General features: G+C 51.9%; 209 protein-coding genes and 2 pseudogenes (2 of these 211 only partly in view). 98 read left to right on the top strand and 113 right to left on the bottom strand.

Annotated elements, in window-relative coordinates:
* From GL2_RS07385 to GL2_RS07365, 5 genes are all read right to left on the bottom strand, one after another.
* A protein-coding gene (locus tag GL2_RS07385) for a gamma-butyrobetaine hydroxylase-like domain-containing protein (protein WP_143730049.1) crosses the window boundary here: on the bottom strand, positions 1 to 88 show its start. It extends 287 nt beyond the left edge of the window; 88 of the gene's 375 nt are visible here — the first part of the coding sequence; it begins with the start codon at positions 86 to 88; the stop codon falls past the left edge of the window.
* Positions 89 to 1,405: an ATP-dependent protease ATPase subunit HslU gene (hslU, locus tag GL2_RS07380; protein ID WP_143730048.1), complete on the bottom strand. Its 1,317-nt coding sequence runs from the start codon at positions 1,403 to 1,405 to the stop codon at positions 89 to 91.
* Between the two features lie 77 nt (positions 1,406 to 1,482).
* On the bottom strand, positions 1,483 to 2,022 hold the full coding sequence (gene hslV, locus GL2_RS07375) for an ATP-dependent protease subunit HslV (RefSeq protein ID WP_143730047.1): 540 nt from the start codon (positions 2,020 to 2,022) through the stop codon (positions 1,483 to 1,485).
* A 414-nt stretch (positions 2,023 to 2,436) separates the two neighbouring features.
* Positions 2,437 to 3,000 carry an SPOR domain-containing protein gene (locus tag GL2_RS07370; protein WP_143730046.1) on the bottom strand — a complete coding sequence of 188 codons (564 nt, stop codon included), beginning with the start codon at positions 2,998 to 3,000 and terminating at the stop codon, positions 2,437 to 2,439.
* Between the two features lie 82 nt (positions 3,001 to 3,082).
* A complete protein-coding gene (locus GL2_RS07365) occupies positions 3,083 to 5,296 on the bottom strand; it encodes a primosomal protein N' (protein ID WP_143730045.1) in 2,214 nt (737 codons plus the stop codon).
* Between the two features lie 285 nt (positions 5,297 to 5,581).
* Here GL2_RS07365 and rpmE point away from each other — a divergent pair, with 285 nt between their 5' ends.
* The 10 genes from rpmE to rsd all read left to right on the top strand — a co-directional run bounded on the left by rpmE (position 5,582) and on the right by rsd (position 12,498).
* Positions 5,582 to 5,794, top strand: coding sequence for a 50S ribosomal protein L31 (gene rpmE / locus GL2_RS07360; protein ID WP_143730044.1), 213 nt, complete (start codon positions 5,582 to 5,584; stop codon positions 5,792 to 5,794).
* 354 nt (positions 5,795 to 6,148) lie between these two features.
* The gene (locus GL2_RS07355; RefSeq protein ID WP_143730043.1) at positions 6,149 to 7,402 is read left to right on the top strand and encodes a malic enzyme-like NAD(P)-binding protein; all 1,254 of its coding nucleotides are present in this window, start codon (positions 6,149 to 6,151) and stop codon (positions 7,400 to 7,402) included.
* Between the two features lie 122 nt (positions 7,403 to 7,524).
* Positions 7,525 to 7,956 carry a hypothetical protein gene (locus GL2_RS07350; protein ID WP_143730042.1) on the top strand — a complete coding sequence of 144 codons (432 nt, stop codon included), beginning with the start codon at positions 7,525 to 7,527 and terminating at the stop codon, positions 7,954 to 7,956.
* Positions 7,957 to 8,037: 81 nt separating this feature from the next.
* Positions 8,038 to 9,621, top strand: a complete 1,584-nt coding sequence (gene gshA, locus GL2_RS07345; RefSeq protein WP_143732823.1) for a glutamate--cysteine ligase — start codon at positions 8,038 to 8,040, stop codon at positions 9,619 to 9,621.
* 49 nt (positions 9,622 to 9,670) lie between these two features.
* Positions 9,671 to 10,273 (top strand): ACP phosphodiesterase, encoded by a 603-nt coding sequence (locus tag GL2_RS07340; RefSeq protein ID WP_143730041.1) that lies wholly within the window; start codon positions 9,671 to 9,673, stop codon positions 10,271 to 10,273.
* Positions 10,270 to 10,761, top strand: coding sequence for a disulfide bond formation protein B (locus GL2_RS07335; protein WP_143730040.1), 492 nt, complete (start codon positions 10,270 to 10,272; stop codon positions 10,759 to 10,761). The genes GL2_RS07340 and GL2_RS07335 overlap by 4 nt, the downstream gene beginning before the upstream one ends.
* A 6-nt stretch (positions 10,762 to 10,767) precedes the next feature.
* On the top strand, positions 10,768 to 11,184 hold the full coding sequence (locus GL2_RS07330) for a CidA/LrgA family protein (RefSeq protein ID WP_197736532.1): 417 nt from the start codon (positions 10,768 to 10,770) through the stop codon (positions 11,182 to 11,184).
* The gene (locus tag GL2_RS07325) at positions 11,177 to 11,722 is read left to right on the top strand and encodes an LrgB family protein (protein WP_143730039.1); all 546 of its coding nucleotides are present in this window, start codon (positions 11,177 to 11,179) and stop codon (positions 11,720 to 11,722) included. Before GL2_RS07330 ends, GL2_RS07325 begins: the two co-directional genes overlap by 8 nt.
* Before the next feature lie 23 nt (positions 11,723 to 11,745).
* Positions 11,746 to 11,862, top strand: coding sequence for an LrgB family protein (locus GL2_RS22320; protein WP_172621084.1), 117 nt, complete (start codon positions 11,746 to 11,748; stop codon positions 11,860 to 11,862).
* 168 nt (positions 11,863 to 12,030) lie between these two features.
* Positions 12,031 to 12,498, top strand: coding sequence for a sigma D regulator (gene rsd / locus GL2_RS07315; protein ID WP_143730038.1), 468 nt, complete (start codon positions 12,031 to 12,033; stop codon positions 12,496 to 12,498).
* A 173-nt stretch (positions 12,499 to 12,671) separates the two neighbouring features.
* Here rsd and GL2_RS07310 read toward each other — a convergent pair whose 3' ends face one another.
* Complete coding sequence (locus GL2_RS07310; protein ID WP_143730037.1) at positions 12,672 to 13,457, bottom strand: FKBP-type peptidyl-prolyl cis-trans isomerase; 786 nt, start codon at positions 13,455 to 13,457, stop codon at positions 12,672 to 12,674.
* A gap of 455 nt (positions 13,458 to 13,912) precedes the next feature.
* Here GL2_RS07310 and GL2_RS07305 point away from each other — a divergent pair, with 455 nt between their 5' ends.
* A complete protein-coding gene (locus GL2_RS07305) occupies positions 13,913 to 14,824 on the top strand; it encodes a histidine kinase (RefSeq protein ID WP_143730036.1) in 912 nt (303 codons plus the stop codon).
* Between the two features lie 182 nt (positions 14,825 to 15,006).
* On the opposite strand, the gene GL2_RS07300 is transcribed toward GL2_RS07305, so the two are convergent.
* Positions 15,007 to 15,507 (bottom strand): TIGR02444 family protein, encoded by a 501-nt coding sequence (locus GL2_RS07300; RefSeq protein ID WP_143730035.1) that lies wholly within the window; start codon positions 15,505 to 15,507, stop codon positions 15,007 to 15,009.
* Positions 15,508 to 15,615: 108 nt separating this feature from the next.
* On the opposite strand from GL2_RS07300, the gene GL2_RS07295 reads away from it, so the two are divergent.
* Entirely contained in the window at positions 15,616 to 17,532 is a 1,917-nt protein-coding gene (locus GL2_RS07295; protein ID WP_143730034.1) for an ATP-binding cassette domain-containing protein, read from the top strand.
* Positions 17,533 to 17,685: 153 nt separating this feature from the next.
* On the opposite strand, the gene GL2_RS07290 is transcribed toward GL2_RS07295, so the two are convergent.
* The 7 genes and pseudogenes from GL2_RS07290 to ftsY form a co-directional block, all read right to left on the bottom strand.
* Complete coding sequence (locus tag GL2_RS07290) at positions 17,686 to 18,564, bottom strand: outer membrane beta-barrel protein (protein WP_143730033.1); 879 nt, start codon at positions 18,562 to 18,564, stop codon at positions 17,686 to 17,688.
* Between the two features lie 528 nt (positions 18,565 to 19,092).
* On the bottom strand, positions 19,093 to 19,884 hold the full coding sequence (gene trmB, locus GL2_RS07285) for a tRNA (guanosine(46)-N7)-methyltransferase TrmB (protein ID WP_143730032.1): 792 nt from the start codon (positions 19,882 to 19,884) through the stop codon (positions 19,093 to 19,095).
* Between the two features lie 88 nt (positions 19,885 to 19,972).
* Positions 19,973 to 20,350 (bottom strand): DUF423 domain-containing protein, encoded by a 378-nt coding sequence (locus GL2_RS07280; RefSeq protein ID WP_143730031.1) that lies wholly within the window; start codon positions 20,348 to 20,350, stop codon positions 19,973 to 19,975.
* A gap of 111 nt (positions 20,351 to 20,461) precedes the next feature.
* Positions 20,462 to 21,316 (bottom strand): RNA polymerase sigma factor RpoH, encoded by an 855-nt coding sequence (gene rpoH / locus GL2_RS07275; RefSeq protein WP_143730030.1) that lies wholly within the window; start codon positions 21,314 to 21,316, stop codon positions 20,462 to 20,464.
* Positions 21,317 to 21,538: 222 nt separating this feature from the next.
* Positions 21,539 to 22,555: a permease-like cell division protein FtsX gene (gene ftsX / locus GL2_RS07270; RefSeq protein ID WP_143730029.1), complete on the bottom strand. Its 1,017-nt coding sequence runs from the start codon at positions 22,553 to 22,555 to the stop codon at positions 21,539 to 21,541.
* Complete coding sequence (gene ftsE, locus GL2_RS07265; RefSeq protein WP_143730028.1) at positions 22,536 to 23,222, bottom strand: cell division ATP-binding protein FtsE; 687 nt, start codon at positions 23,220 to 23,222, stop codon at positions 22,536 to 22,538. The genes ftsX and ftsE overlap by 20 nt, the downstream gene beginning before the upstream one ends.
* Positions 23,223 to 23,256: 34 nt before the next feature.
* Positions 23,257 to 24,263, bottom strand: a pseudogene (gene ftsY, locus GL2_RS07260) (signal recognition particle-docking protein FtsY).
* A gap of 463 nt (positions 24,264 to 24,726) precedes the next feature.
* On the opposite strand from ftsY, the gene rsmD reads away from it, so the two are divergent.
* The 3 genes from rsmD to ggt all read left to right on the top strand — a co-directional run bounded on the left by rsmD (position 24,727) and on the right by ggt (position 27,683).
* Positions 24,727 to 25,338: a 16S rRNA (guanine(966)-N(2))-methyltransferase RsmD gene (gene rsmD / locus GL2_RS07255; protein WP_143730027.1), complete on the top strand. Its 612-nt coding sequence runs from the start codon at positions 24,727 to 24,729 to the stop codon at positions 25,336 to 25,338.
* Positions 25,339 to 25,425: 87 nt separating this feature from the next.
* Entirely contained in the window at positions 25,426 to 25,902 is a 477-nt protein-coding gene (gene coaD, locus GL2_RS07250; protein ID WP_143730026.1) for a pantetheine-phosphate adenylyltransferase, read from the top strand.
* 62 nt (positions 25,903 to 25,964) lie between these two features.
* Positions 25,965 to 27,683 carry a gamma-glutamyltransferase gene (gene ggt, locus GL2_RS07245; protein ID WP_143730025.1) on the top strand — a complete coding sequence of 573 codons (1,719 nt, stop codon included), beginning with the start codon at positions 25,965 to 25,967 and terminating at the stop codon, positions 27,681 to 27,683.
* Between the two features lie 36 nt (positions 27,684 to 27,719).
* On the opposite strand, the gene GL2_RS07240 is transcribed toward ggt, so the two are convergent.
* From GL2_RS07240 to radC, 7 genes are all read right to left on the bottom strand, one after another.
* Entirely contained in the window at positions 27,720 to 29,336 is a 1,617-nt protein-coding gene (locus GL2_RS07240) for an amidohydrolase (protein ID WP_143730024.1), read from the bottom strand.
* 391 nt (positions 29,337 to 29,727) lie between these two features.
* On the bottom strand, positions 29,728 to 30,087 hold the full coding sequence (locus GL2_RS07235; RefSeq protein ID WP_143730023.1) for a disulfide bond formation protein B: 360 nt from the start codon (positions 30,085 to 30,087) through the stop codon (positions 29,728 to 29,730).
* A 25-nt stretch (positions 30,088 to 30,112) separates the two neighbouring features.
* Positions 30,113 to 30,238: a DUF5993 family protein gene (locus GL2_RS21870; RefSeq protein ID WP_232053831.1), complete on the bottom strand. Its 126-nt coding sequence runs from the start codon at positions 30,236 to 30,238 to the stop codon at positions 30,113 to 30,115.
* Positions 30,239 to 30,342: 104 nt separating this feature from the next.
* Positions 30,343 to 31,158, bottom strand: a complete 816-nt coding sequence (mutM, locus tag GL2_RS07230) for a bifunctional DNA-formamidopyrimidine glycosylase/DNA-(apurinic or apyrimidinic site) lyase (protein WP_143730022.1) — start codon at positions 31,156 to 31,158, stop codon at positions 30,343 to 30,345.
* Between the two features lie 93 nt (positions 31,159 to 31,251).
* Positions 31,252 to 31,407, bottom strand: a complete 156-nt coding sequence (gene rpmG, locus GL2_RS07225; RefSeq protein ID WP_020413983.1) for a 50S ribosomal protein L33 — start codon at positions 31,405 to 31,407, stop codon at positions 31,252 to 31,254.
* A gap of 36 nt (positions 31,408 to 31,443) precedes the next feature.
* Positions 31,444 to 31,680 (bottom strand): 50S ribosomal protein L28, encoded by a 237-nt coding sequence (rpmB, locus tag GL2_RS07220; protein WP_143730021.1) that lies wholly within the window; start codon positions 31,678 to 31,680, stop codon positions 31,444 to 31,446.
* Between the two features lie 215 nt (positions 31,681 to 31,895).
* Positions 31,896 to 32,570 carry a DNA repair protein RadC gene (radC, locus tag GL2_RS07215; protein ID WP_143730020.1) on the bottom strand — a complete coding sequence of 225 codons (675 nt, stop codon included), beginning with the start codon at positions 32,568 to 32,570 and terminating at the stop codon, positions 31,896 to 31,898.
* 152 nt (positions 32,571 to 32,722) lie between these two features.
* Here radC and coaBC point away from each other — a divergent pair, with 152 nt between their 5' ends.
* The 4 genes from coaBC (at position 32,723) to slmA (ending at position 38,142) form a co-directional block, all read left to right on the top strand.
* Entirely contained in the window at positions 32,723 to 33,931 is a 1,209-nt protein-coding gene (gene coaBC / locus GL2_RS07210) for a bifunctional phosphopantothenoylcysteine decarboxylase/phosphopantothenate--cysteine ligase CoaBC (RefSeq protein ID WP_143730019.1), read from the top strand.
* A 22-nt stretch (positions 33,932 to 33,953) separates the two neighbouring features.
* Positions 33,954 to 36,335 carry a phosphomannomutase/phosphoglucomutase gene (locus GL2_RS21865; protein WP_143730018.1) on the top strand — a complete coding sequence of 794 codons (2,382 nt, stop codon included), beginning with the start codon at positions 33,954 to 33,956 and terminating at the stop codon, positions 36,333 to 36,335.
* 168 nt (positions 36,336 to 36,503) lie between these two features.
* On the top strand, positions 36,504 to 37,409 hold the full coding sequence (gene argB, locus GL2_RS07200; RefSeq protein ID WP_143730017.1) for an acetylglutamate kinase: 906 nt from the start codon (positions 36,504 to 36,506) through the stop codon (positions 37,407 to 37,409).
* Between the two features lie 124 nt (positions 37,410 to 37,533).
* Complete coding sequence (slmA, locus tag GL2_RS07195; RefSeq protein ID WP_020413977.1) at positions 37,534 to 38,142, top strand: nucleoid occlusion factor SlmA; 609 nt, start codon at positions 37,534 to 37,536, stop codon at positions 38,140 to 38,142.
* Between the two features lie 100 nt (positions 38,143 to 38,242).
* Here the strand turns inward: slmA and GL2_RS07190 are convergent, their stop codons facing one another.
* Both GL2_RS07190 and pyrE read right to left on the bottom strand, forming a co-directional pair.
* Entirely contained in the window at positions 38,243 to 38,839 is a 597-nt protein-coding gene (locus GL2_RS07190; protein ID WP_143730016.1) for a hypothetical protein, read from the bottom strand.
* 47 nt (positions 38,840 to 38,886) lie between these two features.
* Positions 38,887 to 39,540: an orotate phosphoribosyltransferase gene (gene pyrE, locus GL2_RS07185; protein WP_143730015.1), complete on the bottom strand. Its 654-nt coding sequence runs from the start codon at positions 39,538 to 39,540 to the stop codon at positions 38,887 to 38,889.
* A 114-nt stretch (positions 39,541 to 39,654) separates the two neighbouring features.
* Between pyrE and GL2_RS07180 the strand changes: the two genes are divergently transcribed.
* Positions 39,655 to 40,422, top strand: a complete 768-nt coding sequence (locus GL2_RS07180) for an exodeoxyribonuclease III (RefSeq protein ID WP_143730014.1) — start codon at positions 39,655 to 39,657, stop codon at positions 40,420 to 40,422.
* Between the two features lie 42 nt (positions 40,423 to 40,464).
* On the opposite strand, the gene rph is transcribed toward GL2_RS07180, so the two are convergent.
* A complete protein-coding gene (gene rph, locus GL2_RS07175) occupies positions 40,465 to 41,184 on the bottom strand; it encodes a ribonuclease PH (protein WP_143730013.1) in 720 nt (239 codons plus the stop codon).
* Positions 41,185 to 41,294: 110 nt separating this feature from the next.
* On the opposite strand from rph, the gene GL2_RS07170 reads away from it, so the two are divergent.
* The 3 genes from GL2_RS07170 to GL2_RS07160 all read left to right on the top strand — a co-directional run bounded on the left by GL2_RS07170 (position 41,295) and on the right by GL2_RS07160 (position 45,295).
* The gene (locus GL2_RS07170) at positions 41,295 to 42,182 is read left to right on the top strand and encodes a YicC/YloC family endoribonuclease (protein ID WP_172621083.1); all 888 of its coding nucleotides are present in this window, start codon (positions 41,295 to 41,297) and stop codon (positions 42,180 to 42,182) included.
* Positions 42,183 to 42,291: 109 nt separating this feature from the next.
* Entirely contained in the window at positions 42,292 to 42,846 is a 555-nt protein-coding gene (locus GL2_RS07165) for a rhomboid family intramembrane serine protease (RefSeq protein ID WP_143730012.1), read from the top strand.
* A 724-nt stretch (positions 42,847 to 43,570) separates the two neighbouring features.
* Positions 43,571 to 45,295: a S8 family peptidase gene (locus GL2_RS07160; protein ID WP_143730011.1), complete on the top strand. Its 1,725-nt coding sequence runs from the start codon at positions 43,571 to 43,573 to the stop codon at positions 45,293 to 45,295.
* Between the two features lie 83 nt (positions 45,296 to 45,378).
* Here GL2_RS07160 and GL2_RS07155 read toward each other — a convergent pair whose 3' ends face one another.
* Positions 45,379 to 45,921 carry a carboxymuconolactone decarboxylase family protein gene (locus GL2_RS07155; protein ID WP_143730010.1) on the bottom strand — a complete coding sequence of 181 codons (543 nt, stop codon included), beginning with the start codon at positions 45,919 to 45,921 and terminating at the stop codon, positions 45,379 to 45,381.
* 158 nt (positions 45,922 to 46,079) lie between these two features.
* On the opposite strand from GL2_RS07155, the gene GL2_RS07150 reads away from it, so the two are divergent.
* The 6 genes from GL2_RS07150 (at position 46,080) to GL2_RS07125 (ending at position 51,979) form a co-directional block, all read left to right on the top strand.
* Positions 46,080 to 46,676, top strand: coding sequence for a TetR/AcrR family transcriptional regulator (locus GL2_RS07150; RefSeq protein ID WP_143730009.1), 597 nt, complete (start codon positions 46,080 to 46,082; stop codon positions 46,674 to 46,676).
* A gap of 92 nt (positions 46,677 to 46,768) precedes the next feature.
* Positions 46,769 to 48,064, top strand: coding sequence for a sterol desaturase family protein (locus GL2_RS07145; RefSeq protein WP_232053785.1), 1,296 nt, complete (start codon positions 46,769 to 46,771; stop codon positions 48,062 to 48,064).
* Between the two features lie 235 nt (positions 48,065 to 48,299).
* On the top strand, positions 48,300 to 48,920 hold the full coding sequence (gene gmk, locus GL2_RS07140; RefSeq protein ID WP_143730008.1) for a guanylate kinase: 621 nt from the start codon (positions 48,300 to 48,302) through the stop codon (positions 48,918 to 48,920).
* A gap of 100 nt (positions 48,921 to 49,020) precedes the next feature.
* A complete protein-coding gene (gene rpoZ / locus GL2_RS07135; RefSeq protein WP_143730007.1) occupies positions 49,021 to 49,284 on the top strand; it encodes a DNA-directed RNA polymerase subunit omega in 264 nt (87 codons plus the stop codon).
* 54 nt (positions 49,285 to 49,338) lie between these two features.
* Positions 49,339 to 51,456 (top strand): bifunctional GTP diphosphokinase/guanosine-3',5'-bis pyrophosphate 3'-pyrophosphohydrolase, encoded by a 2,118-nt coding sequence (spoT, locus tag GL2_RS07130; protein ID WP_143730006.1) that lies wholly within the window; start codon positions 49,339 to 49,341, stop codon positions 51,454 to 51,456.
* 139 nt (positions 51,457 to 51,595) lie between these two features.
* On the top strand, positions 51,596 to 51,979 hold the full coding sequence (locus GL2_RS07125; protein WP_143730005.1) for a Rid family detoxifying hydrolase: 384 nt from the start codon (positions 51,596 to 51,598) through the stop codon (positions 51,977 to 51,979).
* Positions 51,980 to 52,036: 57 nt separating this feature from the next.
* On the opposite strand, the gene GL2_RS07120 is transcribed toward GL2_RS07125, so the two are convergent.
* Positions 52,037 to 52,921 carry an NAD-dependent epimerase/dehydratase family protein gene (locus GL2_RS07120; protein ID WP_143730004.1) on the bottom strand — a complete coding sequence of 295 codons (885 nt, stop codon included), beginning with the start codon at positions 52,919 to 52,921 and terminating at the stop codon, positions 52,037 to 52,039.
* A gap of 234 nt (positions 52,922 to 53,155) precedes the next feature.
* Positions 53,156 to 53,416, bottom strand: a complete 261-nt coding sequence (locus GL2_RS07115; protein ID WP_020413961.1) for a GlsB/YeaQ/YmgE family stress response membrane protein — start codon at positions 53,414 to 53,416, stop codon at positions 53,156 to 53,158.
* A gap of 190 nt (positions 53,417 to 53,606) precedes the next feature.
* Here GL2_RS07115 and GL2_RS07110 point away from each other — a divergent pair, with 190 nt between their 5' ends.
* Positions 53,607 to 54,530, top strand: coding sequence for a hydrogen peroxide-inducible genes activator (locus GL2_RS07110; protein ID WP_143730003.1), 924 nt, complete (start codon positions 53,607 to 53,609; stop codon positions 54,528 to 54,530).
* On the top strand, positions 54,509 to 56,611 hold the full coding sequence (gene recG / locus GL2_RS07105) for an ATP-dependent DNA helicase RecG (protein WP_143730002.1): 2,103 nt from the start codon (positions 54,509 to 54,511) through the stop codon (positions 56,609 to 56,611). The genes GL2_RS07110 and recG overlap by 22 nt, the downstream gene beginning before the upstream one ends.
* An 11-nt stretch (positions 56,612 to 56,622) precedes the next feature.
* Here the strand turns inward: recG and GL2_RS07100 are convergent, their stop codons facing one another.
* A complete protein-coding gene (locus GL2_RS07100; RefSeq protein WP_143730001.1) occupies positions 56,623 to 57,942 on the bottom strand; it encodes a dicarboxylate/amino acid:cation symporter in 1,320 nt (439 codons plus the stop codon).
* 156 nt (positions 57,943 to 58,098) lie between these two features.
* Between GL2_RS07100 and GL2_RS07095 the strand changes: the two genes are divergently transcribed.
* From GL2_RS07095 to phoR, 4 genes are all read left to right on the top strand, one after another.
* Positions 58,099 to 58,683: a chorismate lyase gene (locus GL2_RS07095; protein ID WP_232053784.1), complete on the top strand. Its 585-nt coding sequence runs from the start codon at positions 58,099 to 58,101 to the stop codon at positions 58,681 to 58,683.
* Positions 58,684 to 58,740: 57 nt separating this feature from the next.
* Positions 58,741 to 59,583, top strand: a complete 843-nt coding sequence (gene ubiA, locus GL2_RS07090) for a 4-hydroxybenzoate octaprenyltransferase (RefSeq protein WP_143732817.1) — start codon at positions 58,741 to 58,743, stop codon at positions 59,581 to 59,583.
* A gap of 109 nt (positions 59,584 to 59,692) precedes the next feature.
* Positions 59,693 to 60,397: a phosphate regulon transcriptional regulator PhoB gene (gene phoB / locus GL2_RS07085; RefSeq protein ID WP_143730000.1), complete on the top strand. Its 705-nt coding sequence runs from the start codon at positions 59,693 to 59,695 to the stop codon at positions 60,395 to 60,397.
* A gap of 136 nt (positions 60,398 to 60,533) precedes the next feature.
* Positions 60,534 to 61,859, top strand: a complete 1,326-nt coding sequence (phoR, locus tag GL2_RS07080) for a phosphate regulon sensor histidine kinase PhoR (RefSeq protein WP_143729999.1) — start codon at positions 60,534 to 60,536, stop codon at positions 61,857 to 61,859.
* 35 nt (positions 61,860 to 61,894) lie between these two features.
* Here phoR and GL2_RS07075 read toward each other — a convergent pair whose 3' ends face one another.
* The 4 genes from GL2_RS07075 to GL2_RS07060 form a co-directional block, all read right to left on the bottom strand.
* Complete coding sequence (locus tag GL2_RS07075; RefSeq protein ID WP_143729998.1) at positions 61,895 to 62,254, bottom strand: hypothetical protein; 360 nt, start codon at positions 62,252 to 62,254, stop codon at positions 61,895 to 61,897.
* 12 nt (positions 62,255 to 62,266) lie between these two features.
* Positions 62,267 to 62,875: a DUF938 domain-containing protein gene (locus GL2_RS07070; RefSeq protein WP_143729997.1), complete on the bottom strand. Its 609-nt coding sequence runs from the start codon at positions 62,873 to 62,875 to the stop codon at positions 62,267 to 62,269.
* On the bottom strand, positions 62,872 to 63,648 hold the full coding sequence (yaaA, locus tag GL2_RS07065) for a peroxide stress protein YaaA (RefSeq protein ID WP_143729996.1): 777 nt from the start codon (positions 63,646 to 63,648) through the stop codon (positions 62,872 to 62,874). Before yaaA ends, GL2_RS07070 begins: the two co-directional genes overlap by 4 nt.
* Positions 63,649 to 63,801: 153 nt before the next feature.
* Positions 63,802 to 64,281 carry a DUF4265 domain-containing protein gene (locus tag GL2_RS07060; RefSeq protein ID WP_143729995.1) on the bottom strand — a complete coding sequence of 160 codons (480 nt, stop codon included), beginning with the start codon at positions 64,279 to 64,281 and terminating at the stop codon, positions 63,802 to 63,804.
* A 70-nt stretch (positions 64,282 to 64,351) separates the two neighbouring features.
* Here GL2_RS07060 and GL2_RS07055 point away from each other — a divergent pair, with 70 nt between their 5' ends.
* Positions 64,352 to 65,635, top strand: a complete 1,284-nt coding sequence (locus GL2_RS07055) for a M48 family metalloprotease (RefSeq protein ID WP_143729994.1) — start codon at positions 64,352 to 64,354, stop codon at positions 65,633 to 65,635.
* 61 nt (positions 65,636 to 65,696) lie between these two features.
* Here the strand turns inward: GL2_RS07055 and GL2_RS07050 are convergent, their stop codons facing one another.
* The 7 genes from GL2_RS07050 to GL2_RS07020 form a co-directional block, all read right to left on the bottom strand.
* A complete protein-coding gene (locus GL2_RS07050) occupies positions 65,697 to 66,545 on the bottom strand; it encodes a putative porin (protein WP_143729993.1) in 849 nt (282 codons plus the stop codon).
* Between the two features lie 292 nt (positions 66,546 to 66,837).
* Positions 66,838 to 67,152 (bottom strand): antibiotic biosynthesis monooxygenase, encoded by a 315-nt coding sequence (locus GL2_RS07045; RefSeq protein ID WP_143729992.1) that lies wholly within the window; start codon positions 67,150 to 67,152, stop codon positions 66,838 to 66,840.
* 82 nt (positions 67,153 to 67,234) lie between these two features.
* Positions 67,235 to 67,936: a phosphate signaling complex protein PhoU gene (gene phoU, locus GL2_RS07040; RefSeq protein ID WP_143729991.1), complete on the bottom strand. Its 702-nt coding sequence runs from the start codon at positions 67,934 to 67,936 to the stop codon at positions 67,235 to 67,237.
* A 25-nt stretch (positions 67,937 to 67,961) separates the two neighbouring features.
* Complete coding sequence (gene pstB, locus GL2_RS07035) at positions 67,962 to 68,840, bottom strand: phosphate ABC transporter ATP-binding protein PstB (protein ID WP_143729990.1); 879 nt, start codon at positions 68,838 to 68,840, stop codon at positions 67,962 to 67,964.
* Positions 68,841 to 68,873: 33 nt separating this feature from the next.
* On the bottom strand, positions 68,874 to 70,160 hold the full coding sequence (pstA, locus tag GL2_RS07030) for a phosphate ABC transporter permease PstA (RefSeq protein ID WP_143729989.1): 1,287 nt from the start codon (positions 70,158 to 70,160) through the stop codon (positions 68,874 to 68,876).
* Entirely contained in the window at positions 70,153 to 71,532 is a 1,380-nt protein-coding gene (pstC, locus tag GL2_RS07025; RefSeq protein ID WP_143729988.1) for a phosphate ABC transporter permease subunit PstC, read from the bottom strand. Before pstC ends, pstA begins: the two co-directional genes overlap by 8 nt.
* Positions 71,533 to 71,671: 139 nt before the next feature.
* Positions 71,672 to 72,724, bottom strand: coding sequence for a PstS family phosphate ABC transporter substrate-binding protein (locus tag GL2_RS07020; protein WP_143729987.1), 1,053 nt, complete (start codon positions 72,722 to 72,724; stop codon positions 71,672 to 71,674).
* Positions 72,725 to 72,907: 183 nt separating this feature from the next.
* On the opposite strand from GL2_RS07020, the gene GL2_RS07015 reads away from it, so the two are divergent.
* The 5 genes from GL2_RS07015 to GL2_RS06995 all read left to right on the top strand — a co-directional run bounded on the left by GL2_RS07015 (position 72,908) and on the right by GL2_RS06995 (position 80,260).
* Positions 72,908 to 73,480 carry a TRAP transporter small permease subunit gene (locus GL2_RS07015; protein ID WP_143729986.1) on the top strand — a complete coding sequence of 191 codons (573 nt, stop codon included), beginning with the start codon at positions 72,908 to 72,910 and terminating at the stop codon, positions 73,478 to 73,480.
* On the top strand, positions 73,477 to 74,841 hold the full coding sequence (locus GL2_RS07010; RefSeq protein ID WP_143729985.1) for a TRAP transporter large permease subunit: 1,365 nt from the start codon (positions 73,477 to 73,479) through the stop codon (positions 74,839 to 74,841). Before GL2_RS07015 ends, GL2_RS07010 begins: the two co-directional genes overlap by 4 nt.
* Positions 74,842 to 75,195: 354 nt before the next feature.
* Positions 75,196 to 76,089: an ABC transporter ATP-binding protein gene (locus tag GL2_RS07005; RefSeq protein WP_143729984.1), complete on the top strand. Its 894-nt coding sequence runs from the start codon at positions 75,196 to 75,198 to the stop codon at positions 76,087 to 76,089.
* Positions 76,090 to 76,108: 19 nt separating this feature from the next.
* Entirely contained in the window at positions 76,109 to 79,690 is a 3,582-nt protein-coding gene (locus GL2_RS07000) for an ABC transporter permease subunit (protein ID WP_172621082.1), read from the top strand.
* Between the two features lie 171 nt (positions 79,691 to 79,861).
* Positions 79,862 to 80,260 (top strand): acyl-CoA thioesterase, encoded by a 399-nt coding sequence (locus GL2_RS06995; protein ID WP_143729982.1) that lies wholly within the window; start codon positions 79,862 to 79,864, stop codon positions 80,258 to 80,260.
* Positions 80,261 to 80,392: 132 nt separating this feature from the next.
* On the opposite strand, the gene GL2_RS06990 is transcribed toward GL2_RS06995, so the two are convergent.
* The 4 genes from GL2_RS06990 to uvrD all read right to left on the bottom strand — a co-directional run bounded on the left by GL2_RS06990 (position 80,393) and on the right by uvrD (position 85,715).
* On the bottom strand, positions 80,393 to 81,307 hold the full coding sequence (locus GL2_RS06990) for a hypothetical protein (RefSeq protein WP_143729981.1): 915 nt from the start codon (positions 81,305 to 81,307) through the stop codon (positions 80,393 to 80,395).
* Between the two features lie 51 nt (positions 81,308 to 81,358).
* Positions 81,359 to 82,126, bottom strand: coding sequence for a hypothetical protein (locus GL2_RS06985; protein ID WP_143729980.1), 768 nt, complete (start codon positions 82,124 to 82,126; stop codon positions 81,359 to 81,361).
* A gap of 107 nt (positions 82,127 to 82,233) precedes the next feature.
* Positions 82,234 to 83,373, bottom strand: a complete 1,140-nt coding sequence (locus GL2_RS06980; protein ID WP_143729979.1) for a TRAP transporter substrate-binding protein — start codon at positions 83,371 to 83,373, stop codon at positions 82,234 to 82,236.
* Between the two features lie 137 nt (positions 83,374 to 83,510).
* Complete coding sequence (gene uvrD / locus GL2_RS06975) at positions 83,511 to 85,715, bottom strand: DNA helicase II (protein WP_143729978.1); 2,205 nt, start codon at positions 85,713 to 85,715, stop codon at positions 83,511 to 83,513.
* A 187-nt stretch (positions 85,716 to 85,902) separates the two neighbouring features.
* Here uvrD and hexR point away from each other — a divergent pair, with 187 nt between their 5' ends.
* Both hexR and GL2_RS06965 read left to right on the top strand, forming a co-directional pair.
* Positions 85,903 to 86,709: a transcriptional regulator HexR gene (hexR, locus tag GL2_RS06970; protein ID WP_305073129.1), complete on the top strand. Its 807-nt coding sequence runs from the start codon at positions 85,903 to 85,905 to the stop codon at positions 86,707 to 86,709.
* 141 nt (positions 86,710 to 86,850) lie between these two features.
* Positions 86,851 to 88,110 carry a multidrug effflux MFS transporter gene (locus GL2_RS06965; protein WP_143729976.1) on the top strand — a complete coding sequence of 420 codons (1,260 nt, stop codon included), beginning with the start codon at positions 86,851 to 86,853 and terminating at the stop codon, positions 88,108 to 88,110.
* A 22-nt stretch (positions 88,111 to 88,132) separates the two neighbouring features.
* Here the strand turns inward: GL2_RS06965 and GL2_RS06960 are convergent, their stop codons facing one another.
* From GL2_RS06960 to GL2_RS06950, 4 genes are read right to left on the bottom strand one after another with little or no spacing between them, the layout of a single operon-like run.
* Positions 88,133 to 88,522, bottom strand: coding sequence for a glutathione binding-like protein (locus GL2_RS06960; RefSeq protein ID WP_232053783.1), 390 nt, complete (start codon positions 88,520 to 88,522; stop codon positions 88,133 to 88,135).
* A gap of 17 nt (positions 88,523 to 88,539) precedes the next feature.
* Positions 88,540 to 88,728 carry a hypothetical protein gene (locus tag GL2_RS21860; protein WP_232053782.1) on the bottom strand — a complete coding sequence of 63 codons (189 nt, stop codon included), beginning with the start codon at positions 88,726 to 88,728 and terminating at the stop codon, positions 88,540 to 88,542.
* Between the two features lie 52 nt (positions 88,729 to 88,780).
* Positions 88,781 to 89,761 (bottom strand): glutathione S-transferase family protein, encoded by a 981-nt coding sequence (locus GL2_RS06955; RefSeq protein ID WP_143732816.1) that lies wholly within the window; start codon positions 89,759 to 89,761, stop codon positions 88,781 to 88,783.
* Between the two features lie 50 nt (positions 89,762 to 89,811).
* A complete protein-coding gene (locus tag GL2_RS06950; protein WP_143729975.1) occupies positions 89,812 to 90,210 on the bottom strand; it encodes a DoxX family protein in 399 nt (132 codons plus the stop codon).
* A 464-nt stretch (positions 90,211 to 90,674) separates the two neighbouring features.
* Between GL2_RS06950 and GL2_RS06945 the strand changes: the two genes are divergently transcribed.
* Together GL2_RS06945 and GL2_RS06940 are read left to right on the top strand one after the other, a co-directional pair.
* Positions 90,675 to 91,982, top strand: a complete 1,308-nt coding sequence (locus GL2_RS06945) for a sodium:proton antiporter (RefSeq protein WP_143729974.1) — start codon at positions 90,675 to 90,677, stop codon at positions 91,980 to 91,982.
* A gap of 52 nt (positions 91,983 to 92,034) precedes the next feature.
* Positions 92,035 to 93,852, top strand: coding sequence for a monovalent cation:proton antiporter-2 (CPA2) family protein (locus tag GL2_RS06940; RefSeq protein ID WP_232053781.1), 1,818 nt, complete (start codon positions 92,035 to 92,037; stop codon positions 93,850 to 93,852).
* A gap of 22 nt (positions 93,853 to 93,874) precedes the next feature.
* On the opposite strand, the gene GL2_RS06935 is transcribed toward GL2_RS06940, so the two are convergent.
* The 10 genes from GL2_RS06935 to glmU form a co-directional block, all read right to left on the bottom strand.
* Positions 93,875 to 95,494 carry a Na+/H+ antiporter gene (locus GL2_RS06935; RefSeq protein WP_143729972.1) on the bottom strand — a complete coding sequence of 540 codons (1,620 nt, stop codon included), beginning with the start codon at positions 95,492 to 95,494 and terminating at the stop codon, positions 93,875 to 93,877.
* A 113-nt stretch (positions 95,495 to 95,607) separates the two neighbouring features.
* Entirely contained in the window at positions 95,608 to 96,423 is an 816-nt protein-coding gene (locus tag GL2_RS06930; RefSeq protein ID WP_143729971.1) for a class II aldolase/adducin family protein, read from the bottom strand.
* A gap of 287 nt (positions 96,424 to 96,710) precedes the next feature.
* On the bottom strand, positions 96,711 to 97,727 hold the full coding sequence (locus GL2_RS06925; RefSeq protein ID WP_143732815.1) for a zinc-binding alcohol dehydrogenase family protein: 1,017 nt from the start codon (positions 97,725 to 97,727) through the stop codon (positions 96,711 to 96,713).
* A gap of 199 nt (positions 97,728 to 97,926) precedes the next feature.
* On the bottom strand, positions 97,927 to 98,772 hold the full coding sequence (locus GL2_RS06920) for an alpha/beta fold hydrolase (protein WP_143729970.1): 846 nt from the start codon (positions 98,770 to 98,772) through the stop codon (positions 97,927 to 97,929).
* Between the two features lie 24 nt (positions 98,773 to 98,796).
* Positions 98,797 to 100,626: a glutamine--fructose-6-phosphate transaminase (isomerizing) gene (gene glmS / locus GL2_RS06915; RefSeq protein WP_143729969.1), complete on the bottom strand. Its 1,830-nt coding sequence runs from the start codon at positions 100,624 to 100,626 to the stop codon at positions 98,797 to 98,799.
* A 53-nt stretch (positions 100,627 to 100,679) separates the two neighbouring features.
* Entirely contained in the window at positions 100,680 to 101,450 is a 771-nt protein-coding gene (locus tag GL2_RS06910; RefSeq protein WP_143729968.1) for a DeoR/GlpR family DNA-binding transcription regulator, read from the bottom strand.
* Positions 101,451 to 101,581: 131 nt separating this feature from the next.
* A complete protein-coding gene (locus GL2_RS06905; RefSeq protein WP_143729967.1) occupies positions 101,582 to 102,826 on the bottom strand; it encodes a dihydrolipoamide acetyltransferase family protein in 1,245 nt (414 codons plus the stop codon).
* A complete protein-coding gene (locus tag GL2_RS06900) occupies positions 102,823 to 103,818 on the bottom strand; it encodes an alpha-ketoacid dehydrogenase subunit beta (RefSeq protein WP_143729966.1) in 996 nt (331 codons plus the stop codon). Before GL2_RS06900 ends, GL2_RS06905 begins: the two co-directional genes overlap by 4 nt.
* Positions 103,818 to 104,909 carry a pyruvate dehydrogenase (acetyl-transferring) E1 component subunit alpha gene (pdhA, locus tag GL2_RS06895; protein ID WP_172621081.1) on the bottom strand — a complete coding sequence of 364 codons (1,092 nt, stop codon included), beginning with the start codon at positions 104,907 to 104,909 and terminating at the stop codon, positions 103,818 to 103,820. The genes GL2_RS06900 and pdhA overlap by 1 nt, the downstream gene beginning before the upstream one ends.
* A gap of 121 nt (positions 104,910 to 105,030) precedes the next feature.
* Entirely contained in the window at positions 105,031 to 106,392 is a 1,362-nt protein-coding gene (gene glmU / locus GL2_RS06890; protein ID WP_143729965.1) for a bifunctional UDP-N-acetylglucosamine diphosphorylase/glucosamine-1-phosphate N-acetyltransferase GlmU, read from the bottom strand.
* A gap of 215 nt (positions 106,393 to 106,607) precedes the next feature.
* Between glmU and GL2_RS06885 the strand changes: the two genes are divergently transcribed.
* On the top strand, positions 106,608 to 109,940 hold the full coding sequence (locus tag GL2_RS06885; RefSeq protein ID WP_143729964.1) for an amidohydrolase family protein: 3,333 nt from the start codon (positions 106,608 to 106,610) through the stop codon (positions 109,938 to 109,940).
* A 16-nt stretch (positions 109,941 to 109,956) separates the two neighbouring features.
* Here GL2_RS06885 and GL2_RS06880 read toward each other — a convergent pair whose 3' ends face one another.
* The 7 genes from GL2_RS06880 to GL2_RS06855 all read right to left on the bottom strand — a co-directional run bounded on the left by GL2_RS06880 (position 109,957) and on the right by GL2_RS06855 (position 118,982).
* The gene (locus GL2_RS06880) at positions 109,957 to 110,169 is read right to left on the bottom strand and encodes a hypothetical protein (RefSeq protein WP_143729963.1); all 213 of its coding nucleotides are present in this window, start codon (positions 110,167 to 110,169) and stop codon (positions 109,957 to 109,959) included.
* A 77-nt stretch (positions 110,170 to 110,246) separates the two neighbouring features.
* Positions 110,247 to 111,485: a glycosyltransferase family 2 protein gene (locus GL2_RS06875; RefSeq protein WP_232053780.1), complete on the bottom strand. Its 1,239-nt coding sequence runs from the start codon at positions 111,483 to 111,485 to the stop codon at positions 110,247 to 110,249.
* The gene (locus tag GL2_RS06870; protein WP_143729962.1) at positions 111,482 to 113,602 is read right to left on the bottom strand and encodes a glycosyltransferase; all 2,121 of its coding nucleotides are present in this window, start codon (positions 113,600 to 113,602) and stop codon (positions 111,482 to 111,484) included. Before GL2_RS06870 ends, GL2_RS06875 begins: the two co-directional genes overlap by 4 nt.
* Positions 113,603 to 113,615: 13 nt before the next feature.
* Positions 113,616 to 116,765 carry a glycosyltransferase family 4 protein gene (locus GL2_RS06865; RefSeq protein ID WP_143729961.1) on the bottom strand — a complete coding sequence of 1,050 codons (3,150 nt, stop codon included), beginning with the start codon at positions 116,763 to 116,765 and terminating at the stop codon, positions 113,616 to 113,618.
* Complete coding sequence (locus GL2_RS06860) at positions 116,755 to 117,534, bottom strand: NAD-dependent epimerase/dehydratase family protein (RefSeq protein ID WP_255505850.1); 780 nt, start codon at positions 117,532 to 117,534, stop codon at positions 116,755 to 116,757. The genes GL2_RS06865 and GL2_RS06860 overlap by 11 nt, the downstream gene beginning before the upstream one ends.
* A gap of 26 nt (positions 117,535 to 117,560) precedes the next feature.
* On the bottom strand, positions 117,561 to 117,731 hold the full coding sequence (locus GL2_RS22315; protein ID WP_197736531.1) for an NAD-dependent epimerase/dehydratase family protein: 171 nt from the start codon (positions 117,729 to 117,731) through the stop codon (positions 117,561 to 117,563).
* Between the two features lie 21 nt (positions 117,732 to 117,752).
* The gene (locus tag GL2_RS06855) at positions 117,753 to 118,982 is read right to left on the bottom strand and encodes an NAD-dependent epimerase/dehydratase family protein (protein WP_143729960.1); all 1,230 of its coding nucleotides are present in this window, start codon (positions 118,980 to 118,982) and stop codon (positions 117,753 to 117,755) included.
* A 415-nt stretch (positions 118,983 to 119,397) separates the two neighbouring features.
* On the opposite strand from GL2_RS06855, the gene GL2_RS06850 reads away from it, so the two are divergent.
* Both GL2_RS06850 and GL2_RS06845 read left to right on the top strand, forming a co-directional pair.
* Positions 119,398 to 120,471 carry a methyltransferase domain-containing protein gene (locus GL2_RS06850; RefSeq protein WP_197736530.1) on the top strand — a complete coding sequence of 358 codons (1,074 nt, stop codon included), beginning with the start codon at positions 119,398 to 119,400 and terminating at the stop codon, positions 120,469 to 120,471.
* Between the two features lie 299 nt (positions 120,472 to 120,770).
* Positions 120,771 to 121,766 carry a hypothetical protein gene (locus GL2_RS06845; RefSeq protein ID WP_143729959.1) on the top strand — a complete coding sequence of 332 codons (996 nt, stop codon included), beginning with the start codon at positions 120,771 to 120,773 and terminating at the stop codon, positions 121,764 to 121,766.
* Positions 121,767 to 122,004: 238 nt separating this feature from the next.
* Here the strand turns inward: GL2_RS06845 and GL2_RS06840 are convergent, their stop codons facing one another.
* From GL2_RS06840 to mnmG, 15 genes are all read right to left on the bottom strand, one after another.
* Positions 122,005 to 122,538, bottom strand: a complete 534-nt coding sequence (locus GL2_RS06840) for a glutathione S-transferase family protein (protein WP_232053779.1) — start codon at positions 122,536 to 122,538, stop codon at positions 122,005 to 122,007.
* Positions 122,539 to 122,681: 143 nt separating this feature from the next.
* Positions 122,682 to 123,116: a VOC family protein gene (locus GL2_RS06835; protein WP_143729958.1), complete on the bottom strand. Its 435-nt coding sequence runs from the start codon at positions 123,114 to 123,116 to the stop codon at positions 122,682 to 122,684.
* Positions 123,117 to 124,571: 1,455 nt separating this feature from the next.
* Positions 124,572 to 124,991, bottom strand: coding sequence for a F0F1 ATP synthase subunit epsilon (locus GL2_RS06825; protein WP_143729957.1), 420 nt, complete (start codon positions 124,989 to 124,991; stop codon positions 124,572 to 124,574).
* Positions 124,992 to 125,009: 18 nt separating this feature from the next.
* On the bottom strand, positions 125,010 to 126,413 hold the full coding sequence (gene atpD / locus GL2_RS06820; RefSeq protein WP_143729956.1) for a F0F1 ATP synthase subunit beta: 1,404 nt from the start codon (positions 126,411 to 126,413) through the stop codon (positions 125,010 to 125,012).
* Positions 126,414 to 126,472: 59 nt separating this feature from the next.
* Positions 126,473 to 127,333 carry a F0F1 ATP synthase subunit gamma gene (gene atpG, locus GL2_RS06815; RefSeq protein ID WP_143729955.1) on the bottom strand — a complete coding sequence of 287 codons (861 nt, stop codon included), beginning with the start codon at positions 127,331 to 127,333 and terminating at the stop codon, positions 126,473 to 126,475.
* A gap of 77 nt (positions 127,334 to 127,410) precedes the next feature.
* Entirely contained in the window at positions 127,411 to 128,955 is a 1,545-nt protein-coding gene (gene atpA, locus GL2_RS06810) for a F0F1 ATP synthase subunit alpha (protein ID WP_143729954.1), read from the bottom strand.
* A 49-nt stretch (positions 128,956 to 129,004) separates the two neighbouring features.
* The gene (locus tag GL2_RS06805; protein ID WP_143729953.1) at positions 129,005 to 129,541 is read right to left on the bottom strand and encodes a F0F1 ATP synthase subunit delta; all 537 of its coding nucleotides are present in this window, start codon (positions 129,539 to 129,541) and stop codon (positions 129,005 to 129,007) included.
* Between the two features lie 12 nt (positions 129,542 to 129,553).
* Positions 129,554 to 130,024 carry a F0F1 ATP synthase subunit B gene (locus GL2_RS06800; RefSeq protein ID WP_143729952.1) on the bottom strand — a complete coding sequence of 157 codons (471 nt, stop codon included), beginning with the start codon at positions 130,022 to 130,024 and terminating at the stop codon, positions 129,554 to 129,556.
* A 52-nt stretch (positions 130,025 to 130,076) separates the two neighbouring features.
* Positions 130,077 to 130,322: a F0F1 ATP synthase subunit C gene (atpE, locus tag GL2_RS06795; protein WP_020413895.1), complete on the bottom strand. Its 246-nt coding sequence runs from the start codon at positions 130,320 to 130,322 to the stop codon at positions 130,077 to 130,079.
* Between the two features lie 56 nt (positions 130,323 to 130,378).
* Positions 130,379 to 131,305 carry a F0F1 ATP synthase subunit A gene (gene atpB / locus GL2_RS06790; protein WP_143729951.1) on the bottom strand — a complete coding sequence of 309 codons (927 nt, stop codon included), beginning with the start codon at positions 131,303 to 131,305 and terminating at the stop codon, positions 130,379 to 130,381.
* Between the two features lie 45 nt (positions 131,306 to 131,350).
* On the bottom strand, positions 131,351 to 131,713 hold the full coding sequence (locus GL2_RS06785; RefSeq protein ID WP_143729950.1) for an ATP synthase subunit I: 363 nt from the start codon (positions 131,711 to 131,713) through the stop codon (positions 131,351 to 131,353).
* A gap of 202 nt (positions 131,714 to 131,915) precedes the next feature.
* Positions 131,916 to 132,815: a ParB/RepB/Spo0J family partition protein gene (locus GL2_RS06780; protein WP_143729949.1), complete on the bottom strand. Its 900-nt coding sequence runs from the start codon at positions 132,813 to 132,815 to the stop codon at positions 131,916 to 131,918.
* 12 nt (positions 132,816 to 132,827) lie between these two features.
* Positions 132,828 to 133,637 (bottom strand): ParA family protein, encoded by an 810-nt coding sequence (locus tag GL2_RS06775; protein ID WP_143729948.1) that lies wholly within the window; start codon positions 133,635 to 133,637, stop codon positions 132,828 to 132,830.
* A gap of 121 nt (positions 133,638 to 133,758) precedes the next feature.
* A complete protein-coding gene (gene rsmG / locus GL2_RS06770) occupies positions 133,759 to 134,388 on the bottom strand; it encodes a 16S rRNA (guanine(527)-N(7))-methyltransferase RsmG (RefSeq protein WP_143729947.1) in 630 nt (209 codons plus the stop codon).
* A gap of 88 nt (positions 134,389 to 134,476) precedes the next feature.
* Positions 134,477 to 136,366 (bottom strand): tRNA uridine-5-carboxymethylaminomethyl(34) synthesis enzyme MnmG, encoded by a 1,890-nt coding sequence (gene mnmG / locus GL2_RS06765; RefSeq protein WP_143729946.1) that lies wholly within the window; start codon positions 136,364 to 136,366, stop codon positions 134,477 to 134,479.
* Positions 136,367 to 136,997: 631 nt separating this feature from the next.
* Between mnmG and GL2_RS06760 the strand changes: the two genes are divergently transcribed.
* Positions 136,998 to 137,246, top strand: a complete 249-nt coding sequence (locus GL2_RS06760) for a hypothetical protein (protein WP_143729945.1) — start codon at positions 136,998 to 137,000, stop codon at positions 137,244 to 137,246.
* 7 nt (positions 137,247 to 137,253) lie between these two features.
* On the opposite strand, the gene mnmE is transcribed toward GL2_RS06760, so the two are convergent.
* From mnmE to rpmH, 5 genes are all read right to left on the bottom strand, one after another.
* The gene (gene mnmE, locus GL2_RS06755) at positions 137,254 to 138,630 is read right to left on the bottom strand and encodes a tRNA uridine-5-carboxymethylaminomethyl(34) synthesis GTPase MnmE (RefSeq protein ID WP_143729944.1); all 1,377 of its coding nucleotides are present in this window, start codon (positions 138,628 to 138,630) and stop codon (positions 137,254 to 137,256) included.
* Between the two features lie 74 nt (positions 138,631 to 138,704).
* Entirely contained in the window at positions 138,705 to 140,375 is a 1,671-nt protein-coding gene (gene yidC / locus GL2_RS06750; protein WP_197736529.1) for a membrane protein insertase YidC, read from the bottom strand.
* Positions 140,376 to 140,383: 8 nt separating this feature from the next.
* Complete coding sequence (yidD, locus tag GL2_RS06745) at positions 140,384 to 140,617, bottom strand: membrane protein insertion efficiency factor YidD (protein WP_143729942.1); 234 nt, start codon at positions 140,615 to 140,617, stop codon at positions 140,384 to 140,386.
* Positions 140,614 to 141,000 (bottom strand): ribonuclease P protein component, encoded by a 387-nt coding sequence (gene rnpA, locus GL2_RS06740; RefSeq protein ID WP_143729941.1) that lies wholly within the window; start codon positions 140,998 to 141,000, stop codon positions 140,614 to 140,616. The genes yidD and rnpA overlap by 4 nt, the downstream gene beginning before the upstream one ends.
* A 32-nt stretch (positions 141,001 to 141,032) precedes the next feature.
* Positions 141,033 to 141,167 (bottom strand): 50S ribosomal protein L34, encoded by a 135-nt coding sequence (gene rpmH, locus GL2_RS06735; RefSeq protein ID WP_020413885.1) that lies wholly within the window; start codon positions 141,165 to 141,167, stop codon positions 141,033 to 141,035.
* Positions 141,168 to 141,676: 509 nt separating this feature from the next.
* Here rpmH and dnaA point away from each other — a divergent pair.
* From dnaA to GL2_RS06710, 5 genes are all read left to right on the top strand, one after another.
* Entirely contained in the window at positions 141,677 to 143,377 is a 1,701-nt protein-coding gene (gene dnaA, locus GL2_RS06730) for a chromosomal replication initiator protein DnaA (RefSeq protein WP_143729940.1), read from the top strand.
* 32 nt (positions 143,378 to 143,409) lie between these two features.
* A complete protein-coding gene (gene dnaN / locus GL2_RS06725) occupies positions 143,410 to 144,516 on the top strand; it encodes a DNA polymerase III subunit beta (RefSeq protein ID WP_143729939.1) in 1,107 nt (368 codons plus the stop codon).
* A 120-nt stretch (positions 144,517 to 144,636) separates the two neighbouring features.
* The gene (recF, locus tag GL2_RS06720; RefSeq protein ID WP_143729938.1) at positions 144,637 to 145,743 is read left to right on the top strand and encodes a DNA replication/repair protein RecF; all 1,107 of its coding nucleotides are present in this window, start codon (positions 144,637 to 144,639) and stop codon (positions 145,741 to 145,743) included.
* An 18-nt stretch (positions 145,744 to 145,761) separates the two neighbouring features.
* Positions 145,762 to 148,182 (top strand): DNA topoisomerase (ATP-hydrolyzing) subunit B, encoded by a 2,421-nt coding sequence (gyrB, locus tag GL2_RS06715; RefSeq protein WP_143729937.1) that lies wholly within the window; start codon positions 145,762 to 145,764, stop codon positions 148,180 to 148,182.
* Between the two features lie 431 nt (positions 148,183 to 148,613).
* Positions 148,614 to 150,290, top strand: coding sequence for a hypothetical protein (locus GL2_RS06710; protein WP_143729936.1), 1,677 nt, complete (start codon positions 148,614 to 148,616; stop codon positions 150,288 to 150,290).
* A gap of 94 nt (positions 150,291 to 150,384) precedes the next feature.
* Here GL2_RS06710 and GL2_RS06705 read toward each other — a convergent pair whose 3' ends face one another.
* Both GL2_RS06705 and GL2_RS06700 read right to left on the bottom strand, forming a co-directional pair.
* On the bottom strand, positions 150,385 to 151,065 hold the full coding sequence (locus GL2_RS06705) for a phosphoadenosine phosphosulfate reductase family protein (protein WP_143729935.1): 681 nt from the start codon (positions 151,063 to 151,065) through the stop codon (positions 150,385 to 150,387).
* A gap of 138 nt (positions 151,066 to 151,203) precedes the next feature.
* Entirely contained in the window at positions 151,204 to 151,647 is a 444-nt protein-coding gene (locus GL2_RS06700; RefSeq protein WP_143729934.1) for a hypothetical protein, read from the bottom strand.
* Positions 151,648 to 151,868: 221 nt separating this feature from the next.
* Here GL2_RS06700 and GL2_RS06695 point away from each other — a divergent pair, with 221 nt between their 5' ends.
* Positions 151,869 to 154,040 (top strand): TonB-dependent receptor domain-containing protein, encoded by a 2,172-nt coding sequence (locus GL2_RS06695; protein WP_143729933.1) that lies wholly within the window; start codon positions 151,869 to 151,871, stop codon positions 154,038 to 154,040.
* A 73-nt stretch (positions 154,041 to 154,113) separates the two neighbouring features.
* On the opposite strand, the gene GL2_RS06690 is transcribed toward GL2_RS06695, so the two are convergent.
* Complete coding sequence (locus tag GL2_RS06690; RefSeq protein ID WP_143729932.1) at positions 154,114 to 155,301, bottom strand: class I SAM-dependent rRNA methyltransferase; 1,188 nt, start codon at positions 155,299 to 155,301, stop codon at positions 154,114 to 154,116.
* Positions 155,302 to 155,508: 207 nt separating this feature from the next.
* On the opposite strand from GL2_RS06690, the gene GL2_RS21435 reads away from it, so the two are divergent.
* From GL2_RS21435 to GL2_RS06680, 3 genes are all read left to right on the top strand, one after another.
* Positions 155,509 to 155,679 carry a hypothetical protein gene (locus tag GL2_RS21435; protein WP_172621080.1) on the top strand — a complete coding sequence of 57 codons (171 nt, stop codon included), beginning with the start codon at positions 155,509 to 155,511 and terminating at the stop codon, positions 155,677 to 155,679.
* Entirely contained in the window at positions 155,676 to 156,662 is a 987-nt protein-coding gene (locus tag GL2_RS06685; RefSeq protein ID WP_143729931.1) for a GlxA family transcriptional regulator, read from the top strand. The genes GL2_RS21435 and GL2_RS06685 overlap by 4 nt, the downstream gene beginning before the upstream one ends.
* A gap of 519 nt (positions 156,663 to 157,181) precedes the next feature.
* The gene (locus GL2_RS06680; RefSeq protein WP_143729930.1) at positions 157,182 to 158,456 is read left to right on the top strand and encodes a serine hydrolase; all 1,275 of its coding nucleotides are present in this window, start codon (positions 157,182 to 157,184) and stop codon (positions 158,454 to 158,456) included.
* 81 nt (positions 158,457 to 158,537) lie between these two features.
* On the opposite strand, the gene GL2_RS06675 is transcribed toward GL2_RS06680, so the two are convergent.
* The 6 genes from GL2_RS06675 to glyQ form a co-directional block, all read right to left on the bottom strand.
* Positions 158,538 to 161,519, bottom strand: coding sequence for a S8 family serine peptidase (locus GL2_RS06675; protein ID WP_143729929.1), 2,982 nt, complete (start codon positions 161,517 to 161,519; stop codon positions 158,538 to 158,540).
* A gap of 321 nt (positions 161,520 to 161,840) precedes the next feature.
* Complete coding sequence (locus tag GL2_RS06670) at positions 161,841 to 162,068, bottom strand: hypothetical protein (protein ID WP_143729928.1); 228 nt, start codon at positions 162,066 to 162,068, stop codon at positions 161,841 to 161,843.
* A 35-nt stretch (positions 162,069 to 162,103) separates the two neighbouring features.
* Positions 162,104 to 165,085 (bottom strand): S8 family serine peptidase, encoded by a 2,982-nt coding sequence (locus GL2_RS22205; protein WP_305072786.1) that lies wholly within the window; start codon positions 165,083 to 165,085, stop codon positions 162,104 to 162,106.
* Between the two features lie 899 nt (positions 165,086 to 165,984).
* Complete coding sequence (gene gmhB, locus GL2_RS06660; RefSeq protein ID WP_143729927.1) at positions 165,985 to 166,533, bottom strand: D-glycero-beta-D-manno-heptose 1,7-bisphosphate 7-phosphatase; 549 nt, start codon at positions 166,531 to 166,533, stop codon at positions 165,985 to 165,987.
* A gap of 55 nt (positions 166,534 to 166,588) precedes the next feature.
* Entirely contained in the window at positions 166,589 to 168,670 is a 2,082-nt protein-coding gene (glyS, locus tag GL2_RS06655; RefSeq protein WP_143729926.1) for a glycine--tRNA ligase subunit beta, read from the bottom strand.
* The gene (glyQ, locus tag GL2_RS06650; protein WP_143729925.1) at positions 168,670 to 169,626 is read right to left on the bottom strand and encodes a glycine--tRNA ligase subunit alpha; all 957 of its coding nucleotides are present in this window, start codon (positions 169,624 to 169,626) and stop codon (positions 168,670 to 168,672) included. The genes glyS and glyQ overlap by 1 nt, the downstream gene beginning before the upstream one ends.
* Positions 169,627 to 169,785: 159 nt before the next feature.
* Here glyQ and GL2_RS06645 point away from each other — a divergent pair, with 159 nt between their 5' ends.
* Positions 169,786 to 170,673 (top strand): lysophospholipid acyltransferase family protein, encoded by an 888-nt coding sequence (locus GL2_RS06645; protein ID WP_143729924.1) that lies wholly within the window; start codon positions 169,786 to 169,788, stop codon positions 170,671 to 170,673.
* 44 nt (positions 170,674 to 170,717) lie between these two features.
* On the opposite strand, the gene GL2_RS06640 is transcribed toward GL2_RS06645, so the two are convergent.
* The 9 genes and pseudogenes from GL2_RS06640 to def all read right to left on the bottom strand — a co-directional run bounded on the left by GL2_RS06640 (position 170,718) and on the right by def (position 180,792).
* The gene (locus GL2_RS06640) at positions 170,718 to 171,905 is read right to left on the bottom strand and encodes an FtsX-like permease family protein (RefSeq protein WP_143729923.1); all 1,188 of its coding nucleotides are present in this window, start codon (positions 171,903 to 171,905) and stop codon (positions 170,718 to 170,720) included.
* A gap of 75 nt (positions 171,906 to 171,980) precedes the next feature.
* Positions 171,981 to 173,141, bottom strand: coding sequence for an ABC transporter permease (locus tag GL2_RS06635; protein ID WP_143729922.1), 1,161 nt, complete (start codon positions 173,139 to 173,141; stop codon positions 171,981 to 171,983).
* On the bottom strand, positions 173,138 to 173,833 hold the full coding sequence (locus tag GL2_RS06630; protein WP_143729921.1) for an ABC transporter ATP-binding protein: 696 nt from the start codon (positions 173,831 to 173,833) through the stop codon (positions 173,138 to 173,140). The genes GL2_RS06635 and GL2_RS06630 overlap by 4 nt, the downstream gene beginning before the upstream one ends.
* 50 nt (positions 173,834 to 173,883) lie before the next feature.
* Complete coding sequence (locus GL2_RS06625; RefSeq protein ID WP_143729920.1) at positions 173,884 to 174,912, bottom strand: efflux RND transporter periplasmic adaptor subunit; 1,029 nt, start codon at positions 174,910 to 174,912, stop codon at positions 173,884 to 173,886.
* 97 nt (positions 174,913 to 175,009) lie between these two features.
* The gene (locus tag GL2_RS06620; protein WP_143729919.1) at positions 175,010 to 176,461 is read right to left on the bottom strand and encodes a TrkH family potassium uptake protein; all 1,452 of its coding nucleotides are present in this window, start codon (positions 176,459 to 176,461) and stop codon (positions 175,010 to 175,012) included.
* Positions 176,462 to 176,545: 84 nt separating this feature from the next.
* A pseudogene (gene trkA / locus GL2_RS06615) lies at positions 176,546 to 177,930 on the bottom strand (Trk system potassium transporter TrkA).
* 30 nt (positions 177,931 to 177,960) lie between these two features.
* On the bottom strand, positions 177,961 to 179,268 hold the full coding sequence (rsmB, locus tag GL2_RS06610; protein ID WP_143729918.1) for a 16S rRNA (cytosine(967)-C(5))-methyltransferase RsmB: 1,308 nt from the start codon (positions 179,266 to 179,268) through the stop codon (positions 177,961 to 177,963).
* Entirely contained in the window at positions 179,265 to 180,224 is a 960-nt protein-coding gene (gene fmt, locus GL2_RS06605; protein WP_143729917.1) for a methionyl-tRNA formyltransferase, read from the bottom strand. The genes rsmB and fmt overlap by 4 nt, the downstream gene beginning before the upstream one ends.
* Positions 180,225 to 180,285: 61 nt before the next feature.
* The gene (gene def, locus GL2_RS06600) at positions 180,286 to 180,792 is read right to left on the bottom strand and encodes a peptide deformylase (RefSeq protein WP_143729916.1); all 507 of its coding nucleotides are present in this window, start codon (positions 180,790 to 180,792) and stop codon (positions 180,286 to 180,288) included.
* 182 nt (positions 180,793 to 180,974) lie between these two features.
* Between def and GL2_RS06595 the strand changes: the two genes are divergently transcribed.
* The 9 genes from GL2_RS06595 (at position 180,975) to GL2_RS06555 (ending at position 188,686) form a co-directional block, all read left to right on the top strand.
* Positions 180,975 to 182,045 (top strand): LysM peptidoglycan-binding domain-containing protein, encoded by a 1,071-nt coding sequence (locus GL2_RS06595; protein WP_143729915.1) that lies wholly within the window; start codon positions 180,975 to 180,977, stop codon positions 182,043 to 182,045.
* Positions 182,046 to 182,132: 87 nt separating this feature from the next.
* Complete coding sequence (gene dprA, locus GL2_RS06590) at positions 182,133 to 183,275, top strand: DNA-processing protein DprA (protein ID WP_143729914.1); 1,143 nt, start codon at positions 182,133 to 182,135, stop codon at positions 183,273 to 183,275.
* A 269-nt stretch (positions 183,276 to 183,544) separates the two neighbouring features.
* Entirely contained in the window at positions 183,545 to 184,765 is a 1,221-nt protein-coding gene (locus tag GL2_RS06585) for a transglutaminase domain-containing protein (RefSeq protein ID WP_172621079.1), read from the top strand.
* Positions 184,766 to 184,936: 171 nt separating this feature from the next.
* A complete protein-coding gene (purE, locus tag GL2_RS06580; RefSeq protein WP_143729912.1) occupies positions 184,937 to 185,449 on the top strand; it encodes a 5-(carboxyamino)imidazole ribonucleotide mutase in 513 nt (170 codons plus the stop codon).
* A 12-nt stretch (positions 185,450 to 185,461) separates the two neighbouring features.
* Positions 185,462 to 186,028, top strand: coding sequence for an L-threonylcarbamoyladenylate synthase (locus tag GL2_RS06575; RefSeq protein WP_143729911.1), 567 nt, complete (start codon positions 185,462 to 185,464; stop codon positions 186,026 to 186,028).
* A gap of 29 nt (positions 186,029 to 186,057) precedes the next feature.
* Positions 186,058 to 186,963 carry an oxygen-dependent coproporphyrinogen oxidase gene (gene hemF, locus GL2_RS06570; RefSeq protein WP_143729910.1) on the top strand — a complete coding sequence of 302 codons (906 nt, stop codon included), beginning with the start codon at positions 186,058 to 186,060 and terminating at the stop codon, positions 186,961 to 186,963.
* A 31-nt stretch (positions 186,964 to 186,994) separates the two neighbouring features.
* A complete protein-coding gene (locus tag GL2_RS06565) occupies positions 186,995 to 187,450 on the top strand; it encodes a hypothetical protein (RefSeq protein ID WP_143729909.1) in 456 nt (151 codons plus the stop codon).
* Positions 187,443 to 188,273 (top strand): shikimate dehydrogenase, encoded by an 831-nt coding sequence (aroE, locus tag GL2_RS06560; protein ID WP_143729908.1) that lies wholly within the window; start codon positions 187,443 to 187,445, stop codon positions 188,271 to 188,273. Before GL2_RS06565 ends, aroE begins: the two co-directional genes overlap by 8 nt.
* Positions 188,274 to 188,284: 11 nt before the next feature.
* Positions 188,285 to 188,686 (top strand): hypothetical protein, encoded by a 402-nt coding sequence (locus GL2_RS06555; RefSeq protein WP_143729907.1) that lies wholly within the window; start codon positions 188,285 to 188,287, stop codon positions 188,684 to 188,686.
* 36 nt (positions 188,687 to 188,722) lie between these two features.
* Here the strand turns inward: GL2_RS06555 and GL2_RS06550 are convergent, their stop codons facing one another.
* The 3 genes from GL2_RS06550 to GL2_RS06540 form a co-directional block, all read right to left on the bottom strand.
* A complete protein-coding gene (locus GL2_RS06550; RefSeq protein ID WP_143729906.1) occupies positions 188,723 to 189,241 on the bottom strand; it encodes a hypothetical protein in 519 nt (172 codons plus the stop codon).
* 87 nt (positions 189,242 to 189,328) lie between these two features.
* On the bottom strand, positions 189,329 to 190,243 hold the full coding sequence (locus tag GL2_RS06545; protein ID WP_172621078.1) for a LysR family transcriptional regulator: 915 nt from the start codon (positions 190,241 to 190,243) through the stop codon (positions 189,329 to 189,331).
* A 24-nt stretch (positions 190,244 to 190,267) separates the two neighbouring features.
* Complete coding sequence (locus GL2_RS06540; protein ID WP_143729904.1) at positions 190,268 to 190,822, bottom strand: gamma carbonic anhydrase family protein; 555 nt, start codon at positions 190,820 to 190,822, stop codon at positions 190,268 to 190,270.
* Positions 190,823 to 190,887: 65 nt separating this feature from the next.
* Here GL2_RS06540 and GL2_RS06535 point away from each other — a divergent pair, with 65 nt between their 5' ends.
* Genes GL2_RS06535 through GL2_RS06525 form a run of 3 tightly spaced genes read left to right on the top strand, consistent with a single transcriptional unit; the run spans position 190,888 to position 194,079 of the window.
* Positions 190,888 to 192,936 (top strand): M3 family metallopeptidase, encoded by a 2,049-nt coding sequence (locus GL2_RS06535; RefSeq protein ID WP_143729903.1) that lies wholly within the window; start codon positions 190,888 to 190,890, stop codon positions 192,934 to 192,936.
* Positions 192,937 to 192,973: 37 nt separating this feature from the next.
* A complete protein-coding gene (locus GL2_RS06530) occupies positions 192,974 to 193,252 on the top strand; it encodes a YheV family putative zinc ribbon protein (RefSeq protein ID WP_172621077.1) in 279 nt (92 codons plus the stop codon).
* Positions 193,249 to 194,079 carry a hypothetical protein gene (locus GL2_RS06525; RefSeq protein WP_143729902.1) on the top strand — a complete coding sequence of 277 codons (831 nt, stop codon included), beginning with the start codon at positions 193,249 to 193,251 and terminating at the stop codon, positions 194,077 to 194,079. Before GL2_RS06530 ends, GL2_RS06525 begins: the two co-directional genes overlap by 4 nt.
* A gap of 164 nt (positions 194,080 to 194,243) precedes the next feature.
* Here GL2_RS06525 and GL2_RS06520 read toward each other — a convergent pair whose 3' ends face one another.
* Positions 194,244 to 195,617: an MATE family efflux transporter gene (locus GL2_RS06520; protein ID WP_232053778.1), complete on the bottom strand. Its 1,374-nt coding sequence runs from the start codon at positions 195,615 to 195,617 to the stop codon at positions 194,244 to 194,246.
* 871 nt (positions 195,618 to 196,488) lie between these two features.
* On the opposite strand from GL2_RS06520, the gene coxB reads away from it, so the two are divergent.
* From coxB to GL2_RS06500, 4 genes are read left to right on the top strand one after another with little or no spacing between them, the layout of a single operon-like run.
* Complete coding sequence (gene coxB, locus GL2_RS06515; protein WP_143729901.1) at positions 196,489 to 197,634, top strand: cytochrome c oxidase subunit II; 1,146 nt, start codon at positions 196,489 to 196,491, stop codon at positions 197,632 to 197,634.
* A 20-nt stretch (positions 197,635 to 197,654) separates the two neighbouring features.
* Positions 197,655 to 199,205, top strand: coding sequence for a cytochrome c oxidase subunit I (ctaD, locus tag GL2_RS06510; RefSeq protein ID WP_143729900.1), 1,551 nt, complete (start codon positions 197,655 to 197,657; stop codon positions 199,203 to 199,205).
* Between the two features lie 14 nt (positions 199,206 to 199,219).
* Entirely contained in the window at positions 199,220 to 199,792 is a 573-nt protein-coding gene (locus GL2_RS06505; RefSeq protein ID WP_143729899.1) for a cytochrome c oxidase assembly protein, read from the top strand.
* Between the two features lie 4 nt (positions 199,793 to 199,796).
* Positions 199,797 to 200,687, top strand: a complete 891-nt coding sequence (locus tag GL2_RS06500; protein WP_143729898.1) for a cytochrome c oxidase subunit 3 — start codon at positions 199,797 to 199,799, stop codon at positions 200,685 to 200,687.
* A 53-nt stretch (positions 200,688 to 200,740) separates the two neighbouring features.
* Here the strand turns inward: GL2_RS06500 and GL2_RS06495 are convergent, their stop codons facing one another.
* On the bottom strand, positions 200,741 to 200,965 hold the full coding sequence (locus tag GL2_RS06495) for a DUF2909 domain-containing protein (protein ID WP_143729897.1): 225 nt from the start codon (positions 200,963 to 200,965) through the stop codon (positions 200,741 to 200,743).
* Positions 200,966 to 200,997: 32 nt separating this feature from the next.
* On the opposite strand from GL2_RS06495, the gene GL2_RS06490 reads away from it, so the two are divergent.
* From GL2_RS06490 to GL2_RS06455, 8 genes are all read left to right on the top strand, one after another.
* Positions 200,998 to 201,744 (top strand): SURF1 family protein, encoded by a 747-nt coding sequence (locus tag GL2_RS06490; RefSeq protein WP_143729896.1) that lies wholly within the window; start codon positions 200,998 to 201,000, stop codon positions 201,742 to 201,744.
* Between the two features lie 12 nt (positions 201,745 to 201,756).
* Positions 201,757 to 202,398, top strand: a complete 642-nt coding sequence (locus GL2_RS06485; protein WP_143729895.1) for a hypothetical protein — start codon at positions 201,757 to 201,759, stop codon at positions 202,396 to 202,398.
* Complete coding sequence (locus GL2_RS06480; RefSeq protein ID WP_143729894.1) at positions 202,388 to 203,497, top strand: heme A synthase; 1,110 nt, start codon at positions 202,388 to 202,390, stop codon at positions 203,495 to 203,497. Before GL2_RS06485 ends, GL2_RS06480 begins: the two co-directional genes overlap by 11 nt.
* 45 nt (positions 203,498 to 203,542) lie before the next feature.
* Positions 203,543 to 204,436, top strand: a complete 894-nt coding sequence (gene cyoE, locus GL2_RS06475) for a heme o synthase (protein ID WP_143729893.1) — start codon at positions 203,543 to 203,545, stop codon at positions 204,434 to 204,436.
* Positions 204,437 to 204,440: 4 nt separating this feature from the next.
* Positions 204,441 to 205,127: an SCO family protein gene (locus tag GL2_RS06470; RefSeq protein ID WP_143729892.1), complete on the top strand. Its 687-nt coding sequence runs from the start codon at positions 204,441 to 204,443 to the stop codon at positions 205,125 to 205,127.
* Positions 205,128 to 205,195: 68 nt separating this feature from the next.
* On the top strand, positions 205,196 to 205,975 hold the full coding sequence (locus GL2_RS06465) for a CPBP family intramembrane glutamic endopeptidase (protein WP_143729891.1): 780 nt from the start codon (positions 205,196 to 205,198) through the stop codon (positions 205,973 to 205,975).
* 93 nt (positions 205,976 to 206,068) lie between these two features.
* Complete coding sequence (locus tag GL2_RS06460; RefSeq protein ID WP_143729890.1) at positions 206,069 to 207,265, top strand: dipeptidase; 1,197 nt, start codon at positions 206,069 to 206,071, stop codon at positions 207,263 to 207,265.
* A gap of 82 nt (positions 207,266 to 207,347) precedes the next feature.
* Positions 207,348 to 207,575: a hypothetical protein gene (locus GL2_RS06455; protein WP_143729889.1), complete on the top strand. Its 228-nt coding sequence runs from the start codon at positions 207,348 to 207,350 to the stop codon at positions 207,573 to 207,575.
* A gap of 443 nt (positions 207,576 to 208,018) precedes the next feature.
* Here GL2_RS06455 and GL2_RS06445 read toward each other — a convergent pair whose 3' ends face one another.
* The 3 genes from GL2_RS06445 to znuC form a co-directional block, all read right to left on the bottom strand.
* Positions 208,019 to 210,634 (bottom strand): TonB-dependent receptor, encoded by a 2,616-nt coding sequence (locus GL2_RS06445; protein WP_143729887.1) that lies wholly within the window; start codon positions 210,632 to 210,634, stop codon positions 208,019 to 208,021.
* A gap of 224 nt (positions 210,635 to 210,858) precedes the next feature.
* A complete protein-coding gene (locus GL2_RS06440; RefSeq protein WP_143729886.1) occupies positions 210,859 to 211,668 on the bottom strand; it encodes an iron chelate uptake ABC transporter family permease subunit in 810 nt (269 codons plus the stop codon).
* On the bottom strand, positions 211,669 to 212,466 hold the full coding sequence (gene znuC, locus GL2_RS06435) for a zinc ABC transporter ATP-binding protein ZnuC (protein ID WP_172621239.1): 798 nt from the start codon (positions 212,464 to 212,466) through the stop codon (positions 211,669 to 211,671).
* Positions 212,467 to 212,609: 143 nt separating this feature from the next.
* Between znuC and GL2_RS06430 the strand changes: the two genes are divergently transcribed.
* Positions 212,610 to 213,509, top strand: a complete 900-nt coding sequence (locus GL2_RS06430) for a metal ABC transporter solute-binding protein, Zn/Mn family (RefSeq protein WP_232053777.1) — start codon at positions 212,610 to 212,612, stop codon at positions 213,507 to 213,509.
* A gap of 89 nt (positions 213,510 to 213,598) precedes the next feature.
* Here GL2_RS06430 and GL2_RS06425 read toward each other — a convergent pair whose 3' ends face one another.
* Positions 213,599 to 213,895, bottom strand: coding sequence for a hypothetical protein (locus GL2_RS06425; RefSeq protein ID WP_143729884.1), 297 nt, complete (start codon positions 213,893 to 213,895; stop codon positions 213,599 to 213,601).
* A gap of 348 nt (positions 213,896 to 214,243) precedes the next feature.
* Here GL2_RS06425 and polA point away from each other — a divergent pair, with 348 nt between their 5' ends.
* From polA to GL2_RS06405, 4 genes are all read left to right on the top strand, one after another.
* On the top strand, positions 214,244 to 216,982 hold the full coding sequence (polA, locus tag GL2_RS06420) for a DNA polymerase I (protein WP_143729883.1): 2,739 nt from the start codon (positions 214,244 to 214,246) through the stop codon (positions 216,980 to 216,982).
* 497 nt (positions 216,983 to 217,479) lie between these two features.
* Positions 217,480 to 218,124: a dienelactone hydrolase family protein gene (locus GL2_RS06415; protein WP_143729882.1), complete on the top strand. Its 645-nt coding sequence runs from the start codon at positions 217,480 to 217,482 to the stop codon at positions 218,122 to 218,124.
* Positions 218,121 to 219,089, top strand: a complete 969-nt coding sequence (locus tag GL2_RS06410) for a ribose-phosphate pyrophosphokinase (protein WP_143729881.1) — start codon at positions 218,121 to 218,123, stop codon at positions 219,087 to 219,089. The genes GL2_RS06415 and GL2_RS06410 overlap by 4 nt, the downstream gene beginning before the upstream one ends.
* A 619-nt stretch (positions 219,090 to 219,708) precedes the next feature.
* Positions 219,709 to 220,167 carry a hypothetical protein gene (locus GL2_RS06405; protein WP_143729880.1) on the top strand — a complete coding sequence of 153 codons (459 nt, stop codon included), beginning with the start codon at positions 219,709 to 219,711 and terminating at the stop codon, positions 220,165 to 220,167.
* Positions 220,168 to 220,525: 358 nt separating this feature from the next.
* Here GL2_RS06405 and yihA read toward each other — a convergent pair whose 3' ends face one another.
* On the bottom strand, positions 220,526 to 221,185 hold the full coding sequence (yihA, locus tag GL2_RS06400; RefSeq protein ID WP_143729879.1) for a ribosome biogenesis GTP-binding protein YihA/YsxC: 660 nt from the start codon (positions 221,183 to 221,185) through the stop codon (positions 220,526 to 220,528).
* 124 nt (positions 221,186 to 221,309) lie between these two features.
* Here yihA and GL2_RS06395 point away from each other — a divergent pair, with 124 nt between their 5' ends.
* From GL2_RS06395 to GL2_RS06355, 9 genes are all read left to right on the top strand, one after another.
* The gene (locus GL2_RS06395; RefSeq protein ID WP_143729878.1) at positions 221,310 to 221,969 is read left to right on the top strand and encodes a cytochrome c; all 660 of its coding nucleotides are present in this window, start codon (positions 221,310 to 221,312) and stop codon (positions 221,967 to 221,969) included.
* A gap of 230 nt (positions 221,970 to 222,199) precedes the next feature.
* A complete protein-coding gene (locus GL2_RS06390; protein ID WP_143729877.1) occupies positions 222,200 to 222,886 on the top strand; it encodes a thiol:disulfide interchange protein DsbA/DsbL in 687 nt (228 codons plus the stop codon).
* Positions 222,887 to 223,016: 130 nt separating this feature from the next.
* A complete protein-coding gene (locus GL2_RS06385; RefSeq protein ID WP_143729876.1) occupies positions 223,017 to 224,216 on the top strand; it encodes a hypothetical protein in 1,200 nt (399 codons plus the stop codon).
* Between the two features lie 46 nt (positions 224,217 to 224,262).
* A complete protein-coding gene (locus GL2_RS06380; protein ID WP_143729875.1) occupies positions 224,263 to 224,727 on the top strand; it encodes an ecotin family protein in 465 nt (154 codons plus the stop codon).
* A 267-nt stretch (positions 224,728 to 224,994) separates the two neighbouring features.
* Positions 224,995 to 225,480, top strand: coding sequence for a hypothetical protein (locus GL2_RS06375; protein ID WP_143729874.1), 486 nt, complete (start codon positions 224,995 to 224,997; stop codon positions 225,478 to 225,480).
* Between the two features lie 86 nt (positions 225,481 to 225,566).
* A complete protein-coding gene (locus tag GL2_RS06370; protein WP_143729873.1) occupies positions 225,567 to 226,277 on the top strand; it encodes a hypothetical protein in 711 nt (236 codons plus the stop codon).
* Positions 226,278 to 226,428: 151 nt separating this feature from the next.
* On the top strand, positions 226,429 to 226,839 hold the full coding sequence (locus GL2_RS06365) for an ACT domain-containing protein (RefSeq protein WP_143729872.1): 411 nt from the start codon (positions 226,429 to 226,431) through the stop codon (positions 226,837 to 226,839).
* 10 nt (positions 226,840 to 226,849) lie between these two features.
* Positions 226,850 to 227,593 carry a hypothetical protein gene (locus GL2_RS06360; RefSeq protein ID WP_143729871.1) on the top strand — a complete coding sequence of 248 codons (744 nt, stop codon included), beginning with the start codon at positions 226,850 to 226,852 and terminating at the stop codon, positions 227,591 to 227,593.
* Between the two features lie 153 nt (positions 227,594 to 227,746).
* On the top strand, positions 227,747 to 229,369 hold the full coding sequence (locus GL2_RS06355) for a M28 family metallopeptidase (RefSeq protein WP_143729870.1): 1,623 nt from the start codon (positions 227,747 to 227,749) through the stop codon (positions 229,367 to 229,369).
* A gap of 55 nt (positions 229,370 to 229,424) precedes the next feature.
* Here the strand turns inward: GL2_RS06355 and GL2_RS06350 are convergent, their stop codons facing one another.
* Positions 229,425 to 230,030 carry a 4'-phosphopantetheinyl transferase superfamily protein gene (locus GL2_RS06350; protein ID WP_172621076.1) on the bottom strand — a complete coding sequence of 202 codons (606 nt, stop codon included), beginning with the start codon at positions 230,028 to 230,030 and terminating at the stop codon, positions 229,425 to 229,427.
* A gap of 655 nt (positions 230,031 to 230,685) precedes the next feature.
* On the opposite strand from GL2_RS06350, the gene GL2_RS06345 reads away from it, so the two are divergent.
* On the top strand, position 230,686 holds a 1-nt sliver of the coding sequence (locus GL2_RS06345) for a beta-ketoacyl synthase chain length factor (RefSeq protein ID WP_143729868.1). It continues 740 nt past the right edge of the window; just 1 of its 741 coding nucleotides falls inside the window; only part of the start codon is in view: it crosses the right edge, with 1 base visible at position 230,686; the stop codon falls past the right edge of the window.

Genomic DNA, 230,686 nt, shown 5'->3' with positions numbered 1-230,686 from the left:
ACTCTGCCGGCAGGGTAAATTCGCCATCGGCAAATACCAACTGCAGGTTTTTCTCTGCGCGATTTAATCGGATTTTTTGCGGTTTCATTTACAGGATAAAACGCGACAGGTCCTCGTTTTGGCTGAGCTCACCCAGGTGACTATCCACATAAGCGGCATCCACGTTCAGGGTTTTATCACCATCGCCAGCATCGAAAGAGATTTCCTCCAGCAGACGCTCAAGCACGGTGTGCAGACGGCGCGCGCCAATATTCTCGGTACGCTCATTCACCTCATAAGCTACTTCTGCAATGCGACGAATACCCTCATCAGTAAACTTCAGGTCCAGACCTTCTGTAGCGAGTAGAGCTTTCTGCTGCTCGGTCAGAGAGGCTGAGGGTTCAGTGAGGATACGTTCAAAGTCCGCTGAAGTCAGCGAGCTCAATTCCACCCGGATCGGCAGGCGCCCCTGCAGCTCGGGGATCAGATCCGAGGGCTTGGACAGGTGGAAGGCACCAGAGGCAATAAACAGGATGTGGTCGGTCTTCATCATGCCGTACTTGGTATTGACTGTGCTGCCTTCAATCAGCGGCAGCAGGTCACGCTGAACGCCTTCGCGGGACACATCAGCACCACCGCTTTCCTGACGCTTGGCCACCTTATCGATTTCATCGATAAAGACGATACCATTCTGTTCTGCGGCGCGAATTGCACGGGTTTTTATATCCTCATCATTAACCAGCTTGGCAGCCTCTTCGTCGGTGAGCTGCTTCATCGCCTGCTTAACCGGCAATTTACGCTTGCGCGTCTTGCCCTGGGACATATTTGAGAACATGCCCTGCAGTTGGTTAGTCATTTCTTCCATGCCCGGAGGTGCCATAATTTCCACACCCACGGGCGCTGCAGCCATATCCAACTCTACTTCCTTATCGTCGAGCTCTCCCTCGCGCAGCTTCTTGCGAAATAGCTGGCGAGTACTGGAGTCTTTGTCATTCGGCTCGGTGGAGCGCGCTGGTGGCAGCAGCGCATCGAGGATGCGCTCTTCGGCGGCATCCATGGCGCGTTGTTGAACGCCAGACATCGCCTGCTCGCGCTCCTGCTTCACCGCCATCTCAACGAGATCGCGTACGATAGATTCCACATCGCGGCCAACATAGCCAACTTCGGTGAACTTGGTCGCTTCCACCTTGATAAATGGCGCATTAGCCAGCTTCGCTAGCCGGCGCGCAATTTCAGTTTTACCTACGCCGGTAGGGCCGATCATCAGGATGTTTTTCGGGGTGATCTCAGCACGCAAATCCTCGCTCACCTGCATGCGGCGCCAGCGGTTGCGCAGCGCAATAGCCACGGCACGTTTTGCGTCCTGCTGGCCGACAATATGGCGGTCGAGTTCGTGGACGATTTCTCTGGGGGTCATCTGGGACATATCAATTCCTGCAAAACTGTCGGCGGACTATTAAAGTGGTCCAGCCAGCCACTGGCGCCTGGAGAGGCGCTTGGGATTTAATAATTTAATTCTTCGATGGTGTGGTTCTGGTTGGTATAAACACAGATATCACCGGCAATTTTCAGGCCCTGCTCAACAATCGCGCGGGCATCCATATCGGTATTGTCAATTAGTGCCCGCGCTGCAGACTGGGCGAAAGGCCCACCTGAGCCAATGGCAATCAGGTCATCTTCCGGTTGAATAACATCGCCATTACCGGTCACGATCAGGCTGGCGCTCTCATCGGCCACTGCCAGCAAGGCTTCGAGGCGTCGCAGGGCGCGGTCGGTGCGCCAGTCTTTGGCCAGCTCCACCGCAGCACGGGTCAACTGACCGCCATGGGCTTCCAGCTTGGCTTCAAAGCGTTCAAACAGAGTGAAGGCATCGGCGGTGCCGCCGGCAAAACCGGCAATCACTTTGTCCTTGTACAGGCGGCGCACCTTGCGTGCATTGCCTTTCATTATGGTGTTACCCATGGACACCTGGCCGTCGCCGCCAATCACAACTTTACCGTTGCGGCGACAGGATAAAATAGTGGTTCCGCGATACTGTTCCAATGGAGACCTCTCGGATTACGCGTGTGCTTCAGCGCGAAAGGTGGTGAGCAATCGCGCCGGGAATTTCATTCAGGTTAGATAAGTGAGGACGATGCACGCCGATTTCAATAAGAGGAGGGGCAATTGCTATGTTCAGAACTCCCTACTCACCAAGGATTTTCCTTTAATGATCCTGACAACACTCGACTTCAGCCCACTGTTAGCCACTTTTTATCCCGCCTAATGCCAGCGCTGATTTCCGTCGCAAGTACTGTGTCTTATATGGGAGTCACGAGTGAATCCTGAGTCGAATCAGCCTGGCCACTTAAATAGCTTATTGCTCTGGGGTTAGCACCACCAGGCAGGGTGGTTATCAAAAGATCGGAGGCTCTACCTTTTAGTCAACTGCACCGGTTGGGATGCCCAACCTTTGCTTCAGTTGGCAGGGCGTTTCAGCACCAATGGCATCAACCGGTGCTCAGCCAGTACCTGGCGCGCCTTGGCCATACGCGAGCGGGTGTCGAATGGACCCACTAATACCCGATGCCAGGTGCCGCGGCTGTCGCTGGCGGACTCCACTTTGACATCCAGATTGGCCAGGGTGAGCCGCACTCGCAAGCGCTCGGCCTCAGTGGAATCACGGAAAGAAGCTGCCTGCAGGATATAAACCTGTTGCGGAGGCTTACTGACAGTCCCCTGAGCTGTGCCGGAGCCCTGCTGGCGCTGCGCCGGCCTAGCCACCTTGGGTGGCGGTACAGAAACCTCGTTTTCCTTCAACATGGTGTAGAAATCAAAGCGCGGCTGGTTAAGCTCCTCTGCAGCCGGCTTTGACGCCGGCGATTTACCGTTGCTGCCGGCACTCTTACCTTCTCCGGTAATTCCGTATTGAAGGAGCAGGAAAACCGCGAAACCGCCGAAAATATTGCCCAGGAAAAACCAGCCCCAGGCGGGCTTGCCCGCGGAACTTTTACTGCGGCGATTGGTTTTGCGACGGCTCATTTAGGATTTCTTCCCTGGGTGGTCTGTTCAGCGTGCGAATTGTACCGCCAATTGCACCGAAGGCATTGCACTCTGACAAAAATTACGACAATTCCTGGGCATCCATGTCCACCGCCCAACGCAGGCGGCGATTTTTATTACCTTCCGCCCAGGCACACACGCGCGCCAAAAGAGGCTGCAACTGCGCCCGGTTTTGTGCGGTTACCTGTATATAAAAACGGAAGCGCCCCGACTTGCGCTCCAGCAGTGCCGGCACCGGGCCCAGATACTGTAACTGGGGTGAGGGTGGTACCAGGGACTGCATAAACATTCGCGCATTTTGCAGGAATTCCTCCGCCCAGCCGGGCTCTTCGCACTCCGCTCTTACCAGGGCCATAGCGTGAATTGGTGGAAGCTGCGCCACCGCGCGATCGCGCAGCAATTGGCGTGCGAAGGTGCCGTAACCCTTTTCCAGCAACATCTGTAACAACGGGTGCTCAGGAAAGCGGCTCTGCACCAACACCCGTCCGCTCAGGCTGCCCCGCCCGGCACGTCCGGCCACCTGCTCCAAGAGCTGTCCGGTACGCTCAGGGGCGCGAAAATCTGCACTAAACAGCCCACCATCGGCATCCTGAATGGCGACCAGTGTTACCCGTGGCAAATGATGCCCCTTTGCCAGCATCTGAGTCCCCAGTAACAGGCAAGGCTCTCCATCACGCGCCGGAGCCAACAGTTTATCCAGAGCCTGCTTACTGGCAGTAGTATCCCGGTCGACGCGGATTACCGGGTAGTCAGCAAAGCGCCGCGTCAACAACTCCTCACTGCGCTCAGTCCCTCCTCCCAGAGCAGAAATCGAGCGGCTATGACACTGTGGGCAAGTGTCCACCAGCGGGCGGCGATAATCGCAGTGATGGCAGCGCAACTGGCGCTGGCGCCGATGCATAGTGAGTTTGCTGGAGCAATGTGGGCAATCGGCCAGCCAACCGCAGTCGTCACAGGTAAGAGCTGGAGCGAAACCGCGCCGGTTAATAAATACCAGAACCTGCTCGCCGCGTGCCAGGGTATCGCCGATATGACGTAAGACCTGGGGGGAAAACCCCTCCTCCAGTGGCTCGCGCAGCGTGGGAACCACATGAATCTGTGGCGGGCGCGCATCACCTGCTCGCTCGCGCATACGCAAATGTTGGTAGCGGCCGCTGAGGGCATTGTGCAGGGTTTCCAGGGAAGGGGTGGCAGAACCAAGCAGTACCGGCACATCGGTATTGCGTGCCAACACTACCGCCAAGTCGCGGGCTGAATAGCGCACGCCATCCTGCTGCTTAAAAGAAGCATCATGCTCCTCATCCACTATTACTATGCCGAGTCTTGGCAGTGGCGTCATGATCACCGAGCGGGTGCCAATCACAATATCTGCCTGTCCGGCTACCGCAGCCAGCCAGGACTGGGCGCGCTCCCCCTCAGCCAGGCCTGAATGCAGGGCGGCAATACTGTGCCCGGGAAAACGCGCGGCAATACGCCGCAGTGTCTGTGGTGTGAGGCCTATTTCCGGTACCAACAACAGTGCCTGGCGCCCCTCAGCCAATACACCTTCCATCAGGCGCAGGTATACCTCGGTCTTGCCACTGCCAGTGGTTCCTTCAAGCAGGGTGGCTGAGAAGCAGCCACAATCCACAGAGTTCAGCACCTGCTGTTGCTCGCTGTTCAATTGCGGCGCTGGCACTGATTCTGCTGTCGGTAACTGTGGCGGCACTGTAGGTCCAGTCTCCCATTCCACCAAGCCACGCTCCTGCAGAGCACGCACTACCGCCGCAGTGTGTCCCTGGGCCTTCAGATAGGTATGGCTCTGTTTACCGCCCGACATTAGTTGCTGTAACAGAGCCTGCTGCTTGGGGGCTCGCGCCAGTGCAGATTCCGGTAGCCCCTTACCCTCGGTGGTGAGCTGTAACCACTGTTCGGCCCAGTGATCCGCTGACTTGCCCTTGCGCAAGGCAGCGGGCAGGGCGGCGGCATAGACTTCACCGATTGGCGCCTGGTAGTAGTCTGCGATCCAGTTAAGGAGCTTGCGGCTGTCCCCGTGAAAAAGAACTGTATTATCGACCAATTCCAGTGCAGGTTTTAGCTGCGCCAGCGGCGACTCCTGCACAATATCCACCAGTACCGCTACCAGTTTGCGTCCGGCAAAAGGCACCCACAGGCGCTGGCCTGGCTTTAGTTCCCTGGAGTCCAGCCCCTCAGGGGGCAGATAGTCGAACAGGCGCCGCAAAGGTACGGGTACCGCCAAGCGTAAAATGACATTTTGTTGGACCGCCTGTTGCACCTCGCCCCCGAAAACCTCAATTAAAGGCACTAGTGTACTGGCTGGTACGGCTAGGTACAGAGCGTAATAGGTGGTCAGCAAAATTAGCTAACAGGGAGGGAACCATATGTACCTGACCAACAGAAGAACTGCCGCAGCAGGGATCGGCATTTGGGCTTGAACCCCGGCGCTAATCTGATAGTATGCGCCGACTTTTTAATCAGCCTGGAACCAGTCCGGTTCCTGCTCCAACGACGATACCGTGCCCGGCAGCAGATCGAGTGGCGGTTTCGAAATGAGGCAATCATGAAAGCAGATATCCATCCGAACTACACTGAAATCTCTGCCACTTGCTCCTGTGGCAACGTAGTCAAGACCCGCTCTACCCTGGGTAAAGACCTGCAGATCGACGTATGCTCCCAGTGCCACCCTTTCTACACTGGCAAGCAAAAACAAGCTACCACCGGTGGACGTGTGGATCGCTTCAAGAAGCGTTTCGGCAGCCGCATCGGCAAGTAATCCGAATATTGAGATACTTCGGTATCTCGGAGGAGGGCGCACGGGAATTCCCCTGGCGCCCTTTTTTATGCTCCGAAATCCCCCACCTGCACTCTTGAGTAACCCACCGGCAAAATCGATTTGAATTACTTAATCTTATTGATTTTGACGATAAACCTATCCTTCAAAACCGCGATTTAACAACTGATCATCCTGAAATTGGCCAATTGCTAAGGGCAAAATAGTAAGAAGTATCTGCTCCCCCCCTCCTTTGAGCTTGTAGCTGCAAGCGCCCCTCGGTTATTCTCTGGCCCCCGCAGTAACCGGGATAACACCGCGGTGTTGCCCCCCAGTTTTCGAGAGAACAGCCCCCAAATGACGGATTCATTACGCCAGGCAGCGCTCGATTACCACGCGCTCCCCAGTCCCGGCAAACTTTCAGTTGAGCTGACCACCGCCGCCGAAACCCAGGAGGACCTGTCCCTGGCCTACAGTCCGGGGGTGGCCGAACCGGTGCGAGAGATCGCCAGAGACCCAGAGGCTGCCTACCGCTATACCGGCAAGGGCAACCTGGTGGCGGTGATATCCAATGGCAGTGCCATCCTCGGCCTCGGCAATTTAGGGCCGCTGGCCTCCAAACCGGTAATGGAGGGCAAGTCGCTACTATTCAAACGCTTCGCTGATATCAATTCGGTGGATATCGAGGTGGACGTCAACAGCCCGGAGCTGTTTATCCAAACCGTTTCCGCCATTGCCAACACTTTCGGCGGCATCAATCTTGAGGATATCAAGGCGCCGGAGTGCTTCCATATTGAAGAAGCGCTAGTCGAGCGTTGCCCGGTTCCCGTTTTCCACGACGACCAGCACGGCACCGCTATTGTGACCGTCGCCGGAATGCTCAACGCATTGGAGATCCAGGGCAAAAAAATCAGTGAAGTACACATGGTTTGCCTGGGCGCCGGTGCCGCCGCCACCGCCTGCTGCAAACTGTTGCTGGCTGCAGGCGCGCGCAAGGAGCAGATCACAATGCTCGATAGCCGAGGGGTAATTCATTCGGGCCGCACCGATATCAATGCCTACAAGGGCGAGTGGGCGCGGGATACGGATATGCGCACTCTGGATGACGCGATCAGCGGCGCCGATGTTTTTCTCGGCGTATCCGGCCCGGACCTGCTCTCCGCCGAGCAACTGCAGCGCATGGCACCCAAACCGGTAATCTTTGCCTGCTCCAATCCGAATCCGGAGATTAAACCGGAGTTGGCCCACAGTGTACGCGACGACCTGATTATGGCTACGGGGCGCTCTGACTATCCGAATCAGGTCAATAACGTGCTGTGCTTCCCCTTTATCTTCCGCGGCGCCCTGGACGTGCGCGCGGCACGGATAAATGAAGAGATGAAACTGGCAGCGATAGAAGCTATCCGAAAAATCGCTCACCTGCCGGTACCCGATTCGGTGCGCGAGGGTTACGGCGGTGTGGAACTGAGCTTTGGCTCCAGTTATATCCTGCCCAAGCCCACAGACCCGCGCCTACTGCCGGAAGTGGCTGCCGCTGTAGCCCGCGCAGCCGTGGACAGTGGTTGCGCACGCCTCCCCTACCCGGAGCACTACCCACTGGAATCTGTGTAACAATTCCCACCTCAACCCACGGGAGCGGGCGTTTGCCGCGTTCGCTCTCACGGACTCCTTGAGCCGCGCAGCACCCGTCGCTAAACTGCCTTTCTGTCACAGCATCAAAGTTGCCCAACACAATGAGTCACGTCTACGTGCTGACCAACCAGCACCAGCAGTTCCTGAGCAAAAGCGGCGAATGGCTGGAAGGTCGCGAGCCGAACAAACTGTTTCGCAGTGAACATAAAGATGTCGCCATTAACCAGATGTTCGAGGCCAATACGCGTGACGTCAGCCTGCGCATTGAATTGCTGCAGTGCGAGTTGAATAACAAGGGCCAGCCCCTTGTGCCAGAAGAGTCCCTAGCCGAAAATTCCACTCTGCAGGGTGACCCGGAAATTGAACCGGCCGCCCCCGAGGAAATGCCCGCACAGGAACCCCCTGAACTGGAGCCCCAGGTAGAACCGGAAGTGCCCGCGGAGCCGGCGCCTGAGGTCGCACCTGATCAAGCCCCAGCAGAAACGCCCGCTCAACCCGGCGAAAATAAATCGGAATCTGAGTCCGCCGCCTGAGTGGCGACTCTTTCAGAACCGGCACCAGTCGCCCAATCCAGCGACGAAAAAGAAAGTTCCGGTAGTACCAAGGAGATTCGAGTGCCTATTCCCCACCTGGCCGCCCTGTCTCAGGCCAAACCTGTGCAATTACTCAAGGGCATACGCCGCGGACTCGAAAAAGAGAGCCTGCGGGTCGCCAGTGATGGCACCCTGGCGCAGACCCCCCATGCACAGGCATTGGGCTCTGCGCTCACCCACGAGAGTATCACCACTGATTTTTCCGAGGCGCTGCTGGAATTTATCACGCCTCCGGTAGCCACCCCGGAAGAAGCGCTGCGGATACTCGACCGCATCCATCGCTATACCTACAGCCAGATCGGTGACGAACGCCTGTGGGTCAACAGCATGCCCTGTGTGATCGGCACCGATAGCGATATTCCGGTAGCGCGCTATGGCGCTTCCCATAGCGGCGCCATGAAGACTATTTACCGCCTTGGTCTCGGACTGCGCTACGGCCGAGCCATGCAGACTATCGCCGGTATCCATTACAACTTTTCCCTGCCCGATGAATTCTGGCAGTGGCTGCACGAATTCGAGGGCAGCAGTGAGTCTCTGAGCGAATTCAAAACCCGTCGCTACTTCGATCTAATCCGCAATTTCCGCCGCAATTACTGGCTATTGATCTATCTGTTTGGCGCGGCACCGGCGGTGTGTTCTTCCTTTGTGGATGGACGCGAGCACAAGTTGCAGCCATTTAATGGCGACGACCACACCCTGCATGTCCCTCACGCCACCTCATTACGAATGGGCGACCTGGGTTATAACAGCGATGTGCAGCAATCCCTTATCGTCTGTTATAACAACCTGCGCAGCTATCTCTCTACTTTGTGTTCAGCCATCAGCCGTCCCTACGGCCCCTACCAGGAGCTGGGAGTGAAAGATGGCAAATCTGAATACCAGCAGCTCTCCACTGGCATACTACAGATTGAAAACGAGTTCTATTCGCCCATTCGACCCAAGAATCCGGCTGAACGCGGCGAGACAGCCCTGGCTGCACTGGATAATCGCGGGGTCGAGTATGTCGAGGTTCGCTGCCTCGATCTGAATCCGTTTATGCCCCTAGGCATTGACGCACAGCAAATGCGCTTCCTCGACAGCTTTCTGCTGCACTGTTTGCTTACCGACAGTCCCAAAACTAATGATGTCGACTATCGCGCAACCCAGGAAAACCAGCAGCGCATAGTCTATCGCGGCCACGAGCCAGGCCTGCTGCTGCGCTCTGGTGAAAGCGAACGCAAACTTGAGGACTGGGCTTCCCAGCTGTTGGAAGAAATGGATTCTGTGGCCGAACTGCTCGACAGGGCCTGGGGCGGCGATCAGTACCGAGGCGCCGTCGGTGTCCAGCGTGCAAAAGTGAAGGGGGAAATTCCCACTCCGGCACAACAGATATTGTCCGAAATGGAGGCGCACCAACTGAGTTTTTACCAGTGGGCCATGGAGAAGGCCGAACAGCACCGACACTATTTCCTCGAGCGCCCTCTGGACAGTGACTCAGTACGGGACTTTTCCCGCCAGGCAGAGGAGTCGCTGCTCAAGCAAAAGCAGGTGGAAGCGGAGGATAAGGGCTCTTTTGAAGAGTTCCTCAGTCACTATTACGCACAATATATTTGTTGTCAGGACTAGTCGGCCACCGGTGCCGGGCCGGATGTGCGGGCGCAAACGGATCTAGGGCATGAACTATCTCGCACACCTGCTGCTGTCCGGTCCTGAGGCACGATGGCGTCTAGGCGGACTACTGGGTGATTTTGTCAAAGGGCCATTGAGTGGCGAGCGGCCCGCCGCCATTGAGGCCGGCATCCGGCTGCATCGGCGGATCGATGCAACCACAGATAGCCACACAGCATACCGCGATGCATTGACGCAACTGGACCCCAAATGGCGCCGCTACGCCGGAATCGCCCTGGATATCTGGTTCGATCACCTGTTGGCACAGAACTGGCAACGGTGGCATCCACTGGGGCTGGAAGAATTCTGTACCGAATGCTGGAGAGACTTTCGCAGCGACAGCCGGTATATTCCGCCGCATGCGAAGGCATTTATAGCACGAGCAGAGGAGTTTAAACTGCTACAGAGCTACCGCGAAGAGCAGGTGATTGGCCTTACCCTGGAGCGAGTCGGACTGCGCCTGCGCCGCCCGGTGGCCCTGCAGGAGATACTGCCCGAACTGAGCGCCGGGCGGGAAAAGCTGGAACACAATTTCAATAAACTAATGACCGACTTGAATCTCGAAGCCACCCGGTTTCGGTTGCACTATTCAGGATCCGACAAATCATGACCTTACCTAATCCACGCATCACTTTTCTGCTGGTTTTCCTAATCGTTGCCTTCCTGCTTGGCGCTGCGTTCTATCTGGAATACGTACGCGGCCTGGAGCCCTGCAAGCTGTGTATTACCCAGCGGGTGATGCTGCTCGGTGTGGGGGTGGTCTCGCTGATCGCCTTCCTGCACAACCCCGCCACTATCGGCAGGCGCGTTTATGGCTTGCTGGTATCCATCTGCGCTCTGGGTGGGCTCTACTTTGCCGGCCGCCAGCTATGGCTACAGAGCCTGCCCGAAGACCAGGTGCCTGCCTGCGGCCCCAGCGTAAGCTATATGTTGGAAGTCTTCCCTATGGCCGATGTACTCAAGGCATTGCTTAGCGGCGACGGCAACTGCGCAGAAGTACAGTGGACCATGATGGGCCTGAGTATCCCCGGCTGGTCCGCGCTCGGCTTCGCCGCCCTGATCCTGTTTGGTGGCTGGCAGGCATTCCGCAAAGCGTGATAAAAGGTGGCGGCTCCACTGAGCCGCACTCTCACCAAAATGACCCCACCCACTCTGCGCAATATATTCCACTGGCTGATCGGCGCCGCCATTCTGTTTGGCTGTGATCGCCTGGGCAACCTCGCCAGCACAGCGCTCGAACTACCTGTACCCGGCGCGGTGGTGGGTATGCTATTGCTGCTATTTGGCCTGGTGATCTACGGTGGCGTACCCCGCGGCCTGGCCCAAGTCAGCTCCCAGCTTCTCTTCCTGTTACCCCTGTTATTCCTGCCCGCAGCAGTAGGGGTTTTCTTTCTGCGCGACCTGACCCTGTCAGAGTGGCTAGCTCTCATTGCCGCGATTGTGATTGGTACCTTGGTCAGCCTCGCTCTATCCGCTCTGCTTCTACACAGGCTGTTAGATAAGGGGCACAGAGATGATTGAATGGCTGCACAGCCCACAGTTCACCTTGCCGCTGAGCCTGATCGCTTTTTGGGCTGGTGTTCGCCTATACCGGTACAGTGGCACGGTATTACTGCACCCTATAGTGACTGCCAGCCTGATCGTAACGGCACTGCTCTACACACTGGATATTTCCTACAGTGACTACCAGCGCTCCAGTGCGCTGCTCTATGCACTACTCGGACCCGCAGTAGTGGCCCTAGCGGTGCCGCTGAAAAAGAACTTGGCAGTGATCCGCCGAGCCGGCTGGCCATTGTTAGTAACAATCGCAGTCGGTGCTGTTCTGGCTCCGGTTGTAGCTATTCTGATCGCTCTGTTATTTGGCGCGGGAGAATCCGTAGTACTCGCCCTCAGCAGTAAATCCATCACCACTCCAATCGCTCTTACGCTCGCCGAAAAAGTTGGCGCTGCACTGAGTCTCACTGCAGGCATAGTGGTATTTACCGGGGTGGTTGGCGCCCTGGCCGGACCGCCGCTACTGCGCCTTCTTGGTATTCGCGATGAGCGTATTCTCGGGTAGTACTCGGTATCAACGCCCACGCCGTGGGCACCGCCCGCGCGCTGGAAATCAGCACCCTGTGCGGTGCCTGTGCCGCCCTCGCGATGGGGCTCTGTGGCGCGTTGACCGCTCTCATCCTGCCGCTGGCCATTGGCAGCTGAACCACGCACAATTTCCACCATCAAAATCACAGGTTTGTCACAGTATTCTGGCGTACTTTGCACCCTCTTCCTTGCCGCCGGCGGGGGAATCTCCTATCTTCCATAAGGCCTTCGACACCAGCAATAACGCTGGCCTCTGCGGCAACAGTAAAAAAGGACATTTTCGGGATGTTGGAAAATTGCAAAACGGCGCGGGAGCGCTGGGGTGGTGTCAGCGAAATAATCGACCGCTGGCTACAGTCACGCCAAAACCTGTTAGTAAGCTTCTACCACCTTTCTGAAAAAAAAGAATTCAGTGAGGATGACCCTGAATCTGAAGACCGGGTACGCAAGTTATGTCAGCTTTTAGTGGATTATGTCTCGGCTGGCCACTTTGAAGTCTACGAACAATTGATGCGTGAAGGTCAAGCATTCGATGACAAATCAGGCCTAAAGAAAGCTTGCGAACTCTACAAAGATATCGATACGACTACTGATATCGCGGTCGACTTCAATGATAAATACCTGGAGACTGACGACCTCACCAGCCTGATCCCGGACCTATCCGAGCTCGGGGAAGCCCTGGAAACTCGTTTCAGCTCCGAAGACCAGATGATAGCCCTGTTACATACCGCACATAAAAACCAGATTGTCTGAGGCGAAAACACCTGGTCAGTTTGACCGTCACTGACTAACCATCGTGAAGGCAATGCTATCTGCAACTTTTTGCTGGTTATTCAAAAACGGTTTATTAATTTTTAAATCATCCTGTCAAAATAAAAAAGGACGCCGAAAGAGCGTCCTTTTTCAGTAAAGTCCCAAAAGTCAGATTATTCAGACTTGGGTTCTTCTTTCTTTTCTTCGTCTTTCTTTTCTTCTTCGCCGCCAACATTGGCTTTGTGCAGTTCCACTTCAAAAATCAGGGTCGCATTTGGGCCAATCTTACCGCCGGCACCGCCAGGACCATAGGCCAGCTCTGAAGGGATATACAGTTCCCACTTGGAGCCTTCCTTCATCAACTGCAGAGCTTCAGTCCAACCCTTGATTACACCGTTAACCGGAAACTGTACCGGCTCACCACGAGCGTAGGAGCTATCAAACTCCTCGCCATTAATCAGGGTACCCTTGTAGTCGACTTCAACGGTGCTGCTGGCAGAGGGCTTATTACCGGAACCTTCGGTAATTACCTTGTACTGAAGGCCGGAATCAGTGGTGATTACACCTTCCTTTTTCGCATTCTCTTCCAGGAATGCCTTACCCTCAGTCAGGTTTTTATCCGCTGACTCTTTAAATTCCTGCTCTTGCTTGGCCAGCATCTCCTGCTGCTTATTCTGCATTTGCTCCTGGAAGGCGGCAATGGTCTGCTGCTTATCTTCATCGGACAGGCGAGAATCGCGGTCGCTGGCAACATCATTTAGCGCCATCAATACCACTTTTGGATCCAGCTTCACATCCTGAGCCTGAAGACGCTTGGCCATATCTTCGGCAATGATGTAACTGACCTTCTTCTCCTGAGTATCCAGGGTAACTTCTTTTTCCTGCTTGGATCCCTGTTCGTTACAGCCGGTCAGCACCAGGCCTAGGGCAATTGCTGCAGCCAAAGGGTATTTATTCATGGGTGTTGTCTCTTTGTCCGTATTGCGTTTATGGATTCGCGCTTGACCTTGGTCCAACGCCGTCAGCGGCTTCTCAGGCAATGCTGTCGCGGCCCTAAGCCGTCAGGCGCACGCTATCCGCCAGTGCGCTCAAGTCTAACCCAAGGCGACAGCCAGTGCATACCGGTGACTTCCACACTGTGCTGGACACCACATTCCCGATGCCAGTTCCGAAATCCACCATAAAAAAACGCAAGCCGCGCTTTTTTCACCGCACACGGCATACATTTTTTTTACAAACAGCGCTATTATCGACCAGTCACCGGTTATTGTTCCGGACTGTTTGAGGTGCTTTTCAGTTTTGGGGCAATATACAGTGCGCGCGTCTCTTCTTTAGCGGTATCGATCGTATTTAAGGCAAGGCTAGTGCACCACCCGGAAGTGCCAATCGATAATAAACGTCAGGACATTTACTCATGGCTGCCAAACGAAAAGCTGTCAATCCGGTCGCAGAATTGGAAGCGCAAATTTCCAAGCTCACCGTAAAACTGGATAAAGCCCGCAATAAAAAAGTCACCGATGCCGGCAAGGCGGTATTAAAAGCTGGAAAAGCTCTGACTTCGGCAAAGGAAAAACTGGCCAAGGCCAAAACCAAACTGAGCGATACCCGCGCCGCGGCTAAAACCACTAAGACCGCCGCTGCACGGAAACGGGTTGATACCGCTAAGGCTAACGTGGAAAAACTCAATGACGCATTCCAGTTGGCCAAGGGAGCGGTAGCCGAAGCCAAGGATATACAGGCCCTGGCCAAAGCCGAACTCAAAGCGGCGGAAACAGTGCACAAAATTGCAGCCAAAACGGAGAGGGAATTCACCAAGAAGCAGCCAAAGGTTAAAAAGGTCCCAGCAGTTAAAAAAGCTGTGGCAACAAAAAAAGCCACCACAAAGACTGCTGCCAAGGCCATAAAAACAACTGGTACAAAGGCAACTAAAAAACCTGTAGCCAAAAAAGCTGCTGAAAAGAAACTTGCAGCCAAGAAGAGCAGCGCACGCAAGAGCCCGGCAAAAACCGCAAGTACAACCACAAAGAAAACTACAGCCAAGCCCGCTACAGCCAAAAAAGTGGCAAAGCCCGCCAGCAAAAAAACGGCTAAGACCAAGCCCGTATCACCGGCAAAAGCTCCAGTAGCGGCCAAGGCGAAAAATGAAAAGCCCAAACAGGCAACAAGTCGAGAGCCTGTGGCGGTGAAAAAAGCCCCGGAAGAAGTGAAAACCTTTGCGCCAGCCAAGGAACAAAATCCAGCCGAGCCTACACCACCAGCATCGACTATTACACCAACCACACCTGCCAACAGCCTGTTTTCCTCGGAAAACCCCGGCAGCGAGTAAAACTAAGTCATTGGCTTCCACTTGCAGCGCCCAGCCTGCCAATTTCTCTATTGGCGGCAGGGCGTGGCCCTTCAAAACGGTACCGCTCCGCAGAATTTAAGCAAAAGATTTTTTCCGCAATCAAACTTCCACACTTTTACCGTAATAAAACTTTGCATAAGCTCGGAAGCTGGGCAATCCGCTTAAATCGAATTCAGGTTTTTTGACTGTGTCATAAAGCTCTCAATGAGATCTGACCAGTGGGCCTGCTCTTTTTGTAACAAGCCATACTGCTGCCCGGCCAGCTCCAGTGCAGGGCGATCCCCCGGCCATTCCTCACTGCAGATTTTCCACAGTGCTGCCAGCTGTAACTGTTCGAGGTTAAGCTCGTAGCGCTTGCATAAATCATAAATCCGCTGTGTACGCGGGCGAAAGCGCCCGAGCAGACGTCGAAGGTGGCGCACACTACTAATCATGCGCCTCCTCGGCGCCAACCCGCGATCTGCAACCCGCCAGCTCTCTTCGCTCAACTGCCGCCCACAGGCGGTAGAGTAGCTCGCCCATAACAACAGACACACATCCGCACCTTTTCTGTCCTGACAGTCGAGCAGGAATGCCTCAACCTCCCCATGACGGTAGAAGTCCAGGCTGAACTGCCACAGAGGGTTTTCCTGTGGAGAAGATGGAGGTGAACTATTTGTCACGTTAGAATCCCGACCTTTTGTGGATCGGCGCTTTATACGGGCGGCGATTGGGCTCGAATACGTCGAATAGCCTAGCATCCATCGACCTGTTCATATGAGGTTTTTCCAGTGATCAATTTGCAAGGTGTCTCTCTGCACCGGGGTGAGCGCGACCTGTTGGACAGCGCGGATTGCCGCATTTTCCCCGGCCATAAAGTAGGGATTATCGGCGCGAATGGCTGTGGCAAGTCAACTCTGTTCAAACTTTTGCTCGGCCAGCTGGAGAGCGATGCCGGACATGTCGACCTGCCAAGTACCTGGCGTATTGCTCACATGGCCCAGGAAGTTGAGGCCAGCGAACAGTCCGCCCTCGACTATGTACTCGATGGCGATCAGGAGCTGCGCCAACTGCAGGAACAGCTGGCTCTGGCGGAGAGCAGTGGTGTGGCCGATGGCCACAAGCTGGGGGAACTACACGAGCGTATGGCCAGTATCGATGGCTACAGCGGGCCAGCCCGCGCAGCACAGCTGCTCGATGGGCTCGGCTTTTCCCACGCAGACCAACAGCGACCTGTACGCAGCTTCTCCGGGGGCTGGCGCATTCGCCTAAGTCTTGGCCGGGCACTGATGTGTCCGGCTGACCTGATGCTGCTGGATGAGCCCACCAACCACCTGGACCTAGATGCAACCCTGTGGCTGGAGCAGTGGTTACAGCGCTTTCCCGGTACTCTGCTGATTATTTCCCACGACCGCGATTTTCTCGATGCGGTCGTCGATGGCATTGTCAGTTTTGAGCAGCATAAACTGGTGCTCTATAACGGTAATTACAGTGCCTTTGAGCGCACGCGCGCCGAGCGCCTGGCACAGCAACAAATCCAGTTCGAAAAGCAGCAGGTCGAACGCGCGCACATGGAAGACTTTGTGCGGCGCTTCCGCGCCAAAGCGAGCAAGGCCAAACAGGCACAGAGTCGCATTAAGGCACTCGATCGCATGGCCCAGATTGCCCCAGCCCACGTGGACTCCCCCTTTCATTTCACCTTGCCATCCGCAGAGAAGACCTCCAACCCGCTAATCGATCTGCGCGAAGCGGATATCGGCTATGCCGACAAGGTAGTGGTGAGCAAAGTACAATTGGGGATCCAACCCGGTCGCCGCATTGGCCTGCTCGGCCCCAACGGCGCAGGTAAATCTTCACTGATCAAAACCCTCGCCGGGGATCTGCTGCCACTGAGTGGCGAGCGCCAATGTGGGGAACACCTGGCAATCGGCTACTTTGCCCAGCACCAGCTGGAAGCCCTCGACGGAGCAGCCTCGCCACTACTACACATTCAACGCTTAAGCCCCGATGCCAGTGAACAATCACTGCGGGACTTCCTCGGCGGTTATGGCTTTGTCGGGGATCGGGTATTTGAAACCGTCGCTGGCTTTTCCGGCGGTGAGAAGGCGCGCCTGGCATTGGCTATCCTGGCTTGGCAGAAACCAAACCTGTTACTACTCGACGAACCCACCAACCACCTGGATCTGGAGATGCGCCATGCTTTGACTATGGCACTGGCAGAATTTCCCGGTGCGATGGTTTTGGTTTCACACGATCGCCACCTGCTCGCCAACACCACCGATGAATTTATTCTGGTTGCCAATGGCCGTGCCGAGCCCTATGGCGGAGACCTTGACGACTACAAACAGTGGCTGTTGGGTTTTAACCGGGAGAAACGACGCGAAGAGAAGGCCACGGAAAGTTGTGAAAGTCCTGCCAAGCCCACTGAAGACAAGAAAACACAACGGCGCGCTGCTGCGGCATTACGCGAACAATTAAAACCACTCACCAACAAACTGAAAGCTATTGAGCGGCAGATATCCACAGCAGAGAAAAAGCTGAATCAGACCCAGGAAAAGCTTGCTGATGAAAACCTGTATAGCGGCAGTCAACAGGAGGAAATCTCCCGTCTCAATAAAGTGCAGGTAGAGCAGCGCGAGATTCTTGATACCCTGGAAATGGAGTGGCTCGAAATTTCTGAACAAGTGGAAGAGTTGCGTGGAGAGTAATACCTCTACTCACCGATTCTTACAGCCTTGGAGGGGCGCTTTGCCCTGATACTGTACCTGAAACTGCCATCATAAAGTTACATCACAGGCATCCCTTTTCTGGGTGGCACCAGCGGATGGCGGTTTTCCTAAGAAAGTGGAAGCCGCCAATTTCTAGCTGCGGATACAACCATATTCATCCACCGCAATACCAATTGGTGTATTCGGACACTGGTCTATATAGGTCGGTACGCCATCGAAGTCTGAATCGATTGGGCAGCCATCGGGCCCCACATCTACACCAACCGGTGTCTGTGGGCATTGGTCTGTCGCATCAATCACACTGTCGGCATCCTCGTCATACCAAAAATCCGGATACTCAAGCCACTGATAGCCTACCGCGACACTGGCAAATCCATCCAGGCCACCCTCTTCCACCCCTTGAAAGAGACGTATATCAGCCCGTGCCTGCCAACGAGGACCCAGGCTGTATTTCACTCCAATACCCAGATTGACCATAGTCTGGCTATCATGCCAATTACAGACGTACTTTGGGTAGAGGTGCGTATAGGGATCTTTTCGTTTGTAATCACAGTCATAACGATACTTGCCGTCTTTATCCCTGTAATGTTTTTTTGGTGCATCATCGTAGTTAATACGAATTTCGCCAATCCCGAAAGCTACGTAGGGTTGCCAGCAAAAGTCGCCGCAGAACTGGCCACCAAATTGATAAAGCAGGTCCAAATGGTAATTGTATACTTCAACCTTTTCAGGAATTTCATCTACATTCACGACAAAGTAATCAACCACTCCCTCCATGGCCCAGTAGTTGGTCATATTGAACCCCAGGCCACCACCGCCACCAGTGGTGTCCCGCAGTTTTAATCCATGAAAGGGTGTCCCATTTAGTCGGTCACTGTTAAACCAATGTTTACCGCCATTGGTATAGAGATTCAGTGTGCCAACAAAATCAGCAGAGGCCCCTGAACTTATAAAAAGAAGAAAAAATAAAACGCCATACAAAGTTGAAAGAAGCGAGAGACGCTTTCTCATTAGAGACACCGAAATTCCTTTTCGAACTAACCCCCCAAGGCTTTTATTCGAATGGGCACTTAGTAACAAAATCGAATTTATTGGTATATTTTTTAAGTACTCTTAATACGAATTCGTATTTAATGCCTCGCCCAGTATTAGCATCATAGACTGGAAATAGAAAAAGATAGCGATAAAGACAGGAGAGATAACCGATGCCGACGATAAGGCAACTACAGGACTTTTTTATGAACTCGACAATGCCACCCCAGCCCTGTATTGGCATTCACGGCCATTAACAAACAGTACCTTCGGCGGTTCTGCATGCAATATTTTGCCGGTACACAAAACAGTATTGTGCTTGCAAACTGGATAAGTTACTGCAGGGTTGCTCTACAGAATCTCTGATGTCAGGGAGATAGAGAAGGTTGGAAACTGCCAAAAAAGAATTGGCAGGTGATTTTGTAGAGACGGCAATATTTCAAAGCTGATCACTGGCGACGCTGGTAATATCACCAGTGATCATACTCTTGCTCTAAATACTAGAGGCTATTCACCATCGGCATCATGAGCGGAACCGACCTCACTCTCTGTGCTAGCCACTCCCTGAACGGGTATTTCACCGGGTAAACGCCGATATACCAAATCCCAAACACCGTGGCCCAGGCGTTGGCCGCGGCGTTCGAATTTGGTTTCCGGGCGCCACTCGGGTCGCTCAACATAGTCATTGTTGGCGGATGTATTTTCTAACAGCTGCTCCGCCTGCAGCACTTCCAGCATATGCTCGGCATAGTTCTGCCAGTCTGTCGCCATATGCATTAGTCCGGCGGTTCTTAATTTGGCGCAAATCAGACGCACAAAATCCTGCTGAACAATGCGACGCTTGTGATGCTTTTTCTTGTGCCAAGGGTCGGGAAAATATAATTGGAACCTATCCACTATACCCTCACCGATGCAATCGTTGAGAACGTCTACAGCGTCAGCCATATAAACACGTAGGTTTTCCACCCCAGCTTTACCGGCACTGTTAATTAACCTGCCGACACCGGGAGGGTGTACCTCGATACCAATAAAATTCTTGTCGGGCTCCGCCTGTGCCATCGCGAGCAGGGAGTCTCCCATACCAAAACCGATTTCCAGAACCAGCGGGGCCTCACGCCCGAAAACTTCACTCGGATTGATAGGACCATCAAACAGGGACAAGCCAAACTGCCCCCAGTAGGTATCAAAAGCGCGGCGTTGCCCTTCCGTCATTCGCCCTGCGCGGATCACATAACTACGGATGGACTTTTTCTTGTACTCGGTGCGGTAGGGGAACTCTTCCGCGGATTCGTCTTGCATTCTTCGCGACCTCTTATGCGAAACGGTTTTCTCTTATTCGGGAATTGGGATATACCGGGCGCTGACTCAAAAATGAATCCGGTCTCCACTATTTGGAGGAATTTGCAGCGGCAATTAACAGTACAATCCAACCAGCAATCATCAGGGTCCCACCAATCGGTGTGACAGGTCCCAGCCACCGCGGCCCTCCAAGGGCGAGGGCGTAGAGGCTGCCGGAAAAAAATACTACGCCAAATACAAAGAAGGCTCCGCTCAGGGTGAGTGACAAACGCACACCCCAGTTCTGGATCAACAGAGCCACACCAAGCAACGCAAGGGCATGGAACATCTGGTACTGCACTCCAGTCTTATAGGCCTCCAATAGATTCTCTGTCACCTTATCGCGCAGGCCGTGGGCGCCAAAGGCACCTAAGGCAACACCGCTGGCGCCGAACAGTGCGGCGAGCATCAGGTAAAGTTTTGCCATTATTTATCCCTCAACAGTTGCCATCCTGAGTAGATACAGGAAATCGATAAATACAGAAATAAAAAAACCGCGCTACTGCGCGGTTTTCTACCGAATGACAAAGATGCCGGTTCAGGCCTCCATGGCCGCACGCACTTTCTTCATAGCGTTCTTTTCCAGCTGGCGGATGCGCTCAGCGGAAACACCATACTTGTCTGCCAATTCGTGCAAGGTGGACTTATCTTCAGTCAGCCAGCGCGCCTGGATAATATCGCGGCTGCGCTCATCCAGCTGCTCCATGGCGCTGGCGAGACTGCTGAGATTGGTCTCCTGCCAATTATCACGCTCCAGCTGGGCAGCAGGGTCGAAACTGCGGTCTTCCAGATAGTGTGCAGGGGCCTGCCAAGCAGTATCGTCATCGTCATCCGCGCCGGCATCAAATGCGGCATCGTGAGCTGCGAGACGACCCTCCATTTCTTGGACCTGGGTAACATCCACATTTAAATCTTTTGCCACAGCCTTGGCTTCATCATTGCTGAGCCAGGCCAGCTTCTTCTTTTGTCCACGCAGGTTAAAGAAGAGCTTGCGCTGCGCCTTGGTGGTGGCGATCTTCACAATACGCCAATTGCGCAGGATAAATTCGTGGATCTCGGCTTTGATCCAGTGAACCGCAAATGAAACCAGACGCACACCCTTTTCAGGGTTAAAGCGCTTGACGGCTTTCATCAGGCCAACATTACCTTCCTGAACCAGATCGGCCTGGTTGAGGCCGTAACCAGAATAGGATTTGGCAATGTGTACCACAAAGCGCAGGTGAGACATCACCAGTTGCCGTGCCGCATTGATATCTTCGCGGTAGTAGAGGTCTTCTGCCAGGCGCTTTTCCTCCTCAGCAGTCAGCACATCAAAGCCGCTGACCGTCTGGATATAAGCTCCCAGGTTGGCGCCCGGAGACAGCGTATGCACTGGCTGTAGGCTGGTTCCCATTCAGGTCTCTCCTCTCATTATTAGTCGGCCGGTCCTACCGGCCGCTGTCGTCAGATACTGTTTCCGGCGACAAGCTGGACTCAGTGTAGCACTTGCACCGGCGGATAAGAAAGTCCGCCGCCACATGCCGTATTCCATTGTATTGCGATCGATTAGAGGGCCTACATGCCCTCGGGTTCCCGGTAGGGCAGCGGCTTTACGCTTCTTGATACGAGCGCATGGTTATGTCGGTTCTATAGCTCGAATATGCCGAGTTGTCGCCAACCAGGCACCCAATAATCCAAGCAGAGCAGCGCCAGCACTCAAGCCGACAAAGTAACTGAAACCCGGCCCCTTCAGGATATAGTTGCTGCCATAACTGGAAGAGAGGCCTGCAATAGGCCCCGACAACAACAAGACACCGCCAAGCAGCAGTAGCCAGGCCAGCAATCCACCAAAAAAGCCATAACAAAGCCCACTGTAGAGGAAAGGCCTGCGCACAAAGGCATTGGTGCCCCCCACCAGCTTCACCACCAGTATCTCCTCGCGGCGACTCTCGATATGCAGGCGAATGGTGTTGACCACAACCAGGACCACCCCCAGCGCCAACAGGAGTGCCAGTCCGGCAGAGAGCCGCTGCCCCAGCTCTGTGAGCTGAGTGAGGCGCTGCACCCAGGCCAGATCAAGCACCACGGAATCGGTCAGGGCCTGCTGTCGCAAGTTCTCCACCAGGGCCTGCAATTTATCGCTGTTATACGCATCTCTCGGCCGCAGCAACAGCACAGCCGGCAAAGGGTTGGCATCCAGCCCCGCCAGCACATCACCAAGCCCGGATGCCTGCTCAAACTCGGCCAGAGCTTCCTCCGGGGAGATGTAGGTCACTTCGGCAATCGCCGGATCGCTGCGCAGTTTTGCAGCGAAGGATTCAACCGCTGCATCCCGCGCACTTTTATGCAGGAAGACCGAGACCTGTGGCTGCCCATCCCAGCCAGCCACCGCGCGCTGGAAGTTCGCAAGCCCCAACTGCAGCGCAGCAGGCAGGGCCAGGGCAATAGCAATCACCAGTGCAGTCATGGCACTGGCCATGGGTGCGGCAAAAAAGCGGCGTATAGATTCCAACGCCACCTGGCGGTGATGGCCTAGCCAGCTGTGCCACAGATCGCTAAAACCGGTGCGGGCCACCACGGCTCCAGTGTTGCGCACGCGCTTGTCGGCGCCGGGGTTAGCCTGCCGCTGTGCTTTAGACTGGGTTTGCTTCACGGCTCGGGACTCCATCGTAAATCAACTGGCCGGCTTGCAAGGTCAACACCCGCCGGCGCATGCGCGCGATCAATTCCAAATCATGACTCGCCACCAGTACAGTAACGCCCACCGCATTAAAGTCCGCAAACAGCTGCATAATTTCCTGGGAGAGCTGTGGGTCCAGGTTACCGGTTGGCTCATCCGCCACCAGGATTGTTGGTTTATTCACTACTGCACGAGCTATGCCCACCCGCTGTTGCTCTCCACCAGACAACATAATGGGGTTCTGATTCTCCTTGTGCAGCAGGCCGACCTTGTCCAACGCCGCGCGCACCCTGCGCCCCAGCTCACGCTGGTTGCAGCCAGCCACAGACAGGGGCAGGGCGATGTTATCGAAGACACTGCGATCAAATAGCAGTTGGTGGTTCTGGAACACGATGCCCAGGTTACGGCGGTAATATGGGATCTGGCCATTGCGCAGGCGATTGAGGTTCTGCCCGGCCACCAGAATGGTGCCCTTGGTGGGGCGCTCGATGGCTGTAAGCAATCTCAATAAGGTGCTCTTGCCCGCACCGGAGTGACCGGTAAGGAACACCATATCGCCGCGGGGAATCTCCAGGCTGACACGTACCAGGGCATCTTGCCCCGATGCGTAGCGCTTATTCACATTGTCAAAGGTGATCACGGTTTTTAATTCTTGTTATTCCCTATGCCAGCAATCAAGCGATATCGCGGCCAAACAGCGCAGAGACGAATTCTTGCGCGCGGAAAGGTTGCAGGTCCTCCGCCTGCTCGCCCACACCGATAAAGCGCACCGGGATGCCGAATCGACGCGCCAGAGCGAAGATCACCCCCCTTTGGCCGTGCCATCAAGCTTGGTGAGTACCAAGCCAGTAACCCCGGCTGCCTCTCGGAACTGGGAAGCCTGGTTGATAGCATTCTGGCCGGTACCTGCATCCAGCACCAGCAGCACTTCGTGGGGAGCGCTGGGGTCCAGCTTGCCCATTACCCGGCGTACCTTGGTCAACTCATCCATCAAGTTGGATTTGGTGTGTAGACGCCCCGCAGTATCCGCAATTACCACGTCTATGCCACGGGCCTGAGCCGACTGCACTGCGTCAAAAATCACTGAAGCACTGTCCGCACCGGTATGCTGGGCCACCACAGGCACATCGTGGCGCTGCCCCCAAACCTGCAGCTGTTCTACCGCAGCGGCGCGGAAAGTATCACCGGCGGCGAGCATGACCGATTTACCCTCCCCGAGAAAGCGATGCGCCAATTTGCCGATTGTGGTGGTCTTGCCAACGCCGTTGACGCCCACCACCAGGATTACGTAAGGCTTCTTGCCGGTATCGATTGCCAGCGGTGCATCGACACTCACAAGCAGTTCCGCCAGTTCCTGTTGCAGGGCCTTGTACAAAGCATCGCCATCGGCAAGTTCGCGACGGGAAACACGCTCGGTAAGGCGCTCAACAATCTCGCTAGTGGCCTCAACGCCCACATCCGCCATCAGCAATTGGGTCTCCAGCTCCTCAAGCAGATCCTCATCGATTTCCTTGGCGCCGAGAAAAAGGTTGCCCATCCCCTCGACGAACTGGTTGCTGGTGCGGCTCAGGCCTCGGCGGATGCGCGCAAAGAAGCCCTCTTTCTTTTTCCCAGCGGGCTTATCCTGCTCCTGGGCAGGCTTCGCCACCGGTTCGGGTACCCGTTCTGCAGGCTCGGCCACCGGTGCCTTTGCTGTGAAAGCTGGCAGTAACCCAGACTCTGCCTCAACTATTTTCTCTGTCGTTTCTACCGATTTTTGCCCCGCAGGTGAAAGCTCCGGAGCCTCAGCAAAGTCCTCGTGCTCGGCAGCGGAAGTTTTTTTCTCGGGTGCGGGAGGCTTTTGCTCTGGTACCGGGACTCCAACATCTGGAGTCGGGGGCTCCCGATCGAGAGCTGTGGATACCTGGCTATCTGCCGTGGCCTCTTTGTCGGTTGGGGGCTGGTTGTGGGTTGGGAGCCCCTGCTCAACTGAAGGCTCCTCAGACGAAGCGGCAACTTCCGCGTGCTCCCCTTGGGGCTCGCTTTGTTCAGGCTTGCGTTTTTTCTTTTTACGCAGGAAATCAAAGATCATTCGTGTATCCGGGTGTACCGCTTGCAGAAAGACGCTAATCTTAGCATCGCTAAGCCCCCAGTAGAGAGTTACCTTGGCCAGAAGTTCATCGCGCAAGCCCACCCCGCAATCCCTTTCCCAGCTTCGTATCATTGGAGGGCAATGGCGTGGCCGGAAATTGCAATTCGCACCGGTGGAGGGACTCAGGCCCACCGGCGACCGCCTGCGTGAAACCCTGTTCAACTGGCTGCAGTTCAGACTGCCCGGTGCCTGCTGCCTGGATCTATTCGCGGGCTCTGGCGCCTTGGGCCTCGAGGCCCTTTCCCGTGGTGCCTCTTCAGTGGATTTTGTCGAGTTGAATCCGCATGCCGCGCATACTCTCAAGGAACAGCTGCGATTGCTGGAAGCACAGGGGGCCCAGGTGCATAGCTGCAGGGCTGCGGATTTCCTGGCAAGCAATAACAATCAATACGACATTATCTTTGTCGACCCCCCCTTTGCCGAGGATCTGTGGCAGGAAAGCCTCAGCGCCCTTGAGGGCCATCTCTCTGAGGAGACACTGATCTATATCGAGACACCTCGCGACACAGTCCTGTCGTCGCTATCCAACTGGCAGCTGGTCAAAGAAAAGCGCGCGGGCCAGGTCTGTATGCGCTTATATCAGTGCACACTGCAAAGCCCAGCGGAGAACTTTGAGGTCGAGTAAATCTCCTGATTGCATTCGGTTTTGAGCCTTAGCCGTAAATTGTTTACCATTCGCATCCCTTTCGGTCCGCATTAAAAGCCTTGGCGTATGAAAAAAGTCGTCTACCCTGGAACCTTCGATCCAATCACCAACGGCCATCTGGACTTGGTGGAGCGGGCCTGTCGCCTGTTTGACCATGTCATCGTCGCGGTGGCCGCCAGCAGCCGTAAAAACCCGCTATTCACCCTGGATGAACGAGTGGAACTGTCCCAGCAGGTACTCGGTCACCTCCCCAATGTGGAAGTGATCGGATTCGATATCCTGCTGGCCGATCTTGTTCGCCAAGTGGATGCCTATGGCGTACTGCGCGGTCTGCGCGCGGTATCCGACTTCGAATACGAGTTCCAGCTGGCCAATATGAACCGTCAATTGGCTCCCAATATGGAAAGCCTGTTCCTGACGCCAGCGGAACATTTGTCCTATATCTCCTCATCTTTGGTGCGAGAAATTGCCTCACTCAATGGTGATGTGACCAAATTTGTTCCACCTGCGGTTCAGGCGGCACTCAAGGAAAAATTCCGCTAGGCCCCGAACTGGTTATTTCTGATACACTCGAGCGGATTTTTCCTCAATCCGCGGAGTGTGTTGTGCGCTACCTTCTCCTCGCCTTTGCCGTCTTTCTGACCCCAGCAATAGCCGACGAGCCGCAGCCTGAGATCGATACCGGTCGCAGTGCGATCAAATCGGCCACTGCTGATACCTACATGGTGGTTACCGCCAATCCCCACGCCAGTCGTGCTGCTGAGCAGGTCCTCGTCCTTGGCGGTACCGCCGTAGATGCCGCTATAACCGCACAACTGGTGCTGGGACTGGTGGAGCCTCAGTCATCAGGTATCGGCGGCGGTGCATTTATGCTCAGCTATGATGCCGGCGACAAAGAGCTCCAGTACTACGACGGGCGTGAAACAGCCCCCGCTGCAGTCGATGAAAACTACTTTATACACGAGGGTAAGCCCCGCGCATTTATCCAAGCGGTTATTGGTGGCTATTCCGTAGGTGTGCCCGGTGTTATCCGCATGCTGGAAATGGCACACCAGAGAGATGGAAAGCTGCCCTGGGAGTCCCTGTTCCAGCCGGCAATAGAGCTGGCCGAAAGCGGTTTTGAGATTTCTCCCCGCCTGCACCAGCTCTTACTCAAGCTACCCAAAGTTGCGGCCAGGCCGGCTATCGCCGGCTATTTCTTCAATAGTGATGGTGAGCCTCTGCCAATCGGGCACAGGCTCAAGAATCCCGAATATGCCCAAACACTAAGGGGGATCGCCAAGGGCGGCGCAGACGCTTTCTACCAGGGAGAAATCGCCAGAGCCATCGTGGAGGCCGTGCATAGCGATCCGGAAAACCCCGGTCTGCTCAGCCTGGAAGATATGGCTGGTTACCAGGCCAAACAGCGGGAGCCCCTGTGCTCCATCTTCCTCGAGTACCGTGTTTGCGGCGCCGACGCTCCATCCTCAGGCGGCACCACAGTGGGCGGGATATTAGGTATGCTGCAACAATTTCCTCTGAGTGAGATGAGGGCCGGCGACGATTTGCTCACCCACCTGTTTATAGAGGCCTCCGAGCTGGCATTTGCCGACCGCAACACCTACTCCGCTGACGCGGACTTTGTCAGTGTTCCCAGCAAACCCCTGGTCTCCCCAGATTACCTGAGCAGCCGCGCAGCATTAATTGATCCAGATAGCGCCAATACGGCCAGGCCCGGCAATCCCCGAGCCAGTAACAGCAAGCGCGCCATGGCACAATCACCGGAGATGCCCAATACCAGCCACCTGGTGGTGATGGACCGCTACGGCAACGGCGTCAGTATGACCTCCAGTATTGAAACCGGCTTTGGCTCACGCCTCCTGGTGAAAGGGTTTTTGCTGAATAACCAACTGACCGACTTTTCTTTCACCCCTAAGCGGGCGGACGGAAAGCTGGTGGCCAACCGTATCCAGGCTGGTAAGAGACCGCGCTCATCCATGTCCCCCACGGTGGTATTCAACAAGAATGGCAGTATCAGGCTGTTGGTGGGTTCCCCAGGTGGTTCCCGTATTATCAATTACACTGCGCGCACCATCCTCTACCACCTGGGATTAGATATGCCGATCGCTGACGCCATTGCCGCAGGAAATATCGGTGCAATCGGTAATCGGGTGGAATTGGAGCCGGGCTTCTTCGGCGAGAAAGTTATCAGCAAGCTCAGGGAGCGCGGACACCAGGTTGTAGAACGCAATCTCAACAGCGGTATTCACGCGATTGCCCTGAAAGATAACAAGCTTTACGGCGGCGCCGACCCCCGACGCGAAGGCAGCGCATTGGGGCGTTAATTTCTAAGTAAAATCGCCACAAAGCCCCTATAGATTTCAGGGGCTTTTTTTATCTACTGAAACACTGTTGTTACTGACACGCTCGTGAACCAGTCGCCCCTTGTAGTAGGTACGCAAGATGCTGGCCTTGTGGATATCTTCAACAGGAATTTGGAAAAGATTTCGATCCAGCACAATAAAGTCCGCCCATTTTCCCTTCTCGAGGCTACCGGTTTCCAATTCCAGACCATGGGCATAGGCGCCGTTAATAGTAAAGGTCTCAAGCATCACTGCCAGTGGAATATTGCGCTCAACCCCGAATTGAATTCCAGCCAGTGGACTATCTACGCCGCTTGGAGACCAGGCATACCCGGAAACCAGGGTCACCCCCTCTGGGAAAAAACGCTTGCCGGCGTCTTTCGCTGAGCGGCCTTTCTGTAAAGGAATCTTACCCGGGTGCATTACCGCCACAACTTTTCCCTGCGCAAATTTCTTTAATTCATCTACATCGGCAATCGCAGCGTTCAATATACTGTTGCGCGGGTTTCGACGCTTTGCCACCTCCCCCAATTTAAGGAGAGCTCTAAGAGCCCGCTCAGTACTTTCCCGGTCATGTACATAAATCTGCACAGGAAAACTATGAATATTCGCCCGCTCAATTAGCTGGGTAAGTTTATCCTCCTGAACCGATTTTCCCTCTGGTCCAGATCCAGTAATTTGTGGTGAAGCAAAATCACTGATACGGACAGAACCTAGCTGGAAGTCTTTACCTGAATAGCGTTTCGCAAGAACTTGCAGCGTGCGGAACTGTGCGGCAGTCATATTGGGCAAAACAATAAATGAACCTCTTACACGTAAGTCCAACGGCATGAGATCAGTTAGCCTCTCCAGCGTTGTCACCGGATCACTGCTACCAACTAATGGGGTATTGGTCTCGTAGAGCGTTGTTACCCCCCATCTCGGCGCCAGCCTACTGATACGTAAAATATCCTCTCGATAATCAGTCGAACGCTCCTCCGGAATCAATTTTTGTAACAGCGCTATCGCCCCGCGTCCGCGCAACAAGCCAATAGCGATACCATCCTCGTTTTTAACAATAAATCCATCTGTGGGATTTTCAGTGTCACTATCAATACCTGCGGCAGCGAGCCCTTCAGAGTTTGTCCAGATACTGGCCCCGTCAGCAGAAATCAAAATAATTGGGATCAGATCATTTATCTGATCGAGAATTTCCTTATGCAACTTATACGCGGAAAATGCTTGCGGGCGCCAACCTGCACCAAACACAACTTGTTGCTCCGGATTTTCCCTAATATAGGTTTCCAGTGCTCGCCGGTAATCATCAACAGTTTTTTCAACAAAAAGATCAACACCGAATGCCGAGCCAGCTATTTTTGCCCCCTGGATAAATCCAGGCAAAACCAATTTTCCTTGGAGGTTTTCAACCGTGGTTTTGGGGCCAATGTATTTTTTTACACCGTGATTTTTTCCGACATAAATAATATGCCCATCTCTGATGGCCATTGCTGTAGCAACAGAACGGGATTTATCCAGGGTGTAAATATACGCATTTTTAAAAACCAGCTGGGCCGGCGCAGGGACAGAGCTATTTTTAGGGTCACTTCTCTCGCAACACAAAAGCAGAAACCCACACAATACCCACACAAGACGCATTCCTTGATCCTCTTTTCTATCAGAAGGTAAAATCCAAATGGTCTATACGCACTCCCAGAAAGCACTTACGTAGCACAGCAGTAAAATCAGAAAATATTTTTTTGATATGTGAATATCAATGGATTAGCAGAATATAAAATAAAACTGGCACACCAACAGGCATTATTGATGCCATTTAAATTATAGAAGAACAAAAACTTTATTAACTGCGCCTATTGCCACAGCCAGTGATAACCAAAAGAGCCCCTGATACAGGGCCCCAGACCACACTCCAAGAAAGTACTGATCAAATTTAACATGGTGATGATAAAGAATGCGCTGACAATAAATTTCTCCAGAAAACTGAAACGGCGTGGGGCAAAATTACGCCGGCAGAAGCCCAGCATCATAGCTATCCCACAGTATGCAAGCAGGCCAAAAAAGGCGACGGCGGACCAGGTATAAAGGTGTAAGCCGAGATATGCCCCCCAAAACCCGGGTTGCCCGGCAGGATATGAAGTAGCACTTGCCGACCCGCCACAGCCAATCCGGCAAGACCCGATAATATAACTACCCCGTAATGCGCCGGCCGCATACCGAAACGCAGATTCATTAACAGTCCAACCCCCACCATAGTGAACGCTACCCGTTGCAGCAGGCACAGGGGGCAGGGTGGCTGTTGCTTCAACAGTTCTACCAGAAAGGCAAACCACAATGCCGCCGTAACTATCAGCAGCAGCAGGGCATCGAGTCTTCGCACTGCATAAACCATGGCGACAACCCCTTACGGCAAGCCCCTAAAACGAAAGGTTCAGCCTGTTGGTCCAGTGATATGCGAACCAGGTAAGGTAGATTGCCAAGGTTACCAGCCAACAGGCGATTGCCGCCTGCCGGCGTCCATTCCAGATATACCAGACAGACATCAGGACGGTGAAAAACGGCAATATCATTACCACGGGCTATCTCCACAGACAGCAATAGCTTGATATTAGTATTTCAGCCGCAAATTCCCCAGTATTGCCCAACTTCAGCGCTGGCAGTAAGCACAAAAGAAGGTGTTGCGCTGCCCCAGAACCATATCGCGAACCGGGCGACCACAGGTTGGACAGGCCTCACCCGCGCGACCATAGACATTGAGTTCCTGGGAGAAATAGCCCGGCTGCCCATCCCCACCAATAAAGTCTTTTAGAGTGGTGCCGCCCTGGGCAATGGCTCGCTGCAACACCTGTTTAATAGTCTGCGCAAGGCGTAGATAACGAGCTTTGGAAATAGTGCCCGCTTCACGATCCGGGCGGATTCCGGAGAGAAAAAGCGACTCGCTCGCGTAGATATTGCCCACACCCACAACGATACGCCCATCCATGATGAAGGTCTTCACCGACTGCCGGCGTTTGCGGGATGTAGAGAACAGATAGTCACCTGTGAACTCGGCGGAGAGAGGCTCGGGGCCCAGGTGACTGAGCAAATCGTGAGCAAGGGGGTCACCAGCTGTCCACAGCAGGGCCCCAAAACGGCGCGGGTCGCGATAGCGCAAGATCAGGCCATTGTCGAGCTGCCAGTCTATATGATCGTGCTTTTGCGGGGCCTCACCATCATCTACCAGGCGCAGACTGCCAGACATACCCAGGTGCCAGATGGCACACCCATTATGCATATACACCAGCAGGTATTTGGCGCGGCGCTCAAGCTTCAGGATACGGGCATTGCTGATATATCGGGCCAAGTCCGGTTCAACCGGCCAGCGCAGGCGGTGTTGGCGCACCTCGGCAGAATGTACCTTATACCCCTCCAGGTGGGGCTGCAGGCCGCGGAGGGTTGTTTCTACTTCTGGGAGTTCAGGCATTTCAGTCTTGTTTCTGGAGTCGATTTACCCGGTAGACGGATACAAAAAAGCCCGGTGTACACCGGGCTTTTTCTACGAGTACACGGCAGGCAATTACTTGATTTTGCCTTCCTTATACATCACATGCTTGCGTACAACGGGATCATACTTTTTGATCTCCATTTTCTCAGGCATGTTGCGCTTGTTCTTGGTAGTGGTGTAGAAGTGGCCAGTACCGGCGCTGGAATTCAGACGAATCTTCTCACGCATTGCTCTATCTCCAATCTATTAGCTGGGCTACAGCTGTTACACTTTTTCGCCGCGGGCGCGCAGCTCAACCAGGACAGCGTCGATACCTTTCTTATCGATAACGCGCATACCTTTCGCGGAAACACGCAGCTTCACAAAACGCTTCTCGGATTCAACCCAGAAACGGTGGCTGTGCAGGTTCGGCACAAAGCGACGCTTGGTGCGGTTCTTGGCGTGGGATACATTGTTTCCGGTGACCGGACGCTTACCGGTTACCTGACATACCTTGGACATCTGTTGGCCTCTTCAAAACACTTGTGCCCGCATGGCGCCAATCCTGAAGAGGAAAAGGTAGTGCGGGAACATAAAAATCGGGATTCTAATCCGGTTCCTGGATAGCGGCGGAACCTGTTCAGAATCTGGCCCGGCCGCAAAGAGCGGCGTTTTATACCAAAAGAGCCCGTAGGGAGCAAGTTTTGTACAGCACTTCCGTATCGATCACGGCATCTTCACAGTAACCCCTGCTCAGCAAAAGAGAGTGCCTCGCCCTCACCGACGATCAAATGATCCAGAACCTTGATGTCGACCAGCTCCAGAGCCTGTACCAGGCGCTCGGTGATCCAGATATCCGCCTGACTGGGTTCGCAGATGCCAGAGGGATGGTTGTGCGCCAGGATCAGCGCTGCAGCCCCCCGGTGCAGGGCCGCTTGTACTACCTCACGGGGATAGACACTGGCGGCGTTTAGAGTGCCCTCAAACAACTCCTCAAAGGCGATCACGCGGTGCTGGGTATCCAGGTAAAGGCAGCAGAAAACCTCGCGGCGACGGTGGCGCAACTGCATCGACAGGTAGTCCCGCACCGCCATCGGGCTGCACAGAGCGCTGCCTTGTTGCACTGTCTCTGCCAAGTGCCGGCGTACCATTTCCAGCGCCGCCTGCAGCTGGACAAACTTGGCGTCTCCCAGCCCTCGGGCGCGGCAAAACCGCTCCCTATCTACCTCCAGCAGTGCGCGCAAGCCGCCAAATTCGCTCAATACCCCACGTGCCAGGTCCACTGCCGAAACACCGGGCAAGCCCACACGCAGGAATATAGCCAATAACTCTGCATCCGATAGTGCGCCGGCACCCCGTGCCAGCAACTTTTCCCTCGGCCTTTCAGCAGCAGGCCAATCCTTGATCTTCACCGGTATTTCCTCCGCCCATTCCATGACTGCGTTTTTAAGTCAATTCCACCACCTACTATCAGTAACCTCTGAGATGCCTCATTCTCTGCCTTATAAGAACAGACGCATCAATGCTAATCTTACCCGCTCGCATAAATTCGGAAAGCGCACCTATGTCCTCCCTCAGCAATAAACGCATTCTTCTGGGTATCAGCGGCGGTATCGCTGCATATAAGAGCGCCGATCTGGTACGCCGCCTGAAAGATCGCGGTGCCGAGGTGAGGGTAGTCATGACAACCGGGGCCCGCGAATTTGTGCAACCCCTGACCTTCCAGGCCCTTTCCAGTAATCCGGTATACTCCGACCTGCTCGATCCTGCCGCAGAGGCAGCTATGGGCCACATTGAGCTGGCCAAGTGGGCCGACTTGGTCCTGATTGCGCCCGCCAGCGCCCAGGTGATGGCAAAACTTGCCTGCGGTATGGCTGACGATCTGCTCACGACCCTATGCCTGGCCAGCGAGGCACCACTGGCACTGGCGCCCGCAATGAACCAAGCCATGTGGCGCCACCCGGCCACCGCCGCCAATGCGCAAACTCTGCACAACCGCGGTGCCCACTTGTGGGGTCCAGCCGCCGGCAGCCAGGCCTGCGGCGATGTAGGGCCGGGACGCATGCTCGAACCCGCAGATTTGGCACTGCAAGCAGAAGCCATGTTCGGCAACAATGACTGTTTGCGTGGCAAAAGCGTGGTAATCACTGCGGGCCCAACCCGCGAAGCGCTGGACCCCGTACGCTATCTCAGCAACCACAGTTCCGGCAAAATGGGCTTTGCCCTCGCCGAGGCAGCCCAGCGTGCCGGTGCCCAGGTAACACTGATCGCCGGACCGGTAAACCTGAACAGCCCGGCGCATGTAAAGCGTGTCGACGTTGTCGATGCGCGGGAAATGCGCGATGCCGCCGAGCGCGCAGCTGACCTATGCGATATTTTTATCAGCGCTGCCGCTGTTGCAGATTTTCGCCCTGCAGCCTTGGCCGAACAAAAAATCAAAAAGCGGGAGGGCCACGACGAAAGCTCTATAGCCCTGGTAAAAAACCCCGATATCGTCGCGGGCATTGCCGCACGCACCAAACGGCGCCCATTTACGGTCGGCTTCGCCGCGGAGACCCAGCAGGTAGAGCAATATGCGCAGAGCAAACTGAAGCGCAAGAAGCTCGATATGATTGTTGCCAACGATGTAAGCCGTACCGAGAGTGGTTTTAACAGCGACCACAACACTGTCACAGTGATAGACCGCAGTGGCAGCAATACTCTACCTCCAGCTCTGAAAACCGATCTGGCTAAACAACTTATAGAAATAATCGCCAACAAGGCACAACAGTAAAGATTTACGGACAGGAAAATCTGTGGTTTCCAACAAAAACAATCAGCGTAACTCACCATTGCATAAGGGGTTGCTTTTACCTTCTCTGCTGGCAGCTGTGGCCTGGCTCTGTGGAGCCTATTTAATCGTAGAACATGTGATCGTCCCCCATAACCACACTCAGGTGGCCCAGGCATCCCAGAAGCAAGGCGAAGCTTTCGCCCAGGCCGTTCAGCAACAACTGATCGAGCGCTCCCGGCGCCTGCGAAAAATCGGTGGTATGCAACAGCCGGCGGAGGCTCTGCTGAATACCGCCGAACTACCAGAGCAATCCAGGGCCCAAATATTTACCAGTGCGCAGATCCGGGTTGGTGCCGGCACAAATCCAAGTCTCAATTTCGCCCTGGTGGACCTGCTTAAGCGCACCCGCTTGAACGCGCAGCAACCCCTGGAGATATTGCGCACCGGTACCGACAACAGCTGGCAGCTGCACAATGCTGTCAACCTGACAAGTGAGCAGCTATTAATCAGCCAACCTTTTGCGGTGATAGAGAGTACCCTGGACAGCCTCGATAAGAACCTCGGACAAATTCAGCTGACCCAGAAGTTTCCCGATGGGGCCGCGCAAACCCTGTGGCGTGCTGGTCAGGGTGGTGGGCACACTTCTACAGTGGATATCCGCGATAGTTACCTACGTGTGCAATTCAGCCCCTCCAGCACATTTACCCAACATCACAGCCTGCCGACACTCTGGATTTATCTCGGTGCGGGAATCGGCTTGCTAATTTCCCTGTTGTTGCTGATTCGTTTCCTCCCCAGGGACACCCGCGCGCCCTGGGAGCATAGCAATAAAAATACAAAAGGCACCACAGAGACACGCAAACCGACGCTAGCGGAACAGGCTGTCCTGCAGCAGGAGGGCTCACTTCAGAGCCCGGCTTCGGCCCCCAGTATCGCTCCGCAAACCTCCGAACAAAGCAGCCTGGGAGAAAAGGCCTCAACGGCCGCGAATAAGCCGGAACCTATCCTGGGCACCGAATTTCCAGCACACGTATTCCGCGCATACGATATTCGCGGTATTGCCGGTGAGGAAATCAATGAGCCTTTCGCTTACCAGCTTGGGCGCGCCCTCGGCACCCTGGCCCAACACGCCGGTGAACATATCCTGCTAGTGGGCCGAGACGGCCGCAACAGCAGTGAGCTGCTCAGCAACTGCCTGATGGAAGGCATTCTCGACAGCGGGTGCAACAGTATTGATCTGGGATTGGTCCCATCACCCCTGCTCTATTACGCTTGCGCAAAAGGCAAGAATACTGCCAGTGGCATTATGGTAACCGCCAGTCATAATCCCGCCGAGTACAATGGGTTCAAGATTGTGCTAAAGGGCCGCCCACTGGCCGAGGAGAAGCTTCAGGGCCTTTACCAGCTAATGAAAAAGGGCCCATTCAAGGACGGGGAGGGCAGTAACCGCGAACAGGATATCAAAGACAAATATATCGATGAGGTCTTCAACAATGTAGCCCTCGCCGGGCAACCGCATATAGTGGTGGACGCTGGCAATGGGGCCACTTCAGTGCTGGCACCGCGCCTATTCGAACAGCTGGGCTGTGCAGTGACTCCTCTTTTCTGTGAAGTGGACGGGGACTTCCCCAATCACCCTCCAGATCCTTCACGCCCGGAGAACCTGCAGGCGCTGACGGATACGGTGGCTGAAACCGGTGCGGATATCGGTGTAGCGCTGGATGGCGATGGCGATCGGGTTACTTTGATCTCCAGCAGTGGACGTATCGCCTGGGCTGACCAGCTGGTTATGTTGTTGGCCAGGGATATTCTCGGCCGTCACCCAGGTGAAAACATTGTCTTTGATGTAAAGAGCAGCCGCAGTCTGGCACAGCTGGTCAGCCAATACGGTGGCCGCCCGATTATGTGGAAAACCGGCCACGCCCCGATGAAAACCAAGATGCTCGAAACCAAAGCTATTCTCGGCGGTGAATTATCGGGCCATATTTTTATTAAGGATCGCTGGTTTGGTTTCGATGACGGTATATACGCAGCAGCACGTATCCTGGAAATCATGGCCCTGCGCGAACAAAATCTGGATGAACTGCTGGATACTCTCCCCAAAATGCACAGCACTCCGGAAATCCTCCTGCCTGTAGCAGAACAGGAGAAATTCGCCCTGATTGAACAATTGCGTGAGCGGGGCAGTTTTGCCAATGCGGATATCAATACCATCGACGGCCTGCGTATTGAGTTCACTGATGGCTGGGGCCTGGTGCGCGCCTCCAATACTACAAGTGCGCTAACTCTGCGTTTCGAAGCCGAAAATGAAGAGGCCCTGGAACGCATTCGCAAACAGGTCATGGATCAACTCAAGCAAATCGATCCCACCATCACAGTGCCTAACTGGCAACTTCTCGACTGACGGGAATAAATTAACCTGACAATACCGCGGCACAGGTAAGTGCCGCTGCCGACCGCTGGTCGGTAAATTTTAATCTTCTACAAAACCGCGCAGCTGCGCGGCATTCTCGGCGACGACCGGGCGGCCGGGAAAATCCGCTCATACGTGCCTCACCACAAAGGAATTGCCATGTCCCTCGATAAAAAGTCCGCATTGCGTGTTGCCCAGGTCCTGAATGAAGCGCTGCCCTATATTCAGCAATTTACCGCTAAAACTGTTGTGGTTAAATTTGGCGGCAATGCCATGGTGGACAGGGAGCTGCAGAACAGTTTTGCCCGCGACATTATCCTGATGAAGCTTGTGGGTATGAACCCGGTAGTAGTACATGGCGGAGGTCCACAAATTGGCCAGTTGCTGAATAAGCTGAGTATCGAATCCCGCTTTGTCGACGGAATGCGTGTTACCGATAGCGAGACCATGGACGTGGTGGAAATGGTGCTGGGTGGCACCGTCAATAAACAGATTGTCAACTTGATCAACCACAACGGCGGCCGCGCTGTGGGTGTCACCGGCAAGGATGGCCTGCTGATCAAAGCGCGCAAACTCAACAGAAAAAATGAGAGTGCCGGGCTGCACGCCTCAGAGATTATTGATATCGGTCAAGTGGGCGAAGTGGAAAAGGTCAATACCGATGTGATCGACATGCTGATTCACAGCGATTTTATTCCGGTAATTGCTCCAATCGGGGTCGACAAGGATGGTATCTCATACAATATCAATGCGGACTTGGTCGCCGGTAAGATTGCCGAGTGTCTAAAGGCTGAAAAGCTGATGCTGCTCACTAACGTAGCGGGCCTGCAGGATAAACAGGGGGAAGTGCTCACCGGTTTGAGCACACCACAGGTAGAAGGGCTGATCGCAGACGGTACGATTCACGGCGGCATGCTACCAAAAATCGCCTGTGCCCTGGATGCAGTTAAATCTGGAGTGACTTCGGCACATATTATTGATGGTCGGGTTCCACATGCGGTGCTACTGGAAATTTTCACCGATACCGGCGTAGGCACCTTGATTACCAACAATAATGAAGTATAAAGCGGGCGTACAATCGTCCTTGGCAATTGAAGACAGCCGAACGAATCGGTAGGATTCCGCCGCCGCAATAAGGCAACAAGAGCAAAAACCACCGTCCGCCCCCCAAGTGGACTAAAGGCAGTCAATGAGCAGCGAAAAAATCAATCGGCGTCAACAGATCCTGGAAGCTCTGGCACATATGCTGGAAGCCAGCCCCGGCGCACGTATTACAACTGCAGCCCTGGCCAAGGAAGTCGGCTTCTCTGAAGCGGCGCTTTACCGTCACTTCCCCAGTAAATCAAAAATGTTTGAAGGTCTTATCGAATTTATCGAAGAGACTGTTTTCACTCGTATTGCAATGATCCTGCAGGAGGAACCCTCAGCCCTGAACCGTTGCCAGAAAATTCTGCACCTTCTTCTGGCCTTCTGTGAGCGCAACCCCGGTATAACCCGCCTGCTCACTGGAGATGCACTGACAGGTGAAACCGAACGATTGCATGGACGTATCCTGCAGCTGTTCGACCGCCTGGAAACCCAGATCCGACAGATATTGCGTGAAGCAGAACTGCGCGAGCACCTGCGCCCGACTCTGCCCCTGGGCGGTGCCGCCAATCTGTTGCTGGCCAGCGCCGAAGGTCGCATCGTGCAGTATGTACGCAGCGGTTTTAAGCGTAAACCCACCGAGTACTGGGCGGAACAATGGCCAGTTTTAACCTCGGGGTTTTTCCGCGAAACCGTAGCTGCGGCCCGTTGAGTGGCTATCGGCAATCCGCTGGAAAATTAGGGGTAATGGCACCGGTCGGTGCCTGGGCATAAGTGCTGCCGGGTAATCATCCCGGCCAGCTCTGGCCCGCTTAACGCTTGGCCATGATTTCAGCGTAACGGGTCGCAGCTTTATCAAATTCATCATTGATAGAGACGGCCTCGTCCGCGCGCCGGCTAAGGCGCTCACGCAATACCGAGACCTCTTTTTGCAAATCGGCAATACGCTGTAGAAGCTCAGGGGCTACCTCGCGGCCACCGCGCTGGGTGCGCGCAGCACCCGCCTCTTCCTGGGCGATCTGACGACCAAGGCTACTGATATTCGAGCGCATAATCGCCATGTCCTGCTCAACAATCGCCAGCTTGCGCTTGCGCGCACTCTCGATATCGGCAACGCTGTTGTAGCGTTTTAGCAGCTTGCGGTCGGCTTCTTCCTGAGCTTCCTGTTGGCGCTGCGCCTCGAATTCCTCGGGGCTCAACTGCGGCGGCACCACCTCCAGTACCCGGCCGGAGTGGTTGAGAATTTCATAGCCCCCAGCCACATATTCGGGAGGCACCCTCTCATTGAGCACCAGAATGCCCTGCTCATCGGTATAGCGGTAGAGTACCTGTCCACTCGCGGCATTTGCCAGGGAGGAGAACAGCAGAAAGGCAGTTACCAAAAAACGTACTATAGGGGCGATTTGCATCGCTCTTCTCACTAATAGTGCGGCCCGCTGCGGAAACAGGTCTTGTTTTATTGACCCGAAACACCGTAACGCTGCCGGTAGTCCACAATTTTGTGCAGGGTTTCACCAGCCTGTGACTCCTGCTCGAGGAAGCTGATCACATTGTCCAACTGTACAATACTGATCACGGGAATATTGTACTGCCTCTCCACCTGCTGAATAGCGGAGAATTCACAATCCTCACTGGCTTTTTCCTGGCGGTTCAAACCAATTACCACTCCGGCTGCTTCGGCACCGTGGGAATCGATAATCTGCATCACTTCGCGCACCGCTGTACCCGCGGTAATTACATCATCGATAATCAAAACCTTGCCATTAAGCGGCGCACCCACTAAGGTTCCGCCTTCGCCGTGATCCTTGGCCTCCTTGCGGTTGTAACAGAAAGGCTTGTCGATGCCCTTCTGCGCCAACGCCACGGCAGTCACCGCACCCAGCGGGATACCCTTGTAAGCCGGCCCGAAAATGACATCAAACTCCACTCCCGAAGCGATAATCGCCTCGGCGTATGCCTGTCCGAGTGCCGCCAGCGCCGCACCGGTGTGGAATCGGCCGGCATTGAAGAAGTAGGGGCTCTGACGGCCTGATTTCAAGGTGAAGTCGCCAAAACACAACACCTGATGATCCAGGGCCAATTGGATAAAATCGCGCTGATATTGCTGCATGGAAAATTGTTAACTATTGGCTAAGGTGAAGGGAGACCTCCCCGAAGCAATCCCGGGGATAGGCATGCAAATAATGTTTCTAATGATACACAGTCCGCTGGTAAGGGGCTAATAATGCGAATAGTAAGCTTGTCTGTAGACGGCGTTCATCAGGCCGCACAATGCGGTCTCTACGATTGGTTGGCTGAGCAGGACGCAGACATTATCTGCCTTCAGGACCTGCGCTCCCTGGAGCCAGAGCTTGACCACCCCATATTCCACCCCGACGGTTACTACAGCTACTTCTTTGACTCGGGAACATCCCATGAAAATGGAGTGGCGATCTATACACGCAACCAACCCAAGGCCATTATCTTTGGCATGGGTTTTGCCAATGGCGAAGATATGTACGGGCGCTATTTGCAAGCGGATTTTGAACGCCTGAGCGTCGGTTCCCTGCTCGCTCCCATGGCTACTGATGAAGCATCACTGGAGAAAAAAGTCCAGTTCTTCGATGACATGCAGGCGCACTTGCACAAGATCAGCCGCAAACGACGCGACTTTATTTTCTGCGGCAACTGGGGTATGGCGCACCGCCGTGCCGATGTGCAGAACTGGCAGGATCATCAGGATACCCCCGGTTTTATGCGCCATGAACAGCGTTGGCTGGACCAGCTGTTCAATGAGATCGGCTATGTCGACGCCTTCCGCCGCGTAGTCAAAGACACCGATGAATTTACCTGGTGGCCGAATGGCGCCGTGGGTGAGGGTGATGGCTGGCGAACCGACATGCAGATTGTGTCACACGGCCTGAAAAACCGTATCGAATACGGAGCCATCAACAAGAACGTTAAGTTTTCCAGTCACCTGCCGGTGATGATGGATTACGATATCGAAGTGTAAGATTTGTGGAGCCCCGACCTGTGCGGGGTTCCACAACATCGTTTACTTATCCAGCGCCGTTTGCTGTAGTGCAATCAACTCATCAATTCCTGCCTTACCGAGCCCTAACATCTGCGCGAATTGTTTCTCGGTAAAAGGTGCACCCTCTGCGGTACCCTGAACTTCGATCATGCCACCATCTGCGGCCATCACCAGATTCATATCGGTATCAGCAGCGCTGTCTTCCGGATAGTCCAGATCCAGTACCGCCTCGCCATCATAGATGCCCACAGAAACCGCCGCTACCAAGTTGAGCAGTGGGTCCTCAGTAAGAATTTTTTCCCGTTGCATATGACGAAAAGCGTCCACCAGGGCCACACAAGCTCCAGTAATGGCCGCTGTACGCGTACCACCATCGGCCTGGATCACATCGCAATCCAGGGTGATCTGGTTTTCGCCGAGTTTTTCCAGATCTACCGCTGCGCGTAAGGAGCGGCCTATCAAGCGCTGGATCTCTACAGTGCGGCCACTCTGTTTACCCTTGGCCGCTTCGCGAGGCATACGCGAATCGGTAGAGCGCGGCAACATGCCGTACTCAGCAGTAATCCAACCGCTTCCCTGACCACGCAAAAACCGCGGCACTTCATTCGACACCGAAGCATTGCATAAAACTTTTGTGTCGCCGAATTCCACCAATACAGAACCCTCTGCATGACGGGTGTAGTTACGGGTAATTTTAATCTGGCGCAATTGCGCCGCTGCGCGGCCACTGGGACGCTGCATAGCCCACCTCGGAAAATTGAATGAAAGCCCAGCATTATATACCCCAGCATGCTAATCCGAGCGCTGTGCTATGATGCCCGGCCGATAAATATGCCTGCAGAGGATCAGCAATGGCCAATAACCGGGAACTAAACAAGGTGCGTAGCATGACTGCCTTCGGCCGCGCTGAAGGCACTTACGCCACAGGAACCGCCATCTGGGAACTGCGCTCGGTTAATCATCGTTACCTGGAGCCACACTTCCGCCTTCCTGAAGTTGGACGCCCACTGGAAGCCAAGTTGCGTGACACTCTGCGCAAAACATTATCCCGAGGGAAACTTGAGCTCACCCTGACGATTAAACCAAACAGCGTAGAACATACCGGCCTTGAAATTAATCAGCCTCTGGCAAAGGCATTGATCCACGCCGCAAGGCAAGTAGCTGCGGGCGAAGATACCCAACCATTAAATCCCCTGCAGATCCTGCAGTGGCCCGGAGTTATCAGCGAACCGGAAGCCGATACAGAGCAGCAATCCGCCACCATATTGCAAACCTTTCGCGAAGCTCTGCAACAATTGCGCGCAAATCGCGAGCGAGAGGGGGCTGAACTTGCCAAATTTATCGAAGCTCGCCTGGTGGGAATTGAGGGACAGGTCGCTTTGGTACGAGAAAGGCTCCCGGAAATACTGGAGGCCCAGCGGGAAAAACTGCGCAACCGCCTCGAAGAGCTCTCTATCGACCTGGACAAAGAGCGCCTGGAACAGGAAATTGTATTATTGGCCCAAAAGGCTGATGTAGATGAAGAGCTGGACCGTCTCAGTGCCCACACAGCAGAAACCCGCCGCGTACTTGCCGGCGGTGGCGCCATTGGCCGTCGTTTGGATTTCCTGATGCAGGAATTTAATCGTGAGGCCAATACCCTTTCGTCAAAATCCATTGTGACAGACACTACCCAAGCGGCGGTAGAGTTGAAAGTACTGATTGAGCAGATGCGTGAGCAAGTGCAGAATATTGAGTAAGAAGATGATGGGGGCTTTCGCAATTAGAGTGAAGCTCCCATATCAATATTTGTAACCCGTGACAAAATTTCCCGCTATCTATCCCGCCTCATGATAAATAACAAGACTTATGCGAAACAGTATTAAATGGGTTGTGGCTATATTTTCAGTATTAGCCACTATTGAAATTATTAATATACTTACTGGCCGATCGCTAAACTATTTCGGCCTAATTCCCAGGTCTGCCAGCCATCTACCCCACATTTTTTCAGCTCCATTGTTACATGGAAGTCTTTGGCATTTCCTATCAAATATATTAACCCTGTGTATTTTTAGCTTTTTAGTATTACAGTATGGAGTTAAAACCTACCTAAAAGTAACACTGGCCATAATTATTGCCACCGGGCTTACCGTTTGGCTATTTGCTAGAGGCGGAAATCACCTGGGATCAAGTTCAGTCGTTTATGGCTACTTAGGATTTTTACTGCTTGCCGGCTTTATCAGTAAGCACTTCAGCCGTTTAATTATATCAATTTTTGTAGGACTGGCTTATGGCGGGCTTATCCTGGGAGTGTTACCACAAGGAAATTATATTTCTTGGGAGTCGCACCTATTTGGTTTTATTTTCGGCATATTGTCTGCAAAGGTTTGGGCGCACACTCCCAGTTATAACATGACTCAATAGAATACACCTGCTTAGTTACTAGCTTAGTCATTACTGTAAACAAAGAAAGCAGAAACTGAATAGAGTTCAAAAAATAATTCATCAATAGAAAATAATAACCACCCAAACCTGCCTTTTTGAAGCCGCCATAACATTCTTAGTCTGACAGCAGGCTGAGTTTTCCACAACCAGAGATATATTCGTAGACGACTTTATTACCAGCGGGGCCATCGAAATGGGTGGGGGGCAACGCCCTCATCCAGACCTTCATGGTAATTTTTTTCCAGGACCGATCCTAGGATATCGACACATCTAAAGTTACGTAGCAGTCCAAAAAATGCATAACGTTATTTCCTGTCTAGCCGAAAAATTATAATAAATTTCCACTTAAAAATTTTTCACACTTTTACCAACGCCCACCTTGCGAACTACGACACACTTTTCCGATAGACAAATTTTTAATACCTGACTTTTTTCTCAAAAATTATAAATTTGTCGCTGTAAGCTACATAAGTTGTCGAGTCTCCACTGAGGACAATGATTTCGACATCGTTATATACCTGTGCCAGATTGAAACTCTGGTACCAATTTTGACCAAAGTGACTATTTGATTTCGAGCTCAACAGTTTTTTGGTCTACCCGGTTAACAAATTATTTTTGTCAATTCAGGGTGAATCAGGAGTAACTGGCCTGCCAGAATATTTACTGGCTGCCAGATAAATATAATCTCGGAGAAATAACAATAATGAAAGAATCACTGAAAAGTCTCTTGCAGAAGACAGCTCTGGCGAGCGCGATTTCACTAGTGTGCGCAACGCCTTTCGCCGCCCATGCGGAGGAAGCGGACAACACATTGATGACCGATCGCATCATCGTAAAATACAAAAATAACGCCAAGGTCGGCCGGGCTGCCACTATGGCCAAGGAGACCGTAGAGAGGGCCTCACGTCGCGCCGGTCACAAGATGCGTCACTTGCGTCGCATGGCCACTGGTGCCCAGGTAATGCGACTGGAAGGTCGAAAAAATAAGGCTGAAATAAACGCGATTATCAGCCGCCTGAAGCAGGATCCGGATGTGGAGTATGCTGAGCCTGATCGGATTATGCGCGCTATGGCAGTGCCCAATGACCCGAGCTATCTCAATCAATGGCACTATTTCGAATCCACCGGGGGCTTGAACCTGCCATCGGCCTGGGATGTCACCCAGGGTGAAGGCGCGGTTGTCGCTGTACTCGATACCGGTTATCGCCCACATCCCGATCTGGTAGGCAACATACTGCCGGGCTACGATATGATTTCCGATACCTTTGTCTCTGTGGATGGCGATGGCCGCGATAGCGATGCCACTGATCCAGGTGACTGGTATACCAACAAGGCCTGTGGCGATGATCCGCGTATCCCCTCTGAAAGCGACAGTAGCTGGCACGGCACGCACGTAGCAGGCACCATCGCCGGGGTCTCCAACAATAATATGGGAATTGCCGGCGTCGCTTACAAAGCCAAGGTTGTTCCTGTTCGAGTACTAGGCCGCTGCGGTGGCTATACCTCTGATATTGCCGACGGCATTATTTGGGGAGCAGGCGGCTCTGTCAGTGGCCTGCCGACTAACGCCAATCCAGCCCAAGTACTCAACTTGAGCCTCGGTGGGGGCGGCAGTTGTGACACTACAACCCAAAATGCCATCAATACCGCACGCAGCCTGGGCGCCACCGTTGTAGTTGCCGCTGGTAATGACAATACTAATGCAAGCCAGTTCAGCCCTGCAAGCTGTAATGGAGTGATTACCGTTGCAGCCACTAACCGCAATGGCGGCCGCTCTTACTATTCCAACTACGGTAATGTAGTGGATGTTGCCGCACCGGGTGGAGCACAGAGCTTCCTCAACGATCCGAATGGTATTCTGTCTACACACAATAGCGGCGCGACAAACCCAAGCAGTGATAGCTACTTTTACAGCCAGGGAACCAGTATGGCTGCGCCTCACGTTGCCGGTGCTGCTGCGCTGCTCTACTCCGTTAATCCAAACCTGACTCCGGATGAGGTGGAATCAATCCTAACCAGTACTGCGCGTAGCTTCCCGTCCTCATGCAGTAGTTGTGGTACCGGTATTGTCGATGCGACTGCGGCTGTAGCAATGGCCAGCGGCGATGACGGTGGTGGCAACGGAAATGGCGATGGGGTTAGCTGGACAGAAACCAACCTCTCCGGTGGCTGGCGCAGCCGGAGCGACTTCACTATCGAAGTGGCATCAGGCACCTCTTCCCTGAATGTACAAATGTACGGTGGCGAGGGTGATGCAGACCTGTATGTAGGGCACAGTAATGCCTCAGAGTGGGCATGCACCTCCAGGAATTCGAGCAATAACGAAAGCTGTACAATCAGCAATCCACAGTCAGGTACCTGGGATATCACCGTATATGGCTATAGATCTTATACCGGTGCAACACTGGAGGCAGAGGCAGCGCCCTAAGTAACTAACTGGCCCTACCTCTTTAGAGAAAGGCCGGCTTATGCCGGCCTTTCTCTCACTCTCCCACGATAAAACTACCCCAATTAGCGTACAAAAGAAGCAAACTGGGCATCTACTGGCGTGTCGGCAAGGTGATTGATGTAATTGCTCATCACTTTCTGCGCAACACCGACAATAATGTCCAGCATATTTTGCCGGTTATAACCGGCACCATAGAAGCGCTCCAATACCTCATCAGATACCACTCCGCGTTCACGCACAATCGCCAAAGTAGTCTCTCTCAACACCTCCAGCTTTTCGGTAGGAAGGGGAGTTTTGTTACGCAACGCTTCGTTAATTGCATCATCCACTTTCATAGCTTTGGCAATTGCACTATGCGCCGGCACACAGTAATGGCAGTTGTGTTCCACATTGATGGTTTGCCACACCACCGTCATTTCCTCTGCATTAAAGGCACTATCAATAAAGAGCTGATGTAGGTCCTGGTAGGCCGCCAATGCCTGGGGCGACTCTGCCATCACCCCGTGCAAATTGGGGATAGAGCCAAAAGCCTTGATGGATTTCTGTAACAAGGGCCTGCTTCCCTCTGGTGCACTGTCGAGATCGTAAACCTGAAACTCTTTCATCACTGAACCAACCTTCTTTGTCTGGAATTAAATAATTGAGCGATCGATCAATTACTGCTTAGGCTACATAAATTTGAGCGTCCGTTCAACAATAAATGTTGATTGGCGTATGCCTTCTTTCAGGGTAAAATTTGAGCAATCGCTCAATTGGAGGCAGTATGGCCAATACCGCGAAATTCAGCCGTCAGGAAGTTTTGCAGAAGGCAACCTGGCTATTCTGGCAAAGAGGATTTCACGCTACCTCAACTCGTGATTTACAGCAGGCCACCAACCTGCGCCCTGGCAGTATTTATGCGGCTTTCGGCAGTAAATCTGGACTTTTCAAAGAGGTTCTTCACTTTTATGCCCAAAATCGCAACAACCTTCTCCGGCAGTGTATGGCCCAGGGGAAGACCACACTGGATGGCTTACGGGCTTATTTCCGCCACATACTGCTGGGTCACGATGCCGATGCCCCGAATGAACTCTGCCTGCTGGCAAAAGCCATCTCTGAACTGGCCGAAAGCGAGGAGGAGTTATTGGGTGAAACTCGCGCCCTTTTGGCTGCACATGGGGCAAAGTTCCGCCAATATGTGGAAGACGCGATGGCCAGCGGGGAGCTGGGGGAAGATACAGATTCAGATTTGCTCGCCCAGCAGTTACAGGTCCAAATGATCGGGCTACGTACTTTTCTTCGTGCCACTTCTGATCGCGCGGCAGTGGAGCAGATGATTGGGAAACTATTCGATTCGGCAACGACACGGACAGAAAGTTGAAGGGAATTAATGCTGGGAGCCTGATTTTTTCCGGCGAACACTGACGGATTTCGGAATCCAGCCCTTGTGGACATAGGCCCCGCGGGGCCTGTATGGCAAAGTCAGACATTACGGTATCGAGTAATAACTATAATGAGGTCACCGTGAGTCTGATTACCTTTGCTATCCCATTTTTCCTGATCGCCATCCTGGCGGAACTTGCTCTTGACCGCTGGAAGGGTTGGGGGGTTTATCGCCTCAACGATACTCTGGGCAATCTCAGCACCGGCATCCTCAGTCGCATACTGGGCCTGACCTACAAAAGCTTATTTCTGGTTATTTACATCCCGCTATTTCAGTTGCTGCAACCCTACTATCAGATGGTTGGTTTCGACTGGTCCATGAGCAATGGCTGGCACCTGGTGATGGCCGTGATCGCCTACGATTTCTGCTACTACTGGAAGCACCGGATCTGCCATGAAATCAATGTTTTCTGGGCCGAACATCTAGTCCATCACCAGAGCGAGGACTACAACCTGAGCACCGCCCTGCGCCAATCCAGCGGCGGCCTACAACTGGACTGGATTTTCTACCTGCCCCTACTGCTAATCGGTCTGCCCGCAGAGATGGTGATTGTCGCCGGCGCGCTGGATCTGATTTACCAGTTCTGGGTGCATACCCAGAAGATTCCCAAAGTCCGCTGGATGGAGTGGCTGCTTATCACCCCGTCCAACCACCGCGTGCACCACGCACAAAACAAGGTGTATGTGGATAAAAACTACGGGGGAATCCTGATCCTGTGGGACCGGCTGTTTGGTACCTACCAGGAAGAGCTCGAACACGAACCTTGCATCTATGGCGTGCGCAAGGCCCTCAACACGTTCGACCCCCTGGCAGCCAACCTGCAACACTTGAAGCGTATGGCCCTGGATGCCTGGTATACCAAAAGCTGGTGGGACAAACTCACGTTATGGTTCCGCCCAACAGGCTATCGACCTGCCGATGCAGAAGCGGCTATGCCCGTACCTTCCACCGATCTGACTCACTTCCAACGCTTTGACCCCGAGATTCGTTACGCTCGCCGTATCTATGCCCTGGCCCAGCACCTTTGCTATTCCGCCGCCACCCTGAGCCTGCTTTGGTATTATCAGGCACTCAGCCTGACTCAGTTGTTAGGTATTGTGGCCACACTGGTCTTCTGTCTGGTAATCAATGGCCGCATCCTCGACGGCTACCACCTGGTGAAGTACCTGGAGCCCCTGCGCCTCGCTCTTTTGGTTGGGCTCCTGCCACTGCTAAATGCCCAATTTGTCCCACTTTTTATTGCCTATATCTCTATCAGCGCACTTATGTGGTGGTGGTTGGCAATCACTGACAAAGAGGATAAAGTCGCTGTCGTTAGCGATTAGCAACAAGGGGCAAACCTCAGTCGCAAGATGTTGGTGGTGATTGAGCAAACTCCTGCTGGGCGATCCCGGCCGGGCTCAGGGGTGCAGTCTGTAGCGCACGCCTGAAACTCCCAACATATACCCCCAACTCCGGCCGGGGTTTAGCCTCTCCCCACCACAGTATCCTACCGTTTGAAGCCAACTAATGTAGCGGCTTCGGTTATAATGCACGCTTTGCCCTCGAACAGGATCAGTTGTGCCTACAGGAACACTCTATACCGTGTCCGCACCTTCAGGTGCGGGGAAGACCAGCTTGGTAAAGGCGTTGGTAGACAACGACAATCAGGTCACCGTCTCCATTTCCCATACCACCCGGGCAATGCGTCCCGGTGAGGTCAACGGTGTCGACTACCACTTTGTGGAGCGCGATGAGTTCCTGGCGATGCTCGAACAGAATGCCTTTCTCGAGCATGCCCAGGTATACGGCGACAATTATTACGGCACTTCCAAAGGCAGTATCGAGGAAATTCTCGCCAGCGGACGGGACGTGATCCTGGAAATCGACTGGCAAGGTGCCGCCCAGGTGCGCCACTTGCTGCCGGATACCGTAGGCATTTTTATTCTGCCACCATCCCAGGAAGCGCTGCGCCAACGCCTCACAGGGCGAGGCCAGGACGATCAGTCCATAATTGATCGGCGCATGGACCAGGCCATCGATGAGATGACTCACTATGTCGAGGCGGATTACCTGGTAATCAATGATGACTTTGAGCAGGCCCTGCTGGAGCTTCGCGCTATCCTCACCGCCCAGCGCCAGCGCCTCGAACAACAACAATTGCACCACGGTGAGCTATTGAAGGCACTGCTGCGCCATTGAGCCGATTGATCGAATTGCGTACACTCCACGGTCCGGTAAAATAACCGGTCCCCCGAACAGAATTTGCCCCTCCGGGCACAGTGAATGGAACCCAAAGTTTATGGCACGTATTACAGTTGAAGATTGCCTCGAGCACGTCGACAACCGCTTCGAACTCGTTATCGTGGGCAGCAAGCGCGCCCGCCAGATCGCTACCGGCGGCCAGGACCCCATGGTTCCAGAAGAGAATGACAAACCCACCGTGATTGCCCTGCGCGAAATCGAGGAAGGCCTGGTAGACGCCAGTATCCTCGACCAGCCCGATCGCGAAGAGGCCCCGGCGCCGATGGCAGTCCCGGCCTACCTGTCCGATCAGGAAATCTGATCCGGGCGGTTCGAACTGGAAGTTTTATGAGTTATACGAGAGGCGCGCGCGGCATTGCACACCATCGATAGTCTGGCCCACCGCCTCTCCTCATACCTGCCCCCCGACCAGATCCAGATAGTCCGTCGCGCTTACTTCTACGCGGAGCAAGCTCACGACGGGCAGCAGCGCCGTTCCGGCGAACCCTATGTGACCCACCCGTTGGCGGTGGCGACTATCCTCGCGGGCATGCATATGGATCACGAGAGCCTGGCCGCAGCCATGCTCCACGACGTGATCGAAGATACGGGAATTCCCAGAGCAGCCCTGGCTGAACAGTTTGGCGGCGAAGTAGCAGACATCGTCGACGGCGTCTCCAAACTGACCCAGTTTGAAACCGACAGTGCGGCGGAGAAGCAGGCGGAAAACTTCCAGAAAATGGCCCTGGCTATGGCACGCGATATCCGCGTGATCCTGGTTAAACTGGCCGACCGCCTACACAACATGCGCACCCTAGGCGCATTAAAACCGCAGAAGCGCGCACGTATCGCCCGTGAAACCCTGGAAATCTACGCCCCTATTGCCCACCGCCTGGGTATGAATGATGTGCGTATCGAGTTCGAAGACCGCGCCTTCTTCGCGATCTATCCACTGCGCGCCAGCCGCTTGCGCGCCGCCCTCGTCGCCGCGCGCGGCAACCGCAAGGAGCTGCTGGAACAAATCCAGAATGCCATTGAACTGCGCCTGCAGCGCGAGGGCATCAGTTCCCTGGTCATCGGCCGCGAAAAGCACTTGTTCAGCATCTATCAGAAGATGCGCACCAAGAAGAAATCCTTCAAGGAAATCATGGATGTCTACGCTTTCCGCATTATCGTGGACAGCGTGGATACCTGCTATCGGGTATTGGGTGTGATGCACAGCCTGTACAAACCGGTAATTTCTGAGTTCAAGGACTATATCGCCATCCCCAAATCCAACGGCTACCAATCACTGCACACCGTATTGCTCGGCATGCACGGGGTGCCGATCGAGGTACAGGTTCGCACCAAAGAGATGGATGAGATGGCCAACAGCGGTATCGCCGCCCACTGGCTGTACAAAGCCTCCGGCGATGAGGTGATCAACACCGGTGGCACCAGCCAGGTACGCGCACGCCGCTGGGTGCAGGGTCTACTGGAAATGCAGCAGCGCGCCGGTGATTCACTGGAGTTTATTGAAAACGTCAAAATCGACCTGTTTCCCGATGAAGTGTATGTATTCACCCCGAAGGGACAGATTGTCGACCTGCCTGCCGGCGCCACCGCAGTAGATTTCGCCTACTCAGTACATACCGATATCGGCAACTCCTGCGTGGCGGTGCGTATCAACCAGCGCTTGGCACCGCTATCGCAGCCGCTTGAAAGCGGCCAGAGAGTGGAGATCCTCACCCGCAAAAGCGCACAGCCAAATCCTAATTGGCTTAATTTTGTCGTCACCGCCAAAGCGCGCAGTGCAATTCGCCACTTCCTCAAACACCAGCGCCATCACGATTCCATTGCCCTAGGCCGGCGCCTGCTGGAAAAAGCCCTGGGCAAATTCGATACGCGTCTTGAAGAGCTGACACCAGAACAACTCGAGCGCGGCCTGCAAGAAGCCAAGTGCGCAACCCTGGAGAAGTTGCTGGAAGAGATAGGCTTGGGCAACAAAGTCGCTTTCTCCGCCGCAAAGCTGCTGGCGCCGATACATAGTGAAGAAGCAGAAACCGGCAATATATCCTCGCCGCTGGCCATTGATGCCCAGGAGGGCATGATGATCAGCTTTGCACGCTGCTGCCGCCCGATACCCGGGGATACCATCATCGGCCATATCAGCTCCGGCAAAGGGGTGGTGGTACACCGCGATACCTGCCGTAACACCAATGAGTTTCGCGAGCATCCGGAAAATCTGATGCTGGTGAACTGGTCGCCCGATGTCACCGGAGAATTCCTCGGCGATGTACGTGTGGAAGTGGAATCGGAGCGCGGCATTATCGCGCGCCTGGCCACCCGCATTACTGAGGAGGGCGCCAGTATCGAACAGATCAACGTGGATGAAAAAGACGCACACAATAGCGTCATCTCACTGACTCTGGAGGTGAGTGGACGAGTCCACCTGGCGAGAGTCATGAAACGCCTGCGCAACCTGCCATCGGTAATCCGCATCTCTCGCCCCTGAAGTATTTCGGTGCTCAGCGGCTCATTACTGCCCGTCTTCAGGTAGTGGCATAAAGGCCGCCGATGCCGCTGCCATTCGCCACTAAAGCGCGCTATATTTACCCGCTTTCCGTAAATAGCAATAAGTAATGGAGTGCCCCATGCCCAACCGTGCGATCATCAAGACTGACAGGGCTCCGGCAGCAGCCGGGACCTATTCACAGGCGGTGAAGGTCAACAATACGGTTTACCTGTCCGGGCAAATAGGACTGTCACCAGAAACCCAGCAGATGGTTTCCGGTAATTTCACCGACGAGGCACGCCAGGTATTTCACAACCTTGGCGCCGTCTGCGAGGCAGCGGATGGCTCACTCAGCCATATTGTGAAGCTGAATCTGTATATTACCGATAGCAGCAACTTCGCCGCCGTTAATGAGGTAATGGCGGAGTTCTTCCAGGAACCTTATCCGGCGCGAGCCACCGTAGTCGTCAAAGAGCTGCCCCTGGGAGCCCAGTTTGAGGCCGAAGGCGTGATGGTGCCTTAGTTTCCAGTATCAACAACACCAGAGCCGGGCCAACAAATCACCCGGCTCCAGCTGCGCCTAACCTTCCGCTTCCAGTAGAGCGCCATAGCCCACTTTGTAATCCGGATATTTCAGCTCATAGCCACTGGCCAGCATGCGCTGGTTGCTGAGTTTTTTCGAGCGGCGCTCGCTTGTCTGAACTATTTCGCGCAAATGGGCACTGGTGTACCCCATTGCTTTAACCAGCCACTGCTGCAACTCATACATGGGCACAGGCTTGCTGTCAGCGCCTATATACAATGGTTCTGGACTCCATCCCTGCTTGTGCCTCTCAATCAGGTGCAGCAAAAAGCCAATGCAGTCATCCACATGAATGCGGTTACTGTATTGCGGGGGCTGCGGTGGCGCACAGCGCCCCGCACGCACCTGGGATAGCAAACGGTCTCGGCCCGGTCCATAAATACCGGCAAAGCGCACGATACAGGTGCCGGGTATGGCCGAACGAATTATATCCTCCGCTGCCAACAGGGACTCACCCTGAAAACCACTGGGAACCGGTGACGTCTGCTCATCGATAAAATCTTCACCACTCTGTCCGTAAACACGGCTGGAAGATACCCACAGCACCAGGCGAGGTGGCTTGGGCAGGTGTGGAATAGCCTCAGCAAGAGCCCGGGCGGTTTCCACATATGCGCGCTGGTAGCCACTGGGCGTATGTTCGTCGGGGGTAAATGTGGCGAGGACAATATCAGCGCCGCCCGCCAGCAAACGCTCAATATCCCCAGCCTTGGTGGCGTCTCCCCGGCGCCAGTTAACAACATCGGCTCGGCGCTTACTCGCCAGGGCCACCAGAGGGTTGCGGCGCATGCCGTAGACACTGTATTTCTTGCGGTCGATATTCAGCGCTAAGCGCGCTCCAAGGTCACCACACCCAAGGATCCAAAGCTTTTCTTGTTGTGTCATATAGTTCCCGGCAAAAGGGCACCAGAGGCAACGCCATTTGCCATATTCCCTTAATTTTTATGCTGTTGAGTCCTGTTGGAGAAACTGTGGACCCGGTGTTACCCGGACCCTGCTTACCCGGTTACTCCGGGCACTCCAAAATTAACCCGCAAACGATTGCGGCACCACCATCCATGGATACCGAAGCGAGGCACTTCCGTGCCCCGCAAATCAAACTGCCGCTCTGGTTATGAACTAGTTACCACGCCGTTTGAGTAAACGGTATACCGCCAGAAAGATTATCGCACCAATGGTTGCTGTTATTATGTCGCCAAATCCGAAACCGGTCACGGGTCCACCGAAACCGATTAATGCGCCGAGCCAGCCGCCGATAAACGCACCGATAATGCCGATCACCATGGTTACTATCCAACCACCGGGATCTTTGCCCGGCATGATCCACTTGGCCAAGGCGCCGGCAATCAGTCCGAGAATGATCCAGGATAGAACTCCCATGGCGTTTCTCCGTTCGGTGTGCCCCCATACAGATATAGCAAAATTTTGCGCCTCAATCCCCTATCCACTCCCATAATTGGTAAATTTTTCCAACTTTCAACTTCTCGAGACAAGATGAAGTACGGTATTGGCCAACAGCTATTATTTATGAATAATAGCTATTACCTGAGGCCATTTAATTGTCTTTACCATGACTCTCAATGAATTGCGCTACATAGTCACTCTCGCCCAGGAACAGCATTTTGGCCGCGCCGCCGAGCGCTGTTACGTGAGCCAGCCAACCCTGTCTATTGCAGTTAAAAAACTGGAAAAGGAACTGGGTGTAGCGCTGTTTGAGCGCTCCAAGACCCGGGTCCAGGCTACCCCTCTAGGGGAGCGTATCGTGGCCCAGGCGCAGCTCGTACTTGAGCAATCGGCAGCGATCAAGGACATCGCCAGTGCCGGCAAGGACCAGCTGGTAAGCCCTCTTTCCGTTGGTGCAATTTTCACCATCGGACCCTACCTGTTTCCGCACTTTATCCCACAGCTGCAACACCTGGCTCCCGAAATGCCACTGTACGTAGAGGAGGGCTATACCGCCGTCCTGCGCCAGAGGCTGCGCAAGGGAGAGCTGGACGCGATTATTATCGCACTGCCATTTACCGAGCCGGATGTGGTCACACAACCCCTCTACGACGAGCCTTTTGTAGTGCTGATGCCCACCGGGCACCCCCTCACCAAGTTTGAGAGCATCGATCCGGAGCAACTCACAGAGGACAACGTACTATTGCTGGGTGAGGGCCACTGTTTCCGCGACCAGGTGCTCGAAGCCTGCCCACACCTGCAGCTGACCATGGAGAAGGATACCGGCGGCGGGGGTATCCGGACCGCCGCCGACGGCAGCTCGCTGGAGACCCTGCGCCACATGGTGGCCTCAGGACTGGGTATCACAGTGTTACCGCTATCCGCTGCCGCGGCATCGCAATACGCAAGCGGGTTACTGGAAACCCGCCCCTTTATCGCGCCGGGCCCACGCCGCACAGTCGCCCTGGCCTGGCGCGCCAGTTTCCCGCGCCACCGCGCCATTGACATTCTGCGTGAGGCGATCAGCCAGTGTCACCTGATCGAGCCCTGACCAGCCTTGCAGAACAACCTGTCACTGCTCTCAAAGGGGTAGGGGACAAGTTTGCCCTGGTGCTGGCCAAGCTGCACATTCACTCCCTGCAGGATCTGCTATTTCATTTACCGCTGCGCTACCAGGACCGCACCCGCATAGTGCCGGTTGCCGGGCTGACCGCAGGTATGGACGCAGTCATCGAAGGCGAAGTGACTGCCGCTGATGTCGTTTTCGGTCGACGGCGCAGTCTGGTTGTAAAATTGCAGGATATGAGTGGCAGCATCACTCTGCGGTTTTTCCATTTTTCTGCAGCGCAGAAAAACCGTTTCGCCCGCGGTGCACGCCTGCGCTGCTTTGGTGAGGCACGTCGCGGCGCCGCCGGCCTGGAGCTCTACCACCCGGAAACCGAAGTGGTGGGCAGCGAGAATGCAGCCACTGAAGAAACTCTCACCCCGGTTTACCCCCTGACCGAGGGTGTTAGCCAGGGACGCATGCGCGGACTGTTACAGCAAGCCGTAGCGCTCTTGCGCGGCGGCGCCGTCACCGAGTTACTACCCGCGGAGTTGCTACCCAAAGTATTGCGTTACCCGCTCAGGGACGCCTTGATTTACCTGCACTCACCTCCCGCCGGCACCCAGCTGGAACAGCTCGGCGCCGGTATACACCCGGCACAGCAACGCCTGGCGCTGGAGGAGTTACTCGCCCACCACTTAAGTCTGCTGGAGCTGCGTCGCAATAGCGCCAGGGTTGCTGCACCGCCGCTGCCGGTAAACGAATCCCTGGAGAGGGACTTTCTCTCGCGCCTGCCATTCTCACTCACCGGGGCACAGCAGCGGGTATGTGAGGAAATCTCCGAAGATCTCACCCTGAACAGCCCTATGATGCGCCTTTTGCAGGGAGATGTCGGTGCCGGTAAGACCCTGGTGGCAGCCATGGCCGCGCTCAAGGGCATCGGTGCAGGGGCCCAGGTTGCCGTAATGGCGCCCACGGAGATTCTTGCAGAGCAACACAGAGTCAACTTCTGTAACTGGCTCGAACCTCTCGGAATACAAGTGGCCCAACTGACCGGCAGTCTAAAGGCCGCTGAGCGGCGCGAGCAGCTGGCAAAAGTAGCCAGCGGTGAAGCACAACTGGTGGTTGGCACCCATGCGCTTTTCCAGGAGGAGGTGACTTTCCACAACCTGGTGCTGGTGATTATCGATGAGCAGCACCGCTTTGGTGTACGTCAGCGCCTGGAGCTTCGTGAAAAAGGCGCCGCCAGCGGTGCCACCGGTCGGTTACAGCCCCACCAGTTGATCATGACCGCAACTCCGATTCCACGCACCCTGGCCATGTCGGCCTTTGCCGATCTGGACTGCTCAATCATTGATGAGCTTCCGCCGGGAAGACAGCCCATCAATACCGTGGCAATTTCCAATGATCGTCGTGACCAGGTGATGGAGCGGGTGCACAGTGCCATTGCCGAGGGCCGCCAAGCCTATTGGGTCTGCACCCTGATTGAAGAATCAGAGAGTCTGCAGGCACAGGCAGCAGAATCTACCGCCGAGGAACTGGCAGAGATGCTGGATGGCGTGCGTGTGGCCCTGGTACACGGGCGTCTTAAAGCGGAGCAGAAAGAGCAGGTAATGAGCGCTTTCAAGGCAGGTGAAGTGGATCTGTTAGTAGCGACCACCGTGATCGAGGTAGGGGTGGATGTGCCCAATGCCAGTTTGATGATTATCGAAAATCCTGAGCGGCTCGGCTTGGCCCAGCTGCACCAGCTGCGCGGTCGCGTGGGGCGCGGCTCCATCGCCAGCCACTGTGTGCTGCTCTATGGCACCCCCTTATCGCAAAATGGGCGCGCACGCTTGCAGGCGCTGCGCCAACACAGTGATGGTTTTGCTATTGCCGAGGAAGACCTGCGCCTGCGCGGGCCGGGGGAAATCCTCGGCACCCGCCAGACTGGGGAGATCCAGCACCGCATAGCCGACCTGCAGAGAGATGCCGAGCTGCTGCCACAGGTGCAGAGGATTGCCACATCCCCAGCGCTGGATCAGGAGATGCGAAGCCAGCTGATTAAGCGCTGGCTGCAGAACAAGCCCCGTTTTGCCGAGGCTTGATGAAAGGCGCCTCAGTGGGCGCCAACGGTACTCTGGTTATCGTTGATACTCACGCTCTTGTAGTTGGAATCGTAATAAGTCTCTTCATCCAAAGCGCCTTCACTTTTTGCCACCACACTACTCACCACCGCATCGCCAGTAATATTCACCGCAGTGCGCACCATATCCAGCAAGCGGTCGACGCCGATCACGATAGCAATCCCCTCCAGTGGCAGACCCACCTGCTGCAGCACCATACCGAGCATAATCAGGCCGACACCGGGCACCCCGGCGGTACCGATAGAAGCCAGAGTCGCTGTAAGAATCACTGTCAGGTATCCCGTCAGACCAATATCCACACCGAAGAACTGAGCAATAAAGACGGTCGCCACCCCCTGCATAATCGCCGTGCCATCCATATTGATCGTGGCGCCCAGGGGAACAGTAAAGGCAGCGATCTTGTTGTCCACACCGAGGCGCTTCTCTACAGTCGACAGGGTCACCGGTATCGTGGCTGCGGATGACGCGGTGCTAAAGGCGAATACCATGGTGGACCACATTTTCTTCAGCAGCTCCAGTGGGTTTAGGCCACTCAACAACTTCAACAGTATTGAGTAAGTGCCCAAGGCGTGGAGCAGCAGGGCACCCAGCACGACCAGGAAATATTTCCCTAGCTGCAGTAAACCTGCAAATCCCAGGTCGGCAAAGGTTTTCGCCAGCAGAGCAAAAACTCCGTAAGGAGCAAACACCATCAGCACACCCACCATACGCAGTACGACAGCATTGAGGTCATTGAAGAAAGCTGCAATACGCTGGCCCGGCTCGCCACAGCGGGAAATCGCATAGCCCATCAGCAGGGCAAATACGATAATCTGCAGCATATTGCCTTCAGCCATAGCCGCTACTGGATTCGTGGGGAAAATGTTCACCAGCACTTCGGAAAGCGGTGGGGATTCCTTTGGCTGATAAGCCTCGGTGGCTTCTGCCGCGGTTTCGCTCACACCAACACCAGGTTGGAATATCAATGCCAGACACAGAGCCAAGGTAATAGCGATAGCCGTGGTCAGCATATAGAGCAAAACAGTTTTACCCGCCAGCGGCCCGATACGGCTGCCCTCAGACAGTGCACATGCGCCACTAATCAGAGAAACTAGTACCAGTGGTACCACCATCAGCTTCAGCGAGGCAATAAAGATTCGACCGATTATGTCGAACAGCCCTTCGGTCAGATATAGGTTAATGGCGGTGGTTGCACCCTCGCCGAGCAGCTGGCTCATGTTCAGGAAATTGAACAAGCACCCCAGCAGAATGCCAGCAATCATCCCCAGCAGAATTTTTGTAGTCAGCCCCATAACAAGCTTCTCTTTATGGATTCGTTATAGATTCGTTGTTTTCATTAAAGAGGGCACTATATCCACTGGCGCCTCGGGGAGCAAAAGTGCAACAGGGTGAGGCCAGCCGCCAGCGGGCGAGGTACAATACGATTTTCCCAGACTGCGGAGTTATCGTTGCACCAATCTCCATTTGTACCCACCGGCGATTGGCGTGGGCAACCTCTAGAGCCAACACTACCCCAACCTCCCGAATCACTGCTGCCGTGGCTGGAGTATCCGGGATCACTGACGGCCGCCCTGAAACAACAGAGCGGGGGGGATTTTCGTGTACAAGTGCTCTTTCAGGGCTGGCAGCTCCCCCTTGCCGAAGAATGTCTCACCCTCAAACTACACGAGCACAGTCGCGCCCTGGTGCGGGAAGTTTTGTTGTATGGCCGAGGCCAACCCTGGGTCTATGCGCGCAGTGTACTGCCGATGCGCAGTCTGCAAGGCAAGTCACGCAATTTGCGCAGCCTGGACGATCGCCCATTGGGAGAGTTACTGTTCAGTGAACCGGGTATCCATCGAGGCGATATTCAATTTAATCGCCTGCAGCGCAACCCCAAGATTCAGCTGGAACCTCTCTGCAGCGAGAATGAAAATGCCTGGGGGCGCCGCTCTACTTTCTGGCTGCGGGGTAAACCTTTACTGGTGGCTGAGACTTTTCTCTCGAGCTTCCAACCCGAGACCCCACCTATGGCCAACGCAGTCACTAACTAGACACCAGGAGAGTCCACCGTGATCAGCCAACAGATTGCCACCCGCTGGCCCTCAATCATGCCCTACTGGCAGCTGGCCCGTATGGACAAGCCCATTGGCTCCCTGTTACTGCTGTGGCCCACTTGGGCGGCACTGTGGCTCGCTGCAGGTGGTTGGCCAGGACTGCACTTGCTGACTGTATTCACCCTTGGGGTGATACTAATGCGAGCAGCCGGCTGCGCTGTAAACGATTTTGCCGATCGCGAAATCGATGGCAAGGTAAAACGCACTGTAGCGCGGCCGCTGGCCACTGGCAGTATCCCCCCAAAAGCAGCGCTCGGTCTTTTCGCTGGGCTCAGCCTGGCAGCCTTCGGGTTGGTACTAACGACCAACCAGTTAACCATTCTCCTTTCCCTGCCAGCCCTGGCCCTGGCCTTCTGCTATCCCTTTGCCAAGCGCCATACCCACCTGCCACAAGTGGTTCTGGGTGCCGCATTCAGCATGGGGATCCCCATGGCTTTCGCCGCAGTAACTGGCGAAATCCCACCTCAGGCCTGGCTTCTCTATGTTGCCAATTTGCTTTGGACCCTTTGTTACGACACTTTTTACGCAATGGTGGATCGGGATGACGATCTGAAAATCGGGGTCAAATCCACGGCAATCCTGTTTGGCGAGATGGACAAGGCGATGACTGCAACCCTGCAGCTACTCGTGCTAATGGCGCTGCTGCTTATTGGCCAGCGCTTTGATTTGGGGGGCATTTACCACCTTTCCCTGGTCGTTGTGGCCGCACTGTTCACCTACCAGCAGTGGTTGATACGCGAGCGAAAGAGAGAGGCTTGCTTTCAAGCGTTTATCAATAACAACTGGGTGGGGTTGGCGATATTTGCCGGAATTTCCCTGCATTATGTGCTGCATTAGGCAAAGACTGGGGGACAGGAAGTAACCGTCATATATTTGTCATATAAATGCCGTTTAATCCCCGGCCATAACCGGGAAATCCTGACAACAGAGCGGGTATGGCAGGCAAATGCACAGTAAAACGATCCTGATTGTCGATGACGAAGCCCCTGTACGCGATATGCTGCGGGTCGCTCTGGAAATGGCTGACTATCGCTGCCTCGAAGCGGAAAATGCCCAGGAGGCCCACGCCCTGGTCATAGATGAAAAGCCGGACCTGATCTTACTCGATTGGATGCTGCCGGATGTCTCCGGTGTCGAGTTGGCCCGGCGCCTCAAGCGTGATGAACTGACTACTTCAGTACCTATCATCATGCTCACCGCCAAGGGCGAAGAAGACAATAAAATCAAGGCCTTAGAGACCGGCGCTGACGATTATATCACCAAACCTTTCTCCCCCAGAGAGCTGGTCGCACGCCTTAAAGCGGTGCTGCGTCGCGCCGGACCAGCCACCCCGGAGGATCCCCTGAGCGCAGGCAACCTGGTGCTGGACCCACTCAGTCATCGGGTCACCATCAAGGGACAACCTGTAGATATGGGACCCACCGAATTCCGCCTGCTGACCTTTTTCCTCTCCCACCAGGAGCGCGCCTACACCCGCACCCAATTGCTGGACCACGTCTGGGGCGGCAATGTATATGTCGAGGAGCGCACCGTGGACGTACATATCCGTCGGCTGCGTAAGGCCCTGACAATGGACGGTCACGACCGCTATATCCAGACAGTACGCGGCACTGGCTACCGATTTTCTGTGCAAACTGTCGAAAAAGTGTGACAATTCACAAAGATCGGCACTGACTCCCACGGGAACCCTCGGTCATATTTGAAAGCTGCAGGTTTCCAAGATGTATTGAGTGCGAAAGGCTGCTAAACAAACCCTTTCGCCGTCCGTCAGGTAACACGGCAACGCTATGTTGGATCGCAGTATTGGCGAATTTTCACGTTTTGTAATTATCTCCCTGGGCTGCACCATTCTTGGGTTCACCTCAGGCAATTGGTCACTCGCCCTGATAGCGGGCCTGGCCGCCTACCTAATATCTTTATTGTGGCAACAGCAGCGTTTCAACCGCTGGTTGGCCAACGGCCGGCGCGGGCCCGCGCCAACGGCCTTCGGCATCTGGGGCGAAATCTACGACGATTTTTATCGCATGCAGCGCCGCCACCGCCGCGAGAAACAAAAACTCCACGCCATGCTGCGCCGAGTGCAGGATAGCACCGGCGCCCTGCGTGAGGGTATAGTCGCACTGGAAAACGGCGATCACCTGGCTTGGTGGAACCCAGCTGCCGGAGAGCTCCTCGGCCTGCAGGCCAGCGATAGCGGGCAATCCCTGGTTAACTTTGTGCGCGATCCCGGCTTTGTCAGCTATATGCACAGCGAGGATACCGACTCACAGGAACCCCTGACCCTACCCGCTCCAGGTAATGAGACACTGCGCCTGCAGCTGGAGGTGACCCGTTACGGAAAGGATGAAGCGCTGGTTATCGTTCGCGATATCACCCGCCTGCACAACCTTGAGCAGATGCGTCGTGACTTTGTCGCCAATGTTTCTCATGAGTTACGCACCCCCCTGACAGTTATCGCTGGTTACCTGGAAACCCTTCAGGGCAGCGATATGGCTCCGCCTGCATGGCAACGTCCTCTGGCACAAATGGGAGAGCAGGCCTCCCGTATGACCACCCTGGTCAATGATTTATTACTTCTGGCACGCCTTGAGACTTCGGAGCGCACAGGCGACGACATGCCAGTGGATGTGCAGGAGCTGATGGAACGGGTCGCACGCGAGGCGCGCAGCTTCAGCGGCGGCCGCCACCAGATAGAAGTGCACAGCGAAACCCACAACTGTATTTGCGGCGATGCCAGCGAGCTGTACAGTGCCTTCGCCAACCTGGTGCTGAACGCAGTGAAGTACAGCCCTGAAGAGGGGGAAATCAAACTGCGCTGGTGGCAGGACAGCCTGGGGGGACACTTTAGTGTCGAGGACCGAGGTATCGGCATAGATCCAATGCATATTCCGCGCCTGACAGAGCGCTTCTACCGGGTAGATCCCGGCCGCTCGCGGGACAGCGGCGGCACCGGTCTGGGGCTGGCGATCGTGAAGCATGTATTACTGCGCCACGATGGAGAGATGAGTGTTGAAAGCACTCCCGCCCAGGGCAGCACTTTCACTTTGCACTTCCCACAACAAAAGGTGGCAGGCAAAGTGGAGAAAACACCTGAGGTAGTGGCGGGCACCTGACACCGCCTTATCCGGGCTCCTAAGCTGAGGCAGGACTATTCAAATTCCTCCAGCCTTATCTGCTCTCCGTTCTTTGTATAGGTGCTCTCATCCTCATCATTGACCCGGTTGCTCTCGCGACGCAGGATGAGGTGGTGCAACTGCAGATCACCATCACGCAGCAGCAGATGCTCATTGCCCTCATCATCTGTAGGCAGGGGCCTGGTGCCTAACAAGGCATCACGCAACGCACGTAGACGGGACACATCCTTGTAGCGGTTCAGATCATTGGAAAGACGCATTTTCATGCGCTCGCTCTCATGAAGAGCGGCCGCAGTTTCACGATATTTGGCAAAAAAGAACACGGCGCCTATGGCAAAGGCCACAATTACTGTCACTTCAAACCACGCAGGCATATCTACTCCTTATTATTTATTATCGTTTTTACGCCAGACCACCAATTGGTTGTTGGCCGGCAGGTAATTGAGTTCTTCGCGTTGCATCCCGGCATCGTCGGCAAGTTTATCCAACCACTCCAGATCGCGGATGCCACTAGCTGGGTCGCGCTCCTTGAGCCAGAGGTCAAAATCGGCATTACTCGGCCCGACAAAAACCCCATCAATTTTCATTGGGCCATAGACAATCAATTGCCCACCGGGTTGCAGGACAGAGTGCAACTTATGGAAAAAGCGCTGCACCGAGCCCCTCGACATAATATGTAGGGTGTTAGCAGTGAAGACCGTATCCACATTGAGCTCAGGCCAGTCTTTGTCAACATCCAGGGCAAGCGGCGGCCTCAGGTTTTGTGCGGGCTGCTTCTCCAGCCAGGCGCGAACCCCCGGTAACATATCCACACGTTCCGAAGTCTGCCAGGTCAGCTGGGGCAATTGTGGAGCAAAGTAAACCGCATGCTGTCCAGTGCCACTACCAACTTCCAGTACTTTCCGGCTATTGGCCAACAGGCGCCGGAGATGCCCCAGGATCGGCTCCCGGTTGCGTACGCAGGAGGGTGCATCCGGCAGGAGAGACTCGCTCATTGCGCCTCGTCCCGGGTAAATATCCAGTCTCTCTCACTGGACATTTCAGGGTTGAATTCATAGCCCGCCACATCGAAACCCTTGAGCTGCTCTGCTTTTTTAACCCGCTGGTCGATGGCCCAACGACTCATCATGCCCCGCGCCTTCTTGGCGAAAAAGCTGATCATTTTGTATTCCCCGTTTTTCAGGTCCTTAAAGTGCGGGGTGATTATCTCGGCATCGAGCTCTTTGGGTTTAACCGATTTAAAGTACTCGTTGGAGGCAAGATTCACTAATTCACGGCTTTTCAGGCTGTGTAACTGCTTATTAAGAGCCTCTGTGATTTGCTTTCCCCAGAACTCGTACAGGTTTTTACCGCGGGAATTTTCAAACTTGGTTCCCATTTCCAGGCGGTAAGGCTGCATCAGGTCCATGGGGCGCAAAAGGCCATAGAGCCCCGACAGCATACGCAAGTGTTTCTGCGCATAATTGAAATCCCGCTTAGCCATAGACTGGGCATCGAGGCCGGTATAAACATCGCCCTTAAAAGCGAGTAGGGCGGGGCGTGAATTCCGGACCGTAAAAGGCCGCTTCCACGCCTGGAAACGGTCGTAATTCAAGATACCGAGCTTGTCGGAAACTATCATCCGACTGGAAATCTGTTGCGGACTGAGTTCGCGCAGCTCCTTGATCAGTGCTGCAGACTCCTTGAGAAAATCCGGCTGGGTAGTTTCCAGTTCGGGGATTTCGCTTTCGTAGTCCAGCGTTTTCGCTGGAGAAATCACAATTAACATCGGATGCCTTACGTTCTTCTTCTGCCTGGCCACCGGTACCGTGATCTCTCACTACCAGTGACATTCAACACCAGTCATGACCCTGGATATGTCTTGGGGTTTCGCCAGGAGCTGCACTCACCACGCTACTACCTTAAGCTGTCACAAACGCAGTTATTCCGGCTTTAAAATATCCTGCCACCAGTTCAGCGGCGTCTGGCCATCCTTGGGATCATACACATTACCGTAATACCAGACGCTATTGGCTCCATCGCAAGCACCGTTAAGAAGCTTCTCGATCTTGTCGAAGCCACAGCTGACATGGATGCTGTAAACCAGCATACGCGGAACTTCCAGGTCCAATTCACCTCCAAGTTTCTCCAGTTGCGGGGTTAATTTATCAGAAAGCTCTGCGCTGTCAGCGCGGCAAAATACCCGAATCGCCAGGTTGCCGGAACGCTTTACCAGTTCGAACTGCTGGGTGTCCTTGTCCACCTTGATGCTATCGCCACTAGCAATGCCTTTGATAAATGCGGGCGAGCGTACCAGCTGACAACTGTCGTCCTCGTTGATGCGCACCTGAAGGCGCTCCACCACCGGCTCGCCATCCGGATTGGTACCCGCAAACAACTCGATTACCTGTAGTGCTGTCATAACCTCTCTTTCCCGGACTGTGTACAATGGGTGATCGTTAAATACCCAGCATTATACAGGGAGGCAGGCAATGATCTCGCGCAACCAGACTTTATTCGCCGCTGCGGCGTTTGTAGCAACCTCTGTGCTCAGCGGTTGCGTCGTCAACCCAGTGACCGGAGAACAGCAATTCTCACTGGTCTCCCCCCAGCAGGAGTTGAACCTGGGACAGCAGCAATACCCTATCAACCAACAGCAACAGGGTGGAAAGTACACCATAGACCCCAGTCTGCAGGACTATGTGAACCGGGTTGGACAAAAGCTGGCACGGGTTTCCGACCAGCCCCAGTTACCTTATGAGTTCGTTGTGCTCAACAATTCCGTGCCCAACGCCTGGGCACTACCCGGCGGTAAGATTGCCATTAACCGTGGTTTGCTGGTGTTGCTGGATGATGAGGCAGAATTGGCCGCGGTATTGGGCCACGAAATCGTACACGCCGCCGCACGGCACTCCGCTACCGCTATGTCCCAGCAGCAAGTGCTGGGCGCAGGGCTTGCAGTCCTGGGCGCCGCAACAAAAGACACCGCCTACGCAGACCTGATTTCCAGCGGCAGCCAACTGGGTGGCTCAGCTTATATCGCGCGCTACGGTCGCGGCAATGAATTACAGTCCGATGAATATGGGATGAAATATATGGCCGCTGCCGGCTATGATCCCCAGGGGGCGGTTCGCCTGCAGCGTAAGTTTGTCCAGCTCTCCAACAGTCGCCAAACCAATGGTCTTGAAGCACTCTTCGCCAGCCATCCCCCTTCGCAATCCCGTATCAGTGCCAATATTGAACACAGTAAATCACTACCCAAGGGCGTAACCAATCGAGATGCCTATCAAAAGGCCATAGCCCAGTTAAAGCGCGATGCAGATGCCTACAAAAATTATGATGATGCGATGAAGGCGGCGAGTAAAAAGCAGTATGACAGCGCGCTAACCTTGGTCCGTAAGGCACAAAAGCAGCAACCTAAGGAAGCTGCTTTCTTTGCTCTGGAAGGCGACCTGTTGGCGCAGAAGAAACAATACTCGAACGCCCACAAAGCCTATGACCGTGCAGTGCAGAAAAACCCAGCCCTATTTTCTCACTGGCTAAAACGCGGAATGGCGAGTACACAACTCAAGAACTACACATCTGCCGAGCGAGACTTAAGCCGCTCCCTTCGCTACCTGGATACCGCCTATGCGCATTACTATCTGGGTGAAGTCTATGAGAAACAGGGTAATGCACAGGATGCATTAAAGCATTATCAAACTGCGACAAAAGCGGGAGGGGAAATTGGCACTAAGGCGCAGGCAAGAATACTGGCGCTGACAAGAAAAAGTTAAAACTAGGAACCAAAACAACAAATAAAAAAGGCTACCGGAGGTAGCCCTTTTTGACTCTAGTTTATAGCTGTACAGTCAGTCCAACTTGATATATATCGTAGTCAACATTATCACTCTCGGTATCGGAGGCATAACCTATCTCAACAGCAACATTGCGGTTGAGGTAGTGATTCACTCCCAGGCTGTAACGATCAGCTTCGTCAAAAGTAAATGCAACTGAGGTGCGCTGAGTAAAGAAGTACTCTGTGCCCAGAGACCAGAAATCATCATCTGGAGCCCCCCAGATGTAGATGTCATCGTCAAAGTCGTGCTTAGTATATTGCAATTCTGCAGTTAGATACTGTTCACCACCCAGGTGCATGAAGTACTTGGAAGACAGTGTACCACTGTCCAGCTCCTCATCTATACTCAGATTAAAACCAATATAATTATTGCCACTTAACTGGTGGTTGTAGCGCATATCCAAAGAAAACTCATTATCGCTATCATTATCGATATGATTCAGAGTTACCAGGAAATCAGGAGTAAACAAGTACCCTATAGATTGATAGTCTACATTTCCTTCCCATAGATTTAAAATACCCGCGCCAAATACAAGGCCATTCGATGCAAAGTATTCACCACCTGCTGAGAAAGTGTCTAGGTCAAAGCTACCACTATTGTAGTGACGGTAACCCCCATAAATATTGCTGACCTTATTGATATATTCAAACTCTTTCAGCGGCCCCAGGGTTTCCTTCTGACCAAAGAAATAGGTCGTACTAGCTGTGAATCGATCCTCATCCAAATCAAAAAAATCATAATCATAATCTGTATTAGCGTAATGGAGCTTCGTAATAGAATTGTATTCCTCAGCACCAGCAGTAGCCGCGAAAAGTATCAGGGGAAGAGCAGCAAGCTTGAATCTCATATCAAAATCCTTCGTTAACGTTGGGATCCAAATTGGGCAGCGGATTGTAACAAAAGTTTTTTAGTTCGCAACAACAGCAAATTACAAAAATTCAGTTAACTATTTTTTTGCGGCAAGTTGAATAAAACAGGTGGCTGAATTGACTGGAACAAAAAGATAAAAATACTTGTAATGCAGCGTAATAATTAACTGAAAAAACAAATCACAAAAAATAATATAATTTTATATTTTTTTAATTCTTATCAGCCACACTGGCTTTATTCAGCTTACATTCAGTTTGGATTCACTAATATTAATCCAAGCTAAAATTAACAACCCATTGCGGATCTTCAAATTCACCCAATGAACGAATTTCGACGAAGGGGGCAACACTACGAATGATTTTTTCGATCTCCACTGAATGCTGTGCCTGCATTGCACCCCTATCGTCCTTACAACGCCAAGTGGCAACAGCAAGCAACTTTCTTGGATCATCAATTTTCCGGTGAAGTTCCGTTCCCATCGCGCCGGGATATTGCTGAATTAACCTGGACGCCCGTACCCAGGCCTCTGCATATTCCTCAGCACTGAATCCCTCTTTAATATGAACTTCGAAAATATATTTCATCGCTTCTTCTCAGGACGCCCGAGCTGGAAAAACCTGCAATAAAAAAGGCCGCTTAATGCGACCTTTATAGCAGACTGGAAGTTCAAGACTTCCGCAGATTTTTTTCATGGCCGTGGCGGATATCCGCACCTTCCACCAAATAAACTACCTGCTCACAAATATTCTTCGCATGGTCGCCAATACGCTCCAGTGAACGCAGCGCCCAAAGCACGTTGATCACTCGCGAAATACTGCGCGGGTCTTCCATCATATAGGTAACCAGCTCGCGCACCGCGGTGCGGTAATCCATATCTACCTGCTCATCTTCCGCCAGGGTACGCAGAGCCGATTCCACATCAAAACGAGTATAGGCATCCAAGGCGTCGTTAAGCATTTTGCGTACAGCATTGGCGATATGGCGTATTTCAGTATAGCCGCGCGGCGAGGTACCTTCATCAGTGAGGGCGATGGCCATTTTTGCCACCTTGCAGGCCTCATCACCGATGCGCTCGAGGTCGCGGGCGATACGGGTTACCGACATCACCATACGCAAATCTGAAGCAGCGGGCTGGCGCTTGGCGATAATCAAAGTTGCGTGCTCGTCGAGGGCCATCTCACTTTTATCGATCTCCTCTTCGACACGCAGGACTTCCTCGGCCAGCTGGCTATCGGCATTGGACAAAGCGTCTACCGCATCGGCTACCTGGCGGGCGACCATGCCGCCCATTTCCAACATCTCGGTCTTGATACTCTCCAGATCTTCGTTGAATTGACGGGAGATATGCTGATCGAAGTGCATTTCCATAGTGATCCCTCGGGGCAAGACCGACTCAGCCGAAGCGGCCGGTGATATAGGCTTCGGTTAATTCGTGCTCGGGGTTGGTGAACACGGTTTCGGTATCGTTAACTTCGACAAGTTTCCCCAGGTGGAAGTAAGCCGTGCGCTGGCTGACCCGTGCCGCCTGCTGCATCGAGTGGGTAACGATGGCGATAGTGTAGTTCTCGCGCAGCTCGTCGATCAGCTCCTCAATACGAGCGGTGGCTATAGGGTCCAGAGCCGAGCAGGGCTCGTCCATCAAAATTACCTCTGGGCTCACGGCAATGGCACGGGCAATACACAAGCGCTGTTGCTGACCACCAGAGAGACCGGTACCCGGTTTATCCAAACGGTCTTTCACCTCACCCCAGAGACCCGCACGGCGCAGGCTGCTCTCTACAATTTCATCCAGATCGGCGCGACGACTGGCAATACCATGGATCTTTGGGCCATAGGCGACGTTTTCATAAATTGTCTTGGGGAAAGGGTTGGGCTTCTGGAACACCATGCCCACCCGAGCGCGCAGGGGCACTACGTCTACCTTGGGACCGTAAATAGGATCGCCATCCAGGCTCAACTCACCTTCAACACGACACCCTTCAATAGTGTCGTTCATACGGTTAAGACAGCGCAGAAAGGTGGATTTACCACAGCCTGAAGGGCCTATCATGGCCACCACTTCATTGCGGCCAATATCCAGGCTGACAGAATGGATGGCCTGGGCTTCGCCATAATAGACATCAACGTTGCGCATACGCAGTTTGGCGGTGTCACAGAAGGGCTGGCCCACGGTTTTCCGCACTTCAGCACTCGCTGCAATCTGCCCGCCAGTCAGTTCGGATTGCGCCGCTTCAGTAGTGCGCTCCGCGGCATCCAGGGTCATGGTACTCATAAAAAATCCCGCTTTCTGTTAATCCGCGCTGTATTACCAGCGGCGCTCAAGTTTCTTGCGCAGCAAGACCGCGCTGGCATTCATCACAATCAATACACTCAACAGCACCATAATTGCCGCCGAGGTGCGTTCAACAAAGGCACGCTCCGGGCTATCTGCCCACAGGAAAATCTGTACAGGCAGCACTGTGGCGGGGTCAGTCACCCCGGACGGTACATCGACAATAAAGGCCACCATACCGATCATCAACAGGGGGGCTGTTTCCCCCAGCGCCTGGGCCATGCCGATAATCGCACCGGTGAGCATGCCCGGCATCGCCAGTGGCAGCACATGGTGGAAAACCACCTGCATACGCGAGGCCCCCATGCCCATAGCCGCTTCACGGATAGAGGGTGGCACCGCCTTCAGCGCCGCACGGCTGGAAATAATAATCGTTGGCAAGGTCATCAAGGTCAGCACTAGGCCACCGACCAAAGGTGCCGAACGGGGCAACTCAAAGAAATTGATAAAGATCGCCAGACCCAACAGACCAAAAACAATAGAAGGTACGGCCGCGAGGTTGTTGATATTTACCTCAATCAAGTCAGTCCAGCGGTTCTTCGGTGCATACTCCTCCAGATAGATGGCTGCGGCTACACCGATCGGAAAGGACAAGGCCAGGGTCACCAACAGGGTGAAAAGCGACCCCATTAGTGCGGCGCGAATACCGGCCTGCTCAGGCTCGCGAGAATCACCGTTGGTGAAAAAAGTGGTGTTAAAACGCTTTTTCAGCTCACCGCTGTCCAACAGCTGCTCGATCCATCCGGCTTTCTGGTCGGAGGTGCGGCCGCGAAAACCTTCTTTGGAATCCTTAAGGCTCTTAACAAAGGTATCCACATCGTCGTCGGCGGCTAGCCACACCGTCTCACTCTTGCCCAACAGCTCCGGGTTCTCAGCCAGGCGGTCGCGCAGGGTAAAGGGGGCGCCGGAGGAAACCAGGGTGTACAGCTCGCGCTTGTCACTGCGGCCAGTTACCGATGGGAAACGCTCGCGCAGGGCCTGGCGAATAACACCGGAAAAGTTGGCCCAGGTCAGGCTCTCATCATCGACTTTGTCGATTCCAAGCACCTGCGTATCGTAATGAACTTCCAGTTGGATAGCAGTCTGTACAAAAGCACCGCTGCCCTTACCAATAATATCGCTGAACAGAATCACGACCGCGAGTATGCCGAAGGCGATACTGGCAATTCCCAGCCCGCGGAATAGTTTCTCCGTGCGATGACGGCTGGCGAGTCGTTTCTCGATGCGCTCGCGTACCTGCGCCTGAGTCAGATTAGTCATACTGTTCCCGATATTTTTTCACTACATGCAGGGCGATAAAGTTCAGTACCAGTGTGGTGACAAACAGCATCAGGCCAAGGGCAAATGCAGCCAAGGTTTTGGGGCTGTCAAACTCCTGGTCACCGACCAGCAGCGTAACAATCTGAACGGTAACGGTTGTCACCGACTCCAGCGGGTTGGCGGTCAGGTTGGCCGCAAGTCCCGCAGCCATCACCACAATCATGGTCTCACCAATTGCGCGGGATACCGCCAGCAGAACACCGCCGACTATGCCCGGCAAGGCAGCCGGAATCACAACTTTGCGCACGGTTTCTGAATGGGTGGAGCCCAGACCCAGGGCACCGTCGCGCAGAGATTGCGGCACCGCGTTGATCACGTCGTCTGAAAGCGAGGAGACAAATGGAATAATCATGATGCCCATCACCAGGCCGGCAGCCAGGGCGCTTTCACTGGAGGCCTCCAGACCAACAGAGGTGGCCAGATCGCGAATAAAGGGAGCAACTGTCAGGGCTGCGAAGAAGCCGTATACCACCGTGGGTACACCGGCAAGAATTTCCAAAATTGGCTTGGCCAGGGTGCGCACACGCTTGCTGGCATATTCCGCCAGGTAGATAGCGGCCATCAGGCCCACCGGCACTGCAACAAACATGGCGATGGCGGAAACCATCAGTGTACCGGTAAACAGGGGCACTGCTCCAAAGGCACCACTTGAGCCAACCTGATCCGCACGCAGGGCCATCTGCGGGCTCCAGTGCAGGCCGAACAGAAACTCGGTCACCGGAACTGACTGGAAGAAGCGCAGGGATTCAAACAGGACCGAAAACAAAATACCTACGGTGGTGAAAATGGCCGCGCTGGCGCAGGCAATCAGTATGGTCCGCAGGACTTTTTCCACCTTTTCGCGGGCACGCAATTGCGGGGAGAAGCGCAGCAGCGCAAACGCCCCAAGTCCTACAGCCAGAATCAGGCTCAAAAATGCCTGCATATTATTGGAGCTGTTGCGCAGTTGATTAAGGTGGTCCGCCGCCGACTTTAACTGTGGGGTGGCCTCCCCCAATATATGGCCGGCGGACAGGTTTTGAATTTGAGCGTAGAGCAGGTTTTGCCCTGAAATCGTTTCTGGTTTGTCGGCCAGACTGTTCAGCACCATAGCGCGGATAATGGCATCGTCAAAAACCAGCCAGGCTCCAAGCAATACCAGTGCAGGCAGGCCACACCAAAGCGCGGCAAATAGTCCGTAGTAACTGGGCAGGGAGGCCAGATTACGCAAGCCACCTAAGCTGCGTGCAGCGCTCAGCGCACGGCTAAAGCCAGTACCGTAGGCCACCAATATCAATAGCAGCAGAAGGGCGAACAGTGTGGGGGTTTGCATTGATGTACCGTACTAAAAAATGGTTGTCGGCATTATCCCGACATTTCCCTCGGATTCCACAGTGTTGTGGACAAAGAAAAGCCAAGCCCTCTCGGGCTTGGCCGTCAATTCCCTTTGACTGTACTACTCCAGGATTAAGTTATTTTGCAGCGAGATTACTCAGTGCGTTCAGCTTGCGAACGTCGGTAGCAATTTGCTGGCGCTTCTCTTGCGGCAGCGGGATCATGCCCTTGTCTGCCAAGTAACCTTCATCACCCCAGGCGCGCTCATTGGTGAACTCCGACAGGAATTGCTTGATGCCCGGTACTACGTCAGCGTGCGCTTTCTTCACATAGATAAACAGTGGGCGGGATACCGGGTAGCTCTGGTCAGCTATAGAATCGAAGGTTGGGGCCTGACCTTCAATCATGGAGCCCTGTACCTTGTCGGCATTCTGGTCGAGGAAGCTGAAGCCGAAGATGCCCAGGGCATTCGGGTTGGCAACCAGCTTGTTCACGATCAGGTTGTCGTTCTCACCAGCTTCTACATAAGCGCCGTCTTCGCGCACGTTGTGACAGATCGCCTTGTAAGCGCTCTTGTCTTTTTTCTTCATGGCCTTGATCCAGCCAAATTTCTTACAACCACCTTCCATTGCCAGCTCGGCAAAGGCATCGCGGGTACCGGAAGTTGGGGGCGGGCCCAGAACTTCGATCTTGCTGTTGGGCAAGGCCGGGTTTACGTCTTTCCAGGTCTTGTAGGGATTGGCCACCAGGGTTTCGGAACCATCAGGGTTCGGTACTTCTTTAGCCAGGGCCAGGAAAATGTCCTTGCGGGACAGCTCAAACGGAGCTGCTTTCTTCGCGTTGGCGAGTACGATGCCGTCGTAGCCAATCTGGACTTCCACAACGTCAACGCCGTTGCCATTACACATTTCCAACTCGGACTGCTTGATACGACGAGATGCACCGGTGATATCCGCAGTGCTTTCGCCAACGCCCTGGCAGAACAGCTTCATGCCACCACCAGTACCGGTGGATTCAACTACCGGGGTCTTAAACTGGGTAGCACGGCTGAAGCGCTCAGCCACAGTGGTCGTAAAAGGGTAAACAGTAGAGGAACCGACAACACTGATGTAGTCGCGAGCCGCCATAGCCACCTGGGAAGTGGCGAGGGTCAATGCCGCCAGGGAAGTAGCCAGAATTTGCTTGTTCATGTGGAACTCCGATGAGTGTTTTTTATTTCACGCGGCGATGCTAGGAACAACGGGTGACGATTCTATGAACAAAAGATGACAAAAAGATGACAGCTCGAAATATGGCCGGCTGGTGCATGGACTGCCAAAACGGTAACCTTCGTGCAATCGAGATAACAATAAGATGTAAAGAGAGAAGCCCCCATGCCTTTTCTGCTGCGTGGAGCCCGTGCGTTGGAGAGTCTTTCCAGTCGCAGCGGTCACCTGTTGGCCTGGTTTACCTGGGCCATGGTCTTACTGCAAAGCTGCGTCGTGGTACTGCGCCACCTTTTCGACAGCGGTTCTATCGCTCTACAGGAATCCGTAGTCTATTTGCATGGCGCCGTCTTTATGCTTGGCCTCGCCTACGCCCTGCAAACTGATGCCCATGTGCGGGTGGATATCCTCTATCGACGCATGGGACCAACGGGCAAAGCCTGGGTTAATGCCGTAGGTTATCTCATCTTTTTATTACCAATTTGCATTTTTGTACTGATTAGCAGCTGGCAGTTTGTACTGAATAGTTGGTCAGTGCTTGAAGACAGCGCCAATGCCGGTGGCCTGCCTGGAGTGTTCCTGTTGAAGAGCCTGATACCCTTGGCGGCCATCACCCTCGCCCTGGCAGGTGCGGCCCAGTTTATGCGTGCACTGTTGCAGCTGATGGAAATGCCCGCCTCGACAACGAAAGCCTCGGCCAAGCCACGGTTACTCAGGCCGGCAGAGGAGGCCGAGGCATGATGGAATTAATCCCCCTGCTGATGTTTGCCACCGTCTGCGCAATGTTGATGTTTGGTTACCCGGTGGCTTTTACCCTTGGCGGTACAGCATTGATTACCGCTGGTCTGGGTATTGTGTATGGCGTCTTCGATGCGGAATTACTGCGTGCCTTTCCAGACCGCCTCTATGGCATTATGCAAAACGGTACCCTGGTGGCCGTGCCGTTATTTGTCCTGATGGGCGTGATACTGGAGCGAGCCCGAATTGCCGAGGATTTGCTGGTCAACCTAACTAAAGTATTTATGGGTGCGCCGGCGGGAATGGCCATCTCTGTGGTGGTCGTTGGCGCACTACTCGCCGCCAGTACCGGAATTGTGGGCGCCACAGTAGTGACTATGGGCCTGATGTCCCTGCCCACTATGCTGAAGCAGGGCTATTCACCCAAACTCGCCACCGGCACTATCTGTGCCACCGGCACCCTCGGGCAAATCATTCCCCCATCAATTGCGTTGGTACTGCTGGGAGATACCCTTTCCAATGCCTACCAGCAGGCACAGCTCTCCGCCGGAATATTCAACCCCAAACCAGTCAGTGTCGGCGACCTGTTTATTGGCGCCATTATTCCCGGCTTACTGCTGGTGGCAGCCTACATTATTTACCTGTTGTTCGTGGCGCGCCGCGAACCGACCAGAGCCCCCGCCGCTGAACAGGATGTCCTGGAAATCTGGCCGCTGATTCGCAGCCTTTTCCCACCTATCGCCCTGATGCTGGTAGTTTTGGGTTCCATAATTACCGGGGCCGCAACTCCCACCGAGGCCGCCGCCGTTGGTGCCCTGGGTGCTGGCCTGCTGGCCTACAGCCGCAGATCCCTGAATTGGGCGCGGGCAGGAGAGGTTGGCCGCAGCACCCTGCAAGTAACCGCCATGGTCTTCGCTATCTTAATTGGTGCCTCGCTGTTTTCCCTGGTTTTCCGCGGTTATGGCGGTGAGGAGTTGGTAACCAGTATTTTCCACAGCCTGCCCGGTGGTGTCGTGGGCGCGACATTGTTAGTAATGCTGGTGATTTTCTTACTTGGATTTATTCTCGATTTCATCGAGATCACTTTTGTAGTAGTGCCGATTGTGGGTCCGGTTTTATTGGCGATGGGAGTCGATCCAGTATGGCTGGGAATAATGATTGCCATTAACCTGCAGACTTCCTTCCTGACGCCACCATTCGGTTTTGCGCTCTTTTATCTGCGCGGTGTGGCACCCAGTTCCATAGCCACCTCCGCTATTTATCGTGGTGTTGCGCCATTTATAGCCATCCAGATTCTTTTGCTGTGCCTGTTGGCACTCTGGCCATCCCTTGCAACCTGGCTGCCGGGAATTATTCAAAAATAACAGGTACAAGCCCCGTTTTTACTTCTGCTAAAGAAACTCAAAGGTACCGGCTCAATTGCGCCGGTTCCTTTGAGTCCTAAGGACAAATCCCACACTCCGCGCTTATCTACACCAGCATTAAAGCTCTTCGCCCTTTAAAACTTTCAACACACCTTGTTGTCCCTCTCTTTATCAAACGCTCCTGTTACATTGACGATTAAAAACCGATCACAAGGGCCTCTCTATCAACAGACAGGTACGCCTATCGATAACCGAAATAAACAAATGCAACAAAAGGGAATTAAGAATTCTTAGATAGGTCTATCGATATTCAAAATAATTAAGAACAGAAAAAATAGCTAAAGGGAATTAAAAATGCTGAAGATCTCTAATCTTTCTAAGACTTATGACAATGGCGTACACGCGCTAAATAACGTCAATCTGGATATCCCCAAGGGAATGTTCGGGTTGCTCGGCCCCAATGGAGCCGGCAAGTCATCATTGATGCGCACCATCGCCACTCTGCAATTCGCAGACAGTGGTTCTATCACTTTTGATGGGATAGATGTGGTCACCAGTCCGCAGAAAATCCGCAGTACCCTGGGTTACCTGCCACAAGATTTCGGTGTTTATCCACGAATTAGTGCAGAGGATATGCTAAATCATATGGCGGTACTAAAAGGAATTGGAAATCGTAAAGAGCGCCGCGAACTGGTGGCTGAACTACTGTACCAAACCAATTTATTTCGCGATCGAAAGAAGAACCTGAGCGGCTATTCCGGCGGCATGCGTCAGCGATTTGGCATTGCCCAAGCCCTGATCGGTGATCCGCGCCTAATTATTGTCGATGAACCCACAGCTGGTCTCGACCCCCAGGAGCGTAATCGCTTTCATAACCTGCTCAGCGAAATTGGCGAGAACGTGGTGGTAATACTCTCCACCCATATCGTGGAAGATGTTGCCGATTTGTGCCCCAATATGGCAATTCTCGCCGCAGGCAAAATTGTGGCGCAAGGCAAACCGGAAGAGCTAACTTCCAAACTGCAAGGGCGCGTGTGGCGGCGCATTGTCGGAAAAGCAGAGTTGCAAGAGTGTCGCAATAAATTCGATGTGATTTCCACACGCCTATTAGCCGGCCGTCATGTTGTACATGTGCTGGCGGACTCCCAACCGGGTATAGGGTTTGAGCAGCTGCAACCTGATCTGGAAGATGTCTACTTCTCCACCTTGTTCAGCAACGAAGAGTCTCAAACGGCCAGCGCCGCCTGAGGCGGGGGAGGGAACCTATATGTTTTTATCTGTTGCTAAGTTTGAATTTCATTATCAATTGCGCCAGCCAATATTTTATGTCACCAGCCTGGTATTTTTTCTACTTACGTTCGGCGCTACCGCCTCCAACAACATACAAATCGGCGGTGCCGGCGGCAGCACCCTGATCAACTCTCCTTTTGCGATCATGCAAACACTGCTGATCATGAGTTTGTTCAGCATTTTTATTACTGCCGCATTCGCAGCCAACCCGGTACTGCGTGATCACGAAATGAAAATGGATGGTATCCTCTTCAGTACCCCTATCAGAAAGCGTGACTATTTATTGGGGCGCTTCACGGGGTCAATTGCAGTCGCCTTCCTGTCATTTTCAGCATCTGCCCTGGGTATGCTGTTCGGCTCCTGGATGCCCTGGCTGGACCCCGAGCGGTTGGGTCCAACCCAGGTATCCCATTATCTACAAACATTATTTGCACTCATCCTTCCCACTATGCTGTTTTGCAGCGCACTGTTTTTCAGTCTGGCAGCCATAACTCGCAGCATGATGGCTACCTACTTGGGGTTGATTGCTTTTCTGGTACTCTATTTTACCAGCCAGGGCATGATGGATGAGCCCAGCTATCGCAGTATCGCCGCACTGACCGACCCCTTCGGTTTCGCCGCCTTCGAAAATGCTACTCGCTATTGGACCGCCTTCGACCGCAATACTTCCATGATTGCCCTGGAGGGGGAGTACCTGACCAACCGTATAATATGGCTGGGCGCCAGCCTGTTAATAATAGGATTTGGCTATAAACACTTCTCCTTTGCCGAGCGTAAACCACTCTGGTCACGCCGTCGCACGTTAGAACGTCAACCAGAAGAAGAACCTCGTTACAACAAGCCTTTGCCGCGAGTCGCCCCTACTTTTGGCACAGCCACTATTTGGCAACAATTCCGAGTACGTAGCGGTTTTGAAGTAAAAACTGTGGTTAAAGGCCTGGCCTTTTGGGTAATTCTGGCAATTGGCGTTCTCAACGTACTGGGTGCTTCCCTGAACCTGGAAGCAATATTTGGTACCTCGGTATACCCTGTTACCCGCTCAATGGTGAACCTGATACAGGGCGCCTTCAGCCTGATCATGATGATTATCCTGATCTACTATGGGGCTGAGTTGGTATGGCGTGAACGCCAGGCCGGCTGCCACGAAATTATGGATGCAGTGCCCACACCGAGCTGGGTTTTTGTCGCCAGCAAATTTATCGCAATGCTGGTGGTTCTGGCCGGTATATTGATTGCCAGTATGCTCACCACTGTCGCAGTACAATTGGGTAAGGGATACACCACTCTCGAACCAGGGCTTTATTTTTACGGCCTCTGGTACCAGTTCGCGATGCCCTTCTATCTGATGGCTATCCTCTCCATCTTTGTCCAGGTTATAACCCGCAATAAATTCCTTGGCATGTTAATGATGGTGGGTTACTTAATTAGCGCTATTGTGCTCGACAGCCTCGGCTATGAGCACAATCTCTATCAGTTTGCGGGCTGGAATGCCGCTCCCTACTCGGATATGAATGGTTATGGTCACTTTGAGCAGGGTCGCGCCTGGTTTGCGTTTTACTGGACCAGCTTCAGTCTGATACTAGCGATATTGAGTTATGGACTCTGGCAGCGCGGCACCCTGGCCCCACTAACGAGCAGGTTCAAAGCCCTGCGCTTCCAGCTGGGGCTGCCAAGCCGTTTAGCTGGTGCCACAGCCTTCCTGCTGTTTGTTGCCAGTGGTGCCTTTATTTTTTACAACACCAATATTCTCAACGACTATGAAACCAGCAAGGATCGCGAACAGCTATCCGCAGACTATGAGAAAAAGTATAAATTCCTGGAAGACAACCCGGCACCGCATATCACCGATGTCAAAGTGGATGTGGATATCTTCCCCGATGAGCGACGTTACGAAGTACGGGGCCGTTACTTCCTGGTGAATAAGCGCGATGAATCTATTAATGAGGTAAGCATCGGGCTGGATCGGGGCCTCAGGGTTAACCAGCTATCCCTGAGTCAGGCTAAACTGCGCGAAAAGGATGAACAATTCGGCCACTATTTCTTTGATCTGGAGCAACCCTTGGAACCCGGGGAGTCACTCACTTTAGAGTTTGATCTGAGCAGGATCAGCCGTGGCTTTATGAACTCCGGCTCCTCCACCACCCTCGTAAAGAACGGGACCTTCTTTAATAACTTGGAGGCATTGCCCTTTATCGGTTACAACGGCAATATTGAATTAACCGACCGCCACCTGCGCAAGAAGCATGACCTGCCCCCACCGCAGCGTATGCCCAAACTGGAGGATACAGATCACTACCGGGAATCCTACCTGCGCAGCGACTCCGACTGGATCAATTTTGAAACTACCGTCAGTACCTCAGTGGGACAAGTTGCGCTGGCCCCCGGCTACCTGCAAAAAGACTGGCAGGAGGGGGAGCGCCACTTTTTCCACTACAAGATGGATGCCCCAATTCACAACTTTTTCTCCTATCTTTCTGCGGACTACACCGTGGTCAAAGATCGGTGGCAAGACGTTGCCATTGAGGTCTACCATCACAAACCCCACGACTACAATGTGGACCGGATGGTCGAGGGCGTAAAAAAGTCACTGGAATACTTTAGTGAGGCGTTCAGCCCCTACCAATATCGCCAGTTGCGCATTGTTGAATTCCCGGGTTATGAAAGTTTTGCCCAGGCATTTCCCAACACCGTACCCTTCTCGGAGTCTATCGGCTTTGTCGCCGACCTCCGCGACCCGGATGAAATTGATTACGTCTTCTATGTGACCGCCCATGAAGTTGCTCACCAATGGTGGGCGCATCAGCTGGTCGGAGCCAACGTGCAAGGCGCCACTTTACTCTCTGAAACTCTGGCCCAATACTCGGCACTGATGGTTATGGAACAGGAATACGGCCCGGAAAAAATACGTCGTTTCCTCAAATATGAGCTTGACCGTTACCTGAGTGCGCGGGGTACCGAGCTGCTTGAGGAGCTTCCCCTGACTCACAATGAAAACCAGCCTTATATCCACTACCGTAAGGGCTCTGTAGCCATGTACGCCCTCAAGGACGCCATGGGTGAAGATGCCGTCAACGCAGCCCTGGCATCGCTGCTGAAAGAGAAGGGTTTCTCCAGTGACCCTTACCCCACCAGTATGGATTTGGTAGCGAGACTCAGAGCCCACGCCGGAGCCTCTAATCAGGAGCTGATCACCGATATGCTGGAGAGGGTGGTTCTTTTTGACCTTAAAGTCGCAAAGGCGACCTCCGAGTTACTGGAGAACGGCAACTATCGTGTTCTGCTGGAGCTGGAGGCGCATAAATTCGAGGCCGATGGGGAGGGGCAGGAGCAAGAAATTCCCTTAAAGAACTGGATAGATATCGCCATTTTCAGGGAGGATCCCGACAAAAATTCCAACTCTGATAATGTCCTCTACTTCGCCAAGCAGGAAATTAGCGAGCAGACCACCTTGCTGGAGTTCGAAGTGGAGGGCAAACCGAGCATCGCCGGTATTGACCCCTACATTAAGATGATTGATAAAAACCCGGACGACAATCTGTTGGAGGTAGAAGCCCTGTAAAGCTCTGGTCACCAAGCTCCCGGCCATCTAAAAGGTGGTCGGGAAGTAGCGAGGCTGGCTTTAGCCAGCAAAACCTGGATTAATTCTGGTCAATTACTGCGCAATTTGTGTTAGAATGCGCCACCTTTCCCGAACCAGTAGCCAATAACTCTAACAATCTGTGAGCAGTCGATGTCCGCACTATCAGCACTAGATGAAAACCCTCAACCCATGGGTACGCTAACCCTGCAAACCCTGGCCATGCCACGGGACACCAATCCTCAGGGAGATGTATTTGCCGGATGGCTGATGTCGCAGATGGACCTAGCTGGCGCAATCCTGGCCCAAAGCATCGCTCGCGGCCGGGTAACCACAGTCGCGGTTGGCAGTATGGTGTTTTTGCGTCCGGTACCGGTCGGCTCCACAGTCAGTTGCTATGCCGAGGCTATCGAGGTAGGGCGTTCTTCCATCAGGACTATGGTTGAAGTGTGGCTGACACGGGTTGACTCCGGTGAGCAGGTGAAGGTCACCGAAGGTGAGTTTGTTTTTGTCGCAATTGACGATAGGGGCCATACCAGACCGCTGCCTTAGGGTAACAGTTGATACTCTCTTGTAAACCCCAGACAGGCCGAGCAAAGGATTTCAAAACTCACTCGGCCTCATTGGTTAACAACTTACCTTTCAATTGAAGGTTTCAAAGTAATCTAACTAGGCACCCAATATTTATAACAACTTTCCGCGGATGATTTTTATATTTCCGCGTAGATCCCTTATCACCACGCACCCGCTATCATTATCAGATAAAAGGTTGCCTCTTAGCATTACCCAACTGTTATCACTAGCCACCTTGAGAGTTTTTTGCTGCTTTTCTTCCTCGGGTAGTGTGTTACTTAAAGACTGCGCTAAATAACTTGCAGTATATGCAATAGCAAGGTTCAACTCATTGAGAAAGGCTTCCATATCCTCGCTTTTCCAGTAAGACAAATTCTCAGACTTCACGGTATTAGTTGACTCTTCCGACCAATACTCAACCGAGTTTTGATATACTAATTTATTACTTTTATCCCTCAACTCAGCGTTTATATTAAATTTAAGCACACTGAGCGTATTCGACAGCTTAATTGAAGGTGACAAGTTCAAGTGAGCACTATCGGACTCCAGCTCTTCGCCACTAGTGAGCTCTCTGTTAATAGCAAAATCTGACACCTGAATAATTTCAGATATTTTCTTTTGGATATCTGGTTCTATCTCAAGTGTAGAAAGAGCATCTATTAACGGTTGTGCTGGTGCTTGAGCCTCTTTCTGAGCCTGACTTTTCGCCATTTCACTCGCGATTAAACTCCCTATTAAGGAGCCAGCTACACCCACTGCTGCAGCTTGCCCTGGGCTTGTTCCCGAGGGAGGAGGAGGTGTTGAATACTGTGCAGCGGCAATATTCGATGAAATAGAAATATAACGCCATGGTTCCGGATATATATCTACTGTTAACAGACCATTCTCTAGCGAATCAATCTGTACGTTGATATTCCCTAGCTTATCGATTTGCCCAATATCAATAGTGGCGATGTGATATTGAGTAGAGCTTGTACATCCAGAAATAAGGCTTAGAGCTGAATAAATAAAAATTAATATTCTCATAAGAAAATGGCGGCAATTATTGCCGCCAATAGGTTGTGTTATTTTTTAAATTTACTCTTGTTCGGACAGAGGCATATCGCTGTTCGCTTCTGTCGGCAAGATATTATCTTCGGCACCATTTTTAGCTAAAGCAGTAAGTATATTTTGTTTAGCATTATTCATAACAATATAATAAGTATTTGTTAATCCTGGGTACGATGGAGCTTCATCCCATTCACCTGCCGCATAAGCAGTCTGTATTATATTTGAATACCAGAGTAATTGGTTTGATGACAGGTCTATCATCTCTCCAGTAATATTAAATACAGCTCTAGGCGAATCTGTAGGAATAAACCCATAATATGGACGTGCTAAACCAACGCGATTAGCAGTGAGCTTCAATAGATAATCGATCTGATGCTCCTCAGCATAACCACGGTAGTCTTTCTTTGCAAAATAGGTGGTATCTTTAGTGTCAGGATCTTTAAACTTTGATAGCTTCAATTTTTTTTCAGAGTTCTCCAATCGGACCAGATTAAAACCTTCTACTTCCAAGCTATGACTCAAGTCCTCAGAAATAGCAACAAACTCTTGGGTATCCAGTGTTTCTAGGTGCTTAGAAATTGGAGCTGTAGCCGCTGAAATAATTGCATAATCCAGCAACCCAATATTACCCTCAAATGAAAGGGTAGGAACTACCGGCACCTCTAGTATCAAGCCAACAGTTTTGTTATCTGAATCGTAAAAAGACTGCTCCAAAGGAACTGGTACCTGCTGAGAAACACAGCCAGTCAAAAAGATAAGTAGTGAAACAAAAGAAAGCTGCAAACTGGTCTTCATTTAACCCCCCCCAATTTTATGTAATAGATCTTAATTGTTCGGCCGCTATTATTCTTATTATTCGAAAAAGTTAAAGTATTATTTTTATGAAAAACAGCACTTTCTGTCTATCTTGACTCATTATCCAGCTCTCGTGTCTGGTAATAAGCCTCTTCACTAATCTGGTGGTAGGGCCGTACATCCCGCTCGAAATCCTTAAAGGCCTTATACACGCGCGCAAACTCCGGATCCTTATCTGCAGTCTCCTGCATGATCTGCGTGTTGATTTGCTTCAGATGAGAAAGTACATCATCCGGCAGACGCCTGAGTTTTACACCATGCTCTTCCACCAGTTCACGCAAGGCGCGGTTATTGCGCGCGGTATACTCATCCAACATATCCTGGTTCGCCTCTCTGGCTGCCACGCGTACAATTGCCTGTAAATCTTTTGGCAACTGATCAAAAGCTTTTTTATTGACGATAAATTCCATCATTGAGCCGGGTTCATGCCAGCCGGGATAGTAGTAGTACTCGGCAACCTGGTGAAAACCAAAAGCTAGATCATTGTATGGGCCAACCCATTCCGTCGCATCAATTACACCAGTCTGCAGCGCGGTATAAAGTTCACCACCGGGGATAGTGACCGCGGTGCCACCGGCCCGGTTTAATACTTCACCACCGAGGCCGGGAATTCGCATTTTTAAGCCCTTTAAATCCTCGACAGAGTTAATCGGCTTATTAAACCATCCCGCCATCTGTACTCCGGTGGAGCCACCGGCCAGGGGTATCAGATTAAAAGGCTCATAAATTTCCTCCCAGAGCTCCAAACCACCGCCGTGGTGGAGCCAGCCGTTCATTTCCTGGGCATTCAAGCCAAAAGGCACCGCAGTGAAAAATTGGGCCGCCGGAATCTTGCCTTTCCAGTAATAGGCTGCACCATGCCCCATCTGCGCCGCACCTTCGGAAACAGTACCGAAAACCCCCAATGCAGGCACCAGTTCACCAGCACCATAGACCTTGATTTTAAGACGGCCAGCGGACATCTGCTCCACTTCTTTGGCGAAGCGCTCCGGTGCCTGGCCAAGGCCGGGGAAATTTTTTGGCCAGGTGGTAACCAGCTTCCACTCAAACAGCTCTTTATCACCAGTATCCGAGAAGTGCTTTTCAGGTCCCTGTGCTGCGCGGGAGGTTACCAACGCGGCAAAGGTGATCACGAGTAGTGCGAGAAGGCCCAATATAATAACTGGGTACCAATTAATTTTTTTCATTGTTTTTTAATTATCGTTTTTCTTTTAACGTGCTGATTTTCAGCTAATTGTTTTTTATTTATTATGGTTCCGGTATTACCGGAGCCTGATCAGGTCCATTTCTACAAGATGATTTCCGATTTACTCTAAACAGAATTTTATAGGGGCTGCAACTTTGCCATAGCCACGACTAACCATTTACTGCCGGCATCATCGAAATTCACCTGTACCCTTGTGCGCGGGCCATTCCCTTCAAACTGCACCACTGTGCCCTCACCAAACTTGGCGTGCTCCACTCGACCACCCAGGGCCAGTGGCGGTAAATCATCGAGGTCCGGTGCCGGATCGGAAAACTGGCCCACCTTGCCATAATCCGCCTGGTAGAGCGGCCGGGAAATCTCGGTCTTGAGGCGTACTTCGTGTACCAGATTGACCGGAATCTCGCCGATAAAGCGGGACGGGCTGTTATAGGTTTCACTGCCAAACAGGCGGCGGTTTTCCGCGTAGGTGATATACAACTTACGCATGGCGCGGGTAATCCCCACGTAGCAGAGGCGCCTCTCCTCCTCCATGCGGCCAGGCTCCTGTGCGGACATCTTGTGGGGGAACAGGTTTTCCTCCACACCGGCCATAAACACCAGGGGAAACTCCAGGCCCTTGGCAGAGTGCAGAGTCATTAACTGGACCGCATCCTCAAACTCATCCGCCTGACCTTCTCCGGCATCGAGGGCGGCGCTGTCGAGGAACTGATTGAGCAGGGGAATCTCTTCCTCATCTTCCTCCCCTTCGGGCATATCTACACCGGAGAAGGCGCGACAAGCAGTGATCAGTTCCTGCAAGTTTTCCACACGGGTCTGGCCTTTCTCGCCTTTTTCTTTGCCATGGAATTCAAGCAGGCCGCTGGTTTCGATCACGTCCTCGGCAATGGCATCCAGCTCTTTGTCTTCGGCGTTTGCAGCCAGCTGGTTAATAAGATCCAGGAAGCTCTGCAGGGCATTGCCGGCACGGGCAGCGAGCACCCGCTGTTGCAACATCAGTTTGGCTGCCTGCCACAGGGAACAGCCCTGCTCACGGGCATAGGAACGCACCATTTCCACCGTACGCGCACCGATGCCACGAGTGGGGGTGTTGACCACCCTCTCAAAAGCAGTGTCGTCATCGCGGTTGGTAATCAGGCGCAGGTAGGACAGGGCGTTCTTGATTTCCAGACGCTCGTAGAAACGCTGGCCGCCGTAGATACGGTAGGGCACCTGCTCGCGCAATAACCCTTCTTCAAGCACCCGGGATTGGGCGTTGGAGCGGTAGAGGATGGCAATGCTGTCGCGGCGGTTGCCATCGCGTACCCAGTTATTGATGCGCTCAACGATAAAACGCGATTCATCCTGCTCGTTATAGGCGGCATAGACGGCGATAGGTTCACCTTCTTCACCTTTAGTCCACAGTTCCTTACCCAGGCGACCGCTGTTGTTAGCAATAACCGCGTTGGCGGCGTTAAGAATGGTGGAGGTGGAACGGTAATTCTGCTCCAGGCGCACCGTCTGTACTTCGCGCAGGTCTGCGGAGAAGTGCTGAATATTCTCGATCTTGGCACCGCGCCAGCCATAAATGGACTGGTCATCGTCACCGACCGCCGTGATATGGCATTGCTCACCGGCGAGCAGGCGCAACCAGGCGTATTGAATGGTGTTAGTATCCTGGAATTCATCCACCAGGATAAATGGAAAGCGTCTGCGATAATGAGCGAGGATGCTGTCATTATTCAGCCAGAGCTCGTGGGCGCGCAGCAGCAGCTCACCAAAATCCACCAATCCACCGCGCTGGCAGGCCTCCTCATAGGCGAAGTAGATTCGCACCATGGTCTGCAACCAGGGATCGGCGCCGGCATTAATATATTGCGGGCGAAGGCCCTCGTCTTTCTGAGCACCGATCCACCACTGGGTTTCCCGCGGTGGCCATTTCTTATCATCCAGACCCAGATCTGCCTGCACTCTTTTAATCAGGCGCAATTGGTCGTCGGAATCCAGTATCTGGAAGTTCTGCGGCAACTTGGCTTCTTGCCAATGGGCCTTAAGCAGGCGGTGGGCAAGACCGTGGAAGGTACCCACCCACATACCGAAGGTATTCACCCCCAGTAGTTCCTCAATACGCGCGCGCATCTCGCGTGCAGCCTTGTTGGTAAAGGTCACCGCCATAACAGAGTATGGTGAAGCCCCTTCCACCTGCATTAACCAGGCGATGCGGTGTACTAGCACGCGGGTTTTACCCGAGCCAGCTCCGGCCAATACCAATTGATTGCCGGGCGCCGCGGCTACCGCTTCGCGCTGGGCGTCGTTGAGGGGGTCTAGAATCTGAGATACGTCCATGGGCACGGATTGTACCAGAGCTGCCGCACAAGACCTGTGTAAATAAACAGCATTTTACCCACTCCAACAACGCAAAGCCGCTCGCCAGCGGGGGGCGCAGCGGCTACACTGCGCCATCTGGCATAGCGAAGGTAGCCCTGTGAAACCGGCGGAAGTCACGCAACGAATCAGTGAACAACTGTCATCCATGCGCAAATCGGAGCGCAAGGTGGCGGAGTATATTCTCGCTAACCCGGATGAAATCATCCATATGCGTATTGTTGACCTGGCCACCGAAGCCCAGGTGAGCGAGCCCACAGTGGTACGCTTTTGCCGCGCCGTGGGTTGTTCCGGTTTCCAGGAGTTCAAGTTGAACCTGGCACAGCAGCTGGCCTCAAGTCCCAGCTTTGGGCAGATCGCGGTGACAGAAACCGATACTATCGCCGAGTACAAGCGCAAGGTCTTCGACTCCACCGTGGACACGCTACTTAAGGTGCGCGACAGGATTGATGATCGTGCACTGGAAGCCGCAGTGACAACCATGGCCGCCTCCAAGCGCGTCGAATTTTTTGGTTTTGGCGCCTCCGGTGCCGTTGCTGCCGACGCCCAGCACAAATTCTTCCGCCTGCAACTGGCAACCGCAGCTCACTCCGACCATCACATCCAGAATATGTCGGCCATGTCCATGGTCCCGGGCGATGTAGTGGTTGCCATCTCACAAAGTGGACGCACCAAGGCGCTATTGCGCTCCATGGGAATGGCGAAAGAACAGGGTGCATTGGTAATCGGCCTGGCACCCAGTGGTTCACCAGTAGCACAGCAGGCAAGCATCCCTTTGGAGGTGGATGTAGAGGAGGATATTGAGATCTACACTCCACTATCCTCTCGTATTGCCCATCTGGTGGTAATCGATGTTCTCGCTATTGGCGTAGCCCAGCGCAAAGGACCACAGTTACAGGAGCACCTGTTAAAACTGAAACAGGGTTTGTACACACTTCGGGAAGACAAGCACTAAGTTGCTCCCTTCCAGCGTGGGCACTGGATAATGTGCTCACGGCCTTCTACCATGGCCACTTCCCCGCGACTACGCTTTTAGCTCGATAGCACTGCTGCCGCCGTCGTGGAACCGCCCTCCAAGTCGTACCAGAGCAATTGCATGACATCGACCGCTTTAACCACTGAGCAGAAGGCGCCGCGCTGGCTGGTGGTCTGGCTGGCGGCCCTGGTTTCCCTGACCCCCTTCTCGATCGACAGTTACCTGCCCGCAATCCCGGCCATGGCGGCGGCACTCGATACCGAAGTGGAGCGGGTGCAGTATTCGGTTTCGAGTTTCCTGCTCGGTTTTGCCCTGGGGCAGCTGTGTGGAGGCCCCCTGTCTGATCGTTGGGGGCGACGCCTGGTCGGCACCATCGGTCTTTGCATCTATATCGTCAGTTCTTTACTGGTCCTGTTCACCGATCATGTCGACCAGCTGATTATCCTGCGCTTCCTGCAGGCCATAGGCGGTGGCTTTGCCACGGTGATCTGTGCGGCAATTGTGCGCGACCTGCACAGTGGACGCGAAGCAGCCAAGATTATCTCCATGATCAGCACCATCATGCTGATCGCCCCCCTGATTGCACCGGTAATCGGAGCGCTGCTACTGGCGGTTGGCGGCTGGCAAAGCATTTTTGTATTTTTACTTATGTACGCAGTAGCCATGCTGGTACTCGTGCGCCTACTGTTACCGGAGACGGTACCGCGCTTTACCCGTGCGCGACGCCAGCTGATGCCCCTGGGTTCGCTGATCTCCAGCTACGGCCAGGTGCTGGGCAACCGCCGAGCCCTGGGTTTTCTGGGAGCCCAGGCCTGTGTCAGCGGCTCAATGTTTATCTATATCACCACCGCCCCCTTTGTCTTTATGGATTATTTCGGGGTCAGTGCCAGTAATTTCCCCCTGTTCTTCGGTGCCTGCATTTTGGGCCTGATCTGCATGGTTCAGGTCAATATTCGCCTGCTGAACCTGTTCCAGCCGCGAAATATACTGCTGGCTGGTATCACACTGCAGATATTGGGCTGTGGTCTGCTATTGCTCGGCACCCTGACAGGTATCCGCGAAATAACCCTGTGGATGGTGCCCCTGGTGATGGTGATGAGTTGTATCGGTATTACCGGGCCCAACGCCGCTGCTTGCTACCTGGAGTTTTTCCCTAAAATCAGCGGCAGCGCCAACGCTCTCTATGGAGCAACGATTTTTATTACCGGTGGGGTTCTCGGTGGTGTAGTGAGCAGCCTGCACACTGGGACATTGGTGCCCATCGCCGGGTCCATGTTTGGCTGTGCGGTAGCAGCACTGTTTTCCGCGGTGGTAATTGCACAGGCCCGCAAGCCCATCGAGTCCGATATTCCCGTGAACAAGCGCTTTACCCCGCGGTAATTCACAGGGGCCCGGCATTCCTCTAAATCTCTTCCTCCTGCAGCGCCTGTTTTACCGATGGTCTCTGCGCCATACGCTCCTGGTAAGCCTGCAGTTTGGGCCACTGTGACATGTCGAACTGCTGGGCTTCCAGCCAGCGGGACAGCACATACAGATAGGCATCCGCCACTGAGAACTCATCGCCCATCAGATAATCTTTATTTAAGTGCTTCTCGATATAGTCGAAACGCCGCACCAAGCTATCCCTCGCCTGCTTTTTTTCATCCTCTGGACCATCCCAGAATAAGGGCTTAAACAATTGATGTACTTCTGCACTGAGGAAATTAAGCCACTCCAGCAGGCGGTAATGGGCGAGGCTTCCCACAGGTGGGGCCAGGTGCGCATCGGGTTTTTGCTCGGCGAGAAACTGCACTATCGTCGATCCCTCAGTCAGTATCTCCCCCCTTCAAGCTGCAATGCGGGAATATACCCTTTCGGATTGATCTTCCTGAAGTCATCGCCGTTTTCCATGGTGTGAGTCTTCAAATCAACTTTGCACAAATCCAGGTCGATACCCGCTTCGAGAGCAACAATATGTGGGGACAGGGAACAGGCACCGGGAGTGTAGAAGAGTTTCATGGTGATCCTCGGGTAGCAGTTTCACAGCAACCAGCAGTATAGGTGTGCTCTTTTAAATCGTTTGGCCGCGTCTATGGGGTGCTGAGTAATCCAGCTCAGGCCCCCTTGGTACGATAGCGGTAGGGTTAATGTGCAGGTGGCTGCCGTAGTAATGATGTTTGATATGGAAAAAATCCACAGTTTCCGCGACTCCGGGCCACTGATATAACTCGCGGGTAAAACCCCACAGATTTTTATAATCCGCCAGACGCTGCTTGTTGCACTTGAAGTGACCGTGATATACCGCATCAAAACGGATTAGTGTGGTGAACAGGCGCCAGTCAGCCTCACTAACCCTGTCGCCCGTCAGATAACGGTTATTCTCGAGGCGCTGCTCTAACTGGCCGAGAGTACTGAATAAAGATTCATAAGCACGCTCGTAGGCCTCCTGAGAGGTGGCGAATCCGGCTCGATAGACACCATTGTTCACGTTTTCGTACACCACATCATTGGTGGCATCGATATCGCCTTGCAGGTCTTCCGGGTAAAAATCCTCTTCATTACCGGTAAGTTGGTCGAAGGCACTGTTGAACATGCGGATGATTTCCGACGACTCATTGTTCACTATACATTGACGCTGCTTGTCCCAGAGTACCGGCACAGTAACGCGCCCGCTGTAATCACGGCGGTTGCGCTGATAAAGCTGGTATAGGTAGTCACTCTGGAAGAGTCGATCACCGCTACTACCTTCCTGGGTATTAAAAGACCAACCATATTCACGCATAAAGGGGCTGACTATTGAGACATCGATAGAGTCCTGTAACCCTTTTAATGTACGGAAAATCAGCGTGCGGTGAGCCCAGGGGCAGGCGAGGGAGACATACAGGTGATAGCGACCGGCCTCGGCCGCAAAGCCGCCCTCGCCAGTTAGCCCGGGGCTTCCATCATTTGTTATCCAGTTGAGTAGTTGTGCCGCCTCCCGCAAATACTCGCCACCCTGCTTGTCGGTGTCATACCAGTGGTCGTGCCACTGGCCCTCGACCAAAAGGCCCATCATTACCTCCAGGCGCTATCGCGAATAGCCTCCAAATACGCATTCAAAAACTACTTTTTACGTATCCAGTGGTCCAGGCTGAACCGTCCGGCGCCAGCACACGCGAGAATCAGGAAGCCACCGGCAATAGCGATGTTCTTCATAAAACTGGTCATCTCCCCCGAGTCACCGGGAGCAAAGTGCACCATCCAAGCGCTGGCTAGGCAGAAAAGGAAGAGAATCAGCGCTGATATGCGGGTAAAAAAACCAAAAAATACCGCCAGCCCACCCACCAACTCAACCACGATCACCAGGGGCAACAACAGGGCAGGGAGCCCCATGGATACCATAAAGGCCTCCGTCATTTCATAGCCGCCAATTTTGTTCCAGCCGGCAAAAATAAAGATCAGGGACATCAACACCCGCCCAACCAGTTTGGAGGTGTCGCACAATACGTGATGATTCTCCATGACTTGCTCTCTTGCTGTGGGGAAATAAGAGACAGTGGAATGCATCCAGTGTAGTTGGAAACCAACCTGGGAGATGAATGGCACAGGCGGAGGAACTGCTAAAATACACTTAAATAAGGAATCAGGTGTCAAAAATTGATAAAAATCATGCCCTAACAGCTTTAACTACCCTTATGACCTAGCTCAGCACGAAAATGAAAAATGCAGTTGTGTACTACCTGAGAGCCGCTACAATTGCGCGCTCCTAAAGAGGCGTTGGCCGTCTGTATCCACAAGGCGCGCCCCTGCGTAACTCCGGTAACCTGAGCCCTCCTCACGAGAAAATCGAGCGGCCCTCTCGCGACTACAATAACGGCACGCTCAAAACTGATAAATTTGCCCGCTGAGAGAGCAGATGCCACTGCTCCTTTATTTAAGGGTTGGGAGTCGTCCCGGAAATTTCACCCCTGGAGTCCACGCACGGCATGGAAGTCTATTACACCTTTTGTTTTCTTGCCGCCGTGTCGGTTTTTCTCGGTTTTCTTAATCAGTATGTGCTGCGCGCACAAACTACGATTGCGATCACTACCGGCGCCCTGGCACTGTCATTGATCGTGACTGGTTTGGGCAAACTGGGGGTGGTGGAATTGCGCACCTGGGCGGACCAGCTACTGCCACTGCTCAATTTGGAGGATATCCTGCTGAAAGGCATGCTGGGCTTCCTGCTTTTCGCTGGCAGTTTGCATATCGACCTTCTGGAGCTGCGCAACCAAAAACTGGAAATCGGCTTGCTAGCGATCGTCGGCACCCTGATTTCCACATTTGTCGTCGGTGCACTGCTGTATTGGTTCCTGATGCTGATCAATATGCCAGTAGCCTTTATCTATTGCCTGTTATTTGGCGCACTTATCTCTCCCACTGATCCCATCGCCGTGCTGGCAATTATGAAGAACCTGAAAGCACCAGAGCAGGTTTCCATCCAGGTGGAAGGGGAATCCTTGTTTAACGATGGCTTCGGTATCGTAGTATTTGCGGTCATATATGCCGTGGCATTTGAAGGTGGCCAGCCGACTGTTCCCGCCGTCGCAGAGCTATTCATCGTAGAAGCTGTAGGCGGCATTTTACTGGGGTTGATAATTGGTGGACTGTTTCATTGGTTAATCTGCTGCACCGATGACCACAGCCTGGAATTGTTGCTCACTCTGGTAATCCCTACGGCAGGGTTCTCACTGGCCAATATTCTCGGTGTATCCGGCGCGCTGGCGATGGTGGTAAGCGGCATTATTATCGGCAACTTTACCCGTGAACGCGGATTTTCCCGGGTTAGCCAGCATGAACTGGATAACTTCTGGAATATCACTGAAGACTTCCTCAACGGCTTGTTGTTCCTGTTGGTGGGTCTGTTCCTGATCACTATCGACCTGCGTCCGGCAGACTACCTGCTAATGGTGGTAGGCATTGTTATCGTATTGCTGGCGCGGGTCATGGCAGTGACTGTGCCCTTCGTGTACCTGAAAAGACGGCGGCGCTATCACCCCTATACCAGCCGGATACTGATCTGGGGCGGCCTCAAGGGCGGCCTGGCCCTGGCCCTGGCTATGTCTATTCCCTCCGGCAGTGCCTTCGTGCAGGGGCAAGACCTGCGCTACCTGTGGGTGGTGATGACCTATGGCGTGGTGCTCTTTTCTATCGTGGTGCAGGGCTCTACCATAGCCCCATTAATCCGCCGCAGCCGGGAGTTTGCCGAGCCGGAGAGCGCGGTGGAAGCCAGTCAACGACAAACTGCCAAATAGCGAATACTGATTGATGGAACACTCTAACTTCCTCCTAGAGGCGGTCATTTTTATGGGGGCAGCGGTAATTGCCGTGCCCATCGCCACACGCCTGGGCCTCGGTTCAGTGCTCGGATATCTGCTCGCCGGTGTAGCCATTGGTCCCAGCGCCCTGGGACTTGTAGGCGATGCCAGCGATGAGATGCATGTGGCTGAATTTGGTGTAGCGCTGATGCTGTTCCTGATTGGCCTGGAATTACAGCCGAAAAAACTTTGGCAGATGCGCGGTGCGATTCTTGGCACTGGCAGCGCCCAACTCCTGTTAACCGCCGCCGCAATTGCCGGAGTGGCGCTGCTTTTATTCGACCTGGGTTGGCGGTCCGGGATCGCTATCGGTCTGATCTTAGCCCTGTCATCCACCGCTATCGTGCTGCAATCCCTCAGTGAAAAGGGGTTGCTGAAAACCCAGGGCGGACGCAGCGCCTTTGCTGTGCTGCTGTTTCAGGATATCGCCGTTATCCCCATCCTTGCTCTGCTGCCACTCCTTGCCGGCACCCCCGCCGAGGCACATGCCAGTGGCCTGAGTGGATGGCAATATGCCGCCGCAGTTATTGGTACCATCGCCGCTTTTGCAATTGCCGGCCGCTACTTGCTCGGCCCATTACTGCGCCTGGTAGCGGGAAGCCAGGTGCGCGAGATGTTTACTGTCACCTCCCTGCTTATTGTGTTCGCCGCCGCCGCGGTCATGAGCTGGTTGGATTTATCCCCTGCGCTGGGCACCTTCCTCGCCGGTGTCCTGCTGGCGGAAAGTGAATTTCGCCACGAATTGGAGGCGGATATACAACCGTTCAAAGGGCTGCTGTTGGGGCTCTTTTTTATCGCCGTGGGCGCCAGTCTGAACTTCGCCCAGATTGCAGAAAATCCGATGCTGTTATTTGGGCTGGTAATCGCTCTGGTCTTGGTGAAATTCGCCGTCCTATTCGCCCTGGCGCGGGTCATGCGCTTGTCAAAAGGAGAGGACTGGCTATTCGCCCTGTCCCTGGCCCAAGCGGGGGAATTCGGTTTCGTACTGGTGTCCTTTTCCACCCAAATCCAGGTATTGGATGCGGGTGCAAGCAGCCTGCTGGTGGCGCTAATCGCTCTGACAATGGCGCTCACACCTGTATTGCTACTTGTATTTGAACAATTCATCCAGCCGCGCTTCCTGGTTGGGCCGGAAGGCCCCCTGGTGCCCGATAGCCCTTCACCAGTGGACCATGGCTCGCCGGTAATCATTATCGGGTACGGCCGCTTTGGGCAGATCACCGGGCGCCTGTTAAATGCCTGTGGCTTCGGCACCACACTGCTGGAACGCAATGCAGAACAGCTGGATCTGGTACGTCGCTACGGTATTGAGGCCTATTATGGCGATGCCTCTCGAGAGGACCTGCTGCGCGCAGCCGGCGCCAAGAGTGCACGCTTGGTGATCCTGACCTTGAGCGACCAGGCTGCCTCCCTGGAAATCATCGCTCAGCTACAAAAGCACTTCCCCAACCTGACTATCCTCGCCAGGGCGCGCAACCGTATGCATCAATACGCGCTGATGGAAGCCGGAGTAAAGTATATCTTCCGCGAGACCGTAGACTCGGCGCTGTCAATCGGCGAAAAAGCTTTGGTACTGCTTGGCCTCAGCCCCCTGCAGGCGCGGCGGGCTGCACGAAAATTCAAACAGCATGATGAGCGCATGCTGGAGGCGCTGTTTCCTTACTGGCGCGATGAAACCCAGCATATCGCCCAGGCACGCATCTACCGTGAGCAACTGTTGCAAGCTCTGCAACAGGACAGACGCGATAAGGATCTGCACCTGGATCACTATTGGGAGGAGGCACAGCCGGAGACAGAGAAGTCTTAGCGCTCAAAAAGGAAGTGGCTGCCTAGCCTTTTGATATTAGGCTGGCCTCTACCAGGTCCAATTCCAATACCAGTTTGCGGTGCAGTTCATCATCGATTTCCCTGCGTATCCGTAAGGCAAGGAGTTGTTTGCGCTCGGCGGCGAGAGCCGCCAGGCGGAAATTACGCTCCACTCGCGCACGCACCCATACCTGTTCATCACATTCATCGTCGCCGGTGCTGATACGACGACGATATACCTCAAGCAAATGATCGACGACCTCATAAGCAACATCTTTATGCTCCCAATGCGCATTGATGCTGCTGCGCAGTACCACCAAACGCTGCTCTGCAGCCTTGGCCGCAGACATTCTTGCGCCCCGCTCATCGCCAATCGCTGCCAGTTGCGGTGTGTCCGGTAAATGCTTCAGTAAAAGTGGAAGAGCAAAGCTGGCCAGCAATAGTGAAAAGAGGATAACCCCCATAGCGATTGCCAGTGCCAACTCTCGCCCTGGCAAGGGCGAACCGTCGTGCAACAGCAGGGGCAAGGAGAAAGCACCGGCCAAAGTGATTGCGCCACGCACTCCAGCCACAGTCAAAACACTCACCAAAGTAAAATGCTCCGAGAGAGAGCGAATACTTTGACGAAAACGGGAAAAGTAGAGAGACACCCATACCCAGACGAAGCGCAGTAACAGCAGGGCCAGTGAGATTGCCAGGATATATAGAGCCACCACGCCTAAGCCCGTATGCCTGGTACCCACTAGGTCCACCTCAGATAGGCGCACCAACTGCTCCCCCAGTAATACAAAGATAATCCCATCCAATACTGTTTGTACTGTATTCCAGACCGCGCGACGATCCATACGAGTAGTGGACATTTCCGAGCCATGCAAACTGGTGTAGTGGGTAGCTATACCCGCTGTTGCGGCCGCCAGGATGCCCGAGACTTCGAGACTCTGCCCCGTCATGTAGGCGGCAAAAGGCACCAGCAGGCTCACCAGTATCTGTATTACTGAATCCTCACCTCCAATTCGCACCAGCAAACGCAGCAGATACCCACAAATAAACGCAACGCCAGCGCCGATAGCAATGCCGCCCACGGCAACCCAGACAAAACCACCTACTGCCTGTGAAAAGGAAAAGCTTCCGGTCATCGCGGCCGCTACCGCGAAACGAAAGATATCCAGCCCCGAGGCATCGTTAAACAGAGATTCCCCAGCGAGAATATGCTCCAGTCGCGCCGGCATGGCGTTGCCACCGTGCACAGCAGAAACCGCGACCGGATCTGTGGGCGCCAGTATCGCCGCTACGGCAAAAGCCACGGCAATAGGCATGACCGGAACCAGCCAATAGATAAAGTACCCCATGCCCACAACGGTAAAGATCACCAGACCAACGGCCAAAGTGGCAATTAACCCGAGATCCCTGAAAAAAGCTCCTTTGGGGATACGCCAACCGGCCAGAAATAACAGCGGCGGGATAAAAAGCAGGAAGAAGATTTCAGGGTCTAGCGGTATCTTGATGCCAAAAATACTGCCGAGGAGAAAACCGCCGACAATCTGAAGTAACGGCAGGGGAATAGGCAAAGGGAGAATACGCGCGACAATAAGGCTGAGAGCCACCACTAACAGCAACAGTAGTGCAATTACGAGATAGTGCATCGCTTGCTCAGGATCCTTATGAGGCCCGCCGCGCAGTGGCATTTAACCCGACATGCATCGGGTTAATCATTTCAGCCAGTATAGGAAACTGCGGATGCCATAAGTGTACTTAGCTAATCAAACATATCCGGCTGCTCCTCGCAGATCACGCTGTATAATGGCTGGAAGCTGAATAACCCTGCCAACTCCGTACCCACTACCGCACGTGTACGGATAGCTACTTCTGGTTCAATCAAAACCGGTTTTCCCGCCGCCTCAGCCATTAATTGCGCCTGGCAACTGCGCTCCATCGTGATATACCACCAGGCAGCTTCATCCACAGTTTTTCCCACAGTCAGCAGACCGTGGTTCTGCAATATCAGCGCTTTGTAATGGCTCAGCGCTTGTGCCAGGGCCGCACCTTCTCCCATTTCCAGCACAACACCAGAAAAGGTATCCAACAAACCATGGTCATCAAAGAAAGCACAGGCATCCTGGGTAATTGGGTCCAGTAAACGCCCCAGGGTAGACCAACTTTTTCCAAATAGAGAGTGCGCGTGGGCCGCCGCTACAATTTCCGGGCGGGTCCGGTGAATATGGGAGTGAATGGTAAAAGCGGCTCCATTTAAATAACCGTCGCCCTCTACCACCTCCCCTTTGTGGTTGACCAACAGTAGCTGCGACATGCGCATTTTCTGGAACGCCACTCCCATGGGATTTACCCAAAAATGATCCTCAAACTCAGGGTCCCGTACAGTAATGTGGCCGGCAATTCCCTCATCGTAGCCAAATTTTCCAAATAATCGAAAAGCAGCTGTCAGTTTTCTTTTGCGCTCTTCACGTACCTGTGTCGGTGGTAATAGAGGGTCTCCCAGCAACATATTAATGTCACCATTCATAACTGCTGCATCGATGCCTGTTTTTTTTCTTGTTGTTTCTACAGTGCTCATCGGCCGGACCTCTTTAACAGGGAAAATTCCGAAATCCGGTTATAACACGTAACATCAATGTCCGGCGAGTGTAGACGTGAGAGTTATTTTTTATATATTCTGCAAAGAAATGACTTTCATGTCTTTAAATGAGATATATCTTTGGGGAGAATCCGTAATTTTTCCCACGCCAAAAACAGTTATATTTATTCCCCCCCCAAAAAAATGAGTCATTTATTTATAACCCGTTCTTTTAAGAGAAAAAATAAATCCGCAAATAGGACCCAAAAGAAATTTTTTCCCGGGAGTTATTCAAACCCTTCCAGGACAATTTTTCCTTTAGTCGCCTTTGACTCTACCATGGCATGGGCCTTGCGCAGATTTTCTGCATTTATTTTTCCAAAAAATTGGCCAAGAGTAGTCTTTATTAACCCGCTATCAATTAAGCCAGCCAATTCACTGAGTAGTTGATTTTGCGCGCGCATATCTTCAGTTTCAAATAGCGAGCGAGTAAACATAAACTCCCAGTGAAGAGAGATGCTTTTCTGCTTCAATGCAGATACATCGAGTGACGGGGGATCATCAATTAACGCAAACTTACCCTGGGGCTTTATGCTCTTTACGATCTCAGCTTGGTGATCCTCAGTATTGGTCAGGCTAACGACATAATCGATCTCACCGAAGCCTGCGCCTGCCAATGCTTCACTCAAGGGATTGCAGTGATTAATCACATGATGCGCACCAAGCTGTTCCAGCCAGGCCTTCGTTTCTGGGCGTGAGGCTGTGCCAATAACCCTGAGATTCGTCAGGCGCCGGGCCAACTGAACGAGAATGGAGCCTACGCCTCCCGCAGCACCGATCACCAAAACAGACTTGCTCTTGTCCTCTTTACCCACCTCGACTTGTAAACGATCAAAAAGCAGTTCCCAGGCAGTAATAGCAGTCAGGGGCAGGGCGGCGGCCTCAGCATCAGACAAATTACAGGGCGCTCGGCCGACGATGCGCTCATCCACCAACTGATACTGGGCATTGCTGCCTGGGCGGGAAATATCACCTGCATACCAAACACGATCCCCGACGGCGAACTCTGTGACTTCGGGACCCACTTCTCTTACGATCCCCACGGCATCCCACCCCAGGACTTTCCACTGCCCCACAGCCGGTACAGATCTGGAGCGCACTTTAGTATCCACAGGATTTACCGATATTGCTCGCACCTCAACCAGTAAATCTCGCCCAGTCGCCTTGGGAACCGGCAGGGAAATATCCTGCAGGGATTGGGGGTCAGAGATAGGCAGAGAATGTTGGTAACCTACGGCCTTCATCATGATAAAACTTCCTGTGTGAGCAGCGTGATTAAGATAAAACCATCCTAATCATTGTTATTCACAAGAAAAACCGCCTCAATATGTAAGGTGTTTCAAAAAATATGATAAAAACCAGATTATCTGTAAGTTGCTGCCTAGTTACCCACTGGATAATGCGGCCTTGATTGAAGCAACGCCTGTGGAAAACTCTGTGGAGCTAGCCCAAAAAATCGCGCAGAAGTGCATTGAATCTTCTTGCTGCTTCCAGAAACAGGAAGTGACTGCCCCCGTCGCTAGCCTCAATAATTTCCAGTCGCGAACCTAGAATTTGCTTGTGAATCCATTGCTGGCATTCCACCGGGTGGGGACTGGCCCTGCCGAAGGTGATCATGGTGGGCTTTTGAATGCGGGGTATAAAATCTCGCCAGTCACGGGTGACATTGTCAATAAACAGGCGCGCTGCCAGAGTTCGGGGAAATTGCAGGTTAATCGCTAGCAACTCGTCTCGCTCTTGAGGGGACATCACCGGGGTCACCATGGACTCCAGGATATTCCGAGTGGTTCGCTCGGCGTCGGGCCCGATCAATTGGTTGGTAAACTGGTAAAGTCCGTCGGGCGTGATAATTGCCCCTGCATCTAAACACTGCTTTTCCGACCAGCCAGGATCGGCGAGTAGGGCCGCGGGCTCATCGATAAAAACCAACTTGGAAACCTGGGAATCGCCGAACATCTCCAGATAACTCCAGATAACCGAAGCACCGGCCGAATGGCCAAGCAGGTAGAGTGGATATGGCCTGAGGACAGTAATCAGTTCCTGCAGGTCCTTAGCCAAGCGGGCAATGCGGTAGCCATGTGAGGGTTTATCAGAGAGGCCGTGGCCGCGCATATCCAGGGCGATCACTTGCAAGTGATCACTCAATCCGGCGAGCTGGTGCTTGAATAAAGCAGCTCCCTGGGACCAACCATGCAGAATCAACAGAGTCGGCCCCGAGCCCGCCTGCAGGTATCTGAGAGTCACCCCATCTGAGGTGGTAAATGCAAACCGCTCTGCAGGTTTATTCATAAGCCATCCCTGGCTATAAGGGGTTTACTCTACAGTTACCGACTTAGCCAGGTTCCTCGGCTGGTCCACATCGGTGCCTTTCAGTACCGCCACATGATAGCTGAGCAGCTGTAAGGGCACAGTATAGAGAATCGGTGCCAGGCTCTCTGGGGAGTCCGGTACCTCTATTACGGTTACTCCCTCCTCACTGGTAAAACCGGCCGTGGGGCTGGCAAATACAAATAGCTGGCCACCGCGCGCGCGCACTTCCTGCAAGTTGGACTTGAGCTTTTCCAACAACTCATTGTTTGGCGCCACAACGATCACCGGCATGTCCGCATCCACCAGCGCCAGGGGACCGTGCTTGAGCTCCCCTGCCGGATAAGCTTCGGCATGGATATAGGAGATTTCCTTAAGCTTCAGGGCTCCTTCCAAAGCGATCGGGAACTCGACACCGCGGCCGAGGAACAATGCATGATTCTTTTCCGCGAAAGCCTCACTGGTGTGCTGAACCACCTTATCGAGAGCAGTAAAATCCTCCATCAACTGCGGTAATTTGTGCAAAGCGTCAACCAGTTCTGCTTCTCGTTCAGAGGAGAGACCATTGGCCTTGGCCATTGCGATACAGAACAGTTGCAGGGCTACTAACTGGGTGGTGAAAGCCTTGGTGGAGGCCACACCAATTTCAGGGCCGGCTTCGGTCATCAGGGAAAGCTCAGATTCTCGCACCAGTGAACTGTTAGGCACATTGCAGATAGTCATGGATGCCAGGTAGCCAAGCTCCCGCGCCTGGCGCAAGGCCGCCAGGGTATCCGCAGTTTCACCAGACTGGGAGATGGTGACAAACAGGGTGCCCGGTCGCACCACTGTTTTGCGATAACGCAGCTCGCTAGCCACTTCCACCGAACAAGGAACTCCGGCCCAATCCTCCAACCAATAGCGAGCCACCATCCCTGCGTGGTAGCTGGTTCCACAAGCGACAATCTGTATCTGTTGCACCTGCGGCAGTATTTCTTGAGCTCGGGTGCCCAGTGCCTGGGACAAAACAGATTGATCGCCAATACGCCCAGCCAGGGTCGCAGCTACTACTTCCGGCTGCTCAAAAATTTCTTTCTGCATATAGTGGCGGTAGCGCCCTTTGTCAGCCACATCGTGACCACCATCCAGCTTATGAACCGGGCGGCTGACTTCTTGCCCCTGTTTATCTCTCACAGAAATACCACCGCGGCGTACCTCGGCAACATCGCCTTCCTCAAGGAAGATAAAGCGGTCGGTAACCTGGCGCAGGGCCATAGGATCTGAGGCAATAAAGTTTTCCTCAATACCAACGCCCAAGACCAGGGGGCTGCCATAACGAGCGCAAGCCAGGACTTCAGGCTCCTCTCTGCTGATGACGGCGAGCGCATAAGCACCTTCGAGCATTTGTGTGGCCTTACCTACAGCATCCACCAAACTGAGCCCTTCTTTGCTCAGGGAGTGAATCAGATGCACCACCACCTCTGTGTCGGTATCTGAAGCAAATTGATAACCTTTTTCCCGAAGCTCTGAACGTAAAACCTGATGGTTTTCAATAATGCCGTTATGTACCAGAGCGATGTGGCCGGACATGTGCGGGTGCGCATTTTCATCGGATGGAACCCCGTGTGTAGCCCACCGGGTATGAGCGATGCCCTGGTGGCCCTCGGCGGGGTCCACTTCAAGCTTGGCTTCCAGGTCGGCCACTTTGCCCAGGCTCTTGCGCAATTGCAGCTGGCCATCATCATTACGCAGGCAGACTCCCGCTGAGTCGTAGCCGCGATATTCGAGGCGACGCAATCCCTCCAGCAGAATTTCAGTTACATTGCGCTGCGCAAGGGCGCCAACAATTCCACACATGTTGATCTCCTAGTAAATCAATTTTCAATGTTTATTTCTTTTCCTAACCTTGGCTAGGCTCTGCCTGTCGCATCTGCACGAATTACCTGTATCCCCAGCGTCTCAATTTGTTCCTGGGCGCAGTCACTTAAGCCCGCATCAGTTACCAGGGTATCTATTCGCTCCCAGGGCAGCTCCAGATTTGGGATACGCCTACCCACTTTGCTGGATTCCGCTAACACCACCACCTCGCGGGCAACTTCAGCCATTATGCGCGACAAGCCAATCTGTTCGTTAAATGTACAGGTGCCACGTTCCAGATCTATTCCATCGGCACCGATAAAGGCGCGATCAAAGTCGTAATCCCGCAGTACCTGTTCCGCCACCTTGCCCTGAAACGCCTCAAAGTGGGGATCCCAGGTACCTCCGGTCATCAGCAGCGTGGGCTCGTTTTCCAACTCGCGCAAAGCGTTAGCCACATGTAGGGAGTTGGTCATTACAACCAGGCCTCGCTTGCGTTCCAACTCGGGGATCATTGCCGCGGTGGTGCGGCCGTAATCGATAACAATGCGGTGGTGATCAGGAATAAGTGCCGCCGCTGCACGGCCAATTGCGCGCTTGACCTCCGAGGGGCCTTCCTCCACCACCAATTCCCGCGGTACCGGAATAGCACCGCCACGGCGGCGCAGTAGCAAGCCGTGGTTTTCCATCGCGGTTAAATCCTTTCGAATCGTAACCTCAGAGGTTTCGAAGCGTCGCGCCAACAGCTCAACACTGGCCTCACCAGCCTCATTGAGCAGGCTCATAATGCCGTGGCGACGTTGTTGTGTATTACGTTTGGACATGGATGGTTAACTTTCGTTTCGAAACTTAAAGATAGCAAAACGAAAGGTAAGTTCCCACATTAGTTTTATTGGTGGCAATTATTCTTTTGCGGCGCCGGATTTAATACGAGAGGGAAGTACTGGGGTGTCGTTCAGCTGGAAAGTGCCTGCAACATAGCCTGGAGAAAACGCGCCAACTCACCGCCAGTTACGGCTCGATGATCAGCACTGATGGAAAGTGGCAACAGTGGGCGCATGGCTGGCCATCGGTCTACAACTACCACCCCCTGGCAAACCCGCCCAGCACCAATAATCGCGACAGTTGGCGGCAACACTACCGGAGTGGCATAGCGGCCTGCGATAGCACCGAAATTAGACAACAGTATGGTTGCTCCCTGTAAATCGCTCTGTGCGATGCCTGTCTCCCTGGCTTGGTGCTTGTAGTCGGCGACCTGCTGCATCAACTCTTTATCAGAGCGCTTCACAACGTTCCTTAGTACCGGGACAAATAGCCCTCTTGGTGAATCTACTGCCAAACCAATATTCACGCTCTGTTGGGGGGCCAGCCGGTCCTCCTGGTAGAGGGCATTGAGCGTTGGTTCCGTCAAACATGCCGTCTGCACCGCGCGAATCAGGCGTAATAAGGCCGGCTCACTGCCCCACCAAGTGGAGATATCGGCATCGTCGCACAGGGTAATCTGCGCCACCTGGTCCCGCGCACGGCTCATGGAAAGTCCCATGGCGCGTCGCGCCGGCGACATAATCACTTGTGAGTCAGTTCTTTGGGTGGAAGAGGAAAATGGGGATGCAGGGCTGGTACAGGGGGCAGTAGCGTTAGGCTTTCCCGCAGTCTTCGGCATGGAATCCGCTGCCGAACGCACCTGGGCTTCAGTCACCAAAGCGCCATTTTCTGAAAGTCGTTGTAAATCCACCCCCAAACGGCGGGCGAGGGCGCGTACTGAAGGTGTTGCCAGCCGACTGGGACCCTCAGAGATTCCTTGTTCAGCGCCCAGGACACCCTGCCCCTGCTCCAACTTGCCGACAACCGTGCCACTATCGCGGCTGGAGCTGTGTTCTTCGACAGCTTGGGGAGGCTCTTGAATTCCACTTTGCGTAACTTCGGGACTTGGGGATGGTACTTCCTCGGCCCCGGCTGTCTCACCCTCAGCAGCAAACCCTACCAAAGGTTCGCCTACATTGACGGTTTCGTCCTCAGCCGCGAACAGCTTCTCGATTTTGCCTCCCCAGGGGGCAGGCACCTCCACTAGCGCCTTGGCAGTTTCCACCGTCACCAGGCTTTCATGAGCGACTATGCTGTCTCCCTCACTGATATGCCACTCTCGTACTACTGCATCAGGTAAACCCTCCCCGAGATCCGGCAAAGTGAAAATTTTCATGCCGCTCCTCCATTGGCATAATCGAGTACTTGCCGCACCGCAGAAAGAATACGCGGCACACCCGGCAAATACTCATCCTCCAGTTGGTAGTAAGGCATCACGGTATCGTAGCCGGTAACTCGTTGTACCGGCGCATACAAGAGGTCGAAAGCATATTCGTTAATCTGCGCAGCCACTTCGGCCCCAAGCCCACAAAATCGCGCAGCCTCGTGCACCACCACGCAGCGATGGGTTTTTTCCAGTGAGTCGATTACGGTATGAATGTCCAGTGGCTTTAGGGTGGCGGGATCAATCACCTCCGCCTCTATGCCTTCGCCGGCCAGCTGCTCGGCAGCCTGTAGAGTTTCTTTGAGAGAGGCCCCCCAAGCGATCAGAGTGACATCTTTCCCCTCACGTAAAATAAAAGCCCGATCCAACGGCAGCGCCTCACCACTATCCGGTACTTCCTGGCGCACCGCACGGTAAATACGCTTCGGCTCAAGGAAAATAACCGGGTCCGGGTCGCGAATGGCTGCCAGCAGTAACCCATAAGCACGGGCTGGGGAGGAGGGCACAATCAAACGCAGACCCGGGATATGAGCAAAAAGGGCCTCGGTACTTTCCGAATGGTGTTCAGGCGCATGGATTCCACCACCGTAGGGTGCCCTATACACTATTGGGCAAGACAAGCGCCCACGGGTACGGTTGCGGAATCGCCCGGCGTGACTGAGGATATGATCCAGGGCGGGGTAGATAAATCCCATAAACTGGAATTCCGCCACTGGGCGCAACCCCTGGGCGGCCATGCCGATAGCCATTCCTGCGATCATAGTTTCTGCCAGCGGTGTATCAAGCACCCGGGCACTTCCGAACCTTGCCTGCAACCCCTCGGTAGCGCGAAAGACACCGCCATTCACCCCAACATCCTCACCAAACACAACCACCCTCTGGTCTGCCTGTAATTCGAAAGAGAGTGCCTGGGTAACGGCTTCCACCAACGTAATCTCGGCCATCACCTTTCTCCCCGCAGTTGTTGGTACTGCTCCAGGAAGGCCTCAGGCAGAGTTTCGTAGAGATGGTCAAAGATAGCGGTGGCCGTATCCCTGGGAGTGTCCCGATATTCCTGCACAGCTTTTTCCAGAACCTGGTTCAGCTCCCGGTGCATTTCTTCTTCCTGGGAATCTCCCCAGAATCCTTGGGCCTGCATATAAGTGCGCAGGCGCAGCAATGGCTCCCGCGACCAGGCGTCACTCAGGGCCTCTTTGGGTTGGTAGCGGCTGGCATCATCGGCAGTAGTGTGATCGCATAAACGATAGCTGACTGCCTCTATGAGTGATGGCCCGTCACTATTGCGGGCCCGTTGCACTGCATCCCCTACTGCCTCACGTACCGCAATCACATCATTACCATCCACCTGTAAACTGGGGATGCCAGCGGCAATCGCCTTTTGCGCCAGGGTTTTGCACGCAGTTTGTCCAGAGCGGGGCAGGGAGATAGCCCACTGGTTATTGTTGATCACCACCACCAGTGGCAGCTGCCAGTCTCCCGCCAAGTTGATAGCTTCGTAAAAGTCCCCCCGCGATGTGGAACCATCCCCACCTGTAGTGACGGCAACACGCATGGGTTCATCCAGCTGTTCATGTTTGTACTTAAGGGCGAAAGCAACCCCCGCTCCATGTAACATTTGCGTGGCAATTGGAACACTCAGGGGCAAATCTTCGCGGGCGTGGCGAAAGTTTTGACCACGTTCATCCCCACCCCAGATAGCATAGATTTCCTGAATAGTGACACCGCGCTCCAAGAGGGCACCTGTTTCGCGGTAATTGGGGCAGTACACATCCTCTTTGGACATGGCGGCACCGACACCGACGCCTATAGCTTCCTGCCCGAGACTGGATGGGTAAGTGCCGAGCTGGCCAGTGCGCTGCATTTTTACCGCGCGGTCGTCCACCATCCGCGCCAATGACATCTGCCGATAAAAAGCAGTCAGCGTGTCCGGGGTGGCAAAATCTGGCAGCGCCTGGGTCGTTTGACCCCGCTCATCCAGATACTGTAGCGAGGCGATATCAAAACTGGCGAGCAATTGCATTCTTGGCTTGTGCATCGGGCCATTCCTTGTATTCCCGAAGCGCAAGTTTAATGGATAGGTCTGGGCACAGAGTGTGCGAGGAGGGAACCCCCGCCGGAATTCGATATTCCTGCGAAAATTCCCGATAGCTTAGGGGCTAGCTTTTTTTGACCGGGCGTTGCCAGCCGCCGATATTGCGTTGTTTACCTCGCGCCACCGCCAGTTCATCACTAGCCACTTCGCGGGTAATGGTGGAACCCGCCCCTACCGTAGCCCCACTACCCACTTTAACCGGGGCCACCAGCGCGGTGTTAGAGCCAATAAATGCGCCATCGCCTATTTCAGTCAACGACTTATTCACTCCGTCATAATTACAAGTGATAGTCCCAGCGCCGATATTCACTGACTCACCTACTTCCGCATCACCCACATAGGAAAGGTGGTTGATCTTGCTGCCGGCACCAATTTTTACCTTTTTGGTTTCGACAAAGTTGCCGACCTTGGCGCCAGCTGCCAGCTCAGTGCCAGGGCGCAGCCTTGCGAAGGGACCTATGGTGCAGGCTTTACCCACCTCTGCACCCTCAATCATGGAGTTAGCCTCCACGCGGGTACCGTCTGCCAGACGACAGTTCTTCAGTAAACAATTGGGGCCGATCTGCACACCTTTGCCAAGGGTGACACTGCCCTCAAAGATACAGTTAATATCAATGGAAACATCAGTATCACATTCAAGGCTGCCGCGGATATCGATACGTGCCGGATCGAGCAGGGTGGTACCGGCATTCATCAGGGCCAACGCGCGGCCATGTTGTAAAGCTCTCTCCATCTGTGCCTGCTGAGCGCGGCTGTTTACCCCAGAGACCTCCAGGACATCGCTGGCACGTACGCCGGTTACAGCTATCTCTTCGCTGACTGAACGGGCGATGACATCGGTCAGGTAATATTCTCCCTGAGCATTATCACAGGAGAGTTCTGGTAACCAGTGCGACAGCAATTCTGCTGGCGCCGCTAATATACCGGTATTTACTTCGCGGATAGCGAGGGTATCCGCGTCTGCGTCCTTTTCCTCTACGATGGCAAGTACCCGGCCCGCCTCATCGCGCACAATGCGTCCATAACCGGCGGGGTTGGCCATCTCCACAGACAGTAGTGCCGGCCCCTTGTCCGCTGCCGACAGCAGCGACTGCAGCGTGCCCGATTTCACCAGAGGCACGTCGCCATAAAGCACCAGTACCGTCGTGCCTTCACGAAAGTTTGGAATGGCCTGGGCCACCGCATGACCAGTACCCAGCTGCTCCGTCTGCTCTACAAACTTGACGCCACTGTCGGCGAAACGCTCCTGCACCAGCTCGGCACCGTGACCGATCACCACCGTGATTTCCACTTCTCCCAGTTGCCTCGCCGTATCTATAACACGTCCCAACATGGGGATTCCGCCAATCGGATGCAGCACTTTGGGCAGGTCTGAGCGCATGCGGGAGCCTTTGCCCGCAGCCAAAATCACAACGTCGATAGTCATCTTGGTTTGAAATCTCGCTAAATTCGCTAATTTGGGGGCATTGTCGCCAGTCCTACCCGGTAACTCAACCCAACCCGGCTGGTTGGCGCTGAGCGCATTGCGATTGCCGGCTGGCAGCGATCCCGGTAATTTACTACCGGCAAATCAATATATTGCCCACTACAACAGAACAGTTAGAGCCACCGCAGCGCAAAGCGGTGGGGGGAAAATTGTCCATGAACACATTCAAGCAGAACAAATACCGGCACCACTTATTGGCAATAGCGGCAATGGCGCTGACCCTGCCCATAGCAGCGACAGCAGAAAACGCCAATAGCCAGGAAGCGGTAAAAGAAGAGCAGTCTTGGGATATCAACAAGCCGGCTTACGAATTCAAACCAATCCAGCTGGATACCCGCGAAACCACCTGGAGCAACCTGGACATCAGCCCCGATGGTAAAACCATCCTGTTTGATATGCTCGGCGATATTTATGCCTTGCCTATAGCCGGTGGCGAGGCTGTGGCCCTGACCAATGAAATCGCCTGGAATATGCAGCCGCGCTTCAGCCCAGACGGCAAAACTATCGTATTTATCAGCGACCGTGACGGCGCCGACAATATCTGGCTGATGGATCGCAACGGCGAGAACCTGCGCCAGTTAACCACAGAGAAAGAGAATCTGCTGCACTCACCAAACTGGAGCCCTGATGGCCAGTACCTGGTGGCGCGTAAAGGCTTTATGTCTGGTCGCAGTATTCCCGCTGGCGAGATCTGGATGTACCACTACGGTGGTGGAGAAGGGCGCCAGTTGAAAGAGCGTATCGGTGGTGAAATCGCGCAGAAAAATATTGCCGACCCGGCTTTCTCCCCAGATGGTCGCTACGTCTACTACTCGATCGATACCACCCCCGGCACCGTTTGGAAGTACAACAAAAACTCCACCCAGGAGATTTTTGCTATCAACCGCTACGATCTGCAGGACGGTGAAGAGGAGACCTTTATCTCTGGTCCCGGTGGTGCAGTTGCACCAGTACCTTCCCCAGACGGCAGCAAACTTGCCTTTATTCGCCGCCAGGACAACCAGACCTCTCTATTTCTGAAAGATCTGGACACTGGCCTGGAAACCCCCGTTTACTCCGGCCTTGAGCGCGATCTACAGGAAATTTTTGGCCCGCACGGCAACTATGTACAATACGATTGGATGCCCGATGGCGAGTCCCTGATCGTATGGACTGGTGGCAAGTTCCTGCGTATCTCCGTACATGGCGACAGCGTTGCACCAATTGAAGCTCATGTAAAAGTCGAGAAGCAGGTAGCCGATGCGGTGCGCTTCCCAGTGGATGTGGCGCCGGATTCTTTTGATGTGAAGATGATCCGCTGGGCGCAAAAATCCCCCAACGGTAAGCAAGTGGCATTCCAGGCCCTTGGCAAGATTTATATCCAGGATATCGACAGCGGCAAACGACGCCGTCTGACCCGCCAGAATGACCATTTCGAATTTTACCCAAGCTGGTCCCGCGATGGACGTGAAATCACATATGTCTCTTGGGATGACCAGAATCTCGGCCACGTGCGAGTGGTTTCCGCACGCAACGGTCGCGGCAAGAATATCACCAGTCAGCCCGGTCTGTATGTCGAGCCCACCTTCTCCCCGAGCGGTGATACCGTAGCTTACCGCCGCTTTACTGGCGGCTACCTGCTTAGCCCAGAGTACTCCCTGGAGCCGGGCATCTATCTGGCTGACACCGACGGCGACTGGCAGCGTCGGGTGGTTAAGTCCGGTTACGAGCCCCACTTTGGCGCCACAGATGAGCGTATTTACTTCTCAGAATACGAGCACGCAGACGGCGGCAAGCGGGTTCTGAAAAGTACTAACCTGGAAGGCAAAGACGAGCGCGAGCATCTGCACGGCTCCGAAATCACCTCCTTCCGCTTGTCTCCAGACGGTAAATGGGTCGCCTTTACCCAGGATTTTAAAGCCTTTGTCGCGCCCTTTATGCACACAGGCAAGTCCGAGGTGATTGGCCCCAATAGCAAAGCGGTTAAAGTTACCCAGGTATCCAAGCGCGCCGGTGAGAACCTGCATTGGTCCACCGATAGCAACACCCTCGGCTGGGCCCACGGACCCACGCTGTTCGAGCGCGAACTGAAAGATGCCTTCAGCTTTGTTGCCGGTGCCCCCGAGGAACTGCCGGAGCCGGTGTCTGAAGGCATCAACCTCAGCTTTAAGCAATCATTCGATAACCATGCAAGTCTTACTGCACTGGTCGGCGGCAATGTTGTCACCATGCGCGATGCTGAGAACACCCGTGAAATTATCGAAGATGGCGTGGTTCTGTTCCGCGGCAACCGCATCGTTGCAGTTGGCCCAGCTGCTGAAATAGAAATTCCCATGGAAGCGAAGCGCATCGACATAACCGGGAAAACTGTACTGCCGGGCCTTATCGACGCCCATGCTCACGGCGCCCAGGGGCGGGAGGAGATTATCCCGCAGCAAAACTGGAACCTGTACTCCAGCCTGGCATTCGGGGTCACTACTATTCACGACCCTTCCAATGACAGCAGTGAGGTCTTTTCCGCTGCGGAATTACAGAAAGCCGGCCTGATTACCGGACCACGTATTTTCTCCACCGGCACCATTCTCTATGGCGCCAAAGGCCCAGGCTATAAAGCCAAGATCAACTCACTGGAAGATGCCCAGTTCCACGTAAACCGACTTAAGGAAATGGGTGCCATCTCGGTAAAGAGCTATAACCAACCCCGCCGCGATCAGCGCCAGCAGGTACTACAGGCTGCCCGCGAAGCCGAGATGATGGTGGTCCCCGAAGGCGGTGGTAAGTACCAGCACAATATGAATATGATTGTGGATGGGCATACGGGTATCGAGCACTCCCTGCCTATCGCCAATGTCTATGCCGACGTAGAGCAGCTGTGGAGCCAAACTCAAGTGGGTTATACACCGACTTTCGTGGTGGCTTATGGCGGTCTCTGGGGTGAGGAGTACTGGTATGACCGCACTGAGGTGTGGAAAAACGAACGCCTGACCCGCTTTACTCCGGACTTTATCGTCAACCCCCGCTCCATCCGTCGCCCCACTGCGCCAGATGCCCACTACAATCACTTTAACGTTGCCCGCCAGGCCAAGCAGTTGCGCGATGAGGGGGTTACCGTACATATCGGCGCCCACGGACAACGTGAAGGACTGGGTGCCCACTGGGAGATGTGGATGATGGAGCAGGGCGGCTTTACGCCTTGGGAAGCCTTCCGCGCCGGCACCATCGACGGTGCGCGATATCTGGGTATGGACGGCGATATCGGCAGTATCGAAGCCGGTAAACTGGCTGACCTAATCGTGATCGATGGCAACCCGCTGGACAATCTGCGCCTTTCAGAAAATATTAATTACACAGTCATCAATGGTCGTGTTTTTGAGGCGGAAACCATGAATGAAGTGGGTGCTGGTGAGCGCCTGGCGTTCTTCCATGAACGCCTGCCTATCAGTGCAATGCCTGCTCCTACTGCGGAAGCAGTACAGGAGAAAATGGAACGCCACCACTGGGTACACTGAGGCTTCTTTAGCCTCACTACTCTAAAGTGAGAGGCAGCTTAATAAAAAGGCCTGGGGATTGTATCCCCCAGGCCTTTTTAAGTTGCAGATAAGTAATATGAAAATCAGCCTTCGATTCTTTTTTGCAGTCCTTCACCCAAATACCACACGCACCGAAACACCTCTCTCCGAGATAGCCAACTGAGATATTCAGGATATTTTTACCCACACCTATAATACTGCCAAACATCGGATTAAATTTCCTCATTCTCCGACCTAAGTCCTAACCATAGAAAACGTCCGCTCATAGCATATACGTTGGATAAACTATTTAGCCCGGCGACGGACTCTCAACTTATGCCAGAGAATTGCTCGATAAATGGCGACAGGTAGTCGAAATATCCCAGTTATAAGCCACCAAAAGGACTCATAGATGGCAATAGTTTGATCGGCCAGTGGATGATCATGTTGCAGTCTCTCTGGGTAATGATCATGCCTTAACACTCCTCGATGAAACAGATAACCACGCAAAGGTCTGCTAAGTCTCCAACTAAAAGATCGTGTTAAACGATTAAGATTATCAGCAAGATAACTTTCAGAGGCAATTTTCTGGTCCGTAAGTAATTGAAAAAAGTAGGCCTTGGATCGATTTTTAGATTTCCAGTCATTCAAAAAATCTGGAGTTAATAACCAATCGCTCTCCAGAAACCCACTGCTATCTCTTAAATCAAGTGTGTGCCTGGGAATCAATTTCTGATTATTTATTATAGCCTTTGAGATATGGTAAACATCTGAATTCATCCGATCTGGGTTTTCCAGCTCCTTTTCAAGTTTTCTCTTAAACCCAGATCGGAACTTAAAGTGAAGCAGGTATCCACAACTATCACTTAAAGGTACTGGTGAACAAATATGGGTCGAGCGAATATATTGAAAACCAGGTCGCCAATATACGAGCGGTATCTTGTAAGATTTAACTAAATAATTCGTAACTCCAGAAATTTTTGCCCTCGCCTTTGAACGTATTTCAAAGAAAGGAAAAGAATGAATACATTTAGTCTTGAATTTTGTATAGGAGACATAATTGGGTGTTGCTGCTATTAACTCATCGAGATTCTTTACAGAAACGGAGTGAGTTGTAAGTTCGTCACTAAAAAAGTCAATTAAAGGCGTATAAAGTGCAAGTGCTAACTCATTCTGCATGAGCTTGGTTTTATGAGCTAGAGATAATTCGTCATTAATTTTCGGAAGCCAAAGAAACTCATCAGCATCAACAACTAAGGTCCATTTACCTTGACAAAACTCATTGGCAATACTGTTTACCCAATCAACCCCTGCATTAGCTTGAGGATAACCACCATTTACAGCATAAAGCTGAACATCATCCTGAGTTAATAGATAGTTACAGGAATCATCCTTGCTGCCTGTATCTACTAAGTGAAAGCAGGTAACACCTATCGAACGATAGTGGTCAAGAAAAGCAGGAAAAATATCAATTTCATCACGGAATATACAAATCAAAGGATAATTAGCCTGATTTACATCCTCAATATGCTTGATGATTTTCAAACTTTTACCCTGACAAATTTTCGAAGTCTACGTAAACCTTTTTGCAGTATTCCAGGCCTATATTCGTCTACTTTTACTTTTTGTTTTTGTATATTTTGTCCTTTTGTCTTTTCCCTAAGCAACAGCAGGCTTTTTTCCTCTACATCCAGATCTTGCAAATAAGGGCTTATCTGACGAAAATCCGCCTCCTCTTGAAGGTGATTTCGTGCCTTCATCGAGTTCTCACTGGTTCGATAAAAATATAAAGGATCAGGATAATAAGAGATTTTTTCTCTGGCCAGAATAAGCTTGTTATAAAACTCAATATCATCCTTACCTGTTCTATACCTTTCAGTGTAACCTCCATGAGATCGGAAAATTTCTGTCTTTATCAGACAGGTAGCATCTCCAACTATATTCACCTTTGTTGCCCAAGCTCTGGCAGGCCCCATAAAACGAATTTGGGTTCCGATCTTACTGTCTAATGCATTTGGCTCATTTTCCCCACTGAAACGGATAGAACTGCAGGTCAGACAATCAATATCTGCAAAGATCGCAGCATCTACAAGCTTCTCCACCATTTCCGGCATCATGACATTGTCATCATCAAAAAAAAGAAGGTAATCTCCATTTGCATAACTCGCAGCAGTATTACGAGCAGCACCAACATAGCTGTTTTCTTGATATATGAATTTCCATTGCCTATCTGTATAACTATTCTCTATAAGTCTGAGAGTTTCTAGTACGTCTACTGATTGGCTGCCATCATCAACGATGATAACCTCTGTATTTCTATAAGTTTGTCTATCAATGCTTTTAAGAGCCTGGATGAGTAGATCTGGGCGCTCAAAATGGGTTACACATATTGAAATAAGAGGGTGGGACGAATCTGAGTTATTTTTTTTAACAAGAATAGAATGCTCTTGCCCATGCCAATGTTCCCAAACCTGTAAAGAATCCCTTACCCTTTGGTGTTTCTTTCCAGGCACAGGTAATCTTTCCGTATAAAGCTTCAATTTACAAGCAAGTGCTATATGATTTGGATTAAAAAGAATACTATCACTAGTACTCTTATCGACTAATTCACGCGTACCACCAGTATCTGCTGCAATAAACGGTATTTTGGCTGCCAAACACTCATATACAGCTATCGGGGAATTCTCCAAAAGTGCAGGAATGATTGCCAGGCGTCCTGGCTCTCTTAAATACTCTACTGCTTCCAGCGCATTTAAATCACTTTTGAAAGTTATATCTGTATACCAGTCCTGTTGATTTTCATCTATAAATTTATAAGCATCAAACCGGTGTGAATGGCCACCCAAGAAGGTAATAGCAGGTAACTTAATACCTTTAGCGACAAGAGCATTAAGAGCATTTACAAAAAGTATTATTCCTTTGCGTGGCTCTAAACGACCGAAGAAAACCCACTCACGAGTAACAGATGTAACTTCTGCACTAACGACATTGCAGCTAAACATTAAGTCATCCAGGAAAACATTTGGCCAGAAATAGCTACGTACTGGAAGCTCATATTTATTGCTTTTCATCCATTGAAATAGGTGGCTGCTACCACATATAAGGGTGTCAGCCATTTCTGCACTTTTTCTCTCCATAAAGACCCATCCGAGCTGTCGCTCTTCTTTAAGGAACTGCTGATTACCTTCAGCAGACCATAGCGTTGGGGATGAGCCTTTTACAACAAAATGTAAATTTTGAAATGCAACACCGAGTTTCTTGGCCAGCAAAGCGATATACCCCAGACCTCGCCACTCCGAAACATGAACGATATCGAACTGATCTTCGCGAGGTTTAAGCCATTCATAAGCCGCATATGGCACCGCCATGGTACGAGCCATTGCCGTCTTGGCAAGAATTTGTGGAGCTACGCTGTAAAACTTAATATTATGTTTTTTATAAAAATTAAAAGTACTCTGCATTTTGACAGGATTTTTTGCCAATCCATTTATAAAACAAATTGTTACTTTATGGCCTGTGCGTTGCAAAAAGATAGCCAGATGAAAATAAGCAGTTCCTATTCCACCATTCCTGATCGGTCCAAAAATATCTTCTGTAATTATGCAGATACTTTTAGGTTTCAAGGCAGCTTCAAAGTTTATATCATGCTGAAGCTCTTTCATTATAAAGGGTACCTTACATCGCGACTAACATTTGCTTGAGGTAACGTAGGCGACCATTTTTTAAAATTAACCCGTTCTCTTTTACACGAACGATAATCTCAGAGTTTTCATTCTTCATTTCAGGAGTTAGTAGAAACCTGAATCCATACCAGGCAAGCTTTGGATTCCTTGTGCCAAAGCGCTCAATATAACGATTTGCCGTAGTCTCCTCTATATCAATACCATTTAGCTCCAGAACAACAACCAGATTTCTCGTTATATTGCTACGATCCCATGCCCAACCCTCAAGATAACGAGGATTAATGGCAAAAAGTTCGCGTGGTGGAATTGAGCCTTTAATAGGTGTTCCCGAATACCCCCTGATCAAACGCTGTAATGTACTACCAGATTTTTGTATCAGAGTCTGGATATTAATTCGCGACTTAACTTCATTATCGGTAGCTATATTCTGTTCAAAAATAATTTTTGCGAAGTCATATTCTGGTTCTGGAAATTCGTCTGACTTTTTTTCAAAACTTATAACTTCTGTATAATTATTTTCAATATTTATTGTTGGGTTATCTTCTCTTCCAGATTCGCCAATTTCATCATCTGTTTGATCACTAGATTCGTATTTGTCATTTTTTGAAAACACACTCCAATTAGCTTTCTTACTGATTACCTCTTCAATCGACTGTCGGCTGAGAACAGGGCTTCCAGAAACAGCGGCAAAGACATTTTTTGATAATTTTATAATACGAACGAATCGGGTATGAGTTTTATCATCAGATTTCAAGGTAAACTTAATATTAAACTTTTCACCTTCATCCCAATTTTCGGGAATTATAAATTCATGTAGAGTGACATCGTCATTGTTTTCAATCAAAGAAATTTTCTGCAATTCGCCATTCACAATTAATTGTCTATTACCGGTTCCTTTCGCAAGGCAGAGTAGATGAGATTTTTTTTCATCCAGTCCGATAACAACTTTAGCATTCTTGTTTTTCATCTTGCGAGGCCTGTCTGCATGAACGAGCCAAACAGGATCTTGTTCTAATCGTTGCTTATCACGATAGAGTGCGGGTTTTAATCTGGACCCAGAATGTTGTAATGTGGGAAGGAGCGCAAGCTTTCGATATGCGATATTTTTATTTTCTATCAAAGACATCGAACGCAAATATAAAGAATTAGCATTACTTTGAGAATCTTCCAGTTCTTCTAGGTAGCACTCACTTTCCAGATAACATTCAGGAATAACCATTAAATCATAACCTAAATCCGCACTTGCTCTTAAAATATATTCCTGCAATAAACCATAACGAATATCATAGGGAAGTAAGTGGCCAACTTTACTTGATACTGATTTTGGAATACAGACAACATTTGCTCCTATTGAATTTCCAAATGTAATTTCCGATACGGTATCACTTCCCATTGGCATTATAATTTTATTATCTGGAAGGGAGATAAAGCTTGTAATAAAACTATACTGATTTTCTTTTAGTGCGATTCGCAACTGAGAGCAAAACCCGTTAATAAATCGGGAGGCAGTACCATCACATAATATGCAAGCTTCAAACTGACTTTCATTTAGACTGCGATCAAATGCAACTCCAGCAGGGTATCCAATGAAGTCAACAACTTCAGATTTCACGCCAAAGTCCTGAAGGTATTTACATGCTTGATATGCAGTGTTCTCCAGGGCTGGATCAGTAATAAGGAACTTGGCAGCATCCGGTTGCTCGAGCGCTAAAGCATCTGTGAATGCCATTACACTATTAATTTCTCGTAATAAAACAATAACTTCTAATCTCGAGGTTAACTCCTCAGAATCAACCGTTGGTACTATGTCTTTTTTTTCTAGAAGTTCTCTAACTGCTACTCGCCCCTGATATTTCGAAAAAAGGTCAGCTAGATAAGCGTGGAAACCATACCAAACTTTTAAATTATGACTGTTATCAAAATTTGAATGGGCGATTCTATGACCTTCATTAAGTACTTTTTTCAATCGCTCTGCAAGTTCGTAAGCGAATGGGGCAATAAGGCAGGCATCATGATCTTCTTTCGCAATAAGTTCCGGGGTTCCTCCTACACGTGTTGCGACAAACGGTATATTATTTTCCAATGTCTCATATACCGCCATCGTTGAGTTTTCAATTAGTGAAGGCATTACAGCTACCATATCTCGCGAACAGAGAAAGGAAAGAGCCTCCGGCTGATTGCAGTCTGTTATACAATTTACTTCAAAACTCCATGCTGAAGATTTTCGATTAATATAGTCCGCAACTTTCTCATTTTTTTGATTGGGAAGAGACTCACCATATTTACCGAGAAAATTCACTCTGTTTGGTGGACTTCCGGCACGCTCAAGGAGATCAAGCGCTGTGCAAAAAAGTTCAATACCCTTACGCATTTCAAGGCGACCAAAAAATGTAAGCTCCTGTGTGTTGACAAGATCACCTGGCTGCCGGTTCGGACGTTTATCATCAACATGTACTTCAGAAAAATCTAGAATATTTGGTTGTACATAAGTTTTATCAGGCAGGTTGTAGCCAATATAACGCATAAAACATAGCAGATGAGCACTGCCACCAATAACCATATCACCTAATTCAACACACTTCTGCTCGGCAAAACTTGCAGGTAGAAGTTCTCTTTTTGCGAAAGGCTGCATCTGATAATGACGATTCCAAAGATGCGGAGAGGAAGTTTTAATGATGAACAACGTATCCTGGAATGCGAGCCCGAGTTTCTTTGCCATCAACGCATAAATTAGCCCTCCTCGCCATTCAGAAGTATGAACAACATCAAAAGAGTCCTGCTCGATTAACCAACGATAAGCTGCGCTATATCGTCGTTGCCAATTTTGTGAGGGGCCTACAATTGTCTCTTGTGCATGTACCAAATAGTGAAGAGAAACTCCAAAGCTGGCAAAATGTTCTATCCAATATTCAGGAGTTTCATTTTCAACAGTTTCACCTTTTAAATAGAGAACATGAACCTCGTGGCGATGAGCAGCCAGTCCCTTTGCCAAGTGGTAATAGGTTGATGCGATACCACCATTTCTAACTGGACCTAAAATCTCTTCCGTCGCAATGCAAACACGAAGATTATTATCTGACTCAATACCTGCATAAATATTGAGGTCAGGGAATGCCTCGACTGCAAATTTATCAATCTGCATTCTCTAGGATCCTCTGATTAGAACTACCCATCAGAATATCCTCTTTACTGATAAAGTAGTCCCAGGTAGCTTTAACACCATTCAGTAACTTTGTCTCTGGATCGAAACCTAAATATTTTTTTGCTTTAGATATATTAGTGAAATTATGGCGAACTTCACCAACCCTAAAATCATGATAAATTACATTCAGGTTTTCATTTTTACCTGTGACCTGTCTCACTAGTGTAATTATCTCATTCACAGAAGTTGGTCTGCCACTACCAAGCTGGAAAACTCCACTTTGATCGTTACTTAGCGCTTGGATAATACCCTGACATAGATCTCCAACAAAAATAAAATCTCTCGTTTGACTGCCATCTCCATAAATTTCACAAGGCTCTCCTCTGAGAATTTTTTTCATAAAGGCAGCTATCACACTGCCCTTATGTAAAGAAAGTGGACCATAAACATTTGAAAAACGCAGAGATGTAATAGAAAGTCCATAACTTTGAGAATAAGCTGAACAGTATGCTTCAGCTGCTGCTTTGGATGCCCCATATGCTGATGCAGGATTAACAGGCATTAATTCATGTACAGGTGGTACAGTATCTCCAATAATTGCTCCACCTGTTGAAGCGTTAACAAGAGAGCGGACACTGTATTTACGCATAGCTTCCAGAACATTCAATGTGCCATGAACATTTACCTCAAAGTTATAGACTGGATTTTTTATTGAATCGATAACACCAGTATCTGCTGCTAAGTGGACAACAGCATCAACATTACACATAACTTTATCTACAATATCTTTATCCCTTACATCCCCCTTATAAAGCGATGAGGAAACTGGGATAATGAAGCATTATTTCCTGTTGTTTCATTGTCCAAGACCAAAATTTCATCACACAAACGTAATTTAGTTAAAATATTGATCAAATTCGATCCAATGAAACCACAACCGCCTGTAATAAGGATGCGTTTAAACATAGATTAAGCCACTTACTGAAACTAAGAAATGGGTTCGGCAACTTCACTGCTTTTTATCTGATGTGAAACATCAGCAATTTTATTACTTCTTGTCCAGTAGGAGACACAGGGAATTTTGGAGTGATCTGCTCTTTCGCAGTAGCGCTGAGTTATATCTGTGATTTCCTTTAGGAGGCTATCCTTTATAAGAGTAGGTTCCCAACCAAAAGAGCGGAGTAGGTCATTTCGCACATTTAAATCATTTCTTTCTGCTTCGCTTCTAGGGTTTGGAAGATAGCTTATCTCACAATTTGTTAATGACTGAATCAGTATCGCCAAGTCTGATAGCGTCTGGGTTTCTGCCATTTGGTTCAATATCATTGGTCGATCACCTGAAACAGGCGAATGCATAAGTGCTTGTTCAATGCATTTACAGGTATCAGAAATATGAATAAAAGCTCTCGTTTGCCCTCCAGTTCCATGTACAGTAAGGGGATAACCAACAACAGCCTGCATTAGGAATCTATTCAGGACAGTTCCATAGTCACCATCATAGTCGAAACGATTAATCAATCTTTCATCCAGGCTAGATAGCTCTGTTTGAGTTCCCCATACAATACCTTGATGTAAGTCAGTTATACGAATCTTGTCATTCTTCGCATAATATTGGAACATTTGGGCATCCATCGTTTTGGTCATATGGTAAATAGAGCCCGGATTAGGTGGGTAAACTATAGTGTCGGCAATTTCTCTACCATCCAAGGTATCGATTTTTACATCGAGGTAGCCCTCTGGTATCGGAATTGGTTCTTCATGACCGTACCCATATACACCCATTGTGCCCAAATGAATGAAATGTATATCCAGCTGGGAATCTACGATTGCATTTAGGATGTTATGAGTACCGCAAATATTATTTGAAACTGTATAGTTCTTTGTAGCACTACTCTTCATTGAATACGGTGCGGCGCGCTGTTCCCCGAAATGTACAATACTGTCCGGTTTTTCCTCTTCCAGTAAATTTAAAAGTTCCTGGTAGTTTTTAGAAACATCCATTTCTACATAGCGAATAGATTTTCCCGTTATCTCGAACCAAGTATTGATTCGAATATTCAGCTTACAAATTGGTGTTAATGACTGAACATTGAGCTCTTCGTCAATCTTTCTTCTGGAAAAATTATCAACAATGATGACATCATGCCCAAGATTACTAAGATGTAGTGAGGTTGGCCAACCACAAAATCCATCACCTCCAACTATTACTATTTTCAAAGATCCACCTCCATAATATTTTCACTAGCCACAATAAACTAGTCTTTTCATGGATTATGAATTGCATTGTTATCTGAGATACGTATTCAACAATATGAGATGCTACAATTTACATTTTATAACACACACGACTGAGAATTACTGGATATACAAGTTAGCATCTGCGCCAAATTTTTGTGGCTAAGCCTTGATTACTGTGGTCAGAAAAAATAAATTTAATATTCTTTGACAGAAGAATTTTTTATACTTATTAAGATACCTATAAATAATGAGATTTTTTGATTTACTTGGCATGTAATCAATCAACGGTAATCTTACTATATTTGATTTACACCAAGAGCAACTGCACCCTATTGCGCCATTCGGGTTAATATTCACGCCAAAAACACCTGGTTACTCTCACTTGGGAAATTAAATGTCAACTTTAGAAATCGATCAATTGGATAATTTCGAGTTAGGTAAAAAAGCCGCCCTAGCGGGAGAAATAGAACAGGCCAGAAAACTTTTACGCCCCATTGCAGATCTTAATCCTTTTCATCCTGCAGCTTACTTTCTTTGCTATGTAGAATCCAGTAAAGGATCAATTCTTAATTGTGAAAAGTACACGCTGACATTTCTTTCCAAACACCCACATCATGCAGGAATGCGCACCATATCTGCCAAATTGAATGTTGCTAAGGGAAATCTAGATCAGTCAGAAAAGGACCTTAAGATTGCTCTAAATTTCAACCCCAATCATCAGCGCGCTCTAAAATTACAAGAACAAATACAAGTAATACGCGCAGAAAATAGTGCCAGGGACGCTCTTTTAGCGATTGAATCACCGAGATCTCACCCTGCATTTTCCAGTTATCGGAAATCAAAAGCTGCAAAGCAATTAAGTAAAGTAAAGCCCGTAGAAAACTGGGATAATCATGAATTGCAAGCCAAGATTGCCTTTTTTTACAATAGTCGAAATTTACGCCGCACTCTCAAGAATTACGATTCGGAGCTTATTTCCAGCGCGGTTAAACTTGGATATTGCACCTGGCCAAGGAAATTACAAAACTATATACGTGGGTGTAATGTTCTCGATGTTGGTTGTCGTTTTGGTGGGCATGCCATGGGATACCTCTGTGCTGGGGCAAGTAGTTACATGGGCATAGACCCAGCAATGTCTATGGATGCCAAAGTGGTACGCAGTAAAAGAATCCGTAACTGGGTATATGCGCCAATGTCCTCACGAGAAATTATGGAAGCAGTACCAGATATCAAGCTACATCAATGCAGCACACGTGATCTAGTGGGTTCAATTAAATTTGATGCAATCTCCCTTCACAATGTAACAGAACATTTAGTTGATATTGAGGATGTTTTTGAAGACATTACAAATCTATTAAACAGAGATGGTAAAATCATTTTCTTGCATCACAACTTTTATGGCTGGAGCGGACATCATATGCCCCCCATACCCCAGCCGCTCTCGATGAAAACAACCCCGAACATCTAAAATACTGTGATTGGAAACATATTAATCTTATTAAGGAATTACCACGCGACCATTATTTATATACAGATCTAAATCGTGTTCGAATTGATAAATTGAAATCAATCACTAATAAATATTTTAATATCGAAGAGTGGGAACTGTGGCCATCTAATGACAAGGTATTAGAACGTTTAACCCCCAAGATTGAAAATAGAATAAAAAAGGAAATTCCAGATATTACCTTAGATGAAATTAAAACGAATGTTGTATTCTGCGTAGCTACAGCAAAATAGATATTTTTATCTACTTAGGTATTGGTGATGCTTTCTTTTGAATTTGAAAGACTTTCGAATGGATGTTATGTACATCCAGAAATATCATTTTTAGACACGCATACCCCACAAGCTATCTTAGAAATACCCGGTATGATTTCTGTTGCGGAGAGAAAGTTATTATTTAATTTATCCTCAAGCAATTATCAACAAGCTGGTTTTATTGTTGATGCGGGTAGTTTTATGGGGGCTTCTGTCGTTTCTCTGGCCCATGGTTACCGGAGTAATCTGAAGATAGATTCAGACAGCCAATCTAACACCCGTGAGAAGAAACTTATCAGTAGTTTTGAACTTGGTTTTTTACCGAAACCCGCTAATGGTACTGATCGATTTTGGAAATGTGGCTCCCTAGTTTATCAGTTTGGTAATTCTTTTTTACCAATCCTTAAGAAAAGTATCTCTCCATATAGCGACTTGGTCGAACTGAATATTGGTGATTTTAATCAGTACTCATGGTCTGATCACCCAATTGAAATTTGCTTTGTTGATGTATGTAAGACCAGACAGCTCAACATGCATGTTTCCACTCAATTTATGCCACATCTTATGGAGGGGAAATCTTTTTTTATAAATCAAGATTTCTTTTTTGACCGGCTTCCATGGATAAAAATAACCATGGGTTATCTAAATGAATATTTTGACTGGTATGGACAAGTGTTCTCGAGCTCGGTGTATAAATGTAAAAAACCTATCCCTAAATATATCGCAGATTATGATCCATTCACTCATGCAACACTTGATGAATGCTTAAAACTTCATGACATGTATCCCAGCAAGCACCTATCCGATTCCTATAAATTTCGTATGAGTTTATCACGCTCCTACTTGATTGCAATGAAGGGGAAAAAGGTTGATGCTTTGGATTACTTGAAAAGTGTTGAAAAAGATTATGAATATATAATGGATGATAATAAGTCTATTGATCGCAACGATCGCTTCCGTTTCAACCGGACTTTACGACAAATTAAAGCTGGAATTTATTAATCAATCTTTTAAAAAATTTCGAATTAAGAGTTTTATAGAAGACAGTCATTAGATTTCTGTTACATGTTTTATCTCAGATTGTGATATCGGGGAGTAGGTGATCCAAGTTTATCTATCTATGCAAAATTGGCCTAAATTTTAGGCTTCACCAGTCTCTTTTTGTAGAGCCCCATCCAGTGCCTTCGCACGCTGGAAAGATACCCTCTGTGTCAAGCGAGCAACATACCCCTTATACTCTTCACGCTTTTCTATAGTCCCAAATTGCAACCCTCCACATTAACTGTGTGCCAATATAGACATCTGCGGCGGTAAAACGATCTCCGGCAATATACGGATAAGACATAATAGCTTCTGAAAGGGCATTCAAGACAAGTTGATAATTGCCATACCCCTGTATCTGTTGTTTATCCTCAGCTGCCTGCTCGCCAAAGATAGTCTTATTTACAACGACTGATTCCATAGGCCCAGCGGAGAAAAACATCCACCGATAATATCTGGCACGTTCATCATCATCTTGTGGAGATAGGCCTGTATCAGGAAATACATGAGCAAGATAAACACATATTGCAGCTGCTTCGGTGACTACTCTTTGATCGTGTACGAGAGAGGGCACCTTTCCCATTGGATTGAGCGCCAGATAGTCAGGCGCCTTCAAGGGCTCACCATATTCAAGTACATTCGTTTTGTAAGAAACACCGAGTTCCTCTAGCATCCAACGTACTATACAGCCACGAGACTGTGGATGAGTGTAGAATGTTATCTGATTGGCCATGCTTCACTTCCTTGTCTGTTATGTTAGCGAAGTTTATCGATTGAAAAGCCAAACACTCGAGAGAATCCCGTGACAAATTATCTAAATTGACCTTCATAATATTACTTACTGGCTTGTTGCAAAGAAGTACTAACACACGATTTCTACAACCATTCCGCCAACTCAATAGTGATATATTCTGGGCCTTCAATATAAACCAGCTTACGTTTTTGATACTCTAGTATTTCACCTCGGGCGCGAATGCCATTCTCTGTCAGGAAATTAAGTGTTTTCTGTATATCATCTACGGTAAAGCATAAATGGTTGTACCCAGGTCTCGCTAAATTAAGAATGGACGGATCAGATCTTACAGTGGGATTCCTGTAGTGTAACAATTGGATCTCAAACCTCGGATTAGAGTTCTTTAGTACCAATGTTAAGTGATCAGCTTCTACATCCTCGACCTGTAAGTACTTAGATATCTTTTCTCCTGAAATCAGGTCTGTAACTTCCAGTTCAAAATTCAGCAGCTGAAAAAATTTTAAACTCTCCTGAAGATCAGTAACCACAATAGTGACATGGTCTGGATGCATCAACATTGCCAATTATCCTCTCATTGATCGATCTAATACTTTAGCATTGTAAATTACTAATTTATCAAAGAATAAGGGTAGATATTCCACCAGTGTTAATCATATACAAGATTGCACTAACATATGTTCATAAAACTATCTTTTAATATTCTTAATTAACACAACCTCACGCCTAAAAAATTATGTCCCTAGTAAATGATTGCTATTTAGTGACGCTTAAATTTTTTTAGTATATGAACCCTTGGTCAAAAAAAATATAATTTAATTAAACCTATAAAACCTCTAAAACAAGTAGCCTTAATCCTCACTCTATTTTCACCCCATTCGACGGGCGTAGCTAAGGCGGATATAAAAACCTATCAGGCGGACATCTTTCATTTTACCGTCGACCCTAGCCATCAGGATAATACCTATCAATACTTCCAGAATGGCGGCCTGGTTATTCAGGAGGGCAAAGCTCTAGATATAGTCTCAGAGGGTGTAATCGATCAGTATAGGTCAAAAGCTGAGTTAATAAACTAGCGTGTAAAACTGATCACCCCGGGGTTTATCGACTCACCTATTCACTATCCGCAAATCTAGATGATTGGTGCTCACAGTGAGCAGCTATTGGAATGGCTGATTGAGTATACCCTTCCTACCGAGAAGCAGTTCTCAGACAAAGCCTATGCCAAAGAAGTTGCCAGTTTTTTTATCAACCAATTAAAAAGAATGGAACCACCACAGCACTCGTACTCGGCACTGTCCATCCTGAGTCGGTTGATGCTCTGTTTGAGGTCCTAGAACGGGAAAATATGTGGTTAATTGCAGGTAAGGTGTTGATGGACTGGGGTGCCTCGGACTATCTACTGGACAAGCCAGAGCAAGGCTATATAGATAGCAAGCGCCTAATTGAGAAATGGTACAAAAGGGGGAGGTTTTCCTACGCGATCACACCTCGGGTTGCTCCTACCAGCACCGCAGAACAGCTTCAGCAAGCTTATGGATGTATTCAGCCACAGTGGCCTAAATCGAGATCACTTTATTTTTGCACACGGTATCTATCTCAGATACAAGGAAATGCCTGGCATCGCAAAGGCTGGTAGTGGTAGTGCTATCGCTTTCTGTCCCAGCAAAAATTTATATTTAGGCAGCGGACTTTATTATTATTGACCTAGAAGCAACAGATCTCATGAAATTTAGAATGAGAAATGTAAAAAGCCTAAAAGACAAATTATTTCTATTACAAGTTCTTTGTAATGAGCGTGCAATTTAAAATACGTAAATTTACGTCGAGAAAAAGTATTAAATCCATCGGTTTTAAAAAAATAACGAAGGGACTTTTAGTTATTTTAAAATTACAAGAAATATCAAATTAGGCTTGAAAAACTACGATCATAATTGCCATCTTATAGAAACAAAAAAAGCAGCCGAAGCTGCTTTTTTTGCCTGGAAGCAGGACTTACAGAAAGTAAGAACTGCTTACTTACCGGCTGCCTTGCGGATCGCCTGCAGAGTGCGCAGGCGTGCTTCAGCTTCGGCCAGCTGAGCAGAGATACGTGCATAGTCGACTTCGGAAGGCGCTTTGTGCAGGGCGTGTTCCGCTTCTTCACGGGCCTTCTGCGCGGCTTCTTCATCGATTTCGCGTTCGGCTATATCGGCGAGGATAGTCACCATGTTGGGCTGTACCTCGGCGTAGCCACCGCTGACGAACAGTACTTCCTCTTCACCACCGGGCTTGATGATGCGTACCGGACCGGGTTTCAGGGCAGTGAGCAATTGAGCGTGACCATAGGAGAGACCCAGCTCACCCTCGATACCGCTCACGATCACCATCTCCACCAGTCCGGAGAAGAGAGACTGCTCGGCGCTGACAATGTCACAATGTACTGTCATGGCCATAGTATATGCCTCTCTGGCTTAGCCTTTGGTCTTGTTGGCTTTTTCCACAGCTTCGTCGATGGTTCCCACCATGTAGAAGGCCTGCTCTGGCATGTGGTCATATTCACCGTTCAGGATACCCTGGAAGCCACGGATGGTTTCTTTCAGGGATACATATTTACCTGGTGCACCGGTGAAGATTTCCGCCACGTGGAAAGGCTGGGACAGGAAGCGCTCGATCTTACGTGCGCGAGCAACAATCTGCTTATCTTCCTCAGACAGCTCGTCCATACCGAGGATGGCGATGATGTCCTTCAGCTCCTTATAGCGCTGCAGTACAGACTGTACACCGCGAGCTACTTCGTAGTGCTCCTGGCCAATTACCTGCGGATCCAGCTGACGGGAGGTGGAGTCCAGCGGATCAACAGCTGGGTAGATACCTTTAGCAGCGATATCACGGCTCAGTACTACGGTGGAGTCCAAGTGCGCGAAGGTGGTCGCAGGAGACGGGTCGGTCAAGTCATCCGCCGGTACGTATACCGCTTGAATGGAGGTGATAGAACCGGTCTTGGTGGAAGTAATACGTTCCTGCAGAACGCCCATCTCTTCCGCCAGGGTCGGCTGGTAACCTACCGCAGAGGGCATACGACCCAGCAATGCAGATACTTCGGTACCGGCCAGGGTGTAACGGTAGATATTATCAACGAACAGCAGTACGTCTTTGCCTTCGTCACGGAATTTTTCCGCCATGGTCAGGCCGGTCAGGGCTACACGCAGACGGTTTCCGGGCGGCTCATTCATCTGGCCGTAAACCATCGCCACTTTGGAGTTGGCTTTGTTTTCCAGATCGACAACGCCGGATTCAGCCATCTCGTAGTAGAAGTCGTTACCTTCACGAGTACGCTCACCAACACCAGCGAACACGGACAAACCGGAGTGTTCGGTAGCAATGTTGTTGATCAGCTCCATCATGTTTACGGTTTTACCTACACCGGCACCACCGAACAGACCAACCTTGCCACCCTTGGCGAACGGACAAACCAGGTCGATTACCTTGATGCCAGTTTCCAGCAGTTCCGTAGAGCTGGATTGCTCTTCATAAGTCGGTGCAGCGCGGTGGATAGAGGAGCGCTCTTTCTCACCAATAGGGCCACACTCGTCAATCGGGTTACCGAGCACGTCCATGATGCGACCGAGGGTTTCCAGGCCAACCGGTACAGAAACCGGAGCACCGGTATTGCGCACGGGCAGACCGCGGCTGATACCTTCGGATGAACCCATGGCAATAGCGCGTACCACGCCATCACCCAACTGCTGCTGCACTTCCATGGTGAGGTTCTTTTCCTCTACCACGAGTGCGTCGTATACATTCGGAACAGAATCGCGTGGGAATTCCACGTCGATGACCGCTCCGATCACTTGCACAATTTGCCCGTTACTCATTTCCGGATCCTCAGCTTTAAATTCTTTCTAGGCCGACCATTTCAGGTGTTGGCAGCGGGTTAAACCGCCGCCGCGCCGCCGACAATTTCGGACAGCTCCTGGGTAATGGCCGCCTGGCGCGCCTTGTTGTAGACAAGCTGCAACTGATCGATCAGCTCACCGGCGTTATCGGTGGCGCTCTTCATCGCGATCATACGCGCTGCCTGTTCACAGGCCTTGTTTTCAACTACTGCCTGGTATACCTGGGACTCAATGTAGCGAGCTAGTAATCCATCCAGTAATTCAACCGGATCCGGCTCGTAGAGGTAGTCCCACTCATGCATGAGTTTTTCGTCCTCGTCCTTTGGCAGCGGCAGCAATTGCTCGACCCGCGGCTTCTGCGACATGGTGTTGATAAACTCGTTGGATACCAAGAACAGGCGATCGATATCGCCTTCTGCGTAACGGTCCAGCATTACCTTAACTGAGCCAATCAGCTTGTTGGCCTGGGGCGCATCGCCCAAGTCGCGTACAGCTGCAACAACCTTGCTGCCGATGGCATTGAAAAAACTGGCCGCTTTGTTACCTACTGCACAGACCTCAACATCTGCACCTTTTTCGGACCAAGCCTGCATCTCGCGAATGGCCGCTTTGAACATATTGACGTTCAAGCCACCACACAGTCCGCGATCTGTGGATACCAGGATAAATCCGACCCGCTTGGCCTCGCGCTCCTGCAGATAAATGTGCTGGTACTCGGCCGAAGCGTTGGCGACGTGGCCGATCACTGCGCGTATGCGCTGGGCGTAGGGACGCCCCAGTGCCATGCGATCCTGAGCCCTGCGCATCTTACTGGCCGCAACCATTTCCATTGCGGCAGTAATTTTCTGTGTGCTCTTGATGCTGGCAATTTTTGTGCGTACTTCTTTTCCGCCTGCCATAGTGATTTACCTTGTTCGCTGGAAGTTAGATTCCGAAAGAGTGGCAGCGCCACTCTTTCGCGCTCTCCAGGGAGTTCTTACCAGCTGCTAGTAGCGACGAACTTCTCGATAGCGGCTTTGAAAGCTGCGTCGATTTCGTCGTTGTAGTTACCAGTGCTGTTCACTTTCTCCATCAGCTCTGCATGTTCGCTGTTCATATAAGCGAGCAGGGCGGCTTCGAAATCGAGAACCTTGGCAACTTCTACTTCTTTCAGGTAACCCTTGTCAGCGGCGTAAACGGAAACAGCCATATCCGCAATAGACAGCGGAGAGTACTGTTTCTGCTTCATCAGCTCGGTTACGCGCTCACCGTGATCCAGCTGGGCCTTGGTGGCTTCGTCCAGGTCAGAGGCAAACTGGGAGAACGCCGCCAGCTCACGATACTGGGCCAGAGCAGTACGGATACCACCAGACAACTTTTTGATCACCTTGGTCTGCGCTGCACCACCTACACGGGATACAGAAATACCCGGGTTGATCGCAGGGCGGATACCGGAGTTGAACAGATCGGTCTCGAGGAAGATCTGGCCGTCAGTAATGGAAATCACGTTGGTCGGTACGAACGCGGATACGTCACCGGCCTGGGTTTCGATGATCGGCAGGGCGGTTAAAGAGCCGGTCTTGCCTTTCACTTCACCGTTAGTGAATTTCTCTACGTAGTCAGCATTTACACGCGCTGCACGCTCCAACAGACGGGAGTGCAAGTAGAAAACATCACCGGGGTAAGCTTCACGTCCAGGCGGGCGCTTCAGCAGCAGGGAGATCTGACGATAGGCCCAAGCCTGCTTGGTCAGGTCATCGTATACAATCAGAGCGTCTTCACCGCGGTCGCGGAAGTACTCACCCATGGTACAGCCAACGTAGGGAGCCAGGAACTGCATCGCTGCAGGATCGGCGGCGCCAGCGGCTACCACGATGGTGTGATCCATAGCGCCGTGCTCTTCGAGCTTGCGCACTACGTTGGCAATAGAGGACTGCTTCTGCCCCACGGCAACGTAGATACACTTAACGCCGGTGCCTCTCTGGTTGATGATGGCATCGATCGCCACAGCAGTCTTACCGATCTGGCGGTCGCCAATGATCAGCTCACGCTGGCCACGACCGATCGGGATCATAGTATCAACCGCTTTCAAACCGGTTTGTACAGGCTGATCAACAGACTGACGGGCGATAACGCCTGGCGCTACCTTTTCAACCGCGTCGGTCAGTTTGTTGTTGAGCGGACCTTTGCCGTCAATTGGGTTACCCAGTGCATCTACGACGCGACCGAGCAATTCGGGACCAACCGGGGTTTCCAGGATACGGCCGGTACAACGACACTTCTGGCCTTCTGCCAGACTTTTGTAGTCGCCCAGGATTACAGCACCAACGGAGTCACGCTCCAGGTTCAGCGCCATACCGTAAACGCCGCCTTCGAACTCGATCATCTCACCGTACATCACATCGGCCAGGCCGTGGATGCGGATGATGCCGTCGGATACGGAAACAATAGTGCCCTCATTTTGGGCTTCAGTGCTCACATCGAGATTCTCGATGCGGCTCTTGATGATTTCACTGATCTCAGAGGGATTCAGTTGCTGCATGCTCTGTTCCTCAAGTCCCCCGGCAGCTGACGCTGTCGGGGAGAGTAATTTAGGAGTTCATCGCCTCGGCGAGCTTGGCCAGACGGCCGCGTACTGTGCCGTCGATGACTGTGTCACCGGCGCGAATGATCGCGCCGCCCAGCAGGTTCTCGTCCACCGAGCTGTGCAGATGTATTTCGCGTTCAAACTTTTTGCTGAGCTTCTCACTCAGTTCCTGCGTCTGCGCATCGCTCAAAGCGTGTGCGGAAACTACTTCCACCTCGAGGGTGGCTTCCGCTTGAGCCTTCAACTCTTCGAACAATTCGGAAATTTCCGGCAGCAGCTGCAGGCGATGATTTTCCGCCAGCAACCGGATGAAGTTCTTCCCGTGTTCGCCGAGTTGATCCGAGCAGATCGACAGAAAACTATCTGCGCGCTCTTCGCTGGTGAGCTGTGGATTGTCCAGCAGCTCACGCACTTTTTCGTTCTGGCTGACAGCTGCCGCAGTGGCCAGCGCAACACTCCAACCGTTGAGGTCAGAGGCTTGTTGCGCATAGGTAAATGCGGCTTTAGCGTAGGGCCGGGCCAGTGTGCTGAGTTCCGCCATGGAGTTCCTCGCTTACAGCTCGGCTGCCAGTTTGTCGATCAGGTCATCGTGCGCCTTAGCGTCGATATTGACCGAAAGAATTTTCTCCGCACCGAGAACAGAAAGAGCTGCCACACGGCTGCGCAGTTGCTCCTTGGCACGGTTCACTTCCTGGTCGATCTCCGCTTTAGCTGCAGCCTTCAGGCGGTCGCCCTCAGCATTTGCAGCCTGCTTGGCTTCATCGATAATCTGGTTGGCGCGCTTGTTGGCACCTTCGATAATCTCAGTCGCCTGATCTTTGGCTTCTTTCAGCTGCTCAGCAGCCTTGCGCTTGGCCAGCTCCAGATCTTTCTGCGCGTGCTCAGCGTCTGCAAGACCGTCAGCAATTTTTTGCTCACGCTCTTTCATCACACCCAGCAGCGGTGGCCAAACAAACTTCCAGCAAAACCAGACGAAAAACAGGAATGTGATCGACTGGCCGATTAGAGTCAGGTTGATATTCACACCGACACCTCTTGCTCTTTAAATAGGGTTAAGGGCAATTGGAACGGCGTAATCAAACCAGACCAGGAGCTACGGCGAAGATCAGGTACATAGCGATACCAACACCGATCATCGGAACCGCGTCGAGCAGACCGGCCATCAGGAACATTTTGCCCTGCAGAGCTGGCGCTTGCTCAGGCTGGCGTGCGGAACCTTCCAGCAGCTTGCCACCCAGGGTACCGAAACCGATAGCGGTGCCCAGTGCGCCCAAACCGATCAGCAGTGCACTTGCGATGTAAACCAGACCTAATGCTTCCATTGTGTTCTCCAAATCAAAGTTAAAGAGTTGTTGTAAAAGGGTTAACTGTTAAAAATTTAATGATCGTGCTCGTGTTCGTCGTCGCGATGATGTGCCATCGCCATGTACACGGTGCTCAACACCATGAATACGAACGCCTGCAGGGTGATTACTAATACGTGGAAAATTGCCCAGCCCATGTGCAGCAAGCCCGCACCAATAAAGCCGAGGACGCCCACGCCAAATACAATTGCAATCAAAATAAAGATCATTTCGCCAGCGTACAGGTTGCCGAATAAACGCAGCCCTAGGGAAATCGGCTTGGCGATCAGGGAAACCGCTTCCAGCACAAAGTTCACCGGGATCAGCAACACATCGAAGAACCACTTACCGGTGTGGAAGGGGTGCAAGGTCAGCTCTTTGATAAATCCGAGCGGGCCTTTTTCACGGATACTGAAAAAGATCATCAGTACGAACACTGCCAGTGCCATACCGAGAGTGGCATTGGGGTCCGTCGTGGGTACAACTTTAAAGAAGAGATGGTCATTGCCCGAAATCTTGGCGGCAGCCATCGGCAACCAATCGACCGGAACCAGGTCCATCAGGTTCATCAGGAACACCCACACAAAGATGGTGAGAGCCATAGGCGCCACCATACTGTTGCGATGCGGGAAGCTCTCCCTCACTAATTTGTCGATAAACTCAGTCACCAGCTCCACAAAGCTCTGGAAACCGGTGGGTCTGTCCACACTGGCTTTCTTTGCCGCACGGGCAAACAGGAAACAGAAAATAAGACCGAGGCCGATAGCCCAACCCAGTGTATCCACATGCAAGGCCCAAAAGCCCATGTCTGTCGCTTCCTGGGAGGAGTGCGCCATAGTCCACGTAGACTCACCGAGGACAGTGCCATCGGCGCGGGTGTAACCGGCCGGCAGCTTGCCGTAAGTCATATTTTGCAGGTGGTGTTGGATATACGCCGTCGCGGTTTGAGCTTCGCCTGCCATAATTCCTCAACAATCGTAAAAGTAAGAATTCTTCTTCTGTACCGGCTAGCGCACCGTACGCGCTACGAATACCCACTGCACGATTACACAGAGGCCGTAGCTTATAAAAAGCGCCGCCGCATTCAGCGGCTTGACGACAGTAAACACCGCCGCGAACCCAGCCAGGGTCAATATAAATTTGCCGGTTTCGGCGCGATAGAAATTGCCTACCACGCGCTGGGCGGCGCGCGCTCCGCTATCGCGAAAAGCGCGCCAGCCAAAATATGCTCCAGGCAGCGCACACAGGGCACCACCGATCATTACGGAGAGCGCAGTCACCGGATTGCCATTCAAGTGCAATACTGCACCAGCCACCGATACCAGCAGAAGCTGTACCGCGGCAATTCGTAATACCGGGGGTTTTCTCATAGACGGGATAAGCCGACTTTTTGTGCGCTGTCCGCCCAAAATTTGGGCGTGCGAATTATGGAGCAACAGCATCGCCGATTCAACCGGCAAATGTCGCCAACTTATTTGATTTTCAGGAGGTTTTGCACGGAATTAATCCGCGCAGTGAGTATTTGCCAACAGTTATTGCGCGCGCCACCAGGACGCGCTTTTCTGCGAAAGCTCAATCTTCGGCATATCCCAGGTGGGCGAGAATTCCATCCAGCTCTTCCAGGCTGGTGTATTTAAGCACCAGGCGGCCGCTGCCTTTTTCATTGTGATCAATCGAGACTGGCACTCCGACTTTCTCTGCCAATCGCTCACTGAGACGGCGGATATTCGAATCGGGCTTGGCCTTTTCCGCTGCCGGAGCCTGCGGCTGTTGCAGGCGGCGAACCAGCGCCTCGGTCTGGCGCACGGTAAGACCGCGCTCGACGACCTGGCGTGCAGCAGAACGCTGGGTCGCACCGGACAGACCAAGCAGGGCCTTGGCGTGCCCCAGCTCCAGGTCACCGCGCTCGAGAAAAGTGCGTACCTCTTCACTGAGGCTCAGCAAACGCAGAAGATTGGTTACCGCTGTGCGCGACTTGCCTACTGCATCGGCTACCTCTTGTTGGGTCAGTTTGAATTCATCCTGCAGGCGCTTCAGCGCCACTGCCTCTTCTACCGGGTTCAGGTCTTCCCGCTGGATGTTCTCGATCAGCGCCATAGCGATGGCGGCTTCGTCGGATACGCTGCGCAGCAACGCCGGCACCTTGTCGAGTCCCGCCAACTGTGCAGCGCGCCAGCGACGTTCGCCGGCAATAATCTCATAGCTTTGTTCGCCAATTCCGCGCACCACTATCGGCTGCATAATGCCCTGGGCACGGATAGAGTCCGCCAGTTCCTGCAGGGATTCCTGAGGAAAATCCCGGCGCGGCTGGTAGCGGCCACGCTGCAGAAACTCAATTGGCAGCTCTTTCAGCTCACCATCAACAACCGTTTCAGTACTCGCATCACCTGTTGCAGCACCAATAGTACCACCGGCGTTATTGCTGATCAGGTGCGATAAGCCACGGCCCAGTCCTTTGCGTTTGGCGGCCATAATAATTACCCCTTATACCGCTTCCGCTACAGGGCGGCTTTTCTTGTTTGAAGATTGATTGGCGGGATGGCGGCGATTGATTTCGCAGGCCAGTGCCAGATAGGCGATGGCACCTTTGGAATGGCGATCGTAGTCCAGCGCCGGCTTGCCAAAGCTGGGGGCTTCCGCCAGGCGCACATTACGTGGGATACAGGTTCGATAAAGACGTTCACCGAAATACTCCTGTAACTGCGCAGACACTTCACTGGTAAGACTATTGCGCGGGTCGTACATGGTGCGCAAAATGCCCTCGATCTTAAGGTCCGGGTTGGCCGCCTGCTGGATCTGGGTGATGGTATCAACCAACGCCGACAACCCCTCTAAAGCATAATACTCGCACTGCATGGGAATCAGCACACCGTGCGCGGCACAGAGAGCGTTGACCGTGAGCATATTCAGCGAGGGCGGGCAATCGATGATTACATAGTCGTATCGGCCGGATACCGGATCCAGCGCTCGGCGCAAGCGGGACTCACGCCCCTCCAGATTGAGCAACTCCACTTCAGCCGCGGACAGATCTCCATTACCGGGGATCAGGTCAAAACCGCTTTCGGTGGTTACGATTGCCTGTTCTACCGGCAATTCGGCGGCAAGCACATCGTAGCCTGACACCTGCAAGCCGCTCTTATCCACTCCACTGCCCATAGTGGCATTACCTTGGGGATCCAGGTCGATCAGCAGTACGCGCCGTTTATTGGCAACCAAAGATGCAGCCAGGTTAACGCAGGTGGTGGTCTTACCAACACCGCCTTTCTGGTTGGCCACAGCAAGTATCTTGCTCAAGGTTCTGGTCCTTTATAGTTTCCGGGTGATTATGCCCCGACGCCTGTACCCACAGGTAGTAATGGCTATTGCATTTCCGCAGGAAGCGGTTGGAACTGCTCAAGAGCAGCCCAGTGTTCGTTTATTCTGAGCGGCTGAGCTCAATCAGGTGGCGCTCTGCATCACAACCCGGCACCAGTAACTGGTGTACCTGCTCGACCTTAATGCCTTTTGGCAAAGCGCTCAACTCATCCTCCGGGAGCTTGCCTTTCATTGCGTAAAAGCGACCACCCGGTGCCAGCATGTGTTCGCTGCCATCGAGCATATCCACAATAGAGGCAAAAGCCCTGGATACTACGCCGGTAAAGAGCTGTTCCGGTACATAGGATTCAACTCGCTCATTCACTACCGTCACATTGGGCAGCGGCAGGGTGCTGGCCACCTGGAACAGAAAGCGGGTTTTCTTGCCATTGCTGTCCAAGAGAGTAATTGATCGCTCTGGGTGGATAATTGCCAGCGGGATACCCGGCAGCCCGCCGCCACTACCGACGTCAATCAGAGCCCCCTCACCACAAAGGTTTACCACACTGAGACTGTCGATTATATGGCGCTCCAGCATCTGTGACGGGTCACGAATCGCCGACAGATTGTAAGCGCTGTTCCAGCGGGCAAAGAGTGCGAGATATTGCAGCAGTCGGTCCTGCTGACTCTCACCTAGCGCCACTGACATTTGCGCCGCGGCCTGCAACAGGCGCGGGCGAAACTGTTCCACTTGCAGAGAAATAACTGCTTCCCCCAGTAATACCGCGAAACCTAAAAGCCCCTACAGGGCTTCGCGGGACACCCTGTGGACAATTCAATCAGACCACTTTCTTGCGAGTGAGCAACCCACGCTTTTTCAACTGGATCAGCAGCAGGGATATCGAGGCCGGAGTGACCCCGGGGATTCGCGAGGCACGCGCCAGCGTATCCGGGCGAGTCTCTCCAAGCTTTTGCTTGACCTCATTAGATAGACCGGAAATATCGCTGTAGTCAAAATCTGCCGGTATCGGGGTGTCTTCGTAGGCCTGCAGCCTCTCAATTTCCTCTCGCTGGCGGTCGATATAGCCGGCGTATTTAGCCGAGATTTCCACCTGCTCGGCAACCTGTTCGTCAGTTACAGGCTCTCCCTTCAAACCAGCCACATCTCTATAACCCAGCTCCGGGCGACGCAGCAGGTCCATAAGACTGTACTCCCGCGCCAGCGGCTGTGGCAGCTTGGCTTCCACCGAAGCGGCCTGTGGTGTTTTCGGGTGCACCCAAGTATCCCGTAAGCGCTGTGTTTCGCGGGCGATAGACTCCTGTTTTTCACTAAACGCGGCCCAGCGCAAATCGTTCACCAGGCCCAGCTCCCGGCCTTTCTCGGTGAGGCGCAGGTCGGCATTATCCTCCCGCAGTAGTAGGCGGTATTCAGCACGGCTGGTAAACATACGGTAGGGTTCTTTGGTGCCACTTGTGATCAGGTCATCCACCAGCACGCCCAAATAGGCCTGATCCCGACGCGGTGACCAGGCTTCACGCTCTTGCGCTTGCAGGGCGGCATTGGCGCCAGCCAAGAGCCCCTGGGCGGCGGCTTCTTCATAACCGGTGGTGCCATTGATCTGCCCGGCAAAGTAGAGTCCCTGGATAAATTTGGTCTGCAGGGAGGAAAGAAGGTCACGCGGGTCGAAGAAATCGTACTCGATCGCGTAGCCCGGGCGGGTGATATGAGCCTGCTCAAACCCTTTGATAGAGTGCACCAGTTCAATCTGTACATCGAAGGGCAGGCTGGTGGAAATACCATTGGGGTACAGTTCGTTGGTGGTCAGTCCCTCGGGCTCGACAAATACCTGATGGCTGTCCTTGTCGGCAAAGCGGTGCACCTTGTCTTCAATAGACGGACAATAGCGCGGACCAATTCCCTCAATCACTCCGGAATACATAGGCGAGCGATCGAGTCCACCCTGGATAATTTCGTGGGTGCGGGAGTTTGTATGGGTAATCCAGCAGCAGACCTGACGTGGATGTTGTTCTCGGTTACCGAGGTAGGACATTACAGGAGTGGGGCTGTCCCCCCATTGCTCCTCCAACCCACTAAAATCCACCGACCGTGCATCGATACGCGGCGGAGTGCCCGTTTTCAAGCGGTCGACACGGAAAGGTAACTCGCGCAGGCGGTCCGCCAATGCGATGGAGGGGGGATCTCCCGCACGGCCACCGGCATGGTTATCCAGGCCGATATGAATTCGGCCACCGAGGAAGGTGCCAGCTGTCAGTACCACGGTCTTGGCGTGAAAGCGCACTCCAGCATTAGTGACCACACCAGCGACCCTTTCACCCTCGACGATCAGGTCATCGGCAGCTTGCTGGAAGATCTCCAGGTTTTCCTGTTCCTCAAGAATGGAGCGGATCGCGGCACGATAAAGGGCCCTGTCGGCTTGGGCGCGGGTGGCCCGTACAGCTGGACCTTTGCGAGCATTAAGTATGCGGAACTGGATACCGCCAAGATCCGTTGCCTCGGCCATAGCGCCACCAAGAGCATCGACCTCCTTGACCAGGTGGCTCTTACCAATACCACCGATGGCTGGGTTGCAGGACATTTGTCCCAGTGTCTCGATATTGTGCGTCAAAAGCAGGGTGGAAGCCCCCATACGCGCGGCTGCGAGGGAGGCCTCTGTACCGGCATGTCCTCCACCGATCACGATCACGTCATATGTTTTTGGGAAATCCATGGTGGCAGCTACTGGTTACAACTTTGGGCGCACATTTTATAGTCAGTGTACGCTCCTCAGCAATTGCCTGTGAACAGCAAATTTCGTTTTGTTTCTTCAGCTGTCTCTGGACTCTTTCAATTCAAGTTAAGCCTATCAGCTGTCGCCTCAATCTGCTTTCGTTACTTTCTTTAATCTGAAGCCCGTTACTGATTGTTCATTATTAATGAATGAATATATCTCTTAGATAGAGTTATTTAAATCTATTGTTTTTATTAGCTTCGTCGAAATTCGGTATAGATTGAAAAAGTACTTTAATTTCAATGATTTAGAATAAGTATAAGCACACCTTGAACCCCTTGGTGGAAGGGGGGCAAGTGCGGTATGGCTCTGTGGAAACTTGGGACAACTTTGCATGAGTCCAGTTTTTAACAAAGTTATCATCATAAGATTGCTGTGCTTTACAGGCGCTTATCCCCTTTTTTGCCCACAATGGTATTTTTTTGGCTAACAGTTGTGCGTGGTTAGCCGTTTCCCTGGGGGATACCTGTGGGTAATCAGAAGTTATGTATAAGACTGTGTATATATAGGTAAATGTCGTGTGGGTTTGCGGTGGGGCTAGCAATAATAGATTTGTCCACGGGAAATCCCCGTGGACATGTATAAAATTCATGGGATTAAACTCGATGAGACCGGAATTGAGCCCAACAGGATCTGTTGTAAATGGGGAAAAACGTCTGGAAAGCTGGGGATGGAAGTAGAGCTTTCTAACAGATATGAGCTCTTCCTGTGTACAGGGGGTGTGAAACTTGTGCTGAACTATGGGGGAGGGGTAAACCAGTGGAAAAGTGGGGGAGCGTTTAAAAACCTCCCCATATTGAATAATCTGCCGATAAGTTGATAGTTATCTATTTTCCGATACAGAAGCTGCCAAAGATCTTGCCCAGTAAATCGTCAGCACTGACGGTGCCGGTGATCTCCCCCAGCTCTTGTTGGGCCCGGCGTAGATCCTCAGCGAGCAATTCGCCGGCTCCGTTGGCGTGTAATTGCTGCGCTCCCTGGTCGATAAATGCTTGAGCGCGATTCAGCGCCTCTAGGTGGCGGCGTCTAGCACTGAAGTTACCTTCTGATGCGCCACTGAAACCAATACTCTGCTTTAAATGTTGTTTCAGGGCATCCAGTCCTGCACCGGTTTTGGCACTGATGGCGATCACCGGTACACCCTCGGTATGTGCCTGTAAGCCGGCATTGTAATCAGTGAGATCAATTTTATTTAGCACCAAGGTGAGCTTACTTTGATCCGCTAAACGGCTGGTAAACTCTGGCCAGGCTTCAGCGGGATTCAGGGAGTGCAGTTGCTCGGCGTCCATAACCAGCAATACCCGGTCGGCTTGGTGAATTTCCTCCCAGGCGCGTTCTATGCCGATTTGCTCGACCCTGTCGGGTGCATCGCGCAATCCTGCGGTATCGGCGAATTGCAGTGGCATGCCATCAATGTGGATATGTTCACGTAACACATCCCTGGTAGTACCGGCGATGTCCGTGACGATGGCGGCTTCATGTCCGGCCAAGGCATTGAGCAGGCTGGATTTGCCGGCATTGGGGCGCCCGGCAATGGCCACACGCATCCCCTCGCGCATAATGGCACCTTGGCGGGCCTGAGCTTCCACACTGGTCATTTGTGCCTGCAGGGTCTCGATATCTGAGGCAACCTTGCCATCTGCAAGAAAGTCGATTTCCTCTTCGGGGAAGTCGATAGCCGCCTCTACAAAAATTCGCAGGTGAGTGAGGTTTTCTACAAGATCTTCGATTTTTTCGGAAAAAGCCCCCTGTAGCGAACGCATGGCATTGAGTGCCGCTTGGGCACTGCCGGCATCAATCAGGTCGGCGATAGCCTCGGCCTGGGTCAGGTCCATTTTGTCGTTTAGGAAGGCGCGTTCGGAAAACTCACCGGGGCGCGCTTGGCGCGCTCCCAGTTCAATGGCTGCGTGTAGCAGTTGGTCGAGAATTACCGGGCCCCCATGACCCTGTATCTCTACCACATCCTCACCGGTAAAAGAGTTGGGATTGGGGAAGAACAGGGCCAGGCCCTGGTCGATCAATTGCTCTTTGTGGATAAAGTCGCGGTAGTGTGCATAGCGCGGTTTGAGGGGCTTTTCTCCACAGATCTTTTGGGCGATATGCTGGGCATTGTTGCCTGATAGGCGGATTACGCCAATACCGCCGCGCCCAGGTGCTGTGGCGACGGCGACGATGGTATCGCGATTGAGGCTTTGCTGTGTCATCGGCTGAGTTTACTCGACGGAACGGAAAAGGGCCGCTTTGCGGCCCTTTGTTTATCGTACTTGTTGCGGATTGATCAGTACTTTCCGGCATCCACTTGTTTGTTGATATACCAGGTCTGGCTAATGGTGATCAGGTTATTGGCAATCCAGTAAAGTACCAGGCCAGCTGGGAACCACAGGAAGAACACAGTCATCATCACCGGCATTAACTGCATGATACGCGCCTGGGTCGGATCGGTGGGTGCGGGGTTCAGTTTTTGCATAAACCACATGGATGCACCCATCAAAACCGGCAGGATGAAGTAAGGGTCTTTTGCCGACAGATCATGAATCCAGAAGATCCAGGGTGCGTGTCGCAGCTCAACGGTCTCGGTCAGCATCCAGTAAAGGGCGATAAAGACCGGCATCTGCAGCAGGATAGGCAGGCAGCCACCCATCGGGTTGATCTTCTCGCGGCGGTAGAGCTTCATGGTCTCTTCCGCCAGCTTCTGTCGGTTATCCTTGTACTGCTCCTGCAGTTTTTTCATCTGCGGTGCAAATTTGCGCATACGCGCCATGGATTTAGTGCCAGCAGCAGACAGGGGTAGCAACAGTGTCTTGATAAAGACGGTGAGTAGGATAATTGCCCAGCCCCAGTTGCTGACAATGTGCTCTTGGATAAAGTGCAGTACGCGGAACAGCGGCTTGGCAATCCACCACAGCCAGCCGTAGTCGACCGTCAGGTCGAGGCCGGGGGAGATTTCTTCCAGTCGGTAGACATCTTTCGGACCCGCATAGAAAGAAGCTGTCAGCTCTCCCTGGGTAGCGGCGGGGATTTGTTTGGCTGGCGTTGTAAAGCTCATGCCAAACAGTCCATTGGATAGCTCTTTCAGCTGAAAGGTGTTGCGTTCGTTTTGGGGGGGGACCCAAGCACTGAGGAAGTAGTGTTGCACCATAGCGACCCAACCACCTTCAACTTTCTCGTCGGTGGGGGACTCAGCAATCTCTTCGAAATCCTGCTTAAAGTAATTTTGTTCGTTGGTACGCATCGCGGCGCCGAGGAAAGGCGACATACCAAAACCGGTGTCGGTGACGGGCTCACTGGTATCGCGTTTAATTTGACCATATAGGGCGGCAGACCAGGGCTTGTCGCTGGTGTTATCCACCAGATAGGCTACCTGTATTAGGTAGTCACCGCGCTTGAATGTGAAGCGCTTGGTAATATTGGCACCATCCTGTTGCAGGGTGAGGTCCACAACCAAGGTGTCATCCCCCTCGACCATCGCGTATTCGGTTTTTTCCACTTTAAAGAGCGGTCTGTCGGTAGTGCTGCGATCAGTTCCATTTCTGCCGATAAGACCACTTTGGGCGATGTAGGTGTGGTTGCGCGTCTGGTTTAACAGGATGAGTGGCTGATCCGGGGTGTCAAGTTTCTCCTGGAAGTCGCGCAGGGCGACTTTGACGATATCACCGCCGAAGGGATTTATCAGGATATCGAAGACATCGGTGGTCACACTGACGAGCTGGCCCTGTTTACTCTGTGTTTCAGTGGCACTAGGCGCTTGTGCTTGTAGTTGCGGTATATCGCTGCTACTACTGCTGGCGGCCTCAGTGGGAGGTTGACTGATGGTTTCGCCGCCAGTCTGCACTACGGTTTCGCGGTCTAGTTCAGGAGTGTGCTGCTCTTGAAATGCGTTCCACTGGAAAATAAGTGCCAGGAGAACTGCGATGATTCCGCCAGCCAGCGTATAGCGTTGCCAATCCATCTTAATACCTAGAGAGTGTTTTTGTGTCTGGCGGGGGGGACCGGGTCCAGCCCACCAGGGTGCCAGGGGTGGCATTTTATAAGGCGACGCACCGTTAAATAACCCCCCTTTATAGCTCCGTGGGTTTCAATAGCCTCTTCGGAGTATCGGGAACATGTTGGGTAAAAGCGACACTGGTTGCCTACCCAAGGACTGGCCAGGTAGCGGTATGCGTGAATCAGCTTGATCAGCAGCCACTTCATGTCTTTTGCTGTGGCTGTTGCGCACGCTTGGCCAGTTTGCGCCAAAGTTTGTTGAGCTGCTTCGCCAGAGCGGCCTTATCCAGATCTGCGACCCCCGGGCGTGCGAGAACCACAGCATCCAGCGGCGGCAATTCATGTTGCAGCAGGCGGAAGGTCTCACGGGTAATGCGTTTGATTTGATTGCGGTCGGTGGCATTGCGCACATGCTTTTTGGCGATTACCAAACCGAGGCGCGGGTGCTCCAACCCATTGGGACGGGCGAGGATCAGAAAATGAGGATGCGCGGCGCGCACAAGGTTTTCATTGAAAACCTTGCTGTACTGCGCCGCATTCAGCAGGCGCAGCGTCTTGGCAAATCCGAAGCTGCTGCGCGCCTGCTGCATAAATAGATATCTCTAAAAAAAGAGGAGAAATCTTATGCAGACAGTACTTTGCGGCCTTTAGCGCGACGGCGGGCCAGGATTTTACGGCCGTTTTTAGTTGCCATGCGAGCGCGGAAACCGTGAGTGCGCTTGCGCTTCAAGTTGCTGGGTTGAAATGTGCGTTTCATAGTCTTGCTACCTGAGACTTTGTGTTCGAAATTTCTCGGGACCATCCCCGGCCGCGGCCTGGACTCCGGTCCGGCACAAAGCCGGGTCAGACGGAGCTACGCGCTGCGAAGGCCGCGGATTGTATAGAAAGGCAGCAGTGAAAGCAACGCACTCACCGGGGAAATTCGCTGTGTTTGCCAACAAATTTCGGGTGCCATTTTACGTCATTTCATCAAGCCCTTGAGGTACTTGAAGTATCTCGCGATGCCCACTGATTGATACCAAGATATACACAGGTCTCTGTGGATAAGATTCCCCAAGAGTAGTGTTCAATTGTTTAATTGTTGTGCAAACACTTGATTGTGTGGACTTTTTTGCGCAGTTTTTTCAACAGCGGTAGTCTTTCTTGTGGATAACCCGGTCTTGGAAAGGTATACTGCGCCGATCTTATTTGACGGCCTCGGACGCTTCCTGTCCGGTCTTGCCGTTTCTCCGTGGTCTTACCATATTGGGGTTTTTGGGGGGTTTCTTGACTGAATCCGTTTGGAAGCAGTGCGCTGGTTGTTTGCAGGACGAGCTGCCATCGCAGCAGTTCAACACCTGGATCAGGCCGCTGCGCGTCAATCCCGTGTGTGCTGAGGGTGAATTGCGCCTGATCGCACCGAACCGCTTCGTGTTGGACTGGGTTGGCGGTAAATTCCTGCATCGTATCCGTGAGCTGGTGCACCAGTGTTCTCCCAGCCAGCCACTACAGGTGGCTCTGGAGATTACGGCGCGCCGACCTGCGCGTTTCCAGCGCAACCGCGCAGCTATAGAGCCTGCACCACATACACCAGTACAAACGCCTCCGCCGGTTCCTATAGCACCGTCGCCTGCCACGGCTGCATCGCTGGACAGGCCCGGTATGCACCACAGTGGTGTAGCACCTAATCAGAGCGGATCGCACAACTCTCCGGGTTTGGCAATGCCTGCCTCGGCCCAGCCATCGCCATCTTCGACCGTTCCGCCCCAGCCAATGCCTGTTGGTGCCTTTAGCCATGGTTTGCGGGGCACCCCCCACCCTGCGGTGGCGGAAGAAGCGACGGCGGACCAGATGACCACCGGAGAGTTGGCACTGACAGACCTGCGCTCACCCGCTATGAACGAGATGACACGCTCAATACCGGAGCCGCCGGTGCGTCAGGTTGAGGTAGAGGGTGCGATCAAACACGGCAGCTCACTCAACCGCAATTTCACGTTCAAATCTTTTGTTGAGGGCAAGTCCAACCAGCTGGGGCTAGCCGCCGCGCAACAGATCTCTGACAATCCCGGTGGCGCCTATAATCCCCTTTTTATATATGGCGGTGTTGGCCTGGGTAAAACTCACTTAATGCATGCCGTGGGCAATGCGCTGTTGGTTCGCAACCCAAATGCCAAAGTCGTTTACCTGCATTCCGAGCGCTTTGTGGCGGATATGGTGAAGGCATTGCAGCTCAACGCGATCAGTGATTTCAAGCGCTACTACCGCTCAGTGGATGCGTTGTTGATTGACGATATCCAGTTTTTCGCCGGCAAGGAGCGTTCCCAGGAAGAGTTTTTCCACACCTTTAATGCCCTGCTCGAGGGTGGGCAGCAGATCATCCTGACCTGTGATCGCTACCCGAAGGAGATCGACGGGCTAGAGGAGCGCCTCAAATCCCGTTTTGGTTGGGGACTAACGGTAGCTGTGGAACCCCCAGAGTTGGAGACCCGTGTTGCGATATTAATGAAGAAGGCGGAACAGTTTGGAGTGGAGTTACCCCATGACTCAGCTTTCTTTATTGCCCAACGTATTCGCTCTAATGTACGTGAGCTTGAGGGGGCTCTACGCCGGGTCATTGCCAACGCCCAGTTTACTGGCCGCGCTATTGACGATGTGCTGGTGCGCGAGGCCCTCAAGGATCTATTGGCCCTGCAGGATCGCCTGGTGAGTGTGGATAATATCCAACGGGTGGTAGCGGAGTACTACAAAATAAAGGTGGCGGACCTGCTCTCGAAACGACGCAGCCGCTCGGTGGCGCGGCCGCGCCAAGTTGCCATGTCACTGGCTAAAGAGCTGACCAACCACAGCTTGCCGGAGATCGGCGATGCCTTTGGTGGGCGGGATCATACAACTGTCCTGCACGCCTGCCGTAAAATCCGCGAACTGCAGGAGTCCGACGCGGATATCCGCGAGGACGTAAAGTTACTGACACGGTCGTTGACCACTTAATCGAATAACAGACAAACAAGGCGAAACTACCGATGAAATTCAATGTTAGCCGGGACGCCCTGCTGAAACCGCTACAACTGGTAGCCGGCGTTGTCGAAAAACGCCAGACTCTGCCGGTCCTGGCCAATGTATTGATGCAATTACAAGGTCAGGAATTGTCCCTGACCGGTACCGACCTTGAGGTCGAGATTGTTGGCCGCCTGCCAGTAGACGGCGTTGAAATGGAAGGTGAAGTCACCGTCCCCGCACGCAAGTTGCTGGATATCTGTCGCTCACTGCCTGATGGTGCCGAATTAAAGTTTGAACGCGATGGCGAGCGCCTGGTCCTGCGCAGCGGCCGCAGCCGTTTTCAGTTATCGACCCTGCCCGCAGCGGACTTCCCCAACCAGGAAGAGGCCAGTGCCCAGACCCGTTTCGATATTTCCCAGCGTGAGATTCGTCGCCTTATTGAAGCCACCAGCTTCGCAATGGCACAGCAGGACGTGCGCTACTACCTGAATGGCTTGCTGTTGGAGTGTCGCCCACAGCAGCTTCGCGCCGTGGCAACTGACGGGCACCGCTTAGCGTTGTGTGATCGTGATGCACCAGGGTTGAATGTGTCCGAGCCCATCCAGGCTATTGTGCCGCGCAAGGGTGTGCTGGAGCTGGGACGCCTGCTTGAGGACTCTGATGCCCAGGCGCAGGTTGTTTTGGGTAACAACCATATTCGTGTGGTTAGTGGTCAGTTTACCTTTACCTCCAAGTTGGTGGACGGCAAGTTTCCGGATTACGACCGAGTATTACCTCGGGGTGCCGGCAATGTTGTATACGCGGATCGTCAGGGTCTGCGCCAGGCCTTCTCCCGCGCGGCGATTCTCTCTAATGAGAAGTACCGCGGTGTGCGTCTACAGGTTTCTGAAGGACTATTGCAAATCGTTGCTAACAACCCGGAACAGGAGGAGGCAGAGGAGCAGATGTTGGTGGATTACGTGGGAGAGGTCATGGAAATTGGCTTCAACGTGTCTTACCTCCTCGACGTTACGGGCGCTATCCATAGTGACCAGATCCGTATCAGCCTGGCAGATGCCAACAGCAGTGCGTTGTTGCAACAGCCTGAGGAGGGGGATGCCCTTTACGTGATTATGCCGATGCGCCTGTAAGGTTTACGGGCTCTTGGCTCATAATGGAGTGGGGACCGCCCTGACCAACCGCGCTGCGGTCCCTTTATTTTTTTTGAATCTCGCTGCTGGTATTTCTCTGCCCAGTAAGGGAAAGTGTCTATGGCACTGACCCGTCTCCTCATTTCCAATTTTCGCAATATTTCTCAAGCTGATCTCGCCCTGGGTACGGGGGTGAATTTATTTTGTGGTGCCAATGGCAGTGGCAAGACCTCCATTTTGGAAGCCGTGCATATGTTGGCTACCGGCCGCTCATTTCGATCGCGTCAACATAAATCTGTTATCCAGTATGAGAATCGAGGGTTAACTGTATTTTCACAGTTGGATAGTGGAATCACATTGGGGGTTGAGCGTCTCACTGATGGAAGTGGCCGAGTCAGGATAAACCAGGCGACGGCTGAATCCAGCTCACAGCTTGCCAGCTGTCTGCCACTTCAATTGATTAACAGTGAGAGTTTCTCTGCCCTGGATGGTGGTCCCGGTGTTCGTCGGCGACTTTTAGACTGGACAGTGTTCCACGTGGAACATATTTTTGCTCAGGAATGGAAAAACTACCAAATAGCACTTCGACAGCGAAATGCATTGTTGCGTCGTGGTAAAATCGATGCGGATGTCATCAGTGCCTGGGAAGAGCAGCTCGCGGTGAGTGGTGAAAAGGTGGATACCTTACGTCAGGCCAGTTTTATCGAGTTACAGGCTGCTGTGTTGGCCCTGCTGGCTGAATTACCTGAAAGCTTACTTGGGCGTGTGGATATCAGCTATCGACGTGGCTGGCGCAAAGAGCAGGCTCTCGGAGAAGCACTGAGAGAATCCCGGGTAGGGGACCTCTCACAGGGGCACACACGTATAGGGCCCCATCGAGCCGATGTTCGATTTACTGTCGCGGGTGAACCCGCACACAATATTTTATCCCGCGGCCAGCAGAAGATGCTGGTGTGCGCCATGCGCACGGCTATGGCGCAGTTGGTTTGCCGTCACCGTGAGAAACCGGTGTTCCTGGTGGACGACCTACCGGCGGAGTTGGATGAAAACAATCAACAGGTATTTGCGCACTGGGTCAGCCGTTGCGCAAGTCAGGTACTTGTCACAGGAATTGAAGAGGGCATCACGAGCCGCCCCTGGCGACGACTTGAGGCCCCCTGGAATTGTCCGAAAGTGTTCCACGTGGAACATGGGAATATCAGCGCCGAAGCATCGGCTGCACAATAAGTTGAATGGAGCGAATAAATGTCAGAGCAGCAAAGCTATGACTCGAGCAGTATCAAGGTATTAAAAGGCCTGGATGCGGTGCGCAAGCGCCCCGGAATGTATATCGGCGATACGGACGATGGTACGGGCCTGCACCATATGGTGTTCGAGGTGGTCGACAACTCTATCGATGAAGCGCTGGCCGGTCACTGTGATGAGATCCGTGTAACCATCCATCCAGATGAGTCGATATCGGTATCTGATAATGGTCGCGGTATTCCAACAGAGATTCACTCGGAAGAGGGTGTTTCCGCAGCGGAAGTGATTATGACCGTGCTCCATGCCGGCGGTAAGTTTGACGATAACACCTATAAGGTATCTGGTGGCCTGCACGGTGTAGGTGTCTCGGTGGTAAATGCTCTCTCCAGGGAACTAAAGCTGACTATCCGCCGTGGGGGTAAAATCCACGAGCAGATTTATCACCATGGTGTACCGCAGGCACCGTTGGAAATCGTGGGTGATAGCGATATCAGCGGGACTACGGTACATTTTAAGCCCTCCGCTGAAACCTTTAATAATATCGAGTTCCACTTCGATATCTTGGCTAAGCGCCTGCGCGAGTTGTCCTTTTTGAACTCCGGTGTACGTATCGTGCTGAAAGATGAGCGCACTGGTAAAGAGGAGATTTATGAATACGAAGGCGGCCTGAGTGCCTTCGTTGAGTTCCTCAATCAGAACAAAACACCAGTCAATAAGGTACTTCACTTTAGTAGTCAACGCGAAGATGGCACCGCGGTGGAAGTCGCACTGCAATGGAACGACAGCTTCCAGGAAAACATCTTCTGCTACACCAACAATATCCCCCAGCGCGATGGCGGTACTCATTTGGCGGGTTTCCGCGCCGCTCTGACACGCGGCCTGAATAGCTATATAGAACGTGAAGGATTGGGCAAGAAGGACAAGGTGAATACCACTGGCGACGATGCCCGTGAAGGCCTTACCGCGATTATTTCCGTGAAAGTCCCTGACCCCAAGTTCTCCTCCCAGACCAAGGACAAACTGGTTTCCTCCGAGGTGAAACCAGCTGTCGAGCAGGAGATGGGCCATCACTTCAACGACTACCTGATGGAAAACCCACAGGAAGCCAAGTCTGTTGTTACCAAGATGATCGATGCGGCTAAGGCCCGCGAGGCGGCGCGCAAAGCGCGTGAAATGACCCGTCGCAAGGGCGCCCTGGATATCGCTGGCCTGCCCGGCAAACTGGCGGATTGCCAGCAGAAAGACCCGGCACTGTCCGAAATCTACCTGGTGGAGGGTGATTCCGCCGGCGGTTCTGCCAAACAGGGCCGCGATCGGCGTACCCAGGCAATTCTGCCGCTGAAGGGCAAGATCCTGAATGTGGAAAAAGCGCGCTTCGATAAGATGCTCTCCAGTGCCGAAGTTGGCACCCTGATTACCGCACTGGGTTGTGGTATCGGCAAGAGCGAGTTCAATCCAGACAAGCTGCGCTATCACAGCATTATTATCATGACCGATGCGGACGTAGATGGAGCTCATATCCGCACACTGCTGCTTACCTTCTTCTTCCGTCAGATGCCGGAACTGATTGAGCGCGGTCATATTTACATTGCCCAGCCGCCGCTATACAAAATCTCCAAAGGTAAGCAGGAGCAATACCTGAAGGACGAGGCGGCCCTGACCCAGTTCCTCACCAATGCCGCCCTGGAAGGCGCCACACTGTTCGTAAATCCTGATGCGCCAGGTTTATCTGGAGCCTCCCTGGAAAGTCTGGTGGGGGAATACCGTGGTGTACTGGCCACTATCGACCGCCTTTCGCGGCTCTACCCCGAAGAAGTGCTGCGTAGCATGATTTACCTGCCGAAACTGTCCCAAGAAGATCTGCTGTCCAAGGAGAAGGTGACAGCCTGGTGTGCTCAATTGCAGGAGAAGCTCGCCGACGAAGAGAGCGGCGGTACCCGTCGCCATGAAGTGACCGTACAAGAGAACACCGAGCGTGGCCTGTTCCTACCGCACATTCACATAGTGGCCCATGGAGTTGGTAGCGACTATCTGATCAACCATGAATTCTTCGACTCCGCGGAGTACACCTCCATCTACACGCTGGGGGAAAAAATGGTGGGCCTTCTGGAAGAGGGCGCCTTTATCCAGCGGGGCGAAAAGCAATACGCTGTCGATAGCTTCCCGGAAGTAATGGACTGGCTGATGAATGAGAGTCGACGAGGCTATGGTATTCAGCGTTATAAAGGTCTGGGAGAGATGAATCCGGAGCAGCTATGGGATACCACTATGGACCCCGAGAGCCGCCGTATGCTGCAGGTAACGGTTGAGGATGCCATTGCTGCTGACCAGATCTTTACCACGCTGATGGGCGATCAGGTTGAACCTCGCCGTGACTTTATTGAAAGTAATGCTCTGGCGGTGGAGAACTTAGACGTTTAATTGGCGCAAGCCTATCTTCGACAACTGCACAGTAATTTACTACATAATTAAAGTTGGGAAATTACTGTGCGGCATTTTCCTCACCTGCAGAAGCGTTGTACAAAATTCGGCACATGTAACCGCCCACCAAACAGTGCCACACACCCCTGAAGTTACTGATCCCAGTACACACAATACTAGCTTCAAATTAATTAACGAAAAACGATAAAAAACTACAATTTAAAACTAGAAAAGCCACATAATTATTTTTTTTAAAACGTAAAATATCTATATATTCTGCTAATTAAACCGTCTTAATTTAAAACTAAAAAATACGGACCAAAAAAATGGGGAAACTAATTCATTATATTAGCGGTAGAGTGCGTCAGCTAATGTGGGTTATTGGTGTTTTTTTATTATTTTTTTATGGTTGCACCAGCACACAAAAGCTCGTGAATTCAAAATGGTACGAAATTAAAACTGATCATTTTCGAATCGTTACCAATGATAACCCTAAGCAAATAAAAAAACTCGCTGTAGACTTAGAGCGCTTTCGGGTTTTGCAAAGTGATTTCTTTAGTTCACCCGACCAACAGAAGCTGACTTTATATGCGTTGAATGATCGACTCAGCTTTGAGGGGGTCAGTGGTCGTGAATCTGCACAAAATACAATTGGACAGTTTCATAACACTTCCTATGGAAGTTATGTGTTGCTCAATCTTAATGGAAATCGTTTTCTACCAGATAATCCTGCCCGCCAGACACTATTCCATGAATATACACACTTTTTAACTTACAGTGAAAGCAAGCAGTTATATCCCTATTGGTTTAGTGAGGGCATTGCGGAGGTCTTTTCCACTGTCGATTTCGGTGAGAATAACAAGTACCACTTTGGGAAGATACCCATTGATCGTGCAATCAGTCTTTATCGGAGCAGAGAGATGCCGCTGGATAAGCTGCTTTCCGCAAAAAGGGGCTCACTAAATGTTAGAGATACCGAGGCCCTCTATGCCAGTGGTTGGATGCTAACCCATTGGATGCTCTTTGATACCGATAGAAGTAAAGCCTTGGAGGAATATTTAGAATCCTACAATGCTGGCGCGGACCCGATTACAAGCCTACCCAAGGCTCTAGGGATGACTTTTGAAGAACTCAATGAGCACTATAAAAAATTATCGAAAAGCCAGTTTAATTACTTCACTGATGAGTTTTCCGATCGTAGTGTAATTGAGAGTCCTTCCATTCAGTTGATGGCGAGCAGTGAAGCTGTCGCTGAATTGGCCCATTTTATGGCGATTTCAGAGAAGGGCTCAGAAGCATTAGAAAAATTTATTGCCTATGCAGAAAAGAAGCAGGTTTCCAGCCCATCACTAAAATCAGCTCTAGCGATAGCCCTCACGGGTGAGAGAAACTACACCGAAGCGGGGAAGATATTAGAGACAATTCCAGCTGACTATCATGGGGAAACCTGGTATCTGGAAGCCCAAGCAAAAAATGAACTATATGCGGCCTTGGAAGAAGAGGAGGTGATTAATCCCGGGAAGTTAAAAAAAATTCGCGATCAGTATGTCCAATTGGTGAACGCCGGTGGAGAGGTACCAGCTTATTGGCATGAGTTAGCAATTACCATGCAAGTATTAGGTTACCCACGGCAGAAGTACATGGAAATACTGAAGCAGGCATATTTGCGCGCGCCGAGAGAAACAGGTATTGCCTGGTGGTATGCCATGGAACTCTATCTAAATCGCGACCGAGATCTATTTGCTAATGTTTCCCAGCCACTTTTTATGCAAATAAGCAAAGAGGAACCCCGTGCGCAGCTACAGTCAATGTTGATTGATCTTGGGAAAGGAGAGGAACTGGACTTTGAGCTTGAGTCCGAAGTGAGTGGATTGGGGCAATTAATGTCTGCGTACCGAGAGTACCCTGGCACTAAAGCACTGGCCATAGCTATGGACTACCGTGGCGCATTTGTCGTGGGATTTAATGAAGAGGGCATCAACCAGGCTGATGCAAATCAGAATGCTCTTCAGACCTGCGAGGAGCAGAGAGAGCAGTATCAAGTAAAAGATCGCTGTGAACTCTATGCCGAAGGTGAGCTATTAGTGAACTCTACCAATAGGATGTAAATTTTTTAAAGAAATAGATTAGGCACAACGCAGGCGGCAATAATCCAGCTTTGTGCCAACAAATTTCCCTGTGTAGCTAGATAGTAAGTAAGGATTATTTTTCCAGTAACAACCCACACTCCCGATGCTCTTCGCCCTTGGTGGGATCGAAGTACACATCGTTATCTGGCAGCTCATTTTCGTAAACATACTCTTCCACATCGATTTCTCTCAAGTGGAACATGGGAGCCACACGAATAGTGCCGTGATTGCCCTGGGTAAATACATCCAGGTTTTTACGGTGGGCATTTTGATCGTGGCGAATGCCGTTCAACCACACATCCGGTTGTAGCTCTTGCATCGCGCGGTTAAAGGGCTCGAGCTTAACCGTGCGCGAGAAGAAGTCGTGTTCGGGGGTATCGAGCTGGGGGATACCGCCATAGACCGCGTTATAGTGTGCCGCCGACATCTTGGGTGAATAGGTACGCAGATTCAGATTCAGCGTATTAACCACCCTCTCAATATGCCGATAGGTTTCCGGCGTGTTGTAGCCATGGTCCACCCAGATAACCGGGATATCAGACTTGGCCCTGGTTACCAGGTGTAGGAAAGCCACCGCGAGAGGGCGGAAATTGGTGAAAACCACCGGATTCTGCGCCTTTTCCATGGTGAACTGCATAACTTCACTGGGTTTAGCCCCGGCAAAAGTCTCGTTCAGCGATGCCAGATCAGCACCGTGGTGGAAGAAGCGGTCAGAAAGAGACCGCAGGGCATTAGTGGAAGCGATATGTCCCATAAAAAATCAGCGCATAGGAAAATTAGGATAGAGGCATGCTACCCGGTTAATTTGTCACGTAGAAACAATAAAAAGAAGTGAATCAATAAGTATCAGTTATAAGTAAATCCATTTTACTAGGGAAGCGGGCATAAACAGTTACTTGGAGTCCAGTTCACAGCACATCTGAATCAGGTGTTGGCCGTATTCGGTGTTATAGCTGCGTTCGGTTTCCACAAACCCGTGCTTTTGTAGGAAATAACGGGTGCGAAGATTTTCCCGCAGTACCTGTGCTTGCAACAGGGGTTTACCACGGCCGGCAGCGGTGATCAGGCTGGCGCCAATACCACAGCCGGAAAATAACGGGCTAACACACAAATACGCGATTCTGTCCTGTCCCAATAGCGCGATAAATGCCTCGGCTACAGCACTATGGCGGCCTGTAAAGACAAGGCTGAGACTGGCCTGACGAAAATCCCGGCGAAACTGGACCACATGATCAATCCAGAACTGACGGGGCAGGGAGGGGTGTGAGTTGGCAGCAGCATGCAGCCAAAGTTGCTCGAGCCTATCCAGTTCCTTGAATTCTGCTTTTCGGATCATGGGCACCCCCGAAGCGGATACATAAGGCCAATGCTAGTCAGACCAAAGGATAGATCCTAGAAAACATCCAATTGTTAGGACAGAAACCAAATATATAGCCATTTTTCCCCCAAAAGACGCCAAAAGGCAAGAAATAGTTCTGTAAACTAATACGAACAGTAATGGTAAAATACAATCATTCTTATTAATAAACACAGTTACGAAAAATTAATGAGGGGTTTATGAAAAGGTTTTCCCTGTCGCCATTGGCCTTTGCCCTGGCAGCACTTACCGCAGTACCCAGTCTGGCTGAACAGCGTCTGGAGACTATCTCCGTTATCGGCGACTCTGAGTCCATTTCCAAGTTGCCGGGTTCAGCGCACTTAGTCGATGCAGACGAGCTGGCTGAGTTCGAATTTGTGGACATCAACCGCATGATGCGCTCGGTACCGGGTGTCTACATCCTGGAGGAAGATGGCTACGGCCTGCGTCCGAATATTGGCATTCGCGGCGCCCAGGGTGGCCGTTCTGCCAAGATTTCACTGATGGAAGATGGTGTGTTGGTTGCCCCTGCACCTTACTCTGCGCCAGAGGCTTACTATTTTCCCAGCGCAGGTCGTATGGACGCCATTGAGGTGCTAAAAGGCCCGGCTGCCTTACAGTACGGCCCATTCACCGTGGGTGGCGCGGTCAATATGCTGAGCACACCTATTCCTTCTTCCAGCCAGGGGATGGTGCAGCTGGAAGCTGGTGAGTACGGTGAAACCCGTGTGCATGCCCACTATGGCACCAGTACAGAAAATACTGGCTGGTTGCTGGAAACCCAGCAGCAGTATGCTGATGGGTTCCGTGAAATTGATCGCGCTGGCAGCGCAGATATCAATAAAGAAGATTATCTATTAAAGGGGCGTTTGAGCTCCGATGCGGATGCAACCTATCGCCAGCAGCTGGATATCAAACTCCAGTACTCCGAAGAGGAGTCTGGCATGAGCTATCTGGGACTGACCGATGCCGACTTTAATGACGATCCCAATCGTCGCTACGGTATCAGCGCTTTGGACGAAATGCAGAACCGCCACAGTACTATCCAGCTGAACCACAGCATTGAACTGAGCCAGAGCTTTACCCTGCACACCCAGGCTTATTACAACAAGTTCAAGCGTGACTGGTTTAAGGTCAGCGAGGGTGATCTTATCGAAGCGGTTAATACTGGGCAAAGCATTGATGGAGTTAAAGACCCCCAGGCGGTGTTGGACGGGGTTGAGGACTACACATTTGGTATCAAACACAATAATCGCGAATATGAGTCCAAGGGAATCCAGATCAGTGCCGATTGGCTGTTTAATACCGGCTCAGTTAATCACGAATTGACCTTTGGGGTGCGCCAGCATCAGGACGAGGTGGATAGATTCCAACCAGTGGAAATTTATAATCAGGTTGATGGCCAACTTGTATTTGATAGTGTTGATCTCCCAAGCTCAAGCAATAACCGTATTGAAGAGGCTGATGCCACATCCTTCTTTGTTTACGATGATATCCAGTTAAGTGACAAACTGACGCTGACTGCCGTTCTGCGCTATGAGGATGTGGAGACCGAGCAGCAGCGTTATAACGATGCTGAGCGTACCGAGAACGACAGCTACCGCTCCAATCAGGTGGATGAATGGCTGCCAGGCCTGGGCCTGGTATATCAGTTAAGTGAACAGTGGAGTCTGTTGGCAGGAGTACATCGCGGCTTCGCCCCTCCCGGTGCCGGTGCAGCGGATGGTCAGGGGCCAGAGTTATCCACAAACTACGAATGGGGCGCACGCTTCGATAATGGGAGTCTGAATGCTGAGCTCATCGCCTTCTATAGCGACTATGAAAATGCGGTACAGAACTGCTCCATAGCGGTGCCATGCGCAAATGGTGATGAAAGCGGCACTTACCAGCTGGGTGAAGCCGAGATTCAAGGGCTGGAGGCCTCCTTTGGTAGTCAGTGGACACTCGCTAACGGATGGACCATACCAGTACGGGCTACCTATACATTCACAGATGCAGAAATTACTGAAGATAGCGATGATGGTGACTTGCTAGCAGGGGATAACCTGCAGGATCTGCCGGAAAACGTATTTGCTGTATCCACAGGCCTGGACAGCGGCGCGGCCTGGCGTCTGAACCTGACTGCGGCTTATCAAGATGAGATGTGCGTGAACTATGAATGTAACCGCAGTGACAACTCGGATCGCTTCGATTACACAGAATCCCTGTGGGTGGTGGATGCCGCCGCGCACTACGATTTCAGTGCGGACCTGAGCGGTTATCTTAAAGTGGATAACCTGTTCGATGAGCAGGTGATTATCAGCCGCAGTCCAGATGGTGCCCGTGCCAACCGGCCTCGTACAGCCACTGTGGGGATGAAGTACGTCTTCTAACTTCATCTGGTGACAAGGCGATAAAATAAAGAACCCCGGCTTACACCGGGGTTCTTTTTGTGGGGATATCAGGTTACCAGCGCTCACCGCCCAGATGGACAAAGTGGGCCTTGAGGTAGTTGGTCTCTGCAATTGCCGGATGTACCGGGTGGTCCGCCCCCTGGCCACCACTGCCGAGAATGGCTGCCCGCCGCCCGAGCTTGTGTGCGGCGCCGCGAATACAGTCGAGCAGTTCATCGGATTGTAGATGCATGGAGCAGGAAGCACTTACTAACAGTCCATCCCTCGCCAGTAAGCGCATAGCCAGCTCGTTGATATGGCGGTAGGCAGCCAGGCCGGCCTTGTGGTCTTTACGTCTTTTAATAAAGGCCGGTGGATCCAGCACAATCACATCGAACTTTTCTCCATCGGCGACCATGGCTTTGAGCACATCCAGCGCCTTGCCGTGGACAGTACTGAGTTTATCCACAAGGCCGTTGTGATCGGCATTGACCTGGCACCAACCTAGAGCCTGCTGCGAAGCATCCACACAAGTGGCGCTGATGGCTCCACTGGCCAGGGCTTGGATACCCCAGCCTCCGGCATAGGAAAACAGGTCCAATACCCGCTTGCCTTTTACCCAGCGGTTGAGCAGCCTGCGGTTTTCGCGATGGTCATAGAACCAGCCGGTTTTTTGCCCTTGATGTACCGGTGATAGCAAGGGGACACCATTCTCCTCGAAAGGCACCATTTCAGGGACTTCGCCAAAGGCAACCTCCTTGATCAACGGCATTCCCTCCATTGCACGGCCTTGGTGGTCATTTCTAAGCAGTATGCCTTTTGGTTGAACCAGTTCCACTAACTTATCCACAACCTGCTGCTGGAACTGTTGCATGCCCCAGTTACTCACCTGAACAGTCAGGTAATCGCTAAACCTATCCACAACTAAGCCTGGCAGGCCATCCGAATCTCCATATACCAATCGGTAGCTGGGATGATCGAAGTAGCGCTGGCGCTGTTCCAATGCAGAAAGTAAGCGCTCACTTATATCGTTGCTAGTGAAGGTGGATTGGCGACTGACGAGGCGTCCACAGATCAATTGGCTGGGGTTCACAAAAGCGGTACCAAGAAGTTTTCCCTGGTTGTCGCGTACCTGACAGAGACTACCGGGCTCCATTCCCTTGAGAGGAGAGCGCTTGGTATCCACTTCATTACTGTAAATCCATAGGTGGCCGCGCTTTAGGCGGCGTTCAGCGCCGCGATTCAGTATTAACTCCAGCAAGGGAATCTCCATAGGACTGTACAAATTGGTGAGCAATTTTGCGCGGTCAGCATCCCAGGTCAAGTATTAGTCGATACCCTGGGAATAAGACTGTTGACAGCTAGGTGAAAAAAGTTGTCCACAGACCCAAGAGGGTGGCCTGATAAAACTTGCGATTGTGGATAAGTAGAAATAAAAGCAATAGCAAGGAAAGGAATAACAGAGTATGTGACTACTTACTTAAGAGTAGTTATTAACGTATGGTCAGCGGGTTCCAATCAGGTTATTGGTTACACGGTATTTAATCCCGATGAATTACTGGTAAATTCCCAGGTAGACGGCAGAATTTCCCGCCAGCAAGTCATTTTTTGCCTAATTGGTATTGTGGACCCCCCATGAAATTCCCTAAGGATCATTCTCTAAAAGTCGCCATGGTTATTTACCCCGGAGCATCGAGTCTCGATGTGACGGGTCCACTGGAGGTCTTTTCCCTGGCTAACCACCAGCTGCGCGAGGAGGGGCGCTACACCAATGACTTTTACTCTACCCAGATCCTTGCCGAGAGTGCAGGTCCTGTGGGCACGGCTTCGGGAGTAAAGCTTTATGCGGACTATGGATTTCAGGAGGTAGAAGGTATCCACACCTTGTTACTGAGCGGTGGTCCCCCGACAAGTTACGATGTACTGCGTAACAATACAGAGTTTATGCAATGGCTGGTTGATCAGGAACCACGCGTAGAAAGGCTCGGTTCCATTTGTACTGGTGCGATGATCCTGGCCAAAGCGGGTTTATTGGATGGTCATCGCGCTACCACTCACTGGGCAGACACAGCTGCATTACAAAAGTATCCAGGCATCCAAGTGGACCCGGATGCGATTTACGTACGCGACGATAAAATTTACACATCAGCAGGGGTAACCGCTGGTATAGATCTCGCCTTGGCGCTGGTCGAAGAAGATCACGGGCGTAGTCTGGCGTTGGCGATCGCGCGGATTATGGTGCTCTACTTAAAGCGCGATGGAGGACAACAGCAGTACAGTAGCTACTTGATGAACCAACTGCAAAGTGATCGATTTTCAGGGTTAGTGGAATGGATCTATAAAAATCTGCAAGAGCCTCTTACGGTAGAAAAACTTGCGCAGGAGTCCGCTATGAGCCCCCGTAATTTCGCCCGCTGCTTTTCACGGGAGTTGGGGGTAACTCCAGCGCGTTTTGTTGAGAGTATTCGGGTGGAAAAGGCCTGCCAATTGCTTTCCGAGCAGAACCTTTCACAGGAAAAAGTAGCTTGGCTTTGTGGCTTCCAATCCCAGGAGCAATTGCGACGTACTTTTCGCAGGCACAAGGGCATACTTCCCGGTGAATTCCGCCGGCGCTTTCATTAGATTTGAAGTATCAACACGCTGATTAATTTAGCATTTACCAGGAAGTTATTTTAACAAAATAGTTCTTGAGCGATTTAAAATTAGATTTAGCAGTTAAATTATTCGTGATAAAACGGAAATCCATAGATTGGAATCTACGTATTCAAGAAGGATATTTAATTTTAGAAAAATTAATTATCCTTGAACTTAAAGTTAAAATTAATCCATCTTCGCACGGTGATAAAGGAATTTTTAAAGGGAGGCACTTGACCTGTGGATGTTAGGATGGAAGTGTCAACCATAAAATAATAAATGAAATATTGGGCTGTAAAAAGATTGCAGTTTAAAGTCTGAAGTTTGCTCTGTAGGTGCCAGGACAATATTGTGACCACACCATCAAGTGGGTAATTGGACATCTCCATAATGTCAGTATTCGTCGTAACTACGTCCCTTACAACTTTAGTTTCTATGTAAGACTTTTTTCTTGGATAGCTGCTCAAAATTACTGCCGTCTGTCGATATAATCTGTGGAAAAGTGCTATGAATAATAAAAAAATTTGGCTGGGTAGCATATTAGTACTGGCCTTTGTTGGCTACCTGCTGTGGCCTGTCTACCAATTCTATGCCTGGTCGCTAGGCTCTCTACCACTCAGCCCCCTTGGTTGGATAGCCCTACCTGATAAGGCTCCGTCTACACAGAAGCTTTATGACAATGGACTTCAGCAGGCGGCACAACAGTCACTTGCGGCAATAGAAAAGCACCGGGCGGAGATTGGCGCTCCAGCAATTTCCGCGGCAGTTTCAGCTTGTGGCAAAGTTGTCTGGGCCGGCGCATCTGGCTGGCAGGATTTAGAGGAGAGAGTTCCCGCTTCCCCCGAGACCCGCTTTCGTATCGGCAGTACTTCCAAGGCCCTGACAGGAACAGCTCTGGCCCGCCTGGTACAGGACGGAAGTATCAATCTGGATAATTCAATTTCAAACTACTTGGAACCTCTGCCCAATCCGGCCTGGCAGACGATAACCCCTCGCCAGCTGGCCTCCCATATGTCTGGCTTGCCCCACTACAAGAGAAATACTGATTGGGTTGGATTGTACAAAACCTTGGCGCTTAACAGTCACTACGACAATATGTATCGAGCCCTTGAGATTTTTGATGATAGTCAATTGTTATTCCAGCCTGGAACAGATTTTTACTACAGTACCTTGGGTACTGTTCTACTGGGAGCAGTTTTGGCTGGAGCTGAAAAGAAAAGCTATCTGCATGTCATGGAGCAAGAGGTTTTTGTTCCTGCTTCCATGAATAACACAGAGGTCTCACCGCAAAATGGAAACCCGGAGCGAAATATTGCCCTGTTCTACAAGAGTAATGATTTGTCTGGAAATAAACTACGCCTCCGCGAATGGCGTCCCGTGGATTTAAGCCATCGCCTCCCTGGAGGTGGGTTTATCTCTACACCTAGTGATCTGGTAAAACTTGGTGCTCTTTACCTTGATAATAGTTACTTAAGCCCTGAAACACGCAAAATATTTTGGACCCCACAAAAGCTTGCCAGCGGCGAAGTGAATGAGCAGAACTATGCACTTGGTTGGCGTATTCGCGAAAAAGAAATACCCGGGGTGGGGCTATTGCGTTTCGCTAATCACGGCGGTGTTAGCCGCGGAAGTCAAAGTTGGCTGATGGTTATGCCGGATTACAACTTGTCTGTGGCAGTGAATACCAATCGAAAAACGGAAGTCTTTTGGGATTTTGGCAGTGTTTCCTTGGATATCGCAACTGCCTTTATTCGTCAGCGAAGCGAGCTGGATTGTGAATAAAAAAACCGGCCAGGGCAAAAAGCGATGGCCGGTTTTGTAAAACATAACTCTCTCCGTCAGATTGCCGGAGTAGAATATTTTCTACTGTGTATTCACCATAATTTCGGTTTCGGCAAATACCTCGTCACCGTTGCCATGACTGAGAATGCCCAGGGCACGGGTACCCGGAGCTAGACCCATCCACTCCAGATTGACGTTGCCACTGCTGTTCATCTGCGCTTGGGAAGGAGCGGTCAATTGAGTATTGCCAGTGTCACCGTTCAGATTGAAGTTAAACAGAGTGAACGGCGTGGGGCCTTGCGCAGAAGCATAATCCACCACGAATACCGCATACTGCCCAGATGTGGGGTTTATTAGGTCGACCGACTCGGCGGAAGTCGGTGAGCCACTGGTCCCCACTTCCGGGAAGCCTGGACCGGGACCGAAGACTTGCAGATCCAGGTCATCGCTGCCGCTGCCATCACCTACGTCAGCATCAAACAGAGCTACACGGGCGAGCTTGGTGCCCTCGGGGATATCAAAGAAAATCAGCTGGTTATCGCCATCCTCGACACTGCCTGGAAAGGCCACGCCTTCAGCCAAGCCTTGGATGTCCACTTGGTACTCACCGCTATAGCCGAATGCTACGCCCAGGTCCAAGGCACCATCGGTGCCCTGGACACTAACCTGCTTGGAAGTGGACAGAGGTACCGGGCGCACAGCGATCGGGCTGCGTACATCCTGACGGACGCCAACGGATTTCCAGGTCAGTTCGCCAAAGGCCCACTCGTTCAGAGCCGCTTCTCCAGTAACTGTAAAGGTAACCTCGAACTCGGCACTTTCTCCCTCGCGCAGGCGCAAGACTTTCGGGTTTACGCTTACCTCTACTCCCTGCGGGGCATTTATTGAAGCCCAGTACCATTTCTGGCCACGGCCAACGCTGGTGACACGGCGCTTGATAGTCTGAGTGCCGACAAGATCACCGATGCCGATTGAGGGTAGGTTGAGATCGCTGGAATCCAGTGAATACCCCTGAGAAAGTAATCCTGCACAAGTGGCGGAATCGATAATTTGCGGCTGATTCTCAGCGCCACACAAAAACGCCAGGTAGTCGTTAAAACCGGCATCGTAGACCAGGCCCGGACGGAAGGCGGCGGCGGGTACGATTGCACCGGCACCAATATCAAATGGATCTGCAGATGCCGGACCAAAGGACTTCAGCAGGTCGGTGCGAGCTGTGCTCATCAATGCAGACTTGGCCATCGCCGGGCTCCAGTCCGGATGTGCTTGTTTCAACAGGGCCATAATACCAGCGACATGAGGGCTCGCCATAGAAGTGCCGCTCTTGGTGCCAAACAGATTGCCGCCACTTAGTACCGGAGAAGTACCTGCGAGGATGCCAACACCAGGTGCTGCCACATCCGGCTTGATAATATCCGGCGCGCCAACGTTGTGACCGCGGGAGGAGAAGCTGGCTATGCGGTCTTCCCTGGAGATTTTCAACTCAGGATCTAGAGTACCTGTGGCCCCGGCGTGCTCAACCAACATGGCACCATCGGTGTGGCGAATCATCACCCCTGGAATAGTGGTGTCCGGTGCGGACATCACGATGGGGTCCATGCGGTCCACGGCGGTACCATCGTTATAAACAACAATAGCCACTGCCCCCGCATTGGCGGCATTGTTGTACTTATCGGTGAAGGAGCAACCTCCGCGTTGCACCAGGGCGATTTTGCCTTCCATTTCCTCGGAGTTTGTAAGTTCGGAGCAAGCCTCGAGAGGTGCCCCCACCACTAGGGAGGCAGACAGTAGACCTGTATCCTCCATGGATACCGGGCCGCCGCCTTCAAGGGCATCATAGGTGCCGGAGACCGCTTCCGGAGCATCCACTTGCAGGGCGGTGCCAAAGCTCTGGTCATCCTCCGCTGCGGCTACCGCGGTGATCCAGGGTACGCCAGAAGGGGTTCCGAGAGTCTCAGGAGCAGGTCCGCTGTTGCCAGCGGAAGTCGCAACAAACACACCCGCATCAGCGGCGAAAAGGAAGGCAATATCGTCAGCACCGGTGAAAACTGTGCTGGAACCGCCTACGGAATAGTTGATCACGTCGACACCGTCGGCGACGGCTTCATCAATGGCTGCCATGGAGTCCGCCGAGGAGCAGCCACTGTCATCGGGATTTGGTGCATCCCAGCATACCTTGTACGCGGCTACCCGAGCGCGCGGTGCCATTCCGGTGAGGGTCTCACCGTCTGGTGTTACCACGCCGTAGTTACCGGCAGCGGTAGTGGCGGTGTGAGTGCCGTGTCCGTCCGCATCGCGCGCAGATAGGAACTCATAATCGGCCAGGGTATTATTTGTGAGGAAGGCATCGGAGAACGATTTGGCCTTAATCAGCTTGTTGTTACAGGTAAAGGCAGCGTCTTCCGGATTGAATTCGCTATTGCCAAATTCACAACCCTCACCGATAAAGGATGCAGGTACGGGTCCATAGGCAATATTTCTGCCACGATTCCCCTGACGCGGGGTCGGGATATCGGCGAGACTTGGGTGCTCAGGATGGATACCGGAATCGATGACACCTACTATTACATCCTCACCAGTGATTCCCCACAGCCAGGGGCTGGGGATACGGGTAAGGCCGAGAAAGTCCGCGGTGGAATCCGTGTGCATCTTAAGCAGGCGGTCCTCCCAAACACCCTTCACATCTTTGTGACTACGAAGCGCTTCAGCTTCCTTCTCACTCATGACTGCTGCGAAGCCATTAAAGGCCGCTTCGTATTCGTGTACTCTGCGAGCACTTGGAATAGCGGACAGCACGCGTTCGCGGCGGCTTTTTAGAAAGTCGGCATAGTGGCGATAGCTGCTGCTGAGCGGATCCAGCTTGCGCCGCACCTCCGATTTGGTAGCAGATAGTCCTGGAATAGTTCCGCTATAGGAAGAAAGTGGCTCGCCGTCCAGCTGGACGATAAACACTTTCCTTTGTTTTTCCAGGTTGGGGGAGAGCGTGTCTTTGGGCGCTTCTGCAAAGCTGTTGGCCGAGGTCAGTATCCCTGCCAGAAGGGTGGAAATTATTTTTCTATTCATCGATATGTCCCGTTTTTATTTTTAGTAGCAGGCGGGATTTAGCATGAAGTAGGGACTATCCGCAGGTATAAACAAAATATATTTTGTTATATGCGGTACTGCAAAGTATTGCCTCCAAGCGATGTACATTTTTGGTTTGATGGTATTCCCCCAAGCCAAGATGGACAGGCCCGCCCAGCTATATGCTTTTAAAGGAATATGTCGCGTAACTCAATGAGCTGACACTGAATTTAATGCTTAACTCAAATTTAAATACAAAAGAATTAGAAAGAAATACAATTAAGTCATATATGTTTGTGGGTTCTTTAACATTTGAGTGAGCTAAACCTGCCTGTGGCGCCAGTTCCCTTTAACATCATTTTTTAAAAGAAATTTAAGGATCTGCGATAAATTATTGAATATTGCAGCACTCATTTGGTGCGGGGGAAGGGTTGATAGCCATGTATTGTGAATATAACCGGTGTCTTTATTTACCGGGTGGGGTGTATAGCCTCCATGTGAATCAAAAACCGGCCAAGGCGCAAGGCGTTGACCGGTTTCTAAAAGCATAATTCACACCGCTTCTCTGCGAAGAGAATTATTTTCTATTGGGTATTTACCATCACCTCGGTCTCAGCAAAAACCTGTTCACCGTTGCCGTGGCTAAGGATTCCCAGAGCACGGGTACCAGGTGCAAGACCCATCCACTCTAGTTTGACAGTGTCATTGCTACCCACTTGCGCCTGGGAAGGAGCTGTCAACTGAGTATTGCCGTTGTCGCCGCTCAGATTGAAGTTGAACAGGGTAAATGGCGTGGGGCCCGCGGCAGAGGAATAGTCCACCACATGCACTTCATATTGACCTGCGGCAGGATTCATCATATTGACAGACTCGTTGGAAGTGGAAGATGTGCTGTCGCCTACTTCTGGACCATTAGGACCGGGACCATACACTGTTATATCAAGATCGTCGCTGCCGCTACCGTCACCAACATCCGTATCAAAGAGGGCTATACGTGCCATCTCGGTACCTTCTGGGATATCGAAATAGATCACTTGACTAGCTTGGTCTTCAATACTGCTGGCTACGGCCTCAGCCTCAGCCAAGCCGCTAATGCTGACTTGGAAGTTACCGCTATAGCCAAATACCATTCCCAGGTCCAGGACACCATCAGTGCCCTCTACATTCACCAGGTCGGAAGTAGATAGGGGAACAGGACGCACAGCGATCGGACTGCGTACTTCCTGTCGGGCACCCACAGACTTCCAAGTTAAATCGCCGAAGGCCCACTTGTTTATAGCGGCAGTGTCAGTCGCGGTGAAGGTAACCTCGAACTCCGCGCTCTCTCCCTTCCTAAGGTGCAGGATCTTGGGGTGGACGCTCACATCAACGCCTTCCGGTGCATTTACCGTGGCCCAGTACCACCTTTTACCTGGAGCCACACTGGTCACCCGGCGTTTGATTGTCTGAGTGCCGACCAACTCACCTATACCGATAGAGGGTAAGTTGAGATCACTGGAGTCGAGGGAGTAGCCCAGGGATACCAGCTCCTCGCAGGTTGCGGGCTCGAGAATCTGTCGCTGGTACTCGGCGCCACACAGGAATGCCAGGTAGTCATTTAAACCGGCATCGTAAACCAGACCTGGACGGAAGGCGGCGGAAGGTACGATTGCGCCAGCACCAAAATCAAACGGATCTGCAGCTTCAGGGCCGAAGGACTTCAGCAGGTCGGTGCGTGCGGTGGTCATCAGTGCGGACTTGGCCATCGCCGGAGACCAGTCAGGGCGGGCTTGCTTGAGCAGTGCCATAATGCCGGCGACATGGGGGCTCGCCATGGAGGTACCGTTCAGGGATTCAAACAGGCTACCACCGCTCAATACTGGCGAGGTTCCAGCGAGGATACCGACTCCCGGAGCTGCTACATCCGGTTTGATAATATCGGGTGCGCCAACATTGTGGCCGCGTGAGGAGAATTCGGCAATACGGTCTTCACGGGAGATTTGCAGCTCCGGATCAAGTGTTCCGCTAATCCCAGAGCTGGCGCCAATCAGGGCACCGTCTGCATAGCTGATCATCACACCAGGAATTGTGGTATCAGGGGCCGACATCGTGATCGGGAACATACGGCCTTCATCGGCGCCATCGTTATACACTACGATTGCTGTGGCGCCGGCTTCAGCGGCATTGTTGTATTTACTCGTAAAGGAACAACCGCCGCGTTTTACCAAGGCAATCTTGCCTTCCATTGCTTCGGGGTTTTCCAGCGCCGAGCAGGCTTCCAGTGGCTCGCTGACAGCGATAGGTCCGGATAACAGGCCGCTATCCTTCAGGGAGACAGGACCACCTCCCTCCAGAAAATCGTAGTTACCGGCAATAGCCTTGGGTGCATCTACTTGCAGAGCATTTCCGAAGCTTTGGTCGTCCTCAGATGCAGCCACGGCAGTGATCCAGGGAACGCCGGAGGGTGTGCCCATAGTGCGCGGGCCGGGGCCGTCATTACCTGCGGAAGTTGCGACAAACACGCCCGCATCGGCGGCAAACAGGAAGGACATGTCACGAGCACTGGTAAATACAGTGCTTTCACCGCCCACGGAGAAGTTGATTACGTCCACTCCATCGGCTACTGCTTCGTCAATAGCTGCCATAGAATCTGAAGAGAAACAGCCGCTGTCATCCGGATCTGGCGCATCCCAACAAACTTTATAAGCGGCAATACGAGCACGCGGCGCCATGCCAGTGAGAGTTTGGCCATCTGGCGTTACCACTCCGTAGTTACCACCAGCAGTGGTTGCAGTATGGGTGCCGTGCCCGTCTGCATCCCGGGCGGACATAAACTCGTAGTCTGCCAGTGTATTGTTGGTGAGAAAGGAAGTATTGAAGGCTTTAGCTTTGATCAGTTTGTTATTACAGGTAAAGGCGGCATCATCCGGGTTGAATCCGGTATTACCAAAGTCACAACCCTCGCCGATAAAGGATTCGGGAACCGGTCCGTAGGCAATATCAGCTCCACGATTGCCCCGGCGGGGGGTTGGGCTATCTGCAAGGCTCGGGTGCTCCGGGTGGATACCTGAATCAATTACGCCAATAACAATATCTTCGCCGGTGATGCCCCAGAGCCAGGGGCTGGGGATGCGTGTCAGACCGAGGAAGTCTGCGGTGGAATCCGTGTGCATCTTGAGCAGGCGGTCTTCCCAAATACCTTTTACATCTTTGTGGCTGCGCAGGGCCTCAGCTTCCTTCTCACTCATAACCGCGGCAAAGCCATTAAAGGCTGCCTCATACTCGTGTACCTTGCGCGCGCTGGGAACAGCGGAGAGCACGCGCTGGCGGCGGGTTTTCAGGAAGTTGGCATAGTGGCGGTAGCTGCTACTACGCGGATCCAGTTTGCGCTGCAAAGCCGGCTTGGTGGCTGAGAGGCCAGGGATAGTGCCGCGGTAGGCAGACAGCGGTTCTCCATCCAGTTGAACAATAAAAACTTTTTTTCGTTTTTCCTGGTTGGGAGAGGGGGTATCGCTGGTAGCGTCGGCGAAGCTGCCAGCCGAGGCCAACATTCCCGCAAGAAGCGAGGAAATAATTGTTCTTTTCATTGTAATTACCATTTTATTTTTCTATCAGGGCGGGTCTTTTTGAATAAAAGTTGTCTTCAGCTGCTTAATTAAAAAAATATTTTTTTAATTAAGGTGGTGGAAGTTAATTTTTTAAGCTGTGTCCATTTCTGGCCTGCTGGATATTTCAAAAACCAGGAGAGACACTCCCGTCCTGCTATCAGCTTTTAAAGGAAAATGGCGTGTAATTCAATGCGGAGGTTCTGAATTTAATGATCCATCTCTATTTAAATACGAAGGCTGTAATAGAAAGACAGTAAAGACATTAAAGTCCGATAGGTAAGTCCAAATTTTCAATTTTTAAAATAGAAAATTAACAATAATGTTGTAATTAAATTTAACTCCCAAAAAAAGGGTATCTTGCTGAATTTATGAACACTGCAGCTATTATATCCATGGGTGTAGCCATTATCTTTGTTTGCCATATAAGCTGATTGTCTTGTGAATAAAAAAGGCTAAGGCAGAAGACGTTGACTGGTTTCTAAAAGCTTAATTCTCATCGATTCTCAGCAAAGAGAATTATTTTCTTTTGGGGACACACCATAACTTCGGCCTCAGTAATAACTTGTTCTCCGTTGCCGTGACTAAGGGGGCCCAGGGTGCGGGTACCGGGGGTGAAGCCCCTCAACTCAAGGTTAACTTTACACAGATTGTTAATTTGAGCCTGAGAGGGTGCGTAAGTAGGGTATTACCATCGTTGCCGGAGAGGTCGAAAGTAAATTGCGTGGGGGCCGAAGTTGAGGCGGAATCTCCGACAAATACGGCATATTGGCCCGCTGTGCACTGTGATGGGATTGGCGTCCAGCTTACGAAAATTTAGTATTTAAAAAAGGGGCTGGGGGAAGCTCGTAACCTGGGAAAGCTCATGGATAGTGGCGCTTTTAAGCCAGCACAAATTGACTGAACTGTTTTAGGTCCTTAAAAACTTTAGTCTCTGCCAGCCTAGGATCCGGGTTTTCCACTAACTGTTGAAGGGTGAGTACACCTTCGCCGGATTGTACCAATACTGGTTGGCAGCCTTTTTCCAGCGCCAGCTGCAGGTCCGCCAGCTTGTTGCCGACCAGATAGCAGTCGTGCAGGCTGGTATCGAACTCCGCCTCGATAGCATCAAGCAGGCCCGCTTGGGGCTTGCGACAACGACAATTATCCTTAGGGCCGTGGGGACAGTAGAAAATTGCAGCGACTTCACCGCCGGCGTCCTCCACCAGGGTGCGCATTTTCGAGTGTATAGCCTCCAGGTCGTCGAGGTCGAACTGGCCGAGTGCCAGACCGCTCTGGTTGGTGGCGATCACCAGTTGGTAACCGGCATGGCTGAGGGCCGCCAGTGCTTCGATACTGCCGGGAAGGGGGTGCCATTCTGTGGCGGATCTAACGCAGGGGTCGGAGTTGTCGTTGATTACCCCGTCGCGCTCAAGAATGATAATTGGCATGGTGACTGGCTCTTTATTCTTGAACCGGGGTTTGATACCCCGGTTCAAATTGCCGTTACTTGGTTGGTACCAGCAAGGAAATGTCGGCAACCTCAAGGAATAGCGCACGCAACTGGGCCAATAGGGCCAGGCGGTTATTACGCAGTTGCTCGTCGTCGCTCATCACCATCACATGGTCAAAGAAGTTGTCCACGGTTTCGCGAAGCCCCGCCAGGCCGGCGAGGCCCTCGGCGAACAGCGCATCGCTATACAGTGGTGCCACTTCGGAGCGGGCAACCTGTACGGCGGCGAACAGCGCCTTCTCCGCCTCTTCCTGCAGCAATACCTCATCGACATGGCCCGGTACAGCGGTATCCAGCTTGGCGAGAATATTGGAGACGCGTTTGTTGGCCGCAGCCAGGGCACCGGACTCGGGCAACTGGCTAAAAGCATTTACAGCGTGGACGCGGTTGTCGATATCCAGTGGGCGCGACAACTTACGCGCGGCAACCGCCATAAATACCTCAGTGGCAATGCCCTGGTCCTCGTACCGGGCGCGGAAGCGCTCCAGAACATATTGCAGGGTCTGCTCTATGACCTTGTCGTACTCACCCAGGGCGGTGCGCGGGTAGTTGTCGCGGGCCAGCTGCAGCAGTTCATGCAAGTCCAGGTCGAGACGCTTTTCTACCAGAATACGGATAATACCGAGGCTGGCGCGGCGCAGGGCAAAGGGGTCGCGGGAGCCGCTGGGAGGCTGGCCGATACCGAAGATACCAACCAGAGTATCCAGGCGGTCTGCCAGTGCAATCACGGTACCGGTGTCGCTGACGGGCAGTTCGTCGCCGGCAAACTTGGGCATGTACTGCTCATACATGGCCTTGGCCACATCCAGAGGCTCACCATCGTTCTCTGCATAGTAGTAACCGGCGATGCCCTGCATATCGGCAAATTCGAACACCATTTCGGTGACCAGATCCGATTTGCACAGGCGGCCAGCGCGCTCGGCCCAGTCGCCGTTACTACCGGTTTTTTCGGCGATGGTGCGCGCCAGGGATGAAACACGTTCAGTCTTGTCGTAAACACTGCCCAGGTGCTGTTGAAATACAATTTGGCGCAGCTTCTCGCGGCGAGATTCCAGACTGGTTTTCTTATCGGTTTCGAAGAAGAAGGCGGCATCGGCCAGACGCGGGCGGATAACCCGCTCGTTGCCGTGGATAACCTGTGCGGCATCCTGGCTCTCGATGTTGGACACAGTGATAAAGAAAGGCAGCAACTGGCCGTCTTCATTCACCACGTGGAAGTATTTCTGGTGCTCCTTCATCGAGGAGATCAGGGCTTCTGCGGGTACTTCCAGGAAGCGTTCCTCAAAACGGCCGGTGAGCGCTACGGGCCACTCCACCAGGGCGGTGACTTCGTCGAGCAGGTCATCGTCAATCACAGCCTCGCCGTTGACATTATTGGCTTCGGCGACCACTTGAGCGCGGATAGTCTCGCGGCGCTCGGCAAAGTCGGCCATCACATAGCCCGGTTCGCGCAGTACCTGTGCATAGTCGTGGGCAGAGTGAATTTCCAATTCGCGGTTGCAGTGGAAACGGTGGCCGCGGCTGGTTTTTCCGGCCTTGAGGCCGAGCACTTCACCATCCACTACTTGGTTGCCAAACAACATTACCAGCCAATGGACCGGGCGCACGAATTCCTCGCGGCGCAGACCCCAGCGCATGCGCTTGGGGATGGGCAGCTGTGCCAGAGACTTCTCGACAATTCCCGCCAGTAGAGATTTGCTCTCGGCACCTTGCTGTTCAGTGATAAAGGCCAGGCGTTCGCCTTTGTCAGTCTCTTTGCGTTCCAGTTCCTCAACGGTCACACCGTTACTGCGGGCGAAGCCTTCGGCGGCTTTACTGGGCTTGCCTTCATTATCGAAGGCTGCTTTGATTGCGGGGCCCAGCTTTTCAATTTGTTTATCCTGCTGCTTGTCCGCCAGGCCGAAAACGGCCACTGCCAGGCGGCGGGGAGCTGCGTAGGCTTTAACCTCGCCAAATGACAGCTCGGCGCCCTTCAGGCCCTGGGTGATGCCATCGGCGAAGGCGTTCATCAGCTTGTGCAGTGCTTTTGGTGGCAGCTCTTCGGTGCCCAGCTCTACCAGAAAATCCTGAGCCATTACTGCTTCTCCTCTTGCTCGACGTCTTCCGCCAGAATATCCGCACGCAGTGCCTCATCCGCCAGGGGGAACCCCAGCGCGCGGCGCGCATCGTAATAAGCCTGCGCCACTGCTCGGGCCAGGGTGCGTACACGCAGGATATAGCGCTGACGCTCAGTCACCGAAATGGCGTGGCGCGCATCCAGCAGGTTGAAGGCGTGGGAGGCCTTCATCACCTGCTCGTAGGCGGGTAGCGGCAGGCCCAGCTCGATCAGGCGGGAGCTCTCGCGCTCGCAGTGATCGAAGGTGGCGAACAGGAACTCCACATCGGCGTGTTCAAAGTTGTAACGGGACATCTCCACTTCATTTTGGTGGAAAACATCGCCATAGGTGACAGGGCTGCCATCCAAGTTGCGAGTCCACACCAGGTCGTAAATGGATTCGACACCCTGCAGGTACATAGCGATTCGCTCCAGGCCATAAGTGATCTCGCCGGTAACCGGGTAGCATTCGATGCCGCCCACCTGCTGGAAGTAGGTGAACTGGGTCACTTCCATACCGTTCAGCCAAACCTCCCAACCGAGCCCCCAGGCTCCGAGGGTCGGGGATTCCCAGTTGTCCTCGACAAAACGAATATCGTGGATCGCCGGATCTACGCCCATGGCGCGAAGGCTGTCGAGGTACAATTCCTGAATGTTGTCCGGGGACGGTTTCATTACCACCTGGTATTGGTAGTAGTGCTGCAGGCGGTTAGGGTTCTCGCCGTAGCGGCCGTCGGTGGGGCGGCGGCAGGGTTGCACATAGGCCGCATTCCAGTTTTCCGGGCCTATGGCGCGCAGGAAGGTAGCTGGATGAAAGGTGCCAGCGCCCACTTCCATATCCAGAGGCTGTAGAATGACGCACCCTTGGCGCGCCCAATAATCCTGCAGGGCAAAAATAAGTCCCTGAAAGGTACTGAGATCGTATTGCTTGGACACCGCTATCTCCAGATCAGTATCTGCTGTGGGCAAAGGGACGCAATTATAGCGGCAGCGGCTACTGCGCTTAAAGCGCTGTGACCACGCCAATGATTTGAATCGCCATACTTGGCATTAGGGCCGCCTATCGGCGGTGTTTTTGGAAAGGAAGTTGTTGTTTTGGATATTAAGGGGTACCTGGCTGCAGGTGCACTGAAACTGATTGGCAGGCTGTCATTGCCTTGGTCCCGACGCCTGGGGCGTTTCGCCGGTAGACTGGCGATATTAGTCCGTTCTGAGGGTCTGCGTCTGAGTAGGATCAACCTGGCGCAATGCTACCCGGCAATGGACCCGAAAAAGCGGGAGAGGCTGGCGCGTGAAAGTGTGATGAACACTGCCATCAACGGTTTCGAAATGGCTAGTATCTGGCACCATTCCTGGGCCACCAATGAAAAGGCCATAGTGCAGGTGCGCAACCAGCATTTACTGTTTCAGGGGGAAAAGGATGGCCGTGGAACCTTGGTGCTTATGCCACACACGGGCAACTGGGAAATTTTTGGCATGTACCTGGCGGCCATGGGCCCCTCCATGGCCCTGTACCAGCCGCCGAAAATTGCCGAGTTGGACCCGGTGATACGCAGCGGCCGTGAAAAGACTGGCGCAAAAATGGTACCCACTAATATTCATGGGGTGCGCTCACTGCTCAAGTGCCTGAAGGCCGGCCATGTCGCTATGGTATTACCGGATCAGGAACCGGATATGGGTGGCGATTTCGCCCCCTTTTTCGGCCGACCGGCCCTGACCATGACGCTCGCACACAACCTGCTGCAACGCACCAAGTGCCATGTAGTATTCGGCTTTGGCAAGCGGGTGGAGGGTGGTTTTGAGCTGGTTTTCCTGCCGGCAGAAAAAGCTATTCACAGCGAGGAGCAGAAGGTTTCCCTGGCGGCGATGAATCGCGGTGTGGAGGCATGCATAGCCCAGGCGCCGGAGCAGTATCAATGGGAGTACAAGCGCTTTCGCAAACAGCCGGAAGGTAAAAGTAAGATTTACCGTAAGAAAAAATAAGGCCACCTTATTGTGGCCCTTGTCCGTTTCGTGCAGCAGTGGTTTTAAGCCGCGTAGCGAAAAGCCACTATCACTGGCATACGCGCAGCGCGCCAGGCGGGGAAAAAACCGCTGATAAAGCCTATTACCAGCGCCAATATTGCGCCTTGCAGGAATAGGTCCGCTGACATCTCGAAGCTGAATACCACCTGGGTAAAGCTGCCGCCCAAGGTAGAAGTGTTGAGCCCGTCGAAGAACATAAATGCCGCCAACGAGCCTAATAGCCCGCCTGCCGCTGCCAGTACCATAGCTTCGGCAATAGTGCCGCAGAAGGCAGAAAAGTTACTGAAACCCAGCGCGCGCAGAGTGGCAATTTCCTTGGCGCGATCCGCGACAGAGGTATACATGGTGTTGAGTGCTCCTGCGAGGGCACCGAGAGCCATTACTGCGCTGATAATCCAACCAAAAGTGGCAATGTACTGTAATTGTTTGCCCTGGCTGGCGAAGTATTCACGCTCAGTCTGGGCATCCAGGTTCAGGCGTGGCTCCCGTTCAATGGTTTCCTTTACTGGGCCCAGATCACCGTCTTTGTCTAATTTTGCACGGATCGACTGATAGCTGTTTCCGCGATTGTAATGGCTCTGGATAATTTTGATATCTGCCCACAACTCACTTTCAAAAATATTACCCCCTGTGGAAAAAACACCAACCACGGTCCACAGGTTTTTGCCAAAGCGGACTTCCTTGCCGATTTCAAAGCCGTCAAATTCCCTTAACACTCCTTGTCCTACGACCATTTCATTCGTGCCTGGTGTGAACATGCGTCCTTCTACCAGACGCATATTAGTGCGCATATCCATGCCGGTTTTATTGAGACCACGCAGTGGGATATTGGCTTCGGTACCAGATGATTTCTTGATGCCATCGACAATTACATAGAGCTCAGGGGATATCAGGGGACCGTTGGCATCGTGGGCGATACCTGCAGACTCGCCAATCAAGTTAACCTGATCCTGTGTAATCACCGAATTGAGTTCGGTGGAGGAACCTTCACGCATCAGGATAGCGACTTGGTTGGAGCCGGCCCCGCGCATGGTCTCCTCAAAGCCTTTAGCCATGGCGAGAAATGCCAGTAATATTGCTACCACTACAGCTGAAGCCAAAACCATTGCCAGTGACATCCACAGGCGTCGGCGCAAGCTGCCCAGGTTCATCAGGGTTACCGAAACTATTTGTGCAATTAGAGAACCCATTCTTATTCCTCCGTTTCGGAGTTTGTTGTCATACCTGATTGCAAGAGGTTACAACCGGGTAGAATTCCAACCGTCTTATTGCTGGCGATTAAATGCTGTGACGATATTCAGCCGCAAAGCGTTAAAAGCCGGCAACAAACCGGTAATTATTCCCAATAGCAGCATAAATACCAGCGCCTGTAGTGCAATGTTACTATCCAAAATCAAATTGGGTAGAAATCTGGCGAGAAAAGTTTTAATGCCTTCTACAAGCAGCCAGGCGGCGGCAAGACCAGAGATACCGCCAATAAAGGCAATTAACATGGACTCCGACAAAACCATTCGGAAAATTCTTGGGCTGGAAAAACCCAGGGTTTTCAGTACAGCAATTTCTCCTGTACGTTCACGAATAGCCAGGGCCATGGTATTACCAACAACAATCAGGATGGTAAAAAAAGCGGTAAATACTACAGAGAAAATAATCAGACCAATATTGCCTATTTGCTCAATAAAGGCTTTATTAAAAGCTTTCTCAGTACTTGTATCAGTCTCATTTTGGGAGTTGGCAAAAGAGTCGTCGATGGTTTTCGCCACTTTTTCATTCAGGGAGGAGTCATTAGTGGTCAGTGCCATCCAGCCGATCCAGTCTCCACCAAATGTTTGGGTTTCCATAAAATACTTATAGTGAAACAGCATTTGGCGGGTATCATATTGCTCGGTATCCCCTTTAAAAATTCCGGAGACAACAAACTCCCAGGTATATCCGCCATCTTTGTGGGTAAAAATAGTGGATGATAGTGGGATTTTATCGCCCACTTTCCAGCCGTAAATCTGTGCGAGTTTCTCACCAACAAGTGCACCCTGGCGGTTATTAAACCAGGATGCTTTCTGGTCTTCGGGGACAACAACTTCTTCGTATACGCGAAGGTAAGATTCCGGCTCTACGGCCATAGAGACAATTTGTTTGGTCGGCTCCTGGTAGTAGCCACCAAACCAGTTCAGGTGGGTGACATCCTTAACACCCTCTACCGCAGCGACTTTTTGGTAGTAGGCGATGGGCAGGGATTTAGTGAAATTGATCCGGTTAAATACAACCAGGCGATTATCTGCTGAAAGCTCCACACTGGAATTCAGCGCGGTTTTCAAACTGGTTACTGCACCGAAAATCAGGAAGGCAATAAAGATGGCAAAACAGGTCAGGAATAACCGCAGGGGTTTCCTTGTCATGTTTTTATAGATTAAGTAAAGTTCGTTCATACCACGATTTCCCTCTGCACAAATTGCCCCTTGTCGAGATGCAGGGTGCGCTTGGCGTATTTAGCCGCGGCAGGGTCGTGGGTTACCATCACTATGGTCTTGCCGTGGTCGCGGTTCAGCAGTTGCAGCATTTCCAGGATTTCATCCGCGGTGGCGCGGTCCAGGTCTCCAGTAGGCTCGTCACAAAGAATCAACTTGGGATCGGAGACAATCGCACGGGCGATAGCAACCCGTTGCTGCTGACCGCCGGACATTTCACTGGACATATGTTTGGCGCGGTCGCTGAGACCCACCAGGGCGAGTGCGGTTTCTACGTTTTTGCGCCGTTGTGATTTAGATAACTTGGTCAGTAGCAGTGGCAATTCTACATTGCGCTGTGCATTCAGCATTGGCATCAGGTTATAGAACTGAAAAATAAAACCGATGTTTTCTGCCCGCCAGCGAGTCAGGGCACTCTCGCTCAGGGAGTCGATGCGTGTGCCATCAAACCAGACTTCACCGCCGCTGGGTTGGTCAACGCCGCCGAGCATATTCAGGAGGGTGGTTTTGCCCGAGCCCGAAGGCCCCATAATGGCAACGAAATCCCCCCGCTCAATATCCATATTGAGATCGTCAAAAATAGAGATTTTTTCCTTCCCTTTAATAAAGCTCTTACTGACACCTTTTAATTGAAACAACACATCTTCTGACATCTTGAAATTCCTCTTATAAGAATAAAATCAACCGTGTTGTCACCGGGGCACTAGAGAGCCGTTTCCTCCTCGGCCAGGAACCCGACTTTAACTCCCATGTCCGGCAGGATACGCGGATCTTTATCGTCGATGCCGATACGTACGCGTACAGTGGCTTTGGCACGATCGGCAGTAGGAATAATGGCGACTACGGAGGCTGGAATATCCCATTCCGGGTAGGCGTCGAGGTTGGCATTTACCCTCTGCCCCGCAGAGACCCGGCCAATAAATGCCTCGTTCACATCCACTTCAATTTCCAGGGAATTCATGTCCACGATGGTGCAGATACCGGTGCGCGTGAAGCCGCCTCCGGCAGAGCTGGGCGCGACAATTTCTCCTGGTTGGGCATTTTTCTGAGTGACGATGCCGGAGAAGGGGGCGCGAATAATATGATCTTCGAGCCGTTCCTGTTGGCGTTTGGCCTCCAGTTTGGCCACCTCGATATTGGCGCGGGCACTTCTTAAGTCGGCCCTGAGTCCTTCGGCGCTGGCCTGGCTCTGTGTGAGCTGAGCCTTGCTAGAATAGTTTTTATCGCGCAGTCCGGCGAAACGCCGGTACTGGCGTTCCGCTTCCTTGAGTTTGGCACTGATGCTTGCTTCCTGGGCTTGCAGTACCTCGACCTGTGCGAGGGCAAAATCCAGGCTGACCCGCGCCTTGGCATCATCGAGGCGTGCCAGCACTTGCCCCTCACTTACATGCATACCCTCCTCAACATCCACACTGCTGATCAGGCCCATTACCTCGGCAGATACAGTGGCCATGCGGCGCGCAGTGATGTAACCAGAGGCGTTGAGCACAGTTTCGGTTCGCTCGCGGACAGCGGGTGCTGGGATAGTAGACTTGGCGGGAAGGGTTTCTGTTGATGCTACTGAGGACTGCTCCCCTGCCAATAGTGTGGCAGCGGCAAACCCCATAACCAAGCCGGCAGCGGTGCCTATAGAGGCCGCCAGCCAGGTTTTTCGAGATGATGTAGGTGCTTCTGGAACCGCATCCCGGTCAATTTTCAACTGACCGAGCAGCTCACTGGTGTTTCTGCTCATACCGCCATGTTCTTATTAGTCACTTCCTGTAGAAGACAACTTTGGCAGAAACTAAAAAATATTGCTATGCGATATCGGACAGGGGAGGTCTGAGAGTTTAATGGCGCCAGAAAGCGGGAGTTAGCAGTACCAACAAGGTAAAAATTTCCAACCGCCCCATCAGCATGGCGAGGATCAGAAACCACTTGGCCACTTCATTGACTGAGCCGTAGTGAGAGGCCGCATCGCCCAGGGCAGGTCCAATATTACTCAGGCAGGAGGCAACCGTGGTGACGGCGGTGACAAAATCCTCGCCGGTGGCGATCACAATAATGGAGAGGATAAAAAACGACAGGACATAGACGGCGAAAAATCCCCAGACAGCATCGGTCACCCGGTCTGGCACTATCTTGCGATTGATCTTGATAGGTATTACCGCATTGGCGTGCACCAGCCGGTTCAGTTCACGCATACCCGACTTCATAATCAACATACCGCGCACAGCCTTGATGCCTCCGGAAGTCGAACCAGCGCAGGCGCCAAGAATACCCAGAAGTAATAATGCATAGGGCAGGAATACCGGCCAGGCGGAAAAATTTTCAGAAGCAAAACCGGCAGTGGTGCTGATTGAGACAACCTGGAAAAAGCCGTGCAGCAGGCTGTTGCCAGGAGAGAAAATATTCAATATCCACAGGTAACAACTGATCAGTAAGCCGGCGCCTAAAATCAGCATCAAATAAAAACGAAATTCGGAATCGCGCCAGTAATGCTTCAGGGTTTTATTGCGAAAAGCGTAAAAATGCAGGCCGAAGTTGATTGCCGCAGTGAACATGAAAATGATGCAGATCACCATGATTGCTCGATTGTGGGCATAGAAGCCCATACTGGCATCATGGGTGGAGAAACCACCGTTAGCCACGGTGGAAAAGGCGTGGCCCACTGCGTCGAAAACCGTCATGCCAGCCCACCAGTAGCCAATGCCACATAGAATGGTGAGAATCACATAAATCACGATCAGCGCACGCGCAGTTTCGGCGATACGTGGTGTCAATTTGGTATCTTTTACCGGCCCTGGAATTTCCGCCTTGTATAACTGCATACCGCCGATACCCAGCATAGGCAGGATGGCCAGGGCAATTACAATCACGCCTATTCCACCAAACCACTGTAATTGCTGACGGTAATAGAGAATTGCCGGGGGCAGGGAGTCCAGACCGGTAATTACCGTAGCACCAGTGGTGGTGAGACCGGAGATGGACTCAAAAATAGAGTCGGTAATACTCAGGTCCGGCTGTGGGCTGATTATAAAAGGCAGGGCACCGAAACTGCCGAGGATCAGCCAGAACAGCGAGGTCACTACAAAGCCGTCGCGGGTGCGCAGGTCCTGGCGCAGATCGTGCACCGGCAGCCACATAAATAAGCCGGTAATCAGGGTAATTACAAAAGCTGCGACAAAGGCGCTGTGCGTATCGTCGCTATACCACAGCGATACCACGATCGGCGGCAGCAGTGTCAGGCTGAACACCGTCAGGAGAATTCCAAAAACTCGCGCAATTACCGCAATTCGCATTGGCGCCTATCAGCCTGTTATCTGTAGTTTCTTTATATGGACGGCGGGGACAGTAATCGCCCAGGTTATAAATAGGGTTTGCTTCTAGAAAAAGCCAAAACCTACCTGGAACAACTGTTCCACATGGCGTGTCTGGCGGCGATCTACCAAGAATACAATCACGTGATCGTCACTTTGCACAATCACGTCGTCATGAGCCATCAAAACTTCGCTGCCATTTTCCGTTTCGCGCACAATGGCGCCAATTGAGGCGCCCTCGGGCAGATCGATATCCTCAATTTTCTTTCCCACCACCTTGGAGGTGCGCTCATCACCATGGGCGACAACTTCAATGGCTTCAGCTGCACCGCGGCGCAGGGAGTGAACATTGACCATATCGCCGCGGCGTACATGGGTAAGCAGACTGCCGATAGTATTTTGCTGCGGGGAAATCGCAATATCGATCTCACCCCCTGAACCAAGTCGACGTAAGCGCGATTGTTGATCAGGGTCATTACCTTGCGCGCCCCAAGGCGCTTGGCCAGTAGTGATGACATGATATTAGCTTCGTCATCATTGGTTAGGGCGAGGAACACATCGGTATCCTCGATATTTTCCTCCAGCAGCAGCTCCTGATCGGAGGCATTACCATGCAAAATAATGGTGTGTGAAAGTTCTTCGGACAAGAACACACAACGCTCGTGGCTCTGCTCAATAATCTTTACCGAGTAGCGATTCTCCAGCTTGGTGGCGAGGCGCAGGCCAATATTGCCACCGCCGGCGATCACCACGCGCTTATAGCCGTGTTCCAGGCGACGTAGTTCGCTCATTACCGCGCGAATATCGGCCCGTGCGGCGATAAAGAAGACTTCATCGCCGGCTTCAATGACCGTATCACCCTGGGGAATTATCGGGCGGTTGCGACGATAAATAGCCGCCACGCGAGTATCCACCTTGGGCATATGTTCGCGCAGGTAGCGTAACTGATGCCCGACCAGTGGGCCGCCCTGTACCGCTAACACGGTGACCAGCTGTACGCGACCGCCGGCGAAATCCAATACCTGCAGCGCACCGGGGTGTTCCATCAGGCGCGCGATATATTCCGATACCAATTGTTCGGGACTGATCAGGACATCGATGGGGATGGCCTGGTTATCGAAAAGCTCTGGATACTGCAGGTAGGAGGAAGCGCGTACCCGCGCGATTTTGGTGGGCACACGGAACAGTGAATGGGCAATTTGGCAGGCTGCCATATTGGTTTCATCGTTATTGGTCACTGCCACCAGGATGTCGGCATCCTCGATGCCGGCCTCCATCAGTATGTCGGGATGGGAGGCGTGACCTAACACCACACCGATATCGATGCGATCACGGAGTTCGCGCAAGGTTTTCTCGTCGCTGTCCACCAGGACAATATCATTGCGCTCGGAGGCCAGGGCCTCAGCCAGTGAGCCGCCCACCTGGCCGGCGCCGAGAATGACAATTTTCATATCGAGTGAGACTCGCGGCTCAAGCCGCTATTATTCGGCCTTGCTCAGCAGAGCGTAGTAGAAACCGTCACCGCCATCGGTCCTGGGCAACAGTTGCATACCCGCAGCCTGCTTCTCTCCCCAAGGCTTGTCGTTAAGCAGTTCGGGAGTATTGTCGCTCGCATCCTCGGTCTCCGCAATGAAGGTTGTGACAACTTCACTGTTTTCTGTGGGCAGCACTGAACAGGTAGCATAAACCAGGCTGCCACCGGGTTTCAGCAGCGGCCAGATGGCACGCAACATATCCCCCTGCAGTTGGGCCAGCTCGGGAATATCGTCATCGCGACGCAACAGCTTGATATCCGGATTACGGCGGATAACACCTGTGGCGGAGCAGGGCGCGTCGAGTAGGATACGGTCGAAATGCTGGCCGTCCCACCAGGCTTCCGGCGCGACGGCGTCGGCGCAAATCAATTTTGCGCTCAGGCCACAACGGTCGAGATTTTCCTGTACGCGGTCAAGGCGATTTTCCTCAATATCCAAAGCGCTCAACGCGATAGTGGGCTGCTGTTCCAGCAGGTGGCAGCTTTTACCGCCCGGAGCTGCACAGGCATCCAGCACTCGTTCGCCCTGCTGTGGAGCCAGAATCTGGGCTGCCAGTTGTGCGGATTCATCCTGCACGCTCACCAGCCCCTCAGAGAAGCCTGGCAGAACACCTACTGATACCGGCTCAACCAGGGTGATACCCACCGGCGATATGGCACAGGGCTCAGCAGATAGGCCTGTTTCGTCGAGTTGTTGCAAATAGTCCGCGCGGGAAATCTTGGAGGTGTTTACCCGCAGGGTCATAGACGGATTTAGGTTGTTGGCACGAAAGATGTCTGATGCCTGTTCGGGCCAGGCGGCCTTGATACGTTGCTGTAACCAGGCCGGATGCATGGAGCTGAACTGGGGATTACCGGACAGCTTGCGTTGTAGTTGATCGCTGTTGCGCAGAGCATTGCGCAATACACCATTGATGACACCCGTGGCTCGATCGAGGCCAAGGCTGCGTGCGGCATTTACTGTAGCGGAAATGGCTGCATGATCGGGGATGCGAGTGTATTCCAATTGGTACAGACCCAACATAATCAAAGCGCTGACCAGGGTATCGCCAGGCTTTTTGCGCAGTAATTTAGCGGCGATTAATTGCAGGCGAGGTGCGTAGCGTGCGCTGCCGTAGCACAGCTCGCGCAACAGGGCGCGGTCACGCTCTTCGACTTTGTCCTCGGCTTTGGGTAACAGTCGTGCCAGAGAGCCTTGCTCCTCCAGCAGGACGGCGACAACTCGAGCCGCCTCGGCGCGTACATCTTTACTCATAATACTTTTTCACCCAGCAGTGTGCCGAGAGCGAACAGGTCCCGGTAGCCTTTGAGGATTTCCGCCGTGGGCAGGGCTTTTTTGCCGGGCAGTTGTAATAATTGCAGTCGCAGGGCCTGGTGGCCACAGGCAACGAGGATACCTTCGTCATCGCTGGCTAAGATGGTGCCGGGAGCACCGTTGTGGCACCCAAGCTCAAGTACGGCGCTGAAAATGCGCAGGCGTTGTTCGCCCTTTTTTTCGCGATAGGTGGTCCAGCAAACCGGGAATGGATTGAAGGCGCGGATCTGCCGCTGTAGTTCCTCTGCGGGACGCTGCCAGTCAAGCCGAGCCTCCTCCTTGGAAATCTTATTCGCATAGTTGGCCAGCGTGTGATCCTGGGTTTCAGGCTTGGCGGTGCCTGCTGCCAGCTGCGCCAGGGCTTCGATCAAGGCTGGGCCGCCGAGCTCGGCCAGTTTATTGTGCAGGCTTCCACCGGTTTCACTCTGTCCAATGGAGCAGCGCTTCTCGACCAGTACAGGTCCCGTATCCAGTCCGGCCTCCATCTGCATGATGGCCACACCACTCTCACTGTCGCCAGCCTCTACTGCGCGCTGGATCGGTGCGGCACCGCGCCATCGGGGCAATAGGGAAGCGTGCACGTTGATACAGCCCAATCGGGGGGTGTCTAAAACTTTTTGGGGCAAAATCAGGCCATAAGCCACAACCACCATAATGTCTGCACCCAGGGCTGCAAACTCTGCCTGGGCGTCCTCGTCACGCAGACTGAGGGGTTGGTACACAGGAATATCGTGGGAAAGCGCCAGTTGTTTGACCGGGCTGGCCAGCAGTTTTTTGCCGCGCCCCGCAGGCCTGTCTGGCTGGGTGTAAACGGCGATGACAGTGTGCTCGCTGGCGAGCAGAGCTTGCAGGTGCACGGCGGCAAAGTCCGGCGTGCCGGCAAAGATGATATTCACTGGTTAATTCTCAGGTCGGGGCAGAGATGGCGCCGGACATGCCGGCAGCCAGTTTTCTGTATCAGGCGCGTCGGCGCTGGGATTTCTCCAGCTTCGAGCGAATGCGGTTGCGCTTGAGTGGGGAGATGTAATCCACGAACAGTTTGCCATCCAGGTGGTCAACTTCGTGTTGAATACAAACAGCCAAAAGCCCCTCTGCCTCAATGGCAAAAGGCTCACCGTTGCGATCAAGGGCCTTTATCCGCACTTTTCGTGGGCGTTCTACGGTTTCGTAGAAACCGGGCACCGACAGACAGCCCTCATCGTACTGGTGGATTTCCTCTTCCAGTACCTCGATTTCAGGATTAATAAAGCCCAGTGGTTCGCTCCCATCCTCGGAGATATCCACCACGACAACGCGCTCCTGCACATTAACCTGAATAGCGGCGAGGCCGATACCGGGCGCGGCATACATGGTTTCGAACATGTCGTCCAGCAGCTGCCGGTGTGTATCGGTCACATCAGCGACGGGTTTTGCGACCTCACGCAGACGCGGATCAGGAAATTCCAGTATCTCGAGTTTAGCCATAACACCTGTGACAAACTTCTAGTATTCGTTGAACGTGCGCTGATAACATTATGATCGCGCTCAATATTTACCGAGTGGACCCCTGATTTTCGTTGGCGCCCTGCGCCTGGGTCCGGCTACTTTCCACCAGAGGGTGGCCCGGCGCTGAGAATTATAGCGATAAAGAGCATAGGAATGCTTCCATGAAAAAAATAATCCTGGCCGCTGTATCGATGCTGGCGGTAGCCCTGGGCACCGAAGCGCAGGATCAGGTACGCCTGAACCCCAGTCATCCCGATGCTTATGTAGTGCAAAAGGGAGATACCCTGTGGGATATCTCCAGCGAGTTCCTGGTGCAGCCCTGGTACTGGCCGGAGATCTGGCAGGTGAACCCACAAGTGGAAAACCCGCACTTGATCTATCCCGGCGACAGCCTACGCCTGGTATATGTGGATGGCCAGCCGCAATTGCAGTTACAGCGAGGCCCGCGCGCATACCAACTGTCACCGGGAGGGAAGGGCAACCGCCTGGCGCCGCAAATCCGTCGTGAGTCAGTCGAGGATGCAATCCCGGCGATCCCCCTGGATGCAATCAACGCCTTCCTGTCGCGCACTCGTATTGTTGAGCCGAGTGCTTTTGAAGGCACGCCTTATGTGGTCTCTGGCTCAGATAACCATATCCTGATGGGTGCTGGCGATACTATCTACGCCCGCGGTGACTTCGATACTCCTCTGGCCTCTTACGGCCTCTACCGTCCCGGCCCGGTTTATGTTGACCCCGTCAGCAGTGAAACCCTGGGGCGCCAGGCGCTGGGTGTGGGTGAGGTGGACTTGTTGCAGCTGGACCCGGACAACCTGCCGGGCTTTTCCGTTGCAACTCTGGGCGTGGCCAATACGGCCCGTGAAATTCGCCTGGAAGATCGCCTGATGCCGGTAGAGGAACGCTCAATCGATGCGCTGTTCCATCCTAGTGCCCCTGTCGTGCCTGTGGATGGATTGATTGTTGGAGTGGACGAGGGAGTGACCCAGGTCGGGAAGTTCGACGTGGTTATCCTTAACCTCGGGGATCGTGACGGCATAGTGCCAGGCAATGTTATGGCTGTTTACAAGCGCGGATCCGTTGTTCGCGATCGTATTGCCGGGGACAGTGTAAAACTGCCCGACGAGCGTGCAGGCGAAATGATGGTGTTTCGCACATTTGAGAAGATGAGCCTCGCTCTGGTACTCGAGGCGGAGCGCCCTCTGGCCGTGATGGATCTGGTGCGTAACCCCTGATAGCCTCTCATCCTTAAATATACTGCGGCGGATCTTGCTGTTTGGGCCGCCGCTCAATAAATAAAAACAGAGATAACGGTAAGCTGCATGGAGGCGTTAACCGCTAGCATGGCCCTGCTGCGACTGGAGGGCATAGGCCCCGCCCGCTATTGGCAATTGCTGGAGAACTTCGGCTGCCCGGTACAGGCATTGCAGCAGCTCCCCAATACCCTGCTATCAAAACTGCCGGCCCGAGCCCAGTCCCAGTGGTATGAATTCATCCGCCTGCAGGCGCAAAGTACACTGGTCAGCTGGGTGGAAGAAGAGCGTGCACGCTGTGCAGAGATCGGGGTTCGACTCCTGTGTTGCAGTGATGCCGATTACCCAATTCTACTCGCTGAGATTTCCCGCCCGCCACCCGTGCTCTATCTTCGCGGCTGTATAGAGAGCCTGCGGCTGCCACAGATTGCCATCGTAGGTGCACGTCGCGCCACCACTGCAGGTCTGGACAACGCCCGCGCTTTTGCCGCAGAGCTTGCTGGTGCTGGTTTTGCTATTACCTCCGGGCTCGCCTTGGGCGTGGATGCGGCCGCGCATCGGGGGGCTCTGCAAGGAGGGGGCGTAACTATTGCGGTATTGGGCAGTGGAGTCGATCTTATCTATCCCATGCACAACAGGGATCTTGCCGAGGAAATTCTCAGCAGTGGAGGGGCAATTATCAGTGAACTGCCCTTAGGTAGCAGTGCAGAGGCCAAAAACTTCCCGCGTCGCAATCGCATTATCAGCGGGCTCTCTTTGGGGGTGTTATTGGTGGAAGCGGCGCTGCGCTCTGGCTCACTGATAACTGCGCGCTTGGCGTTGGAGCAAAATCGCGAAGTATTTGCCATTCCCGGTTCAATTCATAACCCGATGGCCAAAGGTTGTCATCACCTTATCCGGCAGGGGGCGACCCTGGTAGAAACCAGCAATGACATTGCCCCTGAACTGGGGGGGCTGCTGTCAGAGCCCGTTACCAGGGAAACTGCGCAAGTCGTATTGGATATTCGCCAACAGGCATTGGTGGATGCCCTGGCTGGTGGTCCCCGCAGTATCGAGCAGCTGGCGCGGGATACAGGGGAAGGTTCCGGGGAACTGATGGCCTTACTGTTACAGTTGGAGCTGGAAGGGCTTCTGGGCCAACTACCTGGAGGATATCAGCTGACTACCCGTGGGGCAGCTTGTTGCAGGTTGGCTGAGAAAGACCAAACTTAAGCAATAACTATCAGACTTTCTAGTAACTTACTCAGGCCACGCTCCGAATAACAAAGTTGCGTAAGGGTATTTTTAAGTAATGGAACGGAGCCGTTCTGCCCGATTGAAATCTTCAAAATCCTTTCTGGATAGGTCGAAGGATGGGCAAGGTCATAGTCAGTAGTTGAAATTTATTTTATCTCAGCAAAAACCCATCCTGACTTTTGTGATAAAAGTGTATTTCATAAATGTTGTATTTTAAAAATACATAGCAAGGACGGTTTATGATAATGCAAAAAATAAGAATAATTTCCCTTTTAATAATGATTGCAGGGTTGGCTGGATGCGCGTTACAGCCCTCAGTCACAGCTTCTCTGCCACCACAGGAGTTTTCAAAAGAACATTTACTTTCTGGTGCTGTTATTTTGGGGCACCCGGTAACAGATGTTGATCTTCCCAATATAGATATTCTGGGAGTGAATAGTGAGATGCGATCATTTTTGGCGTCGGTCGATGGTGGGTCCGATAGTGATCACTTTGATGCCTTGGTGAAAAGTTTACAAAGCAAAAATTTCTCAATTTTTTATGATGCCGATGCCACTTTGGATGCCTCTGAAGTGTTTGAGGAGCAGCGGGGTAACTGTATGGCATTTAGAGCTTTTATGGTTGCCATGGCTCGAGGACTTGGTCTTGAGATCAAGTTTAACCAAGTATTTATTCCAGAAACCCGGTATTTTGAAGGTCAGCATACCTTTGTTTACCAACATATCAATGTCATTGCTGATCTCGGTAGTGAGCAGCGTGTCCTGGATTTCAACTTTGTTGATTACAATCCAGTATATCGACAAAAAACGCTGGAAGATGTTGACGCGTTTGCCAGGTTTTATAGCAATCTGGCAATGGATTTTCTTTCGCAGCGGAATATCGCTCAAGCATTTCTCTATCTACGCAAAGCCCTATCTTTATCGCCCGATACTGCAGATCTTTGGAATAATTTGGGCGCAATATATCGCTCTGCAGGTCATGCAGATCAGGCAATTGACGCCTATGGGGTTTCCCTTGCATTAGATAGCAACAATATGATCGCGCTGAGTAATCTGGAGGGCGCACTTAGAAACCGTGGTGATTTTGCTTTGGCGGATATTCTCTTTAAGCGGATACAGAGGTATCGAGAACAAAATCCCTACTACTGGTATGGCATTGCCCTGGCAGCTTATAAGCAGGAGCATTTTGAATTGGCAGTTGAGGGGGCAAAAGACGCGATTTCCCTGGAAAGGGGGGATCACCGCTTTCACTTTCTCCTAGGAATGGCTCGGTTAAAGGTTGGTGATAATGGCTACCGAAATAGCTTTCGGCAGGCCTTGACCCTTTCGGCGGCTAACGAGGATCAAAAACGTTACCGGAGAAAGTTGGATACTCTTGGGTTAGGAGATATAAAGCCAGTCCTCCCGGCTGGAAGAGTTAGACGCTCAGAAAGCATAAGGCCATGGACATGGTGGTGGTACCTGTGAATCTGAGCATGGTCCCTACGCGGGAAAAATGGAAGCAGCTAATATTGGCCAAGCAGGAGTGTTTGAATTTTGAACGATTAAACTGGTTGGCAGCGGCAATATCTTGTGCCCGGCTGCGCAATCGGCTAGATTGCCGCGCTTCCCCCCGCTTCGACAGTAAAGAGAGTTGAAATGAGCAAGCCTTTTGTAGCAATTCTGATGGGTTCCGACTCCGATCTGCCAGTTATGGAAGCCGCTTTCGGCATATTGGAGAAGTTTGACATTCCTTTTGAGGTGAAAGTCACTTCCGCCCACCGCACCCCAGAAGCCACCCACAACTACGTCACTGATGCTGATAAGCGTGGTTGTGCTGCGTTCATCTGCGCTGCAGGTATGGCCGCACACCTGGCTGGTGCCGTATCCGCCACCACCTTGAAGCCGGTAATTGGTGTGCCGATTAATGCTTCTCTGGATGGCCTGGATGCCCTGCTGTCTACCGTACAGATGCCTGGTGGCATTCCGGTAGCAACGGTGGCAATTGGCAAGGCAGGCGCCAAGAACGCTGCCTACCTGGCTGCACAGATTATCGGTTCCTCCGATGCTGAAATGCACCAAAAACTGGTGGATGAGCGTCGTGCCAATGCTGAAGCGATTATCGCCAAGGATGAGCAGCTGCAAAAAGACCTGCAGCAGCGCAAAGCCTAGTAACTCGCTACTATGTTGTATTCACCGCTCGCTGTACAGCAGGCCGCCCGCGCCCTGGCTGCGGGCGGTGTAATTGCTCACCCCACGGAATCCGTGTGGGGACTGGCCTGTGATCCAAATAATTTGCAGGCAGTTCGGCGCTTGTTGCAGCTGAAGAACCGACCGCTGGAAAAGGGGCTGATCCTGGTTTCCGGTGAAGAGGATAGCTTTAGTGAATTGCTTGGTACCCTCAGTGATGAGCAGCGCCGACAAATGCGCGACACCTGGCCGGGACCTGTTACCTGGTTGGTTCCCCATTTAAACCGCGTACCCTATTGGGTTTGTGGTGCCCACTCGTCAGTCGCCTTGCGCTGTACTGACCACCCGTTCACCGCAGCATTAACACGCGCCTTCGGCGGTGCTATTGTATCCACGTCCGCCAATCCAGCGGGGTGTCAGCCCGCTCGACATAAGTACCAGGTTTTGCGTTACTTCGGCGATGCGCTCAATTTTGTTGGTGGCGGTGCCACTGGCGGCCGCAGCGCACCCAGTGAGATCCGCGATCTGATCAGCGGAAGGTTGATGCGTCCGGGCGGTTGATTTCAGACAAGCAAAAGCAGTATTTCCCCATGAGTGATATAGATACCAAGGAAGTAAAGACCTACTTATTGGGTCTGCAGGATCGCATCTGTGACGCGCTGGGCGCTGAGGATGGCCGTGAGTTTCATGAGGATGCATGGGAGAGGCCCGGTGGTGGCGGTGGAAGAACCCGCGTGCTGGAGGGCGGTAACCTGATTGAAAAGGGTGGGGTGAATTTCTCCCATGTTTATGGCGAAGGCCTGCCGCCTTCGGCAACTGCTAGCCGTCCAGAGTTAGCGGGATGTTCTTTTGAGGCCATGGGCGTGTCCCTGGTGATTCACCCGCGTAACCCCTACATACCCACCAGCCATGCCAATGTGCGCCTGTTTGTTGCCAAGAAGCCCGGTGCTGAACCTATCTGGTGGTTCGGTGGAGGTTACGATCTCACTCCCTACTACGGTTTTGAAGAGGATGTTGTGCATTGGCACAGCACAGCCAAGCAAGCCTGTGAACCGTTTGGCGATGAGGTTTATCCACGTTTTAAACAATGGTGCGACAAGTACTTTTACCTGAAACATCGCGATGAGGCCCGCGGAGTCGGGGGGTTGTTTTTTGATGATTTTAATGAAGGCGGTTTCGATAATGCCTTCGGCTTTACCCGTGTAGTGGGTGACAGCTATTTGGAAGCCTATTTGCCTATAGTGCAAAAACGTAAAGACACTTCCTTTGGCGAGCGGGAGCGGGAGTTCCAACTCTACCGCCGTGGTCGCTATGTGGAATTTAACCTCGTGTTTGATCGCGGTACATTGTTTGGACTGCAAAGTGGCGGTCGCACTGAGTCGATCCTGATGTCACTACCTTCACTGGTCAGTTGGAAATACGATTGGCAGCCGGAGCCGGGCTCTGCGGAAGAGAAGCTCTACACCGATTTCCTGCCGCACCGGGAATGGGTGTAAGCCAGAGGGAATAGCACAACGGAGGTATGCCGTGCATCAAACGCGACTGGAAAGCATCAATTCACTGTTTCTGGACTATCGGCGTCATTTTGAAACAGGAGATGCCGAGCAGATAGCCGACTTCTACCGTTTTCCTCTGCATTACTATCGCGAGGACGGCAACAAGGCCGCAATTGATCGCGGTGCCTTTGTACTACAGGTGAATAAGCTGCTGAATGCCTACCGTCGCCTGGGCGTCTGCCAAATTCTCGGCACGGTTACAGAGGTCATTGAGTTGAATAACTACAGCAGTTTGGCCAGTGTGCGCTGGACGCTGTTACATCCCAAAGGGAATGAAAAGACGATGGAGCTTTACAGCTCTCACACCCGTTACCTGTTAACGGGGACAGAGCAGGGGCTCAGAATTGATGGCCTGATTATTGTCGACGAAAGCGCAAAAATCCGTGAGGCGGTCAAGGCACGCAAGAGGCCGCCCTCCAATGAGTGATCGCTACGCGGTGGTAGGCAATCCCATTGCTCACTCCCTATCTCCGCAAATTCATGCGGCCTTTGCTGTGCAGACAGGCGAGGACCTCAAGTACAGCAAACTGCTGGCGCCGTTGGATGGATTTGCCGACATTGTGCAGGCATTTTTCAGTCAAGGTGGTTGCGGGCTCAATGTCACTGTGCCGTTCAAACTGGAGGCCCGCGACCTGGCTGATGAACTCACCGAACGGGCTGCCGCTGCTGGAGCTGTGAATACTCTGATGCTTCGCCAGGGAGGTCAACTGCTGGGCGATAATACTGACGGCGCGGGCCTGGTGGCCGATATTCGCGATAATCTGGGCTGGTTAATTCACGGCAAACGTGTGTTGTTGCTGGGTGCTGGAGGTGCTGCACGCGGGGCCTTGTTACCGCTGTTGGCAGAGCAACCTGCCCATTTGCATGTGGCCAATCGCACGGCTGCCAGGGCTGAACAATTGGCGGATGAATTTTCCCACTACGGTGCCCTTAGTGCTGGTGGGCTGGAAGGATTGTGTGGCAGCTTTGACCTGGTGATCAATGCCAGTTCTGCCAGTCTGGATAACGAATTGCCGCCACTGCCTGACCACCTTTTTACCCAAGATGGTAAAGCCTACGACATGATGTACGCCGCTGGATCTACTCCCTTTGTGCATTGGGCCCATTCCCTTGGCGTTGAGGCGGCAGACGGCTTGGGTATGCTGGTCGGGCAGGCAGCAGAATCTTTTTTCCTATGGCGCGGTGTTCGCCCTCAAGTCGCTCCTGTGATGTCGCTGTTGCGCCAGGAACTGAAGAATAACAATAACTAGAGGAACTGACTGTGCGTGAACTGGCACGTAATTTATCCGTATGTTTTGCCGTTGGATGTTTTGGCGGCCTCTGTTATGCCCTGGGCCTGTGGGCTATGGGGCAATACGGCTTTACTCAATGGTTGGGAGTGGACCTGGCACCGCGCTTGAGCAATACCTATTTGTACCAGCGCATTGTCTGGGGTGGCCTCTGTGGCCTACTGTTTTTACTACCGTGGCGAAATGCCTGGCTCTTACGCGGTGCACTCCTTTCGCTGGTACCTGCGGGCTTGATGTTGCTCTACTTGCTGCCTCAACGTGGTTACGACTACGGTGCTTTTATGCTTGGGCACCTGACACCGGTGGTGATTATCCTGGCTTGTGCTATTGGTGGTATTGCCGCTTCCGGGTTGTTGCGCATTCAGGGTAAATAATAAGATAAATGCCGGCCTTACTGGCCGGCATGATACTTAAGCTTCGAACTCAATCTCGATCAGGCTGCAACTCTGGGTGTGGCCCATGGCGCGCTTGATGGCTGGATAGACCGAGGCGGTAGCGACGCTGACCCCCAGCTCTATTCTCTGCTTCGTGTCCAGCTGGACACTGATACGCTCATCAAGCACTGGGTCAATATTCTTGTAACTCGCCAACGCCGTAGAGAAATCAAAAATGTCCTTCAGTGTTTCAGGCAGGTTGCTACCGCCTTGGATACAGGCTTTGACTACCGTTGGATCCACATCCGCCTCCAGGGCCATACGCACATTCAGCTGCAGGCAGGCACCGCAGTCAGCCACCTGCATGGCAGCCAGTTTACTGACCCAGAATATATCCAGTGGCAGGAACTCCCTGTGCATCGACAGGGGTTGGAAATTAGCGAACTTTTCATAGCCTTTAGGGGAGCTTCGCAGAAACTCCTTGAGGTAGTCCATATCGTAGCGATATTTGTCGGAAAAGGCGTCCATCTCTTGCAGGCGCTGCTGTTCGTTCATGTCTAGGGCTCCCGGTTGTCGATATTAGAAAATTGAACCCAGCGGGTCCTGCAGAAGAGTCTTATCGGTTTTTCTGTTGGAAAGAAATTAGGTGCTATCGGCATTTTCGATAGGTGGGCTGTAATAATTGCCATATAAACGCCTGGCCTCGCGCGCAAACCAGAGTGCCGCCTGGCCTTGGGCAGTCCTGGCGGACCACAGCAGGTCCACATCCAGGCTCCAGCTGCTGAGCGCGCTGGTCAGATTCAGTTCCACCAACTTTCCACTCTTTAGGAAAGGGCGCGCCAGCTCATAGGGTGCATTGACCCAGCCGACACCCTTGCAGGCTAGGTCCAGGGCTTGTAGCAGGGAGTCACAAACCCAGGTCTGCGCTGACAATTGCCAGCGGTGCTGACTGGCCACCGATGCGGTAATAATTTGCCTATGCCGGGCAGCCTCGCTGAGACAGCTACTCTCCTGCTGGGCGAGTGGGTGATCTGGGCTGGCTAGGCAAAGAACAGCCTGTCGGCCGAGTGTGCTGAAGTCCAGTGCGTCAGGGTAATTCTGCCGGGCCGTTACGAAGGCAAAATCCACCGCGCCCTGGGCGATACTGCGTACGGCTTGCTCATTGTCAGCACTACTCAATTGCAGTTGGGTGTGCGGAAAACGCTCACTGAATGTTGCCAGCATGTCATTGAGGCGATCTGGCATAACCAGCTCCTCAAACTGGACTCGCAGTAGGGGTTCTTCACCGCACTGGTAGGAATCAGCTGCCTGCTGAAAGCGATGCAGTTGCCCCACGGCCTGGCGAGCCAGTGGCAACAGGGCCAGGGCTGCTGCAGTAGGTTGTGGATACTTTCCACTGCGATCAAACAATACCAGACCCAAGTCGAGCTCCAGGTTTTGAATCGTGGTGCTCACCGAAGACTGGGCACGGCCCAGCTCCCTGGCAACTGCAGAGAAGGATTCTGCTTCACAGGAGCGCACAAAAATATGCAGCTGATCCATATTGAGATTGAGCATGGCCATCGCTTAATTCAGGGATATTTAATACTCTTCCTGCAGCAGGTACTGCTCTTTGAGCTTTACATAGTTCTCGGCAGAGTAGCGGAAAAAAGCTTTTTCCTTATCGGACAGTGGGCGAGCTTTTTTACATGGCGCCCCAACATAGAGATAACCGCTCTCCAGAATTTTTCCCGGCGGCACCAGCGCTCCCGCAGCCAGCACAACTTCATCTTCAATTGTTGCACCGTCCAACACAATGGCCCCAATTCCGATCAGCACACGGTTGCCCACAGTGCAGCCGTGCAGGCAGGCCTTATGGCCGATGGTAACGTCTTCACCAATGGTCAGGGGCCAGCCGTCGGCATTGAAAGGACCCGCATGGGTAATATGTAATATGGCTCCGTCCTGTACACTGGTGCGCGCACCTATCTGAATACGATGCATATCGCCGCGCACAACGGCCATCGGCCATACGGAGCAATCGTCCCCGAGGGTGACATCACCGATCACAGCCGACTGTGGATCGATATATACACCACTACCGATTTGCGGGACTTTCTCACTGGTTGAGTCGTTGTGGCTGCGCAGTGGGGACATAAAGAAGCTCCTGTACAATGAATCCTCTATCATAGCTGTATCCTATTTTGAGCACAGGGTCCCGTATGTCCAATCCATTGCTGAATATCCCGTTACTACCCGCTTTTGACCAGTTGCAGCCATCGCAGGTCGAGCCGGCAATCTCAGAGTTAATCGTTAATTGCCAGCAACAATTAAAGCTGGGGCTCAAGAACCCCAGCTGGGACAACACCCTGGTTCCTCTTGAGCAGGCCCAGGATCAACTGAGTCGCGCTTTCTCCCCGGTTAGCCACCTTAACAGCGTATTGAGCGGCCAGTGGCGCTCACCCTATGAAGCAGCGCTTGCGCAGGTCACTGCCTATTGGACCGAGTTGGGGCAAAACCGTGAGCTTTATGATGTTTACCAGCAGTTGGCCGCAAGTGCGGAATTTGAAAACTGGCCACAACCGCGTAAAAAGGCGGTGGAGCTGGGGTTGCGGGACTTTGAGCTAAGTGGTGTCGGACTGCAGGGAAAGGCGCGTGAACAGTTCGCAGCCAACAGTCGCCGTCTGGCAGAGCTGTCCAGTCAGTTTGCTAATAATGTTTTGGATGCCACCAATGCCTGGACATGGCACACCGAAGATGAAGCTGAGTTAGCGGGCTTGCCGCAAACTGCACTGGCTGCAGCGCGCAGTGCTGCTCAGAGCAAGGACCGGGATGGATGGCTAATTACCCTGGAGGGGCCCAGCTATCTGGCGGTAATGACCCATGCGGATAACCGTGAGCTGCGCCGTCAGGTCCATCTGGCATTTGTCAGTCGAGCCTCTGAAGTTGGTCCCAACGCCGGTGAGTTTGATAACTCTGAGGTAATGGAATCAATTTTGGCCCTGCGCGCAGAGCAAGCCGATCTGCTGGGTATGGCTAATTATTCTGAGTTATCCCTGGCCAGCAAGATGGCGCCGAGTAACGAGCGCGTATTGGAGTTTCTCAATGACCTTGCCAAGCGGGCGAAGCCGGCGGCAGAAAAGGAAATGAAAGAGCTGCACGAATTTGCCAGTACTGAATATGGACTGGAAGAATTGCAGCCCTGGGATATTACCTGGGTTGCGGAAAAGCTCAAACAACAGCGCTACGCTATCAGCCAGGAGGAACTGCGTCCCTACTTTCCCTATGCAAAAGTAGTTGAGGGACTCTTTGCGGTTGTGGAAAAGCTTTTCGGAGTTACCGTGCAGGAAGATGCCTCGGTTGCGACCTGGCATGACGATGTGCAGTTTTTTTGGTTACAAAGAAATAGTGAGCGTATCGCAGGCTTCTATTTGGATGCGTTTGCCAGGGAGAAGAAGCGCGGTGGCGCCTGGATGGATACAGTGGCGACACGCCGCCAGACAAAACAGGGGCTACAGTTGCCTATCGCCTACCTGGTTTGCAACTTCAGTCCGGCCGCTGGTGATATGCCCTCGCTATTGACGCACAATGAGGTGACCACGCTGTTCCATGAATTTGGCCACGGCTTACACCATATGCTTACCGAGATTGATGTGGCGGCGGTTTCGGGGATCAACGGTGTAGCATGGGATGCTGTTGAAATGCCCAGCCAATTCCTTGAAAACTGGTGCTGGCAACCTCAGGCGATAGCCATGCTCTCTGCACATTTTGAAACCGGTGAGGCACTGCCTGAGAAATTACTGGATAAAATGTTAGCAGCGAAAAACTTCCAGTCTGCCATGTTTACCGTACGCCAGCTGGAGTTCGCTATATTTGACTTCCGTCTGCACTGTTGCGAAGACGGCCCATCCGCAGGGAAAATCCAGCAGATACTGAATGAAGTACGCTCAGAGGTTGCGGTTGTACCCGTAGCTGAGCAGAATCGATTCCAACATGGATTTAGCCATATTTTTGCCGGTGGCTATGCGGCAGGTTATTACAGTTATAAATGGGCGGAAGTACTTTCCGCGGATGCCTTTTCATTGTTTGAAGATAAGGGCATATTTGATGAGTCCACAGGTAAGCACTTCCTGCACAGTATTCTGGAGCAGGGTGGTAGCCGTGATGCCCTTGAATTGTTCACTGAGTTTCGCGGCCGAGAGCCTCAGATTGATGCCTTGTTGCGACATTCGGGTATTGAACAACAGGAACTGAATATCAGTCCGGCTTGAGTGAGCCTTTTAAGTCATGAAAGAATGAGTAGTAGTCATGATGAATACAGAGAAGCCTGATGCGGGTAAAAAAGCACTGAAAAAACGTTTTATTGCTGGCGCGGTATGTCCACGCTGCAGTGAGATGGACCGGATTGTAAATTACCAGGAGAATGGTAAAAATTACCGAGAGTGTGTTTCCTGTGGATTTAAGGATGAGATCCGCTTGCAGTCTGCGCCAACGGAATTACTGACCAGAGTCAGTGCCGCACAGAAAAAAGAAGTACATGAGGAACCGGTAAAACTCATTCAGCCCACAAAAAAAAATAAAAAGTGAAAAAGATATATTTGTTGTTTTTCGTTCTGCTTGTCATAATTTTTGCAAGTTTGTACGGCCTTAACCATTATCGTGAAATAAAGAGGCATCAGCAGGAGCAGAGCGCTCACCTGCTAGCCAGTTGCGTAAATCAGGGGATCCTGAGCCTGTTTCGGTTACAGGCAAATGATTGGAGAAAGCATCCAAACTATTATCTTGATCAGCAGAGAGAGCTCAATGAGAAAATCGCAGCGCTACCGAAAAAGATTCTTGAAGGGCCGTCATTTAATTCTTGGGAGTATGCACTTGACATCTGTGAGAAGCTGACCAGGAATACAAACCTGCAGCATATTACGATATTTCGTCCTCTCGGGGAACTGGCGTCAGCTGAAATGTCTGATTCCAGGACGTTTAAGCAAAAAGCATCCCTACGTAAACGTAAGAAAATAATCGGTGCACTTAAGGAGTCTGCCCATGCTGCGGACAGATACTTAAGAGATTTGCATAATGATATAAATATTAAATTGAGGGCTTACCGCTTCCCAGATGAAGAAAGAGAGCTAATCTGGAATCAAATTAATTCCGAGGTGCTTGAGTTTTACCAAAAGGGAAATTTTTCTCTGAAAAATTCAGAAGTTTATCTTGAAAGGGTTTCAGGATTCTATCGATTGATGGCAGAAAACCCTAGAGGGTATACAGTACGTAATGGCAGTCTGTATTTCTATGACCCTAAGCTCAGGTCAGAAATTGAGAACCTGAACCGGGCGATCCTGCAGGGAGAAGGAGAATTTTTTGCCAACTATAGCCAGATAGTTGCTCGCAAGCAGATACCAGTGGCTGACTACTAAAAAATAGTGAGCGGGTTTTAGAACATTATTATGCCCGCTCAGTTTTTACCATCCTGAGTTTATCGTTTTTATAATCTTCATTACAATTCATTAATCAGTGGTGTATCAAAGCTTAATTGATTGGCTTTTAGGTGAATTAATTATTTGACATACCCCTTAAAAGCTCATGTGACGGCCTTTTTACCCTGTTTACCAGTGCCTTTTTGTATCCAAGAGTCGGTTACAGTGTAGTATCGATAATAAAAAACAAGCCCCAAGGAACGTGCGCCAATCCACAAAAATAGGCTGAACCATATGCCATGGTTACCCCAATCCCGGGTTAACCACCAACTTGGAAAGAAAACTAGAATGGTGGCAATAAACATGGTATCGCGCATTTTTTGGCTTTTGCCAGCACCTATAAAAACACCGTCTAGTTGGTAGCTCCATACTGCCAACAGTGGTAGGGCACACAACCACCAGTAAACTCGGCCAGCCTGCTCAATAACTGAGTTGATATCGGTAAACAGGGATAGAATAACAGTTTGACCGGTAAGCAGGATAAAAGTAAGTCCGAGTGCGCTACCCAGAGACCAAATCCCGGCGCTGTATACAGTTGAGTGGAAGAGTTTGTTGGATTTTTTCGAGATGGACTCTCCTACCAGAGCCTCAGTAGCGTGTGCAAATCCATCCAGCGCGTAGGATGTCACCATTAACAACTGAAGCAAAATCGCATTGGCAGCCAGAATAGTATCTCCCTGTGCTGCGCCTTGGGCAGTAAAAAAAGTTAGGGTTAATAACAGCAGGCAGGTTCTAATAAATAGATCTGAGTTGATATGTAACAATTCAATCCAGGGCTTTGGATCGGCCCATGGAAGGAGCTTGTGTTTACGCAGTTGATCCGATATGCCAGTCCAGATACCGCGATCAATTCGGCGAAGTAAATATAGACCTAGAGCGAAGGCGAATATATCTGCACTTACAGTTGCCGCGGCTGCCCCTTTTGCGCCCAGACCAAGGCCGAGAATCAAGAAAAAATCCAAACCAATATTGAGAATATTTGCAGCGAGCAGGATATACAGTGGCGCTCGGCTATCCTGCCTGCCAATAAAGAACCCCAATATGGCGAAGTTGGCTAGTACCAGGGGAGCACTGATGAGGCGGATTTGCAAGTAAGATAGCGCATGGGGGCCGGCCTCAGGGCTGGTATTCATCCAGTAGACGATGTGACCCAATAGTGGAAAGGCGAGTAACTGGAGTAAAACACCCAAACAAAGCGCCAACAACAGTGCTCGCAGAAGCCATTCAATACCCCCCTCCTGGCTGCGGGCCACCAAACCGGTAGTACCCATACGAAGAAAGCCAAAAGCCCACAAGAGCATCGACATCACACTCGCCCCTACCGCGACACCGGATAGATACTCTGCTGAGGGCAAGTGACCGAGAATTGCAGTGTCCACAACCCCGAGAAGAGGAACAGAGATATTGCTCAGGATCATTGGCCAGGCCAGGCTCCATACTCTGCGCAATGGTTGTTTATCGAGTTGAGAGTGCTGCATAGGGAAACCACAAAAAAATACTATTTTTCGATATGGGAAACTACTCGAATATCGCGTGTTTAGTAGCTGAAAGTACGTCGATAGCTTGATCCAACAATGAGGAATGAAAACGCACAGGAATCAGCAGCGATAAGTGAACGGCATGATGGATAGAGGATTCCGGTACGAACTTCATTGACAGTGTCAATGCTGGGGCATGAGAAGTATCGATAATACAGTAGACCAAAATGACGCGTAAATCATTTGTTACTAAACTGTCGATTATAACTTAAGGGCTTAGAGCTACCTGATTGAAAAAACTCTGAAATATTTATTATTGCTTTCAGCGGGTGATTGATGCAGTTCACTTGAGAGATTTTACTGTGAGATAGGACTCTGGGTAATTGTTAAATTTAGCCAAATAAATCGCCTTGTGACAAAGGCTCTTTACCTGAGCCGTTTTTTAGTAAAGCCATCTCAATAAATTGATGAAATTTATTCGTAATTCCCTACTAAGTCCGTAAGTTTGAGCATAATTTTTCGCTATAAGGGCCAATTGACTTTTCGCTAGCAATATGTTCCTGTTGTACCTGCAGTAGTTGCGACAAATAAGAAACACAGGTTGTTGGTTGTACCTTCCGGACGACGACATCTGAAGTAAAAAAATCTTTTACTAAGAATAACAAGTTGCACTGACAGCGGTAATGTAGAGATATCTCTCTACCCAGTGTAAGTAGTCTTGTGTTACTACAGTATGTCCACAATTTTTGTGTGGAATTAATCTTGTACCGCTATGCGGTACGAGGATATTTCAGTTATCCGTGAAGGCCGGCGGCCAAAATAAAATTACGGGTTTCCCAGTGAAGCCCGCAACCACGGAGATCTGTAGGCGATGTTGAGAGGCTTCGATCGGCTGTTCGCCTTGCTGGCTGCTTCGCTGACCGCCCAATCTGTACTGGCGGAAGATGAGGCTGTTGAGCGCTGGGGGGTCAATATGCCCAAAGGGGTAACGGAAGTTGCCCAAAGCACTTATGAACTGCACATGCTGATCTTTTGGATATGTGTAGTCATAGGTGTCCTGGTGTTTGGCGTCATGTTTTATAGCATGTGGCGGCACCGCAAAAATAAAGGGTACCAGGCTGCGCAATTTCATGAGAGTACTGCAGTCGAGCTGGTGTGGACGATCATTCCCACCGTTATTCTGATCCTGATGGCAATTCCGGCCACCAAAACCTTGTACGATATTTATGATACGGACAAGTCAGACCTGGATATCATGATTACCGGGTACCAGTGGAAGTGGAAGTACGACTATCTAGGCTCAGATGTCTCTTTCTTTTCCAACCTATCCACGCCCCGTGCACAGATCAATAACGAGCAACCCAAGGGACCCAACTACTTACTTGAAGTGGATGAGCCCCTGGTAGTTCCCATCAAGAAAAAAATTCGCTTCCTGATCACCGCTAATGACGTAATCCATGCCTGGTGGGTGCCGGATCTGGCAGTCAAAAAGGATGCGATACCGGGATTTATCAATGAATCCTGGACACGTATTGAGGAACCGGGCATTTACCGCGGGCAATGCGCAGAATTGTGCGGCAAAGACCATGGGTTTATGCCGATAGTTATCAAGGCGGTACCGGAGGCGGAGTACACCGCCTGGCTCGGCAGTCGGGCGGCAGCGGCAGCAAAAATGCGCAAGCTGACCGAGAAAAACTTTACCTTTGACGAACTGTTTGCCCAGGGGGAAAAGGTATACAACCGTGCCTGTGCTGCCTGTCATCAAGCGAATGGGAAGGGTGTACCCGGTGTATTCCCGGCCATAGCTGGATCAAAAATCGCAACAGGCCCGCTGAATAGCCATCTGAACATCGTTATTGACGGTTCTCAGGTAAACCCGGCCATGCAGGCATTTGGAGAGCAGTTGTCTGAAGTAGATCTTGCGGCGGTAATTACTTATCAACGCAATGCCTTCGGCAACGAAATGGGCGACACGGTTCAGCCCGTTGACATCCTCAACTTCAAGAATAAGCAGTAAGCGTCCGGAGGAAATTTAGCATGGCACATGGTCCTCAAGCTGGATTAAAGCGGTGGCTTTACACCACAAATCATAAAGACATCGGTACTTTGTACCTGTGGTTTAGTTTTGCAATGTTTTTACTGGGCGGGTGTATGGCGCTGGTGATTCGCGCCGAACTGTTTGAGCCCGGCCTGCAGATTGTGCAGCCGGAATTCTTTAATCAAATGACCACAATGCATGGCCTGATCATGGTGTTTGGTGCAGTTATGCCTGCATTTGTGGGGCTTGCCAACTGGATGGTTCCGATGATGATCGGCGCTCCAGATATGGCTTTGCCGAGAATGAATAACTGGAGTTTCTGGATATTGCCATTTGGCTTCGCGATGCTTATATCCACACTATTTATGGAAGGAGGCGCCCCAAATTTTGGTTGGACTTTTTACGCTCCACTATCCACCGAATATGCGCCTCCGAGTGTGACATTTTTTATTTTTTCGGTGCATATCCTCGGTGCTTCATCAATCATGGGGGCAATCAATATTATTGCCACAATTTTGAATATGCGTGCACCTGGTATGACGTTGATGAAAATGCCGTTGTTCGTATGGACATGGCTGATCACAGCCTACCTTTTAATCGCGGTGATGCCCGTGCTAGCCGGTGTGGTCACCATGATGCTGATGGATATTCACTTTGGTACCAGCTTCTTTAGTGCTGCCGGTGGTGGAGATCCGGTTTTGTTCCAGCATGTATTCTGGTTCTTTGGGCATCCCGAAGTGTACATTATGATTTTACCGGCATTCGGTATTATCTCCGCGATTATTCCGACCTTTGCTCGCAAGCCATTGTTTGGCTATAGCTCAATGGTATATGCCACGGCAGCGATTGCTTTTCTGAGCATGATCGTGTGGGCGCACCATATGTTTACAGTGGGCATGCCGATTGCTGGAGAGCTGTTCTTTATGTATGCCACTATGCTCATTTCCGTGCCCACTGGAGTGAAGATTTTCAACTGGGTCTCCACAATGTTCCGTGGGTCTATGACCTTTGAAACCCCGATGTTATTTGCAATCGCATTTATCATATTATTTGCGATTGGAGGTTTCTCGGGTCTGATGTTGGCAATCGCTCCGGCGGACTTCCAATACCACGACACCTATTTTGTGGTGGCTCATTTCCATTATGTACTGGTTCCTGGTGCGATTTTCTCCATTACAGCGGCTGTATATTACTGGCTGCCTAAATGGACTGGAAATATGTACAACGAAACCATGGGGAAGGTTCACTTCTGGTTGGCGTTTATTGGTTTGAATCTGACATTCTTCCCAATGCATTTTGTAGGGCTTGCCGGTATGCCCAGAAGAATTCCAGATTATGCCTTGCAGTTTGCCGATTTTAATCAGATGGCCAGTATGGGAGCTTTCCTTTTTGGTGCCGCACAGGTGGTCTTCCTGTTTAACGTAGTTCGTACGGTAATGGGAGGCAAAAAGGCGACTGAGCAAGTTTGGGAAAATCCTCAGGGATTGGAATGGACAGTACCGTCACCAGCCCCCTACCACACATTCAGCACACCTCCAGTTGTCCGTTGACAGTTGAATAACTGATGAAAATTAGTGAAAACATCAAGATAACAACTAAATTGCTGGCGCTAGCCGCCAGCATGTTGGTATTCGCAATTTTCGTGATGCCGCCTTTGTATGATGCTTTCTGTGAAATTACTGGACTTAACGGAAAAACCGGCGCGCGTTATGAGGCGGTACCCGCTGCAATTGATACCAGTAGATTCATCACCGTCCAATTTGTAGCGAGTAATAATGACAATATGCCATGGAAGTTTTCTCCCAGCGTAATGTCGGTAGAGGTACACCCAGGTGAGGTCATGGACACTGTATTTTTGGCCTTCAACCCTACAGAAAGAGATATGATTGGTCAGGCTATTCCGAGCCTTGTGCCATTCAAGGCTGCTGAATATTTCCACAAAACTGAGTGTTTTTGTTTTAATCAGCAGGTTCTTAAGGCGGGAGAGAAAGCAGATTTACCGCTGAGATTTATTGTCGACCCAGATATTCCAAAAAATGTTAATACCATAACCCTTTCCTATACGCTGTTCGATGTTACGGAAAGAATCTCTAAAAATATCGATAAGAATAATGCCGAACCCGCTCGAGAGGGATAAACATATGGCTACCGAAAGCAGTTATTATGTACCAGAACAATCTAAGCTGCCGATATTTGCCACCATCGGTTTGTTTTTGATTGCCTTTGGTGCTGCGAATTGGATCAATGGTGGAAGCTCCTACATTTTCTTTATCGGAGCGCTCACCCTGTCCGCCGTATTGTGGTTTTGGTTTGCTGCAGTTATTAAGGAAAATATGGCTGGCCTGAACAGTGAGCAGTTGAAGCGATCATATGTTTGGGGAATGGGATGGTTTATTTTCTCAGAAGTTATGTTTTTTGCAGCATTCTTTGGAGCACTGTACTACATAAGGAACTTCTCCGTGCCATGGTTAGCAGGAGAAGGAGATAATGGAATTTCCAATATGTTATGGGAAGGATTCGAAAATTCCTGGCCTCTCTATGTAACACCAGATGCAGCAGCCCACGGTGATACGGCAAAATTTATTGGTCCAAAAGATGTTATTGATCCTTGGCACCTTCCATTATGGAATACAATCATCCTGCTAACTTCCAGTGTTACAGTTCATTTTGCCCATGTTTTCCTAAAAAAAGGAGAGCGCAGAAAATTCAATATGTGGTTAGGTGGCACTGTAGTTCTTGGCGGTGTATTCCTATATCTTCAGGCTAAGGAATACTATGAAGCTTATCAGCATTTAGGGCTTACCCTGGAGTCAGGAATTTACGGTACCACCTTTTTTATGCTGACAGGTTTCCATGGTGTTCACGTGACCTTGGGAACCATCATGTTGCTAATTATGTTGTTGCGATCCGTTATCGCACAACATTTTAAGCCTGACGATCACTTTGGTTTTGAAGCAGCAAGTTGGTACTGGCACTTTGTAGATGTTGTTTGGGTCGGTCTCTTTATATTTGTATATGTTCTTGGTGCTTAATAAATAATTATTTACGACCCACCGCGATAAATTATTTGGGGTGGGTCAAAAAATCAATATTTGTCTGCCCATGGTGCGCTTTTGACCAGGATGCCACTTTCGAATCCATACCATATAGCCAACAAAAGCAAGACTGCGAGTGAAATTCGGATCCCTAGAGCATAAAGAGTTCGCTTTGATTGAGGGGTCCCCATATCCCGAAGCAGGAAAAACAAAGCACTGGAAAGGCTGACCAGTACTGCAATGAATAGTGCCACAATAACGATTTTCAGCCACATATTATTATTTACCATCAGTGATGTAGTAGCGCATGAGAGTAGAGATACCATCAGTTTCTGCGAAAAAAAACAGTGTACCACTGATTCGTAACTGGCCTATAACCCTCTTTTCTGTAGGAATTTTTCCCGTCTTAATCTCGCTGGGTTTTTGGCAGTTAGAACGAGCTGAAATTAAAGATGATATTCTTGTTGAGATCGATACCAGGTTGTCGTCACAACCTGTTACTCCTGATGAAGATTTGGACTTTAAACGCTTTATGCCGATAGGTTTGACTGGGAAATATATGGACGAATATTACTTCCTGGATAATCGCACTCGAAATGGAAGAGCGGGTTATGAAGTATTACAGGTTTTTACTTCCGACAATAAGCGGTGGTTAGTTAATCGAGGTTGGATTCCATTGGCTGAAGATCGAGAAATTTTTCCAGAAATTACCTATCCAAAGGAAGTAATTAGAATCATAGGATTTCTCTACCCGGTTAACAAAATTAATTCAGGAAAACGCCAAGAAAAAAAAGGCGGTCAGCGAATACAATCTCTTGACAGTCAGTTCACCAAAGAATTAGATCTGTATGAGGATCACTGGAGTGTCAGACTCAGTTCAGATTCAATTTCAGTGTTTTTAACAGAGTGGAATTTAATCAGTAGCAGTGCAGAACGCCACAGAGCATATTCGATGCAGTGGTTTGCCATGGCAATAGTCCTAGTAATGCTGTGGATGTTTACTGCTACTAATTTTGCCAGGATCACCAGAAATATAATAAGTAAAAATAATTGAGGGATTGTTGTTATGGAAAAAAAAGAGCAGGCCTCCATTACTGAAAGTACCAGTGGAGATAGGGCACCTTTGAGTTCCAGAAAATTTCAGGGTGTTTCTATTATGGCCTCTGTTCTGTTGCCAATGGTTGCAGCATATATCGTTTTTTATACCGGTATGGGAGTTCCTTCTGGGACCATTAACCAGGGAAATTTACTGCAACCGCCTGTAAAAATTAATGAACTTAAAATTAACTATCAGGGTGAAGAAACAAACCTGTTAAGTAATACATCACCAAAGTGGCGATACCTGATTCTAAGCGAATCTGGATGCAAAGAAGAATGTGAAAAACTCTTGTATACAAGCCGGCAGGTACATATTCGTCTTGGGGAGAAAGCAAATCGTGTCGAACGGCTCCTGATTACAGGTGCTCCAATGCCTGTAGATAAACAGGAAAAAATTAAGATTGAACATCCGCGCCTAAAAATTTTGGAGTTAAGTGAAGAAAACATCAGAACTTTACAGGAACTGACGGCTCATCAAGATGTGGCAGCAGTTAGAGCGATACTGATCGATCAAGAGGGGTTCGCAATGATGGCTTACGATAATCATCATAGTGGTAACCAGTTACTGAAAGATATTAAACGCTTGCTGAAGTACTCCTATGAAAAATAGGGAGAATGATATGCATCGGGAAAATAATCAACGGCCAAGCTATGGCTGGCGTTTCAGATTGGCAGTAGGTGGGTGTATCCTCGCTGTGGTGGTGGTTGTTTTAGGAGCATTCACCAGGTTAGTGGATGCAGGTCTGGGTTGCCCGGACTGGCCTGGTTGCTACGGGCATTTGACTTGGCCAGATGAAGTTCATGAAATTCAAACAGCCAATAGCGCCTTTCCGGATGCTCCTGTTGATGTCAGCAAAACATGGCCAGAGATGGTACATCGTTATTTTGCCGGCGTCTTGTTGTTACTGGTTGCCACTTTAACTTATCTTTCATGGCGTAACCCCGATCAGCGCACTTTCAAACAAACACATATCTTATTGGCACTGATAGTTTTACAAGCAGCTTTTGGTATGTGGACCGTAACTCTGAAACTTTGGCCACAGGTAGTCACCGCACATTTACTGGGGGGCATGGCCACCCTTTCCATGTTATGGCTACTCGCAGAGCGTATGAATAGTAGGACTAATTATGTTTCTACAAAAAAATACCGCGCTTTACAGAACTTACGGCCCCTTGCCTTTCTGACAGTAACAGTTGTAGTACTGCAAATCGCTTTGGGTGGGTGGACCAGCTCTAACTATGCAGCACTTGCATGTCCAGACTTTCCCACGTGCCATGGAAAATGGTGGCCGCAAGCCGACTTTCAGGCTGGATTTAACTTTGTTCAAAAAATAGGTCCTAACTATCTGGGCGGGGCTTTGGAGAGTGATGCGCGTACAGCTATCCACCTAAGTCATCGTATTGGTGCGCTATTTGTGACATTAATGGTGATTTACTTGGCACTGTTAACCTGGAAGCTGGGCTGGAGGCGATGGGCAATGGTATTGAGTGGAGTTTTGATGATACAGGTGGGGCTGGGGATCGCAAATGTCATTATGTTTCTGCCTCTACCTATCGCTGTGGCACACAATGCAGGTGCTGCCTTGTTACTATTAACTATTTTTACTTTTTGCTATCGAATACAGGTTGCTCAACCGATAGAAGTTGAAGAGAAAACTATAAAAATCGACCCTGTATTACCAGGCGCGGTAATGACCGGCGAACAGTAACTAAACCAAGCTTGATATCAAGGAAGATATAGGAACGAAAAAAATATGACGATACAAACTGCCGAAGTAAGCTCGACAAGCTGGCGCGATTATTACGAACTAACCAAACCCCGGGTAGTGATGTTGATGATACTTACCTCGGTAATCGGTATGTTACTAGCAGTACCGGGTATGGTGCCCCTTGATATTCTATTACTGGGGAATATAGGTATTGCACTTTGTGCCGGTAGTGCAGCAACGGTTAATCATCTGGTTGATCGGTATATTGACAAAAAAATGGCGCGTACCAGTAACCGTCCTGTGGCGAAAGGCAGGTTGGAACCCCGTAAAGCCCTAATATTTGCCTTGGTGCTTGGTATCCTTGGCATGACTGTTCTTATGGTGTTTGTAAATGTGTTAACAGCATGGCTGACTCTCATATCATTGCTAGGCTATGCAGTGATCTACACCATGTTTTTGAAGCACGCTACGCCACAGAATATTGTAATTGGCGGTCTGGCTGGAGCGGCACCACCTTTATTGGGTTGGACAGCAGTTACAGGTGAAATCCATGGACATGCTCTGTTGCTTGTACTTATTATCTTTGCCTGGACTCCGCCGCATTTTTGGGCGCTTGCTGTGCATAGAAAGGATGATTATGCCAGAGCTAATGTTCCCATGCTTCCTGTCACTCATGGTGTACCCTATACCAACCTGCATATCCTACTCTATACATTAATTTTATTTGCAGTGAGCCTCCTACCTTTTGCTACAGCTATGTTGGGTTGGCTTTATCTACTGGGGGCAGTGGTACTCGGTCTGGGTTTTGTCTACTGGAGCTTGGTAATGCTACGTGGACGTGATCCAAATGCGGGAATTGAGACCTTTAAGTACTCCATCATTTATTTGATGGCACTATTTTGTATTATGTTATTAGATCACTACTTGATAGCGGTATAAGAAGATGAATAATAGTGAAATTCAGGCCGCTGTAATGTTAACTCAACAACGACAGAAACGCGGTATTCGCATAACAATTGCTATTCTATTGATATTTATAGTAACTGTTTTAGTAGGTTTTGTTCATAGGCTGAGCCAGCCTAGGATAATTACTGATTCTGAACTGCGATTAAATGGTACTGTGAAATTGCAGCGTGCAAGAATATTGGATAACTTTCAACTAGTGTCAGATACTGGAGAAGTATTCCAAACAGAAAACATGCGTGGTCAATGGACCTTGGTATTTTTCGGTTTTACTCACTGCCCGGATGTTTGCCCTACGACCTTATCTAGTTTGAATAGCTTCTATCAGATGCTTGATGAGAATACTCAGGAGGAAACCAATATTATCCTGGTATCTGTTGATCCAAGTAGAGATTCACCAAAAATACTGCATGATTATATACGCTATTTTAATAGTGATTTTCGAGGTCTCACCGGTGACTTTATTGAAATTAAACGCTTTGCCAGCCAGCTTAATATTCCTTTCAATAAAGTAATCCTGAATGAGGAAAGCTATACCATGGATCATGGAACTCAAGTAGTACTTATAAATCCTCTTGGGCATTACCATGCTTTCTTCAAGGCCCCCTTGGATCCCGCAAAAATGAAATTAACTTATCGATCGCTTCGTGCCACGTTTAAAGAATAAATTTTCTTGATACAAAATCAATTTCAGGGTGTTACTGGAATCCTTCTGTCTTTCCCCCAGAGTTAAAGATGCAAAATGATACGGCTAAATCGGGATCTTTAAATAGTATATCTGGTATTCCCTGGGGGGCACCTGTTCTTTTATCGCTGTGTGTGATCCCTTTTGGTTGGGCAGGTTTGTTGGCACCAGCAACCTGGCTTGCTTTAACCGGCATAGAACTGAACAATGGTTGGAAGCGAGGCGTATTATTTATCGTCTGTGCTTTTCTAATGCTTCTGGCTGGTTTCAATGTAATTCCGGGTAGTGATCGCCTTCAGCTTGTAGCACCCTATACTGACAGTGATGGAAACCTGATATATGCCAGCTTCAATAGCGGTAAGGCGATCATAGCTATTGCATTATTGGCTTTTATGTTGCGATTACGGCAAACGATACGAATAGCTGATTTACCTTTTTTATTTCTCGCAATTCTTATTCCAGTGGCTAGTGGTTTCTTCCTATATGGTCCTTCATTAAAGCTAGATCCGACGATTGCACTGGCGGCTTTAATTAACTTATTAGTTGTTTGTATCAGTGAGGAAGGCTTTTTCCGCTGGATATTCCAAAGAGGTATTGCGGAGATTCTTAGTAACTGGCAGTGGTTATCGGTACCAATCGTTGCTTTTGTATTTGCATTTCTACATGTAGGTTGGTCGGCCGGATCCGCAGCTATTTTTCTACTCGGTATAGCTTCACTATGCTATGCGATGCTTTGGTTTATGCGTAGTAATTTTTGGCTCTGTGTGTTAGCTCATTGGGGAGTTAACCTGCTTCATATGTTTACTCTTCCGTATCCACTGCCTAGCTAGAAAGATGAAATATTTTATAGCAGGATAATCGCATTACAGTTCATCAAAATAGCACCATAAAATTTTTTATGGTTTGAATTAGAGACGTATTTCATGAAAAGAATTTTTATTTTATCAATAGTAATTTTGGCTTCCTGTGAAAGACAAGTTAAGTACGATTACCAAGAGTTGGCTGAGAGTCTGGTTCGGGAAAATATTTTGGTCGATGGGCATATCGATGTTCCGTATAGGCTTACAAAGGAAAGTGTGGATGTTGGATTAATGACTGAAGGAGGAGATTTTGATTTTCCCAGAGCTAAAAGTGGTGGTTTAAACGCACCTTTTATGTCTATCTATATCCCGGCTGAAAAAGAAGAGGATGGTACTGCCAAGGACTATGCAGACCACTTGATTGACAGCGTTGAACAGATGGTGGAAGCACACCCGGATAAATTTGCTATTCCTATGAGCTTAAGCCAACTAAAAATACAGGTTGATCAGGGTAAGCTCTCTTTGCCATTGGGAATGGAAAATGGTGCTGCTATAGATGGCAGCTTTGAAAACCTTCGACACTTCTATGCTCGTGGAGTGCGTTATATCACACTCACTCATTCCAAGAGTAATCATATTTCAGACTCTTCTTATGATGAGAAGCGTCCATGGCAGGGACTCAGTGAATTTGGCAAGCGGTTAGTTCGTGAAATGAATACGCTAGGTATTATGGTAGATGTATCCCATATTTCAGATGAAGCTTTTTGGCAGGTATTAGAGCTTTCCTCGGTACCTGTTATTGCCTCTCATTCATCGGCCCGGCATTTTACTCCAGGTTTTGAGCGTAATATGAGTGACAAAATGATTAGGGCTCTTGCTGACCAGGGAGGGATGATTATGATTAATTTTGGTTCAACTTTTATTAGTGTTGAATCGCGGCGCTCCTCTGCTGAAATTGATGCTTCTATCGATAGATTCATCCAGACAAGAAACCTCACAATGGAAAGTGAAGAGGCTAAGAAGTTTGCAGAGAAACTAAGAAGAGAGAAATTTGTTTATGCTGATCTTAATGATGTGCTAGACCACTTTGATCATATTCGTGACTTGGTAGGTGTTGATCATATCGGGATAGGTTCAGATTTTGATGGCGTAGGAGACAGTTTGCCCGCCGGCCTGAAAGATGTTTCCAGCTATCCAAACTTGGTTCGTGGTCTATTAGAACGCGGTTATAGCAAAGAAGACATTAAAAAAATCCTAGGCGGGAATCTTTTACGTATTTGGGAAATTAATGAAGATTATGCCACTCCACAAAATGGTTGAGATTGTGGTAAAGGATAGTGTGTAAACTATGCTGTCATTATCCATTTATGATAGTAATTGCTGTAGTGGAAAAGAGCCTCTATTGAAGAAATCGACCGACATTACTAATCGATTAAGGAAGGTCCGAGTGTTTATCGGGTGGCTAGGCCTGCTAATTGCTACGCCATTTTTCATTTGGGGTCTGCTTGGCTTATTGGGGCTTGTTCCATCAATGCTTCAAGTTTTTGGTATTTCAGGGATACGTATTCCTGCCAGCATCACAATTATTGGGTTGTTAGTTGCCGCTATTGGATTTTGGGATTATGACTAGGAAGAAAGGGTAGTAAATGTTTAAAGTGTCAGACTTTTTTATTATGTTGGCGGTTCTTATATCCTTTTTTCTGTCTGGATATCTGTGGTTCAATGGTTATAAAGAACAAGGTATTTTTACCGCCTTATGGGTGCCGAGCATACTCGCTTTTGGTATCTATTTTAAAGTATCTGCAATACTTGCGCGCCGAGGCTAAATGTGTCTGATTCATTTATTTTGGCAATTGGGGTTGGTGTATTTATCTGTTTACTGATTGGCGTCGTCATGACCGTGTATGAATTTCATAAGGTGGGATCAGAGCCGGTAAAGAAAAAGCAGGAGGGGGATTAATTTGATACTTTGTTTTCTTCACCATTGTTTAAATGGGGTGATTCTACTTATATAGAAGAGAAAATGGGGAGGCTAAAAGCTTCCCCACTTTATGTTGAAAGACTGTTCCCTACTTAAAAGGTATAAGTCATCTTACCGTAGATAAAGCGGCCACGAGGGTCGTGTTGTGATTGCACATAACCATATAAATCAGAATTGCCATCACCGATGGCGAAGGGAGGTTCTTCATCAAAAACGTTATCGGCACCCAAGCTCAGGATCATGTTCTCAAAGCCGGTGAATCGAGCTTGCAGGTTCATTGTCATAAATGAATCTACTGTGCGGGAGCTATTGGTGTCGTAATCAAGGGTGCCGTCAAAATCGATATCTGGCGTATCCTCAAATTCACCGATATAGTTGAGTCCGGCACTGAAGCCAAAGCGATCAAAAGTCCAGTCGGCAGTGGCATTCCATCGGTGCTGTGGATACTCATACTCTCCGGCCAAGTCTCGAGTCAGGAAAGAATCGCCATCAGAATTCAGTTCAACTCTCTCAAACTCTGCTAAATAGGAATAATCCAGGCGTACTCCGAGTTCGCCGCCTGCCAGCTCAAAGCCACTATATACAACACTCAAATCTACGCCTGATACTTCTTGTTCACCAATATTGGTAAAACCACTGCGGATGGATTGAAGTGCTCCCAAAGATTGGCCACCTACTGGAGTGTCCCGACGGCAGATTGTACTGCTCTGTTCACCGCAGTGCTTGCTATACAGGTAGCCAAAGGGTACTTCATCAATCTTACCTTCCTGAGTGATATTCCAGTAGTCGAGTGATAACTGCAAACCTTCCAGAGGTTCAAGTACCCCACCGATATTGAAGGATTCGGATTCCTCCGCCTCAAGGTCAGGGTTACCTGAGTAAATAATGGTGTAATCAGTCTGATTACAGTAAGTATTGTTAACCTCACAGCCATAGGTGTCGACGAAGAACAGGGATTCCTGAGAATCTCCAAGGCCGACCTGGGCCAGGGAGGGAGCACGGAAACCGGTACCCCAGGATGCACGGAGCGAGAGCATATCGTTAGCGGTCCACAGCAGATTGGCCATAGGGTTGGTAGTACTGCCAAAGTCACTGTAGTCGTCATAGCGGCCGGCTAGGCTCAGATCAAAATTGGCGGGCAAGGGAATAGCAAACTCCACATAGGCAGAGGAGATATCCCTACTGGCCTTTGCTGAAACGGACTCAGTGCCAAAAATCAGTCCACGCTGAAATTGGTCATCGGGAATATCGGAGGCTTTTTCCTCGCGATATTCTAGGCCCGCGGCCATAGCGATAACGCCGTTGGTGGTATCAAACAAATCACCATTGATCGAGAAATCATAAGCGGTCAGATTAGACTTGCCCTGACGCACTAGGCTGGTGGTAATGTCATTGATTACTGAATCTGGATTCTGAACGCCGCCAAACGGGTTGTAGCGTCCTGCATTGATTTCTTGTTGAAGCAAGTCAGTTCGCACCCAACCTTGGGATCTGTCTCCGGTCTGAGTCGACTCGCTGCGAGAACGTTGGACTGAAGCCTCCCAATTCCATTCCGAAATACTGCCGCGCAGACCAAAGACACCGCGGAGGTTGTCAGTTTCGATACTCCATTGGCGAGCACCCGCATCTACCGTGCGATAGCGGAAGATATCCACATCTTCACCAAAGGGATTGTTGGGGTGGTCGGCAAGGACATAGAGACCGGCGTCACCGTCCAATGGAGTTGGTGCTCCCTGAGCTACAGAAGTGTTATGTTGAACGGCAATTTCACTGAAAAACTCAATATTTTCGCTCAGGTCTGTGTGTCCCAGCATTAACAGGCCAGTGCGTTCAGATTCCGGAGTAATCAGTGTCCAGGGACCGTAATCATATACACAGACTTCACCGGTATCGCGATCTTCTGGGCAATTAGGGTCGGGCAGAATAGTCCCATCGCTCAGAGTAAAGCTACCTGGGTAACCGCGAGAGGAACGGAAATCCATCCCGCCACGCCCAGATTGGTTAGCGGTGTCTAATCCGCTACGCTCTGTGCTGGCCAGGCGGCTGTTTTTATGATGGTCAAAAATGACGGTAAAATTGGAGTTCTCCCCGTTAACTCCCCAAACCGCGGAAAAAGACTCTTCGTCATAGCCGTCTGCACTTCCGTAATCCATGGATACTTCGGTGCCTTCAAAATCTTTGCGCAGTACCAAGTTGACCACGCCCGCAACGGCATCGGAACCGTATATTGCAGAAGCGCCGTCCTTCAGCACTTCCACACGCTCAACTGCCGCTAGAGGAATACTGTTGATATCGACGAAGTTGGTCGTGATGCCTTCGGCAAATGCACTTATTGCAACGCGCCTGCCGTTCACTAATACCAAGGTAGCGTCGGCACCCATACCGCGCAAACTAACCGCAGCTGCACCATTGGCGGTGGAGTCCTGATTGTTGCCGCGGGTAGAGAAGGTGCCGTTACCGGCGGCAGGGTTTTTCTCAAACAGTTGCTGCAGGTTTGTATAGCCGGATTTCTCGATGCTATCGCGATCCATTACTTGGACAGGAGTGGCATTCTCAAATTCGGAGTTGCGGCTGATGCGCGAACCCACTACGGAAACTTCCTCAATCGCACCTTCCTCGGCGGCGAAGAGAGTTTGAGGGGTTGATGCTGCGGCTGCAGCCAATATGGCGCTGGCCAATACATTACGACGGAGAGTGAAATTTTCCATGTTTCTTGCTCAACTTTTTTATTGTCATAGTCCGTGACTGGCCCAAATTGGCTGGTCGTCGGGCAACACTAGCAACGGCGGAAAATTGAAACAATTGGCTGGAGGCGGAGTGCAAACTTATTGAGAAGATAGGTGATATAGATCGCTTTTTAAGGTGAATTTAGGCGCCAAAGTGCAATAAATAGCACCTGCCGGTAGAGATGAAAAAGAGCATTTTCTTGGCGTCATTTACTTCCTGATGGGCTTAACTGACAAGTAAGAAAGAACATTGCAGCGGCCAGGACAATAGAGGGGCCGGCTGGGGTGTTCCATAGTATTGAAGCAAGAAGACCAAACACGACGGCCAGGCAGCCGGTTATTGAAGCCAGCAGAGCCATCTGCTCTGGTGTGCGAGAGAGTTTACGCGCGGCGGCGGCGGGAATAATCAATAATGCGGTGATCAGCAAGACACCGACTACCTTCATCGCGATAGCTATTAATAGCGCCAACATAAGCATCAGCGCCATGCGTACCCGCTCCACCGATACACCTTCGACGGAGGCTAACTCTTCGTGCAGGGTGAAAGCCAGGAGCTTATCCCAAAGAAAATAAAGCAGGGTGAGAATTCCCACCACTGTGATAGACATCAGTATCAGATCTTGGCTGCCAACAGCGAGCAGGTCGCCGAGTAACAAAGAAAGTAAGTCAACTTTTATCTTGAACAGGCTCACTGTCACGATGCCGAGGGCCAGCATTGAGTGGGATAAGATGCCCAGCAGGGTATCCACTGCCAGCTTCTGGCGGCGCTGCAGATACATTAACAACACTGCCAGCAGGCAGCAGGTAGCTCCTACTGCCAGGGTCGGCATGATATGCAGGACAAACCCCAGGGTGACACCGAGCAAAGCGGAATGAGCCAGGGTGTCACCGAAGTAAGCCATGCGTCGCCATACAGCAAAGCAGCCCAGTGGACCACTCACTACAGCCACCAACAGTCCGGCACTGAGGGCGTACCAAAGAAATTGGCTGTGCAGTAATTCGCCGAAATCGACCACTTATTTTTGCTCTCTTTTCTTGTCGCTGGATGCTGCGCTGGAGTGGTTATGTGTGCAGTTCCCCGCACTCGCGATATCGCCACTCAGTTGGTGTTGGTGATTATGTTGATGGGTGTAGGGGGCGACCTTGTCACCGAAGAGCTCTAGATAAGCGGGATCCCGGCTCACCTGTTCCGGGTGACCGTGGCAACAAATGTGCTGGTTGAGGCACAGCACCCGGTCAGTAGCAGCCATGACCAGGTGCAGGTCGTGGGAAACCAATAATACGCCGCAATCTAGTTCGTCGCGGAGTGTCGCAATCAGCTGGTACAGCTCGCTCTGCCCACCCACATCCACTCCTTGGGTGGGTTCGTCGAGTACCAGCAATTGCGGTTTGCGGGATGCGGCGCGGGCGAGCAGGACTCGTTGCATTTCCCCGCCGGAGAGGTTGGCAAGAGTGGCTTTGAGTAAATTCCCGGCTCCGACCCGGTCCAGTGCTGCTTGTGCTTGACGGGATTGCATGCCGGACTGCCCCAACAGCAGGAAGCGTTCAACGGACATCGGCATTGAGCTATCGATATGCAGGCGTTGCGGCATATAGCCGATACGCAGTCCCGGGTCGCGCCAGATATTCCCGCTGCTGGGTTTGGTCAAACCCAAAAGTAACCGCAGTAGCGTGGTCTTGCCGGCACCATTTGGGCCGATCAGGGTAACAATTTCACCTTGTGTTAGCTCTAGGGTTACGTCCTTGAGCAGTTGCCGGCCGGCAAGTTGCAGACCGATGCCATCGGCGGTGATTAGCGGCGCGGAAGGGCTCAGGGTGAAATCTCCGGGGTTTGCGGGGGGAAAAAATAGTATTATGTTTGGAGGCCTTTAGATGCGCGCTCACCGGGCACGTCCGTGGCCAATCGAATTGGCGGCTGAAGGCCGCTTATGATTATATCGCAGTTTTGTGTCGTTAAATGTCTTCCATGTCCCCCTCTTCACGTGTTTTGTTTTCTTCTGCATTGATTTTGCTGAGTTTTTGCCTGTTTGCTTGTGGTCAGCCGCAACCTGCCGAAAGGGCAGAACTGGTGGTGAGTGTGCGCCCGTTGGCACTGATCGCCCGAGAAATTGCTGGAGAGGAAGTGCCTGTTCGGGTGCTGATTCAGGGGGGGGATCCACATTACTATGCACCCAGTATCACAGAGCGGGCCCTATTGGAGCGTGCGCTGTTACTGGTATGGCTTGGCCCGCAGATGGAGGCGGTTCTCGCTAAGCAGGCTGCTTCGTTACCTACTGAGAGGCAGCTGCAATTGCTTGGCGCCGCTGATTATGAATTTCAGGGGGCCAATAGCTCAGATCCACACATCTGGTTACGCCCGCGCAATGCGGCGATTGCGGCGGCCGAGATAGCAGAACGCCTGGCTGAGCTGCAACCGCAGCAGGCTGAAGTTTATCGGGCGCGTGCGCGGGATTTCTCCAAGTCTATGGCTAACCTGCAGAAGGTGCTGGACCGAGCACTATGGGGTTATCGCAATGTGCCCGTAGTGGTGACCCACGATGCTTATGGACATTTCTTCGGTTCCTCTGGGGTTGATACCCGGGCTCTGAGTAGTGGCAATAACGGCGGCCACGGTGCCCGTTCAATGCTCAATCTAGCGGGGATGGGCAAGGGCTGCCTGTTTGGCGGTGTGCCCGAAAACGATCGCGACAGGCAGTTAGCTGAGCACTTGGGGCTAGATTACGCGGCGCTGGACCCGCTGGGAGAGCAGCTGGCTGCAGATGCCAGCTATCGGGATCTGATTGAATCCCTGTTAGCCCAGGCGCGCAGGTGTCTGAGTCAAATTCCCGATACCGATGGTAGCCAAGTGCCCGGTTGATAATAGTCTGGTGTTTTTGGATTCAGAGCGTTGCCAGGACAACCCGCCCAACGGAAAGTCCACTGGGCGGGGGATGTTACCGGCGGCGATTAACCAGCACTACTGGTATTGCTTTTTAGTTGTTGTAATTTTTCCGCACGTACTGCTTCGCGTTCTGCCTGTTCGCGTAATTTTTCCAGTTGGCGCATCTGGCGTTTGAGTAGGGTTTTTTCCTGTTCCTTTGTCGCTTCCTCCAGCATTAATTCGTGGTTAGGCGAGTGCGAAAAGACCGCTGCGGCAGAGTTTGTCTTTTGGGCCTTCTCTGTTTCACAGGCCGAAACCGCACCAGCCGGGGTAGCCAGGGTGTGGGCGGCAAGCACAAGAGCGGCGTACATCACTCCTCTCATAGTTAGAATCCTTCCTTTAAACATCTGATGGGTACTGTTTCCGGGATAAAAAGGGCCCTGTGCTGCCTGGGGGCAGCCAGTCACTGAAGGTTCCCGGGGAGTAAGCGAATGGTGAAGTCGCTACCGGCAAGCGTAGACAAGCCTGAAGGTTTGGTGTGGTTGCTGCGCCGATAGTTATCGGCACGGCGTTAAGGTGAGTTGGCTTTAGTGCAAAGTGCCCGAAATCGGGCCCAGCGATAGCAATTAACCATGCAGGATTTTGATAGGCGGAAAAAATGCGTGAAGGGCGTTATCCTATCGGCCTGCCCCGCGCGTTGAGCGCCCAACTAAGCAAGAATTCCGTAATCTATGAGTAAAAAAGACACCAATGCCGCTCCGCTGATCCTGGTGGATGGCTCCTCCTACCTTTACCGCGCTTTTCACGCCCTGCCGCCACTGACCACCAGCCAGGGCAGACCCACTGGTGCGGTACGCGGGGTGATCAGTATGTTGCGCCGTCACTTGAAGGAGCACCCGGACAGCCCTGTGGTAGTGGTGTTTGATGCCAAGGGCAAGACTTTTCGCGATGAAATGTTTGCCGAATATAAATCCCATCGCCCACCAATGCCCGATGACCTGCGCGAGCAGATCCAGCCTATCCACGACATTATTGATGCCATGGGGTTACCACGCCTGGTGGTGGATGGTGTTGAGGCGGATGATGTTATCGGCACCCTGGCTCTTGAGGCCCAGCGTAAGGGCAAGGAAGTGATTATTTCCACCGGTGACAAGGATATGGCGCAGTTGGTACGGCCCGGAGTCACCTTGGTCAATACTATGTCCAATACCGAGATGGATAGCGAAGGAGTGGTAAAGAAGTTTGGTGTTGGGCCGGAATTGATTATCGACTTTCTCGCCCTGATGGGCGACAAGTCGGACAACATTCCCGGGGTTCCGGGTGTGGGTGAAAAGACCGCGCTGGCGCTGCTGCAGAATCTCGGTAGCCTTAAGGAAATCTATACAGATCTGGATACTATAGCGCCTCTCGGTTTCCGCGGGTCTAAGACCCTCGGCAAGAAAATGGCTGAACACCGCGATGCGGCAGAACTTTCCTACAAACTTGCCACTATCAAAACCGATGTGGAAATGCCTTACCACCCCCAGGATCTGCACAATGCTGAGCCTAATATCGAAGCGTTGATTGAGCTGTTTACGCAAAATGAATTCCGCGGCTGGCTGGAAGAGCTGACCACTGAAGAGGCTGACGAGGCTATGGCCGAGGCCGTCGAGCGGGATTACGTCATAGTGACAGAGATGTCGGAATTTGATGCCTGGCTGCAGCAACTGAAAGACGCGGATATCTTTGCTTTTGATACCGAGACCACCAGTCTCAACTACATGCAGGCAAAACTGGTGGGGGTGTCTTTCGCTGTAGAGCCCTACCTGGCCGCCTATGTGCCTTTGGCCCATGACTATATGGGTGCACCGGAGCAGTTGCCATTTGAACAGGTGCTGCAGAAGCTGAAGCCACTGCTGGAGGATGACAAGCAGAAAAAGGTGGGGCAGAACCTGAAATATGACAGCCATATTCTGGCCAATTACGGTATTGAATTACGCGGAATCGCACGGGATACCATGTTGGAGTCCTATGTACTCGACAGCACCGGCAGCCGCCACGATATGGATAGCCTGGCGGTTAAATACTTAGGAGAGCACACGGTGCACTTCGAGGATATCGCTGGAAAAGGTGTCAAGCAGCTCACTTTCAATCAGATTGAAATGGACAAGGCTGGTCCCTACGCTGCCGAGGATGCCGATATTACCTTGCGTCTGCACAATGAACTGAGTGCGCGCCTGGAGCGGGAACCGACCTTGGTAAAAGTGCTTGATGAGATCGAGATGCCACTGCTGCCGGTACTTGCGCGAATGGAACGCAACGGCGCCTACATAGACGCTAAAATGCTCGCGGAGCAAAGCACTGAGCTTGAACAGAAAATGCGTGCACTGGAGCAGAAAGCCTACGAGGTGGCCGGTGAGGAATTCAACCTGGGCTCCACCAAGCAATTGGGCGCCATCCTGTTTGAGAAACTGCAGATCCCGGTGATTAAAAAGACTCCCAAAGGCGCACCTTCTACAGCGGAAGCGGTGTTGCAGGAGCTGGCCCACAAGCACGAGCTGCCGGCCCTTATCATGCAGTACCGCGGTCTGGCCAAGTTGAAAAATACCTATACCGACAAGCTACCGAAGATGATAGACCCGGCTAGCGGCCGCGTACACACTTCCTACCATCAAGCGGTGGCGGCGACTGGACGCCTGTCTTCCAGTGATCCCAATCTGCAGAATATCCCCATCCGCACCGATGAGGGGCGCCGAATTCGCTGCGCTTTTACTGCCGACCCGCGTGTTAATGGTGGCAGTGAGATAATTGCCGCAGACTATTCGCAGATTGAACTGCGCATCATGGCGCATTTGTCCGGCGACACGGGGCTGGTTGATGCATTTGCCCACGGCGCAGATATCCACCGGGCCACGGCTGCAGAGGTATTTGAGGTGCCACAGGGTGAAGTCAGCGATGAACAGCGCCGTCGCGCCAAAGCCATCAACTTTGGCCTGATCTATGGTATGTCGGCTTTTGGCCTGGCAAAGCAGCTGGATATCCCACGCGCCGATGCACAGACTTATATCGATCGTTATTTTGAGCGCTATCCCGGTGTATTGCGTTATATGGAAGATACTCGGGCTCAGGCTGCGGAAAAAGGCTATGTGGAAACCTTGTTCGGCCGCCGTCTGTATCTTCCGGAAATTAATTCGCGCAATGGTATGCAGCGCCAGGCAGCCGAGCGCACCGCGATTAATGCGCCTATGCAGGGTACTGCCGCGGACATTATCAAGCGCGCCATGATCGCCGTGGATGCTTGGCTTATAGAACAGAAACTGACCAGTAAGTTAATTATGCAGGTGCACGATGAATTGGTGCTTGAAGTGCCCAAAGAAGAAATTGAAGTTGTGGCTAATGGTCTGGTGGACCTGATGCAGGGCGCTGCAAAGTTACATGTGCCTCTGATAGTTGATCTCGGCCGGGGCAAGAGTTGGGATGAAGCCCACTAATTGTTGGTGAAAATCACTTTAACGCCATGGGTTCGGCTCATTGCTGCGCCCGTTTTTAGCTGAACGGTTGCAGCAGGGGTTTTTTGACGAATATGGCGCCAATTTTCGTATTTTGATCGACGTTTTTACGATCTTTACGCAAATTCGTGGAACTGTTCCGGCGACAGCCTCTCTAAAAAGGCAAGATCGTTGGAATGCGTCATCATCCCCCAAGGAAGTCAGATGTTTGCCCCGGTACTCCCCCAAGTCCGGGGCATTTTTTTTGCCCTTAGAGATATACGTTTTCCCCTCCCTCTTCCCCTGCTCTGCGGAATTCTCCATGGTTTAAGCGACATGACTTTGGCTAGCGGACCCGCTGGCGTTCAACTGGTCTAGTCTGAGCACTACAGAGAATTTATTCGTTCTGGTTCCCGCTGGCACTCTCTCCCTGAGATACGCTGATCCCCTGGAGGCGGTGCGACCTGGGCCGGGCCAACTGTCCGCCGGGAGGGCAATGGATGCAGAGCCGAGCCATAGCGCTGGCCGCGGAGGATATCACTTTGGGCGCCTCGCTCACCCTGCCCCAGGGCGCGCAGGCACTGGTGGTATTTGCCCATGGCAGTGGCAGCAACCGGACCAGTCCGCGTAATCTGACCGTAGCCAGCCGGCTGAATGATGCCGGTTTTGCCACCTTGCTATTTGATCTGTTGAGCGCCGATGAAAGTCGTGCCGATGCCTCCACCTGCGAGTATCGCTTTGATATTGACCTGAGCGCTCGGCGCCTGGTGGATGTTCTCGACTGGGCCGCGCGGGAAGAGAGTACTGGGCACCTGACGATAGGCCTTTTTGGTGCCAGTACCGGAGCTGCGGCTGCTCTGGTCGCAGCTGCTGAGCGACCATCACTGGTGGGCGCTGTGGTTTCCCGTGGTGGTCGACCGGATCTGGCTGGAACAGACTTGCCACTGGTAAAGGCCCCGACACTGTTGATGGTTGGTGGCGATGACAAACAGGTGCTGGAAGTAAATAAAGAGGCCTTGACCCACATGGTAAATGGTCCCCGACTGCAAATTATTCCCCATGCCGGTCATCTGTTTGAGGAGCCTGGGGCCATGGAAGAGGTGGTACACCTTACTATTCGCTGGTTTCGTACGAACCTGCTATGAGCCGTCTAAAACTCTTCAGCCTGGATGTCGGTGCCGATTTCGGCGGGCGCGTTGCAGCGGCCCTGGGGGAACCCCTGGCTCAACATGAGGAGTGCTACTTCGCCGATGGCGAGCATAAGCTGCGCCCTTTGGATGATGTGGAGGGGGCCGACGTATTCCTGGTGCAATCCTTATATGTAGATTCTAAGAGCAGCGTGGATGAGAAACTGCTGCGCAGTCTGTTTTTCATTGGCGCTCTGCGAGATGCTGGTGCCGAGCGCGTTACTGCCGTGATGCCCTACCTTTGTTATGGGCGCAAGGACAGGCGCACCAAACTGCGCGATGCGCTGCCCACTCGATACCTGGCCAGTCTGCTGGAGGCGGTGGGCACCGACACAGTGGTGACCCTGGATGCCCACAATCTGTCTACTTTTGAGAATGCCTTTCGCTGCCGCACTGTACATTTATTGGCTGAGCCATTAATGCTGGATTTTGCTGCGGTGCGCCTGTCCTCTGAAAAGCGGCCAATTGTGGTGTTGTCACCGGATGAAGGAGGTATCAAGAGGGCGGAAAAGTTGCGTAAGGTACTGGGTGAGCGCTTGCAGCGTCCGATCGGCAGGGCATTTGTGGAGAAATACCGGCGAGGAGAACAATTGAGTGGCGGCACCTTGGTTGGCGCGGTTTCCGGTGCTGTAGTAGTGATCGTGGATGACCTGATTGCCAGTGGCGCGACTCTATGTCACGCCGTACGCGCGGCACAGAATGCCGGGGCGGAACGATTACTGGCACTTATCAGTCACGGCCAGTTCAGTGGCAATGCGCAGGCAGATCTGGCGAGGCTGCCCGTAGAGTGCATAGCGGTGACCAATTCATTACCTCAGGAAAATTTGTCTGGGAATTTTGAACTACTGGATTGTGCTCCGTTGATTGCTGAGGCGATTCGCCGTCTGCACGATTCTGGACCGGTAAGCGAGTTGACCATCTGATAGTCTCGGGATGTTGAAAATAGGGCCAAGTGTGATGTTGGCGGCCACCCCGCTGAATTGCTGGCGTAATTTTCTACAAATAGCCCGCCGTTTACATTTATTTACTTAAACCCTGGGAACAAACGGGGGCACCGGTGTATCAAAAAGTACAGATCATTGTTGCTCCCTAACCCCAAAGCGTTCAGCTTTTTAACCCCGGATTGTCCCCAACTCCGGGGTTTTTTTTGCCTGCCATATTTTTTGCGGAATTTTTTTCAATTGGTTTCCTATTTGTTGGCGCGATTGGAATCTATTTCCGGTATAAAAATGATTGTGAGCATAATATTCACGTTCTTTCGATGGTGTAGATTGGTGGTTGGGAATGCTCCCGGCGCCAGCCTAATCTTCAACTGTACGAAGAGTTTGTTATCGAGAGGAACCCTCAGGCGTACCCGTCCCCCTGGATGCGCCTGCAAGTGCCCAACCCCAAGGGCACTGACCCCTAGCCGGCAGTCCCCATCTGCCGGCTTTTTTTATCATTTGAAAATGTTCTGCAGGTTTGCGCAAAAAGCTTCTTGCCTTACTTGCAAATGATAATAGTTCGCATTATTGTTAATCGAATGCTAACAAGGGGGTTACCGTGAATTTACGTTACCTATGTGCTAATCATCGCCAGTGGTTAGTTGATAACAAGGATCGTGCAGAAATGGCGTGGTTGGACTGGATTGAGCGAGGCAAGCTCCTGGCGGAGGAGGGCAATCACTCTGAAGCAATCCCGTATTTAGGGTGTGCTTTTGATGTGGCGGGTATGTTGCTGACGCGCCAGTGGCCCAGCTATACCGAATCGGCGCAGCGTTTCAGCGAGAGCGCTGCTGGCTTAATGCAATCCTACCGGGAGCAGGGCGATGAAAAACTACACCATTACATCCTCGCCGGAGCCAGCTCGGTACTCGCCCGCCAGCTGGGAGATAGGGATAAACAGCGGGTTGCCGCTGACTGTATCAGTGCCCTCTATCCAAATGGTACCGGAGAGCACGTGTCAGCAGTTGCCGGGGGTAAACGCCTCACGGGTGGCGGAGCAAGCCAGCGCCTGCACTGAGGAAATGGCCCATTCAAATTCTGCTGGGTCCTCGCGCCTGTTAACCGTTGCAATTAGCGAAGAGACTCTGGTTAGCTTGCTCGCACAGCGTCATCTTTGTGCTGAGGAGCTGTACTGTCCAACCCCGAGGGCGCACCAACAGTTACGACAGATTCTTTTGCGTGCCCTGTTACCTGTTGCAAAGCGAGGGTAAAAACTGTGGTCTCGTATGGACTTGTTGGCCATTGAGTCCACGATCTCTTCTCACGACCTTTTAAATAATCTTAAAGCGCTGCAAAGCCAGCCAGGGAAGCTGCGGTTGTGAAGAGCCCGCTCCAGGAATTTGTCCCCTGGATTAGGGCTCGTTCAATTTATGCGATTACTCCGCTGCGGGAGCTTCTTCCTCCCGGGGAGCTAGCCATACGTTCAGCTTGCGCTCCAGCTTGTCCAGGCCTGCCTTCTTGGTGGAAGAAAAAGTCTGCACGGTAACCCCGCGATCCAGTCCCTGCTCTTTGATGGCTTTCTCCACGGCAAATCGTGCATTGTTAGCGGGGCCATTTTTCAATTTGTCTGCCTTAGTGAGAAGGATATGCACTGGTAGCCCCGCCTCAACGGCCCAGGTCAGCATATGCAGGTCGAACTCCTTGAGAGGTTGGCGGATATCCATCAACAATACCAAGCCACGCAGGCAGGTGCGTTGCTCCAGGTACTCGGCCAGGTGGCGTTGCCATTCATCCTTCATGGCTCGGGCCACCTTGGCGTAGCCGTATCCCGGCAGGTCCACCAGCCGCTGTTGTTCGGAAAGGCTAAAGAAATTGATTAACTGTGTACGCCCAGGGGTCTTGGAGGTACGTGCAAGCTTGTTGTTGCCGGTTAGGGCATTGATGGCGCTGGATTTGCCTGCGTTGGAGCGGCCGGCAAAAGCCACCTCGGCACCTGAGTCCTCCGGACACTCAGTCAGGGTGGGGGCACTGGTGAGAAATTGTATGGAACGAAAGTTCAGTTTCTGTGGTTGGGCTTCAAATTTGGTAATTGACATGGTTTAAGTCTGTTGATCCGGTACACTCGCTTGGCGCGCAAGTATATAATGCCGCGGTTTTCGCGTCGCAGGACTATTGGGGGCGGCACGAAACGCCATATCTCAGCGCGCAACGGGACGACGTATGAACAGCATTATTAAGAACACTGCTCTGGCACTCGGTTTGGTTATTGGCCTGGGGGCCATACCCTTTGCAATGGCCTCGGGCGATGCTGCTGCGGGCAAGACAAAAGCTGCCCAGTGCGCCGCTTGTCACGGTACTGATGGCAACAGCCTGGCCCCGGCCTTCCCAAAAATCGCCGGGCTCGGTGAGAAGTACCTGTATAAGCAGCTCAAGGATATCAAAGACAAAACCCGTGATGTGCCGCAGATGATTGGTCAGTTGGATAGTTTCAAAGACCAGGATCTGCAGGATATCGCCGCTTATTTCGCCTCCCAGCCAATGCAGCTGTCCGGTTCTGAGGCCATCGCCATTACATTGAACAGTGGTGATAGTGTTGACGGTCTGGCCTTTGGGCGCAAGCTGTACCGTGCAGGCAATATGGAAACCGGTGTGCCGGCTTGCATGGGCTGTCACTCTCCCACCGGGCAGGGCAATGCGCCTGCCGGCTACCCGCGTCTGTCCGGGCAATTCCCTGAGTATATCGAGGCTCAGCTGAAGGCTTTCCGCGCAGGTAGTCGCAATAATGACGGCGATACCCGTACTATGCGTACTGTGGCCAAGCAACTCTCCGATGCTGAGATCAAGGCTGTCGCCAATTACATTGCTGGCCTGACAGAGTAAACCTGTCAGTCACAGTTACGAGAGGCCGGTCACACACCGGCCTTTTTTGTATCTGAGGCTCGCTTACCGGCACGAGAATTGGGTAAAGTAGTGCATCTTTTGCGGCGTTTCCTTGCCTGTGGCAACGGGAACTTAAATAATCTGAGTTGTCTATTGTGTCCTCAGTGGTCCGACAGCCAGTCGCAAACCGGTAATCGAACCACGAATGTACAAGTTGGAGAAGACTTATTATGAGAGCAGTTCTCGCCCCAATAACGATGGTAATGGCTGTATTGTTCAGTCTGGTCGCCTGTGCCCAAGAAAGCGGTGAGTTTAAGGCCGGTCAACACTACCAGGTACTGCCGCAAGCGGTTGCGCAGAAGAACAACAGCAAGATCGAAGTAACCGAGATGTTCTGGTACGGCTGCGCACACTGCTACCACTTCGAACCGACACTGGACAGCTGGAAAGAGAAGATGCCCAGCGATGTATCCCTGCAGAAGTTGCCCGCTATATGGCAGCCAGTTATGGATGTACACGCGCGCCTGTTCTATGTGGCTGACACCATGGGCGTTTTGGAAAAAATGCATACTCCGCTGTTCAACACCATCTACAACCAGCGCCAAATGTTGGCTATTCGCGAGGGTCGTAACTGGAAGCCGGACCTAAAAGCAATCGAGGCCCTGTTTAACCAGCATGGTGCCGATGGTGCCAAGGCGGCCAAGCTGATGAACTCCTTCGCGATCAACAGTAAAGTGAAGCAGGGCATGGCCAACCAGCGTGCTTATAAAATGACTGGCACTCCGGAAGTAGTAGTAGCTGGAAAGTATCGCATCAGCTCCTCCTTGCCGGGTTATAAAGGCAAGAGTAACAGTCAGGAAGTGATGCTGCAGGTAGCTGATTACCTGATCGCTAAGGAACGCGCCGATCGCGGTTAATTAACCTGTCGAGCCAAACCCCGCCCCGAGCGGGGTTTTTTATATCCAGCTTCTCTGGCTCATAATTTTGGGCCAGACTTTTGTCACCGCGGCGCCTTCTGGCCGATATCCCTATATTGGGAAGTATTCCATGAGATACAAATGGATCTGGCTCTGTCTCTGCTTCCTGGCCCTATCTCCAGAATTTCTATGGGCGCAATTAGCCCCAGAGAATGACAGACTGGCCGCGCGGGCCAGCAACCTGCTTTCCTATCTTGCAGTGGATTACGGGGATGCTGTGGATAACGGTAAAGTGCTGGATACCGAACTCTATCGGCTGCAGCTACAACATGCTGTCCAGGCCCGGCAGCTGGTACTTCAGTTACCGGATCGGCCCGGCCGTGCATCCCTGCAAAAAGGTCTCGGCGAACTGGGCGAGGCAATTGAACGCAAGGAGGGTGGTGAGACGGTACGTCGCCGTGCGAATGAATTGGCCGATCGTATGGCGGCACTCTACCAGATGCAGAGGTCACCGGCCCACACCCTGCCAGAAGCCAGCCTCGCCATGCCCCTGTACCGACAGCGTTGCTCCAGTTGCCACGGTGGACAGGGTGAGGGTGGAGAGGACGTGCCTGATCTGCGCGATACCTCCCGCATGGCCAGCTTCAGCCTCTACGATCTTTACAATACCCTGAACCCTACTGTGAATGGTGTGCATGGGGAAAATGTGGATGGCAACCTGACTGTCTGGCAGCGCTGGGCCCTGGCGGTGACAGTGGCCGCCTTTTCGGTAAATGACCAGTTGCCCCCTTCCGCTGACCTAGCTGAACATTACCCTGCATTGGTGGGTTTGCCTGGAATGGCGGTCACCCGCCCGGTGGAGCTGCCGGCTGATGCCTCGAGCGCCCTTATGTGGTGGCGAGCTCATCCACACCTTGTGCGTGCCCTGGAGCCTCCTTTGGCGCGAGCCGACGGCTTGTTGCAACTGGCGCAAACTGACTATCGGGCTGGGGACAGGGCTGGGGCCTATCACAAGTTGATGCTTGCCTATCGCGAGGGCTACCTGCCACTGCGCGCACAAATTGCGATGAGGGATCAGGTCTTGACGACCCAATTGCAGGCGCGGTGGCAACAGTTGCGTAGTGAACTGTTAAGTGGTGCGCCCAATGCCGAAGTGATCGCCTCTTTTCAAGATTTGCGTGCAATGCTGGTATCGGCACAGGCCCGACTCGGGCCCACTGTCGGTGGCGGATACGAATACCTTTGGGCGGCGCTGCTCTTTGCCCTGGCTCTGGCACTGGGGGTGGCTCTGTGGTGGGCGTTGCGGAGACGAAAGCTGTCTAGACTGTAAAAAGGTTTGAGCGCCAGGTCAGAGATCCTGAAGTGAGGAAGTCGCCATGGCAAGATCCTTCGTAACGTCACTTGTTGTTTTCAGTGCAATTTCGGTACAGGCTGCGGAGCCCCTGGACGCCTTTCCCGAGGATTTGGCGGGAAAGCAGCGCCACATTATCCAGCTGCCAAAAGTGGTCGATGAAAGCCGCTTTATGGTGGAGTTGGTGCCGGGAAAGAGCGAAGTTGCTGATTGTAACCTGCGAAGTTTTTCCGCGCCTTTGCAGCGGCAGCAGTTACCAGGCTGGGGTTATCCCTACTATGTCCTGTCTGAGTTGAAACCAACGCCTGGTACGCAAAAGGTATGTGCCCCTGGGTCTGAGTCGCGACGGTTCATCAGTGTGCGTGGGGACGGCCTGGTACTGCCTTATAACAGCAGCCTGCCGTTGGTGGTGTACCTGCCAGATGGTGTACAGCTCAAATATCGTGTCTGGCGAGCGGATAAAAATCTGTCTGATGCACATACAAAATAAACACAATTATTCCATTCATCAGGCAAATCTATCTATTCCCAGAATTACTCTGGCGTCTCAATAAATATTTTTAATGCTTCTAATGCCACTGTGGGATTTTGCGTCTAGCCTTACTAAGCAAAGGATGTGAAAAAGAGCGCCTAAGCAATTTTTCACGCCGGTCGCCAAGGCTGCAACCGGACAGGAAAACTGGCGGCAGCCCTCGCCGCCGTTCGCAGCAACCCCAACCTGCGGTGACTTCCGCGGGCAGACACAGTAGAGCAACGCATGAAGTATTTGCGTAATTCCCTATCGAATCGTGTCCTGGCTTCCTTCCTGCAGACCTTCGCCGTAGTCCTGGTACTTTTCCTATTGTTGCCACTGGCCGCAGCTGCGGAGTCGGCGCAACAGAAATGGGCCGGCAACTGGCTGGTGGTCAGTGAAGGTGATGACCAGTTGGTCTGGCAGCTGAATGCCGATGGTTCCGGCTACGCCTATGGCTTTAATTCCGGAGGGCGCCTGACCCATGGTTTTGCAATTAACTGGCAATTGGATGGCGATCGTGTACGGGTTCGCACCGGTGCCTCGTTGCATTGCAAGGGCGGAGTGGTGTCAGTCGCTTTTCGTGGCTGGAGTAGATCCACCTTGCTGTTTGCCGTAATTGACGGTCGTCACTGGCTGCAGGCAGGCGGTGGTCTGTTGAGCTTCCAGCGCCGACTCAGTAGCTGGAATACTCCGAAGGCAGGCAGTAGTTGTCCAGATATTGCCAGCTGAGCCCCCGCGTGTTGCTACCGGCCCTCAATATCACAGGCATGGATATTCCACTCAGGGAGGAGTTTGCACGACCCCGGAGAACTGTTGTGTCGCAGAGGCTTCTGGCAATTACTCTGGTATTTTTGCTTAACTGCGCTACAGCATTCGCTAAACAGGAAATCAAAGAGAAGCAGGAAAAAAGCCAAACGGAAGGTTGGCAGGCAGAGTCAGAACTTGATGCCGACCAGTGGGTTGGTGCCTGGTTAATTTCCAGGGATGGTGAAGCCCGGCATGTTTGGAGCTTGAAGCCCGACGGCACAGGTCGCTCCTATGCCTTCCTGCCGAGCAACGGTAAAATGCAGTTTGCGTTTGGGTACGATATACACTGGTATTTTGATCCCTTTACGCAGATGGCAAATATCAAAACCGGCCGCAGAATTATTTGTCGTCGCGGTAAAATATATCCCTATTTCCTCACCTTAAAATCCTACGAAAGTGACTATGCGGTACGGGGCAAGTTCGCTTGGCAGACTACATGGACCGAAGTGAGTATAGGTCGTAACCGACTGCACAAATCACTGGTGGTTTTTGTTGCACCACTCTCAGCCTGGCACGATCCTGAGCGAGATGCTCCGTGCCCGGAATTCCCCAGCCTGGGTTTGGAAAAGGACATCGACAAGGCTCTGCATAGCTGGGAGAAGGATGAGTCACCGGAATTGGAGGTAGATACCACCCCGGCTCCAGGCGAACCGGAGTTTGACGGAGAGGTATTAAAAGAAGCAGGAAAAAAAGGCGTGAAACGGCGCAGGCGAAATTAAAATAAAAAGCCGTTCAGGCGCTGGGAGTGCTGGGGAAAGTGCAAGGTAACCAGCAAGTCCTGTTAGCACTTTCAAATACACTCAGCAATTTTTGAATATCAAGCGGCTGTCGGTGGTAAATCGCTAAAGGTCTTCAAGATGGCAACAGGGTATGAATGCAAAAGTGTCCCTCGCTAAGATCTTGCGCAATATGTGCCCGAAATTACAGGAGGAAATCTTCGTATTTTGTCAGGTGTCGGATGCCCGGCTTGAAGAAGTATTGGCGGAAAGCCTGTGCATCTTCCGCGAAGGGGAGGGTATGAGCGCAATTCTGCCACTGCATCTGGCACAGCAATACGGTATCGCCTCCAGCGCACCATTTCGACAGATTACCCTACAGGTATTTTCCAGCCTCAGCGCAGTGGGGTTAACCGCGACTATTACCAAGGAGCTGGCGGAGGCTGGTATCGTGGCCAATGTCGTGACTGCACTGCGCCATGATCATATATTCGTCCCTGAAGACAGCGCCGAACGTGCCTTGCAGCTACTGCGGGGTATCAGTAATCGGGTTCACTACACCTGAGCCACTTATAGTGCAAATCAATTACCCACCGCCACAACCACACGGAGAAATTCGCCAGCTGTTGCCGGATTTATTCTGTGTCCCGGGAACCGTAAAACTGGCTCCGGGTGTAACCATCAACCGCAATATGGCCATAGTGCGCTGGGGAGAGGATCTCACCCTGGTCAATCCGGTGCGCCTGCGCCCACAGTTGGAGGAGAAGCTGTGGGATCTTGGTAGGATTAGCCATGCTGTGCGTCTCGGCTACCATCACGGTCAGGATGACCTCTACTATCGCGATCATTTCGACCTGATTTTTTGGCGGCAGACTGGCTCGGACTTCTACCCACCAGGAGCCGACCGGCCGATCAGGGAAGCCGGGGACTGCCCGGTACCCGGTGGTCGCTTTCTGGAGTTTTCCCATAGTCGCTTCCCCGAGGCTGTACTTTGGTTGCCGTTCAATGGGGGGTTGTTAATAAGTTGCGATGCACTGCAGTACTGGGGTAGTTGGCGCGGCTGTAACTGGATTGGCCGGAATCTCCTGCGCTTTTCCGGCCTGCGCCGCGGTATGCAGGTTCCACCGGCCTGGCGTGTGCGTATGACTCCAGGGGGCCATGACCCCAGGCATTATTTACTGGAAGACTTCAAACGCCTGATGCAACTGCGTTTCATGCACCTGTTGGGCGCCCATGGAGAGTTTTGTCCAGATCGTGCCCATGAAAAAGTTACTACCGCCGTGGACCAGGCATTCGCCGGTATCGGCAAAGCGGCTTGAAGGTGAGTTTCGACTCCAAGGCAGACCAGATTTCAAATGTGAGTAACCACTTACGCTATTCCGGTTCCAGCCGCTGTGGATCATGGTAAGCTTGCGCCCCTTTAATAGGCGGCGTTATCCAGTCGCGATAGTTGATTGAGAAGTAGAACTCCCATGAGAAGCAACATCCTGTTCAGTGCCCTGCTGACGGCACTGTTGGTGGCCTGCACCACTGTCCCCTCGAGCTTTGTTCCCAGCGCCAGTACTGACCACATTCGCAGGGATGTAGATTATCTGGCATCAGCTGAATTGGCTGGTCGTGATACCGGTAGTGAGGGTTACCGCAAGGCGGCGCAGTATGTGGCTCAACAGTTCGAACGTATGGGACTGGCTCCAGCCGGAGAGCAGGGTTTTTTCCAGGAGGTGCCCTTCCGTCGCGCCAGCTGGGATAACACAGAGCCCAGTCTTGTACTGAAAGGGAGTAATAGTGAGACCACCTTCACTTTCGGAGAGGAGTTTATTGCTGCTCCCTCCGCAGTTAACGAGCGCAGTAGCCTGGAAGCGGATCTGGTATTTGTTGGATACGGTATTGAAGCCCTGGACTATGGTCTCAACGACTACGCAAACCTGGATGTGAAAGGCAAGATTGCAGTGATACTGAGTGGTCGCCCGGACAGCCTGCCCAGCGAAGTTGGAGCCCATTATGCGTCCAGCCGTAATAAGCGCGAAACCGCAGCCCGTAACGGCGCAGTGGGCTATATCACCTTATATACCCCTGAGCGCGAAAAGCGCCGCCCTTTTGCACGCTATGCTGAACATCGCCACGATGATACTTTCGATTGGGTCAACCGGAAAGGCAAGCCGGGCAGTGCCACTCCCGGACTGCACCCCGGTGCCATGCTCAATAGCGATGCTGCGGGCAAGCTGTTTGTTGGTGCCCAGCGAAGTCTGCAAGGCGTATTCGAGGATATGGAAAATGGGAAAAACCCTAAAGGTTTTGCCTTACCATATCGCGCCGAGTTGAATACGAACTCCAAGCACGAGGCAATAACCAGTCCTAATGTTGTGGCTGTTCTGCCTGGCAGCGATCCATTGCTAAAAGATGAATATGTAGTTTTCTCTGCGCATCTGGACCACATCGGTAAAAAGGATGATGGCCAGATTTACTATGGTGCGCAGGATAATGCTGCCGGGATTGCGGTAATGCTGGAAACTGCACGCCTGTTTATAGAGTCTGGTCAGTCACCTCGACGGTCCCTGCTATTTGTTGCGGTTACCGGCGAGGAAAAGGGGTTACTGGGCTCTGACTACTTTGCCGAATATCCCACTGTGCCTCTGCAGTCCATTGTGGCTAATATCAATCTGGATATGCCGATGCTGCTTTATCCATTTCGTGACATTATTGCCTTCGGCGCTGAGCACTCCTCTTTAGGGCAGATCGCTAAACACGCCGCTAGTCGCAGCGGGCTTAAACTCAGCCCGGACCCCATGCCAGAAGAAGTTATTTTTGTGCGTAGTGACCACTACAATTTCGTACGCCGCGGCGTTCCTTCAATTTATCTGATCACTGGCCGTGAGGCTCAGGACCCGGATATCGATGGCACCGCTATGCAGGTGGCTTTCCTGCAGGAGAGCTACCATAAACCTGGTGATGCTCCCGATGCGGGAATTAATTATGTGGCGGCCAAGCAGTTTACCGAAGTGAATTACCTGATTGCCAGAGAGGTGGCGGATGCCGAGGGTAAACCCTCTTGGTATGGGGGGGATTTCTTTGGGGACTTGTTTGGTCAGGACTGAGTCGAAGCAAGAATGATTGCCAGTGAGCCCTTTGATCTACGGTGATTAAAGGGTTTTATGGAAGCCTGCCTTCAGCGTGAAAGGATCGGAGCTGAACTTCTCGACTTGCTGCGCCATTGAAATCAACTCTGTATGTGCCGCTTAATTCGATCGGACTGAATTTAGTGGAGGACTCGCCTACTAAGCAGACATAAGTGTCCTGCTGCGGGCTGCCCCCCCAGCAGCGGTACTTGCTGTAGGGCTCAGGCCAGGTAGCCAGCTCGCCCACAGGCGTGGGGATCGCTAGTAATTTACCCAGTTCTTCCCCGCAGCATTTAGCCAGAGCTTCTTTGGCAGTCCAGATGCGTATGAACTCCTCTGCCAGAAGATGGGCGGTTTGATTCCTGAGCCAGGAAACCTCGTAGCTGCTGAAGTAATTTTGAGCAATTGCCAGCCAATCTCTAAGTGGGTGATTTTTCTCGTAATCTATGCCAACAGGGGCCTTCCCTATTGCAGCAGTGACAAAGTCTGAAGTATGACTGATTGAGAGGTTTAGAAGAGGGATCCCATCACAGTAGGCTATTGTTGGCCGTTCAGCATCAAACACCAGCTCGTGGGGAGAGCAGCCGACTTGTTCTGCTATAAGAGTTCGAGCAAGTAGCCTCCCAGCTAGAAATTGCATCTTACGTCTGGAGCTCTGAAATCCCTTCAGGCGGGCAAGTTCTTCACTGTCAAGCATTAATATCGATGTTGACTGCCAGTCCGCAGCCCAACTTCTGAATGATGAGCAGGTAAAATGAAACATAAAGCCTTTATTGCCTAGGCAGCTATTCAGTTTAATGACTGCCAAAAACAATAGCAGACCTCTTCCCAACTTGACGCCTAAGAGAGGCGCAGATATTACCTGGTAGCACCGAGATTGAACCAGCTGCTTCCAATCAATAAAAGGTTTTCTCGCTCAGTTCTTATGATTTGGCAGTAAGTAGACAATGATTAGATTAATTTTTTAGCGTTTAAGGTTACAAAGGGAAATAGTGGCTTTGGTTTGTATTACAGCAAGCTCGTTGAGCCATATTTAAGTCATTCGATAATCATTTTGTCAGCACAAATTTGAACGATAGTACGAAAGAGTATTTGCTAAGAAAAGACCTTGTACCTGACTGTAATTGAGAGGGCCGACAGATCGAAAATAGAGGTTCTTTTGCTAGCGAGGATTGATCATTTTGTGTACCATTCCCGCCCTGTTGCCGGTCATGCAAAGCCCAAAATTAAGCTAAAAACAATGACGGGTGGTCGGTTACAGAGAATTGATATTGGGGGATGGAGCACTGCTCCATA

Origin of the sequence: Microbulbifer sp. GL-2 (assembly GCF_007183175.1) — a bacterium.
In the GTDB taxonomy this organism is placed as follows: domain Bacteria; phylum Pseudomonadota; class Gammaproteobacteria; order Pseudomonadales; family Cellvibrionaceae; genus Microbulbifer.
This window is presented reverse-complemented; position numbering and strand designations above follow the sequence as displayed.

Excerpts from the sequence above, each read along its gene's own strand:
- hslU (WP_143730048.1), bottom strand. The coding sequence starts at position 1,405 with ATGTCCCAGATGACCCCCAGAGAAATCGTCCACGAACTCGACCGCCAT.
- GL2_RS07370 (WP_143730046.1), bottom strand. The coding sequence starts at position 3,000 with ATGAGCCGTCGCAAAACCAATCGCCGCAGTAAAAGTTCCGCGGGCAAG.
- rpmE (WP_143730044.1), top strand. The coding sequence starts at position 5,582 with ATGAAAGCAGATATCCATCCGAACTACACTGAAATCTCTGCCACTTGC.
- GL2_RS07355 (WP_143730043.1), top strand. The coding sequence starts at position 6,149 with ATGACGGATTCATTACGCCAGGCAGCGCTCGATTACCACGCGCTCCCC.
- GL2_RS07350 (WP_143730042.1), top strand. The coding sequence starts at position 7,525 with ATGAGTCACGTCTACGTGCTGACCAACCAGCACCAGCAGTTCCTGAGC.
- GL2_RS07340 (WP_143730041.1), top strand. The coding sequence starts at position 9,671 with ATGAACTATCTCGCACACCTGCTGCTGTCCGGTCCTGAGGCACGATGG.
- GL2_RS07335 (WP_143730040.1), top strand. The coding sequence starts at position 10,270 with ATGACCTTACCTAATCCACGCATCACTTTTCTGCTGGTTTTCCTAATC.
- GL2_RS07325 (WP_143730039.1), top strand. The coding sequence starts at position 11,177 with ATGATTGAATGGCTGCACAGCCCACAGTTCACCTTGCCGCTGAGCCTG.
- rsd (WP_143730038.1), top strand. The coding sequence starts at position 12,031 with ATGTTGGAAAATTGCAAAACGGCGCGGGAGCGCTGGGGTGGTGTCAGC.
- GL2_RS07310 (WP_143730037.1), bottom strand. The coding sequence starts at position 13,457 with ATGAATAAATACCCTTTGGCTGCAGCAATTGCCCTAGGCCTGGTGCTG.
- GL2_RS07305 (WP_143730036.1), top strand. The coding sequence starts at position 13,913 with ATGGCTGCCAAACGAAAAGCTGTCAATCCGGTCGCAGAATTGGAAGCG.
- GL2_RS07290 (WP_143730033.1), bottom strand. The coding sequence starts at position 18,564 with ATGAGAAAGCGTCTCTCGCTTCTTTCAACTTTGTATGGCGTTTTATTT.
- trmB (WP_143730032.1), bottom strand. The coding sequence starts at position 19,884 with ATGCAAGACGAATCCGCGGAAGAGTTCCCCTACCGCACCGAGTACAAG.
- GL2_RS07280 (WP_143730031.1), bottom strand. The coding sequence starts at position 20,350 with ATGGCAAAACTTTACCTGATGCTCGCCGCACTGTTCGGCGCCAGCGGT.
- rpoH (WP_143730030.1), bottom strand. The coding sequence starts at position 21,316 with ATGGGAACCAGCCTACAGCCAGTGCATACGCTGTCTCCGGGCGCCAAC.
- coaD (WP_143730026.1), top strand. The coding sequence starts at position 25,426 with ATGAAAAAAGTCGTCTACCCTGGAACCTTCGATCCAATCACCAACGGC.
- GL2_RS07240 (WP_143730024.1), bottom strand. The coding sequence starts at position 29,336 with ATGCGTCTTGTGTGGGTATTGTGTGGGTTTCTGCTTTTGTGTTGCGAG.
- GL2_RS07235 (WP_143730023.1), bottom strand. The coding sequence starts at position 30,087 with ATGGTTTATGCAGTGCGAAGACTCGATGCCCTGCTGCTGCTGATAGTT.
- GL2_RS21870 (WP_232053831.1), bottom strand. The coding sequence starts at position 30,238 with ATGTCTGTCTGGTATATCTGGAATGGACGCCGGCAGGCGGCAATCGCC.
- mutM (WP_143730022.1), bottom strand. The coding sequence starts at position 31,158 with ATGCCTGAACTCCCAGAAGTAGAAACAACCCTCCGCGGCCTGCAGCCC.
- rpmG (WP_020413983.1), bottom strand. The coding sequence starts at position 31,407 with ATGCGTGAGAAGATTCGTCTGAATTCCAGCGCCGGTACTGGCCACTTC.
- rpmB (WP_143730021.1), bottom strand. The coding sequence starts at position 31,680 with ATGTCCAAGGTATGTCAGGTAACCGGTAAGCGTCCGGTCACCGGAAAC.
- coaBC (WP_143730019.1), top strand. The coding sequence starts at position 32,723 with ATGTCCTCCCTCAGCAATAAACGCATTCTTCTGGGTATCAGCGGCGGT.
- argB (WP_143730017.1), top strand. The coding sequence starts at position 36,504 with ATGTCCCTCGATAAAAAGTCCGCATTGCGTGTTGCCCAGGTCCTGAAT.
- slmA (WP_020413977.1), top strand. The coding sequence starts at position 37,534 with ATGAGCAGCGAAAAAATCAATCGGCGTCAACAGATCCTGGAAGCTCTG.
- GL2_RS07190 (WP_143730016.1), bottom strand. The coding sequence starts at position 38,839 with ATGCAAATCGCCCCTATAGTACGTTTTTTGGTAACTGCCTTTCTGCTG.
- pyrE (WP_143730015.1), bottom strand. The coding sequence starts at position 39,540 with ATGCAGCAATATCAGCGCGATTTTATCCAATTGGCCCTGGATCATCAG.
- GL2_RS07180 (WP_143730014.1), top strand. The coding sequence starts at position 39,655 with ATGCGAATAGTAAGCTTGTCTGTAGACGGCGTTCATCAGGCCGCACAA.
- rph (WP_143730013.1), bottom strand. The coding sequence starts at position 41,184 with ATGCAGCGTCCCAGTGGCCGCGCAGCGGCGCAATTGCGCCAGATTAAA.
- GL2_RS07170 (WP_172621083.1), top strand. The coding sequence starts at position 41,295 with ATGGCCAATAACCGGGAACTAAACAAGGTGCGTAGCATGACTGCCTTC.
- GL2_RS07165 (WP_143730012.1), top strand. The coding sequence starts at position 42,292 with ATGCGAAACAGTATTAAATGGGTTGTGGCTATATTTTCAGTATTAGCC.
- GL2_RS07160 (WP_143730011.1), top strand. The coding sequence starts at position 43,571 with ATGAAAGAATCACTGAAAAGTCTCTTGCAGAAGACAGCTCTGGCGAGC.
- GL2_RS07155 (WP_143730010.1), bottom strand. The coding sequence starts at position 45,921 with ATGAAAGAGTTTCAGGTTTACGATCTCGACAGTGCACCAGAGGGAAGC.
- GL2_RS07150 (WP_143730009.1), top strand. The coding sequence starts at position 46,080 with ATGGCCAATACCGCGAAATTCAGCCGTCAGGAAGTTTTGCAGAAGGCA.
- GL2_RS07145 (WP_232053785.1), top strand. The coding sequence starts at position 46,769 with ATGGCAAAGTCAGACATTACGGTATCGAGTAATAACTATAATGAGGTC.
- rpoZ (WP_143730007.1), top strand. The coding sequence starts at position 49,021 with ATGGCACGTATTACAGTTGAAGATTGCCTCGAGCACGTCGACAACCGC.
- GL2_RS07125 (WP_143730005.1), top strand. The coding sequence starts at position 51,596 with ATGCCCAACCGTGCGATCATCAAGACTGACAGGGCTCCGGCAGCAGCC.
- GL2_RS07120 (WP_143730004.1), bottom strand. The coding sequence starts at position 52,921 with ATGACACAACAAGAAAAGCTTTGGATCCTTGGGTGTGGTGACCTTGGA.
- GL2_RS07115 (WP_020413961.1), bottom strand. The coding sequence starts at position 53,416 with ATGGGAGTTCTATCCTGGATCATTCTCGGACTGATTGCCGGCGCCTTG.
- GL2_RS07110 (WP_143730003.1), top strand. The coding sequence starts at position 53,607 with ATGACTCTCAATGAATTGCGCTACATAGTCACTCTCGCCCAGGAACAG.
- GL2_RS07100 (WP_143730001.1), bottom strand. The coding sequence starts at position 57,942 with ATGGGGCTGACTACAAAAATTCTGCTGGGGATGATTGCTGGCATTCTG.
- ubiA (WP_143732817.1), top strand. The coding sequence starts at position 58,741 with ATGCCCTACTGGCAGCTGGCCCGTATGGACAAGCCCATTGGCTCCCTG.
- phoB (WP_143730000.1), top strand. The coding sequence starts at position 59,693 with ATGCACAGTAAAACGATCCTGATTGTCGATGACGAAGCCCCTGTACGC.
- phoR (WP_143729999.1), top strand. The coding sequence starts at position 60,534 with ATGTTGGATCGCAGTATTGGCGAATTTTCACGTTTTGTAATTATCTCC.
- GL2_RS07075 (WP_143729998.1), bottom strand. The coding sequence starts at position 62,254 with ATGCCTGCGTGGTTTGAAGTGACAGTAATTGTGGCCTTTGCCATAGGC.
- GL2_RS07070 (WP_143729997.1), bottom strand. The coding sequence starts at position 62,875 with ATGAGCGAGTCTCTCCTGCCGGATGCACCCTCCTGCGTACGCAACCGG.
- yaaA (WP_143729996.1), bottom strand. The coding sequence starts at position 63,648 with ATGTTAATTGTGATTTCTCCAGCGAAAACGCTGGACTACGAAAGCGAA.
- GL2_RS07060 (WP_143729995.1), bottom strand. The coding sequence starts at position 64,281 with ATGACAGCACTACAGGTAATCGAGTTGTTTGCGGGTACCAATCCGGAT.
- GL2_RS07055 (WP_143729994.1), top strand. The coding sequence starts at position 64,352 with ATGATCTCGCGCAACCAGACTTTATTCGCCGCTGCGGCGTTTGTAGCA.
- GL2_RS07050 (WP_143729993.1), bottom strand. The coding sequence starts at position 66,545 with ATGAGATTCAAGCTTGCTGCTCTTCCCCTGATACTTTTCGCGGCTACT.
- GL2_RS07045 (WP_143729992.1), bottom strand. The coding sequence starts at position 67,152 with ATGAAATATATTTTCGAAGTTCATATTAAAGAGGGATTCAGTGCTGAG.
- phoU (WP_143729991.1), bottom strand. The coding sequence starts at position 67,936 with ATGGAAATGCACTTCGATCAGCATATCTCCCGTCAATTCAACGAAGAT.
- pstB (WP_143729990.1), bottom strand. The coding sequence starts at position 68,840 with ATGAGTACCATGACCCTGGATGCCGCGGAGCGCACTACTGAAGCGGCG.
- pstA (WP_143729989.1), bottom strand. The coding sequence starts at position 70,160 with ATGACTAATCTGACTCAGGCGCAGGTACGCGAGCGCATCGAGAAACGA.
- pstC (WP_143729988.1), bottom strand. The coding sequence starts at position 71,532 with ATGCAAACCCCCACACTGTTCGCCCTTCTGCTGCTATTGATATTGGTG.
- GL2_RS07020 (WP_143729987.1), bottom strand. The coding sequence starts at position 72,724 with ATGAACAAGCAAATTCTGGCTACTTCCCTGGCGGCATTGACCCTCGCC.
- GL2_RS07015 (WP_143729986.1), top strand. The coding sequence starts at position 72,908 with ATGCCTTTTCTGCTGCGTGGAGCCCGTGCGTTGGAGAGTCTTTCCAGT.
- GL2_RS07010 (WP_143729985.1), top strand. The coding sequence starts at position 73,477 with ATGATGGAATTAATCCCCCTGCTGATGTTTGCCACCGTCTGCGCAATG.
- GL2_RS07005 (WP_143729984.1), top strand. The coding sequence starts at position 75,196 with ATGCTGAAGATCTCTAATCTTTCTAAGACTTATGACAATGGCGTACAC.
- GL2_RS07000 (WP_172621082.1), top strand. The coding sequence starts at position 76,109 with ATGTTTTTATCTGTTGCTAAGTTTGAATTTCATTATCAATTGCGCCAG.
- GL2_RS06995 (WP_143729982.1), top strand. The coding sequence starts at position 79,862 with ATGTCCGCACTATCAGCACTAGATGAAAACCCTCAACCCATGGGTACG.
- GL2_RS06990 (WP_143729981.1), bottom strand. The coding sequence starts at position 81,307 with ATGAGAATATTAATTTTTATTTATTCAGCTCTAAGCCTTATTTCTGGA.
- GL2_RS06985 (WP_143729980.1), bottom strand. The coding sequence starts at position 82,126 with ATGAAGACCAGTTTGCAGCTTTCTTTTGTTTCACTACTTATCTTTTTG.
- GL2_RS06980 (WP_143729979.1), bottom strand. The coding sequence starts at position 83,373 with ATGAAAAAAATTAATTGGTACCCAGTTATTATATTGGGCCTTCTCGCA.
- uvrD (WP_143729978.1), bottom strand. The coding sequence starts at position 85,715 with ATGGACGTATCTCAGATTCTAGACCCCCTCAACGACGCCCAGCGCGAA.
- hexR (WP_305073129.1), top strand. The coding sequence starts at position 85,903 with ATGCGCAAATCGGAGCGCAAGGTGGCGGAGTATATTCTCGCTAACCCG.
- GL2_RS06965 (WP_143729976.1), top strand. The coding sequence starts at position 86,851 with ATGACATCGACCGCTTTAACCACTGAGCAGAAGGCGCCGCGCTGGCTG.
- GL2_RS21860 (WP_232053782.1), bottom strand. The coding sequence starts at position 88,728 with ATGAAACTCTTCTACACTCCCGGTGCCTGTTCCCTGTCCCCACATATT.
- GL2_RS06955 (WP_143732816.1), bottom strand. The coding sequence starts at position 89,761 with ATGGGCCTTTTGGTCGAGGGCCAGTGGCACGACCACTGGTATGACACC.
- GL2_RS06950 (WP_143729975.1), bottom strand. The coding sequence starts at position 90,210 with ATGGAGAATCATCACGTATTGTGCGACACCTCCAAACTGGTTGGGCGG.
- GL2_RS06945 (WP_143729974.1), top strand. The coding sequence starts at position 90,675 with ATGGAAGTCTATTACACCTTTTGTTTTCTTGCCGCCGTGTCGGTTTTT.
- GL2_RS06940 (WP_232053781.1), top strand. The coding sequence starts at position 92,035 with ATGGGGGCAGCGGTAATTGCCGTGCCCATCGCCACACGCCTGGGCCTC.
- GL2_RS06935 (WP_143729972.1), bottom strand. The coding sequence starts at position 95,494 with ATGCACTATCTCGTAATTGCACTACTGTTGCTGTTAGTGGTGGCTCTC.
- GL2_RS06930 (WP_143729971.1), bottom strand. The coding sequence starts at position 96,423 with ATGAGCACTGTAGAAACAACAAGAAAAAAAACAGGCATCGATGCAGCA.
- GL2_RS06925 (WP_143732815.1), bottom strand. The coding sequence starts at position 97,727 with ATGAAGGCCGTAGGTTACCAACATTCTCTGCCTATCTCTGACCCCCAA.
- GL2_RS06920 (WP_143729970.1), bottom strand. The coding sequence starts at position 98,772 with ATGAATAAACCTGCAGAGCGGTTTGCATTTACCACCTCAGATGGGGTG.
- glmS (WP_143729969.1), bottom strand. The coding sequence starts at position 100,626 with ATGTGTGGAATTGTTGGCGCCCTTGCGCAGCGCAATGTAACTGAAATT.
- GL2_RS06910 (WP_143729968.1), bottom strand. The coding sequence starts at position 101,450 with ATGTCCAAACGTAATACACAACAACGTCGCCACGGCATTATGAGCCTG.
- GL2_RS06905 (WP_143729967.1), bottom strand. The coding sequence starts at position 102,826 with ATGAAAATTTTCACTTTGCCGGATCTCGGGGAGGGTTTACCTGATGCA.
- GL2_RS06900 (WP_143729966.1), bottom strand. The coding sequence starts at position 103,818 with ATGGCCGAGATTACGTTGGTGGAAGCCGTTACCCAGGCACTCTCTTTC.
- pdhA (WP_172621081.1), bottom strand. The coding sequence starts at position 104,909 with ATGCACAAGCCAAGAATGCAATTGCTCGCCAGTTTTGATATCGCCTCG.
- glmU (WP_143729965.1), bottom strand. The coding sequence starts at position 106,392 with ATGACTATCGACGTTGTGATTTTGGCTGCGGGCAAAGGCTCCCGCATG.
- GL2_RS06885 (WP_143729964.1), top strand. The coding sequence starts at position 106,608 with ATGAACACATTCAAGCAGAACAAATACCGGCACCACTTATTGGCAATA.
- GL2_RS06880 (WP_143729963.1), bottom strand. The coding sequence starts at position 110,169 with ATGTTTGGCAGTATTATAGGTGTGGGTAAAAATATCCTGAATATCTCA.
- GL2_RS06870 (WP_143729962.1), bottom strand. The coding sequence starts at position 113,602 with ATGAAAGAGCTTCAGCATGATATAAACTTTGAAGCTGCCTTGAAACCT.
- GL2_RS06865 (WP_143729961.1), bottom strand. The coding sequence starts at position 116,765 with ATGCAGATTGATAAATTTGCAGTCGAGGCATTCCCTGACCTCAATATT.
- GL2_RS06860 (WP_255505850.1), bottom strand. The coding sequence starts at position 117,534 with ATGTGTAATGTTGATGCTGTTGTCCACTTAGCAGCAGATACTGGTGTT.
- GL2_RS22315 (WP_197736531.1), bottom strand. The coding sequence starts at position 117,731 with ATGTTTAAACGCATCCTTATTACAGGCGGTTGTGGTTTCATTGGATCG.
- GL2_RS06850 (WP_197736530.1), top strand. The coding sequence starts at position 119,398 with ATGTCAACTTTAGAAATCGATCAATTGGATAATTTCGAGTTAGGTAAA.
- GL2_RS06845 (WP_143729959.1), top strand. The coding sequence starts at position 120,771 with ATGCTTTCTTTTGAATTTGAAAGACTTTCGAATGGATGTTATGTACAT.
- GL2_RS06840 (WP_232053779.1), bottom strand. The coding sequence starts at position 122,538 with ATGGCCAATCAGATAACATTCTACACTCATCCACAGTCTCGTGGCTGT.
- GL2_RS06835 (WP_143729958.1), bottom strand. The coding sequence starts at position 123,116 with ATGTTGATGCATCCAGACCATGTCACTATTGTGGTTACTGATCTTCAG.
- GL2_RS06825 (WP_143729957.1), bottom strand. The coding sequence starts at position 124,991 with ATGGCCATGACAGTACATTGTGACATTGTCAGCGCCGAGCAGTCTCTC.
- atpD (WP_143729956.1), bottom strand. The coding sequence starts at position 126,413 with ATGAGTAACGGGCAAATTGTGCAAGTGATCGGAGCGGTCATCGACGTG.
- atpG (WP_143729955.1), bottom strand. The coding sequence starts at position 127,333 with ATGGCAGGCGGAAAAGAAGTACGCACAAAAATTGCCAGCATCAAGAGC.
- atpA (WP_143729954.1), bottom strand. The coding sequence starts at position 128,955 with ATGCAGCAACTGAATCCCTCTGAGATCAGTGAAATCATCAAGAGCCGC.
- GL2_RS06805 (WP_143729953.1), bottom strand. The coding sequence starts at position 129,541 with ATGGCGGAACTCAGCACACTGGCCCGGCCCTACGCTAAAGCCGCATTT.
- atpE (WP_020413895.1), bottom strand. The coding sequence starts at position 130,322 with ATGGAAGCATTAGGTCTGGTTTACATCGCAAGTGCACTGCTGATCGGT.
- atpB (WP_143729951.1), bottom strand. The coding sequence starts at position 131,305 with ATGGCAGGCGAAGCTCAAACCGCGACGGCGTATATCCAACACCACCTG.
- GL2_RS06785 (WP_143729950.1), bottom strand. The coding sequence starts at position 131,713 with ATGAGAAAACCCCCGGTATTACGAATTGCCGCGGTACAGCTTCTGCTG.
- GL2_RS06780 (WP_143729949.1), bottom strand. The coding sequence starts at position 132,815 with ATGGCCGCCAAACGCAAAGGACTGGGCCGTGGCTTATCGCACCTGATC.
- mnmG (WP_143729946.1), bottom strand. The coding sequence starts at position 136,366 with ATGGATTTCCCAAAAACATATGACGTGATCGTGATCGGTGGAGGACAT.
- mnmE (WP_143729944.1), bottom strand. The coding sequence starts at position 138,630 with ATGACACAGCAAAGCCTCAATCGCGATACCATCGTCGCCGTCGCCACA.
- yidC (WP_197736529.1), bottom strand. The coding sequence starts at position 140,375 with ATGGATTGGCAACGCTATACGCTGGCTGGCGGAATCATCGCAGTTCTC.
- yidD (WP_143729942.1), bottom strand. The coding sequence starts at position 140,617 with ATGAAGTGGCTGCTGATCAAGCTGATTCACGCATACCGCTACCTGGCC.
- rnpA (WP_143729941.1), bottom strand. The coding sequence starts at position 141,000 with ATGCAGCAGGCGCGCAGCAGCTTCGGATTTGCCAAGACGCTGCGCCTG.
- rpmH (WP_020413885.1), bottom strand. The coding sequence starts at position 141,167 with ATGAAACGCACATTTCAACCCAGCAACTTGAAGCGCAAGCGCACTCAC.
- dnaN (WP_143729939.1), top strand. The coding sequence starts at position 143,410 with ATGAAATTCAATGTTAGCCGGGACGCCCTGCTGAAACCGCTACAACTG.
- recF (WP_143729938.1), top strand. The coding sequence starts at position 144,637 with ATGGCACTGACCCGTCTCCTCATTTCCAATTTTCGCAATATTTCTCAA.
- gyrB (WP_143729937.1), top strand. The coding sequence starts at position 145,762 with ATGTCAGAGCAGCAAAGCTATGACTCGAGCAGTATCAAGGTATTAAAA.
- GL2_RS06705 (WP_143729935.1), bottom strand. The coding sequence starts at position 151,065 with ATGGGACATATCGCTTCCACTAATGCCCTGCGGTCTCTTTCTGACCGC.
- GL2_RS06700 (WP_143729934.1), bottom strand. The coding sequence starts at position 151,647 with ATGATCCGAAAAGCAGAATTCAAGGAACTGGATAGGCTCGAGCAACTT.
- GL2_RS06695 (WP_143729933.1), top strand. The coding sequence starts at position 151,869 with ATGAAAAGGTTTTCCCTGTCGCCATTGGCCTTTGCCCTGGCAGCACTT.
- GL2_RS06685 (WP_143729931.1), top strand. The coding sequence starts at position 155,676 with ATGAAATTCCCTAAGGATCATTCTCTAAAAGTCGCCATGGTTATTTAC.
- GL2_RS06680 (WP_143729930.1), top strand. The coding sequence starts at position 157,182 with ATGAATAATAAAAAAATTTGGCTGGGTAGCATATTAGTACTGGCCTTT.
- GL2_RS06675 (WP_143729929.1), bottom strand. The coding sequence starts at position 161,519 with ATGAATAGAAAAATAATTTCCACCCTTCTGGCAGGGATACTGACCTCG.
- GL2_RS06670 (WP_143729928.1), bottom strand. The coding sequence starts at position 162,068 with ATGCTTTTAGAAACCGGTCAACGCCTTGCGCCTTGGCCGGTTTTTGAT.
- GL2_RS22205 (WP_305072786.1), bottom strand. The coding sequence starts at position 165,085 with ATGAAAAGAACAATTATTTCCTCGCTTCTTGCGGGAATGTTGGCCTCG.
- gmhB (WP_143729927.1), bottom strand. The coding sequence starts at position 166,533 with ATGCCAATTATCATTCTTGAGCGCGACGGGGTAATCAACGACAACTCC.
- glyS (WP_143729926.1), bottom strand. The coding sequence starts at position 168,670 with ATGGCTCAGGATTTTCTGGTAGAGCTGGGCACCGAAGAGCTGCCACCA.
- GL2_RS06640 (WP_143729923.1), bottom strand. The coding sequence starts at position 171,905 with ATGGGTTCTCTAATTGCACAAATAGTTTCGGTAACCCTGATGAACCTG.
- GL2_RS06635 (WP_143729922.1), bottom strand. The coding sequence starts at position 173,141 with ATGAACGAACTTTACTTAATCTATAAAAACATGACAAGGAAACCCCTG.
- GL2_RS06630 (WP_143729921.1), bottom strand. The coding sequence starts at position 173,833 with ATGTCAGAAGATGTGTTGTTTCAATTAAAAGGTGTCAGTAAGAGCTTT.
- GL2_RS06625 (WP_143729920.1), bottom strand. The coding sequence starts at position 174,912 with ATGAGCAGAAACACCAGTGAGCTGCTCGGTCAGTTGAAAATTGACCGG.
- GL2_RS06620 (WP_143729919.1), bottom strand. The coding sequence starts at position 176,461 with ATGCGAATTGCGGTAATTGCGCGAGTTTTTGGAATTCTCCTGACGGTG.
- rsmB (WP_143729918.1), bottom strand. The coding sequence starts at position 179,268 with ATGAGTAAAGATGTACGCGCCGAGGCGGCTCGAGTTGTCGCCGTCCTG.
- def (WP_143729916.1), bottom strand. The coding sequence starts at position 180,792 with ATGGCTAAACTCGAGATACTGGAATTTCCTGATCCGCGTCTGCGTGAG.
- GL2_RS06595 (WP_143729915.1), top strand. The coding sequence starts at position 180,975 with ATGAAAAAAATAATCCTGGCCGCTGTATCGATGCTGGCGGTAGCCCTG.
- dprA (WP_143729914.1), top strand. The coding sequence starts at position 182,133 with ATGGAGGCGTTAACCGCTAGCATGGCCCTGCTGCGACTGGAGGGCATA.
- GL2_RS06585 (WP_172621079.1), top strand. The coding sequence starts at position 183,545 with ATGCAAAAAATAAGAATAATTTCCCTTTTAATAATGATTGCAGGGTTG.
- purE (WP_143729912.1), top strand. The coding sequence starts at position 184,937 with ATGAGCAAGCCTTTTGTAGCAATTCTGATGGGTTCCGACTCCGATCTG.
- GL2_RS06575 (WP_143729911.1), top strand. The coding sequence starts at position 185,462 with ATGTTGTATTCACCGCTCGCTGTACAGCAGGCCGCCCGCGCCCTGGCT.
- hemF (WP_143729910.1), top strand. The coding sequence starts at position 186,058 with ATGAGTGATATAGATACCAAGGAAGTAAAGACCTACTTATTGGGTCTG.
- aroE (WP_143729908.1), top strand. The coding sequence starts at position 187,443 with ATGAGTGATCGCTACGCGGTGGTAGGCAATCCCATTGCTCACTCCCTA.
- GL2_RS06550 (WP_143729906.1), bottom strand. The coding sequence starts at position 189,241 with ATGAACGAACAGCAGCGCCTGCAAGAGATGGACGCCTTTTCCGACAAA.
- GL2_RS06545 (WP_172621078.1), bottom strand. The coding sequence starts at position 190,243 with ATGCTCAATCTCAATATGGATCAGCTGCATATTTTTGTGCGCTCCTGT.
- GL2_RS06540 (WP_143729904.1), bottom strand. The coding sequence starts at position 190,822 with ATGTCCCCACTGCGCAGCCACAACGACTCAACCAGTGAGAAAGTCCCG.
- GL2_RS06535 (WP_143729903.1), top strand. The coding sequence starts at position 190,888 with ATGTCCAATCCATTGCTGAATATCCCGTTACTACCCGCTTTTGACCAG.
- GL2_RS06530 (WP_172621077.1), top strand. The coding sequence starts at position 192,974 with ATGATGAATACAGAGAAGCCTGATGCGGGTAAAAAAGCACTGAAAAAA.
- GL2_RS06520 (WP_232053778.1), bottom strand. The coding sequence starts at position 195,617 with ATGCAGCACTCTCAACTCGATAAACAACCATTGCGCAGAGTATGGAGC.
- coxB (WP_143729901.1), top strand. The coding sequence starts at position 196,489 with ATGTTGAGAGGCTTCGATCGGCTGTTCGCCTTGCTGGCTGCTTCGCTG.
- ctaD (WP_143729900.1), top strand. The coding sequence starts at position 197,655 with ATGGCACATGGTCCTCAAGCTGGATTAAAGCGGTGGCTTTACACCACA.
- GL2_RS06505 (WP_143729899.1), top strand. The coding sequence starts at position 199,220 with ATGAAAATTAGTGAAAACATCAAGATAACAACTAAATTGCTGGCGCTA.
- GL2_RS06500 (WP_143729898.1), top strand. The coding sequence starts at position 199,797 with ATGGCTACCGAAAGCAGTTATTATGTACCAGAACAATCTAAGCTGCCG.
- GL2_RS06495 (WP_143729897.1), bottom strand. The coding sequence starts at position 200,965 with ATGTGGCTGAAAATCGTTATTGTGGCACTATTCATTGCAGTACTGGTC.
- GL2_RS06490 (WP_143729896.1), top strand. The coding sequence starts at position 200,998 with ATGAGAGTAGAGATACCATCAGTTTCTGCGAAAAAAAACAGTGTACCA.
- GL2_RS06485 (WP_143729895.1), top strand. The coding sequence starts at position 201,757 with ATGGAAAAAAAAGAGCAGGCCTCCATTACTGAAAGTACCAGTGGAGAT.
- GL2_RS06480 (WP_143729894.1), top strand. The coding sequence starts at position 202,388 with ATGAAAAATAGGGAGAATGATATGCATCGGGAAAATAATCAACGGCCA.
- cyoE (WP_143729893.1), top strand. The coding sequence starts at position 203,543 with ATGACGATACAAACTGCCGAAGTAAGCTCGACAAGCTGGCGCGATTAT.
- GL2_RS06470 (WP_143729892.1), top strand. The coding sequence starts at position 204,441 with ATGAATAATAGTGAAATTCAGGCCGCTGTAATGTTAACTCAACAACGA.
- GL2_RS06465 (WP_143729891.1), top strand. The coding sequence starts at position 205,196 with ATGCAAAATGATACGGCTAAATCGGGATCTTTAAATAGTATATCTGGT.
- GL2_RS06460 (WP_143729890.1), top strand. The coding sequence starts at position 206,069 with ATGAAAAGAATTTTTATTTTATCAATAGTAATTTTGGCTTCCTGTGAA.
- GL2_RS06445 (WP_143729887.1), bottom strand. The coding sequence starts at position 210,634 with ATGGAAAATTTCACTCTCCGTCGTAATGTATTGGCCAGCGCCATATTG.
- GL2_RS06430 (WP_232053777.1), top strand. The coding sequence starts at position 212,610 with ATGTCTTCCATGTCCCCCTCTTCACGTGTTTTGTTTTCTTCTGCATTG.
- GL2_RS06425 (WP_143729884.1), bottom strand. The coding sequence starts at position 213,895 with ATGAGAGGAGTGATGTACGCCGCTCTTGTGCTTGCCGCCCACACCCTG.
- polA (WP_143729883.1), top strand. The coding sequence starts at position 214,244 with ATGAGTAAAAAAGACACCAATGCCGCTCCGCTGATCCTGGTGGATGGC.
- GL2_RS06415 (WP_143729882.1), top strand. The coding sequence starts at position 217,480 with ATGCAGAGCCGAGCCATAGCGCTGGCCGCGGAGGATATCACTTTGGGC.
- GL2_RS06410 (WP_143729881.1), top strand. The coding sequence starts at position 218,121 with ATGAGCCGTCTAAAACTCTTCAGCCTGGATGTCGGTGCCGATTTCGGC.
- yihA (WP_143729879.1), bottom strand. The coding sequence starts at position 221,185 with ATGTCAATTACCAAATTTGAAGCCCAACCACAGAAACTGAACTTTCGT.
- GL2_RS06395 (WP_143729878.1), top strand. The coding sequence starts at position 221,310 with ATGAACAGCATTATTAAGAACACTGCTCTGGCACTCGGTTTGGTTATT.
- GL2_RS06390 (WP_143729877.1), top strand. The coding sequence starts at position 222,200 with ATGAGAGCAGTTCTCGCCCCAATAACGATGGTAATGGCTGTATTGTTC.
- GL2_RS06385 (WP_143729876.1), top strand. The coding sequence starts at position 223,017 with ATGAGATACAAATGGATCTGGCTCTGTCTCTGCTTCCTGGCCCTATCT.
- GL2_RS06380 (WP_143729875.1), top strand. The coding sequence starts at position 224,263 with ATGGCAAGATCCTTCGTAACGTCACTTGTTGTTTTCAGTGCAATTTCG.
- GL2_RS06375 (WP_143729874.1), top strand. The coding sequence starts at position 224,995 with ATGAAGTATTTGCGTAATTCCCTATCGAATCGTGTCCTGGCTTCCTTC.
- GL2_RS06365 (WP_143729872.1), top strand. The coding sequence starts at position 226,429 with ATGAATGCAAAAGTGTCCCTCGCTAAGATCTTGCGCAATATGTGCCCG.
- GL2_RS06355 (WP_143729870.1), top strand. The coding sequence starts at position 227,747 with ATGAGAAGCAACATCCTGTTCAGTGCCCTGCTGACGGCACTGTTGGTG.
- GL2_RS06350 (WP_172621076.1), bottom strand. The coding sequence starts at position 230,030 with ATGCAATTTCTAGCTGGGAGGCTACTTGCTCGAACTCTTATAGCAGAA.